Annotated in this window: 253 protein-coding genes, 6 tRNA genes, 1 other RNA gene, 5 pseudogenes, 2 riboswitches and 3 other annotated features (1 of these 270 running past the window's edge); of the genes and pseudogenes, 55 read left to right on the top strand and 210 right to left on the bottom strand. The window is 37.0% G+C overall.

The features are described 5' to 3' along the window. Nucleotides 1–183: 183 nt before the first annotated feature. Genes gcvPB through gcvT form a run of 3 tightly spaced genes read right to left on the bottom strand, consistent with a single transcriptional unit; the run spans nucleotide 184 to nucleotide 4,100 of the window. Nucleotides 184–1,641 (bottom strand): aminomethyl-transferring glycine dehydrogenase subunit GcvPB, encoded by a 1,458-nt coding sequence (gene gcvPB, locus T323_RS0120100; RefSeq protein WP_026674884.1) that lies wholly within the window; start codon nucleotides 1,639–1,641, stop codon nucleotides 184–186. Beyond that, nucleotides 1,638–2,987: an aminomethyl-transferring glycine dehydrogenase subunit GcvPA gene (gcvPA, locus tag T323_RS0120095; protein WP_026674883.1), complete on the bottom strand. Its 1,350-nt coding sequence runs from the start codon at nucleotides 2,985–2,987 to the stop codon at nucleotides 1,638–1,640. The genes gcvPB and gcvPA overlap by 4 nt, the downstream gene beginning before the upstream one ends. 18 nt (nucleotides 2,988–3,005) lie before the next feature. Beyond that, nucleotides 3,006–4,100 carry a glycine cleavage system aminomethyltransferase GcvT gene (gene gcvT / locus T323_RS0120090; protein WP_026674882.1) on the bottom strand — a complete coding sequence of 365 codons (1,095 nt, stop codon included), beginning with the start codon at nucleotides 4,098–4,100 and terminating at the stop codon, nucleotides 3,006–3,008. A gap of 201 nt (nucleotides 4,101–4,301) precedes the next feature. Continuing rightward, a riboswitch (glycine riboswitch) is annotated at nucleotides 4,302–4,399 on the bottom strand. Nucleotides 4,400–4,516: 117 nt separating this feature from the next. On the opposite strand from gcvT, the gene T323_RS0120080 reads away from it, so the two are divergent. Continuing rightward, nucleotides 4,517–6,202, top strand: a complete 1,686-nt coding sequence (locus T323_RS0120080) for a DEAD/DEAH box helicase (protein ID WP_026674880.1) — start codon at nucleotides 4,517–4,519, stop codon at nucleotides 6,200–6,202. After that, entirely contained in the window at nucleotides 6,183–6,974 is a 792-nt protein-coding gene (locus tag T323_RS0120075) for a YqhG family protein (RefSeq protein ID WP_026674879.1), read from the top strand. Before T323_RS0120080 ends, T323_RS0120075 begins: the two co-directional genes overlap by 20 nt. A gap of 152 nt (nucleotides 6,975–7,126) precedes the next feature. Here T323_RS0120075 and T323_RS0120070 read toward each other — a convergent pair whose 3' ends face one another. The 5 genes from T323_RS0120070 to T323_RS0120050 form a co-directional block, all read right to left on the bottom strand. Then, on the bottom strand, nucleotides 7,127–7,933 hold the full coding sequence (locus T323_RS0120070) for a PP2C family serine/threonine-protein phosphatase (RefSeq protein WP_026674878.1): 807 nt from the start codon (nucleotides 7,931–7,933) through the stop codon (nucleotides 7,127–7,129). Then, nucleotides 7,930–8,379, bottom strand: coding sequence for an HIT family protein (locus tag T323_RS0120065; RefSeq protein WP_026674877.1), 450 nt, complete (start codon nucleotides 8,377–8,379; stop codon nucleotides 7,930–7,932). The genes T323_RS0120070 and T323_RS0120065 overlap by 4 nt, the downstream gene beginning before the upstream one ends. A gap of 287 nt (nucleotides 8,380–8,666) precedes the next feature. After that, nucleotides 8,667–9,560, bottom strand: a complete 894-nt coding sequence (locus T323_RS0120060; protein WP_026674876.1) for a DUF2268 domain-containing putative Zn-dependent protease — start codon at nucleotides 9,558–9,560, stop codon at nucleotides 8,667–8,669. A 176-nt stretch (nucleotides 9,561–9,736) separates the two neighbouring features. Further along, a complete protein-coding gene (locus tag T323_RS0120055; protein WP_026674875.1) occupies nucleotides 9,737–9,925 on the bottom strand; it encodes a DUF2759 domain-containing protein in 189 nt (62 codons plus the stop codon). A 115-nt stretch (nucleotides 9,926–10,040) separates the two neighbouring features. After that, nucleotides 10,041–10,547: a hypothetical protein gene (locus T323_RS0120050; protein ID WP_026674874.1), complete on the bottom strand. Its 507-nt coding sequence runs from the start codon at nucleotides 10,545–10,547 to the stop codon at nucleotides 10,041–10,043. Between the two features lie 74 nt (nucleotides 10,548–10,621). Between T323_RS0120050 and T323_RS0120045 the strand changes: the two genes are divergently transcribed. Both T323_RS0120045 and T323_RS0120040 read left to right on the top strand, forming a co-directional pair. Then, nucleotides 10,622–11,257, top strand: coding sequence for an MBL fold metallo-hydrolase (locus tag T323_RS0120045; RefSeq protein WP_026674873.1), 636 nt, complete (start codon nucleotides 10,622–10,624; stop codon nucleotides 11,255–11,257). Between the two features lie 183 nt (nucleotides 11,258–11,440). Then, on the top strand, nucleotides 11,441–12,514 hold the full coding sequence (locus tag T323_RS0120040; protein ID WP_026674872.1) for a class I SAM-dependent methyltransferase: 1,074 nt from the start codon (nucleotides 11,441–11,443) through the stop codon (nucleotides 12,512–12,514). Between the two features lie 290 nt (nucleotides 12,515–12,804). On the opposite strand, the gene T323_RS0120035 is transcribed toward T323_RS0120040, so the two are convergent. The 15 genes and pseudogenes from T323_RS0120035 to T323_RS0119970 form a co-directional block, all read right to left on the bottom strand. Beyond that, on the bottom strand, nucleotides 12,805–13,050 hold the full coding sequence (locus tag T323_RS0120035; protein ID WP_026674871.1) for a DUF2626 domain-containing protein: 246 nt from the start codon (nucleotides 13,048–13,050) through the stop codon (nucleotides 12,805–12,807). A gap of 150 nt (nucleotides 13,051–13,200) precedes the next feature. Continuing rightward, nucleotides 13,201–13,905, bottom strand: a complete 705-nt coding sequence (locus T323_RS0120030) for a helix-turn-helix transcriptional regulator (RefSeq protein WP_026674870.1) — start codon at nucleotides 13,903–13,905, stop codon at nucleotides 13,201–13,203. A gap of 380 nt (nucleotides 13,906–14,285) precedes the next feature. Next, the gene (locus T323_RS0120025) at nucleotides 14,286–14,480 is read right to left on the bottom strand and encodes a YqzE family protein (protein ID WP_026674869.1); all 195 of its coding nucleotides are present in this window, start codon (nucleotides 14,478–14,480) and stop codon (nucleotides 14,286–14,288) included. 31 nt (nucleotides 14,481–14,511) lie between these two features. Further along, the gene (locus T323_RS0120020; RefSeq protein ID WP_026674868.1) at nucleotides 14,512–15,030 is read right to left on the bottom strand and encodes a shikimate kinase; all 519 of its coding nucleotides are present in this window, start codon (nucleotides 15,028–15,030) and stop codon (nucleotides 14,512–14,514) included. Beyond that, nucleotides 15,027–15,422 carry a competence type IV pilus minor pilin ComGG gene (gene comGG, locus T323_RS0120015; RefSeq protein ID WP_026674867.1) on the bottom strand — a complete coding sequence of 132 codons (396 nt, stop codon included), beginning with the start codon at nucleotides 15,420–15,422 and terminating at the stop codon, nucleotides 15,027–15,029. The genes T323_RS0120020 and comGG overlap by 4 nt, the downstream gene beginning before the upstream one ends. Continuing rightward, nucleotides 15,409–15,837: a competence type IV pilus minor pilin ComGF gene (gene comGF, locus T323_RS0120010; RefSeq protein ID WP_026674866.1), complete on the bottom strand. Its 429-nt coding sequence runs from the start codon at nucleotides 15,835–15,837 to the stop codon at nucleotides 15,409–15,411. The genes comGG and comGF overlap by 14 nt, the downstream gene beginning before the upstream one ends. Next, a complete protein-coding gene (comGE, locus tag T323_RS0120005) occupies nucleotides 15,821–16,156 on the bottom strand; it encodes a competence type IV pilus minor pilin ComGE (RefSeq protein WP_026674865.1) in 336 nt (111 codons plus the stop codon). The genes comGF and comGE overlap by 17 nt, the downstream gene beginning before the upstream one ends. Continuing rightward, entirely contained in the window at nucleotides 16,143–16,580 is a 438-nt protein-coding gene (gene comGD / locus T323_RS0120000; protein ID WP_281175756.1) for a competence type IV pilus minor pilin ComGD, read from the bottom strand. Before comGD ends, comGE begins: the two co-directional genes overlap by 14 nt. 5 nt (nucleotides 16,581–16,585) lie before the next feature. Continuing rightward, on the bottom strand, nucleotides 16,586–16,903 hold the full coding sequence (gene comGC / locus T323_RS0119995) for a competence type IV pilus major pilin ComGC (RefSeq protein ID WP_026674863.1): 318 nt from the start codon (nucleotides 16,901–16,903) through the stop codon (nucleotides 16,586–16,588). 290 nt (nucleotides 16,904–17,193) lie between these two features. After that, the gene (comGB, locus tag T323_RS0119990; protein WP_026674862.1) at nucleotides 17,194–18,228 is read right to left on the bottom strand and encodes a competence type IV pilus assembly protein ComGB; all 1,035 of its coding nucleotides are present in this window, start codon (nucleotides 18,226–18,228) and stop codon (nucleotides 17,194–17,196) included. Beyond that, nucleotides 18,225–19,268, bottom strand: a complete 1,044-nt coding sequence (gene comGA / locus T323_RS0119985) for a competence type IV pilus ATPase ComGA (protein ID WP_026674861.1) — start codon at nucleotides 19,266–19,268, stop codon at nucleotides 18,225–18,227. The genes comGB and comGA overlap by 4 nt, the downstream gene beginning before the upstream one ends. Nucleotides 19,269–19,568: 300 nt before the next feature. Next, entirely contained in the window at nucleotides 19,569–19,739 is a 171-nt protein-coding gene (locus T323_RS28955; RefSeq protein WP_156942487.1) for a hypothetical protein, read from the bottom strand. A 45-nt stretch (nucleotides 19,740–19,784) separates the two neighbouring features. Continuing rightward, a complete protein-coding gene (locus T323_RS28950; protein WP_026674860.1) occupies nucleotides 19,785–20,573 on the bottom strand; it encodes an MBL fold metallo-hydrolase in 789 nt (262 codons plus the stop codon). A 189-nt stretch (nucleotides 20,574–20,762) separates the two neighbouring features. Then, nucleotides 20,763–21,275 (bottom strand): annotated as a pseudogene (locus tag T323_RS28945) (HAD family hydrolase); the annotation flags it as partial. Further along, on the bottom strand, nucleotides 21,272–21,850 hold the full coding sequence (locus T323_RS0119970) for a GNAT family N-acetyltransferase (RefSeq protein ID WP_026674859.1): 579 nt from the start codon (nucleotides 21,848–21,850) through the stop codon (nucleotides 21,272–21,274). The pseudogene T323_RS28945 and the gene T323_RS0119970, both read right to left, overlap by 4 nt. Nucleotides 21,851–21,984: 134 nt before the next feature. Here T323_RS0119970 and T323_RS0119965 point away from each other — a divergent pair, with 134 nt between their 5' ends. Continuing rightward, nucleotides 21,985–22,341: a thioredoxin domain-containing protein gene (locus T323_RS0119965; protein ID WP_026674858.1), complete on the top strand. Its 357-nt coding sequence runs from the start codon at nucleotides 21,985–21,987 to the stop codon at nucleotides 22,339–22,341. 184 nt (nucleotides 22,342–22,525) lie between these two features. Here T323_RS0119965 and T323_RS0119960 read toward each other — a convergent pair whose 3' ends face one another. The 10 genes from T323_RS0119960 to T323_RS0119920 form a co-directional block, all read right to left on the bottom strand. Further along, the gene (locus T323_RS0119960) at nucleotides 22,526–23,158 is read right to left on the bottom strand and encodes a type 1 glutamine amidotransferase family protein (protein WP_026674857.1); all 633 of its coding nucleotides are present in this window, start codon (nucleotides 23,156–23,158) and stop codon (nucleotides 22,526–22,528) included. Between the two features lie 73 nt (nucleotides 23,159–23,231). Beyond that, nucleotides 23,232–24,194 (bottom strand): helix-turn-helix transcriptional regulator, encoded by a 963-nt coding sequence (locus tag T323_RS0119955; protein ID WP_026674856.1) that lies wholly within the window; start codon nucleotides 24,192–24,194, stop codon nucleotides 23,232–23,234. A gap of 277 nt (nucleotides 24,195–24,471) precedes the next feature. Continuing rightward, nucleotides 24,472–24,864 (bottom strand): hypothetical protein, encoded by a 393-nt coding sequence (locus T323_RS27240; protein WP_051556637.1) that lies wholly within the window; start codon nucleotides 24,862–24,864, stop codon nucleotides 24,472–24,474. Then, nucleotides 24,857–26,167, bottom strand: coding sequence for an MFS transporter (locus T323_RS0119945; protein ID WP_373279349.1), 1,311 nt, complete (start codon nucleotides 26,165–26,167; stop codon nucleotides 24,857–24,859). The genes T323_RS27240 and T323_RS0119945 overlap by 8 nt, the downstream gene beginning before the upstream one ends. Nucleotides 26,168–26,225: 58 nt before the next feature. After that, nucleotides 26,226–26,597 (bottom strand): iron chaperone, encoded by a 372-nt coding sequence (locus T323_RS0119940; RefSeq protein WP_026674854.1) that lies wholly within the window; start codon nucleotides 26,595–26,597, stop codon nucleotides 26,226–26,228. 27 nt (nucleotides 26,598–26,624) lie between these two features. Then, the gene (locus T323_RS0119935; RefSeq protein WP_026674853.1) at nucleotides 26,625–27,506 is read right to left on the bottom strand and encodes an aminoglycoside 6-adenylyltransferase; all 882 of its coding nucleotides are present in this window, start codon (nucleotides 27,504–27,506) and stop codon (nucleotides 26,625–26,627) included. Nucleotides 27,507–27,628: 122 nt separating this feature from the next. After that, entirely contained in the window at nucleotides 27,629–28,045 is a 417-nt protein-coding gene (locus T323_RS27235) for an NUDIX hydrolase (RefSeq protein WP_245613751.1), read from the bottom strand. Nucleotides 28,046–28,068: 23 nt separating this feature from the next. Continuing rightward, nucleotides 28,069–28,170, bottom strand: coding sequence for a hypothetical protein (locus tag T323_RS29845; RefSeq protein WP_505579022.1), 102 nt, complete (start codon nucleotides 28,168–28,170; stop codon nucleotides 28,069–28,071). 281 nt (nucleotides 28,171–28,451) lie between these two features. Then, entirely contained in the window at nucleotides 28,452–29,822 is a 1,371-nt protein-coding gene (locus T323_RS0119925) for a YheC/YheD family endospore coat-associated protein (RefSeq protein WP_026674852.1), read from the bottom strand. 111 nt (nucleotides 29,823–29,933) lie between these two features. Then, entirely contained in the window at nucleotides 29,934–31,028 is a 1,095-nt protein-coding gene (locus T323_RS0119920; RefSeq protein ID WP_026674851.1) for a YheC/YheD family endospore coat-associated protein, read from the bottom strand. Nucleotides 31,029–31,217: 189 nt separating this feature from the next. On the opposite strand from T323_RS0119920, the gene T323_RS0119915 reads away from it, so the two are divergent. From T323_RS0119915 to thrS, 3 genes are all read left to right on the top strand, one after another. After that, the gene (locus T323_RS0119915) at nucleotides 31,218–31,460 is read left to right on the top strand and encodes a hypothetical protein (RefSeq protein ID WP_026674850.1); all 243 of its coding nucleotides are present in this window, start codon (nucleotides 31,218–31,220) and stop codon (nucleotides 31,458–31,460) included. Between the two features lie 260 nt (nucleotides 31,461–31,720). Further along, the gene (locus tag T323_RS0119910; RefSeq protein WP_026674849.1) at nucleotides 31,721–32,386 is read left to right on the top strand and encodes a threonine/serine exporter family protein; all 666 of its coding nucleotides are present in this window, start codon (nucleotides 31,721–31,723) and stop codon (nucleotides 32,384–32,386) included. Nucleotides 32,387–32,490: 104 nt separating this feature from the next. Further along, nucleotides 32,491–32,718 (top strand) — a binding site (T-box leader). Between the two features lie 35 nt (nucleotides 32,719–32,753). After that, nucleotides 32,754–32,984: a binding site (T-box leader), on the top strand. Between the two features lie 49 nt (nucleotides 32,985–33,033). Then, nucleotides 33,034–34,230 (top strand): threonine--tRNA ligase, encoded by a 1,197-nt coding sequence (gene thrS / locus T323_RS27230; RefSeq protein ID WP_051556636.1) that lies wholly within the window; start codon nucleotides 33,034–33,036, stop codon nucleotides 34,228–34,230. Nucleotides 34,231–34,327: 97 nt separating this feature from the next. On the opposite strand, the gene T323_RS0119900 is transcribed toward thrS, so the two are convergent. From T323_RS0119900 to ilvD, 12 genes are all read right to left on the bottom strand, one after another. Continuing rightward, nucleotides 34,328–34,885, bottom strand: a complete 558-nt coding sequence (locus T323_RS0119900; RefSeq protein WP_026674848.1) for a hypothetical protein — start codon at nucleotides 34,883–34,885, stop codon at nucleotides 34,328–34,330. 4 nt (nucleotides 34,886–34,889) lie between these two features. After that, nucleotides 34,890–35,522 (bottom strand): SCO family protein, encoded by a 633-nt coding sequence (locus T323_RS0119895; RefSeq protein ID WP_026674847.1) that lies wholly within the window; start codon nucleotides 35,520–35,522, stop codon nucleotides 34,890–34,892. 89 nt (nucleotides 35,523–35,611) lie between these two features. After that, nucleotides 35,612–37,288 (bottom strand): cbb3-type cytochrome c oxidase subunit I, encoded by a 1,677-nt coding sequence (locus tag T323_RS0119890; RefSeq protein WP_026674846.1) that lies wholly within the window; start codon nucleotides 37,286–37,288, stop codon nucleotides 35,612–35,614. Between the two features lie 14 nt (nucleotides 37,289–37,302). Further along, entirely contained in the window at nucleotides 37,303–37,764 is a 462-nt protein-coding gene (locus T323_RS0119885) for a cytochrome c oxidase subunit II (RefSeq protein WP_026674845.1), read from the bottom strand. 16 nt (nucleotides 37,765–37,780) lie between these two features. Then, a complete protein-coding gene (locus T323_RS29600) occupies nucleotides 37,781–37,906 on the bottom strand; it encodes a hypothetical protein (RefSeq protein WP_281175749.1) in 126 nt (41 codons plus the stop codon). Between the two features lie 436 nt (nucleotides 37,907–38,342). After that, the gene (locus T323_RS0119875; RefSeq protein ID WP_026674844.1) at nucleotides 38,343–38,687 is read right to left on the bottom strand and encodes a hypothetical protein; all 345 of its coding nucleotides are present in this window, start codon (nucleotides 38,685–38,687) and stop codon (nucleotides 38,343–38,345) included. Between the two features lie 14 nt (nucleotides 38,688–38,701). Further along, a complete protein-coding gene (locus T323_RS0119870; RefSeq protein ID WP_051556635.1) occupies nucleotides 38,702–39,154 on the bottom strand; it encodes a GNAT family N-acetyltransferase in 453 nt (150 codons plus the stop codon). Then, nucleotides 39,154–39,606: a DinB family protein gene (locus tag T323_RS0119865; RefSeq protein ID WP_026674842.1), complete on the bottom strand. Its 453-nt coding sequence runs from the start codon at nucleotides 39,604–39,606 to the stop codon at nucleotides 39,154–39,156. The genes T323_RS0119870 and T323_RS0119865 overlap by 1 nt, the downstream gene beginning before the upstream one ends. Nucleotides 39,607–39,656: 50 nt before the next feature. After that, complete coding sequence (locus T323_RS0119860; protein ID WP_026674841.1) at nucleotides 39,657–40,130, bottom strand: GNAT family N-acetyltransferase; 474 nt, start codon at nucleotides 40,128–40,130, stop codon at nucleotides 39,657–39,659. Nucleotides 40,131–40,153: 23 nt separating this feature from the next. Beyond that, nucleotides 40,154–40,396 (bottom strand): hypothetical protein, encoded by a 243-nt coding sequence (locus T323_RS0119855; RefSeq protein ID WP_026674840.1) that lies wholly within the window; start codon nucleotides 40,394–40,396, stop codon nucleotides 40,154–40,156. A 31-nt stretch (nucleotides 40,397–40,427) separates the two neighbouring features. After that, nucleotides 40,428–41,018, bottom strand: a complete 591-nt coding sequence (locus T323_RS0119850) for a GNAT family N-acetyltransferase (protein ID WP_035179367.1) — start codon at nucleotides 41,016–41,018, stop codon at nucleotides 40,428–40,430. A gap of 168 nt (nucleotides 41,019–41,186) precedes the next feature. Continuing rightward, complete coding sequence (ilvD, locus tag T323_RS0119845) at nucleotides 41,187–42,878, bottom strand: dihydroxy-acid dehydratase (protein WP_026674838.1); 1,692 nt, start codon at nucleotides 42,876–42,878, stop codon at nucleotides 41,187–41,189. Between the two features lie 298 nt (nucleotides 42,879–43,176). On the opposite strand from ilvD, the gene T323_RS0119840 reads away from it, so the two are divergent. Beyond that, entirely contained in the window at nucleotides 43,177–44,505 is a 1,329-nt protein-coding gene (locus tag T323_RS0119840) for an FtsW/RodA/SpoVE family cell cycle protein (RefSeq protein WP_026674837.1), read from the top strand. Between the two features lie 285 nt (nucleotides 44,506–44,790). Here the strand turns inward: T323_RS0119840 and T323_RS0119835 are convergent, their stop codons facing one another. Together T323_RS0119835 and T323_RS0119830 are read right to left on the bottom strand one after the other, a co-directional pair. After that, on the bottom strand, nucleotides 44,791–45,249 hold the full coding sequence (locus T323_RS0119835) for an SAM-dependent methyltransferase (RefSeq protein WP_026674836.1): 459 nt from the start codon (nucleotides 45,247–45,249) through the stop codon (nucleotides 44,791–44,793). 18 nt (nucleotides 45,250–45,267) lie between these two features. Continuing rightward, the gene (locus T323_RS0119830) at nucleotides 45,268–46,044 is read right to left on the bottom strand and encodes a class I SAM-dependent methyltransferase (RefSeq protein WP_026674835.1); all 777 of its coding nucleotides are present in this window, start codon (nucleotides 46,042–46,044) and stop codon (nucleotides 45,268–45,270) included. Between the two features lie 116 nt (nucleotides 46,045–46,160). Here T323_RS0119830 and T323_RS0119825 point away from each other — a divergent pair, with 116 nt between their 5' ends. Continuing rightward, a complete protein-coding gene (locus T323_RS0119825) occupies nucleotides 46,161–47,003 on the top strand; it encodes a LysR family transcriptional regulator (protein WP_026674834.1) in 843 nt (280 codons plus the stop codon). A gap of 4 nt (nucleotides 47,004–47,007) precedes the next feature. On the opposite strand, the gene T323_RS0119820 is transcribed toward T323_RS0119825, so the two are convergent. Continuing rightward, complete coding sequence (locus T323_RS0119820) at nucleotides 47,008–47,361, bottom strand: hypothetical protein (RefSeq protein WP_026674833.1); 354 nt, start codon at nucleotides 47,359–47,361, stop codon at nucleotides 47,008–47,010. 117 nt (nucleotides 47,362–47,478) lie between these two features. Here T323_RS0119820 and T323_RS0119815 point away from each other — a divergent pair, with 117 nt between their 5' ends. From T323_RS0119815 to T323_RS0119800, 4 genes are all read left to right on the top strand, one after another. Beyond that, on the top strand, nucleotides 47,479–48,777 hold the full coding sequence (locus T323_RS0119815; RefSeq protein WP_026674832.1) for a serine hydrolase domain-containing protein: 1,299 nt from the start codon (nucleotides 47,479–47,481) through the stop codon (nucleotides 48,775–48,777). A 160-nt stretch (nucleotides 48,778–48,937) separates the two neighbouring features. Further along, nucleotides 48,938–49,315 carry a GntR family transcriptional regulator gene (locus tag T323_RS0119810; RefSeq protein WP_026674831.1) on the top strand — a complete coding sequence of 126 codons (378 nt, stop codon included), beginning with the start codon at nucleotides 48,938–48,940 and terminating at the stop codon, nucleotides 49,313–49,315. Continuing rightward, nucleotides 49,315–50,196 carry an ABC transporter ATP-binding protein gene (locus T323_RS0119805; RefSeq protein WP_026674830.1) on the top strand — a complete coding sequence of 294 codons (882 nt, stop codon included), beginning with the start codon at nucleotides 49,315–49,317 and terminating at the stop codon, nucleotides 50,194–50,196. Before T323_RS0119810 ends, T323_RS0119805 begins: the two co-directional genes overlap by 1 nt. Further along, nucleotides 50,177–50,785, top strand: coding sequence for an ABC-2 transporter permease (locus tag T323_RS0119800; RefSeq protein ID WP_026674829.1), 609 nt, complete (start codon nucleotides 50,177–50,179; stop codon nucleotides 50,783–50,785). The genes T323_RS0119805 and T323_RS0119800 overlap by 20 nt, the downstream gene beginning before the upstream one ends. Before the next feature lie 221 nt (nucleotides 50,786–51,006). Here T323_RS0119800 and T323_RS28140 read toward each other — a convergent pair whose 3' ends face one another. Beyond that, a complete protein-coding gene (locus T323_RS28140) occupies nucleotides 51,007–51,633 on the bottom strand; it encodes a TetR/AcrR family transcriptional regulator (RefSeq protein WP_051556634.1) in 627 nt (208 codons plus the stop codon). Nucleotides 51,634–51,799: 166 nt separating this feature from the next. On the opposite strand from T323_RS28140, the gene T323_RS0119785 reads away from it, so the two are divergent. After that, on the top strand, nucleotides 51,800–53,275 hold the full coding sequence (locus T323_RS0119785) for an MDR family MFS transporter (protein WP_026674828.1): 1,476 nt from the start codon (nucleotides 51,800–51,802) through the stop codon (nucleotides 53,273–53,275). Nucleotides 53,276–54,008: 733 nt separating this feature from the next. Here the strand turns inward: T323_RS0119785 and T323_RS0119780 are convergent. The 7 genes and pseudogenes from T323_RS0119780 to T323_RS27210 form a co-directional block, all read right to left on the bottom strand. Next, nucleotides 54,009–55,136: an NADH-dependent flavin oxidoreductase gene (locus T323_RS0119780; protein WP_026674827.1), complete on the bottom strand. Its 1,128-nt coding sequence runs from the start codon at nucleotides 55,134–55,136 to the stop codon at nucleotides 54,009–54,011. A 167-nt stretch (nucleotides 55,137–55,303) separates the two neighbouring features. After that, on the bottom strand, nucleotides 55,304–55,663 hold the full coding sequence (locus tag T323_RS0119775) for a hypothetical protein (protein ID WP_026674826.1): 360 nt from the start codon (nucleotides 55,661–55,663) through the stop codon (nucleotides 55,304–55,306). Nucleotides 55,664–55,913: 250 nt separating this feature from the next. Continuing rightward, nucleotides 55,914–56,123: a DUF6366 family protein gene (locus T323_RS0119770; RefSeq protein WP_026674825.1), complete on the bottom strand. Its 210-nt coding sequence runs from the start codon at nucleotides 56,121–56,123 to the stop codon at nucleotides 55,914–55,916. Next, a pseudogene (locus tag T323_RS27220) lies at nucleotides 56,116–56,498 on the bottom strand (VOC family protein). Before T323_RS27220 ends, T323_RS0119770 begins: the two are co-directional and overlap by 8 nt. 434 nt (nucleotides 56,499–56,932) lie before the next feature. Further along, a complete protein-coding gene (locus tag T323_RS0119750) occupies nucleotides 56,933–57,130 on the bottom strand; it encodes a hypothetical protein (RefSeq protein ID WP_026674823.1) in 198 nt (65 codons plus the stop codon). Beyond that, nucleotides 57,127–57,765, bottom strand: a complete 639-nt coding sequence (locus T323_RS0119745; RefSeq protein ID WP_026674822.1) for a hypothetical protein — start codon at nucleotides 57,763–57,765, stop codon at nucleotides 57,127–57,129. Before T323_RS0119745 ends, T323_RS0119750 begins: the two co-directional genes overlap by 4 nt. A gap of 1,100 nt (nucleotides 57,766–58,865) precedes the next feature. Next, nucleotides 58,866–59,372 (bottom strand): NUDIX hydrolase, encoded by a 507-nt coding sequence (locus T323_RS27210; RefSeq protein WP_084309340.1) that lies wholly within the window; start codon nucleotides 59,370–59,372, stop codon nucleotides 58,866–58,868. 125 nt (nucleotides 59,373–59,497) lie between these two features. Between T323_RS27210 and T323_RS0119730 the strand changes: the two genes are divergently transcribed. Then, a complete protein-coding gene (locus T323_RS0119730) occupies nucleotides 59,498–60,658 on the top strand; it encodes an FtsW/RodA/SpoVE family cell cycle protein (RefSeq protein ID WP_026674820.1) in 1,161 nt (386 codons plus the stop codon). 98 nt (nucleotides 60,659–60,756) lie between these two features. Here T323_RS0119730 and T323_RS0119725 read toward each other — a convergent pair whose 3' ends face one another. From T323_RS0119725 to T323_RS0119715, 3 genes are all read right to left on the bottom strand, one after another. Continuing rightward, nucleotides 60,757–61,197 (bottom strand): NUDIX domain-containing protein, encoded by a 441-nt coding sequence (locus T323_RS0119725; RefSeq protein WP_026674819.1) that lies wholly within the window; start codon nucleotides 61,195–61,197, stop codon nucleotides 60,757–60,759. 296 nt (nucleotides 61,198–61,493) lie between these two features. Further along, nucleotides 61,494–62,027, bottom strand: coding sequence for a hypothetical protein (locus tag T323_RS0119720; protein ID WP_026674818.1), 534 nt, complete (start codon nucleotides 62,025–62,027; stop codon nucleotides 61,494–61,496). A 142-nt stretch (nucleotides 62,028–62,169) separates the two neighbouring features. After that, on the bottom strand, nucleotides 62,170–62,958 hold the full coding sequence (locus tag T323_RS0119715; RefSeq protein ID WP_026674817.1) for a class I SAM-dependent DNA methyltransferase: 789 nt from the start codon (nucleotides 62,956–62,958) through the stop codon (nucleotides 62,170–62,172). 200 nt (nucleotides 62,959–63,158) lie between these two features. On the opposite strand from T323_RS0119715, the gene T323_RS0119710 reads away from it, so the two are divergent. After that, nucleotides 63,159–63,437, top strand: coding sequence for a hypothetical protein (locus tag T323_RS0119710; protein ID WP_026674816.1), 279 nt, complete (start codon nucleotides 63,159–63,161; stop codon nucleotides 63,435–63,437). A 579-nt stretch (nucleotides 63,438–64,016) separates the two neighbouring features. Here T323_RS0119710 and T323_RS27205 read toward each other — a convergent pair. The 4 genes and pseudogenes from T323_RS27205 to T323_RS0119690 form a co-directional block, all read right to left on the bottom strand. Beyond that, nucleotides 64,017–64,350: pseudogene (locus T323_RS27205) on the bottom strand (HIT domain-containing protein). Nucleotides 64,351–64,396: 46 nt separating this feature from the next. After that, nucleotides 64,397–65,266, bottom strand: coding sequence for a CPBP family intramembrane glutamic endopeptidase (locus T323_RS0119700; RefSeq protein ID WP_026674815.1), 870 nt, complete (start codon nucleotides 65,264–65,266; stop codon nucleotides 64,397–64,399). Between the two features lie 279 nt (nucleotides 65,267–65,545). Next, nucleotides 65,546–66,634 carry a serine hydrolase domain-containing protein gene (locus T323_RS0119695; protein ID WP_026674814.1) on the bottom strand — a complete coding sequence of 363 codons (1,089 nt, stop codon included), beginning with the start codon at nucleotides 66,632–66,634 and terminating at the stop codon, nucleotides 65,546–65,548. A 30-nt stretch (nucleotides 66,635–66,664) separates the two neighbouring features. Then, on the bottom strand, nucleotides 66,665–67,390 hold the full coding sequence (locus T323_RS0119690; RefSeq protein WP_026674813.1) for a MerR family transcriptional regulator: 726 nt from the start codon (nucleotides 67,388–67,390) through the stop codon (nucleotides 66,665–66,667). Nucleotides 67,391–67,618: 228 nt separating this feature from the next. Between T323_RS0119690 and T323_RS28135 the strand changes: the two genes are divergently transcribed. Next, a complete protein-coding gene (locus T323_RS28135; protein ID WP_051556632.1) occupies nucleotides 67,619–68,011 on the top strand; it encodes a DUF4181 domain-containing protein in 393 nt (130 codons plus the stop codon). 217 nt (nucleotides 68,012–68,228) lie between these two features. Here the strand turns inward: T323_RS28135 and T323_RS0119680 are convergent, their stop codons facing one another. Beyond that, on the bottom strand, nucleotides 68,229–68,627 hold the full coding sequence (locus T323_RS0119680) for an NUDIX domain-containing protein (RefSeq protein WP_084309338.1): 399 nt from the start codon (nucleotides 68,625–68,627) through the stop codon (nucleotides 68,229–68,231). Nucleotides 68,628–68,782: 155 nt separating this feature from the next. Here T323_RS0119680 and T323_RS0119675 point away from each other — a divergent pair, with 155 nt between their 5' ends. Beyond that, on the top strand, nucleotides 68,783–69,118 hold the full coding sequence (locus T323_RS0119675; protein WP_026674811.1) for a hypothetical protein: 336 nt from the start codon (nucleotides 68,783–68,785) through the stop codon (nucleotides 69,116–69,118). 50 nt (nucleotides 69,119–69,168) lie between these two features. Here the strand turns inward: T323_RS0119675 and T323_RS0119670 are convergent, their stop codons facing one another. From T323_RS0119670 to T323_RS0119650, 4 genes are all read right to left on the bottom strand, one after another. Further along, on the bottom strand, nucleotides 69,169–69,765 hold the full coding sequence (locus T323_RS0119670) for a hypothetical protein (protein WP_026674810.1): 597 nt from the start codon (nucleotides 69,763–69,765) through the stop codon (nucleotides 69,169–69,171). Beyond that, nucleotides 69,758–70,291, bottom strand: a complete 534-nt coding sequence (locus T323_RS0119665) for a sigma-70 family RNA polymerase sigma factor (RefSeq protein ID WP_026674809.1) — start codon at nucleotides 70,289–70,291, stop codon at nucleotides 69,758–69,760. The genes T323_RS0119670 and T323_RS0119665 overlap by 8 nt, the downstream gene beginning before the upstream one ends. Before the next feature lie 454 nt (nucleotides 70,292–70,745). Beyond that, the gene (locus T323_RS0119655) at nucleotides 70,746–71,342 is read right to left on the bottom strand and encodes a class I SAM-dependent methyltransferase (RefSeq protein WP_026674808.1); all 597 of its coding nucleotides are present in this window, start codon (nucleotides 71,340–71,342) and stop codon (nucleotides 70,746–70,748) included. Between the two features lie 51 nt (nucleotides 71,343–71,393). Continuing rightward, nucleotides 71,394–71,825 (bottom strand): carboxymuconolactone decarboxylase family protein, encoded by a 432-nt coding sequence (locus T323_RS0119650; protein WP_026674807.1) that lies wholly within the window; start codon nucleotides 71,823–71,825, stop codon nucleotides 71,394–71,396. A gap of 119 nt (nucleotides 71,826–71,944) precedes the next feature. Between T323_RS0119650 and T323_RS0119645 the strand changes: the two genes are divergently transcribed. After that, nucleotides 71,945–72,385: an Lrp/AsnC family transcriptional regulator gene (locus T323_RS0119645; protein ID WP_026674806.1), complete on the top strand. Its 441-nt coding sequence runs from the start codon at nucleotides 71,945–71,947 to the stop codon at nucleotides 72,383–72,385. A 55-nt stretch (nucleotides 72,386–72,440) separates the two neighbouring features. Here T323_RS0119645 and T323_RS0119640 read toward each other — a convergent pair whose 3' ends face one another. The 3 genes and pseudogenes from T323_RS0119640 to T323_RS27190 all read right to left on the bottom strand — a co-directional run bounded on the left by T323_RS0119640 (nucleotide 72,441) and on the right by T323_RS27190 (nucleotide 73,732). After that, nucleotides 72,441–72,728 carry a hypothetical protein gene (locus T323_RS0119640; RefSeq protein WP_026674805.1) on the bottom strand — a complete coding sequence of 96 codons (288 nt, stop codon included), beginning with the start codon at nucleotides 72,726–72,728 and terminating at the stop codon, nucleotides 72,441–72,443. Between the two features lie 59 nt (nucleotides 72,729–72,787). Further along, nucleotides 72,788–72,997: pseudogene (locus tag T323_RS28940) on the bottom strand (DNA mismatch repair protein MutT); the annotation flags it as partial. Nucleotides 72,998–73,282: 285 nt separating this feature from the next. After that, the gene (locus T323_RS27190; protein WP_156942485.1) at nucleotides 73,283–73,732 is read right to left on the bottom strand and encodes a hypothetical protein; all 450 of its coding nucleotides are present in this window, start codon (nucleotides 73,730–73,732) and stop codon (nucleotides 73,283–73,285) included. A gap of 134 nt (nucleotides 73,733–73,866) precedes the next feature. On the opposite strand from T323_RS27190, the gene T323_RS0119625 reads away from it, so the two are divergent. Further along, complete coding sequence (locus T323_RS0119625; RefSeq protein ID WP_026674804.1) at nucleotides 73,867–74,592, top strand: DUF3270 family protein; 726 nt, start codon at nucleotides 73,867–73,869, stop codon at nucleotides 74,590–74,592. A gap of 40 nt (nucleotides 74,593–74,632) precedes the next feature. On the opposite strand, the gene T323_RS0119620 is transcribed toward T323_RS0119625, so the two are convergent. Further along, a complete protein-coding gene (locus tag T323_RS0119620; RefSeq protein ID WP_026674803.1) occupies nucleotides 74,633–76,090 on the bottom strand; it encodes an NADP-dependent isocitrate dehydrogenase in 1,458 nt (485 codons plus the stop codon). A gap of 298 nt (nucleotides 76,091–76,388) precedes the next feature. On the opposite strand from T323_RS0119620, the gene T323_RS0119615 reads away from it, so the two are divergent. Continuing rightward, on the top strand, nucleotides 76,389–76,877 hold the full coding sequence (locus tag T323_RS0119615; protein WP_026674802.1) for an RNA polymerase sigma factor: 489 nt from the start codon (nucleotides 76,389–76,391) through the stop codon (nucleotides 76,875–76,877). Then, nucleotides 76,864–77,523, top strand: coding sequence for a zf-HC2 domain-containing protein (locus T323_RS0119610; RefSeq protein WP_026674801.1), 660 nt, complete (start codon nucleotides 76,864–76,866; stop codon nucleotides 77,521–77,523). Before T323_RS0119615 ends, T323_RS0119610 begins: the two co-directional genes overlap by 14 nt. A gap of 123 nt (nucleotides 77,524–77,646) precedes the next feature. On the opposite strand, the gene T323_RS0119605 is transcribed toward T323_RS0119610, so the two are convergent. Next, nucleotides 77,647–78,228 (bottom strand): LysM peptidoglycan-binding domain-containing protein, encoded by a 582-nt coding sequence (locus T323_RS0119605; protein WP_026674800.1) that lies wholly within the window; start codon nucleotides 78,226–78,228, stop codon nucleotides 77,647–77,649. 148 nt (nucleotides 78,229–78,376) lie between these two features. Continuing rightward, nucleotides 78,377–78,970: a YdcF family protein gene (locus T323_RS0119600; protein ID WP_035179355.1), complete on the bottom strand. Its 594-nt coding sequence runs from the start codon at nucleotides 78,968–78,970 to the stop codon at nucleotides 78,377–78,379. Between the two features lie 154 nt (nucleotides 78,971–79,124). Between T323_RS0119600 and T323_RS0119595 the strand changes: the two genes are divergently transcribed. The 3 genes from T323_RS0119595 (at nucleotide 79,125) to T323_RS0119580 (ending at nucleotide 81,168) form a co-directional block, all read left to right on the top strand. Next, nucleotides 79,125–79,643 (top strand): RNA polymerase sigma factor, encoded by a 519-nt coding sequence (locus T323_RS0119595; protein ID WP_026674798.1) that lies wholly within the window; start codon nucleotides 79,125–79,127, stop codon nucleotides 79,641–79,643. After that, entirely contained in the window at nucleotides 79,640–80,329 is a 690-nt protein-coding gene (locus T323_RS0119590) for a stage II sporulation protein P (protein WP_026674797.1), read from the top strand. The genes T323_RS0119595 and T323_RS0119590 overlap by 4 nt, the downstream gene beginning before the upstream one ends. Nucleotides 80,330–80,754: 425 nt before the next feature. Beyond that, nucleotides 80,755–81,168 carry a VOC family protein gene (locus tag T323_RS0119580; protein ID WP_026674796.1) on the top strand — a complete coding sequence of 138 codons (414 nt, stop codon included), beginning with the start codon at nucleotides 80,755–80,757 and terminating at the stop codon, nucleotides 81,166–81,168. Nucleotides 81,169–81,479: 311 nt separating this feature from the next. Here T323_RS0119580 and T323_RS0119570 read toward each other — a convergent pair whose 3' ends face one another. Further along, a complete protein-coding gene (locus tag T323_RS0119570) occupies nucleotides 81,480–81,935 on the bottom strand; it encodes a DUF4871 domain-containing protein (RefSeq protein WP_035179352.1) in 456 nt (151 codons plus the stop codon). A 188-nt stretch (nucleotides 81,936–82,123) separates the two neighbouring features. Then, nucleotides 82,124–83,800 (bottom strand): methyl-accepting chemotaxis protein, encoded by a 1,677-nt coding sequence (locus T323_RS0119565; RefSeq protein ID WP_026674794.1) that lies wholly within the window; start codon nucleotides 83,798–83,800, stop codon nucleotides 82,124–82,126. 248 nt (nucleotides 83,801–84,048) lie between these two features. Between T323_RS0119565 and T323_RS0119560 the strand changes: the two genes are divergently transcribed. Continuing rightward, nucleotides 84,049–84,480 (top strand): hypothetical protein, encoded by a 432-nt coding sequence (locus tag T323_RS0119560; protein ID WP_026674793.1) that lies wholly within the window; start codon nucleotides 84,049–84,051, stop codon nucleotides 84,478–84,480. A 102-nt stretch (nucleotides 84,481–84,582) separates the two neighbouring features. On the opposite strand, the gene T323_RS0119555 is transcribed toward T323_RS0119560, so the two are convergent. The 7 genes from T323_RS0119555 to T323_RS0119525 all read right to left on the bottom strand — a co-directional run bounded on the left by T323_RS0119555 (nucleotide 84,583) and on the right by T323_RS0119525 (nucleotide 88,849). Continuing rightward, nucleotides 84,583–84,798: a hypothetical protein gene (locus T323_RS0119555; protein WP_026674792.1), complete on the bottom strand. Its 216-nt coding sequence runs from the start codon at nucleotides 84,796–84,798 to the stop codon at nucleotides 84,583–84,585. A gap of 27 nt (nucleotides 84,799–84,825) precedes the next feature. After that, nucleotides 84,826–85,173: a hypothetical protein gene (locus T323_RS0119550; protein ID WP_026674791.1), complete on the bottom strand. Its 348-nt coding sequence runs from the start codon at nucleotides 85,171–85,173 to the stop codon at nucleotides 84,826–84,828. A 311-nt stretch (nucleotides 85,174–85,484) separates the two neighbouring features. Beyond that, nucleotides 85,485–86,060 carry a histidine phosphatase family protein gene (locus T323_RS0119545; RefSeq protein WP_026674790.1) on the bottom strand — a complete coding sequence of 192 codons (576 nt, stop codon included), beginning with the start codon at nucleotides 86,058–86,060 and terminating at the stop codon, nucleotides 85,485–85,487. A gap of 20 nt (nucleotides 86,061–86,080) precedes the next feature. Then, nucleotides 86,081–86,584, bottom strand: a complete 504-nt coding sequence (locus T323_RS0119540) for a GNAT family N-acetyltransferase (protein ID WP_035179345.1) — start codon at nucleotides 86,582–86,584, stop codon at nucleotides 86,081–86,083. A gap of 10 nt (nucleotides 86,585–86,594) precedes the next feature. After that, nucleotides 86,595–87,299 carry a hypothetical protein gene (locus T323_RS0119535; RefSeq protein ID WP_026674788.1) on the bottom strand — a complete coding sequence of 235 codons (705 nt, stop codon included), beginning with the start codon at nucleotides 87,297–87,299 and terminating at the stop codon, nucleotides 86,595–86,597. Nucleotides 87,300–87,317: 18 nt separating this feature from the next. Then, nucleotides 87,318–88,304: an HD domain-containing protein gene (locus tag T323_RS0119530; protein WP_026674787.1), complete on the bottom strand. Its 987-nt coding sequence runs from the start codon at nucleotides 88,302–88,304 to the stop codon at nucleotides 87,318–87,320. A gap of 14 nt (nucleotides 88,305–88,318) precedes the next feature. After that, nucleotides 88,319–88,849, bottom strand: coding sequence for a DinB family protein (locus T323_RS0119525; protein WP_026674786.1), 531 nt, complete (start codon nucleotides 88,847–88,849; stop codon nucleotides 88,319–88,321). Nucleotides 88,850–88,996: 147 nt separating this feature from the next. Between T323_RS0119525 and T323_RS0119520 the strand changes: the two genes are divergently transcribed. Further along, a complete protein-coding gene (locus T323_RS0119520) occupies nucleotides 88,997–90,052 on the top strand; it encodes a hypothetical protein (protein ID WP_026674785.1) in 1,056 nt (351 codons plus the stop codon). 62 nt (nucleotides 90,053–90,114) lie between these two features. Here the strand turns inward: T323_RS0119520 and T323_RS0119515 are convergent, their stop codons facing one another. The 6 genes and pseudogenes from T323_RS0119515 to T323_RS0119490 all read right to left on the bottom strand — a co-directional run bounded on the left by T323_RS0119515 (nucleotide 90,115) and on the right by T323_RS0119490 (nucleotide 94,257). Beyond that, nucleotides 90,115–90,825, bottom strand: coding sequence for a class I SAM-dependent methyltransferase (locus T323_RS0119515; protein WP_026674784.1), 711 nt, complete (start codon nucleotides 90,823–90,825; stop codon nucleotides 90,115–90,117). Between the two features lie 8 nt (nucleotides 90,826–90,833). Next, nucleotides 90,834–91,214 (bottom strand): hypothetical protein, encoded by a 381-nt coding sequence (locus tag T323_RS0119510; protein WP_026674783.1) that lies wholly within the window; start codon nucleotides 91,212–91,214, stop codon nucleotides 90,834–90,836. 235 nt (nucleotides 91,215–91,449) lie between these two features. Further along, the gene (locus tag T323_RS0119505; RefSeq protein ID WP_026674782.1) at nucleotides 91,450–92,505 is read right to left on the bottom strand and encodes a S66 peptidase family protein; all 1,056 of its coding nucleotides are present in this window, start codon (nucleotides 92,503–92,505) and stop codon (nucleotides 91,450–91,452) included. Between the two features lie 12 nt (nucleotides 92,506–92,517). After that, entirely contained in the window at nucleotides 92,518–93,294 is a 777-nt protein-coding gene (locus tag T323_RS0119500; protein WP_026674781.1) for a Cof-type HAD-IIB family hydrolase, read from the bottom strand. Between the two features lie 35 nt (nucleotides 93,295–93,329). Then, nucleotides 93,330–93,707: pseudogene (locus tag T323_RS27185) on the bottom strand (VOC family protein). A gap of 52 nt (nucleotides 93,708–93,759) precedes the next feature. Beyond that, on the bottom strand, nucleotides 93,760–94,257 hold the full coding sequence (locus T323_RS0119490) for a GNAT family N-acetyltransferase (RefSeq protein ID WP_026674780.1): 498 nt from the start codon (nucleotides 94,255–94,257) through the stop codon (nucleotides 93,760–93,762). A gap of 129 nt (nucleotides 94,258–94,386) precedes the next feature. Here T323_RS0119490 and T323_RS27180 point away from each other — a divergent pair, with 129 nt between their 5' ends. Continuing rightward, on the top strand, nucleotides 94,387–95,229 hold the full coding sequence (locus T323_RS27180; RefSeq protein WP_084309336.1) for a nuclease-related domain-containing protein: 843 nt from the start codon (nucleotides 94,387–94,389) through the stop codon (nucleotides 95,227–95,229). Between the two features lie 463 nt (nucleotides 95,230–95,692). On the opposite strand, the gene T323_RS0119480 is transcribed toward T323_RS27180, so the two are convergent. Further along, entirely contained in the window at nucleotides 95,693–96,688 is a 996-nt protein-coding gene (locus tag T323_RS0119480) for a serine hydrolase domain-containing protein (RefSeq protein ID WP_026674779.1), read from the bottom strand. 136 nt (nucleotides 96,689–96,824) lie between these two features. Here T323_RS0119480 and T323_RS0119475 point away from each other — a divergent pair, with 136 nt between their 5' ends. After that, on the top strand, nucleotides 96,825–97,523 hold the full coding sequence (locus T323_RS0119475; RefSeq protein ID WP_026674778.1) for a mediator of RNA polymerase II transcription subunit 21: 699 nt from the start codon (nucleotides 96,825–96,827) through the stop codon (nucleotides 97,521–97,523). 72 nt (nucleotides 97,524–97,595) lie between these two features. Here T323_RS0119475 and T323_RS0119470 read toward each other — a convergent pair whose 3' ends face one another. From T323_RS0119470 to T323_RS0119420, 11 genes are all read right to left on the bottom strand, one after another. Then, on the bottom strand, nucleotides 97,596–98,336 hold the full coding sequence (locus T323_RS0119470) for an ABC transporter permease (RefSeq protein ID WP_373279347.1): 741 nt from the start codon (nucleotides 98,334–98,336) through the stop codon (nucleotides 97,596–97,598). Then, nucleotides 98,333–99,043, bottom strand: a complete 711-nt coding sequence (locus T323_RS0119465) for an ABC transporter permease (RefSeq protein ID WP_026674776.1) — start codon at nucleotides 99,041–99,043, stop codon at nucleotides 98,333–98,335. The genes T323_RS0119470 and T323_RS0119465 overlap by 4 nt, the downstream gene beginning before the upstream one ends. Beyond that, entirely contained in the window at nucleotides 99,018–99,950 is a 933-nt protein-coding gene (locus tag T323_RS0119460; protein ID WP_026674775.1) for an ABC transporter ATP-binding protein, read from the bottom strand. Before T323_RS0119460 ends, T323_RS0119465 begins: the two co-directional genes overlap by 26 nt. A 123-nt stretch (nucleotides 99,951–100,073) precedes the next feature. Beyond that, nucleotides 100,074–101,318 (bottom strand): tyrosine--tRNA ligase, encoded by a 1,245-nt coding sequence (tyrS, locus tag T323_RS0119455; RefSeq protein WP_026674774.1) that lies wholly within the window; start codon nucleotides 101,316–101,318, stop codon nucleotides 100,074–100,076. A 45-nt stretch (nucleotides 101,319–101,363) separates the two neighbouring features. After that, nucleotides 101,364–101,569: a binding site (T-box leader), on the bottom strand. Between the two features lie 11 nt (nucleotides 101,570–101,580). Next, complete coding sequence (locus T323_RS0119450) at nucleotides 101,581–102,093, bottom strand: MarR family winged helix-turn-helix transcriptional regulator (protein ID WP_051556627.1); 513 nt, start codon at nucleotides 102,091–102,093, stop codon at nucleotides 101,581–101,583. Between the two features lie 105 nt (nucleotides 102,094–102,198). Further along, nucleotides 102,199–102,471, bottom strand: a complete 273-nt coding sequence (locus T323_RS0119445; RefSeq protein ID WP_026674772.1) for a YbaK/EbsC family protein — start codon at nucleotides 102,469–102,471, stop codon at nucleotides 102,199–102,201. A 31-nt stretch (nucleotides 102,472–102,502) separates the two neighbouring features. Then, on the bottom strand, nucleotides 102,503–103,855 hold the full coding sequence (locus tag T323_RS0119440; RefSeq protein WP_026674771.1) for a HAMP domain-containing sensor histidine kinase: 1,353 nt from the start codon (nucleotides 103,853–103,855) through the stop codon (nucleotides 102,503–102,505). Beyond that, the gene (locus T323_RS0119435) at nucleotides 103,852–104,520 is read right to left on the bottom strand and encodes a response regulator transcription factor (protein WP_026674770.1); all 669 of its coding nucleotides are present in this window, start codon (nucleotides 104,518–104,520) and stop codon (nucleotides 103,852–103,854) included. The genes T323_RS0119440 and T323_RS0119435 overlap by 4 nt, the downstream gene beginning before the upstream one ends. 14 nt (nucleotides 104,521–104,534) lie before the next feature. Next, the gene (locus tag T323_RS0119430) at nucleotides 104,535–105,023 is read right to left on the bottom strand and encodes a GNAT family N-acetyltransferase (RefSeq protein ID WP_026674769.1); all 489 of its coding nucleotides are present in this window, start codon (nucleotides 105,021–105,023) and stop codon (nucleotides 104,535–104,537) included. Between the two features lie 104 nt (nucleotides 105,024–105,127). Then, nucleotides 105,128–105,607 carry a YjdJ family protein gene (locus tag T323_RS27175; protein ID WP_051556626.1) on the bottom strand — a complete coding sequence of 160 codons (480 nt, stop codon included), beginning with the start codon at nucleotides 105,605–105,607 and terminating at the stop codon, nucleotides 105,128–105,130. 33 nt (nucleotides 105,608–105,640) lie between these two features. Continuing rightward, on the bottom strand, nucleotides 105,641–105,997 hold the full coding sequence (locus T323_RS0119420) for a DUF3221 domain-containing protein (RefSeq protein WP_084309334.1): 357 nt from the start codon (nucleotides 105,995–105,997) through the stop codon (nucleotides 105,641–105,643). Nucleotides 105,998–106,513: 516 nt separating this feature from the next. Between T323_RS0119420 and T323_RS0119405 the strand changes: the two genes are divergently transcribed. The 3 genes from T323_RS0119405 to T323_RS0119395 are packed head-to-tail and all read left to right on the top strand — an operon-like array spanning nucleotide 106,514 to nucleotide 107,540. Further along, nucleotides 106,514–106,753: an LPXTG cell wall anchor domain-containing protein gene (locus T323_RS0119405; RefSeq protein ID WP_026674766.1), complete on the top strand. Its 240-nt coding sequence runs from the start codon at nucleotides 106,514–106,516 to the stop codon at nucleotides 106,751–106,753. Nucleotides 106,754–106,798: 45 nt separating this feature from the next. Then, nucleotides 106,799–107,203, top strand: a complete 405-nt coding sequence (locus T323_RS0119400) for a VOC family protein (RefSeq protein ID WP_026674765.1) — start codon at nucleotides 106,799–106,801, stop codon at nucleotides 107,201–107,203. Then, a complete protein-coding gene (locus T323_RS0119395) occupies nucleotides 107,184–107,540 on the top strand; it encodes a hypothetical protein (protein WP_026674764.1) in 357 nt (118 codons plus the stop codon). The genes T323_RS0119400 and T323_RS0119395 overlap by 20 nt, the downstream gene beginning before the upstream one ends. A 250-nt stretch (nucleotides 107,541–107,790) precedes the next feature. On the opposite strand, the gene T323_RS0119390 is transcribed toward T323_RS0119395, so the two are convergent. The 6 genes from T323_RS0119390 to T323_RS28125 all read right to left on the bottom strand — a co-directional run bounded on the left by T323_RS0119390 (nucleotide 107,791) and on the right by T323_RS28125 (nucleotide 113,593). Continuing rightward, nucleotides 107,791–107,976: a hypothetical protein gene (locus T323_RS0119390; protein ID WP_026674763.1), complete on the bottom strand. Its 186-nt coding sequence runs from the start codon at nucleotides 107,974–107,976 to the stop codon at nucleotides 107,791–107,793. After that, nucleotides 107,973–108,260, bottom strand: coding sequence for a hypothetical protein (locus tag T323_RS27170; RefSeq protein WP_051556625.1), 288 nt, complete (start codon nucleotides 108,258–108,260; stop codon nucleotides 107,973–107,975). The genes T323_RS0119390 and T323_RS27170 overlap by 4 nt, the downstream gene beginning before the upstream one ends. 26 nt (nucleotides 108,261–108,286) lie before the next feature. Then, a complete protein-coding gene (locus T323_RS0119380) occupies nucleotides 108,287–108,754 on the bottom strand; it encodes a DMP19 family protein (RefSeq protein ID WP_026674762.1) in 468 nt (155 codons plus the stop codon). A gap of 171 nt (nucleotides 108,755–108,925) precedes the next feature. Further along, entirely contained in the window at nucleotides 108,926–109,774 is an 849-nt protein-coding gene (locus T323_RS0119375) for a metallophosphoesterase (protein ID WP_026674761.1), read from the bottom strand. A gap of 136 nt (nucleotides 109,775–109,910) precedes the next feature. After that, on the bottom strand, nucleotides 109,911–110,453 hold the full coding sequence (locus tag T323_RS28130) for a hypothetical protein (RefSeq protein ID WP_051556624.1): 543 nt from the start codon (nucleotides 110,451–110,453) through the stop codon (nucleotides 109,911–109,913). A gap of 95 nt (nucleotides 110,454–110,548) precedes the next feature. Continuing rightward, on the bottom strand, nucleotides 110,549–113,593 hold the full coding sequence (locus T323_RS28125; RefSeq protein ID WP_051556623.1) for a S8 family serine peptidase: 3,045 nt from the start codon (nucleotides 113,591–113,593) through the stop codon (nucleotides 110,549–110,551). 189 nt (nucleotides 113,594–113,782) lie between these two features. Here T323_RS28125 and T323_RS0119360 point away from each other — a divergent pair, with 189 nt between their 5' ends. Continuing rightward, nucleotides 113,783–114,982, top strand: coding sequence for an iron-containing alcohol dehydrogenase (locus T323_RS0119360; protein WP_026674760.1), 1,200 nt, complete (start codon nucleotides 113,783–113,785; stop codon nucleotides 114,980–114,982). 252 nt (nucleotides 114,983–115,234) lie between these two features. Here T323_RS0119360 and T323_RS0119355 read toward each other — a convergent pair whose 3' ends face one another. Further along, nucleotides 115,235–116,464, bottom strand: coding sequence for a DUF438 domain-containing protein (locus T323_RS0119355; protein WP_026674759.1), 1,230 nt, complete (start codon nucleotides 116,462–116,464; stop codon nucleotides 115,235–115,237). Then, the gene (locus T323_RS0119350; RefSeq protein WP_035179334.1) at nucleotides 116,457–116,696 is read right to left on the bottom strand and encodes a DUF1858 domain-containing protein; all 240 of its coding nucleotides are present in this window, start codon (nucleotides 116,694–116,696) and stop codon (nucleotides 116,457–116,459) included. The genes T323_RS0119355 and T323_RS0119350 overlap by 8 nt, the downstream gene beginning before the upstream one ends. Nucleotides 116,697–116,906: 210 nt before the next feature. Here T323_RS0119350 and ric point away from each other — a divergent pair, with 210 nt between their 5' ends. Further along, nucleotides 116,907–117,617 carry an iron-sulfur cluster repair di-iron protein gene (gene ric / locus T323_RS0119345; protein WP_026674757.1) on the top strand — a complete coding sequence of 237 codons (711 nt, stop codon included), beginning with the start codon at nucleotides 116,907–116,909 and terminating at the stop codon, nucleotides 117,615–117,617. Nucleotides 117,618–117,663: 46 nt separating this feature from the next. On the opposite strand, the gene T323_RS0119340 is transcribed toward ric, so the two are convergent. From T323_RS0119340 to T323_RS0119320, 5 genes are all read right to left on the bottom strand, one after another. Then, nucleotides 117,664–118,605 carry a phosphotransferase enzyme family protein gene (locus T323_RS0119340; RefSeq protein ID WP_026674756.1) on the bottom strand — a complete coding sequence of 314 codons (942 nt, stop codon included), beginning with the start codon at nucleotides 118,603–118,605 and terminating at the stop codon, nucleotides 117,664–117,666. Nucleotides 118,606–118,620: 15 nt separating this feature from the next. Further along, nucleotides 118,621–119,745, bottom strand: coding sequence for a TIGR04053 family radical SAM/SPASM domain-containing protein (locus T323_RS0119335; RefSeq protein ID WP_026674755.1), 1,125 nt, complete (start codon nucleotides 119,743–119,745; stop codon nucleotides 118,621–118,623). 320 nt (nucleotides 119,746–120,065) lie between these two features. Then, nucleotides 120,066–121,088, bottom strand: a complete 1,023-nt coding sequence (locus T323_RS0119330; protein ID WP_026674754.1) for a C45 family autoproteolytic acyltransferase/hydrolase — start codon at nucleotides 121,086–121,088, stop codon at nucleotides 120,066–120,068. A gap of 186 nt (nucleotides 121,089–121,274) precedes the next feature. After that, entirely contained in the window at nucleotides 121,275–121,958 is a 684-nt protein-coding gene (locus tag T323_RS0119325; RefSeq protein WP_026674753.1) for a class I SAM-dependent methyltransferase, read from the bottom strand. Between the two features lie 63 nt (nucleotides 121,959–122,021). Further along, nucleotides 122,022–122,222, bottom strand: a complete 201-nt coding sequence (locus T323_RS0119320) for a hypothetical protein (RefSeq protein ID WP_026674752.1) — start codon at nucleotides 122,220–122,222, stop codon at nucleotides 122,022–122,024. 116 nt (nucleotides 122,223–122,338) lie between these two features. On the opposite strand from T323_RS0119320, the gene T323_RS0119315 reads away from it, so the two are divergent. Next, entirely contained in the window at nucleotides 122,339–123,541 is a 1,203-nt protein-coding gene (locus tag T323_RS0119315; RefSeq protein ID WP_026674751.1) for an erythromycin esterase family protein, read from the top strand. Nucleotides 123,542–123,817: 276 nt separating this feature from the next. On the opposite strand, the gene T323_RS0119310 is transcribed toward T323_RS0119315, so the two are convergent. The 7 genes from T323_RS0119310 to T323_RS29325 all read right to left on the bottom strand — a co-directional run bounded on the left by T323_RS0119310 (nucleotide 123,818) and on the right by T323_RS29325 (nucleotide 132,037). Further along, nucleotides 123,818–125,791, bottom strand: a complete 1,974-nt coding sequence (locus T323_RS0119310; RefSeq protein ID WP_026674750.1) for an FtsX-like permease family protein — start codon at nucleotides 125,789–125,791, stop codon at nucleotides 123,818–123,820. After that, nucleotides 125,781–126,545, bottom strand: coding sequence for an ABC transporter ATP-binding protein (locus tag T323_RS0119305; RefSeq protein WP_026674749.1), 765 nt, complete (start codon nucleotides 126,543–126,545; stop codon nucleotides 125,781–125,783). Before T323_RS0119305 ends, T323_RS0119310 begins: the two co-directional genes overlap by 11 nt. A 69-nt stretch (nucleotides 126,546–126,614) precedes the next feature. After that, nucleotides 126,615–127,631 carry a sensor histidine kinase gene (locus tag T323_RS0119300; protein ID WP_035179330.1) on the bottom strand — a complete coding sequence of 339 codons (1,017 nt, stop codon included), beginning with the start codon at nucleotides 127,629–127,631 and terminating at the stop codon, nucleotides 126,615–126,617. Beyond that, on the bottom strand, nucleotides 127,624–128,331 hold the full coding sequence (locus tag T323_RS0119295; protein ID WP_026674747.1) for a response regulator transcription factor: 708 nt from the start codon (nucleotides 128,329–128,331) through the stop codon (nucleotides 127,624–127,626). Before T323_RS0119295 ends, T323_RS0119300 begins: the two co-directional genes overlap by 8 nt. 327 nt (nucleotides 128,332–128,658) lie before the next feature. Further along, on the bottom strand, nucleotides 128,659–129,165 hold the full coding sequence (locus T323_RS0119290; RefSeq protein ID WP_026674746.1) for a YgaN family protein: 507 nt from the start codon (nucleotides 129,163–129,165) through the stop codon (nucleotides 128,659–128,661). A gap of 55 nt (nucleotides 129,166–129,220) precedes the next feature. Then, nucleotides 129,221–129,646, bottom strand: coding sequence for a hypothetical protein (locus T323_RS0119285; RefSeq protein WP_026674745.1), 426 nt, complete (start codon nucleotides 129,644–129,646; stop codon nucleotides 129,221–129,223). A 222-nt stretch (nucleotides 129,647–129,868) separates the two neighbouring features. Further along, on the bottom strand, nucleotides 129,869–132,037 hold the full coding sequence (locus T323_RS29325; protein ID WP_218971043.1) for a fibronectin type III domain-containing protein: 2,169 nt from the start codon (nucleotides 132,035–132,037) through the stop codon (nucleotides 129,869–129,871). A gap of 450 nt (nucleotides 132,038–132,487) precedes the next feature. On the opposite strand from T323_RS29325, the gene T323_RS0119275 reads away from it, so the two are divergent. Beyond that, entirely contained in the window at nucleotides 132,488–132,850 is a 363-nt protein-coding gene (locus T323_RS0119275) for a putative zinc-binding protein (protein ID WP_026674744.1), read from the top strand. Nucleotides 132,851–133,056: 206 nt separating this feature from the next. Here the strand turns inward: T323_RS0119275 and T323_RS0119270 are convergent, their stop codons facing one another. Further along, the gene (locus tag T323_RS0119270; RefSeq protein WP_026674743.1) at nucleotides 133,057–133,917 is read right to left on the bottom strand and encodes an AraC family transcriptional regulator; all 861 of its coding nucleotides are present in this window, start codon (nucleotides 133,915–133,917) and stop codon (nucleotides 133,057–133,059) included. Nucleotides 133,918–134,087: 170 nt separating this feature from the next. Between T323_RS0119270 and T323_RS28120 the strand changes: the two genes are divergently transcribed. Next, on the top strand, nucleotides 134,088–134,396 hold the full coding sequence (locus tag T323_RS28120) for a DUF2642 domain-containing protein (RefSeq protein ID WP_051556622.1): 309 nt from the start codon (nucleotides 134,088–134,090) through the stop codon (nucleotides 134,394–134,396). Between the two features lie 29 nt (nucleotides 134,397–134,425). Here the strand turns inward: T323_RS28120 and T323_RS0119260 are convergent, their stop codons facing one another. After that, nucleotides 134,426–134,932 (bottom strand): HXXEE domain-containing protein, encoded by a 507-nt coding sequence (locus T323_RS0119260; RefSeq protein ID WP_026674742.1) that lies wholly within the window; start codon nucleotides 134,930–134,932, stop codon nucleotides 134,426–134,428. A gap of 212 nt (nucleotides 134,933–135,144) precedes the next feature. Continuing rightward, a complete protein-coding gene (locus tag T323_RS0119255) occupies nucleotides 135,145–135,906 on the bottom strand; it encodes an N-acetyltransferase (protein WP_026674741.1) in 762 nt (253 codons plus the stop codon). Between the two features lie 301 nt (nucleotides 135,907–136,207). Here T323_RS0119255 and T323_RS0119250 point away from each other — a divergent pair, with 301 nt between their 5' ends. Next, nucleotides 136,208–137,563, top strand: a complete 1,356-nt coding sequence (locus T323_RS0119250; RefSeq protein ID WP_026674740.1) for a hypothetical protein — start codon at nucleotides 136,208–136,210, stop codon at nucleotides 137,561–137,563. 63 nt (nucleotides 137,564–137,626) lie between these two features. Here T323_RS0119250 and T323_RS0119245 read toward each other — a convergent pair whose 3' ends face one another. After that, on the bottom strand, nucleotides 137,627–138,052 hold the full coding sequence (locus T323_RS0119245) for a DUF3139 domain-containing protein (RefSeq protein ID WP_051556621.1): 426 nt from the start codon (nucleotides 138,050–138,052) through the stop codon (nucleotides 137,627–137,629). A 364-nt stretch (nucleotides 138,053–138,416) separates the two neighbouring features. Between T323_RS0119245 and T323_RS0119240 the strand changes: the two genes are divergently transcribed. Beyond that, nucleotides 138,417–139,184: a glycoside hydrolase family 25 protein gene (locus T323_RS0119240; RefSeq protein ID WP_245613750.1), complete on the top strand. Its 768-nt coding sequence runs from the start codon at nucleotides 138,417–138,419 to the stop codon at nucleotides 139,182–139,184. Nucleotides 139,185–139,351: 167 nt separating this feature from the next. Here the strand turns inward: T323_RS0119240 and T323_RS0119235 are convergent, their stop codons facing one another. The 4 genes from T323_RS0119235 to T323_RS0119220 all read right to left on the bottom strand — a co-directional run bounded on the left by T323_RS0119235 (nucleotide 139,352) and on the right by T323_RS0119220 (nucleotide 143,105). Then, nucleotides 139,352–139,675, bottom strand: a complete 324-nt coding sequence (locus tag T323_RS0119235; RefSeq protein ID WP_026674737.1) for a DUF3784 domain-containing protein — start codon at nucleotides 139,673–139,675, stop codon at nucleotides 139,352–139,354. 11 nt (nucleotides 139,676–139,686) lie between these two features. Then, entirely contained in the window at nucleotides 139,687–141,144 is a 1,458-nt protein-coding gene (locus tag T323_RS0119230) for a serine hydrolase domain-containing protein (protein ID WP_026674736.1), read from the bottom strand. A gap of 235 nt (nucleotides 141,145–141,379) precedes the next feature. After that, nucleotides 141,380–142,642 (bottom strand): MFS transporter, encoded by a 1,263-nt coding sequence (locus tag T323_RS0119225; RefSeq protein ID WP_308417663.1) that lies wholly within the window; start codon nucleotides 142,640–142,642, stop codon nucleotides 141,380–141,382. Between the two features lie 16 nt (nucleotides 142,643–142,658). Then, nucleotides 142,659–143,105 (bottom strand): GNAT family N-acetyltransferase, encoded by a 447-nt coding sequence (locus T323_RS0119220; RefSeq protein ID WP_026674734.1) that lies wholly within the window; start codon nucleotides 143,103–143,105, stop codon nucleotides 142,659–142,661. Between the two features lie 137 nt (nucleotides 143,106–143,242). On the opposite strand from T323_RS0119220, the gene pdxR reads away from it, so the two are divergent. Then, complete coding sequence (gene pdxR / locus T323_RS0119215; RefSeq protein ID WP_026674733.1) at nucleotides 143,243–144,643, top strand: MocR-like pyridoxine biosynthesis transcription factor PdxR; 1,401 nt, start codon at nucleotides 143,243–143,245, stop codon at nucleotides 144,641–144,643. A 3-nt stretch (nucleotides 144,644–144,646) separates the two neighbouring features. On the opposite strand, the gene T323_RS0119210 is transcribed toward pdxR, so the two are convergent. From T323_RS0119210 to T323_RS0119195, 3 genes are all read right to left on the bottom strand, one after another. Continuing rightward, on the bottom strand, nucleotides 144,647–144,844 hold the full coding sequence (locus tag T323_RS0119210; protein WP_035179327.1) for a hypothetical protein: 198 nt from the start codon (nucleotides 144,842–144,844) through the stop codon (nucleotides 144,647–144,649). Between the two features lie 207 nt (nucleotides 144,845–145,051). Beyond that, a complete protein-coding gene (gene lepB, locus T323_RS0119205) occupies nucleotides 145,052–145,663 on the bottom strand; it encodes a signal peptidase I (protein WP_051556620.1) in 612 nt (203 codons plus the stop codon). A 548-nt stretch (nucleotides 145,664–146,211) separates the two neighbouring features. Beyond that, nucleotides 146,212–146,661: a GNAT family N-acetyltransferase gene (locus tag T323_RS0119195; protein ID WP_035179324.1), complete on the bottom strand. Its 450-nt coding sequence runs from the start codon at nucleotides 146,659–146,661 to the stop codon at nucleotides 146,212–146,214. Between the two features lie 96 nt (nucleotides 146,662–146,757). On the opposite strand from T323_RS0119195, the gene T323_RS0119190 reads away from it, so the two are divergent. Continuing rightward, nucleotides 146,758–146,832: transfer RNA gene (locus T323_RS0119190), tRNA-Gln, on the top strand. Nucleotides 146,833–146,870: 38 nt separating this feature from the next. Here the strand turns inward: T323_RS0119190 and T323_RS28535 are convergent. From T323_RS28535 to T323_RS0119125, 12 genes are all read right to left on the bottom strand, one after another. Next, the gene (locus tag T323_RS28535) at nucleotides 146,871–147,983 is read right to left on the bottom strand and encodes an MTH1187 family thiamine-binding protein (RefSeq protein ID WP_084309332.1); all 1,113 of its coding nucleotides are present in this window, start codon (nucleotides 147,981–147,983) and stop codon (nucleotides 146,871–146,873) included. A 21-nt stretch (nucleotides 147,984–148,004) separates the two neighbouring features. Then, nucleotides 148,005–148,601: a hypothetical protein gene (locus T323_RS0119180; RefSeq protein ID WP_026674728.1), complete on the bottom strand. Its 597-nt coding sequence runs from the start codon at nucleotides 148,599–148,601 to the stop codon at nucleotides 148,005–148,007. Nucleotides 148,602–148,630: 29 nt separating this feature from the next. After that, nucleotides 148,631–149,434 carry a bifunctional hydroxymethylpyrimidine kinase/phosphomethylpyrimidine kinase gene (gene thiD / locus T323_RS0119175; RefSeq protein ID WP_026674727.1) on the bottom strand — a complete coding sequence of 268 codons (804 nt, stop codon included), beginning with the start codon at nucleotides 149,432–149,434 and terminating at the stop codon, nucleotides 148,631–148,633. A gap of 9 nt (nucleotides 149,435–149,443) precedes the next feature. Continuing rightward, entirely contained in the window at nucleotides 149,444–150,553 is a 1,110-nt protein-coding gene (gene thiO / locus T323_RS0119170; protein ID WP_026674726.1) for a glycine oxidase ThiO, read from the bottom strand. A 21-nt stretch (nucleotides 150,554–150,574) separates the two neighbouring features. Further along, on the bottom strand, nucleotides 150,575–151,354 hold the full coding sequence (locus T323_RS0119165) for a thiazole synthase (protein WP_026674725.1): 780 nt from the start codon (nucleotides 151,352–151,354) through the stop codon (nucleotides 150,575–150,577). 5 nt (nucleotides 151,355–151,359) lie between these two features. Beyond that, nucleotides 151,360–151,557: a sulfur carrier protein ThiS gene (gene thiS, locus T323_RS0119160; RefSeq protein WP_026674724.1), complete on the bottom strand. Its 198-nt coding sequence runs from the start codon at nucleotides 151,555–151,557 to the stop codon at nucleotides 151,360–151,362. Then, nucleotides 151,554–152,186 (bottom strand): thiamine phosphate synthase, encoded by a 633-nt coding sequence (thiE, locus tag T323_RS0119155; protein ID WP_026674723.1) that lies wholly within the window; start codon nucleotides 152,184–152,186, stop codon nucleotides 151,554–151,556. Before thiE ends, thiS begins: the two co-directional genes overlap by 4 nt. A 68-nt stretch (nucleotides 152,187–152,254) precedes the next feature. Then, nucleotides 152,255–152,356: riboswitch (TPP riboswitch) on the bottom strand. A 42-nt stretch (nucleotides 152,357–152,398) separates the two neighbouring features. Beyond that, entirely contained in the window at nucleotides 152,399–153,523 is a 1,125-nt protein-coding gene (locus T323_RS0119145) for a YqgU-like beta propeller domain-containing protein (RefSeq protein WP_026674722.1), read from the bottom strand. A gap of 377 nt (nucleotides 153,524–153,900) precedes the next feature. After that, complete coding sequence (gene aspA / locus T323_RS0119140; RefSeq protein ID WP_026674721.1) at nucleotides 153,901–155,319, bottom strand: aspartate ammonia-lyase; 1,419 nt, start codon at nucleotides 155,317–155,319, stop codon at nucleotides 153,901–153,903. A gap of 84 nt (nucleotides 155,320–155,403) precedes the next feature. Continuing rightward, entirely contained in the window at nucleotides 155,404–156,366 is a 963-nt protein-coding gene (locus tag T323_RS0119135; protein ID WP_026674720.1) for an ROK family glucokinase, read from the bottom strand. Between the two features lie 4 nt (nucleotides 156,367–156,370). Continuing rightward, a complete protein-coding gene (locus tag T323_RS0119130) occupies nucleotides 156,371–156,562 on the bottom strand; it encodes a YqgQ family protein (RefSeq protein ID WP_035179321.1) in 192 nt (63 codons plus the stop codon). 17 nt (nucleotides 156,563–156,579) lie between these two features. After that, nucleotides 156,580–157,092, bottom strand: a complete 513-nt coding sequence (locus T323_RS0119125) for a hypothetical protein (protein ID WP_026674718.1) — start codon at nucleotides 157,090–157,092, stop codon at nucleotides 156,580–156,582. 126 nt (nucleotides 157,093–157,218) lie between these two features. On the opposite strand from T323_RS0119125, the gene T323_RS0119120 reads away from it, so the two are divergent. Then, nucleotides 157,219–157,602 (top strand): YueI family protein, encoded by a 384-nt coding sequence (locus T323_RS0119120; protein WP_026674717.1) that lies wholly within the window; start codon nucleotides 157,219–157,221, stop codon nucleotides 157,600–157,602. 584 nt (nucleotides 157,603–158,186) lie between these two features. Here T323_RS0119120 and T323_RS0119110 read toward each other — a convergent pair. Both T323_RS0119110 and T323_RS0119105 read right to left on the bottom strand, forming a co-directional pair. Continuing rightward, nucleotides 158,187–159,677 carry a spore germination protein gene (locus T323_RS0119110; RefSeq protein ID WP_035179318.1) on the bottom strand — a complete coding sequence of 497 codons (1,491 nt, stop codon included), beginning with the start codon at nucleotides 159,675–159,677 and terminating at the stop codon, nucleotides 158,187–158,189. A gap of 378 nt (nucleotides 159,678–160,055) precedes the next feature. Continuing rightward, a complete protein-coding gene (locus T323_RS0119105) occupies nucleotides 160,056–161,108 on the bottom strand; it encodes a M42 family metallopeptidase (RefSeq protein ID WP_026674715.1) in 1,053 nt (350 codons plus the stop codon). Nucleotides 161,109–161,198: 90 nt separating this feature from the next. On the opposite strand from T323_RS0119105, the gene T323_RS0119100 reads away from it, so the two are divergent. Next, nucleotides 161,199–162,092, top strand: a complete 894-nt coding sequence (locus T323_RS0119100; RefSeq protein ID WP_026674714.1) for a hypothetical protein — start codon at nucleotides 161,199–161,201, stop codon at nucleotides 162,090–162,092. On the opposite strand, the gene T323_RS27140 is transcribed toward T323_RS0119100, so the two are convergent. From T323_RS27140 to T323_RS0119045, 11 genes are all read right to left on the bottom strand, one after another. Continuing rightward, nucleotides 162,066–163,613, bottom strand: coding sequence for a rhomboid family protein (locus T323_RS27140; protein ID WP_035179316.1), 1,548 nt, complete (start codon nucleotides 163,611–163,613; stop codon nucleotides 162,066–162,068). The genes T323_RS0119100 and T323_RS27140 overlap by 27 nt on opposite strands. A gap of 4 nt (nucleotides 163,614–163,617) precedes the next feature. Next, nucleotides 163,618–164,373 carry an HAD family hydrolase gene (locus T323_RS28115; RefSeq protein WP_051556619.1) on the bottom strand — a complete coding sequence of 252 codons (756 nt, stop codon included), beginning with the start codon at nucleotides 164,371–164,373 and terminating at the stop codon, nucleotides 163,618–163,620. Between the two features lie 207 nt (nucleotides 164,374–164,580). Continuing rightward, complete coding sequence (gene yqgO / locus T323_RS0119085; protein ID WP_026674713.1) at nucleotides 164,581–164,769, bottom strand: protein YqgO; 189 nt, start codon at nucleotides 164,767–164,769, stop codon at nucleotides 164,581–164,583. Between the two features lie 67 nt (nucleotides 164,770–164,836). Continuing rightward, entirely contained in the window at nucleotides 164,837–165,778 is a 942-nt protein-coding gene (locus T323_RS0119080; protein ID WP_026674712.1) for an L-lactate dehydrogenase, read from the bottom strand. Nucleotides 165,779–165,862: 84 nt separating this feature from the next. Continuing rightward, nucleotides 165,863–166,882 (bottom strand): ThiF family adenylyltransferase, encoded by a 1,020-nt coding sequence (locus T323_RS0119075; RefSeq protein ID WP_026674711.1) that lies wholly within the window; start codon nucleotides 166,880–166,882, stop codon nucleotides 165,863–165,865. Nucleotides 166,883–166,902: 20 nt separating this feature from the next. Continuing rightward, nucleotides 166,903–167,679 carry a DUF92 domain-containing protein gene (locus T323_RS0119070; protein ID WP_026674710.1) on the bottom strand — a complete coding sequence of 259 codons (777 nt, stop codon included), beginning with the start codon at nucleotides 167,677–167,679 and terminating at the stop codon, nucleotides 166,903–166,905. Then, entirely contained in the window at nucleotides 167,667–168,236 is a 570-nt protein-coding gene (locus T323_RS0119065) for a 5-formyltetrahydrofolate cyclo-ligase (RefSeq protein WP_026674709.1), read from the bottom strand. The genes T323_RS0119070 and T323_RS0119065 overlap by 13 nt, the downstream gene beginning before the upstream one ends. A gap of 146 nt (nucleotides 168,237–168,382) precedes the next feature. Beyond that, nucleotides 168,383–168,535 (bottom strand): sporulation histidine kinase inhibitor Sda, encoded by a 153-nt coding sequence (locus T323_RS28530; RefSeq protein ID WP_084309331.1) that lies wholly within the window; start codon nucleotides 168,533–168,535, stop codon nucleotides 168,383–168,385. Between the two features lie 120 nt (nucleotides 168,536–168,655). Continuing rightward, nucleotides 168,656–168,805, bottom strand: coding sequence for a 50S ribosomal protein L33 (gene rpmG, locus T323_RS0119055; RefSeq protein ID WP_026674708.1), 150 nt, complete (start codon nucleotides 168,803–168,805; stop codon nucleotides 168,656–168,658). Between the two features lie 91 nt (nucleotides 168,806–168,896). Next, complete coding sequence (locus T323_RS0119050) at nucleotides 168,897–171,434, bottom strand: 1,4-alpha-glucan branching protein domain-containing protein (protein ID WP_026674707.1); 2,538 nt, start codon at nucleotides 171,432–171,434, stop codon at nucleotides 168,897–168,899. Further along, nucleotides 171,421–171,843 (bottom strand): hypothetical protein, encoded by a 423-nt coding sequence (locus T323_RS0119045; protein ID WP_026674706.1) that lies wholly within the window; start codon nucleotides 171,841–171,843, stop codon nucleotides 171,421–171,423. The genes T323_RS0119050 and T323_RS0119045 overlap by 14 nt, the downstream gene beginning before the upstream one ends. 177 nt (nucleotides 171,844–172,020) lie before the next feature. On the opposite strand from T323_RS0119045, the gene T323_RS0119040 reads away from it, so the two are divergent. Together T323_RS0119040 and T323_RS0119035 are read left to right on the top strand one after the other, a co-directional pair. Next, a complete protein-coding gene (locus T323_RS0119040) occupies nucleotides 172,021–172,374 on the top strand; it encodes a hypothetical protein (RefSeq protein WP_051556618.1) in 354 nt (117 codons plus the stop codon). A 14-nt stretch (nucleotides 172,375–172,388) separates the two neighbouring features. Beyond that, nucleotides 172,389–172,835: an endolytic transglycosylase MltG gene (locus T323_RS0119035; protein WP_026674704.1), complete on the top strand. Its 447-nt coding sequence runs from the start codon at nucleotides 172,389–172,391 to the stop codon at nucleotides 172,833–172,835. Nucleotides 172,836–173,194: 359 nt separating this feature from the next. On the opposite strand, the gene T323_RS0119015 is transcribed toward T323_RS0119035, so the two are convergent. The 10 genes from T323_RS0119015 to T323_RS0118975 all read right to left on the bottom strand — a co-directional run bounded on the left by T323_RS0119015 (nucleotide 173,195) and on the right by T323_RS0118975 (nucleotide 180,315). Next, nucleotides 173,195–175,249, bottom strand: coding sequence for a peptidoglycan D,D-transpeptidase FtsI family protein (locus T323_RS0119015; RefSeq protein WP_026674703.1), 2,055 nt, complete (start codon nucleotides 175,247–175,249; stop codon nucleotides 173,195–173,197). Nucleotides 175,250–175,327: 78 nt separating this feature from the next. Then, nucleotides 175,328–175,506, bottom strand: a non-coding RNA gene (ssrS, locus tag T323_RS28525) — 6S RNA. An 81-nt stretch (nucleotides 175,507–175,587) separates the two neighbouring features. Then, nucleotides 175,588–176,877: an MFS transporter gene (locus tag T323_RS0119010; RefSeq protein WP_026674702.1), complete on the bottom strand. Its 1,290-nt coding sequence runs from the start codon at nucleotides 176,875–176,877 to the stop codon at nucleotides 175,588–175,590. Between the two features lie 285 nt (nucleotides 176,878–177,162). Beyond that, nucleotides 177,163–177,771, bottom strand: a complete 609-nt coding sequence (gene sodA, locus T323_RS0119005; protein ID WP_026674701.1) for a superoxide dismutase SodA — start codon at nucleotides 177,769–177,771, stop codon at nucleotides 177,163–177,165. Nucleotides 177,772–178,037: 266 nt separating this feature from the next. Continuing rightward, nucleotides 178,038–178,130 (bottom strand) — tRNA-Ser (locus T323_RS0119000). Between the two features lie 35 nt (nucleotides 178,131–178,165). Further along, nucleotides 178,166–178,242: transfer RNA gene (locus T323_RS0118995), tRNA-Ile, on the bottom strand. A 6-nt stretch (nucleotides 178,243–178,248) separates the two neighbouring features. Continuing rightward, nucleotides 178,249–178,324 (bottom strand) — tRNA-His (locus T323_RS0118990). 26 nt (nucleotides 178,325–178,350) lie between these two features. After that, nucleotides 178,351–178,427, bottom strand: a tRNA-Met gene (locus tag T323_RS0118985). Between the two features lie 3 nt (nucleotides 178,428–178,430). After that, nucleotides 178,431–178,505 (bottom strand) — tRNA-Asn (locus T323_RS0118980). Between the two features lie 208 nt (nucleotides 178,506–178,713). Then, nucleotides 178,714–180,315 (bottom strand): Na/Pi cotransporter family protein, encoded by a 1,602-nt coding sequence (locus tag T323_RS0118975; protein WP_373279353.1) that lies wholly within the window; start codon nucleotides 180,313–180,315, stop codon nucleotides 178,714–178,716. A 426-nt stretch (nucleotides 180,316–180,741) separates the two neighbouring features. Here T323_RS0118975 and T323_RS27130 point away from each other — a divergent pair, with 426 nt between their 5' ends. After that, complete coding sequence (locus T323_RS27130; protein WP_051556617.1) at nucleotides 180,742–181,587, top strand: DUF1189 domain-containing protein; 846 nt, start codon at nucleotides 180,742–180,744, stop codon at nucleotides 181,585–181,587. A 328-nt stretch (nucleotides 181,588–181,915) separates the two neighbouring features. On the opposite strand, the gene T323_RS0118960 is transcribed toward T323_RS27130, so the two are convergent. The 3 genes from T323_RS0118960 to T323_RS27125 form a co-directional block, all read right to left on the bottom strand. Further along, on the bottom strand, nucleotides 181,916–182,560 hold the full coding sequence (locus tag T323_RS0118960; protein WP_026674698.1) for an NfeD family protein: 645 nt from the start codon (nucleotides 182,558–182,560) through the stop codon (nucleotides 181,916–181,918). A 283-nt stretch (nucleotides 182,561–182,843) separates the two neighbouring features. Then, the gene (locus T323_RS0118955) at nucleotides 182,844–183,716 is read right to left on the bottom strand and encodes a DUF1002 domain-containing protein (protein WP_026674697.1); all 873 of its coding nucleotides are present in this window, start codon (nucleotides 183,714–183,716) and stop codon (nucleotides 182,844–182,846) included. A gap of 133 nt (nucleotides 183,717–183,849) precedes the next feature. Further along, complete coding sequence (locus tag T323_RS27125; RefSeq protein WP_051556616.1) at nucleotides 183,850–185,064, bottom strand: MFS transporter; 1,215 nt, start codon at nucleotides 185,062–185,064, stop codon at nucleotides 183,850–183,852. A gap of 128 nt (nucleotides 185,065–185,192) precedes the next feature. Between T323_RS27125 and yqfZ the strand changes: the two genes are divergently transcribed. Further along, nucleotides 185,193–185,516, top strand: a complete 324-nt coding sequence (gene yqfZ, locus T323_RS0118945) for a protein YqfZ (RefSeq protein WP_026674696.1) — start codon at nucleotides 185,193–185,195, stop codon at nucleotides 185,514–185,516. Between the two features lie 100 nt (nucleotides 185,517–185,616). Next, complete coding sequence (gene ispG / locus T323_RS0118940; RefSeq protein WP_026674695.1) at nucleotides 185,617–186,714, top strand: flavodoxin-dependent (E)-4-hydroxy-3-methylbut-2-enyl-diphosphate synthase; 1,098 nt, start codon at nucleotides 185,617–185,619, stop codon at nucleotides 186,712–186,714. Between the two features lie 200 nt (nucleotides 186,715–186,914). Here the strand turns inward: ispG and T323_RS0118935 are convergent, their stop codons facing one another. Next, nucleotides 186,915–187,295, bottom strand: coding sequence for a hypothetical protein (locus T323_RS0118935; protein WP_026674694.1), 381 nt, complete (start codon nucleotides 187,293–187,295; stop codon nucleotides 186,915–186,917). Between the two features lie 129 nt (nucleotides 187,296–187,424). Here T323_RS0118935 and T323_RS0118930 point away from each other — a divergent pair, with 129 nt between their 5' ends. Then, nucleotides 187,425–188,000 (top strand): nucleotidase, encoded by a 576-nt coding sequence (locus tag T323_RS0118930; protein ID WP_026674693.1) that lies wholly within the window; start codon nucleotides 187,425–187,427, stop codon nucleotides 187,998–188,000. A gap of 250 nt (nucleotides 188,001–188,250) precedes the next feature. Here the strand turns inward: T323_RS0118930 and T323_RS0118925 are convergent, their stop codons facing one another. From T323_RS0118925 to T323_RS0118910, 4 genes are read right to left on the bottom strand one after another with little or no spacing between them, the layout of a single operon-like run. Beyond that, on the bottom strand, nucleotides 188,251–188,688 hold the full coding sequence (locus T323_RS0118925) for a Fur family transcriptional regulator (RefSeq protein ID WP_026674692.1): 438 nt from the start codon (nucleotides 188,686–188,688) through the stop codon (nucleotides 188,251–188,253). A gap of 12 nt (nucleotides 188,689–188,700) precedes the next feature. Further along, nucleotides 188,701–189,534 (bottom strand): metal ABC transporter permease, encoded by an 834-nt coding sequence (locus T323_RS0118920; protein WP_026674691.1) that lies wholly within the window; start codon nucleotides 189,532–189,534, stop codon nucleotides 188,701–188,703. Between the two features lie 30 nt (nucleotides 189,535–189,564). Beyond that, nucleotides 189,565–190,443 (bottom strand): metal ABC transporter permease, encoded by an 879-nt coding sequence (locus T323_RS0118915; RefSeq protein ID WP_026674690.1) that lies wholly within the window; start codon nucleotides 190,441–190,443, stop codon nucleotides 189,565–189,567. A 13-nt stretch (nucleotides 190,444–190,456) separates the two neighbouring features. Beyond that, the gene (locus tag T323_RS0118910; RefSeq protein ID WP_026674689.1) at nucleotides 190,457–191,212 is read right to left on the bottom strand and encodes a metal ABC transporter ATP-binding protein; all 756 of its coding nucleotides are present in this window, start codon (nucleotides 191,210–191,212) and stop codon (nucleotides 190,457–190,459) included. Nucleotides 191,213–191,387: 175 nt separating this feature from the next. Between T323_RS0118910 and T323_RS0118905 the strand changes: the two genes are divergently transcribed. Next, a complete protein-coding gene (locus tag T323_RS0118905; RefSeq protein ID WP_026674688.1) occupies nucleotides 191,388–192,923 on the top strand; it encodes a Ppx/GppA phosphatase family protein in 1,536 nt (511 codons plus the stop codon). 111 nt (nucleotides 192,924–193,034) lie between these two features. Further along, nucleotides 193,035–195,134 carry an RNA degradosome polyphosphate kinase gene (locus tag T323_RS0118900; protein WP_026674687.1) on the top strand — a complete coding sequence of 700 codons (2,100 nt, stop codon included), beginning with the start codon at nucleotides 193,035–193,037 and terminating at the stop codon, nucleotides 195,132–195,134. Nucleotides 195,135–195,252: 118 nt separating this feature from the next. Here T323_RS0118900 and T323_RS0118895 read toward each other — a convergent pair whose 3' ends face one another. The 3 genes from T323_RS0118895 to T323_RS27120 form a co-directional block, all read right to left on the bottom strand. After that, nucleotides 195,253–196,119, bottom strand: coding sequence for a metal ABC transporter permease (locus T323_RS0118895; protein WP_026674686.1), 867 nt, complete (start codon nucleotides 196,117–196,119; stop codon nucleotides 195,253–195,255). Beyond that, nucleotides 196,119–196,880 carry a metal ABC transporter ATP-binding protein gene (locus tag T323_RS0118890; protein ID WP_026674685.1) on the bottom strand — a complete coding sequence of 254 codons (762 nt, stop codon included), beginning with the start codon at nucleotides 196,878–196,880 and terminating at the stop codon, nucleotides 196,119–196,121. The genes T323_RS0118895 and T323_RS0118890 overlap by 1 nt, the downstream gene beginning before the upstream one ends. Before the next feature lie 226 nt (nucleotides 196,881–197,106). Continuing rightward, on the bottom strand, nucleotides 197,107–198,159 hold the full coding sequence (locus T323_RS27120; protein WP_051556615.1) for a two-component system sensor histidine kinase NtrB: 1,053 nt from the start codon (nucleotides 198,157–198,159) through the stop codon (nucleotides 197,107–197,109). Between the two features lie 168 nt (nucleotides 198,160–198,327). On the opposite strand from T323_RS27120, the gene T323_RS0118880 reads away from it, so the two are divergent. Next, nucleotides 198,328–198,600, top strand: coding sequence for a DUF2624 family protein (locus T323_RS0118880; protein WP_026674684.1), 273 nt, complete (start codon nucleotides 198,328–198,330; stop codon nucleotides 198,598–198,600). A gap of 125 nt (nucleotides 198,601–198,725) precedes the next feature. Here the strand turns inward: T323_RS0118880 and T323_RS0118875 are convergent, their stop codons facing one another. Both T323_RS0118875 and T323_RS0118870 read right to left on the bottom strand, forming a co-directional pair. Next, on the bottom strand, nucleotides 198,726–199,616 hold the full coding sequence (locus T323_RS0118875; RefSeq protein ID WP_026674683.1) for a deoxyribonuclease IV: 891 nt from the start codon (nucleotides 199,614–199,616) through the stop codon (nucleotides 198,726–198,728). A 25-nt stretch (nucleotides 199,617–199,641) separates the two neighbouring features. Beyond that, a complete protein-coding gene (locus tag T323_RS0118870; protein WP_026674682.1) occupies nucleotides 199,642–200,958 on the bottom strand; it encodes a DEAD/DEAH box helicase in 1,317 nt (438 codons plus the stop codon). 235 nt (nucleotides 200,959–201,193) lie between these two features. On the opposite strand from T323_RS0118870, the gene vrrA reads away from it, so the two are divergent. Continuing rightward, a complete protein-coding gene (gene vrrA, locus T323_RS0118865) occupies nucleotides 201,194–201,814 on the top strand; it encodes a VrrA/YqfQ family protein (protein WP_169737914.1) in 621 nt (206 codons plus the stop codon). 80 nt (nucleotides 201,815–201,894) lie between these two features. Then, nucleotides 201,895–202,839, top strand: a complete 945-nt coding sequence (locus T323_RS0118860; protein ID WP_026674680.1) for a 4-hydroxy-3-methylbut-2-enyl diphosphate reductase — start codon at nucleotides 201,895–201,897, stop codon at nucleotides 202,837–202,839. A 260-nt stretch (nucleotides 202,840–203,099) separates the two neighbouring features. Here T323_RS0118860 and T323_RS0118855 read toward each other — a convergent pair whose 3' ends face one another. The 30 genes from T323_RS0118855 to T323_RS0118710 form a co-directional block, all read right to left on the bottom strand. Next, nucleotides 203,100–204,218: a Nif3-like dinuclear metal center hexameric protein gene (locus T323_RS0118855; protein ID WP_026674679.1), complete on the bottom strand. Its 1,119-nt coding sequence runs from the start codon at nucleotides 204,216–204,218 to the stop codon at nucleotides 203,100–203,102. Continuing rightward, nucleotides 204,215–204,925: a tRNA (adenine(22)-N(1))-methyltransferase gene (locus tag T323_RS0118850; RefSeq protein WP_026674678.1), complete on the bottom strand. Its 711-nt coding sequence runs from the start codon at nucleotides 204,923–204,925 to the stop codon at nucleotides 204,215–204,217. Before T323_RS0118850 ends, T323_RS0118855 begins: the two co-directional genes overlap by 4 nt. A gap of 113 nt (nucleotides 204,926–205,038) precedes the next feature. Next, entirely contained in the window at nucleotides 205,039–205,410 is a 372-nt protein-coding gene (locus T323_RS0118845) for a c-type cytochrome (protein ID WP_026674677.1), read from the bottom strand. Nucleotides 205,411–205,558: 148 nt separating this feature from the next. Then, nucleotides 205,559–206,095 carry a hypothetical protein gene (locus T323_RS0118840; RefSeq protein ID WP_026674676.1) on the bottom strand — a complete coding sequence of 179 codons (537 nt, stop codon included), beginning with the start codon at nucleotides 206,093–206,095 and terminating at the stop codon, nucleotides 205,559–205,561. A gap of 114 nt (nucleotides 206,096–206,209) precedes the next feature. Next, nucleotides 206,210–207,328, bottom strand: coding sequence for an RNA polymerase sigma factor RpoD (gene rpoD / locus T323_RS0118835; protein WP_026674675.1), 1,119 nt, complete (start codon nucleotides 207,326–207,328; stop codon nucleotides 206,210–206,212). A gap of 48 nt (nucleotides 207,329–207,376) precedes the next feature. After that, on the bottom strand, nucleotides 207,377–209,191 hold the full coding sequence (gene dnaG, locus T323_RS0118830) for a DNA primase (RefSeq protein WP_026674674.1): 1,815 nt from the start codon (nucleotides 209,189–209,191) through the stop codon (nucleotides 207,377–207,379). 66 nt (nucleotides 209,192–209,257) lie between these two features. Then, nucleotides 209,258–209,719, bottom strand: a complete 462-nt coding sequence (locus T323_RS0118825) for a YaiI/YqxD family protein (RefSeq protein ID WP_026674673.1) — start codon at nucleotides 209,717–209,719, stop codon at nucleotides 209,258–209,260. 294 nt (nucleotides 209,720–210,013) lie between these two features. After that, complete coding sequence (locus T323_RS0118820) at nucleotides 210,014–210,829, bottom strand: pyruvate, water dikinase regulatory protein (RefSeq protein ID WP_026674672.1); 816 nt, start codon at nucleotides 210,827–210,829, stop codon at nucleotides 210,014–210,016. A gap of 48 nt (nucleotides 210,830–210,877) precedes the next feature. Further along, complete coding sequence (gene ccpN, locus T323_RS0118815) at nucleotides 210,878–211,531, bottom strand: transcriptional regulator CcpN (protein ID WP_084309328.1); 654 nt, start codon at nucleotides 211,529–211,531, stop codon at nucleotides 210,878–210,880. A gap of 96 nt (nucleotides 211,532–211,627) precedes the next feature. Next, the gene (gene glyS, locus T323_RS0118810; RefSeq protein WP_026674670.1) at nucleotides 211,628–213,709 is read right to left on the bottom strand and encodes a glycine--tRNA ligase subunit beta; all 2,082 of its coding nucleotides are present in this window, start codon (nucleotides 213,707–213,709) and stop codon (nucleotides 211,628–211,630) included. After that, a complete protein-coding gene (gene glyQ / locus T323_RS0118805; protein ID WP_026674669.1) occupies nucleotides 213,702–214,592 on the bottom strand; it encodes a glycine--tRNA ligase subunit alpha in 891 nt (296 codons plus the stop codon). Before glyQ ends, glyS begins: the two co-directional genes overlap by 8 nt. Before the next feature lie 399 nt (nucleotides 214,593–214,991). Next, nucleotides 214,992–215,756: a DNA repair protein RecO gene (recO, locus tag T323_RS0118800; protein ID WP_026674668.1), complete on the bottom strand. Its 765-nt coding sequence runs from the start codon at nucleotides 215,754–215,756 to the stop codon at nucleotides 214,992–214,994. A 40-nt stretch (nucleotides 215,757–215,796) separates the two neighbouring features. Beyond that, nucleotides 215,797–215,937 (bottom strand): YqzL family protein, encoded by a 141-nt coding sequence (locus tag T323_RS28520; RefSeq protein ID WP_084309327.1) that lies wholly within the window; start codon nucleotides 215,935–215,937, stop codon nucleotides 215,797–215,799. A 204-nt stretch (nucleotides 215,938–216,141) separates the two neighbouring features. Continuing rightward, nucleotides 216,142–217,047 (bottom strand): GTPase Era, encoded by a 906-nt coding sequence (era, locus tag T323_RS0118790; protein ID WP_026674667.1) that lies wholly within the window; start codon nucleotides 217,045–217,047, stop codon nucleotides 216,142–216,144. Beyond that, nucleotides 217,040–217,438 (bottom strand): cytidine deaminase, encoded by a 399-nt coding sequence (locus tag T323_RS0118785; RefSeq protein ID WP_026674666.1) that lies wholly within the window; start codon nucleotides 217,436–217,438, stop codon nucleotides 217,040–217,042. The genes era and T323_RS0118785 overlap by 8 nt, the downstream gene beginning before the upstream one ends. Beyond that, nucleotides 217,438–218,175: a DUF502 domain-containing protein gene (locus T323_RS0118780; RefSeq protein WP_026674665.1), complete on the bottom strand. Its 738-nt coding sequence runs from the start codon at nucleotides 218,173–218,175 to the stop codon at nucleotides 217,438–217,440. The genes T323_RS0118785 and T323_RS0118780 overlap by 1 nt, the downstream gene beginning before the upstream one ends. 30 nt (nucleotides 218,176–218,205) lie before the next feature. After that, entirely contained in the window at nucleotides 218,206–218,595 is a 390-nt protein-coding gene (locus T323_RS0118775; protein ID WP_026674664.1) for a diacylglycerol kinase, read from the bottom strand. After that, nucleotides 218,579–219,049 carry an rRNA maturation RNase YbeY gene (gene ybeY / locus T323_RS0118770; RefSeq protein WP_026674663.1) on the bottom strand — a complete coding sequence of 157 codons (471 nt, stop codon included), beginning with the start codon at nucleotides 219,047–219,049 and terminating at the stop codon, nucleotides 218,579–218,581. The genes T323_RS0118775 and ybeY overlap by 17 nt, the downstream gene beginning before the upstream one ends. Next, nucleotides 219,033–221,225, bottom strand: coding sequence for an HD family phosphohydrolase (locus tag T323_RS0118765; protein ID WP_035179306.1), 2,193 nt, complete (start codon nucleotides 221,223–221,225; stop codon nucleotides 219,033–219,035). Before T323_RS0118765 ends, ybeY begins: the two co-directional genes overlap by 17 nt. A 78-nt stretch (nucleotides 221,226–221,303) precedes the next feature. After that, entirely contained in the window at nucleotides 221,304–222,287 is a 984-nt protein-coding gene (locus tag T323_RS27115) for a PhoH family protein (protein WP_035179304.1), read from the bottom strand. A 5-nt stretch (nucleotides 222,288–222,292) separates the two neighbouring features. Beyond that, nucleotides 222,293–223,480 (bottom strand): sporulation protein YqfD, encoded by a 1,188-nt coding sequence (gene yqfD / locus T323_RS0118755; RefSeq protein ID WP_026674661.1) that lies wholly within the window; start codon nucleotides 223,478–223,480, stop codon nucleotides 222,293–222,295. 30 nt (nucleotides 223,481–223,510) lie between these two features. After that, nucleotides 223,511–223,798 (bottom strand): sporulation protein YqfC, encoded by a 288-nt coding sequence (gene yqfC / locus T323_RS0118750; RefSeq protein ID WP_026674660.1) that lies wholly within the window; start codon nucleotides 223,796–223,798, stop codon nucleotides 223,511–223,513. A gap of 365 nt (nucleotides 223,799–224,163) precedes the next feature. Further along, a complete protein-coding gene (locus T323_RS0118745) occupies nucleotides 224,164–224,670 on the bottom strand; it encodes a YqfB family membrane protein (RefSeq protein WP_026674659.1) in 507 nt (168 codons plus the stop codon). Between the two features lie 39 nt (nucleotides 224,671–224,709). Next, nucleotides 224,710–225,699: a flotillin-like protein FloA gene (floA, locus tag T323_RS0118740; RefSeq protein WP_026674658.1), complete on the bottom strand. Its 990-nt coding sequence runs from the start codon at nucleotides 225,697–225,699 to the stop codon at nucleotides 224,710–224,712. A 20-nt stretch (nucleotides 225,700–225,719) separates the two neighbouring features. After that, on the bottom strand, nucleotides 225,720–227,060 hold the full coding sequence (locus T323_RS0118735) for an NfeD family protein (protein ID WP_026674657.1): 1,341 nt from the start codon (nucleotides 227,058–227,060) through the stop codon (nucleotides 225,720–225,722). Between the two features lie 584 nt (nucleotides 227,061–227,644). Beyond that, nucleotides 227,645–227,803: a hypothetical protein gene (locus T323_RS28935; RefSeq protein WP_156942484.1), complete on the bottom strand. Its 159-nt coding sequence runs from the start codon at nucleotides 227,801–227,803 to the stop codon at nucleotides 227,645–227,647. Between the two features lie 348 nt (nucleotides 227,804–228,151). Beyond that, on the bottom strand, nucleotides 228,152–228,595 hold the full coding sequence (locus tag T323_RS0118725) for a GatB/YqeY domain-containing protein (protein ID WP_026674656.1): 444 nt from the start codon (nucleotides 228,593–228,595) through the stop codon (nucleotides 228,152–228,154). Nucleotides 228,596–228,613: 18 nt separating this feature from the next. Next, complete coding sequence (gene rpsU, locus T323_RS0118720) at nucleotides 228,614–228,787, bottom strand: 30S ribosomal protein S21 (RefSeq protein WP_003323311.1); 174 nt, start codon at nucleotides 228,785–228,787, stop codon at nucleotides 228,614–228,616. 135 nt (nucleotides 228,788–228,922) lie between these two features. Further along, nucleotides 228,923–230,161: an ABC transporter substrate-binding protein gene (locus T323_RS0118715; RefSeq protein WP_026674655.1), complete on the bottom strand. Its 1,239-nt coding sequence runs from the start codon at nucleotides 230,159–230,161 to the stop codon at nucleotides 228,923–228,925. A 39-nt stretch (nucleotides 230,162–230,200) separates the two neighbouring features. Beyond that, on the bottom strand, nucleotides 230,201–230,686 hold the 3' portion of the coding sequence (locus T323_RS0118710) for an ABC transporter ATP-binding protein (protein WP_026674654.1). Its footprint extends 222 nt past the window's final position; 486 of the gene's 708 nt are visible here — the last part of the coding sequence; its start codon lies beyond the right edge, outside the window — the gene reads right to left on this strand; the stop codon is at nucleotides 230,201–230,203.

Raw genomic sequence — 230,686 nt, 5'->3', positions numbered from 1 at the left:
TCTGTTCCGCTATTTAGCAGAAATCAAGCCATTCGAGCCAAAAAAACAACAAGTAACGGAACACATGTCCGATAGCGATTCGAAATCCTCTATTTTCGCTAAAATAACGGATCATTTGTCCATTACGACATCCCTCCCCTAAACAAAAAAGGCGAGCCACAAGTATAGCTCACCTTCCCTTTCTTATTCTGCTTTCTGATATCGTAACACCGGTTTTCTCGCGGCTAACGTTTCATCAAGGCGACCAATCACGGTATGGTGTGGTGCTTCTTGAACGATTTCAGGATTTTCTTCTGTTTCTTTTGCGATTTGAATCATTGCCTCGATAAATTCATCTAATGTTTCTTTTGCTTCTGTTTCCGTTGGTTCGATCATCATACACTCTTCCACGTTAAGCGGGAAGTAAATCGTTGGTGGATGATAGCCGAAATCTAATAAGCGTTTTGCGATATCAAGTGTACGAACACCTAGTTTCTTTTGGCGACGTCCTGACAAGACAAATTCATGCTTACAATGCTGACCATAAGGCAAATCAAAATATGGCTCTAATCGTCTCATCATATAGTTTGCATTTAAGACCGCATATTCAGATACAAGACGTAATCCTTCAGGTCCCATCGTGCGGATGTATGTGTACGCACGGACATTAATGCCGAAATTTCCGTAATACGGTTTTACTCGACCAATTGATTCTGGACGGTCGTAGTCAAATCCGTACACGTCTCCTTTTTTCACAATAACTGGCTTTGGTAAAAACGGAATCAAATCTTTTTTCACTCCGACAGGGCCTGAACCAGGTCCGCCTCCACCATGTGGGCCAGTAAATGTTTTATGCAAGTTTAAGTGAACAACATCAAATCCCATGTCTCCTGGACGCGCAATTCCTAAAATCGCGTTAGAGTTTGCTCCATCATAATACAATTTTCCACCTGCATCATGAATGATTTTGGCCATTTCCACAATATATTCTTCAAATAAACCTAGCGTATTTGGGTTTGTTAACATCAATGCAGCTGTATCTGGACCAGCTACTTCACGTAAATGGTCAAGGTCAACTAGGCCTTGCTCATTTGTTCGAACGGTAATGGAATCAAAGCCGGCCACCGTTGCAGAAGCTGGGTTTGTACCATGGGCTGAGTCAGGTACGATGACTTTCGTCCGGTTCGTATCCCCATTTTTTTCGTGGAACGCCCGAATTAACATTAATCCAGTCCATTCACCGTGGGCGCCTGCTGCTGGTTGTAATGTCACTTCATCCATTCCCGTAATTTCAGCTAAAGATGTTTGTAATTCATATAATAATTCCAGTGCTCCTTGAACTTGAGACTCCTCTTGATGAGGGTGGATATGTGCAAAGCCATCATAACGTGCAACGTCTTCATTAATTTTCGGATTGTATTTCATCGTACAAGAACCAAGCGGATAAAACCCAGAGTCTACACCATGGTTTCTCTTTGATAAAGCCGTATAGTGACGCATTAATTGCAGCTCAGAAACTTCCGGTAATTCTGGTTCAGAAGTTCGTATATATTCAGCAGGAATTACATCCTCTAACGCTATTTCTTCTACATCACAAGGTGGTAAACTATGTCCAATTCTTCCTTCTTTGCTAAGTTCAAAAATTAACGGCTGATCCTTCATTCGTTATTCACCTTCCCAAGTACATTCACAAATTGGTCAATCTCTTCTTTTGTACGAATTTCCGTTACACATAATAAAACATGGCCAGCTAATTCAGGATAATCACGGCCAAGGTCATAACCACCAATAAAGCCTTCTTCAAACAATCTTGCATTTACGTCGGCAACGGATGCATTGAGTTTGACAACAAATTCATTAAATGTTGGTGCCGCAAACGCAATCGTTACCCCTTGTTGTTGCAATTGCTTTTTCATATATGCTGCTTTTTGAATGTTTTGTACCGCCATGTCACGTACGCCTTGTTTGCCAATCGCACTCATGGCCACAGAAGCGGCTAAAGCATTTAATGCTTGGTTTGAACAAATATTTGATGTTGCTTTCTCACGACGAATATGTTGTTCACGTGCTTGCAGTGTTAACACAAATCCACGTTGACCTTCATCATCAACCGTTTGACCTACTAAACGACCAGGTACTTTTCTCATTAGCTTTGTTGTAACGGCAAAATAACCACAATGTGGTCCGCCAAATTGAGTCGGAATCCCAAATGGTTGCGCATCTCCGACAACAACATCTGCCCCGTATTCACCTGGTGATTTTAACGCACCAAGCGAAACCGGATTACTAGAAACGACAAACATGCCTTTTTCAGCGTGCGTAATTTCTTCAATCGCCGCTAAATTTTCAATCGCACCAAAGAAGTTTGGATATTGAACAATGACACAAGCGGTTTCTGCATCATATTTTTGTTTTAAATCGTCAAGATCTGTTATCCCATCGGCAATATCCACTTCAATAACCGTAACGTTTTGACCTTTAGCGTTTGTTTTTAAAACATCTCTTGCTTCAGGATGAACAGCTTTGGATACAAGCACTTTTTTCTTACGTGTTTGACCTGCACACATCATCGCTGCTTCTGCTAATGCCGTTGGTCCATCATACATTGATGAATTGGCTATATCCATCCCTGTTAATTCACAAATCATCGATTGGAATTCAAAAATCGCTTGTAATTCGCCTTGAGAAATTTCTGGTTGATACGGTGTATACGCCGTATAAAATTCAGAACGTGAAATAACATGGTCAACAACAGATGGAATATAGTGCTCGTATACACCTGCTCCTAAAAAGGACGGCTTTTGTTTTACATTTGTATTTTTATTCGCTAACCCTTGTAAATATCGTACAAGCTCTGGCTCTGTTAACGCTTCTTTAATGTTTAACTGTCCTTTAAATCGAATATCTTCTGGAATATCTGAAAATAGCTCCTCAATCGATTGGACCCCGATTGATTCGAGCATCTCTTTTTTATCTTCTTCCGTCATTGGTAAATATCGAAATGACATTGATTTTCCCCCTCATCCTTATCGTTTATAAAATGGTGTTTTTACGACTTTGGCTTTTAATCGTTTTTTTCTTACTTGAACTTCGACTTCTTGGTTAAGCTCTGTAAATTCTTTTTGCAATAACGCTAATCCAACATTTCGTTTTAATGTTGGTGATTGTGTTCCTGTTGTCACCGTCCCAATGTTGTTATCTTGGACAAACACTTCATATCCTGTTCTTGGGATGCCCTTATCTATCATTTCAATCCCGACTAATTTACGAGTCAAGCCGTCTTCTTTTTGTTTCTTTAATGATTCTTTCCCGATAAAATCAGCTTCTTTGTTCAGCTTCACCGCAAAGCCGATTCCTGCTTCAAGCGGAGAAATTTCTTTTGTTAGTTCTTGCCCATAAAGCGGGAGTTTCGCTTCAAAACGAAGGGTATCACGTGCGCCTAAGCCACATGGAAGAACACCGTCTTCTTTCCCTTCTTCTAAAATAGCTTTCCACAATCTCGTTGCGTCTTCTGCCTTACAGTAAAGCTCAAATCCATCTTCACCTGTATAGCCTGTTCTTGAAACGAGAACTTGTTTTCCTGCGATTGTCACATTATCAGCAAACCAGAAAAAGCGAATCGCTGATAAATCAACATCTGTTAACCGTTGTAGAACTTGTTCTGCGACTGGTCCTTGCAAAGCAAGTAAAGCAAACTCATCTGATTTATTCGTAACAGATACTCCTTCTACCTTATGTTCTAGTAACCAAGCAACGTCTTTTTCAATATTAGCTGCATTCACAACAAGCAAATACTCATTGTCTTTCTTTTTGTATACGAGAAGGTCATCAACGGTTCCTCCGTTTTCATAACACATTACCGTATAAAGAGCTTGATTGTCTTGAAGTTTAGAAACATCATTTGTCATCACATATTGAAGGAACTCAAGGGCTTTTTCTCCTGTTACTTCCACTTCCCCCATGTGAGACACATCAAACAATCCTGCTTTTGTACGAACTGCTTCATGCTCTTCTTTTATACTTGAAAACTGAACAGGTAAATCCCAGCCACCGAAATCAATCGTCTTTCCACCATATTGTTCATACAACGGATACAACGGAGTTTGGTTTCCATTTGCCATACATTTGTCCTCCTTCGTTTTTATGTATTGTCAGCGAAAACAAACGGCTTAATTCTCTAGATCCCACTCAAAAAACGAAAAAAAAGACAGAGAAATACAAATATTCTTTGTATTCCTCTGTCCTGTTACCAGAAAGTTTCTTTCTTACTTTCGTAAGAAATGTCTTCGTGGGTGGTTCATTTTGAACGCTCTCCAGAGTTGCGTCGAGTAAGAGTTCTTTTGCCTGAGAGATTCGCTTTCGCTTGCTCCTTCGGCGCTGCATTTTACGAACATTTTGCAGTCTCTCCCCTTACTTTCATTCGCCTATATACGATTTTTTTATAAAATTTATTATTTTGACCATACTAAATATAATAATATCCTACCAATTGCTGACTAAGAAGGCAATACTATTTTTTTTAGAAAGGATGATCGCCATGAACATAGAAATTGAATTTTCTCAATCGTGGCAAGATGAATTTATAAAAAGATTGGATGAGGACGGGCCATGGGCCAATTGGGAGTTGTTTCAACTTGCCTATGAAGCAGAACAACATTTAGCTGTTCCAGAGTTTCAAGGCTTACAAGCACCCAAGCATCTACCACAGCTTGAACCGTACCCACATCAAATTGAAGTTGCCAATACGGTTATTGAAAAAATGAATGGAAAAGCGATTTTAGCGGATGAAGTAGGGCTAGGAAAAACAATCGAAGCTGGCCTTATTTTAAAAGAATATATGATTCGAGGACTTGTAAAGAAAGCACTCATTCTCGTTCCCGCTTCTCTTGTTTCACAATGGGCTTATGAATTAAATCAAAAGTTTCATATTCCGGCAGTCGCGCAAAAGAAAGCGTATGTGTGGGAACAGTTTGATGTTGTTGTCGCGTCGATGGATACAGCGAAACGACAGCCTCACTATGACATTGTCATGGAACAAGACTATGATCTCATCATTATTGACGAGGCTCACAAATTAAAAAATCCGAAAACGAAAAATTATGAATTTGTGAAAAAGCTAAAGAAAAAGTTTTGTCTGCTATTAACAGCAACACCAGTGCAAAACAAACTCGAAGAAATCTTTAATCTCGTATCTTTATTAAAACCAGGTCACCTTGGTGATTTATCATCGTTTGAAAAATCATACCGTTCAGGAAAGCGCTCACCGAAAAACGAAGAACAATTGCGAGAATTGGTTAATAAAGTGATGGTCCGCAATCGCCGTGAAGAAACGGGTATCACTTGGACAAAACGGATTGTTGAAACGGTACCAATCACATTTAGCAAAGAAGAACGCGAGCTTTATGATGCGATCTCTTCTTTAAAGGAAAATAAAGATATTCTTACCAATCATTTTGCATTGCTCACATTGCAACGAGAAATCTGTTCTAGTCGTGAAGCCGCCTTTATGACCTTAAAAAATATGATTGAAAAAGCACAGGAAGATAATAAAACCATTCCTCAAGCTGAATCTTTTATGGAGATGATTGGCAATATTTCCGTCAATTCAAAAGCGGAAAAAGCGTTAGAGATTATAAAACAAATTGATGGGAAAGTGATTATCTTCACCGAATATCGAGCAACTCAATTGTATTTACAATGGTTTTTAAAACAAAATGGCATTTCCTCTGTCCCATTCCGTGGAGGCTTTAAACGTGGTAAAAAAGACTGGATGCGCCAACTATTCCAAAATCATGCCCAAGTATTAATTGCAACAGAAGCGGGTGGTGAAGGGATTAATCTACAATTTTGTAGTCATATTATTAATTATGACCTTCCATGGAACCCAATGCGAATTGAACAACGGATTGGCCGAATTCATCGTCTCGGTCAAAAAGAAGATGTTCGCATTTATAATTTTGCCGTGGAAAATACAATTGAGCAGCATATCCTTTCTCTTCTCTATGAAAAAATCAATTTGTTTGAAAGTGTGATCGGTGAATTAGATGATATTTTATCAAAGCTAGAGCTTCCTTCACTCGAAGACCATATTCAAGAAATTTTGTATCACTCTGATTCAGATGGTGAGATCAAAGTAAAGATGGACCATTTAACAGCGATTATAAATGAAGTGGCAAAAGAAGAGCTTGAGGAGGGAGATGAACGTGCAACAGCATCAAATTAATCATTTTCTTGAACGTTATTTTACAGCCAATCAAAGTCCAGTCATTGAAAAACAAGAAGGATATATGCAAGTTCAATTATCGATAGAATTAGATAAAGCATTAATGAACCGGCCTTTTTATTGGCACTACTTAGAAAAAACCGGTGGCGAACCGAACCCGATGAAAATGACGTTAATTACAAACCAAGAAAAAGCACCTGACGATATAAGAGGCGAGCTAATCCATTTCGGCTCTCCTCGCCTCCATCAAATCTTTCAATCGACACAGGAGCTTGGGGGCTTTATTCGTTTATATGAACAAGTCCAGGTGCAAACACAGGAAAGACAAATGACACCACTTCAACCATGGGTTTGTATGAATACGAAGATTTCCTTTCAATGCGATCGAAAAAAAGATGTTTTGTTATCACTCGGGTTAAATTTAATTAACGGGGCTATGATACCGAATTTTTATGAGAACATGATAAAACGGGAGCTCACTCCGAATATACCTGATTTTTGTTTTAAGCTTTCACCGCTTATCACGCCAAAAAGTGGGATGTTACGCTTAGAAAAAGTCATTCGAACATTTATTGACGAGCAAGATAAAACATGGGCAGAAGAAGCAAAAAAACGGTGGGATGAAGACTTACATTTATTAAACCAATTTTATGAAGATACTGAGGAATTACCAGAAAGCTATGACATTGAAAAAGAAGCATTACGAAGTCAATATGAACCTGTTGTAAAAGTAAAAGTCATCAATGGTGGGATGTTTTATTTACAACAATAAGAAAAACGCGGGAGCGTCTTTTCTTTCAAGAATAAGCTTTCAATGCTTCATTGCTAGACCAAATTTTTTATACTCCCTCACTAAAGAAAGAAGCCGTGATAGATTGGACTCACGGCTTCTTTTGTATTTTTTGAAAGCAAATGGACGCTGTTTTATTGTGAAGGTTTCATGCCTTCTTCTTCCACATAAACTTTCCACGTGATTATTGTTGTATTGTCTCTTACATTGTTTTTTCGTATCGTTTCAAACAATGTTAGCACCCCTTCTTCAAGAGACTTCCGCTCCAACTCCTTTTGAATTAAAACTGGGTCATTGTACGGTTCACTAGGACATTCGATGATTCCATCTGTCGTTAAAAAAAGTGTGTTCCACCCTTTTCTAAGCTGACGAATGCCATGACTATAACTAGGAACCGTCTGTGCAAACGTATTTTCTTTCCCGATCCATTCAAAAAATTGGCGTTGATTCACTTGAAACTGTTGTAATGCTGCGAAATCATCATGAAAAACAAAAAGGACACAATCTCCAACAGAAAACCACCACACATAGCTTTCTTTTCTAGCAATAAGTAAACATGAGGCTTCTCCATTTACCCGTTCACAACGACGAATAAATGATTCAGATTGAAATAATGAGATAATTTTAGCATCGAGTTGTGTAAACATCTTTTGTACATTGTCGTTCGAAAAGATTTGTAGAAGAACCTCTTCGTTTTCTTTTATATATTGAATAATCAAATTTGCACTTTCTGCTGTATGGTGAGCATCTACTACAATACTAAACTCCCAGCCTTGTATCGGATGAGACCAAACTAAACATCCATCTTCATTTTTCGTTTGTCCTGCTGCTGAGTTTCCACCATACCGTCCGATACTAATATGTTGTTGACTGAAAACATGTGGGGCATCAATAAAATCTCGTTGATCTCCTACCCAACTCGATTGTTCAACTTTCCTCATGTTATGTTTTTGAAGTACGCTGCTAATCGTTCACAAAGTGCTCGTACATCTTCTTTGTTCCCCATTGGATCTTCTTCCCAGTCATAAACCCCATTAGGCCCCCAATATTGTTTTGGCGTGTTCGGATATCGGGGCACAACATGCATATGAAGATGGGGTACAGCATCACCTAAAACATAGCAGTAAACATGCTCTGCTTTTTCCGTTTCCATTAACGCTTTACTAACCGCAGACATCATCTTCCCAAAGGCAGCCGATTCCACTTCTGTCATATCCGCTAACGTCGGGGCATGTCTTTTTAAATCAATCATGACATGTCCTAAATAATGAGGATTTTCTCCGTTATCGATGTGACCAACATAAACAAACTCATTTTCATAAATCGTGTTTCCCGCTGTTTGAATCGTACCGCTATGTTTTTGACAGATAAAACAACCTTCCACCATTGCTACCCCCTTTTGTTTTTAAAAGTATAATATATGGAGGAATAAATTGGTAGATTTTTCTTGAGATATTTCACACTTAACCGTAACGGATAATCATTCTGCTATTTCATGTAAAATGAGTCTTGTTCATTGCCCTACGGACATACATTCCGTTAACAGGGAAAAAAAGTGTCAAAGTGGATCATTTACTCATTTAACGGAACGTACGCCCGATAGCATCGAATAAATCGTCATTTACGTTCATTTAGCGGAACAGGTGTCCTTAATTCCATAACATCCTGTTTTACTTACTCAAACATCCTACAATTCCCAATAATGTCCTTTGTCGATAAGAATGTTGCTTCCTCTATCCCAATGCCATTTTCTCTCATAAATGATTGAACTAGTTCATACCCTACCGCATATCCTGCAAACGGTGACAAGCCTACTGGAGAATAGCCTTGTTCTTTAGCAAACACATCCCCGAACATATAACTACTCACTTCCGCAAAACCTTTCACACCGAGATTTTCTTTAATAACAGCAAGCGAATACAGCAAATCATCTTTATCGATAGATGTGACCCAAGGCCCTAATAAGTGTTCTCCGTACAATTCTTTTGCAAACGATTCAGCCAGCCCTTCAATCACTAAATAATCACCAACTGTAACATTGCCATGGTCCCAGTCAAAATAGGAAAAGCGAATATTATGGTGAAATTCATGGGCAATCACTGCAGGTAGCCTAGGGATATTATAAGAATTCGGAAAAATAGACACGTGAATAAAACCAGGAATCCCCCCAAACCCACAATAGCCTTTTTGCAATTTGAGCTTTTCTGGATTAGCAATATATATTCCAAACCTCAGTTCATTTGTCTTTACCTCTATGTCTTTTTTCTTCATCCGTTCAACACATAATCGCAACGTAGCTTTAGCCGTTTGAAGTGCGTTTATTTCTTTTAACTTTGCTATCGCTTCCCGCCCTTTTTCCTCTTCAAATACTGGCATATAGCCGAGCATGTCAACGGCCATTAATACATCATAACCCCCATGTTGTTTCGGTTGTAGTGGGACTTGTATCGTCTTCCACATCGGTTCAAACGGCTTCATCATCGTATACCGAAAATAATCCTCTCTGCCTTCAGTCATCGCAAACATCGTTTCATATTGTTCCATCGTATTTTCAACAATAACTTTCATGCAACACACACCTTTCGCTCTGTCATTACTACTGACAATAAAGGATAACGCAACGTGAGAGTCAATAAAGAAAAACACGGGAGCTTCTTTTCGAATAAACTATCAAAGCTTCACTGCTATATCATATATGTTCAAAAAAAGAAGCTCAATTCATCAACTGAATTGAGCTTCTTTTTTTAGTGGGCAACTGGTGCACCTGTTCCTGTTGTAAGGATTGAATAAATCGTCATCACTGCGAACCATCCGAATACAGCTACAGATAGTCCTGCAAATCCTACCGCAAAGAAATTCTTTTTACGGAATTCACGAATTAATCCGATCGCACAGAGGATAGCGACAAGTAGAAAATTAATGGCTAAAAACATTGATTGTTCCCCCCTTATGTACACACGTAGCTATCATTAGTATAAGCGTTCTTTTGAAATGATACTATGAATTTTTTATGAACATTCTTACCATTTGTTTATAGAATGGACGAATCTATTCCATTTTACTCGTATTTATCCTATTTGTCGAGAGTAAAAATGAAATCGTAATCTTATAAGCATCCGCATATCCTTGCATTAATTCCTTCATTTGTTTATCAATAAAAAGAACAGGCGACTCTGCTTGGTCAAGGGCAATTAAGTCTTCTTTAATTTGCAATAACGCCATATCTATCTGTTGTTTCTCCCCGCTTGTAATGATAAACGGTAGCACTAATTCTTCATATAAATAACAACGATTCAAATTTGAAGTAAACCCATAATCAGAAAAGCGATCTTCAACTAGTGGATTGTGCAGCTGATATACAGTATGACTTGCCTCAAGCAAACCAAAGTCTTCTAAAAACAAAGCGGCTTCATCTGCTTCTTGATTAGATTGATAAATAAACATATCGTCTGCTTCATCAAGTGGAACTGCAACAAGAAACAACGCTTCGTAAAAGGAGTCCCATTCCATATCTTCCCCACTTTGCTTCCATTCAATCGCATAAAATACGGTCATTGTCACACTTCCTTTGAACATCCTTTTCGTAAAGTGTAAAATAAGAACCAAATGATTGCAATGGAGGAACTCATATGAATATACACCAAATTCCACTAGGACCATTACAAACGAACTGTTATGTCCTATCTAATGACAAAGGAGAAGCGGTCATCTTTGATCCAGGTGGCAACGCAGAGCAATTGCAAAATTTTTTAACCGAGCAACAATATACACCAGTCGCTATTTTATTAACGCACGCTCATTTTGACCATATTGGCGCTGTTGATTTCATCCGTGAGAAATGGGACATCCCCGTCTATCTACACGAAAATGAAAAAGGCTGGTTAAGCGACCCGGCCCAAAATGGTTCGATGTACTTTATGGGTGATGAAGAAGTGAAAATGAAAGAAGCTTCCCATTTAGTTGTAAAAGAGGAACCCATTACTGTCGGACCATTTACATTTACCGTCTTCTTCACACCGGGGCACTCGCCTGGAAGTATATCTTATTACTTCGAAAAAGAAAACATAGTTTTCTCAGGTGATGCTTTGTTTTCAGGAAGCATCGGTCGTACCGATTTACCAGGCGGAAATCATGAACAACTTTTACAAAGTATCCATTCGAAATTATTAGAATTACCAGAAGAAACTGTTGTCGCATCTGGTCATGGCCCAACAACAACGATTGGAAATGAAATGGACTCAAATCCCTTTTTATCTGGATTTTAAACCGCATAAAAAAAGGACCTCAAACGGAGGTCAATGGGGAGTAAATTGTAAAACAAGCATGAATGTATAGGGGGAGGGGGACTCCCTTTTCCTTAGCATCCACATACAAAATTATAAAATATTGGTTAACACTATGTCAATGATGTTAACCTATTTGACGCTAAAGATGAAAGGGATTTAACTATGTTGTTGAACTATATTATTGCTTCTATCAAGGCAAATGAACAAAAACAAATATCGTACTCCGAATTTATGAGCTTAGCCCTTTACCATCCACAATTCGGCTATTACATGAAAGAAAAACAAAAAGTCGGAAAGACCGGTGATTTTTATACGAGCAGTAATGTCAGTACCGTATTTGCTGAAGTGTTTGCCCAGCAATTTATTGATATATGGCAATCCACTCCTCTTCCATTTCATATTTGTGAATTTGGTGCAGGAACCGGTCGGTTTGCCTTTGATGTTTTAACAAAAATAAAAGAGCTGTGCCCCGCGACTTATGAAGAACTTACATACAGCATTGTAGAAACTAGTCCATATCACTTACACGAACAAAAACAACGGCTAAAAGAACATCGTAATGTTCATTATTATCGTTCTATTGATGAGTTTCAAACAAAGCCGTTTTCAGGAATTGTGTTTTCCAACGAATTGCTTGATGCATTCCCTGTTGATGTCGTTTCGTGGGAGCATGGTCAATTATATGAAATAAAAATCACAATGGATGAAAACAGTTTATTACAAGAAGTGAAAACAAAATGTGACCGCGCAGAGCTACATGAGTGGCTACACCAATACGGCCCCCCACTGCAAGAAGGACAACGCATTGAAATCCCACTCGCCATGAAACAATGGGTTCAACACCTAGCCGACTGGGTCGAACAGGCCGTTATTTTCACTTTAGACTATGGTTATACAAAGAAAGACTGGGAACAACCAGAGCGAAAAGATGGCAGCTTACGTGGCTATTATGAGCATCAGATGATAACAAATCCACTTTTACACCCTGGTGAGATGGATTTAACAACTCATATACATTTAGACGCTCTAATTGAAATGGGAACAGAGCTTGGCTTTCAGCTACAATATGTAAACACCCAGGATAAATTTCTATTAGAAGCAGACATCCTTTCTTATTTGCAAGACCACCATAACCCAGATCCTTTTTCTGCAGAAAGCAAAAGGAACCGTGCGATCCGGTCGCTTTTAACAATGAGCACGTATTTTTATGTCATTAAACAAACAAAAGGGATGTAGCGACGATGGTGAAGGTGGGAATTCTTTTTTCCATGATAAAGGACAAAACTCTTGTTAGATTATTGAGAACTGTACATTAGAGCTTTCCTATTGGACACTTTACATGTTTTTTCACTCTGAAGTGTCTAATAGAACACTCCTTTTAGACACTTTGATTCCTTTTTCACTGAAATATCTAATAGAACCCTTAATAAAAAGCAGGTCTGTCCTTTAGACACGCATATCCAAAAACAAAAAAGCTGAGCTTCTCAAAAAGAGAACTCAGCTTTTTGTATGTAAAACACACGTTTTTAGTGACCTCCGACGCCTGGTTGTAACAGGAATGTAGAATAATATGTAAATCCTACAAAGAATACTGTTAAATAAGCACCGAAAATATAAATATACACACGCTCAGAAAGGTTTAAATAGCTTAGCGCTAACAATCCACCCGTTTGCGCGAAGAATAAGAGAGCCATGTTGTACATATCTCCAACAAAGAATAATACTGCGAAGATACCCGTCCAGAAGCTCAAGACACGAAACATGCGATCCATAACTGTCCCCTCCTTCTCTCTATCAATTCAATAAAACTAACACAAATGTTGTGTTGGCATCATTTTTAGCATAATACATGTTATATTATATATGAGAATGAAAGCACTTGTAAATATTTAATGTATGACAATAATTTGGTATCCTCGTTTTTAATACGTTAATACCGTTTTATATTGACAAGTGTCACACTCTGGTTTTGTCATTAAATGCTCTTCTTGTATTGTAATATCCCCAAAGAAATATTGAAATATTCCTTGAATTAATGCATGATGAAGCGGACATAGGGCATCTGAATAATCTTGAATTAATTCTTTAAACGTGCAATTGTAAATAGAAAAGGTGGCTTTTCGCTCTTCTTCATTAAATGCCAACTCAGGACTCAAACCTTGGTTTTGAGCAATTGTTTCAACACAACTTAATTTTTGTTTTGTCGATAAGTCTTCAACTTGTTTGCCGAGATACGCTAAATAATTTCCAGCTAACTCTCTTCCATATTTCAAACCAATTTTATTAAGAACGACTTGCCCTTGCTCTCCAAATTCAACTAATGTTTCCAAACACATTTCAGCAAGACGTTGATAATCACGATACGGAAACTGTAAGCTAACAACTTCTTCGGATAATTGGTATGTCCGACTTGGTCGGCCACCTTTCCCTGTTTTTTGAGTATGTGAAACAAGCATTTTCACGTCTTCCAATTTCGAAAGATGAAGCCGAGCAACATTTGCGTGAATTTTAAAATGCTCCGCAATTTCTTGCACCGTTACTTCGCGATGTATCCTTGACACATACTGATAAATGGAAAATCGAGTAGGGTCTGATAATACATTTGTTATTTTTAATGTTTGATCCATTGGATGGCTCACCCCTTTTCCTCTATTACACCATCATTATAATATAAATAGGAAAAAAGAATAATGTTTTTTTCTATGTTTTCTTTGCTTTTATCCGATATCTTAAAGAAGTTCGCTAATTTGCCATTTTTCCGGATGATGAACAAGCATTCGGACATCCAGTACGTTATTTTAGTAAAAACACGCGATTTCGAAAAGCTAACGGACACCTGTTCCGTTAATGGTGACAATTCCGAATGAATTCTTACCTATTCTAATCTCATCAATAGCGGAACACACGTCCGTAAAAAAAGCAAATACGCGGTTTTCACCGGAATAACGGAACAGATGTCCGTTACCATTTTAGAAAATAAAAAAGGCAGCAACTAGATGCCACCTTTTTATTTGTTTCGCTTAGACCGTGAATTCTTAAAGAAAATCGATAACGCCAATGGCACCATTCCAAACATTTGATAATGCATCGGAGACCTCGTACTTTTTCGTTCTTGTCGAAGCTCTTTTCTTTTCTCGCTTGGCTGGTCGACGTACGTGACGAACTGCTGGGTTATATATTTGACAATATCGTTAAACGACATCGCAAAACACTCCTATTCGAAAACAATCGTTTTACGAACAGTATCCCCTAGCTTCACTTACTTTATACACTTCATCTGTAATCAATTGGACAATTTGCGGTATATTTAACGAGTCGATATCTACAATTAAATCCGCTTCACGATAAAGCGGTTGTCTTTCTAAATATAAAGCTTCAATTTCTTGTAGTGGTTTTTGCATTAAGGGGCGAGTCGTATCACCTTCAAGCCTGTATAAAATTTGGTCGAGACTTACATCTAAAAAAATGACAAATCCGTTTTCTTTCATAAAATCACGATTTTCTTTTCTCATCACCATTCCACCACCAGTTGTCACAATGAGGAATTCATCTTTTATTTCTTTTAATGCTGCTGACTCTAAATCACGAAACTTCTCTTCTCCATACTTAGCAAATAAGTCAGAAATTGATTTTCCATATTTCTTTTGCAAATAGTCATCTGTATCAATGACTTGATAATCCAAGCATTTCCCAATAATACTGCCAATCGTACTTTTGCCAGACCCCATAAAGCCTGTAAAATAAACCATCATCCTTTAGTTACCTCCCACCAATGAGTGATTTTCTTTTTTTCTACATCATACGTAATCCGAACAAGCCTTTTATTTTTCGCATTCGTCTCCATTGTCATTTGTATATATACTGTATCATGAGTTACTGGTTCCATCCAGTAGTGTGCTGAGCCATGTTCATAAGAAAATGTTCCTGTCGTTTCCACCACAGCTTCGTTCATCCTATCAACAAGGTCAACTGCTGCCATTTGCAATAAGGATTCGATCGTAAATAACTCCTGTTGCTTTTCATAAAATATCCTTTTATGCATAAAATCGCGAACTTCAAATAACACAACAGCGGACAAGAGGAACATGATAATTAAAGTGAGAGGCAGGATAAAACCTGCCTCTTTATTGTTACTCGAAAACATCTGCTTGCGACAGCCTTCTTTCATAGCTTTTTTTCGATGAGCCAACAGACACGATGACACCATTGTTTGTCTTTTCAAACGAAACCATTTCAACATTTTGTAATAAAACATCATGCCCTGTTTGGTTAACACGCCGCCTGATTCTTGTTCCATACGGTTCAATCGTCACGAGCGAGTCATCCCATTTTTGTAACCGAATGATGTTGTTTTGGACATTCACTTGTTTTGCTTCACGCACTTCCATTGCAAGCTGTGTGTAGAACAACTCGACTTCATATTCGTGTAATCGGTCCGAGGATAGAGAAGTGGCGACTACATGAATGACAAGAGGAAATAAGGGGAGAACTAAAAGGAAAATAAACAACGCAATCAATACTTCTAGTAGCGTCATTCCTGCTTCATGTTTTTTTCGCATATTGACATGTCACATAACTTCGACTGTTTCTTCCTATCCAAGTTAAACAAAATTCCACCTGATTAGCTTCCATTTTGGAAGTTGCCTCATACGTTGTTCCTTTTTGTTGGATGGTAAATGAAGCGAGGAGTGTTTTTTCATCATATAACCATTCTTGTAGTGTTTTATGAACATATACATTTGCCCATGTCTGCTCTTGAATCGTCCTGTTTTCTTGATACACTTTCAATAATACAGGCAATAAAAAGCTTGTCATCATCATGACAATACTTAATGCCATCACGACTTCCATTAACGTAAATCCGCTACATTTTTTCAATGTAAAACCTCCCTTTCCCAAGGAGAAACACGACTCGATAACGAGTACCGTCAATCGTCATTAACAATGTACCAGATTTGCTAATATTGCCGTTATAATGGTAAATGACATCTGTAAATGACAATGTCCCTTTTTCAAAAGAAATCGTAGAATCAAATGTTCGAGTATAAAGAGGTTTTGTTTGTTGGTTAATGGAATATGTGTGGTTCGTTGTACGAATATATAATGTCGTGGGGTTCCCAGTTGAGATCGCAAGCTGTTGGGTTAAATAGAGGTCATTTTTGAATTCATGGAGAAAATGCTCTTTTTGCTGTGCCTTTTGAAGAGGACTAAATGTTAATGTGACTAGTGAGCTCATCATCATGATAATACTTAAAGTTACAATCAATTCTGTCATCGTGTAGCCTTTTTCATGTTTGTTCATGTCCATTAGTTAGATGGTGATTTCACCACTACACCATTAGTATTTAATGATAGAGTTTCATTATTCGGGCAAGTAATATTGTCCACGTACCCTTCGTCTTGCAGCGCTTGTAAACTTGCCGGCAAGCTTCCTTTTTCCACTTCATACGCACCTACTTGGGTTTGAAGCAACTTAATCGTAGCATCGCAGCTTTTATCACCCGCGACTGCCGTGTTTTTCGTCATGTTTGGCACAGCAATTAATAATAAAATCGAAATAATCAGCAACACAATCATCATTTCAATCAGCGTAAACCCAGCTTGCTTTTTCAACAGTTTTTTCATAATTCCACTCCTTTTTCATAAATGAAGATTGTAAACCGAGGAATCAAATTAAAGAGAACAAGAGGTTGGCAACTGAGGAACTAAGAATGGAAGAGGACTGTCCAGAAAGGAACATCACCACCAGTGTGTGTTTTTAAAAACGCATGTACTGATTTTGACATATTCTTTCAATTCCCTCCTTCCTTCTACAAAATGATTCATAATACACATTTATGTTTACTTTCTCTTTACAAAGAACAAAGCACTAGATGGATTTTCTTGTAAATTGGTGTGTTCATTCATCTAAAGAACTACCCCATGGTATTAATCAGCCCAAAGATAGGAAGTAAGATCGATAAAAACATAAGCAAAACGACGGATCCGATAAGAAGAAAACAAATCGGCTGAATCGTCATCACTGTTTTTTTTACATTTTCTTCAATTGAGCTAAACAACATGTCGCTGTAATGTCTTAATTCGGATGCAAGCCTGCCTCGACTTTGACCTTGCTTTATAATTAGCGACATGTCTGCTTGATAATACGAGCGTTGGGCAATGACACCATCAAGACTATATCCTTCTTGCAATTGTTCTTTCACACTTTTCGCTTCATCTTTAAAAAAGCGTATATAATTTTGACCTTCGAAAATCGATAATGCATGTAATATGGAAATACCGCCTTTTAACAAACTGCTTAGTTGGGAAGAAAAATAATAGGTAATCAAGGATTCGGTAAATGTCGACACACCAGGTATTTTTTGCAGTATGCGTACTTTTTCGTGAGGGGAATATTTTCTGAAAATGAAGAAGTAATAACAGAGGAAAAGGGTAACGAAAGCACTCCCTCCCCAAAAAATAAAAGGGACAAAATCAATAAAGGAAAGAAACAACTTTGTAATAAGAGGAGGTTCCATTGCCATCACTGAAAATATATTTTGAAAATGTGGAAACAAATAATTAACCATGACTAATGTAAGCATCGAAACGACCCATAATAAAATGACTGGATACCTTAGCAACCCGGTTATTTTTTTTATCATATCGACACGTTTTGAAAATAGCTCACCTGATTCAACTAACCCTGTACTCGTGTCGCCATTTTGTTCGGCAAAATATAAATATAGCAGCACATCTTGTGGAAATTTCTCGGCTTCTAATGCTTGGTGCAGCGTTGTTCCCGACCGTAATTTTAAAACAATCGAACGCAATGCATCTTTTACATGTTGAGGTTTGTACACGGTCAAAAGCTCGATACCTTCTGCTAGTGGATAGCCTTGGGCAAGTAAAGTACCAAGCCGTTTTAAAAACTCTGCTTTATCCTTATCCTTCCACTTCTTTTTTCTCATATTTTCCACTCCGTTTCACAAATAAATCCTAAAGCAATTGCTTTTCTTAATTCTGAATGTAGTGTTGAGTAGGTTTGTTTTTCATCTTGTTGTTGATTATGCAAATAATAATCCAACGGTTGTCCCATTAAAATTTCAAAAATCGCGACTTGTTTTCTTTTGCCCAAGTTGGTACAAAAGCGATGACATCTCCCATGACATAACGGACAATATCGAACAACAAGACGTTGTGCCATGACACCTTCCAATGTTTCTTTTAAATCTAATAACGGAATCCCAAACTCAAGCAGCCGAATAACAGCTCCTGCTGCGTTACGTGTATGTAATGTTGAAATAACAAGATGCCCTGTAAGCGCCGCCCGAACGGCCAATCTTGCTGTTTCTTCATCCCTAATTTCCCCGACCATAATAATATCCGGGTCATGACGCAAAATCGCACGAAGCCCTTCTGCAAATGTAATCCCCGCTTTTTCATTCATTTCAATTTGCAAAAACAAATCATTTTTCTTTTCTACTGGATCTTCCAACGTTATGACTTGTCGACCACTACTCAGTTTTAACGTTTGAAGAATCGTATATAATGTCGTCGTTTTCCCTGAACCAGTTGGACCAGTCACTAAAAGCAAACCAGATTTTTTTGAAATAAGTTTGTGAAGTTTTTGAACAGGTGAAGCAAATAATGAGAGTTGTTCGAGGGTAAGAAAAGAGGTTTGCGGATGAAGCCGAATAACTAAACTTTCATGAAAAATGGTTGGAACGGTCGACAAGCGTAAACTGATAGTCATCCCGTTATGCTGAAATTCCATTGCACCATTTTGCGGCTTGCGTCGTTCGCCAATATCCATCCCAGCCACAAATTTAAAATGACTAATTAATCGCTCTAACACTCTAAGACTAATCGTTTCTCCGTCGACAAGTGATTGATTAATGCGATATTGAATCAGAGCATCATTCCGTCTCGGAACAAAATGAATGTCGCTCGCATGTGTGTCACTTGCTTTCATAATCAGATTGGCGGACTTTTTTTCAATGTCCTCCACCCCATCACCTCCTTTATGATAAAGCTTAATTCGTGAAAAGTATGATTTCTCCTCCTTTAAAAATCAACGCCTTGAGAAAATCATTTATCATTCTTTACGCGTTCGGACATACGTTCTGCTATTTCAAGAAAAAGTAACGTTTTGAGAATGCTACCGGACATCAGTTCCGCTAAATCATAGAAAACGCTTGGTTTTGACCACGATTTTGAGGAATTAACGGAACAGGTGTCCAATAAAAAATGAATAACGCTTCTTTTTCACAATATAGAGTAATAAATGTCCGTTACACAAAGACATCCATCAAGCTCTAGTAAAATGCCAAACAATAAAAACTAGCAGAATAAAGAAAGCAACAACAGACCAAATTCGAATCATCTGCCATCCTTTTTTCCCTTGCGTAGAAGCGTAAATTCCCACGCCAATACTCAAAAATTGCAAAGACACTAAAAATACTATCAAACCAATGCTCATCTTTGTATCTCCTTATATAAACCCACTCTAAAAAGAAGTTTTATTTTAAAACTGCACACTAAAGCCATTAAACGTATGGATACCAGTTCCAAACTTAATCACGTCTTGTCGTTTCAGCTCTTGAACTGCCTTTTTCACTTCATCTAAAAGACTTGGTTCAAGTCCAATTGTATTATGGGACCCATAAATTTTTGTTACATTTTTTAAGTTTGCTATTTTTTCTAATGATTGAACAAGCTGGACAGGGTCGGTTGTCGGAAAAAAAGCATACACAGGTGTTTCATCATATAACAAATCTCCTGTAAATAAATAGCCACTGCTTTTATCCAAAATCGAAATATGACCTGGCGAATGTCCCGGCGTATGATAGATGACTAGCTTTCGGTTCCCAAGTTCAATCACATCACCGTCATCTAGTAATCCTGTTGGCTGCCCTTGAAAAGGGGTATAAGTTTCCGGTTGAAATGATGCTGGTGTTGGTTTCGTAATATCTCGACTTACATCATGTCTGATTTGCTCAATCGGTAGTTTTTTTATTCCGTTTACTAACCAATCCTCTTCCTCTTTATGTACGTAAACGGAATCAAACTCCCCATGACTGCCGATATGATCCCAATGGACATGTGTTGTTACGACTCGTATTGGCAAATCCGTTACTTGATCGGTAATCCTTTTGATATTGTCTATACCAAGCCCTGTATCAATTAACGCCGCTTCCTTTTCCCCTATTAACAAAAAAGAATGGACTTTTTCCCAGTGCCCAAACTCACTTATCGCAAATGTTTTCTCACCGATTGGGGTAACGGTAAACCAAGGGTCAATAATCTTTTTCATAACATTCTCCTTTACTATTTTTTCTTCCTTACCTACCATTTTATTTATTTCTTCAACAATACGAGGAATATCTCCTATATCGTCAACCTTAAAGTCTGCTTCTACACCATCCCATCGTTCATCCATTTTCCAGATTGCTGTCATCCCAACCTTTTGAGCGGCAAGGACATCATTTTCAGGATGGTCTCCGACAAATACACATTGATGGGCTAACACTTGAAGACGTTCAACCGCTCTTTCAAATATTTCTCGGTCCGGCTTCTTCACTTTTTCCCATTCTGAAATTAAGATAACATCAAAATATTCTTCGATCCCTAGTGCTTTGATATTATCTAGTTGAAACTGACCATACCCGTTTGTTATCATCCCAAGCAACACGTTTCTCTTATTTAACGTTTCTAGCATTGGTTTGAGATTTGGGAAAGGCACACAACTATATTTAAACTCATTTTCATAATCTTGTAGTAACGCTTCCCATGTTACACCCGTAATCTCAAATTCAGTAACTAGTTGCTGATACACTTTGTCTTTCCATACATACCCACCGTTATCTAACTCAATAAATCTGGATTTATATCGTTTTTTTGGGATATGACCAACAAACGGGAAAAATCGTTCATACTGCTTCTCGATAAACAGTTTAACTGACGCGTCTCGGTTCAATAATGTCCCGTCTAAATCAAAAATGACTGCTTTAATCATAGATTCCTCCATACTTTACAATTTCCTGTGAATTCGTGTTGGAGCATCCCATAATATACGAGATCTAAATATTGATTTTCCTTCTGTACATGCTCTCGTAATACTCCTTCTTTTGTCATTCCTAAATTTTGAATCACCTTACCTGAAGCTTGATTCGTATGAAAGTGACGAGCAAATACTTTATGAAGCTGCTTAACAGTGAATGCAAAAGTAAGCATGGCTTTACTTGCTTCTGTTGCATACCCGTTTCCCCAATACTGTTCCCCAATCCAAAATGCCATTTCACCATGATTAAAGTGGTGGTTATTCGTTAAAGCAATGGCGCCATATAATTCCCCCGTTCTGCGGTCTGTAATTGCAAACTCATATGATTTGTCAGTATTATAGTTGTCGAGGTGATTCGCAATCCAAGCTAAGGCATCTTCTTCAGAATAAGGAAATGGTAAATACAATGTATTTTTATAAATATTATAATTATTACAAAGGTGTGTAACTGCTGCTGTATCTGAAGGCTGGAACAATATTAACAACAATCTTTCAGACGTAATTGTATTACATATAGCGTCAAACTTCATCGTCGATCCTCCTATATTTATTAGCTTACTATTTTTATAGTTTTCAATAAACCTAGAAGTCCTCTCCAATAAAATTAGATAAACTTGTAACAAAATACGATTTTCAACGTTTTATTAGAAAAGGGGGGAATACTGTGAAAACAAACATGATAACTATAACAATAACCGTCTTCATCGTACTTTTGCTAGGAGGCTGTTTCAATAATGAAACAATGGAAAGTAATTCAGATAGCTATTATGAGGTGAAAGAAACGGCTTGGAATTTTATTAACGAGCAAGGGTGGAATGAAACAGCAAAGAAAAATTGGCAGACCGCCGAAGTTTCAAAACTTGTTGTTGATGATAATTACGAATTATTAGATCCTACCTTTGAAGGAAAAGAAGTTTTGACCGTCTCTTTTGAAGATGATAAGGACAGTGTGGTTAGTACACCTTCCATCTTAATTGACAGTGATACAAATAGGGTGATTGGGTATATGCTTAGTGAGTAGGACATCTATTCGATTTCTTTAAAAAGAAAAAGAGCGTGCTGAAAAACCGCTCTTTTCTACCTCTCTAACAATTCCATATCATACAAAGCATCTCCTTCATCTTCAACAATTAAAATCCCTGTATCGTTCCTATCATCTTCATGGATTAAATCTATTGAGGTTGAAATTGAGCTTTTCAGTTATTTCATTTATTTATTGAATTCATTAACTCGAAGAAGTATTCCGGTTGATGAGTCTTATTTAGGTTATACCATGAATGTAATGTATCTAGTGTAAATGCATCTATTTTTTTTAGTACTTCCATAGCAAATTCCAGTGGAGCTACTCCTGATGCCGTAACTAAATTCGCATCAGATACAACTGGTCCTAACTCATAAAACTTTTCTCCTTTATAATTTGGACATACCATTTTAATATAATCTAAGCTATTACTTGTATGCTTTCTAGAATCTAGGTATCCCATATTCGCGAGGGCCACAGTTGCACCACAAATTGCAGCAACAATGGTGCCAAGCTTTAAAGCTTGGCCAATTCTATCCAAGATAGGTTGATGGATTTCTTCATTCCAAGTAGTCCCTCCTGGTAAAATTAAAAGATCTTTACTCTCAAGAGTACATTCATCAAGGGAAATATCTGGTTTAATGCTAAGTCCTCCCATGGTAGTAATCATTTCTTTATTAGCACCTACAGTAGTTACTTTTAAAGGTGCTAAACCTTTTTTGAAATACCTTCCTGAGTGTAGTTCAGCAATTAAATATCCATATTCCCAGTCTGACATTGTATTAAATACATAAAGAAAAGCTTTTTTTGTTTTCATCCAATAACACTCCAATCACGTTGATATAACTATAATAAAATAACTTCCCTGACAGCTAGCGTCAGGGAAGTTATCATTCTTGATGAAATTTTATTAGTTCCGACAGAACTTCAACAAGTCTTTTCTTAAGACTTATTGGCTCAATAACTTTAATAGATTTATTGTACGGCAAAAGTAAATAAGGTACATATGTATGTATCATATCTTCTTCAAGAAGAAAAACTGCTTGATTTGATGTTCGTTCTAGTAAATAACGTCCTAAAAACCAATGTTGGCAAATATCATCTAACGCGCTTGTATTTCCTTTAATAACTAAAGAAATAATCCCATCCTTATATTCTATAGTTGGAAGGAGGCTTTTCATAAAAAAGTCACGTGCTGAAAAGTTTTCTGGCAGGTTAAACTTATTTTCGGTTAGCATAAGACTTTCAATTCGCTCTACTCTAAAACTACGGATATCATTCCTAAGATGACAAAATCCAATCACATACCACTTATTATTCCAATAGATAATTCTGTACGGATCGACCAATCTATCATTTACTTGCTTTTCCCCACTTTTATGGTAAAGAATTTTTACTGAGTACCCGTCAGCTACAGCCTGCTCCAACTCCTTCAAAAAAGGTTCGATAGAGAGCGAACTTACTGGACTTATTACTTCAAGACTAGTTAAATGTTGGTTTACCTTTGTTTCCTGCTCATGATTTGAGTATTTACTTAGTTTTGAAATGGCCCTATTTAGTGCTTCACCTCCATAATATCCGGCTTCTTCTGCAAAAACAGCAGCGTGATATAGTGCAGTTTGCTCTTCAATATCAAAAAATAGAGGGGCTTCAATAAAATTGTTCAATAAAGTGTATCCACCGTTATGTCCCGGTTCTGAAATTATAGGTACTCCACTTGTAGAAAGTGTATCAATATAACGATACACAGTCCTTATATTCATCTCTAACTTTTCTGAAATTTGTTTTGCAGTAATTTTTTCACCTGAACGAAGCATCCATAGAATTGCTAACATATTGTCAATTTTAGGCATATCATTCCACCTTAATATGAAATTTAATTTTCATTATATATTTCCGATTTTTGGTACAACTCATCAACTGTTCCTTTCCGATAGCTTTCTATTAAATGAGACAATCGTGCAACTTCATCCCCCCCAAAAAATTCAGTTCCCTTAAGACGTAATTTATTATGAAAAGTCGCAAAATACGAAATTTTTTCTTCTTTATTTTGAATTTTGCTAGTGACTCAAAAAAGAGCGTTCTATTTCCAAATAGAAACGCCCTTCTGCTCCTGCTAAAATGTAGACTCTACCCTTCTAATAACTCCATATAAAACAAAGTTTCCCCTTCATATTCCACAATCAAAATCCCTGTATCCTTCTCATTTTTACTTGCTCTATATATTGTTGTTCCAACAGGCAATTTTGTAGCGGTAAAGTCTTTAAAGCTTCTAGCATCCGTTGATTGTCTTCGCACAGCTCCTATTTCATCATGTTTTAGATAGTTTTGTTTTTCCTCTTGAAACCACTCCACATCAGTCATATTGCTGTAAATAAAGCCATTATATTGAAAAACATCTGCCTCGCCATTTTGTTGTAGTACTTCTTGTGCCGTTACTTTTCCGCCATCAGCCAAACCACAACTAGCTAGCATCAATAGAACAATAAGAAAATAAACGAGCAAGCCAAGTAATCTATTCATTTTTCTTCCTTCCGCGTTTACTCCAAAACACAACCGGAATGATAATCAATGAGAAAACAGCTCCCCATATCGATAATGTTGAAAAACTAGTATACGAGACAACAATTCCAGAAATAGCTCCACCCGCTGCACCTGATAGGGCAACTAACACATCTGACGTTCCTTGTGTTTTTGCACGAGTATCTGTGCTTGTTCCATCTACAATAAGTGCCGTTCCACTAATCAAACCAAAGTTCCAACCAATTCCTAACAAAATAAGAGCTGTATGAAGCATAAACATTGACTCAGCTGGACCAAAAGCCGCTAACATTCCGGCTAGACATAGTGTTATGGCTGAAGCTATGGCCATAACCGTTCTTCCGACTTTATCTACGAGAACACCAGTAACTAATGAAGGTAAAAACATCGCGCCAATATGAAAACCAATTACAAGTCCAACATCTTGTAATCCATGTCCATAATGCCCCATATGAACAGGCGTCATTGTCATAATAGCAATCATCACGAACTGAGCAACGACCATAATTGTTATGCCCGCTTTAACCTTTCGCTTTTTCTCTATCTCTTCCCGAGAATTCGGTTCTGCGCTTATCGTAGCTGTCGTCTTCTCAGCAGCAGCTATCGCTTTAGCGACAAGAAAAGGATCTGGACGGAGAAAAAATAAAATGACTAAACCAGCAAGTATATACGCTGCCGCAGCTAATATAAATGGTCCTGCCAATGTCGGTACACCGATAGAATCAGCGACATTGCCCATTACTCTAACTAAATTAGGCCCGGCTACAGCCCCAAACGTTGTCGATACTAAGGCAATACTAACAGCAGTTGCTCGTTGGGTAGACTTTGCTAAATCAGTCCCCGCATACCGAGCTTGCAAATTCGTGGCCGTTCCCGCTCCATAAATGAATAAGCAGGCAAACAGAAGAAAAATATTGCTTGTTACTGCGGCTATAATAACGCCAAGCGCTCCAATTCCACCAGCTAAAAACCCAGTTGCAAGCCCCGGCCGTCTCCCATACGATTGTGAAAGTCGTCCGACTAAAAACGCAGCCCCTGCTGATCCTAAAGTAAACAAAGCCATCGGAAGACCAGCCACACTATCGGTCCCTAACATATCTTGGGCAAGAAGAGCACCAACAGTAATACCCGCAGCAAGTCCTGCTCCACCAAAAATTTGTGAAAGAACAACAATGAGTAATGTTCGTTTGTATAATTTCTTTTGTTGTTCAGGTGAGTCGATATACTTTTGTACCCAAACCGGATTTTCCTTCTCTACGCTTATGCTTTCAGCCCCATCATCCACTCGTTTATCTCCCTTCCCGGTATTCTTTTATTCTATCTCTACTAGAACCTTCAATACTTTATTTCCGCCAAAAACTCGTACAATCAGCCTTATCAATTATATTAAATTCAATGATTTCCTCAAGCAAAGAGTAGTCCACCTGATGATTCCACTTGATTCGAATGATCTCTTTCGTGTGATCATATCCGGCTTCCTTAATTTTCTCGGCAAATCGATCAATTGCCACTTTTTCAGGGGCAATAGCTAAATGTTGTTTTGCTACACTAAACCCAATAATAAACGTATCGTGATCAGTAAACATCGGCTGGTTCCAGGCTATTTTCGGGTTTAACTGCGGGAATTTTTTAGACACCCAACTTAACACTTCGTTCGTTCGATTACGGTGTTCCTCTTTTTGAATCGCTGCTATAAATTCAGCAAACACTTCCATCCTTTTTCCTCCATTCATTCTGGAAATTTAATATATCTCTTTCGCATCAAAAGGCAAGTTTCTCACATGTTTAAGATAACTCATCATATTATTGTCATCCTTAATAGGGTACCTGAAATTAAAATGTGCTGCGACATCTTGAGCCAATGTTCTAAATAACTGACACGTAACAAAAATAGATTCCCACATATTATCATATTCTGCATTCGAATACGTGCCTTTATACATGTTCCAATACTGCTTTGGAAGATAGTTTTTCACATACTTTCCTAAACTTCCTATCGAAACTTGAAACTCATATTGTATCCCAATCCACCAAGCGATTATTTTATCTAACGCATCTCTTGTCGTATATTCAAACATGAGTTTGGAATAGGGGAGTTCATCACGCCACATTCCTTTTGCAACATTTTGCAAGCACCACCAGAAATTATTCGTGTAACTATCAAACTCCTCTTTTGTAGGCGGCTTCAAATAATAGTCGATATCGGTAGGCGGACTAATCGCCGGTAAGAGATGATCTTTATCCAATAGCGGCAAAGTCAATTTTTCTTTCTTGTACTTTTCTGCCATCACTTCTACTGTTTCAATACGAAGGTCAATCCGATTCCCATCTGTAAAAAGCATTAAAAATCCGTATGATTTATGAAAATCGATGTCTTGTACAATGCCGAAATCATTTTTGTCAGGTTCCTGCATCATAATAAGTTCACCAAAACGGTCGATCCACGTTTTATCTTTTATAAACGACATCGTTTCCGTTACGACAAAAACAATATCATAATCTTGAAATATATCTTTTTTTACGTTCGGATTTGTTCTCGAACCATTCATATATACAGCTCGAATACGTTCGTCATCTTTTGCGGTCGATAAGATTACGTCCATCATGTCTTGCTCATTTCTCAACCATCATCCCTCCAACAAACATTTCTTAATGTTTAAAAATAACCCATAAGAGCTAAACCCAATCCTATCGAGATTAACCCAATTGTTACATTCATACTCTCTCCACCTCTCTATTTTGAAAATTATCTATCTTTATTTTCTGCTATGTAATTTTTCGCCAAATAATAAGCACTGACAGTAAAAAGCTGTGTATTGATTTCCCCTGTTGTTATTTGCTTGCCAAAGTGATGAAAATCATACAATGATATCTTTATCTCTTCTGTGTCTTCTAAGTCTTGTTCAAAGGATTTGAAAGCATCGACAATTAAGTACGTTCTAATTTTGTTCGTTTGCGTCGCTGGATTCACCATAAATTCACCAAGGAATATCGGTTTTTCTATTGAAATATATCCAGTTTCTTCCTTCACTTCTCTAACGACCGCTTGTTCAAATGTTTCACCTTGTTCCTTTTTTCCTGCTGGGACTTCCAGAAAGAAACCTTCTCCAGCATGACGATATTGTTCGACCAATACCAATTCGTTTTTTTTTTGTAATGACAACCGCATTTACCCAATCTGAATATTCATTTACATAGTATTCCTGGAAGCTCACAGCAATCCCGTCGAATATTCCCAAATGGACTTTTATGTAGATAGTCAGATTTAATCGTTCTCCATTTTTCCATAACCGCCCTCCAAGATTTGTTACTTCCTTTATTTTAACATAAATATCCAGCAAGTAGACTGTATCCTTCTTCGTCTTCAAGTTACGGACATTCGTTCCGTTATTTCATGAAACTAACTTTACGAACCGCTCGTTTTTCTAGTTTATCGGAACAGATGTCCGATAGCATGTGAAAAAAGGTCATTTTCTTTAAAATAGAGGAATAGATGTCCTTTAGAGTTGTAAAAAGAAGGGCTGGGTTCGGAACTAAACGTTTACACCCAGCCACATATAAAACGAAGACTACTTACTTGACTTCAACACTTTTTCTAGTTTGCCCTTCTCTTTCTCAGAATGACTAGTTTCCGTATTTTCCGCTTTAAATCCCGCTAATGAATATGCGAAAAGAAATGGGTTACTAATGATTTTATTATGAAACTCGCTATCTCCAATTAAAGATAAGCTTTTGTATCCATATCGTTTGTTCATTTCTAATATCCACAAATGTTGATTTTGGTCGAGTATAAAATCAATGGCAATATCACCAAAGCAGCCTTGTTTATCAAGAAGCTGACATGCTCGCAAACAAATTGTTTCTATTTTTTGTTCTAACTCGGTAATTCCCTTTTCGTCTAGTTGAAAAAGCTTGCGAAGGGCCTCGCTTCCTTCCATTAAATAGTCAAGATATCTCATATTTGTTGTTACGCTGCCTGGGACAGCAAACCTAGCAATGAAGCCGGAACATTTCCATTGTTGGGTTTCATCTTTTTGCATGTAAAGACGAAAATCAACATTTCTTGAATCATGTGTTAAAGGGACACCTTGCTGAATCATATATTTACTTTTCTTTTTCATTATTTTTTTAATTTTGCGATGTCCTTCTAAATTTTCGACTTTCTCATGCTTCTCTTGTTTTGAAGAAATTTGGTAGAAATGACCATCATATTTTACTTGAATAATCCCTTTTCCACCTGATCCCTCTTTCGGTTTTAAATAAATGGCTGGGTAAATATCGAGCATATTATACAGATCATCGATACGATTTACCTCTTTTGTCGTAGGTAGATGCTTCCTGATTACTGGGTCAGGGTGTAACCATTCCCACATTTCCCACTTATTAAAGAAGTTTGAGTTAAAAATACGACCATTTGTCTTTTCATATAAATGTTCATCGATGTCAGAAGGTACAGGAACTCTTTTAAAAATCGAGGCTGGGTATTTAAAGTTTCCTTCCTTCCATTGTGATTCTGCCTTTTTTGAACCAGGTTGAAAATAATAACCTTCCATTGTTTCATTCTCAACATTAATTCTAGACACTGTGCTTAAAATGAGTAACCCTTTCACCGGTACCGCATTTTCGATTCGTTCTTTAATGACATCTAGTTTTTGAATAAACCGATTTGATACTAAATAAGCCATGACCGGCCCAACATTTACCTGTTTTTCATCTACCAGTATCTCGTAATCAAGATCTGGGATAAACACTTCCTCTTTTAAATTACGAGAAAGCCCAATCATCCCTTCTGATAAATCTGTTAGAATATTAACGGTAAGTTCTTTTTTCCATAAACCAAAATAAAACATTCGTTTTCCTTGTGACTGAATCGTTTGCAAGAAGCTCCTCGGAAAATAAATGTTATCTTCTTCGTTATCTTTAATCCATTTAACTTTCAAAAATCTCCCTCCTTTTTCTTTCAGCCTCTTAATACCATATGAAAAAGTAGCTAAGCCTGAATAGACTGAAAGAGTAGGGGTTTCGTCTTTTTCTTTGCAATAGTAGACAGATTACTCAAAACTAGATTGTTGTGCTATGGAAGTCGCGTATTCCATCATCAATTGATTCGCTTGAACATACATGGCATGCATTCCTGTATCAACAGCCATTTGATGACGAGGGTTGCGATGATTCATTTCAATCATCCATAGGTTTTGATTTTTGTCGACAGCAAAATCAAAACCTAAGTTTCCTAGATTCCCTCCTTCACTTTTATATTTTTCCATTTGCTGTGCCATCCCTACTGCAAGTTGACTCATTTTTGTTCTTAGTTCAATCGCTTTCCATTTCGGTAAAGACAATAGGTTTTGAAGTCCAGAATTCCCGGCTTTCACCACCCCTGTATTGCTCACAATCTCCCCTTCACTGCCTTTTCTAGCAAGCAAGCCGATATTTTCCCATTCTCCACCTCCGTTTTTTACAGTAATCAATCGAAAATCAATTGGACGATTCCTAATATATAAGTCAATCACCTGTTGAATAATATACGTATTCGGTTTGCATGTTTTTTGAATACAGAGGAGAAGCTCTTTCTCATTCCAATAAAATGTTTTTACTTTCTTTTTCGAACGAACTTTCACTTGAAAAACATCTTCTTGTTTTGTTATTTTCATAATTCCTTTTCCATAGCTTCCGAAAATCGGCTTCAAATATGCTTCTTGTTTTTCTTGCAAAAATGTAAGAACTTTATTCGGTTCATCAAGTCGTTCAGTGTAGGGTAAATAGTTGTGATAGTTATTATGTTGAGATAACCATTCATACAACTCCCATTTACTAAATGTAAAATTATTTATCATTTTCTCACCGACTACTTTTGTAAAATACCGTTCCCATTTATGAGATAAAGAAATTTGGTTTATGATAGCATCCGGCATTGGAAATATAGATCGGTTCCAGTTCTTCTCTTTTGTGGAATACACATATCCGTTAATGACATTCGTCGTTTTCCTTATCCCTTTCAAAGAAAAAGCAACGACTTCTCCACCTATACTACACTCAGCCAAATCAGTAAGGTCGAGAATTCGCTGCCTCAGTTTTTTATTTGCACGGGAGACAAGTAATCCTATCGTTACTTGATTTTCATCGCTCCGTATTCTTTCACTCACTTTTTCACCACTCCTTCTCTAGTTATTCATGCTGTATTCTATGTTCAAAAAAGAAAAGAAGTATGGACAAGACACCCTATCAATTTGCCTCTTTTTTCAAAATCAAAGGATTAATAGGTTTTCATACAAGCAACAAAATCCCCCCTACCATACGGATAGAATTAGATTGATAGAAAGGAGGGGAAACAGATGGGAAACAATATGAACACTTGTCCTGACAGCTGTTGTACAGGTGATGAAATTCTATGTATCGGCATTCCATGTCCGATTGATATTGTTCTATTAGGGATTGAACTTCAAGTCGAGTTACCTTGTGTTAGAATTAGTTCTCCCGAAGATTTAACTGAAGACCAAGTGCAACAATTAGTAGGTGTACTGCAAGGGATTCTTAGTGCAATTGCAAATTTAGGAGCTGGCGAAAGCGAAGAATAGAAAGTGAAAAAAGAGCTGTCCAAAAGGGTATTTTCGCCCTTTTGGAACAACTCTTTTTCTAGTTAATCCAATCAGGCGAGTAATAGCAGTGCTAAACGTCAAGTAGAAATTGTATGTAGTTATATTAGTTTGTTTTCATTTTTCATTCGAATTCTTTGAAACGACTGTTTTGATTTCATATAATTTCCTATAAATGCGTATCTTTCTAAATTATGTTAAAATTAATTACTTGATAATAGCATTTGTGGGTTAAGGATGTGATGATTGTTATTAAAAAAGTAGCAGAAAAAATCTTTGGTAAACCCATGCGTGATAATTCTGTTTTTTTGTTTGGATATTGGGCTAGTATTATCTTTTACGCGTTAGCAGTTGTGAGTTTCGGTATATACGGTCTTCTAAACGGGCATTGGATTTCATTTATCATATTTGCTTTACTATTCCCTATTTTATTTAGAGTTGTTTACAAGTTAAATGTCTGGTTGTTACATGAATTTATATCTGGAAATAAAAAACCTTTTTTTATCACCGCTTTTTTAATTCCTTTTCTATTCGGTATCGTAGCAATCGGGGGTGTCTTCTCCTTTCTATTGTTTGGAGACCACGTAGTAACAAATGTAGCAAACAATGTTACAAAAAATGTAGAAGATGGAAATAGAATAAACGTTTCCATAGATTCATTAAAAGGGACACATCAAGTTGAAGAATTTACAGTTACGAAAGAAGGCTTAATTATTATTCCTTTTGATTTCAACATTACTGATGGTGAGGTAAAATTAATCCTTAGAAGTGAAGATGGAATTGTTTGGTCTGAAAAACTTTCAGTTGAGACACATGACCAAATTCATCTTCAAGGGAAAGAAGGGCATTATAAAATCGAACTACATACAAAGGAAGCTAAAAATATAAAGATTCAACTAGACTTTTAAATCTCTGTAAAATCACCATTCAAAATTTAAACATCCCCAAAATAACTACTTGCTTTTCACTTTTTTATAGCTTAAAATGAAAAACAATATTTAATCACACATCAAATAAAGCTGTGATAAGGACATGAATCATTTCAATTTTTCTTTCCAGAGAACGGGGTCACTGGCTGTAAGCCCCGAAGAAAACGGGATGGTTTACCACCTTTGAGCTATTATAGGGAAATATCTTTTTAGAGTATCTATAATCGGGTAATCCGTTATCTTTTCTTGAGCATAAGAAGTTCGTCTTTTTATGGAATCAGGGTGGAACCACGACCGCACTCGTCCCTTTAGTTGGGATAAGTGCGTTTTTTTTATACAAAAAAATAGATTGGCGTAGATGAGGACATGAATCAATTGTTGTTTTCTTTCCAGAGAACAGGGTCATTGGCTGAGAACCCTGAAGAAAAGCAAATGATTTACCACCTCGGAGCTGTTATAGGGAAATATACTTGTATAGAATATCTATAACCGGGAAAACCGTTATCTTTCTTGAGCATAAAACTTGAATTTGTTTTTTTGGAATTAGGGTGGAACCACGACCACATTCGTCCCTTTAGTTGGGATGAGTGTGGTCTTTGTTATATTAAAAAGTAGGAGGAATTTACATGTGTAAACAAGAAGAAGCAGACAAAATTAATCATCGTAAACTAGGGGAAGAGTTAGAGCTATTTACTTCAATGGAAGAAGCACCAGGGATGCCTTTTTTCTTACCAAGAGGCATGATCATTCGAAATGAATTAGAAAGTTTTTGGAGGAGTAAACATCAAAAAGCTGGGTACAAAGAAATCAAAACACCAATTATGATGAAACAACAATTGTGGGAGCAGTCTGGACATTGGGACCATTACAAAGACAATATGTATTTTTCAACTGTTGACCAACAAAACTACGCGATAAAACCAATGAGCTGTCCTGGCGCTATTTTACTTTATAATAGTAAACGAAGAAGCTATCGTGAGCTTCCAATTCGCTTTGCTGAACTAGGATTAGTTCACAGGCACGAGCTTTCAGGGTCTTTAAATGGCTTACTTCGAGTTCGATCATTCACTCAAGATGATGCTCATTTATTTGTAACAATGGACCAAATCGAATCAGAAATCGGGAACGTGCTTGAATTGATTGATGAAATCTACTCTCATTTTGGCTTTGAATATAAAGTTGAACTATCAACAAGACCTGAAGCCTATATGGGGGATAAAGCCATTTGGGATTTTTCAGAACTTGCTTTGGAATCTGTGTTAAACAGCAAAGGAATTCCCTTTCAAATCAACGCTGGAGATGGTGCCTTTTATGGTCCGAAAATCGACTTTCACATATTGGATTCTCTCGGAAGAAGCTGGCAATGTGGTACAATTCAGCTTGATTTTCAAATGCCACAACAATTTGATTGCTATTATGTCGACAAAGAAAATGAACGTCAACGCCCCGTTATGATTCATCGTGCAATTTATGGTTCTGTCGAGCGGTTTATGGCGATATTAATTGAACACTTCGCTGGCGATTTCCCGCTAAGGCTAGCCCCAGTTCAAGCAAGTATAATAACAATTTCTGATGTCCACATTCATTATGCATATGAAGTGAAATCACAGTTAGAATCTGCTGGTTATCGTGTGGAAGTTGACGATAGAGTAGAGAAACTTGGATTAAAAATTCGAGAAGCAGAAAAGCAGAAGATCCCTTATACACTTGTTATTGGTGATCAAGAGATGAACGAACAAACTGTCGCGTTACGGAAAAGAAAAAAAGGAAACATAGGGGTCATGGATCTCGAACAAGTCATTAATCATTTTAACAATGAATGACCGTCCTTCTATTGGCGTCAATGCAAAAAAAAGCCCGAAAAGATTTGGATTTATCTTTTCGAGCTTTCCCTTTGTGACCCCCTACCTTTTATTACAGTCACTCATATTCCGTTGGATCAACGAACGCTTTATAACAAAGGTAAATAACCATTGCCAAAGCTGTTAATAAAAACCCCCAGCCGAGCGTTAATTGTTCGATCATTAAATAATTATTGCACAATTGGAACGGAGCGAAAACATATAAAAACCCGACACCGATAAAAAGGACGGTAAAAAGCAGGATGACTGTATTTTTAGCAAATTCCGTTAGTTTTGTCCAACTATCACGTAATGGGAGCCCCGCTAGAAAAGGGAGACTAATAAACTTAAACACTTCTACACTTGTTATCATTAAAGCCTCGTCCATTGTTCGTGGCAACAACCAATAGCTAATAATGAAGGTAAACAACAGAATTCCTGGGACGCCATTGTGATTCCACTTTTCAAAAAAGTGAGGGAATCGCCGTTGGAAAAATGGTGCCATTAACAAACCCGAGATGACAAGCATTGGCATTTGCATATGCATATGAATGACCATTATCGACTCCATAAACCGAGCAACTGGAGGGAGCGCTAGGAAAAAAAAGAGGGCTAACCCTAGTTTACATTGGTCCATCACACTATCCCTCCTTCTCTTTTTCCAGAACCGCCCTAACTGTCGCTGCGGCTTCATCTGGCTTTGTAAAATCCATCACATGTTGTAATGTGCCTTCTCTATCAACAAAATAAAACGCTGAATTATGAGCGAAGTTTCCATATTCATCAGGGATTACAATGACCCCAAACTCTTGTAACAACCGTTCTAATTCCACTTGATCCGGAATTCTTGCCATTCGCCACGTTTCTCCATCGCTCTTAAAATAATTTTTATATTCGTCCAATGTCTCTGAGTCATCTGTTTCTGGGTCAAAACTAATACTAAGAAAAACGATGTCATTTCCGATAAACTGTTTAGGAATTTGGTCGTACACTTCCGCCATATTCATTTCTAATTGCCAGCATACACTTGTACACGTTGTATACATAAATGTAATCAATACATATTTATTTTCGAACTCAGTAAAAGGATAAATTCTCCCAAAGCTATCTTCAAATGTCACTTCCGGAAACTGTGGTTGTTGTTTCATTAATTGATTGACTCTCGCCGTTTCTGCTGTAAAGGCAGTAAACCCATCTGTTCCAACATAAAACAACAAACTTCCAAATAGGCAAACAACGAGAACTGAAATGATGTGACGCCGACGGTTATTCATGTAAGTCACTTCCTATCATCAAAGCTGATGGCTTGCTACTACCACAGGGGAAGACGGTATTGAGGACAAGCTCCCCCTGCTGTTAGCAATTACCATGTTCTAAATGGTGGCGAACCTGGCGGGGCATTCACGATCATATCGACGATCGGAACAACGTAGGCCATCCCAACAACAATAATCATAAGGACAACCCAAACACCCCATCGTTCTGTCCAATATCCTGAATTGTCCCCTGGCTCTTTTTCAGCAATCGGGAATTCTGTTTTTCCAATCGGCGCAAAAAACATCAAATGGATGACCGCATACACTTGAATGACAACACCAATTAATAGAAGCACAGCCCCCATTCCAATCGCCATCATATACGGATCCCAGCCAATGGCTGCGGCATGGTCACCGTATGTTGTGTATGATGTTCTTCGCGGAGAGCCCAATAACCCTGCTGCATGCATCGCAAATGACATTATTATCATAGCAACCGACCACACAATGGTTTGCCATATCCCAACTTTATTCATCGTAGGGGTTAAGACTCTACCTGATAAATAAGGAATTAACCAATAGCTAATGCCAAAAAACGTCATCGCAACTGACATTCCTAGTGTAAGGTGAAAATGTCCAACTACCCACATCGTATTATGAACAACTGAGTTTAGTTGAAAGGTTGTTTGGGCGATACCACCTGCTCCCCCTGCAATAAAGGCAAGCATGGCAATGAATGGTGCTAAGAAGCGAACATCATCCCATGGCAATTTTTTGAGCCAACCAAAGGCTCCTCTTCCTCCTTTTCTCCTCCCTGTTCGCTCCATTACAACAAATAGAGCATAAGCCGTCATTAATGAAGGAAAACCGATCGCTAAGCTCATAAACACGTGCATATATTTAATCGAGTCTGTAATACCAGGGTCAACAATTTGATGATGGAATCCCCCTGTAATATTCATAATGACTAAAGCAATCACAACAACACGCGTTAACGTATCATTCCAAAGCGTCCCACCGATCACTTTAGGAACAACAACATACCAGGCAGAAACAGCTGTTAAATACCAAATATTGACCGCAGTATGCCCAAATGCCCAAAACAATGTCCGTGCGAGCATCACATTAATCGTATCCACCCAACCAAGGGACCACGGAAGAATAAGAAAAAGAACTTCAACCGCCACAAACGCCGTTGCCCCTAATAGCAATACGAAAGCGCCAGTACTAAAGAAAGCTAAAATGGGAAGATGCTGACCTTTATGCCGTTTTCTCCAATTCGCAACTTGTATAAACGCACCGAAACAACACAGCCATATTCCGAGTACAACAAAAACTAAACCAATATAAAATATCGGATTCGCTCTCATCGGTGGATAAAAGGTGTACAATACAGACGCTTCGTTCATAAGTACCATAATGACAACGAGTACCGTACCAAACATACTTAAGCCAAACCCGACCCACCCCATCTTCCTTACTTTAGGAAGAAGTCCACCGAGGGTATGAGAAAGACACGAATAAAAATAACCAATCATAAAAAATCCTGAAAAAATCACGACTAATAAGATGCCATGTGCCGTTAATGCTTGATAATAAGTAAACCATAGTGGCAAATCGAGCAAACCCGAACGATTTAATCCTTGAAGTAAGCCAAAAAAACCACCCAAAAGCAACGCAATAAAAGCTACAAATAAATAGGATTTCGTTAATTTTGCATCTTCTACATTGACACCTAACACTTCATTGATTCTATGTCTACTGTCTATATGAACTGCTTCCACAAGACTCCCCCCCTTTATTTCACGATAATTGTCGTTGCCATGAACTGATGACCCGCACCACAAAATTCATTGCACAGCACTAAATATTCCCCAGGCTCAGAAAACGTTTGTGTCATGTTTAATACATAACCCGGCATTACCATTCCATTCGCATTTGTGCCTACAATTTGAAAACCATGAATCACATCTTTTGACGTTAATTTGAAATGAACTGTAGCGCCAGCAGGAATTTCAATGTCAGCAGGCGTAAAACGATACAACTCTAACACCATAACGACTTCATATTCATTTTCACCAATTTGTGTAATTCCTGGATTATCAAAAGGTGCGGTTTCATCCACTTTTTTCGGATCAATCGTTTCCATCCCTCCTGGTGGCGCCATCCCTAATGCAAAAGCTTGATACCCCGTTGCAATCATAAAAAGTAAAATCATACCAAAGCTTAATGAAAGCCAAATTTTCTCTGATTTATGCATGTTTACTCTCCCCTTTTTACACTCTAGCTAAATAAATGCCATATAAAATAAAATACGTAACTAAAATGACCGCACCCACAAACCCTAACCCCATTGCCGTACCTCGTAAGGAGCCTTTTTCATTTTTTTTAGGCATAGACATGTGATTCACCCTCCTTTTCCTTCATTTTAATTGAAAGTCATTCTCAAATACGTGATTGACATCACATTCTAAAAATTAATTGCAAGAAGATATCGTAAAAACAAAAAGAAGGCAAAGAAATCTTTACGATTTCCTCGCCTTCTTTTTGTATCGGAGTGCTATCGGACATACGTTCCGCTATTTTAAGAAAAAGTCGGGTTTGTCAAATGCTATCGGACATTGGTTCCGTTATATGGCCCCATTCGCTTGATTCCATCCCAATTTTGGGGAAATAACGGAACAGATGTCCGTAAAATATAAAAATCGCTTTATTTTTCAGCAAATAGCGGAATATATGTCCGAAACGTCAAAGCTCGTGATGCCACCCTCATGCTGCTTAATTACTTTTAACACAAGGCTACTTCGGTTTTCTCGAATCATAATGATACTCCATTTCTTAATCTAGTATATCAAGTAAGATATCTTTGTCATATGAGTTTGTTCTATTTTCAATGAAATAATAGTCTGTTGAAAACGCCTTTAACTTAACATCTGCTACATACAACTCTAGGTCATAATCGATGAATACAACCGTATAATGCCCTTTTCCTGGGAAGTACTTCGTTCCAAACAAAACGAGCTCTTGTTCCTCCATCTCATACTCATCTGAAATCAAGTCAAGCGCATACTCAATCGCTTGATGCTTTCCAAAAGGCGTCCCATTATTCCACACATAAACAATGCTAATGAAGATGAAGATGAGCAGGCCAAGCGAAACTAGAAAAAGCCTTTTTCTTTTCAACGCTAATCACCACCCTATTTGCCCAATTTCATATAATGTGTGGACTTCGTATACTCGACCCCTTTTATAAACCCAACAGATTGATAAAAAGCATCAGCTTCTCGTGTATCTGTGTACAAAATTAACGTATGAAAATATAATTTCGCCTCCATGATAATACGATTGATTAGCAATCTTCCAATTCCCATACGCCTCACTTCTTGTTTTATATAAAACCGTCTCACTCTCCCGATAGTAGAATCGTTTGAATGTGGGTCTTTATTCAATCCAGCAAGAGCAACAAGTTCTTCTTTTTCGCTAAACACACCAAATAGTGCTTCTCCACGATTACTAAATTGATTTTCCCCCGTTTTATACTCTTCTTCTACTCTTTCAACAAAACGAAAACCTTCAGCCTTACTCTGCTCTTTTAATTCCTTCAAGTCATAGTGTAGGAGATTATGTATCTTTTTTACGTTATATTCCATCATGCACTCTTTACTTTTTCTCGCATTTGTTTCAGGTGATGGCTATCATGTTTTAAAAAAATTTTCACAAAGCTCTCTGTTGATAGCTTTCGTTTTCCTCCACCAATTGTAAATCGAACATTTTCATCAATAGTGGAGATTTGTGTTATCAATTCTTTCCGTGTCGATATAAACAAAGTGTTAATGTCTTTAACAGAATGATCTTTTAACAATCTAATTGCTTCATGATTCAATTCATCATGGTTTGGAAAAGTAGGTAAATCATTTCCATCCTGCATGTAAGGAACCATTTGTTGAAGATTAAATTTGTCCCAATAATATAAATGACCAATAATTTCACGGATCGACCATTTCCCCACACTTAAAGGCTCGCATAATAGTTCCTCATTCATATCCTGAAATTGAATGACGTCCTCGATTGTTTCTTGAAATTGCTGTAATGTTTTATTCATTTATCACACACTCCCTTGATGAGTTTCACAAACCTATTTATTGCCATATTTTAAAACGTCCCTCTAAAAAAGCATTGATGCTGTTTTTCAAAAAAACTTAAAGAAAGGCCTGTCAAAACCTTTTCTTCCCTTACCTTTTCAAATCCATTTTTCTGATACAATTGAATAGCCGGAAGATTCAATGAAGCTGTTGCTACTTTTATGAGCGGAACAGGATATTGCCGTTCAATAAAAGATAGCAGCTTTTGCGCAATTCCTTTTTTAAAGTGGTCGGGATGGACAACGAGCCGATGAATATCTAATTCATCACTCTCTATTTTCAGTGAAATCACACCACATAACGCTTCTGCTTCCCAATATCCGTAAAATGTTTCACCGCAATATAGTAATGAATAAGCCGTATCAAACAAAGGGGGAATATCAGAGGACCCTATAAGACTAGCCTCTATTTTATAAGAAGGAAGTTGCACTTGCAAAACCCTCTCTGCCTGTTCCTTCTTCGTAATATCGATTCTTTTAATCATATGAGTCCTTTCTTTTACTAATCTTAATTTTCTGGCATCGAGTATGTCACTGCATGTTTCGTATTATCCTCTATCGCGTTATGCATGTCCGTCAATACTTCAAACGCTCTTTCTTTGGATGGATACGTTCCAAGCATTCTACTCCAAGTACACAAAAATCCTTTATTTACAATCCCTTCTATTTTTGTGTATGTTGAATAATCTCTTACTCTAATTTCCTTAACATTTATAATATTTTTCTTATTTTGCGTCATAACCCATAACATAAAAGCTCTCCTCCATGTTTATAATTTCCACTTAACGACCTATTTGTTTGATAAAACAAAAACAATCATGAACACGTTTGAATTTTTCTCTAATCATTGCTTTATCTTCACCTGTATAATGAGCAAAAGCTAAAATCGGAGTAAATTGGGGAATATCACAGTTACAAACCTTTAGCTCCTGTGGGTCTTCTAAAAAAACATGAAGATATGAATCTACTTGCACAAACTGCCTAGATTCGTACCAATGATGGACCCACTTATCATCTCTTGTCCACGCTTCAAAATAAGTAATCCCAAGGTCTTTTGCCAACTTTTCAGCTTCGTGTAACAATTGACTTGCAATGCTTCTGCGACGATAATCTGGATGGACGGCGATATGCCATATCATTCCGCCTATATTAGAGCCTTTTGTACAAACTGTATTCGGTTTTGTTTCATATTCAATATCTAACAGTCCTACTATCTCATTGTTTAGAACAGCTACTAGTTCAATCGCTGGATTTTGATAGATTTCTTTTTTCGGTAATACATTATCATAATAAGCCGTATCCAAAAATGAAAGAACTCGACAGCGAACCCAACCGGTTTCATCCTCTGGCTTATATGGTCTTATTTCTAACATTTGATTCCTCCTTTTTATCCTTTCTCCTAATATTACCAAAAAATAGATTGTAAACATACTACGTCTAACGAAACTATTATTCTACTCAATAAGAATAAAAACAACGATCCGAATGGAGCATCCAAAGCTCAAAAAAAGGCTATCCGTTTTGGATAACCTTTTAATCCGTTACTCAAACAAATCCGTTACGGCCCCTTTTGCCGCTGAAGAAACGAGCCTTGCATACTTTCCTAATGCGCCTTTTGAAACTTTTAGTGGTGGCTGTTTCCACTCTTTTTGTCGGCGTTGTAGCTCTTCTTCTGACACATCGAACATAATTTCCTGCGTTTCGCTATCAATTATAACGGTATCTCCACTTTGTAATAACGCGATCGGGCCACCAACTTGGGCTTCTGGTGCGATATGACCAATGACAAACCCGTGAGAACCACCCGAGAATCTTCCATCGGTAAGGAGTGCGACTTCTCCACCTAAACCTTTTCCAACAATCAAGGCGGTCACCGATAACATTTCCGGCATTCCTGGTCCTCCTTTTGGACCAGTGTATCTGACGACAAGAACATCTCCCGCTTTTATATCATTTTTCATGATTGCGTCAGTTGCTTCCTCTTCACTATCAAACACTTTTGCCGTTCCGACAAATCGAGATTTTTTCATCCCGGACATTTTCGCAATAGCTCCCTCAGGCGCTAAATTTCCTTTTAACACAACTAATGGTCCATTCGGCTTTAACGGGTTATCAAACGGACGAATAATGTCTTGATCTTTTTGCAAATCATCTACTTCTGCTAAGTTTTCTGCTATTGTCTTGCCAGTGACCGTCATACAGTCTCCATGAAGTAAGTCTTTTTCTAATAAGAGCTTCATGACCCCAGGTACTCCACCGATGTCATTTAAGTCTTGCATCGCATATTTTCCGCTCGGTTTTAAATCAGCGATATGGGGCACCCTTTTTCTAATCTGTTCAAAATCATCATAAGTTAACTCAACATCCACAGATTGTGCTATCGCTAAAAGGTGGAGGAATGCATTTGTCGAACCTCCAAGTGCCATCACAACTGTAATTGCATTTTCAAACGCTTTTTTCGTCATAATGTCCCTTGGGTAAATGCCTTTTTCAAGAAGTCCAATCGCTTTCTTTCCCGCTTCCTCACATTCAATCGCCTTATTTGGTGAAATAGCAGGGGTTGACGAAGAACCTGGAAGACTCATCCCCATCGCTTCTGCTGCTGAAGCCATCGTATTGGCGGTGTACATTCCGCCACAAGCCCCAGCTCCTGGGCAAGCAGTACATTCTACTTTATGTAATTCCTCTTCTGAAATTTGTCCTTCATGGTATTTTCCAACAGCTTCAAATGCACTGACGATGTCGACTTTTTCTCCATTTAAAAAACCAGGTTGAATCGTTCCACCGTATACGTAAACAGCTGGGATGTTCATCCTTCCAATCGACATTAAACAGGCAGGTGTATTTTTATCGCAACCTCCAATTGCAACGATTGCATCAAATCGTTCAGCATTTGTGACGATTTCAATTGAATCTGCAATGGCTTCCCGACTCGGTAAAGAATATCTCATTCCTTCATGACCCATTGAAATTCCATCGGATACAGTAATCGTGTTAAAAATTAACGGAGCACCGCCATGTTGTGTCGCCCCCTTTTTTGCGCTTTTGGCCAACTCATCAATATGCATATTACAAGGTGTGATTTCACTCCACGTGCTTGCAATTCCAATCATTGGCTTTTTAAAATCTTCATCGGTAAAACCTACCGCCCGCAACATCGCTCGGTTTGGCGACCGATTGACCCCTTCACTAATGTCCGTACTTCGGATGCGCAAATCTTTTTTATTCGTCATCTTTTATTCCTCCCACCTTAACTAATACTTCTTCTTGTCCAATAACCGTAACTTTTTGAATTCAAACGTTATGAGACAAGTTCTTGTACTAGGATCAACTACCTCTCCTAGTTTTAAACTTATCATTTCCTTTTTTACTCATAAATTATATTTTTTTCATTTATTAAAACCAAAAGAGCTGTTGCTTCGTCTAAAATAAACGAAGAGGGAATCCGTAATGTATAAGCGAGGTGCGCTTACTTCAGAAAAACTAGCGACAAACACATTTATTAAAACACTTCAAAGAGGAGGGCTAAATATGACGTCACAAAAGTTTGATGATTTTTTAAATAAAGTCACTTCAAAAGTGAAAGCAAAAGAGACACACACACTAATCAAAAAGGAACTGTCCAATCATCTTCAACAGTTAAGTCAATCATTTCAAAAAACAGAAACTTCAAAAGACGAAGCCGAAGAAAAAGCAGTTCAAGAAATGGGAAATCCCTATACAATCGGCGAACATTTAAATCGGCTTTATCGACCAAGAGTCGACTGGTTCCTTATTGTTTTGTTTCTCATCATTGCGGGGATAGGGTTTCTTCCTTTAATTCAGAGCGATTTCGCTATCAATTATTTAGGTTATCAAGCACTCTGGCTTACTCTTGCAACCATAGTTGTCGTTTGTCTTACTTTTTTCGATTATCGAAAATTACAAAATATGTGGATGTTATTTTATGGGGGTGGCTTAACACTTCTTATTTACACTTATATTTTTGGGTATACGCTGAATGGCGTTAAGAGGTGGATATCTGTAGGTGGAATTGAAGTCAACTCAACAACATTAAGCTTGCTATTATTCTTCATTGCATGGGTCGGCATTATAAGTAAAATTAATGAGTTTAACAGCTGGTTAAAGCAAGCTTTATTATTCTCCTTATTTTGGGTACCTATTCTTTTCTATATGGTTCTACCCCAATTTATATATATTATTATTTATTTTGTCTGTATTCTGACGATGTTTTCTTGTTCGAGAGTCCATAAAAAACTAGCGACTAGTTTAATCATATCTAATATCATAGCGGGTTTGGTTGTCATAATGAGTATTCCTTCCACCTCTCGTGGAGTCTACTTTTATCATAAATTAGTAGCTTTCTTTAATCCAAAATCTTACGAAGATGCGTTCGGATATATCTATATATTAGCTAAAGAAGCACTTTCTCGATCAGGTTGGTTTGGAAATGGTTTTCATGATGAGTTCATACAGCTACTGCCTGGTACACATACTGATTTTGCCTTTGTTTACCTCGTTTACACATTTGGTTGGGCATTTGGGATAACCCTTTGCCTTCTTCTCTTTGCTTTTATTACGAGAATTATTAAAAACACCTTTAAAACTAAAGATTTATTCGGTAAGTTATTAGTTATCGGTGGTGCTTCTATATTTGCGGTGCCAGCTTGTTGGAGCATTTTAATGGCTTTTGGTATTGTCCCAATCATTGGAGTATCATTTCCATTTGTTAGTTATGGAGGAAGTGCGCTACTCTTTAACTCTGTTGTATTAGGACTTATTTTAAGCGTGTATCGACGCAAAGATATTGTAAAGCCAACAATTGCAGATATAAAATACCGGTCAGATGGCGCTAAATAAAAAAATTTCAATCGCCCTGTTACATCAATAGTCTCTATCGGACATTTGTTCCGCTATTTTTAGAAAAAGTAGCATTTTTCAAAGGCTTACGGACATACGTTCCGCTATTTTACCTAAACAGTTTGTTTTTACTGCTCTTTTCGTCAATTAACGGAACGTATGTCCGTAAGAAATGAAAAAGGGGCGTGATTTCAAGAAATAGCGGAATAGATGTCCGTAACATTTGAGCTAATCCCAAAGAGCACTCTCTTTATCGGAGAGTACCCTTTTTCAAACTTTCTTTTTTCACTCCCAATACCTTTCCATTATATCCCGAGTCCATTCCGGCTGCTTAATCGATTCTTTTGGCAGAAACTCCTCCATTACCGGCTTTATATCAAGAATAGGCGTTTCGTTCAAACAATCCAATCGTTGGACATATAGCTCTCTTCCTTCTCTTTTTAATAATCGAACTGTCGTTAATCCCAAACGATTCGGTCGATTTTTCCCTCGTTGGGCAAAAATCCCGACTTTTGGTAATTCAAGATTGTTCCTTGGATGTCTCGCTCCCACTTCAATGTTTTCTTCTTTTACTTTGTGAAAATAATAAATAATTTCAAGATGGGAAAAGTGTTCAATCCCAGCTAACGCTTCTTCTGGAATGGTTCTATCGATTACAATTTTAGAATCCACTATTCCCCAATTATCGTCTTGGATGTTATCTCGCTCATTGTAAGCTATTCCAATCGGTTGTAATGTTATCATAATCTCACGCCTCCTTCGTTATTTCATCGCTTTCCAAATCGTCCAGCGATCTTTTTCAACAATTGGACCACCCATTGGTACTAACGGACGAATAAAATTAATAAGCTCGCTAACTTCATTATCATCAAGTTCATGTAATAAACTTCGACCTGTTCTGTTTTTAATATCTTGAAGCAATTCGTCTTTTTGCTCATACACTTTTCTCGTTTCCCACAATTTTAATTCTTCGATATTTGTAAACCCTTGATTTCTTAATGCAGTATCAACCGTTTCACTTTTATATCTGCGTGCTCTCTCGCTATTCATCAATTGCGGAAATCGCTCGAAAAAATAACCTCTAATATGGTTTCTGTCTCCTTTTAAGAAACAGTCTTCAGGAGTACGGTCTTGAATAATGAACGTACCGCCACGTTTTAACACTCTATACCCTTCTTGAAAACAACGGTGTAAGTCGTCTAAATGATGAATCAATGCTCTTTGTATTATGAGATCGTATTGTGCATTTTCCAAGCCTGTTTCATATGCATTGCCATACTTTAAGGATATATTTTCGTAGCTTTGACAATTTTCCTCTGCTCCTTCAAGCATACTCTCTGAAAAGTCAATACCTGTCACTTTTCCTATCCCTAAATCTGCTAGTGCTTTTGTATAAATTCCTCCGCCACACCCAATATCCAATGCATGATCAACAGTTTTCACCTCAACTAGCTTACGTATTGCTTCTATCCACGATTGATCTGCATTTCGTGTCGTATACGTTTTCTTATGTTCATGACTATGAAAATTAATCGTCATCTCTTTTCTCCCCTTCCACATCGCTTCTTTTTTAGTATAATAAAAATAATCCCATAAGAATAATACTTGTTTTTTATTGAAATTGATAAGAAAAACTTATATATGAGGGGGCAAAAATGAAAATCGATGACTATCGACTATTAGTGAAGATAAAAAATGTAGGGACAATTAGAGGCGCTGCTAAAGCATTACATCTATCGCAACCTGCGATTAGTCAAAGGGTGAAACAAATCGAGGAACACTGGGGCGAGAAACTTTTTATAAGAACGACAAAAAAGATCCTCATCACACCCGCGGGTGAAAAAATTATTGAATTTGGGGAAGAACTAATTGAGCGCGAAACAAAACTACTAGATGAGATTTCAAAATCAACAAACGAAGTGACGGGAAGATTATCGTTAGGTGTTTCTTCCGTTGTCGGTCAATACCTGCTTCCAGAAATTCTTGAAGCTTATATCGAACAGTACCCTCAAGTTAACATTGAACTGTTTACTGGTTTAAGCCAAGATATCCGTCATTCCATCAATCAGTATCATGTCGCCATTATACGAGGAGAAAAAATACAAGATAGGCAATGCCATCAACTTTTTTCCGATAAACTTTATATCATCGAAAGAAAAGATGTAAAAAAAGAAAAATTATTAATCGAATTCCAAAGCGATCCTAGTTTTCATTCTGTTGTAGACGAATGGCTCACCGACCACCCTAATTGGCGGCCGACACGAAAAATAACCGTCGATCAAATCGAAACATGTAAACAACTTATGTTACATGGAATCGGAATGGCCATTTTACCTGAGTCGGCCATCACCGATTTAGACACTAGTCTATATAATATCCATCCCTTGATATCACAAGAGACACATCTCTCACGACCGACTTGGATTAGTTATTCCGAAAACGCAACAGACCTTCCACAAGTAAAAGCTTTCTTGAATATCGTGACAAGGAAAAACTAGAGAGCTACCTGTTACTCTCTAGTGCTTCATATTCTATATACTTGTTATTGTATTCCGCATAAATGAAATCTTTTTGTTGCTCATCTGCAAAGATTTTAGTACCAACGGGGAGTGTGTTCGATATATACTCAGCTCCTAATATCATTGGTTCCGTTTGGGAAACCTGTTGTTTCACTTCCCCTAGCTCCTTCCACTCGTTTAACAATTCATTTTCTACATTTCCAGTATCGCCGTAAATCTCACTTTCGGTTGATATCATCGGTTTATAATCTGCTCCGGCTTTTATTTCTTGTTGTTCATTGCATCCTGTAATAAAAAGCAACATCAAAATAAAAACAGAAAACCCCATTTTCTTCATTTGAACCATGCCCCTTTCAAATTCTATTATTTATTTTGTTAGCTTATGATACACTTAGCATATCAAATTTTTCCAAAAAGTCATGTCTTTTTTTTAAGAGAATCGAGGGGATTATGGTTGTTAGAGGAAAAACTAGAGAATTGGGTTGAAAGATTCAAAGAAAATAAGTATTTGAATGGTTCACTTTTCATTCGTTATCATGACAAAATATTGTTAAATCAAGGCTTTAGTTTTGCAAATTGGGAACACCACGTTTCAAATACTGCAACGACAAAATATCGAATTGGTTCCCTAACAAAGGCGTTTACTGCTCTTGCTATTTTTCAATTGCACGAAAAAGGAAAGCTAAATGTTAACGACAATATTACTAAGTATATTCCTGCCTATCCAAATGGCGATCGTATCTCGATATACAACTGTTTAACCCATACAGCAGGTATTCCTAATTACACAAGCTTTCCTGACTTTTGGTCGACAACAATGAGACTTCCTTCCACATTACCGCAATTGATTGATTCTTTTAAAGACCTTGAGCTCCACTTTAATCCAGGAAGTCGATTTGAATACTCAAATTCTGGCTATGCTATCCTGACTGCCATTATTGAGCACGTCTCCAATATGTCTTATTCTGATTACATTCTAGAAAATATCTGTCGACCATTAGGGATGGTTAATACTGGTTGTGATGACGGGATTCAGGTCGTTCCGCATTTAGCTTCTGGTTATTCTTATTGGGAAACACCAATCCATTCTGCTTATGCGGACCTATCTTTTCCATTAGGGGCTTATGGACTTTATTCGACAACAGAGGACTTACACCTTTGGGATAAGGCACTCTCATCATCTCAACTTCTTCCTAAAGAGCTCACTGATTTGATGTTTTCGCCACATTTAAGTTCCTATGCTTGTGGTTGGGTCGTTTCTGACATTTCAAACCGGAGATGTTTGCACCACTTCGGTGATATAAGTGGATTTTCAAATGAGTTTCTTCGCTTTCATGAAGATAATGTGACTATTATATTTCTTAGTAATATTGATGTAACCCCTGTCACACAACTCTCTCGTGAAATCGCAAATCTATTATTCGGAAATAAAATTGCCATACCCCCTCTAGCAAATGCAATTCCTATTACAAACCTGTCATCGTTTACTGGAATGTATCGTTTTGAAAATCAAGAAACAACATTACATATTACCATTGACCGTAATGAACTTTACTTCATTGTTCCAAAACGATATGGAGTTCGCAATAAATTTAAGCTTATTGCTATTGAACACCAGTCAACAAAGACAACTTTTGTAACCGAAATGATTCACGAGCAGCTCACCTTTTACTATTCTTCATCAAATAAAATTGAACAGGTTGAGTATAAGGACTATAACAACAATCGTTATATCATCCGGAAAGAAAGCTAGTTTCACAAAAATAAATAATGAGCGAAAACCCTTGATAAATAAGCTGTAAGGAAGATTTGATTTCTTCCTTACAGCTTTTTTTCATAAAAAAGTTGCAATCAATGAGTATATTGTATATATTGTACATATACAATATCAATTCAATGAGCGAGGTTTTCCTATGGAAATCATCATTTCGAATCATTCGAAAGAACCGATTTACGAGCAAATTTATACACAAATTAAAAAGCAAATTTTATCAAACAAGTTAAAGGCCGGAGAACCTCTTCCTTCTATGCGTCAACTCGCAAAGGAGTTGGCCATCAGTGTCATTACGACAAAACGGGCTTATGAAGAACTCGAAAAACACGGCTTCATTTATTCTGTTGTCGGGAAAGGATCTTTTGTCGCCGAACAAAACAAAGAAATGATGAAAGAACGAAAGATGCAAGTCATTGAAGAACAATTATTAACTGTCATTCAAAACAGTAAAGAAATTGACGTCTCGCTTACAGAGTTAGTGGAATTACTTACGATGTTATATAAGGAGGAAGAATAATGGAAAATATTATTGAATTAAAAAATATTCAAAAATCATTTGCTGGATTTCAATTAAAGGATTTTTCCCTTAATGTGAAAAAAGGATTTGTAACAGGGTTTATCGGTGGAAATGGGGTTGGAAAATCAACGACAATTAAGCTCATTATGAATTTATTGCAACCAGATTCGGGTTCCGTTTCTGTCTTCGGCTTGAAGTATAAAGAGCATGAAAAAGCAATCAAGCAACGGATAGGCTTTGTTTTTGATGAAAACATTTTTTATGAACAAATCACTCTTGCAGAATTGAAAAAAATCATTAAACCCGCTTATACAAATTGGGATGACGATGTGTTTTATGAATACGTAAAAACATTTGAATTGCCACTTAATAAAAGGTTAAAAACGTTCTCAAAAGGGATGATGATGAAAGCTTCCTTGACGATTGCGCTATCGCATCATGCCGAATTAATTATTATGGATGAACCAACTTCTGGTTTAGACCCTATTTTCCGACGAGAACTGTTAGACATCCTCCATTCACTCATGCAGGACGGAGAGAAAACGATTTTTTTCTCGACTCATATTACAACTGATTTAGACCGAATTGCGGATTATATTACGTTTATCCATAATGGCGAGCATATTTTCACGAAGGAATTTTATCAAATCGAAGAAGAATACGCGATTGTTAAAGGTAGTATGGACTTATTAGATCGCGATACTGAACGGGAATTTATCGCTGTCCGCAAATCAAATCATGGTTTTGAGGGCTTAACAGCAAACAAAACACGGGTTCAGTTATTATTTGGAGAAATGGCGTTAATCGAGAAACCTAACCTTGAAGATATTATGTATTATACGAAGAAAGGGGAAAATCTAAATGTACACGCTCATTCGTAAAGATTTACTTTTACAAAAATATACCCTACTAATCTTGATTCCTATTTTGCTCATGATATTATTTCTTGAACCATCAAGCATCTGGTTTGGAGTCGTATTTAGTATCGCCACGATTATGAACGTTTTTGTCATGGATGAGAAACCAACGATACATGTTTTATTAAATTCCCTTCCCTATACACGAAAGGAAATTGTAAGTTCAAAATATGCCGGCACATTCATTTTTACAGCGATTTTTATTTTTATCATATTTATCGGCCATCTCATTTTCCATCAAGAAATATTACCATGGAAAGAACCGTTACTCATTTTATCTCTCGTAATGGTATTTACTTCATTTTACTTTCCATTTTCTTATCGTTTTAAAACACAGTATCTTACCTTTGCTGGAATTGGATTGTTGGCTTTGTATTTAATCACTGTCACTCTGTTTATTCCTAACTTACATGATAGAGTTAGAGACTTTATGCATACCTTACTCATGTTAGAAGACGCCCTAGTATATTTATTAATAATTGGTAGCGCATCTTTCCTTTATGTTTGTTCTTGGCTTCTATCCATCTATATTTATAGTAAAAAAGGAGAATGACAGGTTTTGAGCATCGTTCGGACATTTGTTCCGTTATTTCAATGATTTTGCCTCGTTTCACCTTCTTAACGGACATACGTTCCGCTATTTGGCAAAAACAAGCAAATTCAATTATGAATTTCGTTAATAACGGAACCGATGTCCAATAAGAATTCAAATTAGCTGTTTTTCATAACACTAGCGGAACACATGTCCGTTAGCCTCTCCTCGACCCTCCGACACTACTCACACTTAGACAGCACAGAGTTAATCATCGGCATCATTAACGTATCCACCATTCTTTCTACATACGCGCGGTCAAATGGCTCCCCGATAAATACACCCCGGTACGTTATAAGCGCTGGTCCAATATCTGCTAGCAAGTCAAACTCCGCTTCAGTAAGTGAATGCCCCTCTTTTAAAAAAGGACAAACAATCGATTTAATCGCTTCTCTATGACGCCAGTAAAATTCGTTTCTAAGTGCTTTTTCTACTTTTTCATTTGACGAAGCTGCATTATAAATCGCCGTCAGCATCGTTTGCGCTTTGTCATCGTCACATTGAAAAAGAAAAGACAGCATATCAACTAATTGTTCTCGCACGTCTTGTTCACGATTTAAACTCTCCTCTAGTTTTTGAAAAGGACTTATCATAGAGGCGGCATCGATAACAAGATCAGCTTTAGAAGACCAACGTCTATATATCGTTGCTTTTCCGACTTTTGCTTTTGCTGCAACCGCATCAATCGTTAAAGCGTCGAACCCGTTTTCTGCTAACAACTGTAATGTCGTTGTTAAAATCACTTCGTTACGGGACATATCAAGAGGTCTCCCTCTTTTGCTTTCTTGTTGTTCAAGTTGCTTTGACATCGAAAGTCCTCCCTCTTTCCCGAGTCTCGCTTTTCTTCCTTCAGTTTAACATCTTAATAAAACTTTTACAATTACGGAACTATTGCGTTTCGTATTTAATGGTGGTACTATTATTTAGCGAAACGATTCCGTTTCATATATATAGAGTACATTGGAGGGAGAGACGATGGCAGTTATCGCTCAAGAAAATGCTGCAACTTCGGAAACGAGTAAACCAGAGGTGAACCCGATTCCTATTCTTGCAGTGCTATTATCAGGTGCATTCGTTGCGATTTTAAGTGAAACGATTTTGAATGTTGCCTTAAATGTTATTACAGCCGATTTCGGTGTTGCTCATAGCACCGTGCAATGGCTTGTGACTGGATATATGCTTGTGATTGGTACACTAATCCCAATATCCGCTTATTTTATGCAACGCTTTACGACTCGACAATTATTTATTACGGCAATGTCCTTGTTTACAATCGGAACAATCATTTGTGGAGTAAGTCCCGTGTTTTCGGTATTATTAGTTGGCCGTTTAACACAGGCGGTCGGAACGGCTCTTATGATCCCGCTTTTAATTAACATTATTTTAACAGTGATCCCGATTGAACGACGCGGGGCAGCGATGGGGATGGTCGGTCTTGTCATTATGTTCGCTCCAGCAATTGGACCCACTGTTTCCGGATTAATTGTCGAAAGTTTAACGTGGCGCTGGTTATTTTTCTTTATTTTACCAATTTCAATAGCATCGCTTTTATTCGGAATGAAAGTACTTATTAATATTTCAGAAACATCAAAACCAAAGCTTGATGTTCTCTCATTCTTATTGTCCATGCTTGGCTTTGGTGGTATTGTTTATGGATTTAGCGCAGCTGGAAAAGGGGATGCAAGCTTTGCTGATCCGATGGTGTTCTCCTTTTTGCTCGTTGGGTTCCTATCTCTTGCCTTATTTAGCTGGCGACAATTAAAAATTGATATACCGTTACTAGACATTCGCGTATTCCGATATCCTATGTTCACTCTCGGTCTATTGATGGTTATGATCGTAATGATGACGATGTTTGCGATGATGCTTGTTATGCCTATTTACATGCAAGGAGCATTATTGTTTTCAGCTGTCACTGCAGGACTTATTATGTTACCCGGCGGATTATTAAACGGTGCCATGTCACCAATTATGGGACGGCTTTTTGACAAGTTTGGTCCTCGTCCACTTTTAATTCCGGGGACGATCATTCTTGCTATAATTGTTTTTACTTACCGATATACAACACCAGGCATCCCCGTTTGGGTCGTGGTTATCCAGCAAGCCATCTTAATGATCGCTGTTGCGATGATTATGATGCCTGCGCAAACAAATGGATTAAACCAAATTCCAAAACATCTTTATCCACACGGAACAGCGATCATGAATACATTAACGCAAGTGTCCGGAGCGATCGGTGCGGCTTTATTTATTTCGGTTATGGAAAATGGTCAGCAAAGTTATTTACAAACGAACGGCATTAGCAATCCGACTGGTGAAGACATGATTGCTGCCCTCACTCACGGGTCACAGCAAAGCTTCTCCACCGGTTTCTATTTAGCTATTGCTGCGATTATTATGTCTTTACTCGTTCGCAGAGTAACACAGCCTAAGGAAACAAAAGCTCAGTAAAAACAAAAAAAGCCTGTAGATGATTCGTGAAATCATAACTACAGGCTTTTTTGACATATATGAAAGTACTAAAAATTTAGATATAGCAGTGAAGCTTTGAAAGCTTAATCTAGAAGAGCGAAGGCTTTGCACTTCGCTTGAAAAGAAAAGACGCTCCTGCGTTTTTCTTTAACGGGGGGCGTTTGAAATGTGTGTTATAAGATTCTATTGAACAAAACAAGAGTAAAACCGGAGAGAAATGTCTAATAGAAGGCTTCTATTAGACAAAACGAGTGCAAAACCGGAGAAAAGTGTCCAATAGAAAGGCTCTATTAGACAAAACGAGTGCAAAACCGGAGAAAAGTGTCCAATAGAAAGGCTCTATTAGACAAAACGAGTGCAAAATCGGAGAAAAGTGTCCAATAGAAAGGCTCTATTAGACAAAATGAGTGCAAAATTGGAGAGAAGTGTCTAATAGAATACTACTATTAGACAAAGTATCCTGAGTATTATAAACGGTTACATGGAGGAGAGTACAGGCTTTCAGATTTGCAGGAAATTAAAAAAACTCGGGAAACGTCCTTTCGTTTCAAGGGAAGTGCGGAGCCCTGCCCGCTTTTGAAAGTGAACACCAAGTGCTCTTCTTGAATAAGTTTTCAAAGCTTCACTGATAGACCAAGATTTTTATGCTTTCTTATCTTCCAAAAAAAGACTGAGTGAAGTGGATTTCTTCACTCAGTTTTTTTTAATATCCTTATTTATCTACAACCGGAAACCAACCAGGTGTATTCATAATCGTTGTCCATAACGTATCCGGGACAACTAATCGTTGTTGGTCCTCTTTTGTCATCGTTGTTGCAATTTCATCTTCTTGTCCAGCTTGAACTTTTTCAACCCATTTTGGTTCCATAATCAATTCTCGCCCTAATGCAAGTATCGGTACACCTGTATCAAAAGCTTTCATGACATCATCTGGAGTATGGAGGGATCCTACGCCAATAATTGGAACTTTGTCACCAACACGCTCATGAATGAGGATGACTCTTGATGTTTTATCCTGTTCATCCCTAATCGACCCTTGCCAAAAATCTTGGACTGAGATATGTAAATAATCAAGGTCTTGCTCTGCTAACTTGTCGACAAACAAAAGTGTATCTTCCATTGTAATCCCCGGGTTTTCTACCTCTTCTGGAGAAATTCGATAGCCAACAAGAAAAGGCTCTTTCGCATGTTCCTCTACCGTAGCTTTAACCGCATCAATAACCGCTATCGGAAATGCCATCCGCTTTTCAATCGTACCGCCCCACTTATCTGTTCGTCGGTTAGAATGCGGAGAGAAAAATTGTTGAATTAAATACGTATTCGCTCCGTGAATTTCCACCCCGTCAAAACCTGCTTCAATGGCACGTCTTGTTGCCTGTCCAAATGCTTCAATAATTAAATCCACTTCTGATTCTGTTAACTCGCGTGGTGTCACTAACCCCGGACGAAGCGCAGCCACCGCACTTGCACTAACAGATTGACCATCCTCTAACAATTCAGGTGGTGCCATTCTACCGGCATGAAAAATTTGCAAAATCGCTTTAGCCCCTTGCCCTTTAATCGTGCAAGCTAATCGCTTTAAGCCTGGTATCATCTCATCAGAGTCTGCACTAATTTCATTCACAAAACCTTTGCCATCCCTTGTTACATAAGCAACTGCAGTAATAACCGCTCCTACACCATTGGAACGTTCTTTATAATAAGCGAGCTCTTCCTCACTCACAGCACCATTTTCTTCAGATGCAAAATTCGTCATCGGCGCCATAACAATCCGATTTTTTATACTAACTCCTCGTTTAAACGTATACTCGGTAAATAACGGTTCATATTTTTTGTTCATTTTTTCAACCTCCTTTTTCTCGTATGTTTATACTAAAGAGTACGACTTTATTATGCAAACAATTTGCTTTTTCATTCTGGTTTTATAAGTATTAAAAAAGTCCACCTTATACGTAAAATAAGGTGGACTGACTAGTAGTAATATAATGATAACGACCTTATCCCTCGTTAAAACAAGACCGCTAATAATATCGTAATCAGTAGCATAAAAACACTAGACCAGATTAATATTCCTTGAAGATGATCTGTATTTCGCTTTTTACTAGAATCATAGTTCTTTTGAATGGTATGGTGGTGATGCTCGTCTGGTGGAACATACGTTGTATAAGTTGGATTGGCGACTTTCCCTCCGTGATAAACAGCTTTATACAAAGGGAATGAACTTAAAAACAAGAGCAAAAACAATCCGAATCCCCACATTTTTATAAGTTCTAAGTCAAAGCTTCTAGTAAACATTAAAACAAACATTGTAAGTATTATATAAAGACTAAAAGAAATACTCATTCCGTAAAGTAAATTTCTTACCACCGAATCCACCTCCCAATTGATGTGCATGTAGTTTAATGTGAACCTCTAACGGACATTCGTTCCGCTACTTTATCAAAAAAGACTGATTCTCACATGCTATCGGACATTCGTTCCGCTATTTCAGGAAAGTGTGTTGTATTCAGTTTAAATTTGGTGAAATAACGGAATAATTGTCCGAACGATATCTGAAACACTACATTTTTGTTGAAATAGCGGAACAAATGTCCGCTACATCTAAACAATTACCCCGTTATAATACAGATACTATCAAAGCGACTATAATTATCACAACAATCAGTATCCCTGTTCCTTTCCAACCTAAACTGCCAACCAAATCCACTAAACTTCCACTACTTCCTCGATGAAATGCATCATTTGCCTTACCTAATGAATTGCGCTTTAACTCTTCTTGTCGCAGTCTTTCTCTCGTATTTTCAGGAGATTCTCTTTTATTACTCATCTTCATTTCCGTCCCTGATTTCTTTTATCATCTCAACCCGATTTCCAAAAGGGTCTCGAAATTCAAACCGTTCATAATGAGGAATCGGGACCGAATCTAGAATCTCAATCGAATGACTCTTTAATTTTTCTTTCCAAAATGCTAGATTTTCGACTTCATAGGCTAAATGAGCTTTTGTTGATAACCGGTCAAAACCAGCTTCTGTTCCGACATGAACTTCTTTTCCCCCACCTGTAACCAAAACCCGCCTCTCCCTTGTAATGACGCTGGTTTTTCGATTTCCCGTAATCCTAATACATTACAATAAAACTGTTTTCCCTCTTCTTCCTTACCTTTTGGGATTGTAATTTGCGCATGATGTAGGCCAATAATCATCAAAACATCCCCTCTCTGTTCTTATCTTTCATTTTAACAGATTATGTTAATTACGCCCACCGTAATAAGGCTATGTCATGATATTTTTATTTACCGATAATAAGATGTTGTGTCACTGTTGGTAGTTCAGTAAGGCCTGTTTTCAAAAACTCTGGATATAAAATAATCTTGTTAAGCTCCTCAATAGGAACCCAGTTATACAACAAATGTTCTCCTTCTTTTCCATAAAAAAAGTCGCTATTTACATTCACTTTATTAGTCGTAGAGACTTTGTAAATCAATCCAATCTCATGAAATGACTTTCCTTTGTATTCAAAGTAAACCAAAGCAACTGTTCAATTTGAACATCATATCCGAGCTCTTCTTTCATTTCTCTAAACATACTAAAGAACTCTTCAATATAATATATTAATGCCAAATAAAAAGAACGCTTATCAAGCGTTCTTTTTATTATCATCTTTTAATTTTTTTCTATTATAAATCACAACAATCATAGTCGCAATAAAACCACATACAATAACAATTGCTTTAAACGGATCTGGAAAGAAAAATATAGCAAAGAGCATTATTGAAGAAATAATAATATGAAACCAATCAACTCTAGCTAAAAGCTTTTCTTGAAGTTTATTCATTTTTCAAAAATCCACGAGCAAGCTCCAATAACTACACCAACACCAAATAAGTCAGCTAAAGCTGCTCGTGCTTCTGGTGCTGCTTTTGCAGCTGCACGTTGGGCCGCTTGTTGAATCGCAGTATGTGGTTTTTTTTCTTTATGTCTTAGTGTTTTATATGCAGAAGAAAATTTGTGAACAAAAGTTTTCGCTCCACAAACTGCCTTTAAACCAGCTTTAACTTTCAATAATATTGCTGGAGTAAAAGTTAATAGTGCAGCAATTTGTCCCACACTTGCATATGCAGAAACTTCTCCCGCACCTGGATATATAATAAAATCTGATTTTTGTCTACCATTTGAAATATTTTTTCCTGTTTTTACATATATCCATTGAGCCTTGACTTTATCTGAAGCAAAAACAATTTCTGCAGGCATTTCTTCAATAGCAGTTAATAGACTAAGAACATCTTCTAATTCATCAACTTTATTTTCTTTACTTAATGAAAACAAATAATCATTCAACTCGTTAGTTGCTTGTTCTTTTTGAATTGGTTGCGCTGAAACTAATGTGGGAGAAACTATTAAACTCAAAGCATAATCACACTTACAATTTTTCCCACGAACAAAACCTCCAATTTTTTCTAGTATTTTCATATATAAGTATACTATGTTTTAAATAAAACAGTAAATAATTTACTGTAAATAGATAGATAAAATTCCCATAATTTGAACCAATTTCAAAATAATTGTTGAGTAAGAGAAACCTCGTCCCTAAATCAGTTCACTAAACAAACATCAATAAAATCGACTACACTCCCTCAATCCGAAAACAAAACAAAACCTTTGGCGTTGCCCAAACCCACTGGGGAACTTTTCCCCAGACTCCAATTAATCGAACTCCCCAACCCTCAATCCTTGAGGGACTCCCTCGCCGGTAGGCAGGAATCGAATGCATTCGATTCAATGCCTAGAGGGTTCGGGGCTAGTGCAATTTGTTAACGCCTTTCCGTTCCCTATGCTCACTTCGTTTCGCTACCACTACAAGATTGACAAATACGCAAATACTGCGTTGAAGCCATAAACACAAAAAAAGATACGAGAATAATCTCTCGCATCTTTTTTCATTCCTCATTCCCTTTATTTTTAGCTGCTTTAAAATTAAGGTAAATAGCATAACCAACAGCTACAAACAAAAATACAATTCCATAACCTATTTTTAAATCCAACCAATATTTAAACAAAATTATTGTTATAGCAATAATAAAAATTAGCTTTAAACTCGATCGATGATATTTGTTCATTTAATTTAGTCTACACCTCACACTAACAAAATTCATAACTTGATTGACCCCAGTTATACATAATGGAATAAACATAATTAGTTCGATCTACCTCTTTATAACCGTCTAATTCTCCATTTTTAAATAGTTTCATAGATTCTTTTTCTAATATTTTCATATCTTAGCATACTATATTTTAAATAAAATAGTAAATATTAACATAATGTGTCATAGCTTATGCAATATCCGATTGCATAACTTTTAGTCACCTTTGAAAATGATATGATCGATGAAATCAATGAATCTAATGAAAACGTTGGTACATCAAACCCGTTCAAAAAATGAAACGGAAAATGATTGTTAAACGGATAATGTTTCAAATACTCTTTTTAATGTTTTAGAAGAAGAAATAATAAATTAAAAACACCTTGCTCTAAATAAAACGTAATATCCACCGTTTCACTCCTCCAACTCCTATTTTTGCGATATGGCATTAAGCCATTGTTCATCCCATTGAAAGTATACTTCACTGCGACCCGATTGTTCAAAAATAACTTTTGGATAAGGAATCGCAAGGTCTGGTATGTAATCCAGATGAAAATATTGCAATTCAGCCGTTTCCTCATCTTTTGGACAGAGCGTGCCTTCTATCACTTCACATTCAAACATAAAAAGATTGTACTCTACTTTATGACCATTCGGATATTCGTAACGAAATTCCTTCCCGCCAAACACACCGAGTAAGATTTTAGGGATAACAGTTAAGCCTGTTTCTTCCCAAACCTCACGAATAACAGCTTGGGCAGGTGCTTCCCCTAGTTCAATGGCACCCGCTGGCAAACTCCACTTTTCTCCATTCCCTTTATTTTGAAATAAAATTTCTCCTTTTTCATTACGCACGATTGCAGCAACACTAGGCATAAACATAAGATCAGACCCGATTTTGTCTCGAATATTTTTATAATAAGAAGACATAGCCATATGGACACACCTCTATCCTTAAATTGTATAGTTATATTTTACTTCTTTTTACAAAATTTTTTAACAATAAGTTTGTAACACAATGGTATAATTTAGTAAAAAAGTATGTAGCGGAGGGTACAGTCATAAAAAACACAGATAAACTTGATTACAATATTCTTTTTATTATTTTTCTATTATTCGTTGCAAGCTGCTATTACATCTTCCAAGCCCAGCACCTTGAGCAATATGGGGACGGCTATTTGCTGAAACAAATTCTCTTTTGTATAGTTGGCTTTATTATCATGATCTCGGTCGCTATTTTTGATTTTGATAGTTTAAAAAAGATACATTGGATTTTATATGGCCTAGGTATCCTCATCTTACTTGGTCTTTTTATCGTTCCTGATGTACTCGCACCGAACATTAAAGGTGCGGTTAGATGGTACCGATTACCTTTTATCGGTTCATTTCAACCTTCTGAACTCATGAAAGTTTTTTTAATTATTTCGATGAGCTCAATTCTATATAGCCATAACCGTAAGGAGACGATGAGTAAATTTAAAAATGATAGCCTTCTTTTACTAAAGCTGCTCGTAACCATGGTCCCTCCCATTCTCATTTTCATGCGTCAACCAGATATGGGTGTGATTATGGTAACATTATCGATTTTTATTTCTATCATCCTCGTTTCCGATATTGATATTAAGTTAGTACTTACGATGATTTTAACTCCGGTACTTGCTATTTTCGGGTTTGTTTATTTATTTTTTACGAAACACGAGGTACTAGAAAAATATTTTTTAAATCACCTCGAGCCTTACCAAGTGAAACGATTTTACGGTTGGCTCATGCCAACAGAACATTCAGATGCTGGCTATCAAACGATTCTATCAATGTCTGCTATTGGGTCTGGGACGATGTATGGAAGAGAAGATTCATTGTTTTATTTACCAGAAGCCCATACTGATTTTATCTTTGCAGTGATCGGACATACTCACGGTTTTGTTGGTACAAGCCTTATCGTAATTTTATATTTCTTCCTTATTTATCGAGTGATTATGATCGGGTTACACTGTCATGATAAATTTGGCTCTTACCTATGTGCCGGAGTAGCAGGAATGTTGGCTTTTCAAGTGTTTCAAAACATCGGAATGAACGTTGGATTACTTCCTGTCACAGGGTTTGCATTACCTTTTTTAAGCTATGGTGGCAGTGCACTTCTAGCTTCATGCCTTGCCATTGGATTAGTGTTAAGTGTGAAATACAATACGAAGCAGTATATGTTTCAAGATGACGACGAGTAAAAAAATGGAAGGAAAAGAGTTGAACCAGTTGATTATATGGTCAACTCTTTTCCTCTTCTTCCTATTCGATTTCCCTTACCATCCTATTTATCCAATGATTAACGGATAAACGCTAACTCCCTTTGTGCAAGTGCATCCTTTAACCATTGCGGATGCATTTTTAATAAATTGTTCGGTAAATCATCGACATCAAAAAATTTAATCTCTAGTGATTCCTCTTCGTTACAGCTTACTTCTCCGCCTGTTATTTCGGCAAGAAAACACGATGTTATAAAATGGACAACTTCTCCATTTGGGTATTCAAACCTTTGTGAATCTGGGTCTGAGTATACGCCAATTAACTTTTTGATTGTAATGTCCACATTCGTTTCTTCTTTTACCTCTCGAATTGCTGCTTGTTCAACGGTTTCTCCGATTTCAATGTGCCCAGAAGGAATTCCCCACAATCCAACATCTTTCCTTTTTTGCAGTAACACTTGCTTTTGCTCATTGAAAATAATAACCGCTACTGCCGCTTTGACTGCATCAATTCTTTTCATCTTTTCCCCTCCTAAATTAAGAAAAACGCGGGAGCGTCTTTTCGTCTTATATGTAAAAAAAGGCCCGAAGCAAAGTTTCAACGCATGCGAAATACGCTGAACCTTTCCCCTCGGACCTTTTATGTCAATAGGTGCCTTTTACATATAGTAAAAGATGTAGCCCTCGGTCACTGACCTAGTGTATACACTAGCGGAACCCTAGCTACAATTTTCCAGTTCTATTCTATTTTACTCGTTTTTCATGCTAATGAAAACAATATAACTAAAGAACAGTGAAATAGTTCTACAAAGATACGTTAATTACAGAACTGTGAATCTTCACTAACACCTCTTGAACAACGGTGACGAACATTGACATCTTCAATATACCAATACTCATTTTCTCGTTTCATAGACAATTTAATATCTGTTCCCGATATCGAGTCATCATACAAGCCATAGCTTAAAATAAACCCTTCTGCCATGTCTTCACTTACCATATTAATTCTCGTCGTAATTTCCCAAACTTCAATACCAAGCCATTCACTATATTCCACATCATGTAGCCATGCTTGTAATAACAATCCTGGCATGTCCCAATTTTGATTCGGTGCAGCTAATTCTTCTGCAAACTCAAAATCAGCATTTTCCCATTCTGTTACCCCACTCGTCCAACCAGTTTCCTCCGCCAGCGAATCGTCTTTCACATATTCCCAAAGCTGAGTATCCGCGTTATTCCATAATCGTGGGGCTTCATCTTTTGGTATTTTAATATAATCATCACTTTCATCATTCGAACAACCATTTAATACGAAAAATGCTAGCATCATAAAAAATAACAATCGTTTCATATTATCACCCTAGACTAGTTTACTATATAATATCATATACCTTTTCAAATATGGTAAAGTTTTCATTAGTTGCGTTTATTTTGAAGTATCGTTAAAAATAATTAAAAAAACCACCAATATTAAAATTGATGGTCTGCGCTCGTTATTTACTTAGAAAAGATTGTGTTTTTTTCTTACATACATAAACCATTTCATGACTAGCATTATCGATAGGTGTTTCGTTCCAATCTTTATAAACATCTACAATTTCAAATCCATGAATAAACAGAAGACGCTCCATTTCTTTTGGATAAACATATCTTAAGCTAATGTTTGTGTTCTTTTCATTAACGATTTCATCTGACTCGTTTTTATACTTACGGATTGTCGTATAATGCTGGATTTGCTCTAGGGCATCATAACGACTGATTGTATACACATCGACAGGGCAATGCGTCTCATCATCCGTATACGTTTTCCAATATTCTTCGGTAATCGGTTGTAGTAATTCATCTTCGTTCGGAAATCTTGTCCCAAAAATGAACACACCATCTTCTTCTAAATGTTTGTTTACTGAGACAAGTAGCCCATCTTGATCCTCACTCGTTAAAAAGTGTTGAAACGAGTTGCCAACCGAATAAATCAATCGACTCTTTATTCCTAATTTGAAATTTGTGCAGTCTTGTTCGACCCATTGTATATCTACGTTTTTCTTACTAGATTTATTTCGAGCTTCCTGTAACATTCCGTTATGTACATCGACACCGATTAACGTATAACCACTTTTCGCTAGTGGAATGGTTATTCTGCCCGTTCCACATGCAATGTCAATGATTGTTCCTTGTTGTTTTGCAGCCCATTTTGTTAAAAACGGAATTTCCGGTGTATACGATTCATTTTCTTTATCATATAAAATTGGGTCATCGTATTCTTCAAAATTATCTTGACTCATGTTATTTTTCTCCTTTAGTTTAAGCTTCAGTAAAACTAGCTAACAAAAGTGTATCATATGTTTCCATACCTTGTATTACATTTTTCGTTAGTCATTAAATCATTTATTTTCCTCCTTGTGTGCATCTAGTTTTTACGATAAAATCAAATTAAAGTTTCCTTAAGGAAACAAATTTAACCTCAGGAAAGTTTGGTGATAATATGTTACTTCTTCAAGTCGTTATCGCTCTTTTGATTGGTCGTCGTATTTTTTATTCATTTGTTCGAAAAGATCCTTTGTTCATTCAAATTTCGCGTTATGTTGGTTTTATCGGTATTACATTGTTATTTCATATTTTCTTAGGACCTATATGGACTTGGTTTTGGATTATCGGCTTTCCACTTATCGGTTTACTTATCCATTATATTTTTGTAAAAGTGAAAGGATTCAGCTTTATCAACCCTGGTGAAGACTATGATAAATATCGTGGTTGGAAATGATAAATCAGAAAGAAAGGTGAAGCCCATTTTTTCGACTTCACCTTTCTTTTTGTTTTTCTATATAACCCTTGAAAATCAAATCTGTTATTTTTTCAACAAGCTAGGTTAATTGTTCCATGGTAAATTAAAAAGATTTATTCCTTACAGCAAACCATTTTATTAAATCCAACTCTATTTTTTTGCACGACAATGGTATTAATAAATGATATTGTAATAATCCATGAAGATCTTTTCAGCGAAAGCATTCCTTTTTTCGTAATAACTAATGTCATCCTCTTCTAATTAGTGTGTTGAGGAACAATTGTCTTTTGTTAAATGAATTCCCATATAAGAAATTATTACGATTAGTTAGAGTTTCTGTATCGGCGTTGCTTGGAGTTTTTAGAACGCCACGAAACGAAGTTCCTTCAAGGTATGGACTTCAAGGAAATGTGGTTAAATACTGATAAGATGACCTACTTCCTCAACAATGTTCGTAAAACAAAAACAGTTGATACAGAAAGGACCACACATATTAGACATATCTAAAATGTGTGGTCCTATTTTTTTACTTCTTCAACTAACGCACCCGTTCAACAGCTATCTCAGTGGATCTCCAGAAACTATATGCCAATGGAGGTGTTTAGAATCCTGATAACCTCCTAAGTTTGTAATTACTCTACAAGCCCCATTTTCCTCGGTTACCTTAGTCGCAACCTTTTTAATTACTCCAAGTAGTTCTAATAATAACTCGTTATCACTTTCTTCCAATGTAATTAAAGAAGGGATATGTTTCTTTGGTATTGCAACAATATGGACTGGCCAAAAAGGTCTTGTATGATAGATAATAGGCTAATACGTTTTCTGTCTCCAATACCTTTCTTACTTGGGTTTTACCACTTAATACTTCATCACAATAAAAGTCTTCAGTCATAATGTACCTCCTAATACCTTGTTTAGTGAAAAATATCTTTTCGATTTCATGAGGTAACATTATTTAATTTATTATTTTGATAAGGAGTCACCTTGAGTGAACCTTTATTGTAACGATATAAAACATAGCAAACAATAGGAATTAGAATTAGGAATATAAGTGTCCCTATACTAAATACTAGCTGCATTTCATTTATTGATTGGGGTATATCTTCATAGTTTATTGGAGTTCCTCCATCAGGAATAAACTCCAAACTTAAAGCTAGTAAGTTATGAAAGGAATGGAGAATAATAGGCACGAGTAACGTTTTTGATTTTATATAGACAAAACTATAAAAAATCCCACTAACAAAACTACCAATAAAACCACTGTCAAAATGAAGAATTCCAAATACCAATGAACTCAACATAACAGCCTTAGTCACACCTATACGTTCTCCCCATTTATTTAACAGAAAGCCTCTGAAAAATAGTTCTTCCATAATTGGAACTAATGTAATACCTATTACAAGCGTAACAATCATTCGATTAATATCAATTATTTCGCTATTTTCTTCAAGTAATATGTCTCTATAGAAGGTAGAATCCACTAATCCGATGACGTAAAGAATGGCGACTATGGATAAAGTAGAGAAGATAAACAAGAATATTTTCATAGAAATTAATTGTAGCCAAGGGTGCTTTTGTATACTTAAACTTCCTATGACTGATTTAATAGATATATGGTGCTTCTTTAAGGAACGGATAATTAATATAATAAGAAGTATATGTATCGTAATATTAAACAAGTTGTTCATATCATTACCAGTTGTAAGTTCAATGGTTAGAAATACAGATAACGTAATTGCGAACAAGACAATTATTTTTACTGTTAAACTCAAAGTTTTTATCTCATGAAAATTATTTTCGCTCCCCAACTTTCTCCTCCTTTGTAACTTTACTAAACTGCACAACCACTCTTAAACTCTTCTGCTCCGTTACGTTAAGTACATCTTTTCACAAAGTCTTTATAACTTACATTAATATATTAACATAAATATCCAGAAAACCTGTATTTTTTTCAGGAAATTAAAGAAAAGCAGGAGAAACACCAATTCCCCTGCTAAATTCATTCAATATACTAGTTATTTTTCCTACTAATTCGACTGCGAATTGCGATTTTGTACTTCAAAACCGAACCCGTTAATTTTTTCTCCTCATCTTTCTTTTTGTTTTTCAATATAACCTTTGAAAATCGACTCTGCTATTTTTACATTCACCCCATCCGTTAATTGTAAAAGCATTTTCACCATTCTAAACAGCTTTAATTGGATCGTTGAGAATATGACGATACCGATTTGTTGTTCTTTTACAAATCCACAATACGTATGAAAGCCCATCGTTGTCCCGCCATGATGAATGACGGGGGAGTCACTCCACTTTTTAGTTTCCAGCATCCATCCTAATCCCATTTGACAAGTTTTCCACGGTGTCTTTCCATGGGGCTCATGGGTCATTTGTATCGCTTGTGACAAAGAACTTTCCCGTAAACCTAGTTGATATTGTAAATACATCAGCATGTCGTTTATCGTGCTTTTCAAAGCACCTGCCCCAGCCATAGCTGGAATTTCAATTGGTGGAATTCGCGATCCTTTTTTGTTAAATGCGGGTACATACCTTTTCAATTGTTCACTAGAAGGCGTTACACATGTATTATGTAACTGTAACGGTGTAAGAATATGCGTTTTTATCGCTTCCTCATATGAAGTTGCCCCTACAATATCCGCTAACAAGTTTCCTAATAAACCTACTCCGATATTCGAATACTTCCACTTCTTATCAATCTCTCTTTTTAAATCGAAGTCTAAATAAAATTGATGAAAGTCAGCTTCAGTATAATATTTATATGGGTTATCCTTATCATGTTTATTCTTTTTCATGCGTTTTCGAATCGTTTTCATATCCTCTCTCGGTAACCCTGAGAGATGGGTCGAAAGATGTTTAAACGTAATATCTTTTCCATTGTAGGAAAGAGCCTTCTCATATTCTCGTTTGTATGATTTTATCGGTTCATCTAACGAGATTATCTTTTCTTGAACGAGCTTTGCTAAAAGCAAACTAGTAAACGTTTTTGTTGTCGACCCGATTTCAAATAAGTAATCGCCAATCTCATATTCACCTAAATGCTCAAACAGCTCGCCTGTGATAAATGTTTCGTCTTTCGTCACAACACCGACCGCTATACTCGCATTTTTAGCATGTTTTAGTTCTTGTTTTACATATGGATTCGTTTGCAAATCAATCATAGAGAATCTCCCCCATTCTCATCATCATTATTATTTTTGATAAAAGCCAGCCGCTTGTTCAATATAGTTTTGAAGTTCTTTTGACATAAAGGAAAACAAAAATAACGAGTCCTCACTAAATTCGACGGTTTCTAGTTCTTCTAAATCTCTAGGGTCGATCACTTCATGTAGACAAGTAAAAAGCTCCTCAATAATCACTTGCACTCGCTTATCGTCAGGTGGAACATCTTTTTCATAGTACTGTTGGATGTTCTTTACTAACTCTAAAACCTTATTTTCAATCATCGTTCGTTCTTCTTCCGGTAGATGCTTCATAAAAACTCGTTCAACCGTATCATCTGAAACATGGTTGGCCAGCCATTGTTTTTGAGCGTTCTCATGTTGGATCGAATGGATAATCATTAAAATCAAATCACTATGGATGTCTTCTTTAATCATCGTTTCTACTTTCGAAATGGTTTGAATGACATGATCAAGCTCTGCCCGCTTTTGTTCAAGCAACTGTTTTTGCATTTGAAGGGAGCGCTGCATACTACGCTCTGAGTCTTCAGATAAAAATGCTTTTATATCAGCCAATGAAAATCCTAAATATTTTAATGTTACAATCTGTTGCATTTTGAATAAATCTTCGTCTTGATATAACCGATGCCCTTGACTTGAATAAACAGACGGTGTTAACACTCCTTTCCGGTCATAATAACGCAACGTCCGTTCTGTCACACCTGTCATGTTTGCGAATCTTTTAACGGTATACATGCTCTCACCTATCTTTTGTCCTTTTCTACAACATACATCATGACGTTAGGTCAACGTCAAGAATAATTTTCCTATATTGTCTTACTTGTAAACGGAAATAAATGTTAAAATGGAGAGAGAAAACGCGGGCTAAAGGAAACAGGGAAATACTTAGTTACAACATTTCAAGCTGTCACATAAGAAGAAATGTGTCTACCAACGGCACTTTTGTTAAACGGAGGAGAAACAATGAATCAAACTACTGTTTTTATCGGTCTTGCAATACTCATACTATTTTATTACGTTCTATCAGAAGCTCTATTAAAACGAAAATGGAAGATTCAACGAAAAACGCTTAGTCCTTTTACTAAAGGGAGACCGCGTCTTTTTGTATCGATCGAAGTTCTTCTCTTCCTGCTTTTTCTTTTCACAAATTTTTGGCTTATTACCTCTGATTCAAATGTATTAAGAGCCATGCCTTTGTTTCTCTTTTTCTTTTTATTATTTTTAACTAGAGGGGTAGAAGGATGGATTCGATTTCGCCAGGAAAAAAGTTATCTGCATGAATGGTTAGGCGCATTATTAGTTGTTATTAGTTTTCTTTGGCTGTTATATAGTTATTTTCAGTTTTTTTCTTTCTAAAAATCAATTGGAGTTTTCGTGTTTGTAATGCTACGGACATCTATTCCGTTATTTTTGCTAAATCAAGTGTTTTTCGTTCCGTTCGGACATACGTTCCTCTAATCTCGCCTTTTTCGCTATTTCCCTATTGATTTTCTGCAAATAACGGAACAGATGTCCGAACTGACCTTAAAACAAAGCCAGATCGTAAAAATAACGGATTCAATGTCCGTAAGTCTTATCCCTTCTTCGTTATTTCCAATGCTTCAACAGAAAAACTAGCAATGTCCTTTGGTAAATCGTGCAACGGAAACCACCTTACTTCCCCTAGCTTATCCGGTTCATTATTTTTCACATTCCCACCAATGAGTTCCGCCGAGTAAATAATAGAAACAAAATGTTCCTCCCGTTCTTGATGAATGGTTTCTGCCGTACATAACAGCTGCTTTATACGAATATCAGCATTCACTTCTTCTTTTATTTCTCTGATCACAGTTTCTTCTAATTGTTCATACAACTCTACCTTCCCGCCTGGGATACTCCATTTGAATTGCTCAGGTTCTTTTTTTCGATAGACGAGCAATACTTCATATTTTTCATTTACGATAACTGCCCCAACACCTACTACTATTTGCACAAAAAACACATCCTCAATTATTTTTTAAACTAGAAGGATAATTTTCCCTAGTTCTAGAATCCTATAAAAGTAAAACTATACTATAATTCCCAAGTAAAGAAAACTATTATAAAAATTATACTAATAATCTATCAGAAAAGAGAGGGCGAAACAAAATGCGGAAAAATAAGCATCATCTTTTTATTTTCGTACTTATGTTTTTCTCGTTTCCTTTGCTAGCATGTCAATCGGAACACTTCGCAACATCAGGAGAATATATTAATGTTAACGGGCAAATTTATATGAAGTCTGAAGAACTTCAAGAGACCTCCTCCGATTATGAAATCGATCAAGCCATCGGAAAAGTAAAGAGAAAAATCAGTGCTGACCATTACCCGAAAAAAGATTTGCATTCTAATTACGAGCCTGTTGGAACAGAAGTATTTTCCATTAAAGGCACCGACAAAATGATCGTAGCCAATCAAACTGTATATCGAATGATTTCCGATTAAAGAAAAGTTTGCCGTTTGGCAAACTTTTCTTGCTCTTACCCCTCTTGCGCTCAAAAATTTATATGATTCATCACACGTATGAAATACGCGCTATGTTTTTCCTCCAACACAAACAATTCCGTATTTGGGAAGTTCGTGTAATAAACTTGGTTATTGACAACCCATGTTTTCATTTCATGTTTTTCTTCCCCCATGACAACAACAATGTCATAATCTGATTTCTCTTGTAAATGAAGATTTAAATCCACTTTTTCATCATACGTAAATGCCTTGGCAACAAAACGGTTCCATTGCTTGTCATCAATTTGAACGATGCCTAAACGTGATGGTGCAATATCTCGTCTGAATGTGCGATTGTCGTTTGACATTGATTCTGCAAGTAATGTCATATCGATATTTTGTAAATGAATTTGATTCGCCGTTTGATTATCATCATTACTAACGAAGTCTGGGATTACTAATATCACTACTAAAAGAGCGACTATAGCTCCAAAGCCATAGGTAACAAAAAAGGGTTGTTTATTTTTCGTGGGAACTTCTGTCTTCACACGATAACGTATATTAGCCTTTTGTTGATTAGTAAAATGCTTTCCTTTATGTGTGGTAGAATCCATAGCTTCTTTTAATTGTTCTAGTTTTTCATCCATTGAACCCACCTCTTTCTAACCATTGTTTTACTTTTCCCCTTCCACGTGTCAGTCTAGTTTTCACTGTATTTGCATTCAGATGAAGCAACTCACTAATTTCATCTATCGATAACTCTTCATAGTAATAAAGAATTAGAATTTCACGATATTTTATTGATAACGATAGGACGGACAAAGATAGTAATTCTTGCTCATCTTTTCGAATTATCTCCATATCAGGTCCTACCTCTTTTGACTTAAATACAGAAAACAAACTTGAATTCACAATAACCCGTTGAAATAACGAGCTTTTTATTATATCTTTACACCGATTAATCGTAATTCGATAAATCCAAGATTTTACTGACAAAATCGACTCCACCTCGTCATATTTTTGATAACATGTAACAAATACATCTTGAACAACATCTTGAGCTAAGCTCCAATCTTTCACATAGTTATAGGCCAACTTCGTCAAACGTTCCCCGTATTCTTCCATAATCTTTTCTAACCATATGTCTTTTTCATTTTCAGTTTGGTCCTTCAAATCATTCTCACCTCTTTTTTCCGCTAATGCTAAGACGATTGAAATAAAAATAAGTTTCATTTTCTTTTTAAAGGTAAGTTTTTTTAAAACAATTCATTGGAAACGAGCATATAATCTGCCAATTCATGTTAACATGGAGTAAAGGGAGGTGGAACAATGAATAAAAAGAAAAAGTACATACTCATCTTTATAGCTGGTTTTCTGATTACAATGTTTATCCTTACTCCTTTATTTGGAAATCCACTCACTTCATTGTTTAATTAACATTCTCATTCTATATTTATCAGGCAGGATAAAAATTGAAAGGTTTGCTGTTTAGTACAATTCCGGAAACATTCAAAACAAAAAAGCCATATTTCGGATATGACTTTTAAAATATAAACATAAAATTATTACTAACCAAATCGTCACTGCCTCACAAAAAAGCACTCCTACACCGTCAACGCTAGTCCTATCATTTTATGCCTTTAATGCAAATCCATTTATCATTTGGACTTATGATAAACTCTACTTTGTTAAACCCAATTTGTTCAAGTAAACCTTGCATTTCTTCCTTTGTTTTATATTCTTTCATATGATAATGAATTTTAAATTTTTCTGCGACAATGATAAAGCATCCATCTTCTTTCAAGATCCTAAAAACTTCTTTGACACTGTATTCTAAATCCGGCCAGAAATAGTGTGTTTGAAAGGCAGTAATCACATCAAAACTCCTATCCTGGAACGGAATGTGAGTAACACTCGCTAGCTGTATTTCAACTTTTCCTTTTTCTACATCTAGTTTATTGACTCTTCTTGAATCTTTTACAGCTTGTTCAGAATAGTCGATACCATGTATCTTTCCATTGCGATTCATTTTTGAAAGAAGTTGTATCGTCTTACCTCCTCCACACCCTACATCCAATACGACAGATTCATTGCAAATCTCTATCTTCTCCAAAGCCCATTTGTTCATGGTAGCATGAGCAGAATTCATAATCGTTAGCATATAAGAACCTACTTTTCCATTGGGATTCTTCGCTTGTTCTATCAACTTAGTTATTAAACTCAACGTAACACCACCTCTACTTAAATACGAAAGATAATTGAATACGTTGCATTTTTATTTGTTTTCTTTCTTCAACCCCATCGCTTGTAAGTTCATCATCGCACCAAAATATTGCGAAGCCGTCGAAAATGCGATAAAAGCGCAAAGCTCACTAACTTCTTCATCACTGAAACTCTCTTTTAATATAGTAAATATCGAGTCTTGTATTGTACCTTTTTGTTTTATAAACACTTCTGCAAACCCAACCGCAACCGCTGTTTTTTCATCAAATGTTTCTGGTGCTGGTTTTCCTTTCGCTTTACAATACGCGCACCCATTTGACTGAGCTAATGTCCGTCTCACTTGTTCTTTTAATTCACACGAAAGATACCCGTCCCTTTCTAACACTTCTCCTAAACGAGACCAACTTGTCATGATGTCAACATTATGTCCTAATAAGCGCTCAAAAGGTGTGTTTCCATAACTGGATTCTTTAATTCTTGCCATCTTCAGCCCTCCCTTGTTATGTTATTATATAGAAGGATTTAGGCAATTCACATTAAATATAGAATGGAAATTTACATATTACTTTAAACACAAAAAAAATATGGAGGAAACACATTAAAATGAAACTAGACGAAATAGATAGACGGATATTAGATGAATTAAAAAGAAATAGTCGCTTGTCTATGAGTGCACTTGGCCGGAGAATTAATTTGTCATCTCCATCTGTTACGGAACGAGTGAGACAAATGGAATCTTTCGGGATTATCAAAAAGTATACAATCGAGATTGATGATGAAAAAGTAGGTTTTCCGATTCAATGTATCATTGAAGCCACTGTTAAAACCGGTGATTACAAAGCATTTACACGTTTTATTCAAGATTTCTCAAACATCGACTTTTGTTACCGAGTTGCTGGTAATGCTTGTTATATGCTCAAGATGCAATTTGAAACCTTCGCAAAAGCAGAGCAATTCATTAATGAAATAAATCCCTACGCCCAAACTGTGACACATTTTATTTTTTCAAAAGTGGATACCAATTCAAAATTGATTAATGAATAATTTCGAATTAAGAAAACACCGCTCCTGTTTTTCACGTCACAGAAACGGTGTTTTCTTAGTTTTTCACTTTGTTTTGTCGTTTTTCTTTTGCAACGACCGCTAAGGCATACACACTTAAAAGTAATGTCACAAACGAAAACAGCACAATTAATAAAGGATAGTCTACTTGAAAAACAAAAGAAAGAAGATTAACGACAAACCCAAATCCCGCATAGACCCATAGTAACTTTTCTCTAGTCGAGTTTTTCTCTTTGATTGTGAAGGCATACATTAATATCGCAGCAACAAACACGCTATACGAAAAGGGAGTCAACAAAATAAGAAACAAAGCCCAATCAAACACTTTATCACGCCCCTTTTATACAATTATAATCAGGATGCAGCTTGCTTTATGCTTTCTTTTCAAGTTGGTGCGTTTGGATTCGTCAAGATTTCCTCTGTTGTTAACCATATGACTGATTCGACTTCATCCGGACTTTTTTTCTGCGCTTCCCCAGCCTCATATTCACAAGGAAAAGCGACATCTACGACAGTTGCGCCATAATCTGTTACAAATAATGTGCTCTGAACATAAGTCATCTCGGATTTAATGATAACACCAACTTCTTCATTAACCTCACGTAAGCTTTACGGACATATGATCCGTTATTTTGCCAAAATCCTTACTTTTCTCAACCTTAACGGACATCTGTTCCGCTATCTCTGAAAACGACTCGAAAACCTTTGAAAACTATTAAAATAGCGGAACACATGTCCGAACGATCGAAGAAAACAGGGATTTTTATTGAAATAACGGAACATATGTCCGTTGTGATACCTCATTAAAATTTGACAAACTTTAACTTTACCATAAATTTAAAATTATAGTGTGAAAAGGGAAACAAACCGCTATTTCATTTAATCCTTATTAAAGCTAACCTCTTCTGCCGTTTTTCCATCAAGCGAAAATGGTGCTCCTACTAGACTTTCTTCTGTAATTGGAAATGATGTCCCACCAATTACTTGCCCGTCTACCAACATGACATATACATTCGTCTTTCCAAGTCCCTTGCCATCCCAATCGTCTAATGGATGATTTTTCACAATAAAGCGCTCCTCATATATCTCTTTTCCAATATAATCTTCCTTGTTCGCTGCTTGTACTTGCCACACTTGCACCAAATATTCTTCATCCAATCGGTCTCGCTCCAATGTGTATGGCTCACTACTCCATTCATGTGAAATTATTGTATACCCTTGTTGTTGTAAATGTTGCTTAGCTATAGATGGCATATCTGAATCACTATCGGTAACTTGACATCCAACGAATAGTAATAAAATGAAAAGAAACATAAACCCCTTCTTCACCACATTCACCTCCTCCTTCCTTACAATAGACGTTTTCAAATCATTCATGTTACAATATGTTCGGCAAAAAACATGAATAGCCTAGCAGTTGGGTACGCTATTCATGATGTTTAGGTTGAAAAGGAGTTTGTATCATGACCATTGCTGCTTTTATCATGGGGTTAGCGTTTATTCTTATTCATTTACTAGCGAATGAACTTATTCCTACGAAACGAATTCATCGACTAAAGTGGTTTTCCTTTTCTGGAGGACTTGCGGTTTCTTATGTATTTGTTTATGTTTTACCTACGTTACATAAAGAACAACTCAATGTAAAAAAATACTATGATTATTTAACGATGGAATCAGAGCTTTATTTTATTGGCCTTATTGGTGTGCTTATGTTTTATGGGATTCAAAAAGTCGTCAGGAAGGCGCAAGTGAACGACCATACACATAAAGCACGGTTTTTGTTTTGGCTGCAAATTCTCTTTTTTGGGTTTTATAATATGTTAGTTGCTTATACTGTCATTTCTCATAACGTATCAGGGGTTCAAGCGGTTTTTTATGGATTAGCGGTTGGCCTTCATTTTATTGCGGTTGCCCATGACTTATGGAGAGAATACGCCGATATTTATAACAAAGTCGGCCGGTATGTCCTAGCTTTAGGTATTATTGCTGGTTGGATCCTCGGGGTCACAGTCTCCTTTTCCCCTATTTTTGAATCGATTATTTTTGCTTTTATTGCAGGGGCGATGATGCTCAATGTCTTAAAATATGAACTTCCCCCTGATGAAGAAGCTCATTTTCCAACCTTTGCTTTTGGCGTCATTTCGTATACGACAGTAACAATGGCATTAAAATTTTTCTTTCAATGGTAAAAGACTTCTCTCACATCATAATGTAAGAGAAGTCTTTGTATTATTGACCTTGACCTAAGGAATAGCCTAGCTCACCATTAAATCGGTACAAGTTTTCCGTTTTAATAAATTGAAGTCCTGCTTCCTCAACCCGTTCAAGCAATTGGATAATATGTTGATTTGTAACTGTTTCTTCTTGATTTGCTTTTTGGAAGCGACAACGCCAATGATCGACAGTAAACGTTTCTGGGAATCCGTCTGGGTATACTTTTACACCACGATTCGTAATGACCGCTAACGAAAACTGTGGACTAGCCAATTCTTCAAGCTTCTTTCCAATTTCATTAGGAGTCCATTCATTATTTAGTAAAAATACGTCAACCCCATCTAGTTCTTGAACAACATCAGGTTTCGGTCTGTCTTTTACTTGTGGTGCTAGTTTAAATGCGGCTCCTTTCGTTTCTTCATTCTTATATTCAACTGGCGAAAACGTTGATGGCTTCTGACCTAATCTTTCAATGACTGCTTCCGCAAATTCCATCGTACCAACGGACTTTCCACCTTTGGCGATATCTCCTGTATGAACACCATCTTCTAACGTCTTTAGCCATGCATTATGAATCTTTGTCGCTACATCAGCTTGGCCGATATGTACAAGCATCATAATCGCCCCATTAATCAGTCCAGATGGATTGGCAATTCCTTTTCCCGCAATATCAGGCGCACTCCCGTGTATCGCTTCGAACATTGCCACATGGTCGCCAATGTTTGCAGAGCCTGCTAAGCCAACACTTCCTGTAATTTGAGCGGCTACATCGGAAGCAATATCACCATATAAGTTCGGCATCACAATCACATCAAAGTCTTGAGGTGAATCTGCAATTTTTGCCATTCCAATATCAATAATCCAATGTTCGGTTTCAATATCAGGATATTCTTGTGCAACCTCTTTAAATACTTTATGAAACAGCCCATCTGTAAGCTTCATAATGTTGTCTTTCGTAAAACACGTCACTTTTTTGCGATTGTTTTTTCTCGCATACTCAAACGCATAACGGACAATTTTTTCACTACCTGGTCTAGTAATTAATTTTAAACATTGAACCACTTCAGGTGTATGCTGGTGCTCAATGCCTGCGTATAAATCTTCTTCATTTTCTCGAATAATAACCATGTCCATATCGGGATGTTTCGTTTGCACAAACGGGGCATACGACACATTCGGTCTTACATTGGCATACAAGCCTAATGTTTTTCGAATTGTAACGTTTAAGCTTTTGTATCCCCCACCTTGGGGCGTTGTAATTGGACCTTTGAAGAATACTTTTGTCCGTCGCAATGATTCCCAATCATCATCTGTAATCCCCGAAGAGTGTCCAGCTAAATATACTTTTTCTCCAATATCAATAAATTCTGGTTCAATCATTGCCCCAGCCTGAGTTAATATTTTTAATGTTGCATCCATGATTTCAGGACCGATTCCGTCTCCCCTAGCAACCGTTATTGCTCTTTTTTCCATTTTCACCAGCTCCTTTCACATATCCTTGTTATTATACCCACTTTTGCTTTTTGTACTATTGATTTTTTTAATATAAGAAAGCTATTGTATCATTAGAAAAACGCGGAGCGTCTAGAATAAGCTAACAAAGCTTCATTGCTATACTCAAATTTTTATGCTTTCTTCACTTTTAATAAAATAAAGTATATTCTTGTCGATATGCCCTCTTTTTTACTAGTTTCATATATCAAAAAAAATAATGATTTTTTTGTAACGAAATAAATCTAGCGGAGTTATATAAGTGAAAGGAGGAACTAAATTGGACTTTGAGCAAATCTATCAGAGATACTTTCACGATATTTATTTGTATATTAAATCTTTAAGCAACAATGAAAGTATTGCTGAAGAAATTACACAAGAAGCTTTTTTCAAAGCATTAAAAGCGATTGATTCCTTTGATGCGTCAACCGATATTCGAGCCTGGCTGTTTACAATTGCTAAAAATACATATTTTTCGCACTACAAACGAAACAAAAAGCACCTCGATTTTACCGAAGAACATAGCACAGGCGTTCAACTCGTGAACCATATCATTAATGAGGAAGAAGCTTTTATTATTCATCAATTTCTTCATTCGATGGATGAGCCTTACAAAGAAGTGTTTTCCTTACGAATGTTTGGAGAACTCCCATTTGAAAAAATCGGAAAACTTTTTGGAAAAAGTGATGGATGGGCAAGGGTAACCTTTTACAGAGCGAGAAAACAAATTATAGCGTATATGGAGGAGATAAATCATGAAAGAGATTAAATGCACAATTATTCAAGATGTGTTGCCTCTTTATATCGATGGGGTCGTTAGCCATGATACAAAGGAAATGGTAGACATCCACTTAAAGACGTGTGAAAACTGCAGGAAAGAATATGAGTCCATGAAACAAGAGCTCTATATTCCCGTAGACAATCAAACGTCCCCCATAAAAAATATGAAAAGAAAATGGCGTAATAAAAAATTCATCGTTTCACTTGTATCTGTTTTCGTTACTGCCATACTTCTTTATGGTGCGTTTGCTGCTGCCGTTTATATTGAAACTGTAATTCCGTATTCAGATGATCTAATACGAATTGAAAAGCTTGATAATAATCAGTTGGTTTCTATTTATACTGGTGAAAGCTATGCAGCTGTACATACAACCCATCCTTTCCCAATAGAAATTAATGGAGAAATTCAACATATTAGTTTTATGTATTACACTAAATCATTTGCCGAGTCACCAACAAGAGATCTTTTTAATCTTAACAAAAATCATAAACAAGAATATATTTTTCCAATTCCTGAATTTACAAAAGCTGACGCCGTCTATTATGTTAAATATGATACATTCGCCGTAAGTGGTGGGAAAGAAACATGGCCTTCCATTTTAAAACGCGGCGAACTAATTTGGGAGAAGAAATAGTCGAATACTAGCATTGTAATTTTTAATTAAAGCGCCTGGATATTCAATCCAAGCGCTTTTGTTCTTCATATTATTTCATGGCATTGTTACACCTGTGCCATTTCCATTCGTCAGATACCAAAATTATCGAAGTGGAATTGCAACAGTTGCCCCAACGGTAAGTGAATATGGGTCCAATGTTTCATTAGCTTCAAGCAAATCGTCTACTGAGACATAATCATATACGCTTGCTATTTCAGTAAATGTATTTCCTGGCTGAATCGTATGGTACACTACATTTTCATTCGTCCCATCATTTCCGTTTGAAGGCTCTGTCCTTTCAACAACAGTTACTTCTGAGCCAATTGGTAAATGATATGGATCAATACTTGAGTTTACATTCAATAAATGGTCTACTGAGACACCATCATATAATTGTGATATTGACCACAACGTATTTCCCGGTTGAACTACATGAGTTACATTATTACTATTTTCTGTCGTCGTTCCTAGTTGAACTTCTGTACCAATCGGGATTGCTAATGGATGTAATGAAGGATTTAACGCTTTTAACTCCTCAACACTGACATCTTGAGCTTCAGCAATCTCCCACAACGTATCTCCTTGTTCAACTGTTTTTGTTTCAGCTTTCACAGAAAGGCTTGTCCCTCCAAACACCATTGCAATGGCTAAAGTTGGTACTAGAATTTTCGAAAATTTTCTCATCTCTAATTCCTCCTTTAGTATTGTATATTTAGTACATACCTACATAAAGGAATGATTAAACATAATGAATGATTATTATTAGAAAATAAATTCGCTATCGTGCTCATGACGGTATTTATAGAAGTTAATTTTTTTTGTAAAAATTGCACTAATTCTTGTTTTTTAACAACAAATATTTATAATAAGCAGGAAATTCCCTGACTACCGAATAGATATCACGAATCTCTACAATGTCTGCATGAGCGGAATAAATGTCAGCCTTATCGAACCCGATTTTTTCAAAAGCGAGCTTCGTCCTTGTAATATGGAAATATTGCGAAATGACCATAACCGAGTTCAAATCTAGTTCGTCCATGATTGTTTTAGAATTTTCGGCTGTCATAAACGAATTATATCCTTGATTATCTTTAATAATCACTTCTTCCGGAATCCCTTGTTTCACTAAGTATACTTTCATTACTTCTGCTTCATCAAAGCCTTCTTTTCCTGTCCCACCACTAACAATAATATAAGGAAAATAACCTTCTTCAAAAAGCTCTATCGCTTTATCTAAACGCGCTTGTAATCGTTTAGCTGGTGTCCCGTCAACATCGACTTTATTGCCTAACACTACAGCCACGTCTACCTTATCAATTTCATCGTTAAATCCATCAACGACAATGGCAAGCGTATGGATACAAAACCAGAGCAACAATGAGGCAATAGAATATAGTAGGATTTTTTTCACATTTAATGTAGTCATACTTTTCCTCCGATGTTTATTTCTATCATTCTACCATTTTTTGTTCAACACCGATTAATTATTGTAAAATATGGTATTCTATTTTTAAAAAATTTTGTAACCTTCCCTCATGTTTTTTACACTAATAAATAAACAAAGCTGTAAGGAGGATATTTTGAAAAAACAGTTTGAAAATGAGCATGAAATCCAAATCATATATCGCCGTTATTTTAACGATGTGTACCAATTTATTGTGTCGTTTACAAAAAGCCAAGATGAAGCGGAAGACTTAACACAAGAAGTTTTCATTCGATTATGTAAGGCCTTAAAAACTTTTGAAGGGAAATCGGAACTAAAGACATTTGTTTTTTCAATTGCGCGGCACGTCGTATTCGACCATTATCGAAAAAGAAAAAGAAGAGCACGTTTGCAAGATTTTATCCTGCAATCTCTTCGGTTCCAGCAGAAATCAACAGAAGAAATGGTAGAACAAAGAGAGTCGATTTCCGAACTATATTCCGCATTACATGAATTAAAACCAAAGGCTAAAATGGTCGTTCTTCTTCGAGGATTACAAGAGTTTTCAATAAAAGAAACAGCCGAAATCATGGGCTTTACAGAATCAAATGTTAAAGTTCTTTATCACAGGGCGATAAAACAGCTTCAAGAAAAAATGGAGGGTGGTAAAACATGAGGAAAAGTGATGATAAGGAAATTATAGCTCAATTAAAACAGGATATGAGTAACATTCCGATTCGGGAAAGCTTTAAAAAGGAGCTAGAATATTCATTAGTTCAGCGATTTACAACGAAAAAAAAGACACTGGTCCTCTTACCAATGGCTTCAGCACTTGTTTGTTTTGTTGTTATTATATTATTGCTAAACAGTCCACTTATTGAAAACAATGCCGTTGAAATGCCGAAATATGAGTCAATTCTTATTCATTCATCCGATTTTGATGTAGACGTAAGACAACATTTATATAGCTTATTACTTGAAAAAGGGATTCCTGTTGTATTTGTTGATGAGCGTAATCAGTCTATGACTCATGAAAATGTTCATTTTGTTTTGCAACGCTCCACGGATTCCGCTAGAGATACAATAACGACCATTCAAAGCGAAGAGATGGGTCGCATTTTATTCGTATTACAAGGAGACTCTACGGATTTCGAGCATGATTACGAAATTGCCCTTACCCTGCATGAACAAAGTGAAAAATTATATCCTGGATTATCAAGAGGGGTTCTCGAAATCTCATATGGTAATGAAAAAGATGCACGACTGTTAATTGAAATTGGAAACAGGGAGAGTAGCGAGGAAGAGTTAATGAAAACTATCGAGCTCTTCGCTCACGTTATTGAAAGCTGGTGGGGGGAATAGTCTTTTTAACGGACATCTGTTCCGCTATTTCTTCAAAAACCCTAATAGTTTTTATCGGTTCGGACATCAGGTACGTTATTCACGTAAATATAAAGCTTTTCTCCATAATAATCACGTAATAACGGAACTGGTGTCCATTAGCTTTTAAAAAACAGGGGTTTCACGTAAAATAAAGGAATAGATGTCCGAACGCAAACATCATTTCTATTTCTCTATTTGTCTTTGTCGTCATCATTTCCCCAAGACATACCGGATTTTCCCATATAATACAATACACCTGCTAAAGCGAGGACACCTAAGATTCCAACGATAAATTCCATTAAAAATCAGCCTCCTTTCTTTCGTATATTGTAACATCTGTTATTAGTATTTTGAAATGTAGGATAAACTATGAACAACTGACGATAGTAATTGGAGTTGATATAATGCCTGTTCACGTATATTTAGTATTTAATGGAAACTGTCGAGAAGCGGTCGAATTTTACACAGATGCCTTTCAGACAGAAGCACCACAAATGATGACATTTGGAGAATCCCCACAAAACCCTGAATTTCCATTACAAGAGGATGCGAAAGAGTTAATCATGCATGCACGGATGAATGTTTGCGGAAGTGAAATCATGTTCTCAGATAATTTTCCGGGAACCCCGTACACTGTAGGAAACAATATTACATTAGCTATCATCATGGACAAACAAGAAGAAATTACTGCAGCTTTCGAAAAATTAAAACAAGGTGGCCGTGTTGGGATGAATCTTCAAGAAACATTTTGGAGCAAATGGTATGGTACAGTGACAGATCAATTTGGTGTTCACTGGCAGCTTAGTTTATTGTCGTAACAATATTGATAGTGCGAGTGGCCTTAGTGAACGCTACTCGCTTTATATATCTCCGTTAATTATCCATTTTTGTATACCATATGTTTCCACACAAATTAAATTTATAATTCTCTTTTTTTCCAAATACAGTATAATAGAATCATATTAACTATGAGGTGAACATGATGGACGCACTAATCGTAATTATTTTCATGGCTCCCGTATTATACACTTTGTTAAAAAGAGTACGAAAGCTTGAAGATGAACTAAGGGAAATGAAACAGCAATTAAAATAAAAAAATGGAGTTGTCTTTGGAAAACTCCTTTTATTATTACCTTACATCTACAGCAATCGTTCCAAATAACTCTTCATCTACATATGCCATTAATGCCCATTTCCCTTGAGTAGGTAACGACATCGAACTAGGCATATGAGCATCAGCGCCATTTAGTGGACCAGCAATGATCTCATTGTCAATTACGACAACTTCTTCTCCTGATTTCATGTTTTTCCCGATGACTGTAAATGGTTGGTCGACGACATCATCTCCCCAAAAGTGCCACATATACTTCTGACCTTCATCAACAATAAAAGGAGTCGAATACTCATCGTAAATAAAACCGATTTTATTTTCCACACCGATCATGGAATAGGAATTTGATTCGAATTTCTGACTTTCTCTTTCACTCACTTTCTCTTCCACCGTTTCTTCAGTTGCGGCACATCCACATACAACTAAGATAACGAATAAGATACTTATGAAAAATGAATATTTTCGGTTATTCATATATCCTCCTATATTTTCTATTTTTTCACATTATAGCATTTGACTAAAAATAAAACCTATTTGAAAAAAACTTTACAAATTTTTACTAGTTTATAAGGAAGACTTATTCATCAACCTACAAAATCGTTTAATACTATGATTTCTTCCAAACAAAAAGGACCCGATACATTCATCGGATCCTAAATTCCTTAAATTTTAAACACTTCAATTTCTCTTTGTAACGCTTCTGCCATCTCGCTTAACACTTGAGATGAAGCTGTAATTTCTTCCATGGCAGCGAGCTGCTGTTGTGAAGTAGAAGCAATCACTTCTGCTCCTTCAGACGTTTTGTTCGCTTTTACTTTCACATCTGCAAATGATAATTTTACTTTCTTAGACGAATTCGCTAATTCAGTTGATATGATCGACACTTTTTCGATATGTCTCACAACTTCATTAACCATCGCAACAATTTCGGTAAAGGTTTGTCCCGCTTCGTTAACAATCGTTGTTCCTGAGTTCACTTCGTTCGTAACAGTCGTCATCGATTGAACCGACTCTGTTGTCCCTGCTTGAATTTCACTAATTAACGCGGCAATTTGCTTTGTAGAGTTTTCAGTTTGCTCCGCTAATTTTCGAACTTCATCAGCTACGATTGAAAACCCTTTTCCATGTTCACCCGCACGAGCTGCTTCAATGGCAGCATTTAAGGCTAGTAAATTCGTTTGCCCTGAAATATCACTAATGACAGAAATAATATCATTAATTTCTTCTGACTTTTGACCGAGCGCTTGAATTGTTTCTGCTGTTGTGTGTACTGAACCACCAATCGAGCTCATTTGTCGAACAGCCTCTTGTACTTTTTCATTCCCGCTTTCAGCTGCCTCTTTTGTTTCTGACACTACTTTTGAAACAGAACTTGATGTTTCAGCAATCGTATCAATTTTGTGTGCCATTTCATTGATCGATTCCACACTTTGATTAATTGTTTCTACTGAGGCTGTCGCGTCATTTGTAAGTTCTTCTATTGTTGTGACGACTTGTTCCGTTCCTTTTGTCGTTTCAATCGCACTTGCAGACAATTGTTCAGAGGAAGCCGCCACTTGTGATGTCGCATCATTTACACTTCGGACTAACCCTTTCAGACTTTCGGTTGTATCATTGACAGACTCTGTTAGTAAGCCTACTTCATCTTTTGAATTTGTTTGTAATGATTGTCCACTTAAGTCCCCTGTTGACACTTGGTTCATTCGGTTAACAACTTGTAACACCGGTGTTGTAATTTTATTTGCTAACACAAAGGATACAACAATCCCAACCACAATCGCAGCAACCGCTAACGATATCGTAATAACGTTTGTTGTCGTACTAGCAGAGACTAGTTCATCCATATCTTTTTCGATAACAGACTGCTCATATTCCATCACATCTTCATAACCTAAAACAATCTCTTCTGCCAAGTCAGCTACTTTATCGCGCTCAAGTCGAATCGCGCCTTCAATATCTCCACTATCATAAAGAGGAAATAATTCACCTTCCACAATATTTCCAAACTCTACACTTAATTCAATTAAATGCTGAACTTCTTCTGACGGTTCATTCGCCAATACAACTTCTTCTATTTCTTTACTTTCTTCGGTATGTTCGAAAAATGATTGCTTAAATGATTCTTCTCCGTATAATAAATACCCACGCGCCAAAGTCACTCGTTCAGATATATTTTGACTTAGTTTCGTATTGCCATTCATCAATTTAATATCTTCATCAAGACGGTCAATGTCTTTAGAAATCGTTCCTAGATTTATAGAAACGACTACTGTTAATACGATAAGAAGGGCTAACATACAGGCAAAGCCTGCTAAGATTTTCAATCGTAAACTTTTCATCACTATCCTTCTCCCTATCATTTGTCCTCACTTAAAGATGTATGTTACTAATCCCACTATATATGTCGACAAAATATAATACAATAGTCAATTTTACGACAAAAAACGACAAATTAAAAGAGCATACACCGCTCATAACGAAATTACAAAACATTACCAATATCAATCTTTTATCTTTTTACCAAGAAAATAAATAAACATATTAACCCAACTGTTACATACAACTTTTACTAAAGGGGGATAAGCTTATGAAAAATCTGTTATTGAAAATAGGAACTCCAATATTGATAATCATCTTTAGTTTCGTTTATGGTTTTCAAAGCGAAAGTATAAAAGTACACGAAGAAGAAATAGACAAAGCTATTAACTCCACAGCCTTTTCATGGGATATATTTAGTTTAATAGGGAGTTTATTTGACGATGAAATCATTCATGAAATTAGCAACGCCTACGACATTGAAGAAAGAAAATCTGTTGGGTACGGACTGAATTATAGTGATATATATGTCGGGAGAACAGCAGATAAAGCAGGCTTTAATGTAACTTTTCATCTTCGAGCTTACCAAGAGAATGACAAATTCCTAGGATATGATATTGTAAAATTTTATATTGATACACAAACAAAAGAAATAGAGTTTTTACAATATCGTAAGGATGCGTGGGAAGGGCTAAAGAATTAAAACATGGATTTTTGTGTAGTTCCCCTTTGAAAATCCATCAAAGAAGCGTCCACCATAATCCGATATTACAGTGTCCACACAAGTTTACAATTTGTTCTTCCCCTATTCCCCTCGTTTACGATAATAAAGTATTACTAAAGAATAATAGACTACCGCGCTACACATAATAAAAATACGATAGTGCCATAGCTTTTCAACTGAATACTTTTCAATATAAAAGCTTGCATCAATCATCGATGTTAACGCCATCCCTCCAAATATAAATAAACCAATAACATATAAAAAGGGTTTTGTTTGGACACGAACTTCTTGATTCATCGTTTAGCCCCTTCCTCTCTCTACTTTTTACTTTTCTTTACTTGCGGCAACAAATGGTTCACTAATGCCGCTTGCCTTTCCTTTTTCTACACCGGCACCTTTAGTTAGAAAATGGACTGCCCCTACAAGTCCCCATAAAAAAGCAAGACTGAAACAGATAGCAAGAGGAATCCTATCGCCTACATTTTCAATCGACTTTATATCGGTAACTAAACGTAATCCAAATCCATCGAAGAAAAACAGCAAACCTAATGATAAATAAAATAGTGTGACTAACAAAACAGCCTTCATCTCATTCACTCCCTGTTCAAATAAAGTACTTGCTGTAAATTTCTCATTTTTGCGGTCAGAGCAGCCGTTATTTGTGAACTTCATACGGGTTTCCATTTTTTAGTGGCCACAGGAGCGCTTATTAACTCAAAAGCAACTCTATTCCTAGCGATCTATTATGATTAACTGCCCCTGTGTCCACCAACGTTCCAAAACGCTAGCATTGTTCACAGATAACGGTTTTCATGACCGCTAAATTAACAACACTATCCCAAACCCCTAATTCAATCTAAAAATATAGTAGAGCAATGTTACCCACAGGTCGACTATTTATAGTTCACTAAACAATAAAAAAACTTACCTCTAAATACGAGATAAGTATGAACTCGATTTCATTCCCACAATAAATGAGGCGCCTAAATATGTTTTGTACAGTTGTAAAGTAAACAGTCCCAAGTATTTTCATCAAACTTAAGAATAGTAACAGACGTATTGTCTAAGAATGTTTTTTGGAATTTGTCAGGCATAAGGGCACGTAATGTCATTCCGATAACTGCCCCGTGACTAACGACTAATATCCGTTTTCCTTTATGTAATTCAATTAATTCATGTAAACATGCAATCTTTCGCTTTGTTGCCTGTTCAGATGTTTCCATTCCTAAATCAAGACTTCTCCAGTTTTCACCCCACTTCTGAATTCGTTCTTGTTCAGTCGTCCCTTCAATTTTTCCACCATTCATTTCACGTAAACGTTCATCAAGAGTACTTACAGGAAGTTCAAGCTTTTGACCGATAATCGTCGCTGTTTCGTTTGCTCTACTTAATTCACTTGAAGCAATGATATCCCACTTTTCTTCTTGTTTCAGTCGTTCTCCTAAAGCGAGTGCTTGCGCTTTCACCTCTTCATTTAATGAAATATTAGACATTCCCTGTGCTTTCCCTAATTGATTCCACTCTGTGACACCATGCCGAATAAATCCGATTGTCGTCATGAGCTACCCCTTTGATTTGTTTAGTTTACACCAACGTTTTGACTCCTTCGTTCAAGTAATAGTACGTCTCTCCATATTCCAGCCATTTTTCCGACTTTTTCACGACGGCCAATTTCTCGAAATCCTAGCTTTTTATGAAGTTGTAAGCTTCCTAGATTTTCTGGAAAAATACCTGCTTGTAATGTCCAATACCCATTTTCTTCACTTTGCTTGATTAAACAATCTAATAGTTGGCTCCCAATTCCTTTTCCGGCTTTGGTTTGGCTTACATACACACTAACTTCAGCGACACCAGCATAAACACAACGACTTGAAACTGGACTTAATGCTGCCCAACCTACAACTTCTTCTCCGAGTTTTGCAACAATTCGGCATTCACTTAAATGGCTATCGTCCCACTCTTCCCAAGAAGGTGCCTCAGTTTGAAACGTTGCATTTCCTGTTGCGATCCCTTCATTGTAAATCTTTTTGACCAAATTCCAGTCCTCTCGTTTCATTGACTCGATTACAATTGACTTTTCCATTTCACGCCTCCTATTTCACATTTTCAATCACTTTTTTTATTGAATCCGTATACTGTTTGCCAAGATGCTCTGTAACATAAACAAAGTTTTCAGGAAAAGCTGTTTTAGGTACCCCTAATTGGACGAATGTCTCATCTAATTCTTCAATTAGAAAAATTTCATGCACATGATTTTTTGTTTGTCCGACATCCGTGATATCAATTGCTACATTATCTTTAAAATGGAGGATATAATAGAAATCACCTTTTTTCTTAGAGTAAAAAGAAAACCCTTTTCCATATACTCCTGTTTCAATATGGACGATATCGGTATATGCATACTCTTTCCCACTTGGTGTGAAAAAGGAGTGATCGATAATTTTAGTATCCGTAATTACAATCACTGAAGTGAGAATATAGTAAAATAATACAACATTACTACTAATAAAAATCGGCACAAGTTTTTTTCTATGCTTCTTCCAAAATGAAGGATGACGACTCTCTTTTACTGAACCGTAAGCCGGCCCCCAAAACAAATAAAACAACCCGATAATCAAATACACTTCATAAAGAATAATGACAGAAAAAGCCTGTGATTTGAATACCGTCAAAATAAAATCATCTGGGGCAAAAATAAACTGCTGCAACATCGTGATTAGCCCGAAAATAAGAATCGTAGAAATTACAATCACAAACATACCGATGACGCTAAATGTAAGACGGGACTTTACTTTCATTGAATACCTACTTTCCTGTTACACTCGTGATGAAGAAAGAATCTTAACAAATGCCCCGCGTGACGCTTTATGATAAGCCTCATCGCCTAGTTGCTTTACTTTCTCCGATAATGCAGACGCTTTCTGTATTTTCCCATTATAAAACATTGATGGATCAATTAATCTCACTTTGTTTTTTCGATAGATATCATAGTCATGCTCATTTTCCTCCACTACAATTTGAGGATGTAATTGATTTAGTTTTTGCTGTAATTCTGAATCTTGAATATTTTGGAGTTTCAACATCACTTCCACGTCTTCACCTAATAAATCATCTAACGTAAGGTATTGATGATGTAACGCATATTGAATGACGTTTGCTAGAACTTCATAACCGTAAATATTTAATGGGTCCATGAAGAAACCGATAACTTCTTTGTAATAGATGTCGACAAACCATTCTGCCACTTCAATTGTCTGCAAGTGAATTTTCCCATCGATAATAACGATGTCTTGTAAAAACCGTTTCACTTCTTCTTCGGTGATATGACCGTACTCATACATATCTCTTAATGTGTAATCGATTCGGTCCACACAAAGTTCTGGCGCTGGTTGTTCAAGTAATGTCCATTTTGAATCGTCATATAAAATAGCTTTTTCTTCAAATCCATACTTAGCTAAAATTTCTGGGATTTCCGAACTTGTCAACACAGATTCATAGATTTTTTCATGATAATCTTCTTTTTCATTATCAAAAACAAAATCGACAACATGTGAAAACGCAGTATGAGACACATCATGCAATAATGCTGCCACTTGCTCTTCTACAGATCCACCAAGCCGTTTTACAAGAATCATCGCACCAACAGAATGCTCATAACGAGTCACATTCCATTTCGGATTAACTAAATAACTTGCGCCGCCTTGGTGAATTCCTTTTAACCGTTGAACAGGTCTGCTATTCAATAATTCCTCCATTACACCTGTTACTTCACATTGCCCGTAAATCGTATCATTTAAAATCAAAAAATAACCTCCAATTACGTTTCATCGTTCAAAATACTAATATACGCTTTCCAAGGTCCTACATCATCACTGTAGCGTTTTGCCATCACTCTAACGATTTGGGACAAATGCGTTAAATCATGCACAACCCATGTCGCTAGTAATTCCTTTGTTTTCACTTCCCCAAATTCAGGGTGAATTCCCGTTAATTCAAGCTGTTGGTCTACTGTAACCAGCTGTTTTAGCTTCGCTATGTTTTGTTGTCGAAGCTGATGAAATTCCGCGATGCTCTCTTCAATTTTCTTCCCGGATGGAGTTTGCAAATGGGCAAATCGATCAAATGGTGGGAATGCTTTGTTTTCAGCCTGTTCCAATATTTTTTGTAAGCGAGGAATCCAATTTTGTTTTTCAGCATAAATGAAATGCTCAACAACTTCTTTCGCATTCCACGTCTTTTCTCCTTCACGGCAAGTGAGCCATGCTGTCGACAAGCCACTTAATAAAGCTTCCAAAGTTTTCGGTGTTCTTTCTAACACTTCAATCGCTTCCGGTAAAGAAAAGTTCATAAGGAATGTCTCCTTTCCTAATAAAACATGACTTTCGATGCATTCCCGTATTTTTCACAGATAGATAGAATAATTGATGCTACTATATTTATATCCTATTTTTACAGTAAAATCCAATCGAAATGTTTGAATTAGGAAGTGATACTTTTGACAAACGTAGAGAAGCTACAAGAAAAAATAAACACCGCATCAAAAGGATATGTTCAATTAACAGAGTTGGAAATTATCTTTTTGAAGGATATGATTTCAGACGACGAGAAAATCATTACAGCCTTTCTTGGAGCAAATGGGGATGAACTAGACGGTCTTTTTGTTATTACAAATAAACAAGTTATATTTTTAGCAAGACCAAAAACAATGAAGGACTTTGATTTTGTACATCAAGAATACTCAGCTTTTTATGATGTTGCAAAATATACCGTTCCAAATAATCTGTACCATTGTATTGACTTATATGTTCATGACGGCAGCATGTTCATCATTGAAAAATTAACAGAAAGTCAGGCTGACCTTCTTTACAAAATGTTTGTTGACTTTATCGGGGCAGAAGCAAACATCCAAAAACCACAACGAAAAAATCCTTTTAAACGACTTGTTGTCATTGGTGCTGTTGCGGTCGCTATCTTTTTAGGTGTTGTGGGAATTGGAGAAATCTTTAGTGATGAGAATGAACCTGGCAATCAATATCGAAGTGTATCTGTTGACTCCCCTGAGATAGAGATGGACGAACGAGAACGAGTACTTGCATCAGATGTGCATACAACCGACAATACAGTAACTGTAGACGACATCATTTCCATTGAGTATATAAAGCATTATTTTGCAGATGAAGTGATGCCGCCGAATAATAACCCTGATGCATTCGGTCATCGAATCGATGAAGAATTATTCACATTCCTTGTCATAGAAGCCGATGTCGCTAACCTCTCTAAAAAACAACTTGATCTCTACGATAATCCGTTACGACTGACCGTATTATGGGATGAAGTTCATGAGTATTTTCCGATGATTGATTTTTATATTGAAGGGGAATCTGACTTTCACTTTAACTATCAATTAGAAGGTAAAACAAAAGGAAGAACGTATTATATGTTTCGCATTCCTCGAAAAAGTGAATTTTCAGACGGTCCTTTAGTACTACAGATTCAATCCATTGATGAAGATTATCATATGGAGTTGATAAAGGACATTGATCTTCGATAGAACGAAAACGCTCAGTTTTGAGCGTTTTTTTTTATGTTTTTATAACACCGACTACGAGAATACTACTTTGCTTTTTTAAACAAAGCAACCCATAATCCTTCAACACCAAAAAGGTCGGCATTGTCTTCTACTTTTTTCATTTTTCTTATTTCAATTTCTTCAAAATTATAGAATATCGTTTTTAATTTTTCTGGTGTAAAGCCTAAACCAACTTGCAAACTTCTTTCGATGTAGACGTCTAAATCAGATATTGTTGCTCCACCTAATACTCCACCTTCCTCAAAGCATGTTAGCGCAAAATAACCACCCGCTTTTAATGAAGAAAATACTAAGTCAATGTAATCCATTCTTCGGTGTGGCGCAATGTGATGGAAGCAGCCTGAATCATAGACAAGGTCGTATACTCCTTTTTCTAATTCAAGTTCAAACAAGTCTTTTTTTATGTAATTGACATTGATACCATTTTCTTTTGCACGTTCTCTACCCCATTGCAGAGCAACCTCTGACATATCAACCGCATCAACGGAACAACCCTTTTCCGCTAGATACATGGCATTCCGCCCTGGACCACAGCCTAATTCCAACACGTTTCCTGAGGTAATCAATCCTTTATCCATATACTCCACTAAATTCTCATCAGGAATATCTACAAAAAATGGCACTTTCCGGTCTCTGTTTGTATAAAAATGATCCCAATCAATATTTGTCTCTTCGGCAATCAGTTTATCTAGCATTTTGATTACATCGTCATAATTTCGAATGACTTCGTCCATTGTTTCTCCTACCCTTCCCGCCAGCCTAAATATCTCACTTCCGCTGTGCCAACTTTTGCAATTAGTATGTCTTTTCGTTCTTTTGTCGTATAAACTTTTGTTCCGACTGGAAGAATCGATGCGGTCCCATTAGAGAAATCTCCACCATAAACAGATTGGTTTTTAATGTTTGTAAGCCTCTCTTGAATTGTCAACTCTAATTGTTTTACCCAATCAATCGATTCCGCATTAACATAAACAATGTCTTCCCAAACAAACAAATCGGTTTCTCCATATTGAGAAGGAACGTTTTCCGAAGTTGGATTTGTTATGGCCATATTGGATTCCGTCCCATGAAAACATCCTGCTAACATTATCAAACTACAAAATACCAAACCCCATTTTTTCATCTCGTCACCTCTTTTATAGATTAGACGATGAATAATAAAAATCGTTTCGGACATTTGTTCCTTTATTTAATTAAAAAATGCGGCATTCAAAGTTCAATCGGACATCTGTTCCGCTAATCGGCATCCATTTTAATAAACCTCTCAAAAATCAGGTCCTTAACGGAACTGATGTCCGTTAAAAATTCAAAAAGGGCGAAATCTATGAAAATAACGGATTATATGTCCTTTCGTAAGTTTAAGCACTATCCACATCCACTTTAAATGGACTTTCTTTTAATATGACTTCCTGACGAATGGGATCCAACGTTACTTTGCAACCGAGCGGTAAAATAAGCTTTGGATCCGTGTGTCCAAAATCAAAATTTGAAACAACAGTCAATTCACTCGCACCAAATTCTTTTGCAATGATTGAAACAAGGATGTCATCAAGCTCTTGTTTTTCCTCTGCCGTATAGTCTTTTGGTCTACCAAAAATAATACCTTTTACTTTTGAGAACACACCTTGCATTCCATAGTTTCGAAGCATATAACCAACTTGCATCGGAGTCGGCTTTTCTTCTGATGTCTCAAAAAATAAGATTTTCCCTTGCCAAAAATCCTCTTGAACCCAATATGGTGTCGCCTTCATAAATTCTAACACTTCAATACAGCCACCCCATAGTTCACCTTCAACTAGTGTATTTCCTTGAATAAATGTCCAACCTTCACTATTTTCAATAAACGGCTGACATTGCCCAAGTGTTTCTAAGTGACTCCAGTCTTTATATCCATTCGTCCATTTCGAGTATGGTTTATAGTGATATATTGGGGGTTCAGAGAAAAGAAACTGTTGGAGGTGTTCTGTATATGATTGGGGTAGATTTCCAATTTGAGCCATCCCAGCCATAACCGAAGGCCCATAAAACGTGACCATTCCTAATGAGTTTAAATAAGCCAAAAACGTTGTCGCGTCCGAAAATCCCATAATCAGTTTGGGATTTTCCATAATAAGCTCCGTATCTAAATGTGGCAAAATTCTTATCGATTCATATCCACCAATTGAAGTGAAAATAGCATCAATACTATGGTCGCGAAAACATTCGTTGATATCTTCTGCCCGAAGCGCCGGATTATCATATAACTGTACTGGCGACATTCTCGCTGTCGGCATTTCGATTACCTCAACCTGTAGCACTTCTCTTATTTTTTCTAGGCCAAGCTCATATATTTCTGGATACAGATATGGCAATCCACTTGAAGGAGAAATAATCGCCACTTTGGAGCCTTTTTTTAGTTTTCTTGGTTTTATCACGTCATTCCCTCCTTAGTTTAAAATACCGTATTGTTGAAGGGCGTATGTCACTCCATCTTCACTAGCTTTTTTTGTAATAAAATCAGCAACCATTTTTACATTATTATTGCCGTTTTCCATCGCAATACTAAGACCTGTAAGTTCGAGCATATCGATATCATTCTCACCGTCACCAATGGCAATGGCAGCATCCGGTGTCAAATTAAAATAGTTCAATACTTTTCTAACTGCGAATGACTTTGACACCTCATCCTGTAACACATTACAGACGAATGGATGCCACCTTTGAAACATTAGATTTGGAAATTCGTGAATATACTTCTTTACTGTTTCCTCATCTGCATACAAACACATAAGATAAATTTCTTCGTCATATATTTTGAGATGTTCCGGCGGATAAGAAACCATCCCTAGGGTTTCTTTTAGGGTTGTAGCAATTTTTTCATTTTCGACGCCATTCATTGTAAAAGTTTCTGTAAATAATGATAGCCCGTCGTTTTCTTTCTTCGCAAAATGATACACATCTTGAACAATCGTCTTATGTATAGGTACTTTGTGAATGACATGATTTTTATGCTTCGCATAAGCTCCATTTGCCGTAATAAACACATCAATTCCTAATTGTTTTATATCTTCACACATTGATAACGGTCTTCCAGTTGCCGCAACGACTTTTATTCCTTTGTGTTTTAATCGAGTAATCGTTTGTTTCATTGTTGTGGAAATACTACCGTCTTTCTCGTTTGTTATCGTACCGTCTACATCAAAGAATATGATTTTATATTTCATTTTTTCCCTTTCTAACCGTGCTACTGTAGTCAGGTTTATCCACCGATTATCGTCTTCATCCGTTCTTGTTCTTCACTTTTATCAAAATATTCAAACAAACCAATTTGGTTTCCCCACGGGTCAGAAAAAGTAGCCCATTTCACTGGAACTTCGCCTCTTGAAAATCATTGACTGCTAGCTTTTCTATTAACCGCTGTTTTTCTAATTCCAAATTAGGAACACCAAAACGAATTGGGCCACTTTGAATAGAGGGCGTACCCTCTGCTAGCTGGAGCCAACAACTAGGTATGACTTCCCTCCGCAAATCCGTCATGAGGAATAAAATCTGGTTTACGATTAAGAAGTGTCTCATACCATAATTGTCCTTTTGTAAAATCACGTACACGTATTTGGATGGTTAGTTCGAAAATCATGAATTCCCTTTCCTTTGCACTTGATTGAATATTGTCTTATTGTTTATATGGATTAAGAATCAAACACTAGTACAACTTTTCCTTCCGTCATTACTTCTTCAAAATTTCCATTTGTATATTCACTTATGAGCGTTCTCCAAAATTGTTGTGCCCTTTTATTCTCCCGTTCTTGAGCTACTTCCCACTTTCCAGAATGGCTACGGAACAATTGCAAGGCGACTGCCTTTCCAATTCCTTTCCGTCGCCAATTTTTCAAAAGGAAAAATTCGGCTATTGTAGAAGTGATGTCTTTTCGATTCAAACAAGAAACATTGTTAAGTAATGTAAAACCTACTAAATTATCCTCCACTTTAATGAAGTATGGAACTCTCCCTTCTTCTTCCACCCCATGTGGAGTCCAATAATGGTCAAGATATAAATATTCAAAAAAACCAAAGCGATTTGGATCACTTCCATTAAACTCACTCACATCATATTCATATAAATTAAGTAAATTTCGAAGAATACTTTTTTCTTCGTATTCCACTTTTACAAGATTAACATTGTTCATTGGACCACCTCATGTTTTCTTATATAATAGACTTGAAGTTTAAAATAAAAAGGATGTGGAACGTAATGCCCATATAAACCTCGAAATGACCCTAGCGAATTACAAATTTTACGATTACTAAGCACTCGAATGCAATTATCAGAAAAAGATCAGCAATACTTTTACAATCTTGAAAAGGGATTAGCTGGGGAAAAATTATTTGATTCCATCACTGAAGGGATTTTGTGTGATTGCTTGATATTAAATGACTTACTTTTCAAGCATAATAACACTACCTTTCAAATTGACTCCCTTATCGTTTTTCAAGACTGCATTTACATGTTTGAAGTGAAAAATTTTGAAGGCGACTATTTTTACGAATCAGAAAGATTTTACAAAACCTCTAACTCTGAAGTGAACAACCCGCTAAACCAATTAATGAGAAGCGAATCACTGTTCAGACAGCTCCTCCAAAGTTTGCGAGTTACTATTCCACTCCATGCATATGTCGTTTTTATTAACCCCGATTTCACGTTATATCAAGCTCCACTTAATAAACCGTTTCTTTTCCCAACACAACTCAATCGCTTTATAAAAAAATTAAATATGGTGCCTTCAAAATTAAACAAAAAACATAAAATACTAGCCGACCAATTAATTTCTCTGCATATCCAAGACTTCTCCTTTTCCTCATTGCCTTCCTATGAATACGATCAGCTACGAAAAGGAATTCCTTGTCCTAAATGCAAATCCTTTGCCACTACTTCTGTAGGTAGACTATCTGTATGTAATGCATGCAGATTTGAAGAAACTTTTGAAGCGGCCGTCATGCGAAACGTCCATGAATTTAAACTCCTTTTCCCAACTAAAAAAATCACAACGAACATCATTCATGATTGGTGTAATTTGGTGAATTCTAAAAAAAGGATTAATAGAATACTAGAAAAGAATTTGAAAATCGTTGGTACTCACCAATGGGCTTATTATGAGTAATCTTACCCTTATGAAGGACACTTCTTTTACTTTTTCACCTAGTTTTGTCCTTCATCATCCTTATGAAGGACACTTCTTTTGCCTTTTCACCTAGTTTTGTCCTTCATCACCCTTATGAAGGACACTTCTCTTCCTTTTTCACCTAGTTTTGTCCTTCATCACCCTTATGAAGGACACTTCTTTTGCTTTTTCACCTAGTTTTGTCCTTCATCACCCTTATGAAGGACACTTCTCTTCCTTTTTCACCTAGTTTTGTCCTTCATCACCCTTATGAAGGACACTTCTTTTGCTTTTTCACCTAGTTTTGTCCTTCATCACCCTTATGAAGGACACTTCTCTTCCTTTTTCATCTAGTTTTGTCCTTCATCCCCCTTATGAAGGACACTTCTCTCGCTTTTTCACTGAGTTTTGTCCTTCATCGAACTTATGAAGGACAAAACTTCTCCTCTTCAACAAACCCAACCTAACAACACTCCATCACCGTATCTCCAAATGAGCGAACATCTTGTAAATAGTTGTAGCCTTCTGGTGATCCGAAGCTATTAAATGCTCGGACCGCTACTAGATTTTTTTCTGGTATTACTAATAACGTTACTGTAGTGTAGCCTAATATTTGAAATGAGCCTCTTGGAACGGTGGCGCCGATTTCTGTTTTTTTAGCTTGTTTGTCTTTGACGAACCACAAACACCCGTTTTGTGGCAAATCATGCTGAATGCCATCTGGGCTTTGGATAGATGTTGCGAACTGAATGAGCTCTTTTGGCACGATTTGAGTCCCACCGATATTGCCTTGTTTCAAATGAAAATAGCCCCATTTTGCCAAATCTCGCGCAGACACATACATATTCATTTTATCGCCATCTACACTTTGACTTGTTTTCCATAAGCTATCATTTTGGTCTCTTATTACATCTACAAAGTTCTCTTTTTCATCTGCATACCAGCCTGTTTCCTGCAAGCCAAGCGGGGTAAAAACAGTGTCTTGCAATATCGCAGCTATTGTTTTCCCCGTTGTCTTTTTCACTAGTTTTGTTAATAAATCCACTCCTACACCACGATAAGCCCAACTCGTCCCGGCTACGAATTCCCTCATAATACAACCATTTTTCTCAACCAATCCGTGTGTATGTGTTAACAGATGCCTAATTGTTGTATCTGAAAGTAATTCTGCCTTAATTCCTGGAAAATACAAACTTACTTTTTCATCGATAGAATCGATGTAACCATAATAAATGGCATAAGCAACTGCAAAACCGATATAACTTTTTCGGACTGAAGCGACATGGAATTGTGTATTAGCTTGAACTATTCTTGCATTAGCTTCTTTCGATTGCGTTCCCCAGTATTCCTCGACGACAATGTTATCATTGTGGATAACAAACGCAGCGGCACCTGAGCAATCCACGCTCTGCGAAGTTTGTTTAATATGATTAATTACGCTAGTAAATTGAGAATTCACTCCATCATTACCCTCTTTTCCTTTTCTATTTTACCACATCATCCCAATTTTTCTTATAAAAGTCTAGTATGTAGATTCGTTCCTTTGTATAATAGTTTCTGACAAGCCTACTTGTGAACGAGAGGAATTACTAAAAATGAAAAAGAAATATATTCTTTTATTTATATTGCTTGGAATCAGCGTTGTTGTCATTAATTTCATGGACATTAAAAAAGTCGACAACCGCGATTATGATAACACAAATGAAGAACACCTTGCGAAAATAAAAGAGTTAGAAAAAGAACTGAGAGATGTAAAACTTGACTACATTAACTTAAGTGAAGAAAATAAAGAATTAATAGAAAAAGTTAACTCAGTAAATACTACTTTATCTGTCACTATTTTCGAATTGGTCTCCATCATCCTAGATTCCGATAAGGCAGATGAAGTTTTTGGAAGTGAAATCCTATATAAAGAGGTTACCGATTCCCAATATGTTGTCATCACTAATGATGAATATGGCAACTTTATAACGGTTGTCACTCCAGAAAAAACTAACGGTTCCGAACTTTATGATACGAAAGATAATGAATATGTTAATTGGAGCGGAACCGTGGGCTTTTTTACTGGATACATTTGGGATGAACAAGTCAACACAGTCCTCGTGGAAGATAAATCCATTCATACGGCTGAAATTATTCAGCTAACAGATGGAACAAAAATATGGTTTGTATCGTACGAACCTAGTCAAAAGGCCCAAGAGGCTGACACCGTGAAAGTTAAAATCAAAGCATTAGACGGAAATGATGAGATTTTATTTGAAGAATCTTTCAACTCCACTATCTGGGGTTATTAAATGCTTTTTCACTAACCTAACAACCATTAAAAAGAGTTGCCCCTCAACTAAGCAACTCTCCCTCATTTTCCATCACACTGCTTTTCGCATAAAATACAGCAACCCTGCCCCGTAAAATAGAACAAAACTTCCTCCGACAACGGTCAACACTTGGTCCCAAGGTACGAAGAATACACCTTGTGCTTCTCCATCAACATACATCATAAAAAATGGTTGAGCCCATGGATAAAAAGGACCGATACGCTGTGAATTTGCGACAAGAATCGTTGGCAATGTAAACATAACATTAATCGCTAACGGGATGGCCATATTTTTCCATACCATTGCAACCCATAATTGTAATGCGACTAACGGGAAGGTTGCGACCCAGCCACCAACAACGCTTTTCCATACAATTTCAATTGGAAACGGGTCAGAAAAGCCTTTGATGAACCCGACCGTATAAATCGCAGCAAGATATAATATCTGTATCACAAAAACAATACTCATTAACAAACTATACTTTGCCATAAACACTCGACCTCTTGTCACAGGTAAGCTTAACAGCTGCTTCCACCCTCCTGCTTGATGTTCATAGCGGCAAATCATACTGGCAAGTACACCTGTGAGTAACGGTAAAAACAATAACGCATACGTTAAATTCATAGCGAACAAGGAAATATACCACTGGTTAATATCTACGTCCATTACAGCTGGAAAGCTAACTGTCAACCCCATAAACAAACCAACGGCAGGACCGATGAGAAGAAAAGGAACGATATTTGTTTTTCGTAATTTATACCACTCCGCTAAAAATAAAGATGGAAACATCATTTCACGTCCCTTCTCATAAAGTCGAGCATACCGACGAGATAAATGACGATACCGACTCCTAACCCTAAATAGACATTCATCAATGGTTCATTCGCTTCATTCATTAAACTCGGCCATTTCCAAATCATCCAGTCCGGTAAGATATAAGCCATATACGTTAATAGCGTCCCGATGATCCCTACTGAAACGGCAACACCTTGTTTTTTACTTACTGTTGTAATCCATAAATGAAGCGCCAATACTGGTAGAGCGGCAAGTAAAGGAAAGTAACTATACTCAAGCAAAGCTCGAACAGGAATATCTGTTCCAAGCTCTAGCACCGAGCCGTACGCAAATGTAAAAACGAACAACAGTGTGGAAGAAACAACTAATAATACTGCTAACACAGAAAACTTCGATATATAAACACTTTTCTTAGTGACAGGGAGGGCTAACAGTTGTTTCCATGCCCTCGTCTCATCTTCCACGCTCGCCATAAGTGACGTTAAAATAACAATCCCTAACACAAGAGCGAGCGATGTGAATGCGTTCACGTTTACAATATAATACATCCAGTTATCATCACTTTGTTGAAGCAAATAATCTTTGCGAACTCCATAATTGACCATTTGCAACGCAACAACACCGATTGGTCCTAAAAAAACAAAAATCCAAAACCCTTTTCGTTTTATTTTCATAAATTCACCCGACATCAATCTTATGAGCATCTAACATTCCCTCCTTTGTTATCTCAAGGAAAATGTCTTCAAGCGACCGTTTTTCTTCTTCTATTCTGTAAATCGAAATATTATCCGCCACAAACCACTTCACGATTTGGGCAATGTCATCATTAGATACATCTTCAATATAAATTTGATTCCCACGACATTCAGCTTCAATTCCTTTCGTCTTTAAAAAGCGCCATCCTTTTCGGCTTTCACTAGTTGTGAATACGAGCTTTTTCTGGGAACGACTCCGTAATTTATCAATTGAATCTTCAAAAATTAAATGTCCTTTTGAAAGAATCCCAACCGTTGTAGCCATTTGGTCGACTTCAGTTAATAAATGACTAGAAATTAAAACCGTCATGCCATAGTCTTCCGGAAGCCTTTTAATTAAATTTCTCATTTCAATGATTCCTGATGGATCTAATCCATTTGTTGGTTCATCTAAAATTAACAGCTCTGGTTCGTGTAATAAGGCAGCTGCAATTCCTAATCGTTGTTTCATTCCTAATGAAAAACCTTTTACTTTTTTTGTCGCGACATCTGTTAACCTAACAATATCTAATACTTTCATAATTCTTGTTTTTGGAACATTAACGATTTTTCGAATCACCTCTAAGTTTTCATAAGCGGTTAGATGTGGATAATACGATGGATTTTCTACAAGTGAACCAATTTTACGAAGAATATCGATTTTGTCTCTTTTTAAATTTTGGTTAAAAAGTTCAACATCTCCTGCAGTTGGTTTCATTAAACCTAGTAACATTCGAATCGTCGTTGTTTTCCCTGCTCCATTTGGGCCTAAAAATCCGTAAATTTCACCTTTTTTAATGTTCATGCTCACTTCATTTACTGCTTTTTCTTTCCCAAATGTTTTTGACAACCGTTTTGTCTTCACAATATATTCCATCTCTCTTCACCTCAGTTTCTAGTGTAAAAAGACAAGGTTAAACAGAATGGTTTAAAATGGTTAAATTTTGTTTAAAAAAACCATGAGAAGATGATTATCCTTCTCATGGCCAGTTACAACGATTTACTTTTTGATTTCAATAAATTTTCTTTTTCCTACTTGTACGATTAATTTATCTTCTACTTTGACTTGTAATTTACTATTTTCTACAACAACTCCATTTAGTTTAACGCCACGGTTTTCAACCATCCGTCTCGCTTCACTTTTAGAAGTAAACATGTTCAGTTCAAATAAAAGTTCAATTACAGGAACTTCGTCGTCGCCTGCCCACACCACCGTTGGAATTTCATCTGGAAGTTCCCGCTTTTGGAATACAGAAATAAAATGTTGTTCTGCCTTTTCCGCTTCTTTTTCACCGTGGTACATTCTTACGATTGTTCTACTTAACAGCATTTTCGCATCACGTGGATGCATTTGACCCGCCGCCACATTTTCTTTTATTTTTTGCATGTCTACTGGTGAAAAATCTGTGACTAATTCAAAGTATTTTATCATTAACTCATCTGGAATGGACATCGATTTCCCGTACATTTCATTTGGACTTTCATCAATTCCAATGTAATTTTTCTTTGATTTTGACATTTTTTCAACGCCATCTAGCCCTTCTAACAGTGGCATTAATAGCGCGACTTGCTTTTCTTTGCCAAACTTCTCTTGGAAATGTCTCCCCATTAAAATGTTAAAATGCTGGTCTGTTCCTCCTAATTCAATATCACATTCTAACATAACAGAATCATAGCCTTGCATTAACGGGTAGAAAAATTCATGTAAAGAAATTGGCTGATGAAAGGCCATTCGTTCCTCGAAATCATCTCGTTCTAACAGCCTTGCGACAGTTATTTTTCCCGCTAATTGAATGACGTCCTCAAACAATAATTGCGACAGCCATTTCGAATTGTAATGTAGTTCAACTTTTTCCATATCAATGACTTTCGCAAACTGTTCAAAGTACGTTTTCGCATTATGCTTTACTTCTTCATCTGTTAATTGTTTTCTTGCGACTGATTTCCCTGTTGGATCGCCGATTTTCCCTGTAAAATCACCGATAATGAGTTGAATAATATGGCCATTTTCTTGGAATTGTCTCATCTTATTAAGAACGACCGTATGACCAAGATGTACATCCGGGGCTGAAGGGTCTAAGCCTAATTTCACTTTTAACGGCTTATGTTGTAAAATCGACTTCGCCACTTTCATTTCTAACTCTTCAAGCGGTATAATTTCTTGTACACCTTGACTATATAGTGCAAGTTGACGTTTCACTTCATCTCGTTGTTGTTCTGTTAACTGTTCCATTACATTTGTCATTTTTCTTCCTCCTAAAAAATTCAATATAAAAAACCACATCCCAAAATAAGGGACGTGGTTCTCACGCGGTACCACCCTTGTTGAAGGTGTCCACCTTCCACTCATCGGATAACGGTCCGTCCGTCTCTGCTAGTAAGCAAAGAAAGCTCAAGGATTGTATTTCATCATATCTTTGTGTCGATTTGCACCATCCATCGACTCTCTTTAAACAGGGAGATAATGACTACTTGACTTCCTCTCATTGCTCTAATGTTTCATCTTTTTAAAATTGATTGTCTCGAATGACTTTTCTTAGTAACCTAGACATTTCCTTTTGCTCATCGGTTGTTAAGCTAGATACAATATCCACTTCTCGTTTATGAAATGGCGGATAAAGAGTTTCCATTACTTCTTTCCCTGTGTCGGTTATTCCTACGTAAGTCACTCTTCTGTCTTTACTATCCGTTTTTCGATAACACAATTGTTTTCGTTCTAATGTTTTCGTAATATTGCTTATTGTTGCTTTAGAAACCCCAACAGACTCAGCTAGTCTCTTTGTTTCTAATGACTCCCAAATCCATAAATCATATAACATCGAGAAGGCAGTCCATGACAATCCATGCTCAACTAGAACTTCTTGCTCCATTTGATTTCGTAACCCTTGTGCTACCCGATATATATTAGTAACGACTGCAACTGCATCGAGGTGCAACGAATCTAGTGGGAGTTTTGTTAACCTGTTTATCGTATCGATTTCTTCAGGAAGCCATTCTCCATCCTCATTATAATTATGAATGTGTCATCCCTCCTTCTTTTATTTTTATAATCGTTAGCTATGAAACGATTCTAACAAAATAAAAAAGAGAATGCAATAGTCATCTAAAAAAGTTCTAAAAGATAGCTAGTCGATTAAACTGTTATAAGAAAAACGCGGAGCGTCTTTTCGTTTCAAGCGAAGTGCGGATCCCTGCCCGCTTTTGACAGTGAACCACAAGTGCTCTTCTTGGGGGGAAACGCGCAGGTGCGCAGCCTTCGCTCTTCTTGAATAAGCTTTCAAAGCTTCGCTGCTAGACCAAAAATTTCCTTTCTTATCTTTTAAAAAAAGGAGCTTAATAACCCATGCTCCTTTTTTACCACTTAGCGACGATTTCGCTTCAATGTTTTCAAACTCCAAAACCGAACTCCTAATAATAAATCCGAGCGGTTCAACTTTTAAAATTTCTGCTTATTTTCACCGTCGTTCCACTTTCATCTGACGATATCTCCCAATCTAATCCCATTTCTTTTACCATCATATCGACAATAGATAACCCAATGCCTACGCCTGATTCATTTGATTGATGGTGAATGCCTGGTCCGTGGTCTGTTATAACAATTACGTCAGCTTTTTCTGTTACGACTGTATTTACTTGAATAAAGCGGCCATCTTTTGCATGACGCAACACATTTTGAAGAACATTGTCTACTATCCGTTCCATCCATAGTGGGTCAATTTGCCATTCTTTTTCTTGTAAAGGAAGGAAATCAACTTCAATTGTAAAATATTCTTTTTCAAATAATGGATACCAAGACGCTACTGTTTTTCGTAACAACCGAACGATATCGATTTTGCTCGGTTCATATTCGTATTTATTTGCTGTTAAAAGGGTGTAGGACATTAAGTTTTCGATGAATTGATCGACATGTTGAATCGATTGATCCATCATCTCAACGGATTGCTCCCCGTTTTTTGAAAGTTCTTCTTCTTTTCCAAGTGAATAAAGGTGAGCCCGTATTTTCGTTAATGGTGTTCTTAAATCATGGGATAAATTCGCAATGAGCTCTTTCCGTAATTGCTCTTCTTGTTGTTCTCGATGTCTACTTTCCTTTAATTCTTGCACCATTTTATTAAACGTTTGTTCTAATTGACCAATCTCGTCTTTTTTCTTCACATCGATTAAAACTGGCAAACCATCGACTTCGCGAACTTCCATCGCATGCTGTAACGTTAGAAGTCGTTTTCGAATTGAACGGAAAAATAAAAAAGAAATGAAAATAAAGAAAAGAATAATGCCAATAAACATGAAGACAAAAAAATGACCATATTCTTGTACATTTTGGAAAGTTAACAAATCCCGAGGTAACTCAAGAACAACAAAGCCATCGGCGTCTTTTTCTCCTACAAAGGCCACAACCGTAAACGGATCACCATTATAGCGACTTTTTAAAAATTGTGCGGTATTTACACTCGACCAATTAGCAGGCAATTTTTCTGTTGTGTCGATTTCTAATTGCAATCGTCCATCTCCATCAACCCAAAACATGGAGGATTCAGGATACTTTTCTTTCCACTTGAGAAAAAGCTGTTCAACTGCTTTAGTCGGATTGGTTAAGATGGCGTTCGCTTCTTCATGCCAGTTATTTTCAATTTCTGTTGCATTAAGATGATTGACCTGTTGTTGCAATGGCTCTGTATTAAAAACAACAAGTGCTGTTAAAATAAAGCTAATTTGGACGAGCCCAATCGCAAATAAAATAATGAGCATGTATTTTACGAGTAAGGAGCGCAAAAAATTCATCTTTTCACCCGATACCCAATGCCACGAATCGTTTCAATAACGGCAGGTTTTGCTGGGTCTTTTTCTATTTTTCCACGTAAATGACGAATATGGACCATTAATGTTTTATCTCCTTCTATGTACTGTTCGCCCCAAACCCCTTCAAACAATTGTTCCTTCGTTAAAATTTGATTTAAATGTCGGATAAAAAATTGAAAAATAGCTCGTTGTTTTCCGGTAAGCTGAATTTCTTCTTTTGTCTCTGTATTACTAATATGCATATCTTTAGGACGAATCGTTAAATGATGGATTTGTAAAGTCTCCTCATCTTTTTCAAATCTTCTTAACAATACTTCTACTCTTGCACAAAGCTCATCTGGATGAAATGGTTTTGTCAAATAATCATCAGCAAAGCTTAAACCTTCAATTTTATCTTCAATTGCCGCCCTTGCAGAAAGCATTAACACCGGGAGAGTTTTCGTTTCTTTTTTTATTCGTTTTCCAATTGAAAATCCATCTAAGCCAGGAAGCATAATATCTAATATCATTAAATCCGCTTCCATTATATACCGCTCAATCCCTTCTCCAGATTGAAGCCATGTCACTTCATACCCTTTTTCGGTTAATTCTTTTGTTACCCAAGCTCCAATTTCATTTTCATCTTCAACATATAAGATATGAACCATCCTAATCCTCCACACTAACTTTTAAATGTATGTATATAACAGCGTTCTCCATCAACAATTTCTTCCTTTTCCTCATACACAATCTCTAACTCTTGGAAAAGCTTTTTCCAGAAAGATACTGCCGAAACATTCTCACACAATTCGATAATAAAGTAGCTTCCTTTGTTTTCTTTAAAAATCTCCTCTACTGCTTGTCGACCAAATCCTTTTCTCTTATATTGATTCAAAATAAACATATCATTGATTCCGAAATCATGATCCTTTTTTAAAAATGGACGATGTAATAAAAGGAAAAAGCCGATGATTGTGTTCTCTTCCATAATAAAATAAGGGGTAATCCCTTCTATGGCCCAAAACAAGTCAATATCCTCATATTCAAATAAGCCATCGTTATTTATAGTCAGATGTGACGTAAAACTAGACAAGTCATGAAGGTAGAGAGAGTATAAATTCTTTAACACTTGTTTTTCCGATTCTAGCACCTTTTGAAGTATGATAGACATTTTTTTCACTCCTACTATTTTTTTCCTATTATACTAAAGGATCGGAATTTAAGCTAAAGTAAAAATAACAAAAAGCGAACCATCAAAGTCCGCTTATTTCCTCTTTATTCATTTATTGCTTTAGATTGCATTCCATTTTTACTCAATATTAAGCTTCCTGTCACAATAAAGGCCACTCCTAAAATAATCGAAAAAACAAAAAATAACTGGCCTCCACTAGTAGGAGAATCTTTCATCACAAAACTTCCAAGAAGCAACATTGTCGCTATACAAATCAGAAACGAAGGAAATCCTCGGTCCCACTTTTTTAGTGTGAAATACCCAATAAGAATCAAGAAATAAAGAAAACTTACCATCATAAGAAACGGAAATATTGGTTGATGTTTTGCTGCATAAACAAAGAAGTCAAATTGTGAAATTTGGCTTGATGACTGAATTTCTCCATGGACGTTTTGAGAAATAGGCGCTGAATATTTCCACTCCCATGGGTTGTCTAACAAGGCACTCCCTTCATACCAAGAAGCTACCGTAGCTACGACAAGCACACAAATTACACAAGCAAATTGAACAATTATTTTTATCAAAAAAAACACTCCTATAATGAACTTACATGTTGTTTAGTTTATTTTCTTAATGTCTACCGCATCTGCATGAGGGGGTAATGATGTTTCCATCCCATCACCTGCGATAATCTTCACTTTCTCTCCAACTTCGTATTGAGTAGTATCTTCTTTTACATAAAACCATATTAAATCTTCTAGATTTTCTTCATAGTCATCTATAGACCATTCTTCTACATTTACATCATTAACTACTAAAAGGCGATTATCCTTTATTTCTACTATATAACCCTCATACGTTTTTCCTAACGATTGATTATTAAAAAAGACAAAAATAAACAAAAAGAGAGAAAGGCAACTGACTAACAAAATAACATTATTTTTCTTTTCAACCGTTCCTCCTCCTTTTTGCATGTTTTTAAATTTATTATTCGATTTTTATAGCCAAAAAGGCAATAAGGATTTAGTCTCTGAATAAAGTTTTACAAATTATTAATAATTTCCAAAAGACCGAATACGCTTAAACCATCCGTACTTTTCCCTTGAAATCATTAACAGAAAGGGGATTTGATAGTATATCAAATCAAATGGAAGCTCAACTTTGGTTATTATGGATGTTGGCTAGTACTAGCATTAGTTTCTTTATATTCGATTGGAAAGTAACCATTGCTCTTTTTTTTCTGCTTTTCTCATGGCCATTTTTTGCTTCATTCAATATGAACTTTATGAAAAGCAAAGGTGAGGTTTCGTGCAAATCATGAGGAGACTCGCCTTTGCCTACAGTCAGGAAGTAGATTACCGATTTATCATTTCTCCGTATAGGGGAGGGCTCCAAAAATGGTTGCTTGTTCAAGTAAAATGTATCAGAAGGCTCGTTTTCATTTATATAAAACATGATAAAATAACTTTAATGATAAGGGGGGAATTTCAATGAAAATAATCTCCGTTTTGTTAATTCTCTTTGGAGTTATTTTAACGTTTTTAGGAGTTTTGCCTTATATTTTTAATAATCCGCATAGTGCCGGGCCCTATTCAGGCCCAGCAAACTATTGGGAATTACTCCTTATGATAGCTTATGACAGCAAGCCATGGTATATAATCATTGGTGTTTGTTTATTAATTTCTATGATATCCTCATTATTATTGAAACGAAGAAAATTGAATTTTTAACTTATATCATTGTTTATTGATTTTATTAGAGACGAGGAGTAAGGCATGAAACAAGGATTGCTACACCACATCGAATTGTATGTATCGAACTTAAAAACATCAACAACATTTTGGGGCTGGTTGCTAGAAGAATTAGGGTATTCGAAATACCAACAATGGGAACAAGGCCAAAGTTGGAAGCTACAAGATACATATATTGTTTTTGTTCAAACTGAGTCCAAATTTTTAGATATTCCGTACCACCGTTGTCGTGTTGGTCTCAATCATTTAGCGTTCCATGGTAAGTCACGCCAGCATATTGACGAGCTAACTGTAAAATTGATAGAGCGTGATGTACCTATATTATACGGCAATAAGCATCCTTTCGCAGGCGGCTACGACCATTATGCCGTCTATTTTGAAGACCCAGACCGAATAAAAGTTGAAGTTGTTGCCCCTAACGAATCATAATACGGCTTGTTCAAAATATGGAGGATTCTATGAAAAAAAATTAAAGTGGACGCTTCCTCTCGCTATTATCATAATTCTCGCACTACACCTCGGTACATTAAAGTCTTCCCCAATCCATAATGTTCCTGTACCGATTACAGCTAAACTCGAAACCAATCATAACGATACAGCATATACGTATTCCTATTACGGGATTAATAGACTTTATCTTAAGTTTATTGAAGGTCAAAGGGTGGCGAGAAAGGACCAAATGGGAGCGTTACACACCTTTGAAAAAGATGGAAACCGAGTTGGCATTATCACATTTCAAGATGGATTTAGTATTTCAGAAGAATGAAGCATGCGGACATCTGTTCCGTTATTCTTTATATACAGGTAGATGTTCGAAACTTAACGGACATACGTTCCGCTATTTTCCAATTCCAGCTCTCATTTTCACATTTTTTCGGCGATTAGCGGAACATATGTCCGAAAGCCTTTGAAAAAGCTATGGAAATTGGAAAATAGCGGAATCAGTGTCCGTAAATAAGCGACTATGAGCTTTATCATCCCATAGTCGCTTATCCAACGTTGATCGACTATTCTCGTCAATTGAAAAAAGAATAATACAAAACTCCTGCCATCGCAAATAGAGCAAATGCAAATACAATAGACTTCTTATAGGCTTTAAGAAATGATTTCATCCCACTGCCCTTTTCTTCTGTTACCGTCAATTCAGCTGCTAACCATAAAACAGCCAATATCGCCATTCCAATCCCAATCAACCATGTCATAGAAACCACCACCCTTTCATAGTCTCAGGATTCTCGAATAAAAAATAACCTACAACAACAAGGAGTAATAAACCTTGTAATACCATTCCAATCAAGCTGCATATTAAGCCAATAACCGCCGTCTGAGAGATACCTTCCTTTCTCTCTTGTATAACCATCATCACCTTTTTTGAGCTCCTTACCCCAATGATGCCAAAAATCAAGCCGAAGAAAGGAACGGTCATCGCTAATACACCACTAGCTATTGGAAACAACGGATTTTTTTTCGGTTTCACTTTGGCCATTCTCTATCCCTCCCCTAACCATACTGTTACTCGATAATATCAATCAATTGTTGATGAACTTCAACAAAATGGTTTTGAAGAAAGTGATCCAACTTCCCATCTAATTGATAATACTCTCCGTCTACTTTCTCAAGAATCGAATAAAAGGCATTTTCTTCAATTTCACCGTTCTCTAATGCGTTATATTTTTCCCAAAGCGCTATCATGTACTTTTTTTCAATAGCGGCATATTCAACCGCTCCTATTTTTTCAAGTAAAGCCGTTATTTTGCCACTATATTGTAAAATTCCCATCATATCAATTGTTTCTGAAAACCAAGTAAATAAGCTTTCGTGCCCTCCACTTTCGAGCTCTGAATAATATTGATACAATAAATATGTATCATTACCAACTATGGAATCAGAAGGGTATTCATATTCAGTCATTACTGTAATCACTGCATTCCAAATTTCATTAGAATCTTGTAAATCCGACTTTTTCATTTGAGGTTTCACTTTAATCGTCCTTTCATCCATACCTTAATGATTGTATTTATTCCGATTTATATATTGAAAGAGAAGATAAATGAGATACACTGGTATCCCGACAAAAATAAGCAAAAAACCAAAAAGAATAAACCATTGAATTATGACTTCCATATTACACCTCACAATCTATACGTTTAACTAGCGCTCTGCTACCAATGTGACAACGACAATTTCAGGTCTATTAAAAATTCGAAGTGGAATAATACTATTTCCTAGTCCACGATTGACAATCATGGTGGACTGATTAATTGTAAACATTCCTGCATCATATGTCGGTAAAAATCCTTGATTAGGAGCAACGAGTCCTCCGATAAATGGAAAGCGAACTTGTCCACCATGGGCATGACCCGAAAAAATGAGGTCGATCTCATATTGCGCATAAGTGGAAAACAACTCAGGGCGATGAGCTAATAACATCGTAAAGTTAGTGTTGTTTTTATTATCATCCAGTAACTCATGAAGTATTATATTGGATTCTTCTTCCGTAGCAAACGCTGCTGGGTCATCAATTCCAAAAAGAACGATTTCTTCCCCATTCCTTTTTATTACTTCTCTCTCATTTCGTAATACATGAACACCAGCAGCTAGCAATCCTTCTTCTAAACTACTATATTTCCCTGACCACCACTCATGATTTCCTGTGACAAAATAAACAGGCGCAATGGCTACTAATTGAGCCATTAACGAAAGACTCGCTTGTTCATCATATTTTTTAGAATCTACAAGATCACCAGTGAACACAATGAGATCTGGATTCTCTTTTTCCACTTTTTTAATAAGCTTTTTTTGCTCTTGACCAAACCATTTGCTATGGAGATCGGATAATTGGACAATCTTATACTGGTCAAACATTGTTGGTATATTATCAAATTGAATTGTATATTCTGTCGTTTCAACCGCATTATTTTGCACATAAAAAAAGATACCAATGAAACAAACGAGAACAAAACAATAAATAATCCATTTCTTCTTCTTTCCCTTTTTCATGCATTCAGCTCCATCTCAAAATACACTGTTTCGTTTACTATATTACCATTTATTTGCTATAAAGTAGATTGAAAAAACATGTAAAAAAGCCATAGTTTATAGAAACTATGACTTTTCCAAGGAAATATAAGTAAATTTACTTAGTTACAATGACATATTGTCGTTCTCTGAACGCAAATCGTTCACTAAGCTCGTGATATAGGCGTTTTTCGTTCAATCGGTATGTCCCTATATCATTTTTATATGTTAATGTTCGTAAATTAACAATAATACTTAATGAGTCTTTTCTACTTTTTTCTTCTTCTCCGTCTAGGCAAGTATACATTTCAATCCTCTCACCATGACTTAAGAACCTATCTAACTCTTGAAACAAAGATTTATAACCTTCCCTCGTGTCTTTACAAGACAAATAATATACAAAAGGATGTTGAAATTGTGTTCGAATATTATGGTCTTCGTCAACTTCATGGGCACCAATTTGTTGTTGGAAATCTTCTTCTGTCTCATAATAACGAACGGGAATTTTCACTTTTGGTGAATATTTGTTTTTCTTTTCTTTGTAAAACTCGATTTTGAAATTCAGTTCTGATAAATCGTCAACGTATATCGTTTTCCCGCGGTCTTCGAAAGTATCAGAAAGAATCGGAGTGCTAGTCGCAATAAAATGATACACCGTCATCCAAATTCCCCCTTTCATACATACCATTAACGGAACCCATGTCCATAAGAGGAAGTTGCTGTCGAGATTAAGAATCGTCAACAGCAACCATCTTGTTATTCTTCAATTAAATAAACGTATTTATTACCTAAGCGGTCAGTGAATATCAACTCATAGTCGAAATACTCATCTTGACTCATATCCTTTTTATAAATAATGTCCGTTACTTTATTTTTAGCAATAGAGTACGTCTTTGTAAATACCTCATAGTCATCCCAATATCGATATGCCGTTAGTTTTAACGTCACATTTTCTGACGTTTTAACTTTATAAAGCAATTCATTTGGGACAGACCAACTATTTGGTCGTTTTAGTTGATAGCTCTTCTCGAGTAACCACTTAGGGTCATCACTATTAGAGAACTCTCCTGTTACTTTTGTTGTCTTTCCTCCGTGTAACGGTTTTGCTTGTATTTCATATGTGTATCCATCAAAGTACCATTCTCTATACCAATCAGCCACTCCATCCCATATAAACTGATTAATACCTTTATTCATTTGTTGATCTGATTGAACTGTATAAACTTCCTCACCATAATAATCATAAATCTTGATTGTGACTAAAGCTGCGTCTGAAAGCTCATAGAACACTTGTGCAGAAGAATAATAACCCGAATCATCATAATGAACTACATCCGGTGCCGTAATAGTGATATTTGTAAAAGCAACTGTGATATTTCTAGTTCGTTCTACTTGCTGCCCATATTTATCAACGACTTTAATCGTATAACGATAAACGCCATCGGCAACATCTTGGCCTTGAGCATTTTTACCGTTCCAAACCACTTGGTGTGCTCCTTTAGATTTTGACACATTGGTTTCAAGCTCACGAACTAATGTGGACCCATTATGAATTTGAATCGTTACTTTCCCTGCTTTTCCAAGTTGGTAAGGAATCGTTAATGATGTTCCTTTGTTAACAAATTCAAGGTCCGTTGATTTTGTTATGGTCGGTTTTGACCAATCTTGCACCGTTACATTCGAGCTTCTGACGGTTTTCGTATTGCCATATTTATCTTTAATTTCAAACAAATAACGATACGTTCCTTCACTGACTCGCTTGTTTTTATCATCTTTTCCATCCCAGTTAAATGTACGATTTTTTGGTTTATACAATTTATTATTTGATAGTTGGCGGATTTTTGTTCCTTTATCGTTAATGATAAATGTACTAACATATAAATTTTCAGTAAACTCTAATGTTGCTTTATGATTATTATCACCGGTTGATTTAAATGTCGTCGAGCTAAGTTTGGCCTTACCATCTACTTTAGAATCAATGACAACCTTGATTGATTTTGTGCTTTTTAAATTATTCGTTGATTTCGAAGTGAATTTAATCGTATACGTTCCATCTTTAACGACATTTCCTTTTGAATTTTTGCCGTTCCATGTAACAGAGCGTTTCCCACCGTTTAGAGATTTGTTATTCAGAATAGTTCTAACCACATTTCCGTTTGCATCATATACTTTTGCTGTAACCGTTGCTTTTCGATTAAGCTCAAATGAAAGTTTGACGTCATTTTTGACTTTGGGTGAAAATCCATATGACGATTTAGAAAATGTTAGAATTGGCGGTGCCTTGTCTACAACCTTCACTTTTTTTGTCTTTGTATTTGTAAATTTGCCATTGGACATTTTTACTTCAATGACATAATTTCCATTTGCATAAATTCCATTATCAAGTTTTCCATCCCATGAAAAAGATTGCTTTCCACCAGATGATGCTCGATTCGTCATAAATTTTTTAACGATTTTTCCATTTGAATCTTTTAGTCGGACAGTAATATTTGCTTGTCCATTCGTTGTAAATGAAATATTGAAGTTGTTTGTTCCTTTTGCCGTAAATGTCGCGTTCGGTGTTTTAATGGATGTTAATGGAACACGGGTATTCGCTATTGCTTTTTGCGCATCCACGCGACCATATCCATAAAATTGATCCCAGCCTGGAGCCCCTAAGTCCTTTGCTGATTTGCTCATAATGTCATAGACCTCATGAGGTGATAAATACGGATTTCTTGACTTAATTAACGCGGCTACCCCACTTACAACTGGAGCAGCCATCGATGTCCCGTCAAAATTCCCATATTTCCCATTTATCTTTGTAGAATAGATCGATTGTCCAGGAGCGGAAACATCTATATAATTACCATAATTTGAAAAAGAGGTGATCACATCATTTTTATTTGTTGCGGAAACAGCGACAACACTTCCATGTGCTGCTGGATACATCGGTCGACTCGTATCACTATTCCCAGAAGCAGCGATAACAAGTACTCCTTTTGATAGCGCATAACTTGTATAGTAATCTACGATATAGCTATAATACGGACTACCTAAACTCAAATTGATGATATCTGCCCCATTATCAACAGCATATTCAATTCCAGCAGCGACAAAATCAGCTGTTGTTCCGTTACCATAAAACACATTAATCGGCATAATCTTTACATTTGGTGCTACACCTGTTACACCTTTGCCATCCATCTTTGCTCCAATAATACCGGCCACATGTGTTCCGTGGTCTTCTGCTATTAATGACTTCCGATTATAGACGACATCATATGGCTTTACAATTTTGCCTTTAAATTCTGGATGACTTGTTTGGATCCCGGTATCAATGACAGCAACCGTGATTTTGGAAGAGCCTTTTGTTATATCCCATGCTTTTGGCATTTGTATTTTTTTCAAATACCATTGCTTACTATATCCCGGATCTTTTGGTGTTACTAGATGCTCTAATTGAATACTAGGTTCTACAAACTCAACTATCTCTTCTTGTAGTAACAATTCAATTACATCATCCATGTCAAGCTGTTTTGGCAATGTTAGTGTAGAAAACTGACCTAATTCTAAGTACAGAATTTCTTTAGCTCCTGTTTTCTTTATCAATTCTTCTCTTTGCTGTTCTGATGTCTTATCTAAAAATTTCACAATCAGTTCTTGTTCTTTATAAATACCCTCTTCTTCAAAATATTCCAATACTTCTTCTTGCGTTAGTTCCGGTTCGTCTTGTATATCTTCTCCAAATTCAGCAAACCCGATTGAAACCGGATAAACCATAAATAAAACGAAAAAAAGCCATAATCGCACTTGTTTCATTTGCTATTCTCCTCTTTATCAAAAACTAGTAGTAAGAATATTATATAGTCAAATAGTCCTCTTTAACAGAATTATTTTTCAAGACTGACCATTTACTGCCAGCTAATAATAGAAAACGAGAATTTTCACTGTACTGACTATAAATCGTATATAATAAAACAAAGAGATTAGATAGAAAGAGGGACGTCAATGTACACATTATATTGTAGAATGTATCAGAGAATCTTAAAGTTTATCAGTTCCTTTTTAACTTGGCGACAACCACATTTAATCGAAGGTGACAATTGTCTCTATGAAATTGTCCCGCTATTAAAGGATAAAAAGTTTCGGTGTGTTTTCATTGTTTCTGATAAAGGGATTACTACACTTGGGTTACTCGCTCCATTATGCGAATCTTTAAAGAACGAAAACATTCATTATATTATATATGACGATGTTATTCCTAACCCAACTATTGAAACAATTGAAAACGCCGTCAAAATGTATCGCGACCATCATTGTGAAGCGATTATTGCCTTTGGAGGGGGATCTCCGATCGATTGTGCGAAAGCGGTTGGTGCTAGAATCGCAAAGCCCCAAAAAACGATCCAGCAAATGAAAGGACAATTGAAGATTCGGAAAGAAACTCCCTTTCTTGTTTCCGTTCCAACAACAGCAGGGACAGGAAGTGAAGCTACTCTTGCAGCAGTTGTTTCAAACCGTGACACACAAGAAAAATATGCAATTAATGATCATACCTTAATTCCAGATGTCGCCGTACTTGACCCCGTTCTTACGATTAATCTTCCTCCCGATATTACAGCAGCTACAGGTATGGACGCGTTAACACATGCGGTTGAAGCTTTTATTGGAAAAGGAAATACAAATGAAACAACAGAATATAGTCGAGACGCCGTGCAGCTCATTTTTGAAAATTTATATGAGGCATACTCAAACGGTTCCAACCTTGTGGCTCGTCAAAATATGCAAAAAGCTTCTTATTTAGCAGGACTAGCGTTTACTCGTGCCTATGTCGGCAACGTTCATGCGATAGCACATCAGCTCGGAGGATTTTATTCGTACCCTCATGGTTTAGCGAACGCCATCATCTTGCCTCATGTGTTAGAAAAATACGGTGAGTCCGTTCACAAGTCGTTAGCCGAATTAGCGGAACTCATTGGCATTAAACAATCCTATATTACAACCGAGGAAAAGGCTGCAGCGTTTATTGAAGAAATAAAGAAGCTAAATACAATGATGGAAATTCCGAGTCAAGTCAATTGTATAGTAGAAAGCGATATTCCATTAATGGTAAAACGAGCATTACAGGAAGCCAATCCACTCTATCCCGTTCCACAAATATTTACTAGAAAAGATATGACTGAGCTATATTATCAAATTAAAGAATAGGTATTTACTCAATTCTATCGGACATATATTCCGTTACTTCTATAGAAATGGCTTCTTTTACCGTTAAAGTAGAAAATCTGAACGTCTTTATCACTAAAATCATGAAGTAACGGAACAGATGTCCGAACGAGATGAAAAAAGGGCCTCCATTCACAAAATAGCGGAATATATGTCCGATACGTCCCCTCCCTCCCGTAACATGACGAGACGTGAAAAGCCCCAAACCGTGGAGCATTTGGGGGCTTTTATCATTTAAGAAAGCATTCGCTTTTCTCCTTCTATGTCTTGAATCGGACTTATATTTTGTGTAAACTCAAGCGTTCCCATATACTTCCCGTTTTCATCACGGACCGCAAAATAACGGATGTATACAAATTTATCTTTAAATTGAATCCAAAAATCCTCACTATCTTTCACACCAGACTTAAAATCAATAAGTAATTGTTCAACAAGATGAACACTTTTTGGAGGGTGACAATTTTGAACGGTTCTGCCAATTACGGCTTTCGTTCTAGCAAAAATTCGCTCTTTTCCATGAGAGAAGTACCGAACGACATCATCTTGATCAATAAAGGTGATATCAATTGGTAAATGGTTCATTATAGCCTCTAGTTGTTTTACCGAGACATTTCCCGTTTCGAACTGAATCATGCCTTCTGCCCATTTGCTTTCTTGCACTTCTTTTCGCTCCGGTTTCCACTCGACAGTAGGAGATGTTAAGCAATACCCAATCTCATCACTTTCATAAGCAATCTTTACCCATTCATCTTCTGTCAACGTGTTTAATGCCATCGGAAACAATATATTTTCCTCTTTAAAAATCATCTCAACCGTTTCTCTCATTACATAATCTAAATCATCTAACACCGCCTGTTTGTTGCCATCATAATGAAGTAATTTTTTCTTTACTTCCTTAATACCAGCTCGAATCATATCATCTACGCCCCACATGACTTTTGTTGGTCCATAGATTCCGTACTTTTCTAAATAAGGAAACAGTAAATTTTCTTTGCGACTGTAATGTTTATCCACATCAAGTAGTAAATTTAAATCTTCAATGAGTTTCCACCTAGCTTCATCAGTAGCTTCTTTTTCAAATTTTTCATAATGGAGCTTGAGCTTGAAATTGACCAGATAATCAATCTCTTTATTTTCTAATTTAAACGTATGGACCGGATGTCCCGGCGGTTCTTCGTCCTGTGTGTTTCTATGAATATCATCAATCGACCCTTTAAAAATTGAGGCATGAACAGAACAAAGGCGTTGAACTTCTTCAACTGGAATCCCTTCTTCTTCCATTAGCGCTTGCTCAAGCTTTGATATTTCTTCAACCGTTATATTTCCTACAGCTTCCTCAAACTGAGCTTTCACTTCATCAACGCTTCTCCCATCATGAAGGTCCTTCATGATTTTTTTTAACATGTCTTTTCGATTCAGTTCTTTTCCCTCTTCTTGTTCGCGATTATTAATGATTTCACTCATTGTCCTTCCCCTCCCTTTCCATAAAACCATGTGCTTTCATTGTTTCTTTCACTCGGTCAAATGGGATTCCTTTCATCCGACATCCTTTTGGGATTGTCATCACTCGACCAGCTGTTTGTAACATCCCTGGTTTTGTAATTTGGTCAAAACCAAGCTCGTGCAAAATTGCGATGATTTCAGGATAGTGTATCGTTAATTCATAAACAGACTGATTATAATCAATCGTTTTCATTTCAATCACCTCTATCAATGATATTCATTCTCAATAACAATGTAACAGAAAGTCATCTTTTTGTTTGTGAGCTGTATCACACTATAAAAGAGGAAATTAAAATGTAGATATTGTGATTTATTTCACATCATTAAGCATGAGAAATTGATATGCTTTTTGTAGAAACAATATATTATTTAAATTTATCAATCTACTGGAGGCCAGAATATGATGGAACAGACATTTTCAGAAACGTCAATTGTTGGTGAAATCGTCACGAAGTTTCCAAAGGCGAGTGACCTTTTTAAACGATATCGAATTGATTTTTGTTGTGGGGGAAACCGTCCACTTATAGAAGCAATTAATGAAAGGAAGTTATCCGCAGAAGAAGTCATCACAACTTTAAATAAACTATACGACGAAACGATGGCGTTGAACGAATCAAGAATTGAATGGGAGCATGCTTCATTCCGTGAGTTAATTGATTATATTATGAATAAACACCACCGATTTTTACATGAAGAGTTAACCTTATTAAGTCCATACGTGACAAAAGTGTTACGCGTACATGGTGCGGACCAGCCACATCTCGCTCAAATTCATCGCTTATATCATGAGTTACGCATTGAGCTAGAACAGCATTTAATTAAAGAAGAAACAGAAGACTTCCCTCTTTTATTAGAATTAGAACATCAACCAACAGTAGAAACTGTAAGTCAATTGAAAAAAATTGTGGACGAACTAGAACAAGAGCATAGTCATGCTGGTGCTCTATTAAAAGAACTACGAGCTGTTACAAATGACTTTACCCCTCCAGAAGGGGCTTGCGGTACGTATCGCCTCGTATACCAACGTCTTGAACATCTCGAATCAGATTTATTTGAGCACATTCACTTAGAAAACAATGTGTTGTTCAAAAGAGCCATTACTCAATACGCATAATAATAAAGACAACAAACCCGCTTGGATTTTTCCCAAGCGGGTTTTGTTATGATGATATAGTGAGTGGATAGGCGGAAGAATCAAATAACAACTCAAGTAAACTTGAAAACAGCGTCACTTGTGCAGGATTAAACCAATCTTCTTCACATTCAGCCAATAGCCACATGACCTCATCTAAAAATACATGCTCAAGTGCTTTTGTCCAATTAACTTTATCTGTTTCCGTTAATGAAGATGATACCCCATAGCCAGAAAGGAAGGTTCCCCATTGTCTTGGGGTAAAAATAACATTTGGAGCAGTTGAATGCTCATTATGAAACAATAATAGGACAAGAGCTAAATCGAAAATTTTTGGAACCCAACTCGCATTATCGGGATCAATTAAATAAGGCGTATCATTATAAATTAAATTATTTGCTTTAAAGTCATGTGGCGTAGCGATATAAGATAAATCTCCCTCTTTAAGCTCTTCTTGTTGAGCAACAATCGCGAGTAATTTTTCTTTGAGTTTTTCATGATCAATTGTTACATTCACTTTGTTTGCTATCGTATTAATTTTTTGTACACTTTCTTCGACTTCTTCCTTTGTAAAATTAAATACTTCATAACCTGGCAATTGATAGTAGTTTTCCTCAGGGGATACACGATGAATCTCCCCCAACATTTTTCCTGCCTGATAGATTTCATCCTCTGTCCCAGTATAAGGCTTGCCGTCGATAAAAGAATAAACAATATAAACGTCCTCATCAATCGTTTGTGGATTCTCATTCTGTAGGTGAACAGGTGTTACAACAGCAATCCCCGACTCTTTTAACATTTTCGTATAGTGAATCACTCGTTCCGCTCGCTCTATTGGTTTTTGTGTTTTTTTTACAATATACTCTTTATCCTGTTTTTTCACCCGATACACAGGTGAAAAAGGGTAAATACTATTGGGCTCCTCTTCGGTGTTGAACCCAAACTGCTTTAAAACCTTACGTCCACTCATCATTTCTTTCCTCCGTTATTCCCTTTGTTCCGCTCTTGCCCTCATTGCTTTTGGAATATAAACACAGAACGGTTCACTTTCTAAATAATCACCTGTCATGGCATACGCTCGTGACCGCGATCCTCCACAAACAAAACGAAACTCACACACTCCACACTTCCCTTTATATTTATCAGGGTTACGTAAATCTATAAAAATAGGAGATTCCCGGTAAATATCAGCTAATGGCGTTGTTCTCACATTGCCTGCCTTCACAGGAAGCAAACCACTAGGGAACACATCACCAATATGAGAAATAAAGACAAAGCCATTGCCATCATTTACGCCTTTTGGGGCACGCCCTAAACCATCAAACGGTGTAGTGATTCCTTTTTGCAGTGCATCCTCATACTCAATTGTTTGTTCTCTATTTTGTTTTTCCTTCATTTTTTGTTGAATGACAACACGGCGGTAATGCTGGGCTGCGGTTGTTTTAATATCAAACGGTACTTTTTTGCTTAATTTGTGAAGCCATCGAAACACTCTCTCGTGTTCAGCTGGTGAAATCATGTCTGTTTCTTTGCCACGCCCAATTGGGACAAGAAAAAAAACACTCCATAATACGCAGTTTAGTTCTTCCACTAATGTGGCCATCTCTTCAAGGGCATCTACATTGTACCTAGAAATGACAGTATTAATTTGAATCGGAATTTCTAACTGATGCAAATGCTGAATTGCATCCATTGTTAATTGGAATGAGCCTTCTGTCCCTCTAAAATGGTCATGAATCTCAGCTGTTGGCCCGTCCAAGCTAAAAGCCCACCGTGCAAGACCAACATCCTTTGCTTTTTGTATCGCTTCTTTTGTTACGTTTGGTGTTGCACTTGGCGTCATTGACACACGGACACCTTTTGTTATCGCATAATCAGCAATATCATATACGTCAGGACGCATGAGTGGATCCCCACCTGTAAACACAAGCATAGGATTGTCCATATCATATATATCATCAATCAATCTTTTTCCTTCTTCTAATGTTAGTTCAAGTGGATGTCGGTGATATTGTGCCTCTGCCCGGCAATGGAGACATTTTAATTCACATGCTCTCGTAAGCTCCCATATAACGATAAATGGATTTTGATTAAAATCTCGTTGAAACATCATTCTCCCTCCCCCTTCATTCCCATTCATTATAAGCTTATTTTCTAAATTGCAATGTGAGATTCATCACGAGGTAGAAATAGGGGATCGGGAGTTGGGAGAATGACAAGTTGTTCTCACTCGCTTCGGACATCTATTCCGCTAATGGAGTGAAAATTGAGGAATTTCCAATCGTTACGGACATGCGTTCCGCTATGTAAGGAAAACACGGCAAATTTACGCTTAGTTTTGATAAGATAACGGAACAGGTGTCCGATAAAAATAGAAACACGGCTAAAACTAGCCAAATAGCAGATCCTATGTCCGATAGATAATCTGTTCTACCTCTCAATGTCCCCATATAAACATTGTTCAGCTAGATCTTTCCCACGACACCAGTTGTGAAAGTTAAAACTCAATTCATCGTTACTGCCCGCGAGACATGTAATAATGTTCCTCGTTTTAAAATGATATGAAAACGTATGCATCGTCCCAAAAAACTCATCGTAATCAGTAAAAAATAGAGGCGAGTTTTTTTCTTTAAATAATTGAACTACCTCTTCTTGCCCTAACGATGTATCTTGTAATGCTTCTATAAACTTTTCTCGTTTGATAGAACTATCTATCTGATTTCGATTTTTATCCTGCATCTCTTTACTAGAAAAATGATTCACACAAGCTAGCGATACATCCCCTTCGCCTTCTCTCACAACTACTTTACTTGGACTTGCTTCAACAACCACTTTTTGTCCTGTTTCATCGGCGATTGAAAAATTATAACAAGCTGCTTTGGGGATTTCCTTTAACAAAGCGATCGCCTCCTGGACTGTTTTACAGCAATCCAACACCATTCTTACTGCTGTCCATGCGGAAACTCCAATCTGAAACTCTTGAAAACTAACAAAATGCAAACCAATGACTACTCCATGTTCGTTTACTCCGTCATGTCTGCCAATTACTTGGAGATTATAACCAGCTGACGCAAAGCTTTGTTGATTATCTAGTAAACTAAATACATGGTCATATAAAACCGGAGAAAAATCATAATTTCGCACATAATAGGAATCTGTCATATAAGCTGAACAACCCATCGCTTGAAATTTTGGAACATCATAACCACTAAACATTGCCACCGTTTTCTTATAAGGGATTTCAAGGGACTCACTTATTCCATGTAATTCTTCAATTAAGTGTGACGAATATGTAGAGAAAATCTGTTCCACATTTTGAATATTAACTTCAGGTTTTGTCATTCTACTTAATATATTGAAAATCGATTTGTGTTTTACACACTTTCCTAACTCGACTCCTATTTCATATGGACGTTTCCTTAGTTGTAAAATATCGACTTGAAACGGTTCCATCAGCTTTTCCCACCTTTTTATTTACATGCTTGGACAAACGGTTGAAATAAATTTAATTGCTGATCATCTTTTGATAATATAATTCTGGATGCCTTTGTACTGCAAGCATCTAAACAGCTTCTATCACTCCATCTTCTGCAGTAACAACAAGAACAAGTTTTTCTGACAATTTTTCTTTCATATCCTCTATCGTTTTTTTATCACTAGCATTGAATTGGCATTTTGCTGAAACTCATAATCTGATAATCGTTCTTCCACTGAGTACCCTTGACTTCTTAAGTCTTCAATAATCTCATCAAGATGCTCATAACGATTTCCGTTTAAGTCAACAAGAGGGAATATTCGAACTTCTTCGCTCACAACTCGTAACATTTCTGTTAATGCTGCCTGATGAAAAACAAAGTCCAACCGATCTGCATACAAAAATAAAAAATGTGCCGATAATATAATATCAAATTCATGATCTTGAAATGGAAGGCAAGGGAGTGTGACAGCTTGATAGCGGTCAGGTGTTGAAACCATATGTTCATAGCAATCCGCTAGAGCTTGTTTCCTCGTTTCAGCAAGCTCTGTCACATCGTTAAAATAATCCCAAACGTAAAGGTCTTTTTCTTTTTGAACATGTTCCATTGCATGTTCGATATCTAGCTTCCCTTTTTCAAATAACGCTTTTGCTTGATGAACATAAGCAATATCACAGGCGGTTACATCCATTCCTTTTTTATTCGCCACCGCGGTAAACGAACAAGCGCCTGCTGGACAATCTAACACTCTCTTTTGTTGTAATTCATTTTCTGTCAATTGAAAGATTGACAGATACTCTTCAAATGTCCTTCCAATAAAAACAACTCTGTCTAATGTAATACTCATCTCAGCTCATCTCCTCTCAACAATACTGATAGTTTATCATCTTTTTCCAATGTTTTGAAATGGTTACTCGTCTGTTTCATCATTTTCAATTCCAAATAAAATTTTCCCATTGGCAAGGGCTCCTGCTATCGCAAAAAATGTAATTACATACGCCACAACTAAACGTATGCCTGATAATGATTGTGTTGCTAATGTAAAAAAACCAAATCCAATTAGTAAAAAATAGGAAATCGCAGATATTATCGTCTTCGTCTTCGTCTTCAATTTAACCTCCCGGGTGCAAGATACATTCGTTTGTCACCCTCACTTTTTATGGATAATTATGTTAAAATTATAATATAATTCATTCTATGTATCTAGAACAATACGGGGGAATACAATTGAAAAAAAGTGAAATACAAAAAAGACAAACATGGGTTAACGAAGTTCGGCAAATCGCAAAGCCTATCGAACACTATCACAAATGGATCGACGATTATGTTGCGAATAAAAAGATTGTTCTCCTTGGTGAAAATTCTCATTTTATCGGAGACTACTATAAGAAAAAAATCGAACTTATAAAATACTTGCATATTCATCATGGCTTTTCCACTGTTGTATTTGAGAGCGGACTACTAGAAGCATCAATGAGTTCTATCATAAATGATGATGTTCCAATAAAAAAGAGGATTAAACATGACTTTCTCGGTATTTATCATAACGAAGAAATGCTTTCTCTTTTTACTGATCCCTCACTAGCCTCGTTAACGATAACTGGAATGGATGTGCAACCGGCAGATAGCATCGCTTCACAAAAATTAGTAACTTGGGTCGGCAATCATCTCGGCTCAGAATGGAAAACAAAGTTAGAGCAAATCGAAACATTATTTTTTGAATTCGACCGTCAAATACAAAATCAATTTAAAATCAGTAAAAAAATAAGAGGAAACTTAAAAGATGTAATTGAAAAATACAATTCAGTTATACTTGACTTACACTCTACACTACAAAAAGAAACGGACACACAATTGAGAAAGAAACTTGAAATTCTATTAAGAGGAATGAAAAATCGGCAACAATGGTTTACATTGAACATCAAAGGACGAATTGCCTCAAGCCGGTTAAGAGATGAATGGATGTTTGAGAATTTAGAATGGATATTTCAACAGGAAAAAGACCAAAAAATTATCGTCTGGTCCCACAACTTTCATATCCGAAAACGAAAATCACTGTTATTAAAAATAATTGGCATGGAAACGCTCGGTCATCTATTAACGAAGCATTACCCGAATGATACGTATACAATTGGACTTTACGCTCGAAGTGGTTCTTGTTACAACGCTTATAAAGAGCAATATGAATTGTCAACATCCAACCCACGATATTTAGAATCATTAATAGCGGAAGCAACCGATGAAGAGGTATTTCTCCCGCTTACTCTCCAAACGAAAAAACAACAATCATGGATGAAACAACATTGGTGGTTACTCGAATCGAAATTCCCTGGAATGGGTCCTCATCCTATGAAACCACAACGTTTTTATGACGGATTACTCGTATTTGGTGAAGTTCAACCACCTACTTATTATCAAGTTCATGAGTAAAGGATTTTTCTGGCACGGGAAAAATTCGGGTATGTCACTACCAGCTTTTAACGGTTCGGACATCAGTTCCGTTATTACATGAAAAACAAGCCAAACTTCGATGGATTCGGACATTTGTTCCGTTATTTTAAAGAAACCGCCCCTAAATCACTTTGATTTTGTTATTTAGCGGAACATATGTCCTTTAGAACTTGTGAAACGTTACTTTTCTTAAATATAACGGAACTGATGTCCAATAAAAAAGCACCACTCTTCATAGCATCATCTGCTCAACCCTTAGTTTCTCATTACTTCGTTCACATATTTTTGTCGTGCTAAAACATAATAAATGATTTGCAATAGTAGATACATACTTCCAATAATGAAAAAATTGTGTAGCAGTATCGGATTCTCTAGTATTCGCCCTCCGCCATCTTTTGCTAATGTAGCGATATAAACAAATCCTAACCCAATGCCTACAATCGGCGCTACAAAGAATAACATACGTAACTCTTTTGAAATCATCTTTTTCATTTCTTTTCTCGTAATTCCAATTTTATAAAGTTTTTGATATTTTTGTTTTTCTACTTCAATGTCTGTAAAAATATTTAAATAAAGAAGAATAAACGTTCCAAAGAAAAACAAAACACTCAGAAATGTGGAAATAAAAAAGAGAAGCCCAGCTGCTGTTTTTTGCTCTTGATACTGATCAATGCGAGTTATTGGTGTCATCAATTCTTCTTCAGAATCCCTCCCATGAGTCATTTTTTCATCAAGTGGCCCAGTAAGCACGTTTAATCTTTGTAATGTTTCATTGAGGGTTTCAACAGCTAGTGCAGTTTGTTTCCAATTGGTTACTGTAAACAAATGAACTGTTGAACGATAGCCTTCTATCGATGATGAAAGATTCGTATAATCATTTTCATGCACAATTATAAATTCTTGGTCATAATAAGGTAAATGATTGAACACTTGCTGATTTACGCTACCCGTATATGTTAATGAAACAGTAGCGTTGTCCCTCGGGATAGTCAGTCCATTTTCTAATGGAGTACTATATTCAAAGTTACTATTGATAAGAGAAACAAATTCTCCTTCTTTCACCTCTACCTTATTTTCTGCCACTTCATTAAAATCATCGACTTTCATAATCACAAACCGATATTCGTAAACCCATCCCGGAAGTATCTCGTAAAATTCAAATACATCAAGGGTTTCATGTTGTTGCAAGCGATGTTCCGGCTGATCAATAATGTCATAAAGGACAGCGTCATCTATCTGGTTTTTTTGTTCGGTTTGAACAAAAGCAATGTCAAAAGGCTGTTGTAATGCTGTTTCTTCAGCTGAAGAAAAGAAAAATAACATCAATGTACTATAAAAAATCGTTACCATTGCCATTGTAATGATAAGCATTAAGGTTGATTTTAACTGTTTAAATTTATAATCAACATTTGTTAAAAACAACAAGCGTTTATAATAAAACGACCTTTTTTTCTTAGCAAGTCCAATTATAAAACTACCAAGTTGTGAAATGGTAAAATACAAACCGATTAAAAGACCGATAGTACAATAAATAAATAGCTTTCCTTCATCTATTTTGTATACTTCATGATAAGAAAAATGATAAAGGACAAATACAGAAGCAATAGCAAGAGATAGTCCAATCCCACCTATAAAAGGATTTTTCATTGTACTTCTTTCAGACATTCGATCTCCTTTTAGACTCGAAGCAAGGTCTCGATTTCTTGTTATCCATAATGTTTTTCCTATCGCAATCATAAACACAAACAGATAAATTCCTATAGGCACAATAAACATAACATGACTAAAATGAAAGGTGATAGTCTCTAGCTCCACCCCTTTCATTAATAAAAGGAAAAACAAACGTGAAAAAATCGCACCCGTCCCTATCCCTGATACGATCGCAGCGAGGGCAATGACGCCATTTTCAATAAGCAATAATCTCGCAATATCACGAAAGGACATTCCTAATGTCATAAACAATCCAAACTCTTTTTTCCTTCTTTTAATAAAAATTGAATGTGCCGAGCTAATAAAAAAGATGGTAAACAGGACAAGAGCAATAGCTGGAATCATTAATATCTCAGTGAAACCTTCGCCCATCTCTTTTGCCTCATTGATTCCTTCATTAAAAAAAACGGTGGAAAACATAAAGAAAATCATCACTGCAAACATATTACATAAAAAGTAAAACAAGTATTTACGTTTATTTACCTTGGCCATTTTCCATACGAGTTGTTCAAAAGTCATGGCTTTTTCCTCCTAAAACAGCGAGGTTATCCATAATTTGATGTAAAAATTCTTTTCTATCTCCTTTTTTGGCAAGTGTTGAATGAATGTTTCCATCTTTTATAAAAACAACTTTCTGGCAATAACTAGCCGCAAACACATCATGGGTAACAACAAGAATAGTTGTTTCATATGTTGATACGATCTTTTCGAATGACTCCATAATCGTCTCAGAAGAAGTAGAATCTAAATTTCCTGTTGGTTCATCGGCAAAAATCATCGCCGGTTCATTCACTAGTGCACGACTCACCGCCACGCGTTGCTGTTGTCCTCCTGAAATTTCATATGGATATTTGTTCGCAATATGTGAAATCCCAAACAAATGAAGAAGCTCGTCAACTTTATTATCCATTTCACTGGAACTTTTACCTTCTAACACCATTGGCACGATTATATTTTCTTTCACTGTTAAACTATCAAGCAAATTAAAGTCTTGAAACACAAACCCAAGCTGCTTTCGGCGGAATAAAGCAAGTTCGTCCCCTGTCATTCTACTAATTTCAACTCCGGATAACGCAACAAATCCAGATGTCGGTTTATCAATCCCGCTTAACAAATTTAGCAATGTCGTTTTTCCGCTTCCTGAAGGACCCATAATCGCAACAAATTCACCTTTTGTAATCGTGAGGCTTACTCCATTTAACGCAGTCGTCGCCCCTACTCCCCTTTTATCTCCATATATTTTCACTATCTGTTCTGCTCGTAATAAACGCATATTGTCTCCTCCTTTCCTTAACAATAATGGTTAGAAAAAATTTCAGCCATCGAGAAAACTAAAGATACCTTACACTTTTGTAAGGTATCGAATCATTACTTTTGTTCCAACTGACACTTCCGATTGTATTGTTATCTCATGCCCTAGCTTCTCTGTTATTTTTTTGCATAAATATAACCCAATTCCGGTTGAACCACGATAGTCTCTGCCATTTTCTCCAGTAAAAAAAGGCTCAAAAATCCTTTCCATATCATAGCTAGGAATTCCAATCCCTTCGTCTTCGATGATTAAATTTGTATATTGTTGATTTTGTTCAATTCGAAAATAAATATGTTTACTGCCTTTGTCAGCGTTCGAATATTTAAGCGCATTAGAAATAAGCTGTTCGATCACAACTTCATTCCACTTTTTATCCGATAAAATCCGAAAGTCCTCTTTATCGGCTTCAATTACAGGATACACTTGACGGTAAATAAATTCACTTTTGCGTTCATTAATGAGTTTACGAATAGAGGAAAGTAGGTCAACCGCTTCTACCGTAAAATCATTTTCAAAGCGGTCCATCCTTACCATCGTTAACCCTTGTTCAATACTCGTATGTAGCCGTTTGTTCTCACGTTTTATCTTACTCCACGTGTCACTGTCACTTAAATTATCGTGTTGCTGTTTATCCACAATAAGTTCAATCACAGAAACAGGTGTTTTCAAATGATGCATCCAATGAGAAAGAAAATAATACCGTTCTTTACTTTGTTCTTCTAATTGGCTTATTTCTTTCGCATGGTCATTGTTCATTTTTTCAATAACTGCTGTTACAAGTTTTTGCTCTTCTGTGGCCCCTTCTAATACCGTATATTGTTCTTTAAACAACTGTTTAATTTTTTTATTAAATGAATAATATTTTGACCAATCGACAAATAAAAAGACAAGCAAAAAGAAAGCAGCCATACTGAGCGGATAAGCCATTTCATTTTCATTCGTCTCTGTTACATAAAAAAATAACACAATACAGACGATACTTGCACAATAAAAAAGAAGAAAGAGCAACCTGTCTTTTACATATTGTAACGCAATCGATTTAACCATCAGATTTCCCTACTGATTCAACGTCCTGCATCATATAACCGACCCCTCGTTTACTTTTTATAAGATTGGGCAACCCAAGCTCGGCTAATTTTTGCTTAATCCGACTCATATTTACCGTTAATGTATTATCATCAACAAACGTTACATCGTCCCACACTTCTTCAATTAATGCCTCTCTCGCTACGAATTGATTTTGATGTTTCATAAATTTTACAATAAGCCTACATTCATTTTTACTCACTTCTATTAAGCGCTCGCGATAGCCTATTACTAGTTTTGCACTGTCAACGTAAAAGTCACCATGCCGAAGAATGGTTGTCTCATCCTTTGCATATTCACCATACACCCTTCGTATCGTTGCTTTTACTTTCGAAACAAGGATATCCAATGTAAATGGTTTTGTAATATAGTCATCAGCCCCTAATTCAATCGCCATAATTTGGTCCATATCCGCACTCCTTGCCGAAATCATAATAATCGGTACCGTTGATTTCGCCCGAATGCTTCGGCAAAGAAAATAGCCATCATAGTATGGTAGATTAATATCGAGCAACACTAAGTCCGGCTGCAACGATTGAAAATCTTCTAAAATCGTTTTAAAATCAGTTTGCACATAGACATCAAACCCATACCGCTCTAGCGATTCCTTTGTCAAGGACCTCAATTCTTCGTCGTCTTCAATCACCATGAGCTTGTACAATGAAATTCCTCCCAAAACGCTTTGTTCATTAGTCTTACTCCATATTTTAACAAAGTGGATGAGAAGGTGGAATTGTTTTTTCAAGAAGAGGGGGAACGTCGGAGGGTGGAAAGTGGAGTACGTACTGAACTTAACGGACATCTGTTCCGCTATTTTCATAAAAACTAGTTTTTTTCGAAGCCGTTCGGACATACGTTCCGCTATTTAACCTTTTTATATAGAATAACCGTTCATTTCTATCCGATTAACGGAACAGATGTCCGAACGATTTGGATTTTATATAAAAAATCAAGATATAGCGGAACAAATGTCCGTAACAAATCTAGCTTATTTCTCAAACTCACTTTTTATAATATAAGCAACATCATACTTTTCTAATTCGCTCCTATTAGTTTCGAAATCAGCATAAAAATCACTCGATAAACTCTCTAATGAACCACCGTTTGAATAGCAAACACTTCCTAAAACATGTACCCCTGTAGTTGGGTCAATTTCACTTACATTTTCACTCCATACGGACATCATCCCATCTACTAAAATGGACATCTCAGCTGTACTTTCTGTTGTTGTCCCTGATTCAGATAAAACAATGACAGACAAACTATCTGACTTTCCTCCATTCATAGCTTCTTTAGTAAATAATAACGTTCCTTTTTCCTCAATTTCCGCTTTTATTTCGAGAATATGCTCTTCCTGCTTCATACCAAATTCATATTTCTCCACCCATACTCTTACCGTTTCAAATGATGAATCAACTTGATAATCAAACGTTAAACCCGATGTTGTCACCGATTTTTCAGAACTAGAAAAAAGACACACCCTATCATCATCCATTTTTTCATCCTACTGTCTCCTCACAGCTCATTTTTCTTTCTTTTTAATTTGTCTACTATGTATAGTCAATCATCTTTTTCAGCATTTCTGCATCTAATCTATTAATGAGTCGATAATCTCCTTCTGCCATCTTAATGACTGCCCCGTCTTCGTGAAACCACACTTCTGAGTGAACCAGTCCGATGTTGGCTTTTGGGCTATTAATGACAAGATGCACGTTGGGTTTATCAGCTAAATCCAAATCATCCTCTGTTTGTCTACTAAACATCATGATTTGCTGTAAATTATCAATCGTCCATTGGTCATCGGCATCTGTAATTATCGTTGCATAATCGATTCGGCCTTCATACTCTGGGTGATCATATCCTACAAAAACTTCTCTCGTCGGCTCATGACTTGTTAACTTCCCTGTCATATAGCCACTTCCAAATAACCCGATGGAAACAATAAGAATGAAGATGAATGTGCCTACTTTCTTCAAATTGAAAACCTCCTGATTACCGTACAATAATTATAAGTCCGTTAAAACCTGTCTTTACTACATACGAAAATCTATCATATTCCGTTTCACCTTTATTGTATCATTACACAATCCTCTTTTGGTTATTATTTGGAAATGTTTATAATAATCAACCTATGACAAGGAAACGAAAAGAAAGTTGATGTCCAATACTGGAAACCAACTCTCTTTTTCAAATAATATTTAACTTGGACCGCATGCATTGATTTGACTATTTTCCAACGTAATATCACGGAAAATCACATTATCGCCACATGGTGATTCTAGAATCGAAGAATTTCGTAATCGTATGTTTTGCATGAGAATATTTGCTGTATTTGGGAATTCAGCACGTGCTGCAATTCGGATATCATTTGGGCCCTCCACAACACCACCGTTAATAGTAATATTATAACAGTTTTCAATTAACATTGAATTACTACCAGTACCTGCAATATCGACTCGTTCAATGACCGCGCCACCACTGCGTGATACACAGAAGATTCCACGACCACCACCACGGGCAATGACTTCACCTACATGAATATTTGCTGAATACTCATCATCAACATGACCGTTACGGTTGGCCATACGGAAAGCGGCATAACCTGTGCCAGTGCCCGCTCCATAACCATAAACGACATCAATATCCGCATTAATCGTATCGTTTAATAGAATACCAGAATACCCGGTATGAACCGCTGTGACACGACCAATGCTAATTCCGTCAACTCCATATGTTTCAACACCATGACTACTTGTTCCTGTTACATACACATCATCAATCCGTACATTTCGAACTCCGTATACGTCATCATTATCGCGACTATCAATTCGGATACCATGTCCTCCATCTAATCGTAAATCAATTTGTCCTAAATGAATATTTTCAGACGTCCGAACAAAAATACCAAAGTTTGGACGACCTGTCACTTGTAAATAAGGTACAGTAACATTTTCAACATGTCGGATCCGAACAGCTGCATTATGATTGCCATAATCAAATGGATCTCCTGTCCCTTCAACATGAATCGTTCCACACACTTCAAATGAAGTATGACTCGGTAACTCTACAGACTTATCCGCCGGAATTGTTCCAGACCCTCGAACGATTACTCGCTCTTGCTTTGTTCGGTCTGGCGTTAAACTATCGACTGCCGCTTGCATCGCTGCATGCATATCATTCCCTGTATAGACAACACCTTTATTGATGACTCGCCACGATTTTCCAGTTTGTAACACTTGAGCATCAAATTTACCTTGGCCACACCCTTTAAAATCTCCACTATATGTTTTCTCGTCCTGGAAAGAGACCACAGTAGAGTTTTCTGAGAGACCTCCTTCATTGACTGCTTTTACGACATAAAAGTATGGATTCGGAGAAAAAATTTGTTCATCTGTCCATGTAAGTTCGTCAGTAACCCCGATTTTCTCAGTCACATCCTCAATAGGAAATTGCTCTGGGCTATAACGAGTGCGGTACACATAATAACGAACCGCATCATCCACTTCGTTCCAAGCCAAAGTTGCTTCCTCTGCTGAATGACTTGTTACTTTCACTCCACCTGGACTTTTTGGAACAGACACATTGTCATCTATCATCGTGACCGTAACTTCATTACTTCTAGCAGATTCAATCCCGACGTCTGTCACTAATGACACAGCGTAACGATACGTATACCCTAACTCAGCTGTTTCATCTGTAAAACGAGCTTCTGAAGTGTCCCCGATATGAGAAAAACTTCTTTCACCCTCTTTTTGACGGAACACCTTATACGATTGCGCTAACTCGTTAGGATCCCAGCTTACTTGAACATACGTGTTGGGAGCTAATGAAACCTCAGACACATCCAAACTTGTTATTTCAGGAACTGGATAAATTTCTAACCCATTGATTCGACCATTATCCCCTATTTGAATATTTAACTGTCCGTCAGAAACAGTTGTCGTATGCGTAATTTCGGCAAACTGCCCTGCATTTGATGTAAAACTCCCAATGTTCTCGCCTTCAATAGTAAAGCGAGAGCGGTTAAAGGCAATATTATCACCCGCAATCAATTTTAAGTAATAATCGCCATTGGGAAGGTCCACTTTAAATTCATAATTCCCATCTAAAAGAAAATCACGTTTAAGATCGTCTGGTTCACCTCGGTCTCTTTCAGCAACGCTTTTATTAATCCCATATCCTCTTTCTTCTGAGTAAATTGTCGTGCTTGTTACGTCTAAATATCCATCCGCAGTTGGACCATTTCCAAAATCAAACTTTAATGGTTGTTCATTTCCTTCAGCTAAAGCCGTCATCGCAAACAATCCACTTGAAACGAGTAAAGCAACTGTCATCAATACAAACATAGAAAATCTTTTTCGAATCATCAAATTCCCCCTTTTTTTCTTCCACCGCAAACATGACAACGTTGTTAATATTCGTCGTTCACTCTCGGTACCTAAAAAGATAACGCTTACAAAATTAAAAAACGATATGACTCCCTCCTATCAAAATGGGTTTTATAATACAAAAACACTAAACAAAAAAGACGACGAGATTGTTTATTGTTTCTATACACGAATGATAAATGTTTTATATGTAAATAAATTTTCCATACCCTCATTATAGTAAGGCTCGTTTCATTTTTTAATATAAAAAACGTAAACATCCTTTCAAAAAACAATGAACTTTTCTGAAAATTACAATAAATAACCATATATATGAAAATATTTCCTTAAAAATCGGAGAAATAGCTTTGGACGTGACCTTGCTCACTGACAAACATCATTCATTTCATTAGGCTAAAAGGATAAAGTTGGTGAAAGGGGATAATAACGATGAAACAAAAGAATATGCCACTTGTGTATTCTTGCTCAGGCTGTTCTTCAGCCGCACAAATGGCCAATGCCATTGCGGTAAAAATGGATCGAGAAAAACTAGCAGAAATGTCTTGTATCGCAGGTGTAGGAGGTAATGTAAAACCTTTAGTGAACACCGCAACATCAGGACGCGACATTATTGCTATCGACGGTTGTCCTTTGGCTTGTTGCCACCATTGTTTAGCCAAACATGATGTCCAACCAACCTATCATTTTCTTTTGCACGAGTTCGATGTAAAAAAACGTAAAGGAATTGATCCCGATGAAGATGAAACGAATCGGGTTTATGAGAGGATTGTTGGGGAGATAAAAGACTATTAATCGAACCAATAAGAAAAACGCGAGAGCATCTTTTCGTTTCAAGCGAAGTGCGGAGCCCTGCCCGCTTTTGACAGTGAACCACAGGTGCTCTTCTTGGGGTGAAAGCTCTTCTAGAGTAAGCTTTCAAAGCTTCACTGCTAGACCAAAATTTTTATACTGTCTTATCTTGTAAAAAAAAGGACCGTATATCACAGTCCCTCTCCTCTCTACTTTTTCACAACAGGCACCCATATTTCACAACAATGGTCCTTTGCTTGAACATCATCATCCTTATACACTTCTAATTCCGGTCCAGGCGCTTGCTCATAGCCTGTCGCAGGAAACCATTCACTATATATTCGGTCCCATGTTTCATTTATCGCGTTCGGAACAGGTCCTATAGCTTCAAATACCGCCCATGTTGCAGCTGGGATTGTGTAAACATCAAATTCATTCGCCACGTCATCTTTTGTTTTTTCCACTGCAACCATATACATGAAGTCTTTGTACTCGTTTGTATTGCTTAGACAAGCTCCAATAAAGCCCATCTCTCCCATTTTCTTACTGAGTTTTTCTGATACGCCGTTTGAATTACATTCATCCCAAAATGCTGGAATCGCCTGCTTGTTTTCTTCATTTTCAAGCGAAACCCTAAGTCCTTTCCCGATAATATCAAACGCTTCTTTTTCCACAATTTTATACTTCATATCCGCTACCCCTTTGATTTGAATTTGGAAGGAGATTTTTGGAAATGCCTTTAACATCATTCCGCGAGTTTTGACTTGAGACGGTGTGATGCCATGTAATTTACGAAATGCCTTGGAAAACGATTCGGGCGTATCATATCGATATTTCAGCGCAATATCAATCACTTTGCTTTTAGATGAAGATAATTCTTGCGCTGCTTTTGTTAACCGTCTTTTTCGAATATACTCGGCCACTGGTACACCTGTTAACATATGGAACATACGTTGATAATGAAAGGTTGAGCTACATGCCACTTTTGCTAGTTCGTCAATATCAATGTCCTCGGTTAGATTTTGTTCAATATAATCAAGACTGTCAGATAATCGCTGAAGTATTTCCACTATGTTTCCTCCTTCCTACAACCTTATCTTATCAAGCAGTTTCCATCGTCTCCTGTCATTTTCTGCTTTTTGAAGACCGGTTTTTTTTTCAAACATAGGCATGTGCCGTGCCAAACTTACGTCCTAACCCATAGGTATATGTCTATAAGCAATGAGGAAAGGGGTTTATCATGTTTCATTTGAATGGAAGTCCATATGGTTATTATCAAGAACAAGCTTTGCCACCAGGGAAATATATGTATTCCCCGCAATTCCCGCAAATGATGCAACAATTGTCACCAGTGTACATGATTCCTACAGAGCCAGTATTTGTTGATCATTTGATGATGCAATTGAATAAACCAATTACGGTTGTGACCGTTGCTGAAACATTAGCTGGTACGTTAACGGGTGTCGCAGTTGACCATCTCCAATTAACCATTAATGATGTTGATCACCATATCCGTTATCAGCATATCATTTACTTTAAAGAAGAATAAACCCGAATCTAGTTCGGGTTTCATTCCTTTTACGACCATTTTTCTGCCAGTTTATGCGCGAATAGTAAAGCAGGAAGAAGACATAAAACTATGATGACACTGTCTAAAAAATTGAATGTGTAATAGAGCTGATGCAGCTCTAAATAGTAATAGAAATATAGATTATAAGGTAAAATAACAAAAATCGTCGTCCATAATCCTGGTACATAACATTTCAAAACAATCGCTTGAGTTATATGTGTCACAATATTTAAAGAGAAAAATAAATTGAGCCCAATAAAAAGAAAGAAATGCTCTTGCAAGATGGTTAGGAAAATAACGATAGAGGCAACTAAAAATAACACGAAAACGGCCATTGTAAATTGAGCCGTTGTGATATTTTTTCTTTTTTCGAGTTCATTTCGGACAAAGGCAGGTAGCTTTTCTTTTATATCTGGATATGTCGTGTGAAACCACTTTTCTATCATGATGATTTCTTCAAAATTATGAACCATAAAAACAATCAAAAAGGACCAAATAAGAAAAGATAAATCCATTTATTCACCTTCTAACGAAACGATTTTAGTTGTTCTTTTTCACCTTATCCATTAAGTAAAATTGCATAGTGACAATAAAAGCAAACATAACAATGAAGTATACTGGCACAGACAATTCCTCAAGCCCCATCATTAAAAAACAAATATAATGACACTGACCAAAACTGTTTAGAAAAAAATACTGATATATTTACTCAAGGTCAAAACCCTCTCTAATGACATTCTTTCTCTATTTTTTCTAAATATTTTTCTAGCTTTGTCTCGTTCCATATTTCATGAGTGATGAAATCACCATTATAAAACAGCGAGAATGTTGTCCAAATTGCAGGTGATTTTTGTGCTTCTTCTTGAGTCGTCAATTTTTTCGTCTGAAAAGAAATACCCTTCCTATTGGCAACACTCTGTAATTCTGTTACGACTCCAACTGCAAATGGACATTGAGCTGTATAGTAAATCATAATGCCTTCTTTTTCTGTACAGTCTCTCCGTTTACTAAACGTAGGAATCTCACTTTCCTCGTTCCACGTTAACGCTAACAATTGAAAATAAGGCTCCGCTTCGTCTACGACTTGAAATCCTTGATGCTCAAAAAAACGGGCGTCACTTAAAAATGGCATTTTCTTCTTACTTGCAAGATGTACAATTCCATCCATTCCTCGATTTATCGCATCTTGCTTACAATAATCTAGCAATTGAGCACCATGTCCCCCATTTTGATATTTACCGGATACCCATAAGCAGTTTATATACATATAATTCGGTGCTTGAATCGGTACCCATGCCCTTTTGGCAGGGAGATATTCGATAAACACTTTCGCCCTTTCATTAAGTCGATAAAAAACAAGTCCTTCTTCGATCCGTTCTGCGATCCATTTCTTTTTCTCCATTACACCTGATTCATATTTCTTTGAACTAAACGCGCAACAAACATGCTCTTCTGAAAGATTCTTATTTGTTAAAGAGAGGTAATTCATGAACGAACACCTGCTTTCTTATCATATATAACTTCTTAAGTTCTATTAATATACTTGGTATCTTCCTACGAAATTAGCGTTAGATTTTATATTATGATTTAACAGTGAATAGTAAGGTAATATTTTACTATTTTTGATAAAATGCCTTGTGTGTTTTTTAAAACTATACTATAAATATAAATGGAATGTCTTGGTTATTACTCCAAGTAATCCCTGTAGATAATTTCATTATAAACTAGGTTGTGCTTTATTACTTGGGTATGGAGAACTAGGAAAACAAAAAATTGTTAAGGAGAAGATAATGTCAGAGAAAACTAGTGTATTCATTCAAAACAAAAAGGTAACAATCGTATTATTATTAAGTTTATTGTTAGTAATTGGTATAATTATAACATTATTCTTATCTTTAAATTCTGGAGCTTCGATTGAAGACTTCCAACAAGCCATCAAAAATCGTGACGCTGAAGCAGTCTTAGCTATTATTGACAGTGAAGAAGGTGCAACACAGGAGTGGACAGAAAACACAGTCGCTTATTTATTTGAAACATTAAATAAGAATCCTAGGTACGAAGATGGATTATTTTATTATTTAGACGCACAACGTTTAGATTTTGAAGGTGAACTAGTTAGTCGAGAATTAGTTCAAGAATCAAGGGAAGAAATACCATTTTTAATTGTAGAAGGTAAAAGGAATAAACCAAAAATTATCGCGAGGGCACAAAGAGTTGTACTAACAACTAATGTAGATAATGTCGAGATATCCATTGATTCTGATTCCCACACAATAAATAAAGAAGAACAAGTAGACCTTGGAACTTTTGCCCCTGGTGAATATGAGATTGAGGGTAAGACCATCGTAAACGGACAGGAAATCACAACAACTGAAAAAGTTGACGTTCCTTTCTTCGGGAAAATGAATACGAATAATGTTCAAGTTAGTTTTAACATCCAGTCTTTAAAATTATTTACTCCTATTGAAAATACTGAAGTTTATATTAATGAAGAAAATGTAGACATAGAATGGAACCAAGTCCAGAACCCTTATCTTGGATTTGAGTATCAAGGAACTTATAATCCAGTTGTCGAGGGAGATAAAATTTATGGTGTTGTTCAAACTCCAGTTGGTGAGTTCACATCGGAAATCAATGAAATCGATAGCGATGAACTAGTGTTTAATGTTTTACAAAATGAACAAATTAAAAATGAACTGTTCAGTTTATTAGAAACATATGAGAAACAAAGAATCGAAGTGTTGGAAAATGAATCTGTGGATTATATGAAAGCTGCAGTAAGTGATGAAATCATGAACGATTTACGAAAAGATGTAAATAATCTATCACCTATCTTCGGTGATGAAAGACATTATGAAGGTACTTTAAAGCAAATAAGAATGGTGAATTACACTAATTCAATGAGACTAAATCAACAAGAAAACTTAGAAGTCGAAATTGAATTTGAAACGATTGTACACGAAGGGCGTTGGAAAACAATAAACGGTCGAGATATTAATAAAGACATAAAAGATAATATCCTATCAAAAAATGTTACTTTTGAATATAAGAATGAAACTTGGACGATAAAAAACTTCGAAAGGAATTATTCATCTAGTAAATTAGATAGTAATAACTATGGTGAGGCAAAAAAAGAGCAGTATTAATTTCATATATGTATAGGACATTCTCAAGGAGATAGAATGTCCTTTTTATATCTCCATTTAACTTCAATCTCGATTCTCCAAATACCCAATACACTCTTTTTCAGCATGTTTCGTATCTTTCGTTGTAAAGTCCGTCATGACTTGAGCATTTATTTCTTTTTCACAAAATTGCACGACTTCTTTTCCTTTTCTTGTTACACCAAATACATAAGTAATATGAGGTTCATCATCAAATACAACATTATACTGCGTTTGATAAACACTTTTATTAATCGGATGTTTCGGAGTGGCTGGATGTTGTTTTCGTATTTGTCCTTCTTCATATCCTTGTTCTTCTAAATAAGTGGGCACATAGGTTGTGATGATATAATTTTCATATGGATTACCATTGTTTATTAAATAAACCATAATAAAGAAAGTCAATAATACGAGGCCAATGATGCTAAAAAACAAAACTTCAAGAAAATAACGTTTCACATACAATTTCATAAGAACCCTTCCTTTCTAAGAAAAAAGCGGGAGCGTCTTTCGTTTCAAGCGAAGTGCGGAGCCCTGCCCGCTTTTGACAGTGAACCCCAAGTGCTCTTCTTGGGGTGAAACGCGCAGGTGCGCAGCCTTCGCTCTTCTAGAATAAGCTTCCAAAGCTTCATTGCGATACCAAAATTTTTATACTCCCTCATTAAAGTAACGTTTATCTCTTATTTCCTTCTTATCTTTTTAAAAAAACTCTCTATAAGTGTAATATTACACCTATAGAGAGTTTTGTCAACTTTATATTTAATTGAAATCCAATTTGTATTTTTATGGTAATATAAGAAGAGTACTTTTATTTGACAAAGGCTGGTGTAGTGACATGGACATGAAGTATTCTTTTAAAAAACGAAAAACGCCAAAACGAGGATACATCTTAGCTTTATTTTTCCTAACAGTGATAGCACTTCTTGTTTTCCTTTGGTATGAAGGGATTATCATTCCGAATGCATCCCGTGCCAATGAATACCCTGTAAAAGGAGTAGACGTATCTGCTTATCAAGGTGACATTGATTGGGACCACCTGCAAAGACAAGGATTGTCATTTGCTTTTATTAAAGCTACAGAAGGAAGTTCTTTTGTCGACCGATATTTCAAGAAAAACTGGGAATACGCAAACAACACGCCATTACGAATGGGTGCTTATCACTTTTTCAGTTATGATAGTGGCGGGGATACACAAGCGGAAAACTTTATAAAAACGGTCCCTATTGACGAGAGTGCCTTACCACCGGTTATTGATGTTGAGTTTTATGGTGATAAAGAAAAAAATCTACCAGACCGTGCAGATGTCGTGCGTGAACTTACAGTTATGATTGACTTATTAGAAGAGCACTATGGGAAGCGAGTTATTCTTTACACAACGAATAAAGCATACGACTTATTCATTAAAGATGAATTTCAACAATGTGATATATGGATAAGGGATGTTTTTCAACCTCCATCTTTACCAGATAATCGAGAGTGGACATTTTGGCAATATACAGATAGGGAAAAGCTAGAAGGCTACAACGGCGAAGAAAAATTTATTGATGTCAATGTATTTTCAGGCAGTAAACAAGAATTTGCTGATTATGGCTATAAGAAGTGAGCTCGTATTGGACATTCATTCCGCTATTTTACAAAAAACATCTCCTCAATTAAACGTATCGGACATCTGTTCCGTTATTACTTGATTTTCTAGCGATTACAGGTTTTTTTCTATGAAATAGCGGAACCTATGTCCGTAAGAAATAAACTCCATCTGATAAACATATATTATTTCTCCTCATTTTGCTTTCTAAAACGCTGACTAGTATTCACATATACAACTGTAAAGATGACTAATACAAAAACGGTAAGAAGACCTAAAGTAAACAACCACTTTATCTCATAAACCTCACTTATAATCCATAAGACAAGACTGAATGAAAAAGCAAACATCATTTTCCCCATAAACTTGCATAAGGCGACTGTATCAATGTTTTCTTTCTCCTCTTTTGGCATCGTGTTATATCCTGCGATAAGAAATCCTCCTCTTCCAGTCGATAAAATAACACCTAAGACTAGAAATATAGACATAATAATAATCGTTACGATCATAGCTTCCTCCCTTATATAATTTTATTTGCTTTATGATTGTTTTCTACCTTATTCACAAAAAGAATGTGCCAAAACAAAACGACCGAGAAAACCGTATAAAGAACAGAAAAAATCGCAAGACCACTTGTAAAATCTGGTTCTTTCTTAAATTCAAATAGTGACGGAACTCCGATATAAAAAGGAAGGATGACATAAATATAATAGATGATACTCAAGTATAATAATAAAACCACCATGAAGTGAACGGATTCTTTTCGACTTGGCACTTTAAAAAAAAGCCTTCGTTCTCCTTTTACCATTCGATAGCTTGTCATTCCAACTACATAAGCTAAACTAACAAAAAGAATCATAATGGCAAAAAGAACTGTTTTCGCCTCACTGCTTACTTTAGGATAATTCGAGGATAATAATGGTGTTGGATCTGTACCTTCTAATATTTTATACAAATTAAAACTAGTATCTAATGTAACGTCTTGCTTTGAATTTGCTAATAAGACCAACCCAAATGACCGATCTGCTGAGAGCACCATTGATGTCGTGAAGCCTGGTAAACCTCCATCCATAGTTATATTGTGGGGGAAAATAAACCAATTCATTCCTAGCCCATACTGATTTGGACGAAACATTTCATCAATACTATCTTGAGTCACAAGCATATGTCCCTTTTCCTCTTGCAAAAGAAAGAACAAGAAGTTAGCCAGATCAGTAGCATTAGAGGATAGCCCAGCCGAACTAGATGTCGCGTACACGAGTTGTTCGTCGTAAGGCTTTAGCTTTCCCCAATGATAACGATGACCATCGGCTGTGTTCCGGAGATGGTCACTATTAAATGTATAATAGCCTGTTCGATGCATATGTAGTGGATGAAACACATTGGTTTCCATATAGTTTGGAAAGCTTTCATTTGTAACTTCTTCTACGATCCGTTGTAACAAATCCGTGTTCATGTTTGTATATTCATAGACCTCACCCGGTTTACCAACCAAAGATACATCTTTAAGCTTAGCTTCCATCATTTCCGTTATTTCCTCTGGATTAACGTTTGAAATATCATGGACATTTAACCTTCCAGGGAGACCACTTGAATGTTGCAACAAGTGTTTAACAGTGATTTCATTAAACGGAAACCATGGCAAATAATGAACTACTGCTGTGTCAAGATTTAGCTTTTCTTTTTCATAAAGCTGCAAAACAGCAATCGAAGTAAAGACCTTTGATAATGAACCTAAATGAAAGTTTGTCTCTTCATCAATTTTTGCCACTCTTTTTTCACTATTACTATAACCAAACCCTTCAGTATAAATGAAACCATGCTTGTCGACGATAGCCACAGCCATTCCCGGAATATTATGTTCCTCCATCGTTTGAGTAATTTCAACTTTAAGTTTTTCTATCTTTTCATTTATTTCTTCTGAAGCCGACACACTAACTTCTTGCATGAAAACAAAAAAGAGTAAAACACTCATCATTAGGATTACAACATAATTTCGAATTGGGCTCACCTCTTGGTCTATGAAAAGTAAAAATTTGGTTTTACTCTTTTTCGATTTATATTATGCGAAATCCTTTAGTTATAAAACAATCTTTTCATTACAGCTAAAAAGTCGCACATTGACGAAGGAAAATAGTAACGAGTCCCATCCACACCTAGGACTCGTTTTATTTAAGCATTACTTTATCATGACCATTGACTTGGATACTCAGTCAACTAACAAGATTACTAGTTTTTTCAATTTCACGAGCCTCTTTTGGTAGGGCTAAATTCATGAAAGATGCAATAAGGAGTAAAACAATAGCAGATAGCAAGGCCATTCCATATCCCCCTGTTATGTCATATAGCAACGCCGGAATATAAGCTCCTAGCGCTGATCCTAGTTGATGACATAATGATAATAACCCTAAGACGAGTCCAAGTGAGTGTTTAGAAAACAGATCAGACGCTAACATCGTTGTTGGTGTGACCGTTGCAAAATCAACAAGGCCAAACGTTACAGCAAACACCAAAAGTAATAGCCATTGATCAGTTATTAGCAATAGTAAAATCGTGACCGACCGTAAAGCATAAAGGATCGCCAAAAATTTTCGGTTACTAAATCTATCGGCAATGATGCCCGAAGATAATGTCCCTATAATATTAAATGCGGCTAGTAATCCAACTGCAGCTCCCGTTACCCCTATTGAAAACCCGTGATGATGAGAAAAAGAGATTAAATGTGTATCAATTAGACCTGTTGTTGTATAACCACAAATCAAAAAAGGTAAAGCTAGGAACACAAAAGATTTGGAGAATACTATAGAAAAAGTCGATATCTTCGGAGTTCTTTCTACTACTTTTCTAGCTTGTTTTTGCTCGTTCTTGATTCCCCCATAAGGTTCTATCCCCATTTCTAATGGTGATGTTCGTAAAAAAAGAAGCAAAAGTGGAAAAATGACAAGCAACAAAAAACTGCCTAGTATTAGTACGGTCATTTTCCAGTCCAACCAATCAATTAAATACAAACATAACGGGACTATGACTAGCTGTCCCGCACTCATCCCTGCTGTCATCATGCCAAGAGCAAGCCCTTTTTTGTGCTGAAACCAATTTGTAACCGCCACTGCTGCTGCTACATTTGAAGCTCCACCAAAACCAATCGAGGCGACGATACCATAAAGAATGATGATTTGCCAAAAGGAAGTTACAAAAAAAGTAAGGAGCGTACTCAATCCAACTACAAATGCACTATAAGCTAATATTTTTCGAACACCAAACGTATCAATGAGCTTTCCTAAAATAGGTTGCGATATTCCATAAACGATAAAACTAACGGTTGCAATAAGAGAAATGTTTGCTCTTGTTGTTGAAAATTCTTGCTCCCATGATGGAATAAAAGCGCCAAACGATAATCGTACTCCTTGTACCGCTAGTAAAGCCAAGAAACAAAGACAAAGGATAATCCAGCCATAGTGTATTTTTCTCATTCTCATACCTCAACCTTCTCATTTAAATAGAATACATAATCCAATCGCCTTTTTTTCCACCCATTTTTTCATAAAACCGTTGTGCTCGTTTATTCGTTTCCGCCGTCTCCCACATCATTGTGGCAAAACCGTTGTTTACTTTATAAGCGAAACATGCTTCAAATAATAACTTTGCCACCCCTTTACCTCGCCAAGGTTCTATAACATATAAGTCATTCATCACAACAATTTGCTCTGCTTTTGTTGTACTAAATGAGAAATAAAGTGTCGCAAAGCCAACAAGGTTTCCATTAACTTCAGCAATAAATTGAAACCCAATTTCTCTTTCAAGTAATTGCAGAACAAGTCGTTCAAGTTTTTCACCGGCTGGTTTGGGGCAGTTATAAAAGTCGACAATATACTCATTCATAAGTGCCAATAGCTGTTGTTGATCTTCCTTTTTAGCTTTTCTTACGATTACAGATTCCATTAAACCCACTCTCCTAAAATGATCCTTTTGTTTGTTGCATTTTGATATAATGATTGTATTCTTGTTTTGTCCTCATTTATAGTGACAGTTGACTTCATTTTTTTAGGATCAGATTTTAGATAAGGAGAGAATGCACGATGCTAGAGATTACTCCCATTTTACAAAAGAGCAAGAAAGAACCTCTTTATGTTCAGTTATACCAATATATAAAAGCGGAAATCATATCAGGGGCTATCCCAGCAAACAGTCGTTTGCCATCGATAAGACAATTACATCAATATTTAAATGTAAGTCGAAATACAGTGGAAGCCGGCTATCATCAATTACTCATCGAAGGTTATGTTGAAAGCAAACCTCGTAGTGGCCTGTTTGTCGTGGATCTAACATCGACTATTCCCCTTACACCAGCTCCTCCTTATGAGAGTAGAAGTCAACAAGCACAGGAGCCTTCAACCATCGACATTGATTTTCGCTATGGCACTGTAGATTCAGAACATTTCCCTTCCTCGGTTTGGCGGAAATTAACGCTACAATTTCTTCATCCCGACCAACAGCAATTGTTTACCTATGGAGACCCACAAGGAGAATTTGACTTACGTCAGCAACTCGCAACTTATTTACATTTTGCAAGAGGTGTTCATTGCTCACCAGACCAAATCGTCATTGGTGCTGGCATTCAACATGTAATTGGGGTTTTAGCTCAGCTTTTACGAAACGACAGTATAGCCGCAATAGAGGATCCTGGATATGACGGGGTACGTGCTGTTTTTTATAATCATCATCTTCCTCTTATCCCAATTCCGCTAGACGATGGGGGGATGAGAGTGGATGACTTAATGAAGAGTAACGCAACGATCGCCTATATTACCCCATCTCATCAATTTCCTTGTGGGATGGTCATGCCATTAAAAAGAAGATTGCAATTATTAGAATGGGCACAAGAAAAGAATGGCATCATTATTGAGGATGATTACGATGGAGAGTTTCGTTATGTCGGAAAGCCGATTCCAGCTTTGCAAGGCTTAGACCAGCATAACAAAGTTGTTTACTTAGGCAGTTTATCAAAATCGTTTCTTCCCTCGCTTAGAATGGGATATATGATTCTACCTTTTCCGTTGCTTGCACGATATAAACAAATGTTCCGCTTATTTGACCAGCCCGTTCCTTTGCTTAGTCAACTTACGCTTACTGAGTTTATGAAACAAGGTCATTGGGATAGCCATATTCGAAAAATGCGTACAATTTATCAGAAAAAACAAGCTGTGCTTATTGCAGAAATTGAAAACCAGTTTCGTAATCGGGTAATCATACGAGGAAAAGAGGCAGGTTTGCACATTTTATTAGAAATTGAAAACGGGATGACAGAGGAAGAATTAATAGAAAGGGCTGTTCGGCAACGGGTTGCAGTGTATCCCGTATCCCGACATATGATTAATCCATCAACACATCAAAAGCCAATGATTCAACTTGGATTCGGGGGATTAACGAAAGCGCAAATCGTTGATGGGGTAAATCGGCTGAAGCAAGCTTGGCTTTAGAGATTATAAAACAATGTAAAAAAGCGCAACTGTAAAAACAATACCAAGTAACGAACCAAACACTAATTGATTGAACTTTTTTCCATCTTGCTTTTGCCTTGCTTCTTCACTGTCAGCAAAAAGGCCAAAAAGCCCTCCTGAAACGATAGTATCATACAATCGCCATTTTTCTTTTTTAGGGTTTGCCGGTCGTTTTGCCATCATGTTACCTCCGTTTCGGACATATGTTCCGCTATTATTGTGAATTGCTTACATTTTAAAACCCTATCGGACATTTGTTCCGTTATTTCTTAAAAGCAAGCTGGTTCACTCGCCTTTTTTGGAGATTAGCGGAACTGATGTCCGTTTACATTTAAAATTCGTTAAAATTTGCTCAAATAACGGAATTGATGTCCGAACGCAACAACGTTACAGTTGCCCAATTTTATCAAACGGAAAATATCGTAAAATGACTTTGCCAATCACATGATCAATTGGAACCGGTCCGATGTTTCTACTATCTGTACTCCCATTACGATTATCTCCCATTACAAAAATCATATCTTCAGGGACTGTTGTTGCTTCTAATTCACCATAGATTTCTTCTTTTATATACTCTTCTTCAATCATGCTCCCATTGCGATAGACGACTCCATCTTTAATTTCAATAATATCACCTGGCTCCCCGATGACACGTTTAATCCAAATATGCTTCTGTTTCTGTCTTGTTAATGTTGAAATCATTGGACTGTCTAATAAAAGATCCTGGAGTGTACGCTCTTCGTTCACACGACTATCGATGACAATAACATCACCAAACTCAGGGGAAGCCCCCAATATATATGGTGTTTTATATGTAATCACTCGGTCTCCCTTCAAGGTTTCATCCAAGTCATTTCTTCCCTCTAACGTTGGTTCCATTGAGCTTCCATCAACTTCATATGGTTGAATAATGAAAATACTTAAAAGGAAAGCGAGAACAAACCCTAATACAATCGCTTTTATCCAACTGATCATTTCCAACATAATTTTCTGTCCCATAACGTTTCTCCTTTAATATATATATCTTTTACTCTAGTAAAATATAAAGTTGTTTTGAGATACTATGCTTATCCAAACATTAGTATAACGGATACATCGCCATTCCTATCATGATAGATGAAATAAAAAACAATCGGTTCTGGTGGTAGAAAACTTAAATGCTGAATAAAATATTGTTGAATCACAAGTTTCCACTGTTCCAGCATGAATACTTTCTATTTATCAATGATAGCATTGGAATTTATTTCTTTTTTCTAGTTTATTCTATTTTTCAATAAAATAGAATAGAGAGATCATGTAAAATTACTAGACCAAAAGTCCGCCTACTGTCCGCCCCTTTAAAATGAAAAGATTATATGATAAGGTAACACTACATTCCTTTTTCTTTTGGGGGTGACACACTCATGGAGGCTTTCATTTTCTTTGGTGGATTAGTGCTAGCTGCTATAGTTGGTATTGCATTATTAACATGGGGCATTTTCGCTTTATATAAGTTATTTTTCAAATCTTCATCATAATCACCGCCTTTATTAAATGGCGGTGTTTTTTTATATTTTTTTATAAAAGTGACACTGACTTTCATCAATGTGTTCGATTTGATACCCAACCTTTTTATAAAAACAAATCGCACTTTCCCAAGAGCGGTTTGTTTCTAACACAATGTTTTTGTAGCCAGACTGCTTTGCCTTTTGTTCTAAATGCTTTATCATTATTTTCGCGAATCCTCTTTGTCGCCACTCTTTTTTTACCGACATCCTTGCAATCCGAACAGTTTCGTTTGTTTCTTTTTGCAATGCTCCCGTACAAACAATGTCGCCATGATGTGCACCTGTGAAAAAAACGCAACCGTCTTTTGTGTAGGAATTTACAAGGTCTTTTAAGTCGGGATTAAAGGAATGATCGATAAAACCGAACCTTTCTAAAAAACCTTCCAAAATAATCGCACGAGCGATAGCTTCATTTTCTTTCGTTAGTGTGTGTATTTCAAGCTCAGGCATGTAATTTTTCCTCACTTTCTGCTTTTAAAAAAGTGCACATTTTTTTGTATAAAAGAACGCGGATCCGACCATAATATAAATGTAGCAGCGAGGCAGTGGGCTATAGCCAAGCGGTAAGGCAACGGACTTTGACTCCGTCATGCGTTGGTTCGAATCCAGCTAGCCCAGCCATACATAGAGGGTGTCGCATTTGCGACACCCTTGTTTTTTTATAATTCTTCGTTTTTATTTGCGCCATCGTCCTCTTGTTTTTTTGCTGCTATTTTTGTTTGAACTGCTTCTACTTTTCCTTCCATTGATGAAGGCTTGTCTCTTCGGTCATCAATGCGAATATTTGTTGCCACTCGGTTAATACCTGCTTTAAATGGAACTTCATGTATCGCTTGAATCACTTCAAACAACACAGGTAATTCTCCTTCAATTATTGTACTCATCGGTGTTAACTGAAATTTGATTTTCTCTCCATACCCTTCTAACACACGATGGATGTCCGCGACATACTCGCTAACACTTGCATTTTCCGTTCCAATTGGAATGATTGTAACATCGACAATCGCCATTTTCTTTTCCTCCACTTTTTGTTTTCGTTTTACGACTAACGCTTCAGGAAACTCTGCATTTGCTAAACCACGATAGGAACGAATCGCGGTAATCATATGATGTCGATCTGGTTCCATCGTTGTCACTTTTTTTTGTAAAAAATAGGATACGGCTAAAACATAGGAACGAACCCATGCTAGCCCACGATATTTTAATGCCTTATTGACAGGCGAACTAATAAGTACAGCACTATACGAAGCCCACATTATTGCTTGTGTCGGCGGAAATAGGAATGATAAAGCTAAACTGCCAACTGCAACAAGCGAAAAATATACAACAACGAGATTCGTTGAACAAAAACGGTTTGTTATAGCTGCTTTCCGAATTTGATACAGGCGAGCCATCCTTTTAATCCCTCTATCACTAAATACTTTATGCTCAGCACCATGATATTTCTTTAATTGTGTCGGAAAAATAAAATGGGTGCCAAAAGCATAATATAGCAAAAAATAATTTGGCAGCCCGTAAAACGGGATGAAATCTGGGTAAAAGGCATGGCCTAGCTTCGGGAGGAACACTAAGATAATCAGGATAGCCGTTAATATTTTATACCATAGAGGCATCGAAAAGAAGACTAACTTTGCCATAACGAAAGCCGTACTTGCCTCTAGTGGCTTCACCCATTCTTTAATCAATTTCCCGTTATCATTGTATGCGCATGAAACATGGTTTTTACCGATAAAAAAAACGCCTTTTTGAAAAGAAATACCTCGAATTAACAATTTCCTATCTCCTCTCAAGCGTTACGGGATATTAACGGTTTGTTCTAAAATCCAATGCGGAATAGCTGCTTCATTTACATTTGTCGTTAGGAATCGAGCATCCTCTATATGAAGCAGTTCATGTTCTCCCCATGTATGAAGGTAACTAATGGATACACGATGACCTTCTGTATCGTCAGAGGTTTGAAAAGAAACAGAAATTCGACCGTTATTTCCAAATGTTTCGTGTTCAATCATTTCATTTGGAAACGAAAACATATATCCGTTTTCAAGCAGTGTTCCTTCAGCTTCATAAATGATTTTGTTTCCATAAAACAATTCAATCTTTCCGTTCGCAAATGAAACATCTTCAAGTTGTTGTCCGTTTGCATCAAGTAATGATACCCCGATATAATCAGTTCCAATTAACCCTTCTGCTGGCATCTCTGTCCATTCCCACTCGCTCGTTAAAATAAATTGGTCATTTCTAGGCTCGAGCTTATGGTCAAAATTCACGTATTGACTTAATTCCTCATTTGTCACACTTCCAATAGACTGCCAATACGAATAGCCACCATAAAAAATGAAAGCTACAACAAGAAGAGGTAAAATAATCACAACTTTATTTCCGTTTAGCATATTTATATCACCTCTCTAACTACAGACGTTTATCCCTTATTCTTTTGTTTATATGCTGCATGGTTTGTTGGTCCGATTCCCGTTCCAATTGCTAAGGAATGTGTTATTGCTTCCGTTATAAATTCCTTTGCAGTTGCAACTGCTTGTTGAATTTCTTTTCCTTTTGCTAATTCGGCGGCTAGAGCAGCGGCAAACGTACATCCAGTACCATGTGTATGTTTCGTTTCAATCCGCGCGTGTTTATAATATGTAATCTCAATTCCATCAAACACAACATCAGTCGCATCACCCTCGTTCAGATGACCACCTTTTAATACAACATATTGCGGTCCTAACTCATGAAGTTGTTTGGCTACTTGCTCCATTTCTTCTACTGAAGAAATCTCACTTACCCCTAAAATTTTCGCGGCTTCTGGTAAATTAGGAGTAATCGCTGTTGCAATCGGTAGTAAGTCTGAAATAAGAGCTTCTACCGCTTCTTCCTGTAATAATGAAGCTCCACCTTTTGCAATCATCACTGGGTCAACGACAATATTTTTCACATCGTATTGCTTCATTTTTTTGGCAACAAGTGTAATAATATCAGCAGAAAACAACATTCCTGTTTTCACTGCATCTGTTCCAATATCAGATAGAACGGCGTCAATTTGCGCTTCGATTGCCTCAAGTGACTGAGGATATACACCATGAACCCCGAGTGTATTTTGAGCAGTTAAAGCTGTAATCGCACTTGTTCCAAACACACCTAACTCTTGAAACGTTTTTAAATCCGCTTGAATTCCAGCACCACCACCACTATCTGACCCCGCAATTGTTAATGCTTTAAACATAATAACCCTCCTTTAACTAAACCGCTCTGGCTGAAAAAGTCCGAGTGGTACTCTTTCTTTTTTTTGTTCAAGAATATCAGCGACAATATGACCGGTAACAGGACTTAATAAAATCCCGTTTCGATAATGTCCTGTCGCAAAAATAATGTGTGGGGCATGTGAAAGTTGTCCAAGCAATGGATAACCATCTTGTGTTGCTGGACGTAACCCTGCCCAAGTATGGAATGGTGTTTCTTGTTCTAGAAATGGAAGAACATGCTTGTTCCAATTTGTAAGGCGTGCAATCCCTTTATCTGTAACAGACGTTTGAAAACCTGCAATATCTTCAGACGCCCCATTAACAATCGTTCCATTTCCTTTTGGTACGAGATAACCTTGACTTGTATAAATAATATGCTTTACTTTTCCAACAGGAAGTGGATACGCACAAATTTGACCGCGAATCGGGTAAACAGGAATCGAGATGTCAAATGTGTCTTCCAATTCCTTTGACCATGCCCCGCTACTTATGACAAGGCGGTCACCAGTAAATGTTCGGCCATCCTTTGCTTTAACTTCAATCTCCTCTTGCCAACTTGTAATCGAAACCTCTTCTAATTCATCATAAATATTGACCCCAAGATTACGACAAGCGACTTCCAACGATTTCGCATAATCAGGAGCATACACATGACTTTCTTCAGGATAATACATCGCAGCGATAATTTCCTTTGATAGTTCCGGTTCCAATCGGAACAGTTCATCTCCAGATAAAATCGTTGCATCCGCCCCAAATTCACCTTGCCATTGTTGGCGACTTTCTAACGCTAATAAATCAGCTTCATGATAAACACAATGCAAGCTTCCTGAATTTGTATATTCAAAGTTTACCTTTGAAATATCTTTAATATCTTTCTGCCATTGTGGATATAAGTGTAAGCTTTCTAAACATAATCGAAAAAAATCATCAGGGTCTTCCCCAATTTCAGAGTATGGGGCTAACATCCCCGCCGCTGCACCTGTTGCTTGTCCACCACACTTGACTTTTTCGACAATGGTCACTTCATGTCCGCGTCGTTGGCATTCAAATGCTGATGCCAGTCCGATAATTCCTCCACCTAAAATGACGACACGCTCTCCCATTTGCGATCCCTCTTTTATGTCCTATTTTGAAATATATGATTCAAATGCACTACTTGCTGTTGCATACCGCTTCTTTTGAATTCGTCCTGCTAAATAAGAATGTCTCCCTGCTTCAATCGCCAGCTTCATCGCTAACGCCATTCGAACCGGGTCTTTTGCTTTCGCAACAGGTGTATTCATTAACACTCCATCAACACCGAGCTCCATCGCTTGTGCTACATCACCAGCGGAACCTAGCCCCGCATCAACGATAATCGGCACATTGGCTTCTTCCACAATGAGCGATAAATTATATGGATTTAAAATCCCTAATCCTGTCCCAATTGGTGCCGCACCAGGCATAACCGCAGCAGCCCCCGCTTCTTCTAGTCGTTTGCATAAAACAGGGTCATCTGATGTGTATGGAAGAACAGTGAAGCCTTCTTTTGCTAACACTTCGGTTGCCTTTAACGTTTCAATCGGGTCAGGCAATAATGTTTTTTCATTGACACTAATTTCGACTTTAATCCAATCACTTAACCCGCTTGCTTTTGCTAATCGGGCAATTCGAATCGCTTCTTCTGCGGTTTTTGCTCCTGACGTATTTGGTAAGTACGTAAACGACTGCCCTTCTATATGTTGCAATATTGCATCCTCATCAGGAGATTCTAAGTTGACCCGACGAATCGCAAACGTTAACACATCTGCCCCTGATGCTTTAATGGCTTCGTTTTGTACGAATGGATTAGGGTAACGTCCTGTCCCAATAAAAAAACGAGAGGATAACTCTTTTCCTCCTATAATAAATGGATCTTTTTTCATGCTCATCATCCTCCTCCTACAAAATGGACGAGTTCAATTTTCATCCCGTCTTTCAATTCGGTTTCTGACCAATTTGTTCTATCAATTATCGTACCATCTACTTCTGTTACAACTAAGTTTTGTTCCAGCCCATAATGTTTCACGACTTCATCTAACGTTTTCACATCAAGCTGCATGTCCTCTCCATTAATGATTAACTTCATGATTGCTTCTCACCCTTTATCTTTTCTATAAATGTCTCACAAACGCCTTTAACATCGTCTGCCCCGACAATTTCACTAATGGCACAAATACGAGTAGCTCCAGCTTGTAAGACTTGATCGACATTATGGAGTTTAATCCCACCAATTGCTACAAACGGAATCGTAATTTCTTGTGCCACTTGGGTCACATACTGTGTCGTAACAGGGTCAACTACATCCTCTTTGCTTTTTGTTTCAAATACAGGACCTACTCCTATATAATCTGCTCCATTTTGTTGGGCTTCACGCGCTTCTTCTATCGCATGCGTGGAAATCCCAATGATTTTTGTTGGCCCTACTATTTTTCTTGCCTCTTCTAAAGGTAAGTCATCTTGTCCAATATGAATACCATCTGCATCGACAGCTAAAGCAACATCAATATGATCATTCACAATAAATAGGACATCATGTTTTTTCGTTAAAGCACGAAGCTCTTTTGCTTTTTGTAGCACTTCTCGCTTACTGCTTTTCTTGTCACGTAGTTGAATAATATCAGCGCCACCTAGAATCGCCTCTTCCATCACATCAATCATCTTTCGACCAGGATGAAATTGTTCTCCTGTAATTGCGTATAATGTAAATTCTCTCATCTTTTAATCCCTGCCTTTTTTCGTATATGAAAAGCCGTACCCAACGAGTGGATTACGGCTAAACAAATAACATCATTAGTCGACTTTCCTACGCTGGGGTGATCCAGATCAGGTTCAAGGGTAAAAGGAACTTCCTTTTTCTCAGCCAATAGGCACCCCTAGTCATATAATTGGTCTTTATTTTATTATGACATAATCTCATTAGAATACAACTATTTGAGTTCGATGACCGCTTGAGTTTCTTTTTTCTCAATATTTACAATTTGGTCAAACTGATGGCCAACTAACAACCATTGTCCATTTGGGCCAAGCTTAATCGGAATATGTTGGTCTACTTCGATAACGGCTGTTTCTTCTCCTTTTAAAATATCGTACTTCATAAGTTGATACCCTGCATCATATCCATAAAAATCACCACTATAAAATGGGCGTAAATAATAAAACTGATAATGTTCAGCATCAAAATCATGGAATGGAATCCACCATTGTTCCGAATAGGTATTTAAATTCGGGACTTCCAATGTAGATAAGACATGCCCATCTTGGTAGAACGTATAAACTGACATCGGATTTGTTGGGTCATCGACTGTAATTGTCATATAGTAGTCATTCTCAAAAGAAAAAGCAGCAATAACATCATCAAACATTTTGTTTCTTTCTTGCGTCTCTAAATCAATAGTCATTAATGGAGCTTCAAAACTCGGTTCATACGGATGCCAATCTAAATATCCCACCTTTGTTGGCCCTAACCATTGGAAAAAGGTTTGCTCGATCGGAAGGGGGAGAAGGCGATTTTCGTTTACATACAGATGATAGACTTCAAATTCCCAATCTGGTAAATATGATACAATAATGATCTCATCTGTATGGTATGGATTCCAATACAAACTATAATCTTCACCAAGATTATTATTTTCATAAATAAGAGTGCCTGACTGATCAACTACATACAATGGAGCTTTAAAATCTTCGGATGCCGTTTGAATCGCAAATAAGGAGTGGTCTGCATTTGCCTCCACTTTAAGTATCGGTTCTTCTACTGAAAAAAAATCTTCTTGATTTCCTGTTTCAATACTGGCCCTTTGTAAAGTAGACACTTCATTTTCATCAAACAAGAGCAGCAGTTCATGATCTGATAACCATTCACTCACTTGAACAAAACTAAATGGATTGACTTCAAATGGCAACCATTGTTCAATGGAAATGCCACCAATTGCTGCTTTTCTTTGAGGATCCAAATGGAGGGGCGGTGCGTCTTTCGCATAAGGAAAGCTTCCTTGACAGCCCGTTAATACTATTACACAAGCAACTAAAATTCCTACAATAACCCGTCCCACTGGATTCCTCCCTCCTTTTTTCCTCTATTTCTGTTCTTGAATATATATACATACGTCATTTACAGACTTTCGTTTCAAAATATAGTACATTATCTCATTTTTTTTTTAGAACAACAATGACTAATTCTTGTTTAAAGCAGAAAAAGAAAAAGGATGCACGAGGCATCCTTTATTTAGATTGATTCGGTAAGCTCTCTTATTACCGGACATTGGTTCCGCTATTTCAAGTGAAAATGCCTTTTGCAAAAGGCTATCGGACACGAGTTCCGTTATCTTCCCCTTAATTTCAGGAAGTAACGGAATATATGTCCGAAAAGGAAAGAATTTTGTTTATTTTTTATAAAATAGCAGTATACATGTCCAAACGTCGCGTGTTATTAATTCCGATAAATAAACTTTGCTCCCGCTATACCAGGATTCGTCATTTCAATTGGATCGAGGATTTCATTTAATTCTTCTTCTGAAAGAATGCCACGCTCCAGGCAAATCTCACGAACCGAACGATTTTCTTGAAGAGCTTCTTTCGCGACACGTGTGGCTACCTCATAACCAACATGAGGATTAATCGCTGTAATGACCCCTACACTACGTTCTACCATATTTCTACAATGCTCAATATTTGCAGTAATGCCTTCTATTGCATATTTTCTAAAGACCGTCATTCCATTTTGTAAAATCGAAAGCGATTGCAGTAGGTTAAAAACTAATACAGGTTCCATCACATTTAACTCAAGCTGTCCGGCTTCAGAAGCAAGACTAATCGTATGATCATTTCCAATAACCTGGAAGGATATTTGGTTCATAACTTCGCACATGACAGGATTTACCTTTCCAGGCATAATGGATGATCCTGGTTGTCGAGGTGGCAAGTTAATTTCATTAATTCCTGTTTTCGGACCAGAACTTATTAAACGAAGGTCGTTTGCAATTTTCGATAAGTTAATCGCTAAAATCTTTAACGCACTTGACAGTTCCGTATACGCATCTGTATTTTGGGTTGCATCTACAAGATCTTCTGCTGTTTGAAACGGAAGCTTTGTAATGTCTGCCAAGTGCTTTGCTACCTTCTCAATATATTCTGGTTTCGCATTTAATCCGGTACCAACCGCTGTAGCGCCCATATTAATTTCGTAAAGGTGACTAACCGATCCTTTAATTCGCTGTAAATCACGAGTTAATACACGACGATACGCGCCAAATTCCTGTCCTAGTCGAATCGGAACGGCATCTTGTAAATGCGTTCGTCCCATTTTTATAACGGAATCAAACTCTTTTGCTTTTTTTTCAAATTCTTGAATTAAATCAGAAAGTGATTCAGTTAATCCTTTGGCTAAAGATAAACAAGCAATATGAATGGCAGTTGGAAATGCGTCGTTTGTCGATTGCGCCATATTGACGTGAGTGTTTGGACTCAATTTCATATAATCGCCTTTATTCCCACCAAGGTGTTCAATGGCACGATTTGCAATAACTTCATTTGCATTCATATTAAATGACGTTCCTGCCCCACCTTGAATGGAGTCCACGATAAATTGGTCATCAAAATCTCCAGCGATCACTTCTTCACTCGCTTTTACAATTGCATCTGCTAATTTCTTATTTAATCCACCTACATCGGCATTGGCTAATGCTGCCGCTTTTTTCACATAGCCAAATGCACGAATAAGCTCCTTATGGGGTGGATATCCGGTAATTGGGAAATTTTCTTTCGCTCGCATCGTTTGTATTCCATAATACGCATCTTTTGGAACTTCTTTTTCACCTAATAAATCTCGTTCAATTCGGTATTCCGTCATAAATGATTCCCCTTTATTGATCTCTCAAATCGTATTCTCTTTATCATATGGTACCCGAAATCTATGGTGTAGTATGTTTATAAATTAAGAAGCGTTTGTTTTCGCTAGCCATGCTCCACCAATAACCCCTGCATCATTTCCTAGTGTTGCGATAGCAAAATCTGCCCCGTCTTTCACTCGCGGCAAAGCAAATCTAGAAAATTCACGTTTTAGTGGGGTAAGAAGTAAATCTCCTGCTTTGGAAACGCCTCCACCTATCACTATTTTACCAGGATTTACAGCGTTGGCAATATTTGCAATCGCAAAACCTAAATGAAAGCACATTTCATCAATGACTTCTACCGCTAACGAATCTTCCTGTGCTAATGCGTCAAACACATCTTTTGATGTAAGTTGTCCACTTCTTTCATAAACACCATGCAAAAAACTATCTGGATGATTAGGTAATCCTTCTTTTGCCAAACGTGCAATCCCTGTAGCCGAGGCAATCGTTTCAAGACAACCTGTTTTTCCGCAATTACACTTTGCACCACCTTCAACTATGGATGTAATATGACCAATTTCACCAGCCATCCCGTTTACTCCGTGAATAATATTTCCGTTACTGACAATACCGCCACCTACACCTGTTCCTAATGTGACACAAAGTAAATCCTTTGCTCCATCCCCAGCACCGGTCCACATTTCACCAATTGCCGCAATGTTGGCATCATTGTCTACAGTAACAGGTAGTCCTGTTTTTTCTACTAAACTTTCTTTAAGAGGAAAATCCCTCCATCCGATATTTACTGCATGGAAAATAAACCCTGTTTCCATATCAATAAAACCTGGTGCACCAATGCCAATTCCTTGGAGCTTTTCTTTTGTTTCTCCTAATGCCGTTACTTTTTGTTCGATGGATGCTGCAATTTCTTCTGTAATAAAGCGGCCTCCCTCTTCCTTGTTCGTTGGGATTTCCCATTTGTCAACGATGTCACCTGTTGTTGACACGAACGCCATTTTAATTGTAGTTCCCCCTACATCCACACCTACTAACCATTTACTCATGCTCTTACCCTTCTTTCTGTAGTTCATTCTTAAGTATAAGGATTCCTTGCTGATATGTTTTTGCATCGAGCATACTTAACTTGTATAGTTCTCGAAGCTCTTCTTCCATCATCATAATATCTGTTTCTCTATTTTTTGTATAGATGATCGTTCCATATCTTTTTAAAAGTTGCTGGACATCATAAAAACTGTTCATGTTCATCACCGCTTTTATTATACCAGTTTTATAATGACGATGAAAAGAAGCCAAACAAATGGAATAAAAGCTGAATAAGGAATTCTCCATGCTTTTTCTTGAATCATGACTTGGACAAACGTTCCAGCCATCATCGTCCCCATAAATAAGAGGGATGCAAGAATAATGACCCAAGGAGAAATATCAGCGAATGCCCACTCCATTCCGAATAACAAAAATAATACAAGTAGCGGTGCCCATACTATCTTTTCTTTTGTATAAAAAAAACCGAGTGTTGAATGAAATTGACTAAGACAAACAACAATAAATAAGACCGCACATATTGTCATAAACACTTTGATAACAATAATGGATAAAAAGGAACTGACAATACTTCCAAGCAACATGCCAACATACGTCATCCCAGCAAACATAATAACGACAGCAAGAATAAGCTTATGTTGAGGTAGATTACGTTTTGATACTAACAATCCCCCCATCATTAATCCAAGTAACGTTGTGAAAAATAAAACGCCAAACCATGTCAACATAGTGTACCTCCTTGTTTAAGTAAATAATCACAGTTCCGTGACAAACAAAAGCTTGTATTTATGATATTCTATGAGTAGTCAAGCTGTTTAACAACAAGAAAAATCAGATAGGAAGAAGGGAACGTAATGGAAGATAAAGTAAAAGATGCTCTTGAACGAGGAATATATGGGGCACCTGAAATTAAACCTGAGGAACGAGCGATTTTTTTATCGACGATTGTTGAGCGAATATTTATTGCCTTAACAAAAAAACAAGTGATACATAAAGGGATGTACCCAGAGGTTGTTCGCCTAATGGCAGAAAAACAAAAGAAACATTTATACATCAATGGCAGTCTTGGCTATCAACTTTATGCTAATTACGTAAAAGAAGCCAATAAGCACAATATCCCATTTACGATTGTCACGACATCGAACAATGATGCAATGGGATTAGTATTAGCAAGTGAAAATACAGCAGTTGATATTGATGAAATTTTTGTACGAGATGATTTGTTTGCACTTGGATAAGAAAAGCGCCAAAGCGTCTTTTCTTTTCAAGCGAAGTGCGGAGTCTTCGCTCTCCTAGAATAAGCTTTCAAAGCTTCAATGCTATACCAAAATTTTTAGCTGATAGAAGCCTTCTATTGGACACTTCTCTCCAGGGGACCCATCTCATTTGTATGAAGGACACTTTTGCTTCGGTTTCTCCTCGCTTTGTCCTTCATCACCTTTATGAAGGACACTTTCGCTTCGGTTTCTCCTTGTTTTGTCCTTCATCCCCTTTATGAAGGACACTTTTGCTTCGGTTTCTTCTTGTTTTGTCCTTCATCGCCTTTATGAAGGACACTTTTGCTTTGTTTTCTCCTTGTTTTGTCCTTCATCTCCTTTATGAAGGACACTTTTGCTTTGTTTTCTCCTTGTTTTGTCCTTCATCGCCTTTATGAAGGACACTTTTGCTTCGGTTTCTTCTTGTTTTGTCCTTCACCACTGTATTAATAACAACGGCTATATTTGCATTTAACGAAGTTTGACGTGTTCATGTCATTCTACTATCCAGTAAACAACAAAAAAGAGGTGTCTAAACGTTTGGTTACGTTATGACACCTTTTTTATTATCGGTCTGGATCAAGTGGATGAAGCGCGGCTGGTCTTCTGTTTTTAAGTGGCATTGGAGCGCGAAACAATACATCGCGTAAACCACGAAGTGAGAACGGAAGAAATGGCCATAAATACGGAACATCTAACACTTTGATCGACGCTAACCAAAGCACCCATACTACAATTCCTCCCACATATCCTCCTAAACCAAAAATGGCTGTTGAGGTCAAGAGCAACACTCGAATCATACGATTTGCTAAACTGATTTCATAACTTGGCGTAGCAAATGAACCAATCGCTGCAACCGCTAAATACAAAATTACTTCAGGTGAAAATAAACCAACATCAATGGCGACTTGTCCTATTAAAATCGCTGCAACTAACCCAAGAGCTGTAGCAAGAGCATTTGGAGTATGAATGGCGGCCATCCTCAGCATTTCAATTCCAATTTCGGCTAGTATGAACTGAACATACAGAGAAACTTCTCCATCATCTGCAACACCAATATAATGGAGTGGACCCGGCACTAACGCCTCATTCATTGCAAACAAATACCATAACGGCAAAAGAAAAATCGAAGCCCAAACGGCAAAAAAGCGAACACCACGTAGGACTGCTCCTACAATCGGTTTTTGCCGATATTCTTCTGCATGCTGAAGATGATGCCAAAACGTTGTCGGTGTTAACATCACACTTGGTGACCCATCAACCATTATAATGATATGACCTTCAAACAAATGAGACGCTGCTACATCCGGCCTTTCAGTATATCTCACCATCGGGTAAGGGTTATAATGATGTCCGAAAATAAATTCTTCAATCGATTTGTCTCCCATCGGTAACCCGTCGGTTGATATTTTTTCTAATGCTTTTTTTAATTTTTCCACATGACTTGGATCAGCTATATCCGCTATATACATGAGGGCAAGGTCGGTTTTTGAACGCCGTCCGACTTGTATGTATTGAACCCGGAACGTTCTGTCACGGACACGTCTTCTTGTTAATGCGGCATTTTCAACAAGAGTTTCCACATACCCATCTTTTGCACCGCGAATAACTTGTTCTGTATCTGGCTCTTCAGGTCCACGAACCGGGTATGTTCTTGTATCAAGTAAAATGATTTCATCAACACCATCGACAACAAGGGCAGCTGGACCGGCTAACACTTGGTCAACTACGGCATCTAAATCATTATTCGTTTCTATTTCAACATATGGAATCGTGCTTTTAATGAGTTTTTGTAAAATATCCGTTTGAAAAGCTTCAGGTTTCGCGGCGGATAATTCCCGCTGAATTTGAGTTAATGATAAATCTTTGGCAAATCCATCTACTAGAAAGAGTGCCATTTTGCGACCAACATGCTCTAGATCAAGTTGAATCACGTCAAAGCTCTCATCGACCCCTAGTTCGCGTTTTAAAAATTCTACATTTTCATCTAAACTTGTACTTACTGGATGCTTAATCGCCTCTTTTTTCAATTGTACTCGCCTCCAATTCAAGTTCATTTTTTGCAATTGCTTTCCATTTCATGCATGAATCTAACCATTTTTAGATGAAAGTGAATTTGTAAGTAAAGATGCAATTTTAATCTCGTGTCATCAACCGTTCGGACACCTGCTCCGCTATTTCGCAAAAAACACACCTTTTTCATTTCTACCGGACATCTATTCCGCTAATAGACGAAAAGAGCGACAAAATCACACTCGTTCTGTTAAGTAACGGAACTAGTGTCCGATAGTCTTTGAAAAAAGCTACTTTTTTTAAAATTAGCGGAACAGATGTCCGTGTTAATGTCCTAGACACCTGACTTCTCTTTAAAACAATAGAAAAACGCCTAAGAGAACCATTTCTCAAAGGCGTTTCTTAAGTGACAAGTATAAATTTTATGGAAGCAGCTCACTTTTTACATATGCATAAAGGAGTTTGCTTGTATTTTCTAAAGAGCTTCGATGTGTTCGTTCATGAGCATGTGACGCATCAATACCTGGCCCAATTAATGCGTGCTTAATATCGTGTCCTGATCGAATCGCAGCCGATGCATCTGAACCGTAATATGGGTAAATATCAATTTCATAATTTAATGAATGTTCCTCTGCTAAGTCAACAAGCTTTTGTTTAAACTGCTTGTGATAAGGACCACTTGCATCTTTGGCGCAAATCGAAACACAATATTCCGTTGTGGTTTGACCATCACCAATCGCTCCCATATCGACTGCTAAGTATTCGACAACTTCACTTGGTATATTAGAATTTCCACCATAACCGATTTCTTCATTATTTGAGATTAAGAAATGAGTCGTATAAGGAAGATTCCATTTTGCCTCCATCGCCGTCATGATTAGTTCAAGTAAAATGGCAACACTTGCTTTATCATCTAAATGCCTCGATTTAATAAATCCACTACTTGTCGTCTCAAATCTTGGTGCAAACGAAACAAAATCACCAACTTGAATCCCTAGTTTTTTCACATCGTCTTTTGAGTTTACAACCTCATCGATCCTCACTTCAATATTCTTTTCATCTCGTTTAGCACTGCCCGCTTCTTTATATACATGCACAGAGGACTGGTGAATTAAAATCGTACCAGTGTGAATAGCTCCGTTACTTGTCTCGATTTCACAATACTCTCCTTCCACCGCATTCCATCTAAATCCGCCGATCATCGCTAAACGCAATCGACCATCATCTTTAATTTCCTTTACCATCGCCCCTAACGTATCAACATGCGCTGTTAACATCCGCTGTTTGCTATCGTCTTCCCCTTGTATGGAAATCAGTAAGCCGCCTTTGTGATTGCGGAACATTGTCACACCGTGTGGTTGTAATAATGTTTCAACAGCAGTGATAACATTTTCCGTATTTCCAGAAGGACTTGGAATATTGACGATTTCCTCTAATAATTTGACGATTTTGTTTACATTCGGTTGGTTTTTCATTTTGGACTCTCCCTTTCTAATTTAAAGTTTTCATATTTAGTAAAGGTCGTACATATTGTAAGACAAGGCTATCCATTGGAGGTTACCATTATGCCACGAAAAACTATATATCTAGCAATTGGATTACTGGCTCTAGGCTTTTCATTGTTTTTATTTTTACGACCTGACCCGAGCAGAGAAACATTAGTATTTTTCCCTACTGATGAAAAAGTTCAATATGTAGAAGCGTTGTCTAGTTTACAAGTGTTAAAGCTGAATGATCAAGATGAGTATACATTATCTTGGACGTCTCACTCGACATTAGATGAAAAAGTTCAACTACGTCATGACCTCTCTCTTCTGTTTGAAGATGGTGTCCTAAAAGATACGATGAGTGAAGCTAAACAAAATAGTGATACGATTTTATTAGAAAAAAAAGTTCGTGGTGAAGACAGTGGTCATTATGAAATCATAAGTTTTCATCATGCAGAAATTCATTATCCAAATGACGAAAAGAAAAGCAAACATAAAATGAGTACGGATGAGTTATATGTCATTGATTCACCTCTTAGTCCATTAACTTCATTTCGAACACCTAAAACTGAAAAAGAAATGGAGAGTAAACGAATTTTAGACAATATCGTCAATCAAAATTTATCGTACAAATGGGAAGATCTTATTATTTTTTATAATATTCCTATCGATTCCTATGAACAAATTCCATTGACAACACTCGGTCAATATCAGGATAAGCCTTTGCCTGGATTAACAATGAATGAAACGATGTATGCCCTTGGTGTCATTTGGGAAAGTCTTTATGAAAATTATTTACTAGGTATCCCATCACCAACAAACGGAGAGAGAATGGATCCTATTGGTAGCACAGTCCCTCTCCTCTTACTTTCCAAGGAAGCAGATCATATCGTCATTGTTTTTGAAACAAAAGATGGCGAAAAAGTTCAATTACTTAAGCCTTTATCATTCACGTCCAGTATCGACGAGTAAAAGCTCCTGTAATTGTTCATATTGCTCATCTTTTTCAATAGATATAGCCTTTTCTACAGATTGCAACGCATCGTTATATTGCTTAAGTTCCTTATAAATTAAAGCTAAGTTATAATGAGCTTCATGAAATTGAGGGTTAAGTCGCACTGTTTGTTGAAAGCTGACTTTTCCCTCTTCATACATGCCAAGCTTGGCTTCAGCAACACCTAATAAAAAGAAAGCTTCTGGTCGTTCATTCCCATCATCGACAACTTTTCTAGCTAAATGATAAGCTTCTTCTACTTCTTCCTCTACTAAAAGTTCTTGGATATATTGTAGGTGAGCAAGATCAGCCCCTGATTTCGATTCATTTTGCATACCATAAAAAAATAAGCCACCGACCGCCAGACAAACAAAGAGAAAATAAACAAACTGCTTTCCACTCTTTTTATGTTTCGGTAAATGCATTAGTCCTGATGCGAAAAATCCACCGACTAATCCACCGATATGAGCTGCATTGTCAATAACCGGAATAGCAAAGCCTATAGCTAAATTTATCGCTAAAATAACAAATAAACTTGTCCCCATTGTTCGAAGAAAGATTCTTTTATGAATGAGACCAAAATATAACAAAGCTCCAAAACAGCCAAAAATCGCCCCAGAAGCTCCTGCTGAGATTTGTTCGCTAAATGCATAACTTGCGATTGAGCCTACTATTCCTGCGATAACATAAATAAATAGAAAACGAAAACTACCGTAAATTCGTTCCACCGCCGTTCCTAAAAAATACAAGGCTAGTGAATTCATAAACAGATGAAGTAATCCTATATGTAAAAACATGGAGGTAAAAAAACGCCACCATTCTCCTTCTTCAATCGCAGGATTGTATTTAGCTCCAAATTCAATTAAAACTGATATACTTTGACTTCCCCCACTATATTCTACAATCCCAAACATAACACCTATGAGAAGTAACAATACATAAGTTAATTTAGGCTTTGCAAACTGAAACAATGCTTTTTCCTGCTGGATGCGCTGCTCATGAATCATCCTAACCTCATGACGAATGAGCGGAATATTTTCATAACTTTGTTTATCCCACTCTCCCATCGATGGGAGAGTAATATGTAACCTTTGACAAAGTTTTTTCAATGTTGCTTCTTTATTTTGTTCTTCTGCCTCTAATAAAGACGTATACACAGTTGTAGCATAATTTCTTCCTAATTGAGTAGGTTCGTTAATTAGATGCTCATAGGAATCAACCGGTGGATACATAGAAACATACACATTTTCTACTGTAAGTGTTCGATATCCTAATTTTTTTCTAACACGCTCAACTGCCGCTAACGTGTTATCAATATCTTTTTTTAATGCATTTCCCCAATCTAACTCTGTCCTTACAAGTCGAACTACCGTATTGGCGTTTTCATGTTCTAACCATACTTCTTTATGACTCGAATGAATATCAAGTACTTTCATTCCATTCAAGATAAAGTAATGGGCTATTTGCCAATACAGTAAATCATGACGATAAACGTCCATATCCTCATCCCTTCAAGTTCAATTCTCTCTCGATGATGTTTTTCACTTCAGTAAGTGTATGACAAGTCGCTACTACAGGTTCAGTTGAATGTGGATCAACATTTCTTGTGTTCATATAAATGGCTTCCCAGCCAGCATGTCGTGCACCGATAATATCCTGTTCCCACGAATCTCCTACATATAATTTTCCTTCTTGTGGTTGATGCTGTAGTTGTGTAAGGGCATAGTTGAAAATAGCTGGGTTCGGCTTAGCGACGGTTAGCTGTTCAGAAATAAATATATGTTCTGATGTTATATACTGAGAAATCCCTAATCTTTTTATTTTTTCATATTGTGTGTCTGCTGGTCCGTTCGTAATAATCCCTAGTTTTATGCCGTTTTCTTGTAAGAACTCAAGCAATGAGGCAAGTCCTTCATAAGGTTCAGTAAATTCGTAAACCGTTTGATTATATTGTTCATGAAATTGGTCTGCCTCTGTGTCTGAATAAGGTAGGTTAAAAGCTAGCATCGTTTGTTGATAGCGCAATCTACGGTACGTTCTCCTATCGATCGTTTTTTGCTCGAATTGACGCCAAAACCGATCACTGTTTTGTTTAAACAGAAAAAACCATTCGTCCGTACTTGGGGCGTGTTTTATTTGCTTATCCTTTTTCCACAAAGTCACTGTTTTTTCATAACAATTTTTGATTGCTTTTTCGAACGCCGCTTCATGGCTGAACAATGTATTATCCAAATCAAAGCAAATGGTTTTCCATCTCATTCCATCACCTCTTCACTTCATTATAGCAAGCTTTCTTTCGGTTTACGAATAAAACAAGCACCAAAAGGAAAGGCGCCTTTTGGTGGGCTTCGCTCGGGGCGCGTCCATTTGGAGAAAAACGCTCCAATTGGACTTTAAAGATTGCCCCGGCTTCGCCTTGCTAACGAACAAGCACCAAAAGGAAAGGCGCCTTTTGGTGCTTGTTCTCTATCTTTGGGTGAAGACGAAGTTGCTCAGGAGTTTTTGACGGACGAATGGGATTTGCATGGATAGGGCGATGGCTGCTTTTCGTAGTGTTCGTTGTCCGAGGACAGCGTTTAGAATACGATATCTGTATTTGTAAATAACAACACCTGATGTAATCATGGATAGTAATGACAATATTCTTGAGATCATATTACATTCCTCCTTATCCATACTTTGTGCATTTTCTATTGAATTATCCGTTTATCATTGGGCTAACTTACATTCCTTTCAGAGGCTCCATTGCTTCTTTTAAAACGGAAGCGGAATGGTGAAGCTTTTCCCTTTCTTTTTCATGTAAATTTAATTCTAATACTTCTCGTATTCCTTGACGATTGACGAAAGCGGGTACGCCAATATAAATATCATCTAAGCCATATTGTCCATTTAGTAGTGTAGACACCGTTAAGATGGAGTTTTCATTACGAAATATCGCTTCTGTTAGTCGAACTAACCCCATTGCAATCGCATAGTACGTAGCGCCTTTTCTTTCAATAATGTGATAGGCGGCGTCTCTTACATTGATAAAAATCTCATCTAAGTCAGCTTCTGATTTAGCTTTATCATCCAGCAAACTTAATATTGGTTTTCCTCCAATGTCCGCGTGACTCCACACTGGTAACTCTGTGTCCCCATGTTCTCCCATAATGTAAGCATGGACATTACGTGAATCCACATTGAAATATTGACCTAATAAAAATCGGAAGCGTGCTGTATCTAATATTGTGCCAGACCCAATGACACGTTCCATTGGTAAGCCAGAAAACTTCCATGTCGCGTAGGATAAAATATCAACAGGATTTGTAGCCACGATAAAAATACCATCAAATCCAGAAGCCATTACATCACCGACAATTTTTTTGAAAATAGCTGCGTTTTTTTCAATCAAGTCAAGCCGTGTTTCTCCTGGTCCTTGATTTGCTCCGGCTGTAATGACAACAATATCTGCCTCTTTACAATCTTCATATGTACCTGCCCATATTTTCATCGGAGCACCGAATGGCATACCGTGATTTAAATCCATTGCATCCCCTTCTGCTTTTTCTTTATTTAAATCTAAAAGAACGAGTTCTTCAACTAACCCTTGATTTAATAAAGCATACGCATAACTCGATCCAACAAACCCTGTTCCAATAATAACTACACGCGATCCGTTTGCCATTTATTACCTCCACCTTTCAACAAATGATTTGCCTTTATCTTGACGTAATATAGCTAAAAATACTAGGAGATGAAGGACTCATCACTAAAGCCCTATATATTTCCGATATAATGCTTTCGCTTCTGTAACATCTTCCGTACCTTGGACAAGTGTCCGGCCATCCGGGAATAGCACGAATTTCATCCCATTGTCCAACTCTACTCTAAGAAGAAAAGGCGTCTCTTTCACTGTGCCAATGACTTGCAATTTTGTTGCCCATTCTTTTAAATCAAAAGATGACCTTGCATTGATTTGAACCGTTTCTCTTCCACAAAGCGATGTCACCATTTCCCCCTCTTCCATTTGAAGAGCTGGGTATTCATGTAACTGACATGTCGGACAATCATGATCAGGTGTAGAGAACTTCAATTCAAACATATGATAGTTCCAAATATCAAAAGAAAGTAAACTGTTACGTTGTGATTTATTCGCTTGAACTAAAAATTTTATCGCTTCAACAGCTTGAAACGAACCTACAATATCAACAACAGGAGAAATAACACCAATCATGTCACAAGTTTGTCCACCTGTATCACCTTCTTTTATAAAGCAACGTAAGCACGGTGTTTCACCTGGAATAAAAATTGCCGTCATCCCTCTTGAACTAACCGCACCGCCATAAACAAAAGGAATTCCTTTTTTAAAACAAGCATCATTAATTAAAAACCTAGTTTGAAAATTATCTGTTCCATCTAATACTAAGTCGACGCCGTCTAACAAGTCATCCATATTATCTCTCGTTACATCTGCCACAATACCTTGAATTGTAATGTCAGAATTTACTTTTCTCAATTTTCTCTCAGCCGCCACCGCTTTTGGCAACGCTTCAGCTACATCGTCTTCATCAAATAACACTTGGCGTTGAAGATTGCTTTTTTCAACATAATCTCGGTCAGCAAAAGTAACCGTGCCTACCCCTGCCCGGACAAGATGACTAGCTAATACCGTTCCAAGTGCTCCCATCCCAACGATGAGCACTTTTTTTTCAAGTAACAACGCTTGTCCTTCTTCCCCAATTGGCGAAAATAATATTTGTCTAGAATACCGCTCTCTTTGCTGTTCCATCTTCACATTTCTCCTTTAGTTTATATGAACAAAACTGCTACAACTGCACCGGTAATTGTACAGCATAAGTTAACTGTGTCATTTGTTATCCATCGAAATCCAAAGACGGGTATTGTCTTTTGCTGACAATGGTAACGTTTTTCTGTTTTCCTTTGACAGACTGAACATTCATTTACATTTTGCATAAAAGCTCCAATAAGAGTATCAACTGTACTTCCAAACCATCCTGCAAGTACAAATAATACAAAAATATAAACGGAAGTCCACGAAATCAGTGATTCAAATAAAATAACAGCTGGCACTGCAATTGCAATGGCTCCGCAAAGTGAAGCAACTGTTCCAAGAAAAGAAATAGCACCTGAGGTACCACGTTCCACTCGTTGAAAAGATAAAATGGAAATCGGCTTCTTACGGCTTAATGTTCCGATCTCAGAAGCCCATGTGTCTGCATTAGCCGCAGCAAGTGACCCAACGAACGCTACCACCCATAATGGCTCATTCGTCACACCAAACATACTCGCACAAACAGCAGCGACACCTCCGTTTGCGATTACTTGAAAGCCATCTCGCCTGTCACCTTTTTCTACTATATCATTTTGCTTTTTCTTTTGAAAAAATGCTCCCAATGCTGTGGAACTGACAAAAAATATACCTAGTAATACAAGCCCTTCTAGTTGTAACCCATATACAATCATCGTTCCCACAATAAATGCCATAAATGAGCCTGACATAGATAGTTTTTTAAAAAAAAACGCTGTGAAAGAAAGTAAAAATACGACAACAATTAAGCCAAGCATTGAATAACCCGCTTTTCTGTCACTATTTTTTGGACTGGTATATCAAAGGACTCTTTTGGAATGTCATCTCTTATTTGTGTTTCAAATGCAATCGAACACGTTTCCCCGTCGTATGTAGAAAGAAATCGGTCATAATACCCGCCACCAAAACCGAGACGATACCCTTGCTCATCGTAAGCAAGCCCTGGAACAATGACAAAGTCAATATCCGTTTTGTTCACCTGTATACAACGGCTTGGGATTGGCTCAAGGAGATTGTAATATGTTTCTTCCAAATCTGAAAAAGAATCAATTTTATAAAAGATCATCGTTTTATTTTTTTGATCGGTCTTTGGAACGACAATCGTCTTGTTTTGTTGCCAACCGACTTCAAGTAAGGAATGAGTATGAACTTCTGTTTGCCTTGAAATCGTTATAGCGATGGTTTGAGCATTTTTCCAACTAGACAGTTGCTGTACTTTCGCTGCAATAATCGCTGCATGCTGTTCCCGTTCTTCTTCGCTCATTTGTTGTAATTTTTGTTGTGTCCATTTCCGGAGCTGTTTTTTTTCTAACATTGTTGCAACTCCTTTCCCTATTCTCGTTTTCTATTCTACCTTTCTACAAGAAAAAACGCTATGAAAAGACTTTCTTGCAAAAGAACTAAAAAGCACCTTCCCTGTTTTAGTAGAACAAGAAAGGTGCTATGAATATCAATAATTTATTACGCAATCCGGCTTCTTCGTTTGATTTCTGTTTTCAACAAATATATAAATTCGGGCTCGAGTTTTAATTGAATAGCGGTTTCATATGCCTTATATAAATTTTCCTCGCTTAAGTGACGTAAACTATTTGAAGAAGTCGTGTATACAAACATGTAAAATCCCTCCTACAAAGTATGGACATGCTTTACTCTCCTATACCTCTTGAGAAGAAACTTTAAACATCAACGAATAAAAAAACCGCAACCTTTGAGTCGGTGCGGTTTTTTTATTCTTTATTTTGTTTCACGGTGCAAAGTGTGCTTTTTAAGTCTTGGGCTGTATTTTTTTAGCTCAATACGCTCAGGATTATTACGTTTATTTTTAGTAGTGATGTAGTTACGATCACCCGTTTCAGTGCAAGCTAATGTTACATTTACGCGCATGTGTTATCCCTCCAAACGTTCTATTTTCACTCATACTTTTCAATAATAGCAAAAGATTGTCGATTGAGCAAGTAGAATTTCTATCTACTTATTAAGAAAGGAGTTGCCGATATACATTCGTTGTTTGTGCGGTCACTTCCGACCAACAATACTGTTGTACTTCTTGTCGCCCTCTTTCTCCTAGTTGTTCTGCCCGATTTGGCTTTGATAACAATTCTATGATTCCTTCTGCTAATCGCTCGCTGTCACATGGTGGCACGATAATTCCTGTTTGATTATGGACAACCACTTCTTTTAGCCCACCTGTATTTGATGCCACAATCGGTTTCCCACAAGCCATCGCCTCAAGTGCCACAATCCCAAAAGGCTCATAAACACTTGGGATACAAACGACAGACGCTTCATGATATAGATCCCATTTCTCATTTTCTTGAAGAAACCCTTTTATGTGAAAGGATTCTGCTATGTTTACTTGCTGTATTTGCTTCACATAGTCTTGTTTCATTTCTCCTTGTCCCGCTAGAATAAATCTAGTTTTTGGATATTTCAGAAGAACATGTTTTGCCGCATCAATGAAAACAGTAAAACCTTTCTCATAGACAAACCTACCTATCGCGATCACTGTCTGTCCATCCTCTACGTTAACTTTATGTTTTTCTTTTAGAATCACTCCATTCGGTATAATGGAAATTTTCTCGAGTGACGTTTTAAATGATGTATGGATTTCAGTTTTCATAAACTGACTACAAACAATAATATGATTGGCTTGCTGAACGAATTTCCGTTCTAGATGATGAATCGCTTGCTGTAATGAAGTTTTAATTCCTTGATTTCTTCCTGCTTCTGTCGCATGAATTGTCGCTAATAGCGGACAATGTAAAGATTCTTTTAGTACTAAAGCGGATGAGGCCACTAACCAATCATGAGCATGAATAATAGAAAATGAAACTCGATTCGATAAGGATAGAACATAGTCAATAATTTCTCGGTTCCAGTCAGCAATGGAGAGATAGAAATCTTCTGAAACAGAAGCGGGAATGCGATGAATGATAACCCCGTTTCTTTTTTCAACAACGATCTTTTCTTTGTCGTTATACGTGACGACATGGACCCTTTCTCCACGTTTCGCTATTGTTTCAGCTAGATGGTGTACATGAATTCCTAACCCACCAAATATAGTTGGTGGGTATTCAAACGATAAAAGAAGCAAAACTTTTCGGTCACCTGTCGCCTCTTGTTTATTCTTAGTCTTTTGTTGTTGCTTATAAAGCCGAAAGAAACACTCGATATGCTCTTGAATTCGTTTATACCCATAGTTCGCATTTCGGTTGGCGTCAATCATGAATAGCCAATCTGAGCTTATCGCTAATCGCCATTCATTTTTCATTTGTTCATAAACAAACCCTTCTGGTTGAAGTCTTGAAAATAATATATCTTCCATCTCATGAAATATTTTATAAAACGAAGCATTTCTTTCATTTAACCAAACTTCCCCATACCCTCCCCGCCCCCAAGAAGATAAAAGCTGAGGTGTTTTCAGTGGTAATGGTTTCGACTGCATCGAAATCCATTTTTGTGGTGAGACAAATGGTATCGATTTTTGTTCTGATATGACATGAGCTAGCCAATCTGGTCCTTCATACCACCAATGGCCAAAGAGCTCGGCATCAAATGCGAGTACGGCAAGTTCTTTGTCAAGTTCAAGTAATTTCTGTGTGAAATGTGTACTATCGATTTTTGCCTGATGTATCGCCTCTTCTCTGTTATACCAATCTTTCTCCTCATGCCCTGTTACTTTCCAGTACTTTAATCCTGTATCGACAGGAACGGGTGTATTTACATAAGGAGAAAGTTGGTTCCAATCACGTTTAAAAGAAATATCCCAATAATATTCGCGGTACAAAGGATGTGCAGGATACCCCGTTGTACTTGACCAGACTCTTTCTGCAAGGATTCGATTTATAGGAAGCAAAACAAGCCCTTGCTCAGTTTGACTAGGCTCGCAAATGGTTGCATCAGATAAAAAGGTGTATTCAAGTCCTTCTTGAACTAACACATCTCCTACTTCTGCACTATAGCCACATTCCGGTAGCCAGAACCCTTTAGGCTGAAAACCAAAATGTTCAATAAAAATGTCGAGTCCATAACGGATTTGTTCTTGTTTTCCTTTCCTTGTTTGAATATAAGGCAAAAACGGATGTGTGGCAGCTGTCGTTATTGCTTCGACTATCCCTTCTTCAACTAACTTACGAAAAGTGAACACAATGTTTTTGTTCATTTGATAAAACGACTGAAACAGCTTTTCATATCTTTTTTCATACATGCATACAATCTCTCTCTCAACTTCTGAGGGTACGGTTTGCTTTTCAATACGGAGGAGTGCGAGCGTTTGTTCAGTATAAGTTTCAAACCGTAATAACACTTCATCATCAGTGAGCATTTGTAATAATGTTGGAGAAAACGACATCGTTACTACAGCTTCACTTTTCCTATTTGACAATGTTTCTAAAAGCGGAAGATATGATTCGAAAATCGCTTGAAATAACGCTCGTTCTTCTAGTCGTAAATTATTGCTCGTTCGATAATCAGGAAGATGGGCATGTAATAAAAAAATACTATGCGTCGCCAATGTTTTTTCTCCCCTCTGAAATTGAATAACCTGAAAATCCTTCTTGCCATCTTTTTTTCATTTTCACCTGTTTGTTGCTATCTTTCGGTCCTTGATGTGATAGTGTTACTTTTTCTAGCAATAAAAAGCCCCCGCTTTTGCTTTTCACACCGAATTGAACTTCCTCAATTTGTTCCATTTCTGAACAAAATAAGAAAAGCGATTTTGATTGTGTCACAGATTGTTCAAAAATGACTTCGTTCTTTATACTTAATACGCGTATTATTTTGTCTAAATCATCCCAATTCATATGCAATACAAGTTCAGCAAACCGTTGTTTGGGCAACAGCTTGTCCCAAGCGACATAAAGCGTATTTGGATTTTGTATGAGGACGGTAAGGCAACGATTGATTTCAGGCCATTTGAACATATAGGACATCCTTTAGCTTGTTTATTTTCTTTATCTTACTTGCTCTATAAAGAAGGGACAAGAACTTTTGACAAATCTTTGACCTAGTTCTTTCCATTCTCTTTTCCTTACTCGACGTGTATAATAGGAAATGGACAATCTAGAATTTTTTTATTCAACGGGAAAGGGGCCTTTATCTTGGAACTTGTCATCATCATCTTGTTTATACTGTCGATACTATTATTTATTCTTTCTTTTGTTCAAAAAGACCGAACAAAAGATTTAGAAAATCAAATAGAAAACTTTTCAATTACGCTCATGCAAGAAATTTATCAGCTTAAAAAGAAAATAAAAATTGTAGAAGAAGAGTTATTATCTTCTAACAGTGAACCTTATTACGCCCAACAACAAAAACAAACAACTGGAAGTTTAATGAACGAAGTTGCCCAGCACTATGAAAATGGCTATTCGATTGAACGAATTTCTCAACTAACTGGTTTAACAGAAACTGAAGTACAAAGCCTATTAGCGAACTACCTTCGAAAAGAATGAAATGAGGGGATATCATGTCCAAAAAAGGATTACGTGGTCTTGCAACCGGACTATTTATTGCAACGAGCGTGTTAGGATATATGTATTTTTTTCAAACAACACAAGCGGAAACTGATAAGAAAGAAGAAACGATGCCTGAAATTCAGCTTTCAAGTGAAGAAATGATGGCTATCCTAGAAGAACAAGGTTTTATTATATTAGAGGAACAACAATATAACTCATTGCTTGAAAAAACGGCTACTGAAGAAGAGGTTGAAAGAATTGAAGCGACTGTAACGATTGAGCAAGGCATGAGCAGTACAGATGTCGCACTCGCTCTAGAAGAAGCTGAAATTATTTCTGATCATCATGAGTTTATTACTTTTGTTGAAGAACAAAATGCCTCTTCACAAATTAGACGCGGAGAATATTTGTTACACAATGAAATGAGCTTTGAAGAGATTATTGAAATCATTACGTAAATACGAACTTTAGCTAGTGTCCTTCATTATGTTGATGAAGGACACTTTTCTTCTTTCTTTCATCAGTTTTGTCCTTCATTCCCTTTATGAAGGACACTTTTCCTCTTTCTTTCATCAGTTTTGTCCTTCATCTCCTTTATGAAGGACACTTCTCCTCTGTTTCTCACTAGTTTTGTCCTTCATTCCCTTTATGAAGGACACTTCTCCTCTGTTTCTCACTAGTTTTGTCCTTCATTCCCTTTATGAAGGACACTTCTCCTCTGTTTCTCACTAGTTTTGTCCTTCATCTGCTGTGCCCATAAATAAAATAAAAAAGGAGGACCATTCAAAGTAGAATGGTTCTCCTCTTTTTCCAATATTTAATTGTTTTCTTCCTCTTCATCATTTTGAACAGGGCGCTCTTCTCCATTTGAAAGAGGACCATTTCGATTATCTTTTAGTTCAAAATAAGCATCCATGGATTGCTTTAAAATATTTCGTGAAAATGGATGTGGATTTTTCCCACGAACATGTGGGACAACGACTGCAACCGCGATTTCAGGATCATCAAACGGTGCATATGCAACTAATGTTTGGTTTGTTCCATCAACTAAGTAACGAGTACCGTCACTTCTTGTAACCGCGACACGAACTTCGGCTGTTCCTGTTTTCGCTGCAACATCATAAGAGAAACCAGCATTTCTCCATGTTCCAGATAGATTTGGGTTTACTACACGCTTTAATCCGTCTTGTACCCTTTTAATATGGGCATCACTCATATCAATTCGGTTTAATATTTTTGGGTCATTTTGATACACAACCGGTCCTAATTCATCTTTTATGGGACTCGGCTGCCGAATTTCTTTAACGAGATGTGGTTGCATTCGATATCCGTCATTAGCAATTGTTGAAATATATTGAGCTAGCTGTAATGTTGTATACGTGTCAAACTGGCCAATCGAAAAGTCAAGCAAGTTCCCCCCTTGACCAATACCACCACTTAAACCAGTAGAAACTGATGGCAAATCAATCGCTGTTTCAGACCCTAATCCAAACTGACTATAATAATATCGCATTTTATCATAAGTACCAGGAATATCATTCCAGCAACAATTCGTTCCATACCGAAAGCCAGCCATTTCCATAGCAATAAAAAACATATAAACGTTCGAGGATTTTTCTAACGCTTGAAGGTCATTAATACTACCTAGATTGGAAATTGACTTTTTTGTTTGTCCTCCGATCTGAATTGGACGGTCATAAATGTATTTATTAGGATGAACGGAGCCTTCATGAAACCCCATTAACATTGTAGCACCTTTTATCGATGACCCCATCGCATACGCTTTATTTAAAGCACCTGTGTCATCTTCATAGCCGTTCATCGCTAAAATTTCACCTGTTTTCGGATTCATCATTACGATATAGGCTGCTTTTTCATCGATAAATGAGGCTGCGCCTGTTTCAACTTCTTTTTTTACAATACCTTCTACAATTTGTTGAAGCTCCATATCAACAGTTAACACTAAGTCGTTCCCACGTTGACCTAGTTGTTCTCGTTCACCAACAACGGCCCCTCGACTTGTCACACTTTCAACTAATGCTTTTTGACCACGGAGCGCTTCTTCATATTGGAGCTCAAGAAAACTCGTACCGACTTGGTCAGACCGTTCATATCCTCTTGATAAATAATAATCTAGCTTTTCGCGTGGGATTGAACCTGTCCGTCCAAAAAAACTTCGGAATGTATCGTCATATACATACGTTCTCGTAGAATCTCGTAAAATATCGACACCTGGAAGCTCAAACAAGTGCTCTCCCACAATATGAGCTTCTTCTTCTGTAATCCCTTGCTTAATTCGTTGTGGTGCTAATGCATAGCCACGATCCATTTCGCGTTTAATTGCGAGCACCCGCTCTTCTTGCTTTGTAATTTCACTTAAATCTTCATCCGTAATTCTCTCAACCGTTAATCTGTACTCTTCTGTCGGGTCATTTATCTTTCGACGTTCTTCATCTGTAAGCTTTTCTTTCGCTTCATCCGGACGAGTAATAATCCAATAATCGATTCTGTCGCGTGGAATAATATTATCAATCATTTCCTCATCCACTTCGATTAACTTTTCTAATTTTTGTGCGACTTCTAATTTTTCCGCATGTGTCGTCTTTTTTTGTGGCGTGTACGTAATCGATAATTCTAATTCATTATCAACGACAATATTACCAAAGCGATCATACATTAATCCTCGTGGTGCATCGATTCTAGCTGTAACATTTGTCGTGCGTTCTAGCTCTTTTACGTATTCTTCCCCTTGTACAATTTGGACAACACCTAATCGTAATATAAGTGCAGAAAACAAAAGAAATACAACTAAAAAAAGGAAATTAAGGCGTGCAGGTACATGATTACGTTTCTTCTTTTTATTATTCCCCATCGTTTCTTCCCTTCTTTATCTGTTTATTCATTATAAGACATGACAATAGACACCTAACAGCGTTGTTGGTGTCTAAAACGGAAACCCGCGAATGCCGTTGCCTCGATGTTTCAAGAACCTACTCTCGCAGGTGGGTGCTCGCAAACCAATCTCCAACTTCCACAACGAGAGGCTTGTTGTCAACCGGTTAATGTGGAGCTCCCGTTTCTTATTCACGGTTCGAAACAAAGAGAAGCTAACAAACACGGCAGGCTTCTTGTTTATATGATTGTTGTTAGTATACCATAACTCCTCTCCCATTTAAAGACGGTAAGAGCATTTCCATATTCTCACACAAATTAAACCGTCGTTCCACCACTATCTCCCTCACCTTTATCTTGCCTAGAAAACGCGTAACTTTTTCCTCCTTCATTCACAGGAAGGTGGACATGTCGAATAAAGAAGTATAGAATCAAATGACCAGCTCCAATCACAAGCAGTAGACCTGGAATACCTTGTTCTTCATTAAACAAAGTAATGGTAGCTAAAAAGGCAAGAATCGATACAATTCTACCTCCATTAAGGAAAAGTTCACGCACGACAATATACTCGACTCTCATCTCAGCTGCTTTCCATCCTTTTCCGATCACATCATATGTTAATGAGACATACGGAACAAGTAAGGTTGGATATGCAATGGAAATGACAACGGCATATATGATGAGTTTCGTAAATGTTAAATCAAAAATGATAAGGAAAATGGCGAGGTAGAGAATAATCCCACCTAGCAAAATTGATTTTTTCCTAAATTGTTCTTTTATGACTCGAGTAGCAACATAATAACTAACAAAGGAAACGGCAGACGCGACTAAGCCATACGTTCCTAATGCCAGTTCACTTTGTGTCGTTATATATACCCAAACTGAAATAACAAAGACAAACGTACCTTCACGCAACCCTTGGAAAAAATGAGCATGTAGCACATGTTTCCAGTTTTTGTTGTTTTTCCGTTCTTTTAAAATTTTCAAAAAGTGAAATGAACCTCTTGCTGAACGTCTTTCCAAAAAAAAGCTTGTAATGACTGCAGCGATAAATAAAATCAAAGAGATGGCAAAAATATACGTATACCCAGTAAATTTCTCCATTCTCGTAATTAATACCCCTGCAAAAATTGGTCCGATCATCCCAGCAAGTGAAGTGACTAAACCTAAAAAGCCGTTAAAAAAAACACGTGTTTCCGGTTCAGTAATCTCAAAGGTGAGTACATTAAAAGCGAGCCAATAAAAGCCAAAACCAATTCCTAGTAAGGCTCCTAATAATAAAAGATACTCATTTGCATTACCGCCTAAAAAAAGCACAGTAAAAAAGAATACGGAAAGGAAGCTTACACCTAACCGCAATACAATTACTCGGTCGATCTTTTTCGCCCATAACCCCGCAACGATAAACGCGATAGGTTGCATAAATACGGAAGCTAAATTGTAAAGCGCGATATCCATGAATTCCCCAGACTGCTTCCATAAGTACACATTTACAAACGTATTGGACAATGCAATACTTAACGAATACATTCCCCCAATGACAAGTAGCAATGTTAAATCGCGATTAACCTCAACTTCCCCAATCATCTTTTTCAGTATCGCTTTCATTGACGACTCACCACCTTACATAATTGTAGTTTGCTCTACAGAGGCTCCTTTATGCAGAACAAACCGACAATCGAAAGAAAGAAATCAAAATAAATAAGAAAAACGCGGAGCGTCTTTTCTTTCAAGCGAAGTGCGGAGCCCTGCCCGCTTTTGACAGTGAGCCCCAAGTGCTCTTCTTGGGGTGAAACGCGCAGGTGCGGAGCCTTCGCTCTTCTTGAAATAGCTTTCAAAGCTTTAAGAAAAAAAGCCTTATGACTACAGATAGTCATAAGGCTTAAGGTTATGTTATTTTGCAGCGCTATATAGCTTTGCAACTTCATCCCAGTTTACAACATTCCAGAATGCCGAAATGTAATCAGGACGACGGTTTTGATACTTTAAGTAATAAGCATGCTCCCAAACATCCAATCCTAGAATTGGTGTTTTTCCTTCCATTACTGGAGAGTCTTGGTTTGGTGTACTTGTTACTTCTAGTTCACCATTGTTTACAACTAACCAAGCCCAACCAGAACCAAAGCGATTAGCACCTGCATTCGCAAATTGCTCTTTGAAGCTTTCTAAGCTACCAAATGTTTTGTTGATTGCTTCAGCAAGCTCACCTGTTGGCTCGCCGCCACCATTCGGGCTAAGAAGTGTCCAGAACAATGTATGGTTAGCATGTCCACCACCATTATTACGAACAGCCGTACGGATGTTTTCAGGAACTGCATCTAAGTTTTTGATTAAATCTTCAACAGATTTGCTCGCAAGCTCATCATGTCCCTCTAGTGCTGCATTTAATTTTTGAATGTACGTGTTGTGGTGTTTCCCGTGATGAATATTCATTGTGTCTTCATCAATGTGTGGTTCTAAAGCGTTTGCTGCATAAGGTAATGCTGGTAATTCATAAGCCATGATTAAAACTCCTCCTTGTTTCTTTTCAATTTTAATTTCGAGGAAATTTCCTCAAAAATAGTAAATAAATATAAGCAACAAAAATGTTTACTAAGTCGCTCAAGTATTAGATTATCAGAAACAATTGAAACTTTCAATGAATATGCCATTCAATTGTTTTCTTGTTTCCGACTTCTTATACAATACCCTATTGAGTTTTTTATAATCACTCTATCGTAAAAAAACTCCCTATGATGAAAGCATCACAGAGAGTTGATTCTTATGTATGGCGGAGGAAGAGGGATTCGAACCCCCGCGCGGTTTAACCCGCCTGTCGGTTTTCAAGACCGATCCCTTCAGCCGGACTTGGGTATTCCTCCGCATTTATCGTTTGAGGGCTTGTCCCTCGTTATAATGGTGGACCCTGTAGGACTCGAACCTACGACCAATCGGTTATGAGCCGACCGCTCTGACCAACTGAGCTAAGGGTCCAATATATGGGGCGATTGATGGGAATCGAACCCACGAATGCCGGAGCCACAATCCGGTGCGTTAACCACTTCGCCACAACCGCCATATTAAAACCATCTATTCAATTATTGGTAGCGGCGGAGGGGATCGAACCCCCGACCTCACGGGTATGAACCGTACGCTCTAGCCAGCTGAGCTACACCGCCAAATGGCTCCACAGGTAGGACTCGAACCTACGACCGATCGGTTAACAGCCGATAGCTCTACCACTGAGCTACTGTGGAATGTTTCATAAAGGACAAAGATTATTTTACATCAGACAATATGAATAGTCAATAACTTTTTTATTTTTTTTGTGAGATTTCAAAAATAAGCACAAGAATTACTATAACATACTGATTTACATTATGCAAACCATTTTTACATTTTTCTAAGAAAACCCTGTGCCTGTCCATCCGACTTGTGAACAGGCACAGACTTACATTTATATTATTAGTTTTCTTCTCCAATGACAGCTTCTGCGATATTAACCGCATGGTCGCCAATACGCTCTAAATTACTAACGATATCAACAAAAACAATACCAGCAGCTCCAGTACATTTCCCTTCATTTACACGAAGAATATGCTTTTTACGAAGCTTTCGTTCCATCTTATCAATTAAATCTTCTTTGTCCACAACAGATAGGGCGATATCACGATCGCCATTCCCTAAACAGGAAATCGCTTTGCCTACTGTTTCGATTGTTAAATCGAACATTTCATGTAAATCCTCTAATGCACTTTCTGACATCGGAACTTTATTTGCGAGCTGGTAATCTTTTAATTCGACGATATTTTCCATATGGTCACCAATACGTTCAATATCTCGAACAGTATCCATTAACATCGAATGAAGCTTAGAATCTTGTTCAGATAATGATCCAGCAGAAACCTTTATTAAATAATCGGTAATTTTTCGATCTAAATTATTTATCGCATCCTCAAACTGAACAGTCATTTCAGAATGACGCTTTTGACCAGTTATTAAATATTGCTTTGCTTCTGTTAACCCTTTTTCAGCAAATTCGCCCATACGTAGTACTTCTTCTCGAGCTTGTCCAATCGCAATAGCTGGAGAGCTACGAATAAAGCGCTCATCTAGGTGCTTTGCTTTATATTCAATCTCATACTCTTCACCAGGAATTAACTTCGTCACAATAAGAGCAAGAACAGCAACGAATGGCAATTGAATTAATGTGTTAGAAACATTAAAAATCCCATGAGCAAACGCAATTGTCATTTCAGGATTTAAGCCAAGTGTTTCTTGAATATGAGCGATAAAGACAGTAAATGGTCGAATAATGATTAAAATTAAAGCCGTCCCAATGACATTAAATATTACATGTGTTAACGCCGCTCTTCTCGCCGCAATCGAAGCTCCTATGGATGCTAAAACAGCAGTAATGGTTGTTCCAATATTATCCCCAAATAATACCGGCAATGCAGCATCGAGGGACATGGCCCCTTGTGCAAATAACGTTTGCAACATCCCAATAGCAGCAGAAGAACTTTGAACTAACACAGTAAATAAAGTCCCAATTAATACCCCTAATAATGGATTGTCACTCATCGAAACCGTTAAGTCTGCAAATGCTTGCACTTCACGTAAAGGTTTTAACCCTGTCCCCATCGTCTCGAGACCATAAAAAAGCGCACCAAAACCAAACACTACTTGACCATAGTAATTGATTTTTTTATTTTTAAAAAAGAATAGCAGAACAGCACCTGCTGCAATGATTGGTAAGGCATATTGCGAAATTTTAATCCCGATTATAAAAGCAGTAACGGTTGTCCCGATATTCGCCCCCATAATAACACCAATCGCCTGCTTTAGCGTCATAAAACCCGCATTTACGAGTCCTACTGTTAACACTGTTGTTCCTGTACTTGTTTGTAGTAAAATTGTTACAACTAGTCCAGCAATAACCCCCATCACTGGATTCGAGGTAAACCGGTCTAACACTTCTCGTAATCGGTCTCCTGCGACATTTTGAAGGCCATCCCCCATGTACTTAATTCCAAATAGAAAAATACCAAGCCCTCCGAAGAACATAAACAACAACGTCTGTAAATCCAATTATTCTCATCCCTTCAAAAATATTCCCCTAATTATTTGTTCATTCGACAAACCTTTACAATCGTACCTGTTTATTATTAAGTAAACGTTAATGATTTGTAAAGAATTTATTAAGTTTTTTACATTGTTAATTTATTTATTTTTTCACCTATAAAAAAATCCTTCTGTTTAAAGGGTTTGTTTGCACCTACATTTTATTTATTTACATTTTCTTAATATTATTTTCTGGCACTTCGATACTTTGTAAATAAATTGTAAATATTTACTATTGTGAAATCCATTCGCTTTATTAGTATCCTCAAACACACTATTTTCATCCTAAAAATCGATTCATTTTTCATTGTTCTTACAGCGAGTCCACGTTACAATAAGAAAAGAATTATTTATCAAAGGAGTTGCACTATGAATATTTTTAAACAATTTTTAAAAAGTTTGCATTCACCAAAGGATATTGCCCTCTTTCGCTTTCAAGGAATTGGGAAAACGATATTATATGTATTTTTATTAATGTTCATTGCGACATTGCCTTCTATCATTTCATTCGGGACAACCTTATCACAAGCAGTCAATTCCGTTCAAGAGGCATTTGAGTACGATATCCCTTATTTTGAAATGAACAATGGGGTTTTATCCTCTAATATGAACGAACCGATTATTGAAGAGGATGACGAAGGTGTTTTTATTTTTGATACAACTGGAGAAGTTACTTACGATGACGTCGTACAACATGATACGGCTGTAGCTATTTTAGAACATGAAATAGTGATGGTTGAAAGTGGTCAAGCTAGCTCTATTTTTTTTGACGATTTAGCTACTATGGGGATGGGCAATTTTACAAAAGATAATATCGAAGGCATTGTTAATAGTGTCGGAGGGATGATGCCTTTAATTATAGCGGTGATTGCCGTAATTATGTATTTGTACAATACAGCATTAAAATTTATTGGCGTTACTGTACTTGCTGTAATCGGTTTAATTATTAAAGAAACATTACATGCGAATGTGAAATATCGCCATCTTTGGATTATGTCTGCTTATACTGTCACATTACCAACGATTTTGTTCTCTTATATTAAATTGCTAATCACTGTACCATTCTCCTTCCTGTTTTATTGGCTTATTGCAATAACCATGTTGACTTTAGTTGTAAAAAAAGTCCCAAAGCCTAAACGCAAACAAGCAACGCCTCCTGTTGAAGATGGTTCCGAAGAGGAACATAATGCATATGATGAAAAAACCAAAGAGTAATCTTTGGGTTTTTGCTTACTCTAACATTACATTCGGACATGTATTCCGCTATTTCACAAAAAACTACGTTGTTCCGAGAGCTATCGGACATCCGTTCCGCTATATGTCTAAAAACAGGCTAAATTGGGCTCGTTTTTCTAATTTACCGGAACCAATGTCCGATAGCATTTGCCTAACGCTACTTTTTTCAAAAATAGAGGAATACATGTCCGATGGCATTTTGAATAAGCTTTCAAAGCTTCGCTGCTAGACCAAAAATTTTATCTTTTAAAAAAACTGAAGCCGCGCAAAAGCAACTCTTTTTTTGTGCGGCTTCTCTATTCCATTCCTACTCTTTATTATCCTGCTCTACCCTTCTCACAACTATCCGTGTACCATCTACTGAAACAACTTCAATTTCCTCACCTTCTGATAGCCATTGACTCCCGCTTGTCGCACTATAAAGCTCATCATCGATTTTCACTGTTCCTGTAGGGCGGAACGGACTGACTGTTACTCCTTTACGTCCAATCAATTGAACATACGTTTCATTTATGGAATTATACCCTTCTTCACTCGAAAGTTTGTTTTTTAATGTCATTTTTGACCACATATTTCGGGCTGGAAACACTTTTAAAAATAAAAGGGAACTAAACCCTCCGACGAGAAACCCCATCGAAGCTAAAATACCGTAAATGACATTGGGTGCTGGAATCGCTAGGCCAAGTACCATCAGAATAGCTCCTAATGATGCTATAGTTCCATCGTTCACAACTTTCCCATCGACAATGAACAATAATAAACCGAGAATATAAAGCAAAACGACCCATAACCCAGTTTCCCCTGTTAGATGATATGAAAAATAAATCGTCATAATACCAATGCCTAATAGGCCAAACAATCCTTTAACTTTAACTAATATTTCACCAATTAAAAATAATGTGCCTAAAAACACAACAAGAAAACCAATCGAAGCAATTTCTAACATTTCCATCGCTCTAACCTCCTCTTCTATATATACGATTCACTCTAATCATTGTTTCATTTTCTACCACTTATTTTATTCTTTTTTGCCGTTCATACTAGTAGTGAGGTGATTTGAATGAAAAAACATGATAAACCGTTAAAGAAATCCAACAAAAAGAACGCAAGCACGAAAAGCGACCATGCATTCTTAGTGTTACCATCAAAAACAATGTCCATCTAATCTTAATACGTTACATAGGAAAATGGCAAACAAGGGATGTCACATTTTAGCGTGACATCCCTTTTGTTGCCTATTTAAAGAATCCTTTAATTTGGTCAATCAGTCGATTAATAGCATCTAAAATACTTGCAATAAATCCTTGTGTATCTTCTCTATTTAAAAATTCACCTAGATTGTCTCGAACTTTTCCGATTTGATTTTGAACTTGGTCCCAATCGATGTTCATATCTTTTAACCGCATAAACAAGGAAACTAACCCATTTAACTCTTCATCCGTTAAGGTAATTCCTAATTCCGCTGCTACTCGTTGGATTAATGCACGAAGGTCTTCCTCTGACTCAACAGGATTCTTCGCAATTTCCTCTTTGATTCGATTCATTAATTCTGTTGCTTCTTCCATTCCGATGCTTTCCGCGAGCTGACCTGTTTTGACTAATTCTTCATTAGCTATTTGCTTTTGCTCTTCTGGAATTTCAATATCAGCTGTAATTTCATATGCTTTTATTAAGCCGGTTAAAGCACCAGTACCCGAAACTGCAAATGGCGCTGTTACATAAATATCAGCATCTTTTATCCCTGCCGTAATTAAAGCATTGGCATACATCGCTTCTGAAACCCAATTTATGTTGTTCGTTTCAACATTAAGACCAGAGCCTTCTTCACCGATAGTGATTTTAGCAGATGAGAATGTTTTATTACCAATGACAGAACGACTAATATAATTCCCTAAATATTGATGCTCCTCTTCGTTTGTGACAGGAATGACTTCGATATCTTGGGAAACACCCATTTCATTTAAAATTTGAGTACGTTGTTGTTCGGATAAATCTGCTCCTAAAGTGACAACAACTTCTCCAACAACCGCATCAGCTAAAGCAAGATTTGGTAAAAGTAATGTCAAGATTAATAAAAGTGGTAACACCTTTCGTTTTATCAAATTCATCCTATTCGACCCCTTTTTGTTTAAGTTCTTTTTTGAACGCAAGAACTTTTATTGTCCTAATTTATAGATAACAATGTTTCAGAAAGAATAAACAGAGACTTTAGACCTATTTTCCCTATGTGAAATTGTCAAATCAAACACATTGTTTTACAAATGGAATGCAGGACCAAAATGCTGTTAATATAAATATTGAGACGAAAGCGAGAAAAAATGACCAGTAATACATTTGGGTAAGATTGACCATCCATACACTAAATATAACCGGGCCAAATGCTACACCTAAAAACCGAACCATGTTATAAAGTGATACAATAAACCCTCTTTCCTCTTTCCCAATTGATGATGTAACTGCTGTACTTGCAGCAGGTAAAAACAACCCCATCCCCGCTGCAGCTAAGGAAAGAAATAGGAGCAAACCAATCAAATGATGATAATAAATTAAACAAGCAAAGGCCATCACAATGAGAAAAAAACCAATAAATAATGCTTGTTTCATTTTTTGAACGTTCTCACCTACAAACGTGCCTGTCCAATAAGAAACAATACCTAATGCAAATAATGGTATCGCCAAATACACACCTCGCATCACCCCGACAATATCATACACTCCTTCTAACTCAAAGGACAAAAAATAAAGCATTCCAAATAACAAAAACAACGCGATACCATTTGTAAAAAAAATAGGGATGATCCACTTTCCTTCTCGTTTTAAGACGCTCCCTATCATCGAAACGTACTTCTTTAAAGAAAAGCGTTGTTCGCTCTCAAATGGAGACGATTTCAAGTAAACAAGAAGAGCCAAAAAAGCAATAGCCGCCAATAGAAAGTAAAAATAAAAAGAACCGTACCATGCGAAAACAGCCGCAATAACCGCTCCTAAAATCGGACTAATGACTTTTCCAACTCCATTAAACACTTCAAGAACTCCTAACGCTTGACTTCGGTCCTTACCATCAAATAAGTCACCGACTAATGCCATAGCTAGTGGCGCTGTTCCACCCGCGCCTATCCCTTGTAGTAGTCTCCCAAACAAAAGAAAAGAAAAGCTCGCTTCATGCAAATACAAAGCGATTGCCGAACACAAACTGCCTACCATAATCAATACCAATGAGGAAAGAACCATTTTTTTACGACCAAAACGGTCAGACATGAATCCGATTAATGGAATCATCACGGCAGCAGGAATAGAAAATACCGTTAATACTAAACCGGCTTGCACAGGAGTAAGCTGCAACTCTGCTTGCACTTCTGGAATTAAGGGGATAAACATCGAATTCCCTAACACCATGATTAATGGCAACAAGCCTAAGATAGGAACTAAGATTGTTTTTGAGCTTGTTTGATTCATGTTTATTTCATCCTTTTTTAATTATGACTATTTTTTTCATACGATTCAAATAAATTGGAATAATTTCACTCCTTCAAACATATAGTGAATAGTAATAACCTTATTTTTGATGTGGAGGGACAAGCCTGATGAAAAAATTATTTTATTCCCTTGTTATTGTTCTCATTTTATATGCAACTTATTATGATTTATCGACTGGTACATTACCTGAAGCTTCAGCAACACCATCTGAACAAACGAATCCTAGCCAAAGCCCAGTTACAATTCCAGCACAAGAAGTTGTTGTAGATAGTGGCTATACTGTCCTTTCAATCGTGGAACATCTACATGAAGGTCCCATTCGTGCTTCTATTCAAGAAATTATTTATGATTTCAAACAGTTAAACGGTGGCACCGAACCTGAAGATATTCAAGTTGGTCAAACATATTTGTTTCCTCTTTATCAAGAATAAAAGAATGTTCTTGCCAAACAAAACAAGCTCTTGCTAAAATAGACGGTGTGTGTTTACCACATTATTTTTATTTGAAACTTAAAAGGGGCGAATTTTTAAAATGACCCAAATTACGCATCGTACAAAAACAAGACCTGTTAAAGTTGGGAATTTAACAATTGGTGGTAACAATGAAGTTGTTGTGCAAAGTATGACAACAACAAAAACACATGATGTGGAAGCTACTGTTGCTGAGATTCACCGATTAGAAGAAGCGGGTTGCCAAGTCGTTCGTGTTGCATGTCCTGATATGCGAGCTGCTGAAGCCATTCCTCACATTAAAGCACGAATTAACATACCACTTGTTGTAGACATTCACTTTGACTATAAGCTAGCATTAAAAGCCATTGAAGGTGGCGCTGATAAAATCCGAATTAATCCTGGAAATATCGGAAAGCGCGAAAAAGTCGAAGCTGTTGTTAAAGCAGCAAAAGAAAAAGGTATTCCCATTCGAATTGGTGTGAATGCAGGCTCTTTAGAAAAACGAATTTTAGATAAATATGGCTATCCTACAGCAGATGGCATGGTCGAAAGTGCCCTTCACCATATTAAAATTCTTGAAGATTTAGACTTTCATGACATTGTCGTTTCCATGAAAGCTTCTGATGTCAATTTAGCCATCGAAGCGTATGAAAAAGCAGCAAAAGCGTTTCAATACCCACTTCATCTTGGAATTACAGAATCAGGGACATTATTTGCTGGGACTATTAAAAGCGCTGCTGGTCTTGGAGCAATTTTAAACATGGGAATCGGCAATACTGTTCGTATTTCGTTAAGTGCAGATCCTGTTGAAGAAATAAAAGTAGCCCGGGAGTTATTAAAGTCATTTGGTTTAGCTGCCAATGCTGCTACATTAATTTCATGCCCAACATGCGGTCGAATTGAAATTGACTTAATCAGCATTGCAAATGAAATTGAAGAATACATTTCAAAAATTAAAGCCCCAATAAAAGTTGCCGTTCTTGGATGTGCAGTTAACGGTCCTGGAGAAGCGCGCGAAGCAGACATTGGTATTGCTGGAGCTAGAGGTGAAGGATTGTTATTCCGTCATGGTGAAATCGTCCGGAAAGTTCCAGAAGCAACAATGGTGGAGGAATTAAAAAAAGAAATTGATAAAATTGCGGAAGAACATTTTGCCAAACAAGAACAACAAGTATAAATAAAGAAAAACGCGGGAGCGTTTTTCGTTTCAAGCAAAGTGCGGAGCCTTCGCTCATCTAGTAAAAGCTTTCTCGCTTCACTGCTATTTTCTTATATAACAAAAAAAGAAGCACACTTCGCGATTTGCGAGTGTGCTTCTCTACATTCAACAGTTTCAAACAGTTGAACGCTCTCCCCGTTTACACTTACGTTAATTCGTTAAAAGAAAGGTGAGAAAAACACCGTTAAGATAATTGAAACTGCACCAATACCGATTGCCCAGTTTCCAAGAGCAGTAGCACCATTTCTACGGGATACAAACCCGACAATAATCCCAGCTGCCCCTAAAATGATTGGCAAGAAAAATAAAGAAAGGATAGACAAAACAACAGCAAATGTTCCTACCCCTTTACCTGCCGCTGCATCATCTGTTTCAGTTACTGCATCATCAGCATCAACCCCTCGATATGGAGCTGTGCCTACAGTATTAAACGGCGCGATCTCAGCAGCTGTTTCTTCTTCATTATTTTCAACTCGGTTATAATCTCGCTCGCCGCCTTCAAGCTCAAGTGATCGTCTGTCTTTATCATATTGTGTCAAGTTGGATCCCTCGCTTTCTGTTTTTGGGGGAGCATTTATAGTATGACTCGACAACAGCTCATTATAGGTGTTAATCTTTACTTGTATAGGAAATACTGAGACCAAACTTGTAAGGAGCTGGAAAAGAACATGACAAAAAAGAAAACGTTCGGTCTAGATATTGACGGGACTGTCACCGATCCTGCGACATTTATCCCTTATTTGAACGAACATTTCAATAAAAATATTACCATAGAGGATATTACCGATTATGATTTAACATCATTATTAGGAATTTCTTCAAAACAATTTTGGTCATGGCTCCAACAACATGAAGGTGCCATTTACGAACAAGCAAAAATTGCAGATTATTTTTTAGATGCTCTTCACCACTGGAAAGATAATCACGACCTTATTTATATTAGTGCACGTGGCGAGCATTTAATGGATATAACTTCTGGTTGGCTTAACCAACATCGCATTCCATATAACCATATTGAGTTGATTGGAAGCCACGATAAAATCAACGCGATTCAACAAAATGAAATTGATATCTTTTTTGAAGATAAACATGATAATGCCTGTGACATTGCTGAAGCTTGTAACATTCCCGTTATTCTCATGGATACCCCTTATAACCGAAAACCGACTCCTACTAATGTGGTTCGAGCTTCAAATTGGAAATCAGCTTCAGAGTGGGTCAATAATTGGCTGGCCACAACGTAAAAAAGAACGCTCTTTTGCGTTCTTTTTTTAGAGATAAGAAAGGATAAATATTTTGGTGTAGCAGTGAAGCTTGAAAGCTATTTCAAGAAGAGCGAAGGCTGCGCGTTTCATCCTAGGAAGAGCAACTTGGGGCTCACTTTCAAAAGCGGGCAGGGCTCCGCACTTCGCTTGAAAGAAAAGACGCTCCGCGTTTTTCTTATACTGCTATGTTTAAGCGTTTAACGCTTACGACACTACTAAAACACAATATTTATAGTGCTGATGTTTTGACATTCTGATTTTTACATTCAGCACAATATCCATAAATTTCAAATTTATGTCCAATCACTTCAAAATCGTTTGTGTTAATTTTCAAGGCATCCATCGGACAATCTTTCACCTCTACAGTTTTCCCACAATCCATACAAATTAAATGGTGATGGTGATGGGCCGTTGTGCAACTAAAGCGAAACTTTTTTTCCCCTTCAAGCTCTGTCATTTCTAAAATCGATAAATCCACGAACAAAGATAAATTCCGGTAAATCGTATCAAAGCTTAATCCAGGGTAGTCGTTGTTCATTTTTTCTAACACATCTTTTGCAGATAAATATCGTTTTTCATCCGCAAATAATTTAATCATATCTTCGCGTTTCCCTGTATGTTTATATCCTTTTTCCTTTAACATATTTAACGCATCGGTGACATTCATTGTAGGTCCTCCTTATCGCTTCTCATACATCGTTGTACCTATTATAACAAGAGCTAAAAAGATTGTCGCAAATAAAACAATTCCACCGCCAGTTGCAATATTTAAGTGATAAGAAAAAAACAAGCCGCACCCCATAGTGAGTTGCCCAAATAAAATGGAATAGACAATCATTTGTTTAAAGCTTTTGGCGATTCGGATAGCCATAGCCGCTGGTAAGACAATCATCGCTCCGACTAATAAAATTCCAACAACCTTCATCGAAAGGGCGATAACTAATGCCACTAATAAGGAAAAAATAATATTTAATCTTTTGCTTTGGATACCCGACACTTCTGAGAACTCTTGATCAAAGGAAATGACGACAAACTCTTTATAGAACAATCCGATGATAACAAGAACAATTAGTGTCGTAACAAGCATAAAGACAATGTCTTCTGCTGTAACACTGACAATACTGCCAAATAAATAGCTAAACCATTCATTATACCCACCTGTTGACATGCTCATAAAAATCGCACTTAAACCGATTCCCGTTGATAAAATAATGGGAACTGCTAATTCTTGAAAATGTGGAAACTCTTGACGGAGCTTTTCAATTAGTAACGACCCGATAAAAGCGAAAAGAAACCCAACATAAAGCGGATCAACTGTAAAAAAGGTCATCGTTTGCATAAGGACCAATCCAGCTGTAATACCAGTTAACGTAATATGAGAGAGTGATTCAGAGATAATGGAGACACGCCGCACAAGCAAAAATGCACCAAGTAGCGGACATACTACACCAATTAATATGGCAGCAACACCCCCCCTCTCAATAAACGTTAACTGTAAAAGCCATTCAGGCATACGAACATCCTCCAAAACCAAATAAATTTATTAAAATGACCTTTCTTCTTTCGCCACGACTTTTTTGCGACCGGTGATGGCCATTTGCAGTTTCTTGAGTAAAATTACAAAAAGTAAGATAAAAACAGATAATAGCACTATCGTTCCACCAGGAGCTAAGTCAAGATGATACGCTAAAACTAACCCACCAATTACAGCAATCTCTCCAAACAGTACCGCATAAAAAAACATTTGCTTAAACCCTCTTGCTAACCGCATACTAGCCGCAACTGGCAATGTCATGAGAGCGGAAACGAGTAAAATCCCAACGACTCGCATTGAAGCAGCAATGACAAGGGCAACCATTACGATAAAAATAAAATGAAGCCATTTCTTTTGAATTCCAGACACAGTTGCTTGTTCCTCATCAAATGACAAATAAAACAATTCTTTATATAAAAAAACAATAATGAAAAAAACAACTATAGTAATGATTAAGATTGTCCATAAATCAGAGCGACTAACTGCAATTACACTGCCAAATAAATAATTAAACAAATCATTATTAAATCCATCCGCTAATGATATAAACACAACACCAATCCCGATCCCGCTTGATAATACAATGGGTATAGCAAGCTCTTGGTAATGTTTATAAACAGAACGTAATTTTTCGATTAATAACGAGCCAAAAACAGAAAAAACCATTCCCATATAAAGCGGATTGATTAATTGAAAAAAGGAATGATATTTTCCTAATAATAAGCTTAATGCGATTCCTGTTAATGTAATGTGCGAGAGTGCATCAGCGATTAATGATAATCGTCTCACGACTAAAAAAACACCAAGGATGGGTGCGATAAACCCGACTAATATTCCAGTGAAAAACGCATTTTGTAAAAAGGGATATGTCCAAAATACTTCAAGCATTCCAAGCCTCCAACTAATGGTCGTGATGATGTGTCAGTAATTGAACATCATGACCATAAAACGAAGATAAATCGTGGTTATTTTCAAACTCTTGGGCATTACCATGAAAATGTAAATTCTTATTTAAACAGGCAACATCTGTAACAAATTCCGTCATCGCTCCGATATCATGAGTGACTAACAACAATGTAATGCCTTCGTTTATATTTAATTTACTTAACATATTATAAAAGTTTCGAACTGAATTTGTATCCACACCAACGGTCGGTTCATCCAAGATGAGTAACTCTGGTTCACTGACAAGTGCTCTTGCAATAAACACTCGCTGCTGTTGTCCACCAGATAATTCTCCTATATTTTGATGAATAAACTTCTCCATCCCGACATTATGAATCGCTTCTCTCACTTTTTCTTTATGTTTCTTTGTTAAAAACCGAAACATACCGACTTTTGCAAAGAGACCCATTGAAACCACTTCAAAAACGGTTGCGGGAAATCCACTATTAAAGCTATTTGCCTTTTGTGACACAAATCCAATTTTGTCTCGTTGCTTAAATTTCGTTATATTTTCTCCAAAAAGGCGGATTTCACCTTCCTGTGGAGTTAAAAGTCCTAACATACATTTTAATAACGTCGACTTTCCAGACCCGTTTGGACCAACAAGCCCAAGGAAAGCTCCTTTTTCAACTTTTAATGTGATATCCTCGAGAACGTTGCGTGCCCCATACCGGAATGAAACATGTTCGATATCAATCGCCAACTCTTTCATTCGCTCCTCCTTGCCAAAAACGTAATTAAATAAGAACAATTACGATTATTTTCTTCTTTATTATAAAGGATAATTAGCTTTTGTCCAATTGTTTATATTGAGTATGCCATGCAATTTATTTAGGAACATTATATAATAAGTAGAAGTCTCATAAAGGTAGGATGTGGATGTAAGAATGAAAGAAAAAAAAGTTGCAATTATTGATATGGGTTCAAACTCCATACGCTTAGTCATAAATAAAATTGATAATGATGGTCGTTATACACAATTACATAATTTTAAAGTCGTCGCTCGCTTGAGTAGCCATATGACACAAAAAGGGCATATTTCAAAAGAAGGAATTTCTATAATCATTTCTTCTTTACTTCAATTTAAAAATATCATTTCATACCATAAAGTTGACCAAGTCAACGGTGTCGCTACTGCAGCAGTCCGTCGCGCCGCAAACCAAGAAGAGGTTCTTCATACAATAAAAAAAGAAACCGGCTTCTCCTTTCGTGTGCTATCAGAATATGAAGAAGCTTACTATGGTTATTTAGCCGTCGTAAATTCAACCAATATTGAAAATGGAATTACCATTGATATTGGTGGTGGAAGTACAGAAGTCACCATATTTAAAAATCGAAAAATGATACATTATACAAGTTTTCCATTTGGTGCAATTACGCTAAAGCAACAATTTATGAATGACTCAGAGCCATTACAAGAAAATCTTGATGCACTTACATCCTTTCTAACGGAGCAATATGAATCACTTGATTGGATTGTACAAAGTCAACTTCCTGTTATCGGTATCGGCGGGACAGCCCGAAACCTATCGCTCGTTCACCAACGACAAGTCGACTATCCATTAGCTGGTTTACATCAATATGAACTAACAAAACAAGATGTTGAATCGACACAAGCTTTATTTACAAGTGTAAACATTGAAGAACGTCAAAATATTGATGGTCTTTCAAAAGACCGCTCAGATATTATTATTCCAGCTGTACAAGCCATATTAACATTACTTAATGTGACTGGCTCGAAAACATTTACGATGAGCAACAGAGGGCTACGTGATGGACTTTTTTATGAGGAAATCTTAACACAACTAGGATTAGAGCATTTTCCAAATGTTGCTGAAGAAAGCTTTTATCAAATTACACATATGTATGAAATCAATTTAGATCATGTAAAGCAAGTGTGGAAGTTAGCTAAGTCTCTTTACCGTCAGCTTGTTCCCTATGTAAACGAGACTTCTTCAGAACAAGAAAATGATTTATCCCTTTTAAAATATAGCGCAAGAATGTTATATATGGGTGAATTCATAAGTAATGAAGCAAGCAGTCAGCATACATTTTATCTTATCACCAATATGTCCATTGATGGTCTCACACATCAAGAGCGACTTGCCATTGCTTTAATCTCGTCGTTTAAATCCAAATCGTATTTACAAAAATTCGCGGGCCCATTTGAATCTCTTTTAACTAAACAACAGTTAAAACAATATGAGTTTCTAGGCGCGATTTTAAAACTAGCTTATGCTTTAAATCGAACGAGAAGAAATATTGTTACTTCTATTTCTGTAATGAAAGAAACTGAAGACCATTTCATGATCTACTTTCATTGTAATGACGACTATCCATTTGAAGAACAACTAGCAAATAAGTATAAAAAGCACATTGAAAAGCTGATTAACGCAAAAATTTCGTTACATTTTCTCTCTTAAGTCTTCTAATTTACATAAATTTTACATAAAATTTACAATATACTGTTACAATGGAGAAAAATAGTCTTTTTTAAATAATTATGTATATTTATGTCAGGAAGGTTGAATTCAATGGAATCGAACAATTACTTGAAAGAACTCGATTTAAATGATCCAAACTTTTATAACAACAGAGAACTAAGTTGGCTTGCTTTTAACGAGAGAGTTCTAGAGGAAGCGATTGATGAACGCAATCCGTTATTAGAACGCCTAAAGTTTTTGGCCATCTTCAGTTCAAACTTAGACGAATTTTTCATGGTTCGTGTTGCAGGTCTTAAAGACCAAGTAAAAGCCGGATTTAACCGTCCAGAAAATAAAGCGGGGCTAACCCCGAAGCAACAATTAAAGCGAATTTCAGCTCAAACCCAACAACTCGTTCGTCTTCAAGACAATGTGTACACAGAAACACTCTTACCGATGTTATACAATGAAGGCGTACAATTTTTAGCAATTGATGAATTAACCAAAGCACAAATGCAGTTTATTAAAGACCGCTTTAATCATTATATATTTCCTGTTCTTACACCGATGGCCGTTGATGCGTATCGACCGTTTCCAATGTTACTCAATAAAAGTTTAAATTTAGCGGTCGTATTAAAAGAAAAAGAAGATTCACGTGAACAATTGGCAATAGTCCAAGTTCCGAGCGTCCTCACTCGATACCTTCCCCTCCCTAGCGAGGGAAAAAAACAATTTATATTACTTGAAAATGTCATAAGCCATTTTATTGACCGTTTATTTCCTGGTTACAGTGTCCAATCCGTTTCTCCTTTTCGCATTACAAGAAATGCAGATTTAACGATTCATGAAGAAGGAGCTCGTGATTTATTAGTTGAAATCGAGAAAGAAATTAAAAAGCGAAAATGGGGATCTGCGGTTCGTCTAGAAATGCAAGAAGGATTAATGGAATCAAAAGTGTTAAAACTACTACTCGACGTCCTTGAAATTCATCGAAATGATGTATATTCCTTTAAAGGTCCATTAGATTTAACGTTTTTATTTAAATTATACGGATATTTAGCGGCTGATTTGGAGCATTTAACGAATGAAACATTAGTCCCACAGCCTCCTGAAGACTTGGCCGGCGAAGAAAATATCTTCCAAGCTATCTTAAAAAAGGATATATTTTTGCATCATCCTTATGAATCATTTCAACCGATAGTTGACTTTATCCTCCAAGCAGCAGAAGACCCAAACGTGTTAGCGATAAAGCAGACACTGTACCGAGTGAGTGGAGATTCCCCGATAGTAGGCGCGTTATCAAGAGCTGCCGATAACGGAAAACAAGTAACAGTATTGTTAGAATTAAAAGCTCGATTTGATGAAGAAAATAATATACAGTGGGCTAAAAAGCTAGAAAAGTCTGGGGTCCATGTCATTTATGGCATTACCGGCTTAAAAACACATAGTAAAATTTCATTAGTTGTTCGGCATGAAAACGAAAAAATACAACGATTAGTACATCTCGGGACAGGAAACTATAATGATTCAACGGCCAAACTCTACACGGATATGGGATTGTTAACTTCTGATGAAGGATTTGGCATTGACGCCACGAACTTCTTTAATTATTTAAGTGGATATAGCGAAAAACCAAAGTGGAATCATCTCTCAACCGCACCGTTTCAAATCCGTGACACGTTTATTGAACTTATTGAACAAGAAATTGAATATCATAAAGAAAATGGAGACGGACGTATTATTGCAAAAATGAACTCGTTAACAGACAAACCGATTATTTTAAAATTGTATGAAGCATCACAAGCAGGGGTTTCTATCGATTTAGTTATTCGTGGAACATGTTGTTTACGCCCAGGAATTGAAGGTGTTAGTGAGAATATACGGGTTCGCAGCATCGTTGATCGATTTTTAGAACATAGTCGAATTTTTTATTTTCATCATAGTGGGCAAGATAAAATCTTTTTATCTTCGGCAGACTGGATGACGAGAAATATGGAAAAACGCATTGAAATACTATTCCCTGTGTTTAGTCCAAGAATCAAAGCCAGAATTAAACAAATATTAGACATTACATTACAAGATAATATGAAGGCACGTCTCCAAGACAAATTTGGCCGTTATCTTTATGTCGAACGAAAACCAAATGAGCAACCGGTCCAAAGTCAACTTACCTTTTATGATATGGCAGCCCAATTTGGTGAGGAAGATTAAGAAAAACGCGGGAGCGTCTTTTCTTTGCTTTCAAAGCTTCACTGCTACACCAAAATTTTATACTTTCCTATCTTTTAACAAAAAGAACTAAAGGGATTATCCTTTAGTTCTCTTTCATTTAGCCAACTTGATGTAGTTTTGAACGTACCATTTTTGTAACTACTCCTTGTTTAGGAGAAAAGAAAAATGCTAAACCAAACATAACAGAGGCTACAAGGACAATCGATGCTCCAGAAGCGACATCATAAAAGACAGAAAAGTATATCCCTACAACGGCTGAAATTGTACCAAACAATGACGATAAGAAAATCATCGTTGGAAGACGGTCTGTTAATAAATATGCAGTTGCTCCTGGAGTAATTAACATTGCGACGACTAGAATGATACCAACCGTCTTTAATGAAGCAACTGTCACTAAGGATAACAGTAACATTAATAAGTAATGGATAAATCGAACAGGGATTCCTACCCCTTTGGCGACAGTGGGGTCAAATGTGCTCATTAATAATGGTCGATAAAAAATAAATATCATAATTAACACAAAGATACCGATACCAAATGTAATCCATAAATCGGTACGTGAAACGGCTAACACATTACCAAAAAGAATATGCCACAGGTCAACACCTGTTCCGCGTAGCCCTGTAATTAAAACGATACCTAACGCAAAGGCAGCGGTAAACATAATCCCAATTGCAGAATCATCTTTAATCCGACTGTTTTGTGATACATATCCAATGGCTAGCGCCGTAATAATCCCTGTAATAACTGCTCCTACAAAGAAACTGGCTCCGATCATATAAGCGATGACGACTCCTGGTAACACCGCATGAGAAATCGCATCTCCCATTAAAGCCATCCCTCTTAAAATGATAAAACAACCAATGACACCACAAATTATCCCAACCAAAATCGCTGCTAACAAGGCTTGTTGTAAATATGGATAGCGGATTACTTGGTCAACAAAAGCTATAATGGATTGCATTAGCTACTCACCACCATCATTTGATCATTATGATTAAAGAGCTTAATTTGCCCTCTATACGTTTCACTTAATAGTTCAGGTGTAAAGGTGTCTTTTACTGCACCAAAGCTAATAAGTTCTTTATTCATTAACATAATTTCGTCAAAATATTGTTCAACCTTACTTAAGTCATGGTGAACGACAAACACAGTTTTTCCTTCATTCCGTAAGGTACGGAGTAATTGAATAATAATGTTTTCAGAAGTGACATCAATCCCAACAAAAGGCTCATCTAAAAAAAACATATCGGCCTGCTGAGAAAGTGCTCTTGCGATGAACACACGTTGTTGCTGTCCACCTGATAATTCGCCAATTTGGCGTTTTCGATAAGCTTCCATCCCTACTTTTTCTAAAGCTTCGGTAACAATAGCCTTATCTGTTTTCGATGGTTTTTTATACCATGGCAAATGAACGTATCTGCCCATCATCACTACGTCTTCAACTAGGACAGGAAAATCCCAATCAATTTGACTCCGCTGTGGAACATAGGCAATCTTTTTTCGAACTTTTTTGATTGGTTGGTTAAAAATACTGACAGACTCGTACCTTGAACGTTCTAGTCCTAATATCGCTTTAATTAACGTCGATTTCCCCGCACCATTTGGTCCGATAATCCCAATGAGTTTTCCTGCCTCCGCACAAAACGTAACATCTTTAATCGCTTGTAATCGATCATAATAGACAGAAAGTCCTTTAATTTCAACGACCTCTCCCAACAACATCTCCTCCTAACATAAGTGGTCCTATTATCATTTTTTATCGAATATGGATCATTATATGTGACTATTTATGGATGTGTGATAAAAAGTTGTACTAAGGAAACATTTTATCCTATCACCAATTATATTAGTAACGGTTAAAACTTGCAAACCTTTTTTCTTCATGAATGAATTTTTGTTCCAAGCTAAAGAAAAGCTACAAAAGTTGATATAACTTTTGTAGCTTTTCTCATGAATGGAACGGAAGAGTAATCGTTATTTTCGTTCCTTTATTTACTTTACTTTCAATAAAAAAAGTACCATCATGCTCTTCAATTATTTTTTTACAAAGAGGAATACCTACCCCTGTTCCCTGTTTTTTTGTTGTGAAAAAAGGTTCTCCTAATTGTTCAATGACATCACTTGGGATACCCACTCCATTATCCTCGACTTGAATGACATATTCATTGGACGTACTCCATGACTCGATATGAAACCTTTTTTCCACACTGTCGCTATAGGCTTCAATCGAATTTCGCAGTAAATTTAACATCACCTGTTTAATATTCGCAACATTAACATTCACCTTCTTTTCTGTTTTTGAAAACTGGTATGTAAATGTAACATTATGAAGCAAACATTCTGGATTAATAATTTCAACTAACGACTTCATTATTTCTTCTGGTGACTGTGTTTCTCTTTCTGTTTTCTTTCTTGAAACTGATAAAAAGTTTTCGATAATACTATTCATTCGGTTAAGTTCTGATAAGATCGTATCGTAATATAAAGAAAACTTGTCTGTTAATTTCGCTAATTGCAAAAAACCAATAATGACAGACAATGGATTTCTTAGTTCATGGGCCACACTCGCAGAAACATGAGACACAGCTTTCATTTGTTCATGAAATGCTTGTAATTGTTCATATTGCTTTTGCAATGAGTAATCATATAAAAAGACAAATACAACATCATTTCTGTTCATATGAACAACTTTACATTTTAATAAGAAATGCTCGTTTTCAAAGATATTTTCGAGTGAACGGTTTTCTTGCCTTGCCTGGTAAACGAGGTTACATATCTTTTCTTGGAACGGATAGTCTTTCAAAAATTGATGAATCGGTATTTGGGATTCATCAATTGAAAACTTCCCATAGCATGCATCATTCACATCTTCAACAATATTATGCTCGTTCAATTTTATAATTGGAATCTCTATTTCTTTCCAAAGTCCTTCATCTTGTGTTTTAGTGTCCCCATCCAAAAATGGTCTTATCGATTCTTCTTTCTCTTTAGAATTTGTCATACTGTCCCCCTCAAACCTCATTAGCCGTGACAGATGCAAAAATAACCACGTTGGATAGTAATTCCACAAAAATAAAGAATTTCCTTTCTTTTTTTATTTTATCTATTACGGTCACACCTTTTCATTTTTTTCATATAGTATCATATCTGATTTCAAGGAGTGAACGGTATGAACCCTGTTATTGTACAAATGATTAATTTAAAAGTTAATTCTCTATCTAAAGAAGAGCTTTTATCACTATCACAACAGCATAACTTGCCCATAACTGAAAAACAAGCAGAACAAGTACTTAACGTGTTACGTTCAGAAACCATCAATATTACAAATAAGCAGCAAGTAGAAAGAATGATCCAGCGCTTAAGAACGGAAGTCGACCCTCACGTATCAAATGTTGTGAAGCAATTATTAGACCAATATGGACATTATTTACATTCGATATAGGTTAACTTAAACATTATAGCGCTACAGTCCCTTGCGCTTTTGCGAGCAGGTACTAGACTAAGTCGAGCCTCACATAGACTGAAAAAACGGTGCCCTTTTTCGGGACACCGTTTTTTATCTTACAATTATTCCATAACGAGCATTTCTCTAAACTTCTCGTTAAATGCACCTTCTTTTAACATCGAAATTTCATGTTTGTATGGCGCTTTTTTGGATGTTTTATCTTCTCCGACAAATGGTGTTTCTAATATTTTTGGAACATGCATTAATTGTGGATGATGAACGATATAATGGAGTGCTTTATAGCCAATATGGCCAAAGCCGATATTTTCGTGTCGGTCTTTTCTTGCTCCTCGCTCGTTTTTACTATCATTGACATGAAGAACTTGTATTCTGTCAATTCCAATGATTTTATCAAATTCTTCTAAAACCCCGTCAAAATCTTCGACGATATTATAACCTGCATCATGTGTGTGACACGTATCAAAACATATTGATAATTTTTCATTATGAGTCACTCCATCAATAATTTGAGCAAGTTCTTCAAAACTTCTTCCACACTCAGAACCTTTTCCAGCCATCGTTTCTAGTGCAATATGAACATGTTGCTCTTTTTCTAATACTTCATTTAATCCTTCAATTATTTTTGCAATTCCTTGGTCTGCGCCTGCACCGACATGGGCACCTGGATGAAGAACAATTTGTTTTGCTCCAATCGCATCGGTCCGTTCAATCTCAGCACGAAGAAAGTTAACACCTAATTCAAAGGTTTCTTTTTTTTGCGTATTCCCAATGTTTATTATATACGGCGCATGAACAATAATATCGGTAATCCCGTTTTCTTTCATATGGGCAACACCCGCTTCAAGGTTTAATTCCTCGATTGGCTTTCTCCTTGTATTTTGTGGTGCACCCGTATAAATCATAAATGTATTTGCCCCGTAAGAAACAGCTTCCTCACTTGAAGCTAATAGCATCTTTTTCCCACTCATGGATACATGTGATCCTAATATCATAACAAACCCTCTCCCTTTGGAACCGTTATTTCTTTTTCCGGTTTAATCTTCTTTGTCTACGCGCAACTTTTTCTTGCTCCCACCTTGCCTTTTTTTTATATCCAGGCTTTACTTTTTTCGGTTTTGCTTTCGCAACACCCTGGCCGCCTTGAGGTGATGCTGTCGACTTTTTCGCTCTTGTTAACGACGCTAATCTAGGCTTTTCAAGCTCTACCCATTCACCTTTTTTCACATCGGAAAAAGAAAAATCTATGCCACGTTTCATCAATTTTTCGATCGAAGCATGGTCTTGTTCGTCATAAATCGTAATCGCAATCCCGTCTTCCCCAGCACGAGCTGTTCGACCGACACGATGGACGTAAAAATCTAAATCCTTCGGTATTGCGAAATTAATGACATGAGAAACTCCTTTAATATCTAACCCTCTTGCAGCTAGATCCGTCGCTACAACATATTGGATCTTTCCCTCTTTCACTTGTTTCATGACTTGTTTTCTTTGTCTAGGTAACAAGCCACCGTGTATCGCTTCTACATTTAAATCAGCTGAAGCCATAGCAGCCATCAATTCATCCGCTTGTTCTTTTGTATTTGTAAATATTAACGCCAAATAAGGATTCACTAAGGTGGCAATTTGAACCGTTAGCTCAATTTTGTTCCGATGTCTCAGTGGAATTAAGCGATGTTCGATCGTAGGAGCTGTTGCGTTTTTCGGTTTAACATGAACATGCCTAGGCTGATTCATATATTTTTTCAGAAATGGCTGGAGTTTTTCTGGAATCGTGGCAGAAAAAACGAGCATTTGTAGCTGTTCTGCCATTCTTGAGGCGGTTTTGTCCACATCACTAATAAACCCCATATCTAACATTTGATCTGCTTCATCAACGACTAGCATTGTAGCTGTATGCAATTGTAGTGCTTGTTCATCGACCATATCATTAATTCGCCCCGGTGTTCCGACCACAATATGAGGAACGGATTTCAAGCGGTCAATTGTACGGAGGCGATCTGTTCCACCAACTAATAATCTTGTTGCTATCGTATCTTCGTCATGTTTAAGTAACAACTGAAGCTCATCATATATTTGTGAAGCTAATTCTCGTGTCGGTGCTGTAATAACAGCTTGGACTTCATCTTTCGCTTCGTCAATCCTGTCAATAATCGGAATGAGAAACGCTAATGTTTTCCCAGACCCAGTTTGCGATTGCCCGATTACATCTTTGCCACCTCGAATAGCTGGGATTAACCGTTCTTGAATTTCTGTTGGCATCGAAAACCCTTGTTCTTGTATCGACTTTATAATAAAGTCTTTAATTTCAAATCGTGCAAAATTAGATTCCATCATATACTTCTCCTACTTTCACTACTTACTTGCTTGTCCATTCTATCATAGGTTAAACAAAAAACGCCAATTCTTATACATACAGTTTTCATCCTGTTACCTCACCATTTCGTCCTTATTGCATAAGTTAATCATAGAGAAGATTATTTTGCGAAAGGAATGACCGTCAATGTTCCCACCTCTTCATCAAAACATACCAATGCCCCCCATGCAAAACCCCATATCCATGGGTGCTCCAATGATGCAACAAATGCCAACGCAAGCAGCAGGCCAGCTCGGTTCGATGGCGCCACAAGCAGGCGGATTTCTATCAAAATTATTCGGCGGTGGTGCTAGTGCTGGGGCAAATGCTGCTTCTGCAGGAATGGGAGCCATGTCAAATGCTGCCGCAGGTGCTGCAGGTGCATCTGGGGCTGGGAGTGCACTTGGTGGTTTAAATTTAATGTCGATGTTAAATAATGCCCAAAGGGTCATGGGTGTAGTCCAAACTGTTACTCCAATGGTTCAACAATACGGACCACTATTAAAGAGTGTTCCTGCTTTATATCAAATGTTAAAATCAAATAACTCAACGGAAAGTACGGATCAATCAGAATCAGCGGTCGTGCAAGAGCAAACCGAGGCAGCAGAAACCGAAAATCCCAAAAACGAAAGTGAGTTAACAACAGAAGAAAAGGAAGAAAAAGAAGAAACATCCGTAGCTATAGATGAGACCAAAGAAAATAAAAAATCTTCCGATGAAAAACAACAAAAATCGAAAAAAATATCAATAGATGACATAGAAGAAGATGAAGCAGCCGAAGAAGAAAACAAAGTAAAAACAATTAATGGTATTCCAGCTCCAAAACTTTACATTTAACGAGTTTTTGTTTGTCACACACTCCTTCCTCCTTTATAATGATGGACAGAAAGAATTTTTCTAAATGTAGGAGGACGACTATGAAAGTCATCAAAATTTCCCCTCGTGGGTATTGCTATGGTGTTGTAGACGCCATGGTACTTGCAAGACAAGCAGCTGCAAATCTTGATTTGCCTAGACCGATTTATATACTTGGAATGATTGTTCATAATAAGCATGTGACAGACGCATTTGAAGAAGATGGAATTATTTCATTAGATGGTCCCAATCGATTAGATATCATTAAACAAGTCGAAAAAGGAACAGTTATCTTTACAGCACACGGTGTCTCTCCAGAAGTTCGTAAAGTCGCTCGCGAAAAAGGACTGACAGTTGTTGATGCGACTTGTCCAGATGTAACGAAAACACATGATTTAATACGCGAGAAAAAAGCAGAAGGCTATCATGTCATTTATGTTGGTAAAAAAGGACACCCAGAACCTGAAGGGGCGTTAGGTGTAGCTCCCGATATCGTTCATCTTGTCCAAAACGTTGAAGAAGTTGAGCAACTAGAGTTAAACGTAGATAAAATTATTATTACAAACCAAACAACAATGAGTCAGTGGGATGTTTCTGATATTATGAATCATGCATTAAAGAAATTCCCTCATGCAGAAATTCATAATGAAATATGCCTTGCAACCCAAGTGCGACAAGAAGCGGTAGCAGAGCAAGCAAAGCAAACCGATTTAGTTATTGTTGTAGGAGACCCTAAAAGTAATAATTCAAATCGCCTTGCCCAAGTTTCAGAAGATATCGCTGGAACGAAAGCATACCGAATTGGAGATGTCACAGAACTTCAGTTAGAATGGCTAGAAGGTGTAAATATAGTTGGAGTTACATCAGGGGCATCTACCCCAACACCAATTACAAAAGAGGTCATTGCCTTTTTAGAACAATACGATCCGAATGATGAATCTACTTGGGTACGCGAGAGGAAAATTGCGTTAAATAAAATTTTGCCAAAGGTAAAACAGAAAAAGTAAAACAAAACAACCACACAAAAGGTGTGGTTGTTTTGTTTGCGAGAGAGACTGAGCTTACGGACATCTATTCCGCTATTTTTACAAACAGAGACGTTAGGCAAATGCTAACGGACATTGGTTCCTCTATATGGACAAAACAACGTTCAACTCTGTTAATTTTAACGAAATAACGGAACCAATGTCCGTAAAAATTGGAAATAAGCCCATTTTTTATATAATAGCGGAACCTGTGTCCGAACAAAACACACAAAAGTCTTCACTTAAATAAACGTAAACGGGTCTGTATGAATCTTAGAGACAATGACTTCTGTTTTTGAGTTTGCTTCTTTCAAATAGCGGTCTAAATAGCGTTTAACCCCGTCTTTCATTATTTTTTCCACATTATGACCTGGGTCGACAATGCGAAGACCATCCATCATCGCATCATGAGCAACATGGTAATATACATCACCTGTGACGAAAACATCTGCTCCTTTAAAAATCGCTTGGTTCATATATTTATTTCCGTCCCCACCTAGGACCGCAACCTTTTTCACTTTATCTTGGAAATTTCCAACCACTCTAGCTCCACTAACATCAAATACTTTTTTTACATGGTGAGAAAATTGCTCTAAAGTCATTTCTTCTTGTAAATATCCGATTCTTCCAAGACCTAAACTTCCGCCTCTGTTGTCAAGTGGATAAATATCATATGCCGGCTCTTCATAAGGATGAGCATTTATCATGGCTCGAATAACATGTTGTTGGAGTTCTGCTGGGATAATCGTCTCTAGTTTGATTTCTTCAACGGACTCTGACTTTCCTTGTTGTCCTATAAATGGTGTTGAGCCTTCCAAAGGTGTAAATCGGCCAACTCCCTCACTACTAAAAGAACAATGGCTATAATCGCCAATATGTCCTGCTCCTGCCGTTCCTATCGCTTCACGAACAACCGCCTCATGTGAACGCGGGACATATACCACAAATTTCTTAAGCTTTTTCTCTGTCGTTGGCGCTAGAACTTCTGTTTGTTGTAAGCCTAATGCTTCTGCCATCATATCATTAACACCACCAATAGCTACATCAAGATTCGTATGGGCAGCATAAATTGTAATATCATGTTTGATTGCTTTTTCAATGATTCTTCCATATGTATGATCAGTCCGAATTTGTTTTAATGGTCGGAAAATAAGCGGATGGTGAGCGATAATCAAATCAACTTGTTCAGAAATCGCTTCATCCAATACGTCTTCCAATACATCTAATGCTATCATTACTTTTTTCACTTGCTTTTGTAATGTGCCGACCATGACACCATTTTTATCACCTTCAACAGCAAGTGATTTTGGTGCCCATTGTTCAATAGTTTGAATAATTGTTTGACCATGACTATATTTCATGTTGATAAAACCTCCTCAACATCTTGAATTAACGTTTGAAACTCTTGTTTTTTTTGCTTCACTTCATCCGTTTGTTTTGCTTCAGAAAATTGCGCCACGATACGTTTCCAGCTATCTATTTCACTGCGCCATTTTTTTTGAAATGCTGCATTTTTCTCTTTCATTAAGAAAGGACCAAGTAATAATTCTACAGCTTCACTTTCTGAATATGGAGCATCAGGGTTTCCTTGCTCTGCGACAAGAACTTCATACACTTTGCCATCTTCTTCGAGAATTTCTTCCGCTGTTAATTCCCAATCATTGTTTTTCAACCAAATTCTAACTTTATCTGCCATGACATTCGGTTGCAAAATTAATCGAGTCATACCGCTTAATTTCGATTTTCCAGACTCTAAAATTTGGGCGATTAAGGCTCCCCCCATTCCAGCTATCGTTATCGTATCTACCTCTCCATTTTCTATCACTGTAAGTCCATCGCCTCGTCGAACCGATATTACATCTTCATATCGACATTTCCTCACTTGATTCATGGCCGATTCGTATGGTCCTTGATTTACTTCTCCTGCAATCGCAAATGTAATTTTTCCTTGATGATATAAAAACGAAGGCAAATAAGCGTGGTCTGAACCAATATCAGCTACTTTACTCCCTTCTTTCACATAGTTGGCAACACATTCAAGACGTTTCGATAATTGTAATTCATTCATTTATGATTTCTCCCTATTGATTATCTTTCTATTCATGATATCCTTCTCATATGAAAAATTGCAAGTCATCAAGTAACAAAAAAAAGAGAGCATACGCCCTCTTACTTTTGTTCTTATTGAGAAATAGAAAGCAAGTAAGCTGCAATTGCTTCAGCTTCCGCTTCTTGTAAATGCCCTTGAGCTGGCATAGTGCCAATACCACCTGTAATAATATCCACAATTTCTTCTTCAGAATATTTTCCAGCTAGTTGGTTGATCGCAGGGTTTCCACCGAGACCTTCTAAATCACCGCCATGACAGCCAATACAAGAACGGCCAGCAAGTTCTTCACCAGCAGCAATCGGGTCATCAATCACGATTTCTTCTTGCGCCTCTTCCTCACCATCACCCGCTTGTTGATTTAACCCAACAAGAGAAAGAGTTAACATTAGGAGAATTCCTATTATTGCTGTTACTGCAAATGGAAGTAGTGGTTGTCCTTTCATGTATATATCCCCCTTTACATTAAAATATTTCATTCACTACGAACTATGTATAGTGAACTCTTAATCGAATTCCCTCTATATTTTACTTGAAAAAACCAAAAGAGGAAAGAGATAATGTGAGAATTGCCGATTTTGTCAATTGTTTCATTTAATTTAACGTTAAAAACAACGCAAATAGGAGAAACCCACCGATACCAGCAATCGTAAAATAACTCATTTTCCATTTTAGACCAATCGTTAGCCAAACTATACATGTAAAAAAAATAACAGCACCCATTGCTATTTGATTATTTACGAACATTATACTCGTACAATACACCATTAACAAAAATAAAATAATTGCTGCGACTAAATAATAAAAATGTGACAACAAAACGCTATAAGACGCCATTTTATAAGCAGCAAAAATCGTAATTCCTATAAAAAGAACACAAATGGCGATTTGCATTACTAGAAAAAAATCAGTAAAATAAATGACAACAACAGATAACAACAAACATATTTGAACGAATACAACAGAAAGCAATTTAAACTTTGCAACCGCTTTTTCTTGTTCCGGTTCAAATTGTTCATCTCCTTCTGAATAAAGAGTTAAAAGGAAATCACAATAATGTTCTGGTAATAATTTCGATTTTTTCCAATGCTTAATTTCATTGATAATTATTTCTTTACGCTCTGGATTCATCATGTCCTCCAAATAAACAACGATATGGTTAATATCGGTTACGTGAACAAAAATGTAAAGGATTTTTGAGAAAAGAAAAAGGTTCACTTCATAGAAGCAAACCTTTTGATACATTTATTCTAAAAAGTCTTTTAAACGTTTACTACGGCTTGGGTGTCTTAATTTACGTAACGCTTTTGCTTCAATTTGACGAATTCTTTCTCGAGTTACACCAAACACTTTACCAACTTCCTCGAGAGTTCTTGTACGTCCATCATCTAACCCAAAGCGTAAACGAAGCACATTTTCTTCACGGTCTGTTAATGTATCAAGAACATCTTCAAGTTGTTCTTTTAGTAATTCATAAGCAGCCGCATCCGAAGGCGCAAGCGCTTCTTGGTCTTCAATAAAATCACCTAAGTGAGAGTCATCTTCTTCACCAATTGGTGTTTCTAATGAAACAGGCTCTTGTGCAATCTTTAAAATTTCACGGACTTTATCCGGAGTTAAATCCATTTCCTCAGACACTTCTTCTGGAGTTGGTTCACGTCCTAGATCTTGTAATAATTGACGTTGGACACGGATAAGCTTATTAATTGTTTCTACCATATGAACCGGAATTCGAATCGTACGAGCTTGGTCTGCGATGGCTCTTGTTATAGCCTGACGAATCCACCATGTTGCATACGTACTAAATTTATATCCTTTTTGGTAATCAAATTTCTCAACGGCTTTAATAAGACCCATGTTGCCTTCTTGAATTAAGTCAAGGAATAACATACCACGACCTACATAGCGTTTTGCAATACTAACAACAAGTCGTAAGTTAGCTTCTGCTAATCTTCGCTTCGCTTCTTCATCGCCATCTTCAATTCGTTTTGCCAAATTAATTTCTTCTTCAGCTGATAATAATGGGACACGCCCAATTTCTTTTAAGTACATGCGAACAGGGTCATTGATTTTAATGCCAGGTGGTACACTTAAGTCATTTAAATCAAATTCCTCTTCTTCTTTGCCTAGTTGCTGTAAATTAGGTACTTCGTCTGTTTCGTTAATAATTTCAATTCCTTGTTCCCCAAGATAATCAAAAAATTCATCGATTTGATCAGAGTCTTGATCAAACACCGCCAGCTTTTCTGTAATGTCGGCGTATGTTAAAACCCCTCTTTTTTTCCCTAATTCAACTAATTGTTCTTTCACTTGATCGATTGACAAATCTCCTTCAGCCAAAGGGCGTAACGGTTTCTCAGCCATTCGATCCCCTCCTTCCATTGTTCACAACACTTCATGCAGCTTCGTAGCCTAGCGTTTTAAGTCTTGCGTCATTTTAATAATTTCCATTCCGATTTTTGCTGCTAATAATACATCTTGCCGCTTCTCAGCTTCTCTCTTTTCTTTTTCTTTTTTCTCAATTTCCATCCATTTCGGATACGTTTCAATCTTTTTCATATAGTCATCAAGCTCTTGGCTGGATAATTCTTCAGAAATGTTCATCATTGCTATTTCGGTTGCTATCGTTACTAATCGTTCATCTTGAATCCGATGAATAAATTCTCCCGGATTTGGATGATGCCCTTCTGCATAATAGGCATACAAGTATGCGGAAATAGCTTGATACTCATCGACATTAAAATCCCCTCCGATTCGTTGTTGAACCGTTTCACAAACATCCGCATCACGCATCATATGGGCTAATAACATTCTTTCAGCATTATGAAAAGCCGGTAATAATCGTTTTTTCTCAAGCGGCTTGCGCTTAAATTCAGTAGCCACCATCGGTTTTTGTTCTTGCTCTTTTCGCGATGATTGACTTGCTCTGAAAATGCGATACTGTTCTTGTTTTAATGCGTCCAATGAAAGGGAGAATTCTTCTGCAATTTGGCGTAAATAATGGTCTCTTTCAACCGGATTTTGCAATCGGGTAATTTCTCCTAGTACTTCTTCGATATAGCGCATCCGTTCTCCTTCATCTTGAAGGTTTTTCCCTCTACGCAAATATTGCATTTTAAATGCCATTAATGTTAAGCTTGCCCCTATTACATCCGTTTTAAAGCGTTCACCGCCAAATTTTTGAATGTAGTCATCAGGATCAAATTTATCTGGCAAAGCAGCAACCTTCACATATGCGCCTGTTGCTTCAAGTATACCAGCCGCTCGAAAAGCTGCTTGAATTCCCGCCTCATCACTGTCATAACAAATGACAACCGACTCCGCATTTCGACGAATAATTTTTGCCTGCATCTCAGTTAATGACGTTCCTAACGTTGCAACACCATTTTTCACACCTGCTCCCCAGGCTGCAATAACATCTACATAACCTTCAAATAAAACAGCTTGATTTTCTTTTCGGATCGTAGGTCTAGCTAAATGTAGACCGTAAATCGTTTTACTTTTTGAAAAGATTATTGTTTCAGGACTATTTAAGTATTTCGGCTTATCATCACCTAACGTCCTTCCACCAAACGCAATCACATTTCCTTGTCCATCCCAGATTGGAAACATCACACGTTTTCGAAACCGATCATAAAATTTTCGGTCAAATTCCCTAATGCCAAGTAACCCACTTTGTTCTAACAGTTTCATGTTCAGTTTTCTTTTTTCAAAAAACGAAACTAAACTGTCCCAGCTTTCTGGCGCATAGCCAATTTGGAATGTTTCAATCATTTCATCCGTAAATCCACGCTCTTTTAAATAGTGTAACCCTTCTTCACCATTTTTAACGTTTAATAAGATATGATGATAAAACTTTGCTGCTAACTCATGGCCCTTAGCAATTTCTTTTTGTTCATGATTGGAACTATCACTGTCTTCACGACTTGTTTCTGGTAAATGAATATTTGCTCGCTTAGCCAATTGTCGAACAGCTTCAATAAACGTATATCCTTCTATTTCTCGTAGAAAAGAAAAAACATTACCACCAGCTCCACATCCAAAACAATGATAAAGCTGTTTATCCGGTGAAACTGAAAAAGAAGGTGTCTTTTCTCCATGGAATGGACAAAGACCACTAAAATTTTTCCCTTGTTTTTTTAATTGAACATAGTCGCCAATCACATCTACAATATCGGATGATTTGCGAATTTGCTCGATTGTTTCATCCGGGATACGTGTTCCCATTAGAAATCATCACCATGCTTTTTGATAAAATATACGTACCAAGATATATAAATTCGACCTTTTTCGTCATTCCCCTTCTTCCTGAGACAAAATTCTTCGAAAAGATTTACAAAATTGATTTCGGTCCTCGTCTGTGAACTTCTTTGGACCTTTTGTCTTGGCTCCTGCCCTCCTTTGTTTTTGAGAAAAATGCCGTTCTTCAAGCATGTTCTCGATTCTTTCTTCAGAAAAGATTATGCCTCTTGGTGATAGGACTTTGGCTTTTTTCGGAAGTAGGATCGATGCCAATGCATGATCTTGTGTCACAACAACATTGTGACTTTTAGCATGATTGACAATGTACATATCTACTGCTTCTTTTTCATTATCCACAAAGACGGTTTGACTCCCTTCCATCTTTGTTCCATGATGAGAATAAGACGTTACGAAAATCACATCATAATGTAACTCTTGAGCAATTACCATGATTTCTTGTTTTACTGGACATGAATCTGCATCAACATAAACGACCCGTTTCTTAGTTTGCATGAGTGTTAATTTCTACATCCCCTTACAAAATCCTTCCTTCTTTTTAATTACCCTTAGAAAAATGTCGACAAACTTTCTTTCAATAACTATCATTACCAAAAAAACAAATAAAAGTCTTGACTTTTTCAATTTATTTGTTCTTTTTTACTTTTATGCTTAATTCTCCTTGATTTTTCAAAAATAAAATTGGTCTATTTTCCAGAAATAATAAAGGGTGTCCCAATAGGATTGTTTCCCTTTGAGACACCCGTAAACCATAATGAGTACTATTCTACTCTCTAGCATGATTTAACATTATTTACCTTGAAACATATTAGAAATTAAATTTGCGGTTTCTTCAACTGCTTTATTTGAAACGTCAATAACTGTACATCCAATTCGCTTCATTAATTTTTCCGCATAGTCCAACTCTTGTTTAATCCGCTCAACACTTGCATAATTCGCTTCGGGTTTTAGTCCTAATGAACGAAGTCGTTCTGAACGGATTTCATTTAGTTTTTCCGGACTGATTTTTAAACCAATACATTTTTTTGCGGACACCTTAAATAATTCTTCTGGCGGTTCTACTTCAGGTACTAGTGGAACATTCGCTACTTTCAGACGTTTATGTGCCAAATATTGAGATAATGGGGTTTTGGACGTTCTAGACACTCCTATTAATACAATATCAGCTCTCATAATCCCGCGTGGATCACGACCATCATCATATTTCACTGCAAATTCGATCGCTTCCACTTTCCTAAAATAATCTTCATCTAAGCGATAAACAAGACCTGGCTCATAGCGTGGCTCTTGTTTTGTTAAATTCCCGATTTTCTCAAGAACCGGTCCGATAATATCAACCGTTTCTACGCCGGCTTCCTCGGCTTGTCGTAATAAATAATGTCGAATATCTGGAATTACAAGCGTGAATGCTATGACAGCATTCACCTGTTTTGCCAACGTGATGACTTCATCGATCGTCCCTTTATCTTCAACATAAGGAATTCTCCTTACTTCAATACCTGTTCCACTAAATTGACTTGCCCCTGCACGAACAACTAAATCTGCTGTTTCTCCTACCGAGTCAGACACGACATAAACGATAGGACGATGTTTAAATTCTACCATGCAAACCTCCTTACTGATTCAAAGAGTCGCTATTATTTTCGAATGGAGTTAGAGCAATTCATCATTGGCTAAATCTACAAGTACTTTTGTCATACTTGTCTTTGTCACTCTTCCAATGACTTCATAACCCGAACCTTTCTCTATTTTTCGAACGACTGGAAGTGCATCAATCTGCTTTGTAATCAATGTATTAGCGACTTCAATAATTAAATCATCTTTCATACACATCGTAATATTGGGCATTCTCGTCATAATAATACTAACAGGCATCGATTCTAACTGCTGTTTTCCTAGACTAGCCCGTAACAAATCTTTACGCGACAGAACTCCTGTTAAAGATGAATGTTTATCCACAACAAATAACGTTCCCACATCTTCTAAAAACATCGTACATATGGCGTCGTACACCGACGAGGAATCATCCACAACAACAGGAATCGATTGATACTGCTGCACTGTAATCTTTTTTACTTTTTCGGTTAATAATTGCGAACCTGTTTTCCCCGTGTAAAAATAACCGACTCTTGGTCTAGCATCTAAAAAGCCTGCCATCGTTAAAATCGCTAAATCTGGCCGTAATGTAGCTCTTGTTAAATTCAAACTTTCCGCGATCTGTTCTCCTGTTATTGGCCCATTGTCTCTTACTAAATCAAGAATGTATTGTTGCCTCACCGTTAGTTCGATCGTGTTCACCACCTTCATAACAGTGCTATACTATTGTTAAAATAACGTAGCTTATTTCCGTTCCTTTATCACAGTAAGCATCCTAATTACGTCTATTTTTATTGTACATGTTCATTATGAAAAAACAATAGCATTAAACTGCGCAAATGATTCAATTGTATCAGCTAACTTCTTCATCTGGCTTAGTCGGTTTGTTTTTAATGCATCCTCTTTTGCCATAACCATAATATTATCAAAATATTGATGGATGACTTCCTGACCTGACGCTAATAATTGAAATGCTTCTGTTGGATTTCCCTCATTCATTAGTTGTTCCACTTTTTCACTTGCATTTTCATAAAACGCAAACAATGCCTTTTCTTCTTCTTTTTCAAATAAAGAAGGATCAATTTGTATCGATTTTAAATCCTTTGCTTTCGCTGCAATGTTCGTAACCCGACTCAACGCCTCAACAATCTCTTTAAAACGAGGTGTGTTTACTTGTTCCATAAGAACATCTGCTTTTTTTACGACCGTTGTTAGTTCTCCTAATTGGCCAACGAGGATAGCGTCAATGATGTCATAACGAACGCCCTTTTCTTGCAATAAGTTTTTCATTCTTAATGTGAAAAACTCTGTTAAATCTTGAACAATCTCTTTTTCTTCTCTTTTTAACAATTGATTTTTTTTTGCAACAGATAACGCAACATCGATGATTTCTTCAACTGAAATGGATAATTTGTGGTCGACAACCATTTGCACGATACCAGCCGCTTGTCTTCTAAGAGCATACGGGTCTTGGGAACCTGTCGGGATTAATCCAATGGAAAAACAAGACACAATCGTATCGATTTTATCTGCTATACTTACCATCGTTCCAACTAACGTTGATGGACTTTGATCACCTGAAAACCGTGGCATATAATGTTCTTTTATCGCTTTGGAAACAACTGGACTTTCTCCAGCTTTTAACGCATATTCCTCCCCCATTCTTCCTTGAAGTTCAGGGAATTCATACACCATTTGTGTCACAAGGTCGAACTTACATAATTTTGCTGCGCGCTCGACTTCTTCACTTTGTTCCACACCAGTTCTTTTCGCTAACTGATTTGCAATTTTTTGAATCCGACGGACTTTGTCTCCTGTCGTGCCTAAATCTTCATGATATACAATCGACTCAAGGCGAGCAAGCGCATCGCTAATTTGCATTTTTTGGTCTTCTTTATAGAAAAACTCAGCATCTGAAAGTCTTGCACGAAGCACTTTTTCATTTCCTTTTTTCACGTTCTCTAAATGTTGATGGTCTCCGTTTCGAACGGTAATAAAGTAAGGAAGTAGTTTACCTTCTTTCGATTGAACAGGGAAGTAACGTTGATGTTCACGCATTGACGTGATAAGCACTTCTTCTGGTAACACTAAAAAGCTTTCTTCAAATCCACCAAATAACGCGGTCGGATATTCAACTAAGTTCGTTACTTCTTCAAGCAATCCCTCATCTACAGGAATCGTCCAATTTCTTTCTTCCTCTATTCCTTTTATTTGCTGGCGAATTGCATTTTTTCGGTCTTCTGGCTGAACTAAAACATGCTCACCTAACAATGTAGTTTTGTAGTCTGTTGGATGTTGAATTTCTACTTTTCCACCAAGGAATCGATGTCCATATGTATAGCGGTCTGCTGAAACATTTGTAATCTCAATAGGGATAATATCTTGCCCATATAGTGCAACTAACCACTGGATCGGACGGACAAACCGTAAATCATATTGATTCCAACGCATATTTTTCGGGAAGCTCATGCTTGTAATTAAAGTTTGAATTTTTGGTAAGACAGATATTGTTTCCTGCCCTTTAATGAATTTTTTTGCAAAAACATATTCTGTTCCTTTTACCTCTTTAAAAAATAATTGACTCTCCTCTACTCCTTGGCCTCTTGCAAATCCAAGTGCAGCTTTTGTCCAGTTTCCTTGTTCATCCATTGCTATCTTTTTAGCAGGTCCCCGGCTCTCTTCTTCAATATCTTCTTGTTTTTCTGCCAACTGGTACACTAAGACCGCTAACCGTCTCGGCGTAGAAAAGGCTTCCACTCGTTCAAATTCAATTTGTTCTTCCGTCAGCCAATTCGTCACTTTTTCTTGCAATTGATTCATCGCATCCGTGACAAAGCGTGCAGGCATTTCTTCTAATCCAACCTCTAATAAAAAATCACGTTTATTCATGTGTTGACTCCCCTTTCTGTTTCAACATCGGAAACCCTAAACGCTCTCGCTCCTCATAATAAACACGGGCACATGTTCTCGCCAAATTTCGAACTCTGCCAATATAACCAGTACGCTCCGTTACCGAAATGGCCCCTCTTGCATCTAATAAGTTAAACACATGAGAACATTTTAGAACATAATCATAAGCAGGGAACACGAGCTTTTCATCTAACGCACGTTTTGCTTCTTGCTCATACGTACTAAACAATTGAAATAGCATTGCACTGTCGGAAACTTCGAACGTATATTTGGAATGCTCATATTCAGGCTGTAAAAAGATATCGCCATATGTAAACCCATTTACCCATTCTAAATCAAATACATTTTCTTTATCTTGAATATAAGATGCTAACCGTTCAATACCATATGTAATTTCAACAGCAACAGGATTGGCATCAATTCCACCTACTTGCTGGAAATACGTGAATTGAGTGATTTCCATTCCATCTAACCAAACTTCCCAACCTAATCCCCACGCTCCTAACGTGGGTGCCTCCCAGTTGTCTTCTACAAACCGGATATCATGTTCAAGCGGGTTTACCCCTAATTGCTTTAAACTTTCTAAATAAAGCTCTTGAATATTATCTGGAGATGGTTTCATAATGACCTGAAATTGATGATGTTGATATAAACGATTAGGATTCTCTCCATAACGACCATCTACCGGCCTTCTGGATGGTTCAACATATGCGACATTCCAAGGTTCAGGACCTATACTTCGCAAGTATGTCATCGGATTCATCGTTCCGGCCCCTTTTTCAACATCATACGCTTGAGCAATGATACAATTTTGTTCAGCCCAAAAGTTTTGCAACGTTAAAATCATCGTTTGCACATTCATTTTTTTGCCTCCTTCATTTTTTCCTAACAGGTACTCGAATAAGAAAAACGCGGAGCGTCTTTTCTTTCAAGCGAAGTGCGGAGCCTTCGCTCTTCTTGAAATAGCTTTCAAAGCTTCACTGCTAGACCAAAATTTTTATACTTTCTTATTTTTAAATAAAAAAACTCCCGTCCCTATGTCTTAAGACATAGGGACGGGAGTTCACCCGCGGTTCCACCCTATTTGCTTTTCTTTAGAAAAGCCACTTTCAAAATACTACGCGCTCCAGACTGCCTTCCTTATCATTTGTTCTCTAGCTTACACCACCCTAGAGTCGCTTTTTAACAAAGAGGATAAGTACTACTTTCCTTCGTTGCACCATATAATTAATTGAATAATACTCGATCTCAAACCACTCTGTCAACTTTCATTTTCTTGATTAACATCCATTCGTTCTAATTGTTCTAAAAAACGTTTAGATTTTAGCTGAATGCCAGAGTATGTATCGTAATAAGCTGAAATCACAGTCGCTAGTTCTTTTTTTGTTTCTTTTTTTACCGATATTGCACCTAATTTATCGAGATTAATCGTTGAAAATAAACGAAGTAGCCTTATCGTCGCAGGTGATATTCTCATCAAGTGAGGATCTTTAAAATAACATCGGTGACACAGGAAACCTGCTTCCTTAATGGAAAAACTAAATTCTCCTTCCACCTGACCACACGATGCGCATTGATGAAGTTCAGGCTGTATACCAGCGACAATGAACATTTTAACTTCATAAATCCGAGTTAATATTTCACTATCAATGCCTTCATCAATATAATGTAAGGTTTTTTGTAACAAATCAAATAAAGCAGGGTGTGGATGACGTTCCTCAGTTAGTCTGTCTGTTAATTCAATAACGTAAGAAGCATAAGAGGCTCGAAATAAATCATTCCGAACCTCTCGAAAAGACTCAATAATTTCCCCTTGTTGCAACGTCGATAATCCTGTACTTTTGTAGAACAAGAAATATCCATGGACAAATAATTGAGAAATTGAAGTCAACCGACTTTTCGGCTTTTTTGCACCACGTGCCATTACACCTATTTTGCCAAACTCACGGGTAAGTAATGTAATTATTTTATTTGATTCTCCATAATCAATCGATCGAATTACAATGCCTTCTGCTTTTTGTAGCATATTGTCACCACTTATTTTCATGTAAAACAAGGTGTGAACGTTAATGAGCGTCTAGTTGGTTCATTGGCTCTTCCAACTCTTCATCACCTGAGTCATCTAAATCTCTTTCTAGCTCCTTCATTAACAAGTATGTGTCAATGCTCCCTGTTTTCGAAAATACCTTCCAGGAAAAATCAAGCATGTTGAGATTCCACCTTTCACAAAAGGATTAATAGACCGCTCTATAATAATAGCTTGACCTTGTTTTCAAAAATCATGTTAAGGAAATATTGTAAATTTCCTTGTGTATAATATTATCTTAAATACAATGAGCAAAAAAAACAATGGTTCCATACTGACTAATAATATTAAATCTTTATTAACAGTTTTACTTTTAGATAACAAATTAATACTCGTCTTCGCGAAATCCAAAATCTTTTAAATGAAGCGGACGATTTCTCCAGTCTTTTTGAACTTTCACCCATAATTCAAGAAACACTTTTGAACCTAATAGTGTTTCAATATCTTGTCTAGCATTTTTTCCAATTTCCTTTAATAAAGAACCTTGCTTTCCAATAATAATCCCTTTTTGAGATGACCGTTCAACAATAATGGTTGCTCCGATATAAACTGTCTCATTATGACGTTCTTTCATTTGTTCAATAACAACGGCAATTGAATGAGGAATTTCTTCACGCGTGACGTGTAACACCTTTTCACGAATTAATTCTGAAACGATAAATCGTTCAGGATGGTCCGTTACTTGGTCAGCTGGATAATATTGTGGTCCTTCTGGCATATAACTCGTAATTTGAGTTAGTAATGTCTCCACATTATTTCCTTCTAACGCAGAAACTGGGACGATTTCTTTAAATGGGTAACGGTCTTTATAAGTCGATATGATTTCTAATAATTTCTCAGGGTGAACCTTATCAATTTTATTTAATACTAGAAATACTGGCGTATTCGTATTTTCAAGCCGTTCTAAGATGAACTGTTCCCCAGGACCAAATGATTGGTCTGCATCGGTCACAAACAGAATCAAATCAACTTCTTTTAATGTATTAGTGGCTACTTTCATCATAAAATCGCCAAGCTTATGTTTTGGTTTATGTATACCAGGAGTATCAATGAAAATAACTTGCGAATCGTTTGTTGTGTAAACCCCTTGCACTTTATTACGTGTTGTCTGTGGCTTATCACTCATAATTGCAATCTTCTGTCCGATAATCTTGTTTAATAATGTTGATTTACCTACATTTGGTCTGCCAATAATAGCAGCAAATCCAGATTTATAGTTAGTATTATTCATGTAAATCCTCCGCTGTAAATGCTCCAGGCAACAACTTAGAAATCGTTGTTTCTGTTGTTTGTCCTTGCAAGTTTGTTAAAAAAACAGGCATATCATGTGGGCAATGTTCGACTAGTACTTGTCTACAAGCTCCACATGGTGAAATCGGACCAGATGTATCTCCGATAACTGCTATCGCCGTAAATGTTTTGTCCCCTTCTGAAATTGCTTTGAAGATTGCTGTTCGTTCAGCACAATTTGTTAATCCATAAGAGGCATTTTCGATGTTACAACCTCGATAAATTTTTCCTGAATCAGTCAAAAGGGCAGCTCCAACCTTAAAGTTTGAATAAGGGACATATGCAAAGTCCATCGCTTTTTTTGCTTCTGTAATTATGTTTTGTTTATCCATTATGATTCATCCTTTCGTTTCCCACGTATATGTATTGTGACATCCTTTTCGTCAAAAACAGCCTCACATTCTCCCAGCCCTTCTGACGGATCAGGCGGTACAACGACACCACCAGAGATGATGAATTTAAGGCCTTGTTCAACTGTCATATTAAGAAATGTTACATCTTCTTTTGGCACTAGCACTAACCATCCCGAAGTAGGATTTGGTGTTGTCGGTAAAAAAACATTAATACATGCTTTTGATGTTACGCGCTGGACTTCCCCTTTTGATTCTCCAGTAAGAAATCCAATCGTATACAATCCTTTTCGAGGGTACTCAAGAAGAACAACACGCTGAAATGACGAACGTTCTTGGGCAAAAGCATGGATGATTTGTTCCACACTCGTGTAAATTGAGTTTGCAATTGGGATTCTACGAAAGGCACGGTCAATCGTAAGAAATACTTGACTAGCTTGTCCCTTTATTCGCATGGAACCTATCCATGTAATTAAGAATATCGTCAAAATAAAACCAATCCCTAATAGTCTCTCTGAAAATGGAGTATACACACCTAAAAAATATATACTTCCTTCATGAAGTGTAATAATATTTAATGCTTTTAAAATACTCGTTATAAATGACCCTAAAAAAGCATCAATTAATGAGAAAAGGAACTGGATTAAATAGATCGTTGCAATAGCTGGCAATAAAAAGATTAATCCTGCAATAATGTTTTTTTGAAACCTTTTCCACATTTACGTCGATACTCCTCTCTTGGCTTCACCCTACATCAAAACAGCTATAAACGGCGGTAATAAAATTATAAGTCCAATGATGACAGCAATAAGACTAAACACAAATACAGCTGCCGCTGCAATATCTTTTGCAATTTTGGCTAAAGGATGGTATTCATTCGTGATAAAATCAATTGTTCTTTCAACCGCTGTATTCATCACTTCAAGTGAAAATACAACACCAATAACAAGTAAAAGAATAACCTTTTCTAGCTTTGACACGTCTAGCAAAAAGGCGATAGTCATGACGACAGTACCAATCAACAGATGGATCCGCATATTTTGTTCGTTTACTAAAACATAACGCAACCCAGACCAAGCATAAACAAACGAGCGCAATAGACGAGTTAGACCCCACCGATTTTTATCTTTTAAGTCCATATGCCTGTAAAATTTCCTCTTGAAGAGAAAACATTTCTTTTTCTTCTTGTTCTGTCATATGATCATACCCAAGCAAATGTAATGTCCCATGAACAATTAAAAAAGCTAACTCCCGCTCAAACGAATGCTCGTATTCATCAGCTTGTTCTTTTGCTCGAGGAATGGATACGATAATATCCCCGAGCATATTTACCTCTTCGCCACCTACAATTTGCAATTCCACGTCTTCATTGTCATTTAAGGCAAATGAAATCACATCTGTAACAGCATCTTTATTTCGATACTCCTTATTGATTTCACGAATGGTATTATTATCTACTAACGAAACAGACACTTCGATGTCACCTTCAACTTTTTCATGTTCTAACGTTGCGATAATAACCTCTTTAATAAGTGAAACGTGCACTGATTCTACTTGTTCTGTTTCATCGTTAATATCAATTTCTATTCCCATTTGACTCACCCTTTTTTTCTTTTACGTCTTCTGGATATTCAATTCTTGAATGGAATGTTCCCTGTAACGTTTCACAAATCGAAATCGCAATCTTATCTAGCTCTTTCATTGTTAGGTCACACTCATCAAATTGCCCATCTTCTAAACGGTCATTAATAATCTTTCGGACTAAATTTTCTATCTTGTCTGGCGTAGGCTTTGAAATCGACCGTACGGCTGCTTCAACTGAATCAGCAATTCCGACAATCGCAGCGACTTTCGTTTGTGCTTTCGGTCCGGGATAGCGGAATTGGGATTCTGGTATGGGGTTATCACAATCTTTATTTGCCTTATGGTAAAAGAATTTCAATAACGTTGTTCCATGATGCTGTTCTGCAATATCAACGATTTCCTTTGGCATTTTATATTCGCGAAGCAATTCCGCACCATCATAAGGATGTGAAATAATAATCGTTTTACTTAGTTGTGGTGAAATTTTATCATGGGGATTATCCATTTTCATTTGATTTTCAATGAAGAAATGGGGCCTTCTCGTTTTCCCTAAATCATGATAATAAGACCCTACTCTAGCTAGTAACCCATTTGCACCAACAGACTCACAAGCAGCCTCGGCTAAGTTTCCAACAACGACACTATGGTGATATGTTCCCGGTGCCTCCAAAAGAATCTTTCGTAGTAACGGATGATTCGGATTGGACAACTCAATTAATTTAGTAGTTGATAAAATTCCAAAACCCGCTTCAAAAAAAGGTAACAATCCAAGTGTTAATACAGCCGCAAGAAACCCCGACAGAAAAGCAAACCCTAGATGCATTCCAATTTCCAAGCCACTTTGTTGAAAACTTTTTAATAATAAAATCGCCATGATGGTTAATATATTAATAAAAGAAATAAATAACCCCGTTTGAAGAATGCGAGAAATTTTATTTGTTTTCCCTAAAAAGTACACACCTGCAAACGAGCTAAATAACACATAAATCCCGTATTGAAAATTAAATGTACCCACCGTTTCATTGTTAAATAAAATACTGGCAACTACAGCAAAGAAAATACTCGCAAACAGTGCCACTCGTTCATGAAGAAGCATCGTAAGCAACATTGACCCAACCGCGACGGGAACAATCAATCCAACCCCTGGATAATCTAAATTCTCTAATAAACTTGTGATTTTCATTACGACAAGGGTTACAAAAAAGATTAGTACAAACATTAATAGATGGCTATTGTTTGTTTTGACACTTGTCTGCGCTTCATTTAAATAGTAGGCTAACATTCCAATCATTAATAATATTAGTATGGCAAGACCAGCATAGGGATATCCGTTAAATGTATCGTCTAAAAGACCAACTAACCGCAACTGTTCATATACTTCATGATTGACCATTTCACCAGCTTTCACTAACAGTTGCCCTTCACGAATAATGACAGGTTCCACTCGTTCAACAGCTTCTTGCTGTAGCCGCTCTGTTGCTTGGTCATCATAAATATAGTTAGGGATAATCGCAAATTGAGCGAGTTCAATCATCGCTGTATGTAACCGACTACTTACCGTGGATATTGCAATTTTTTCTTGAACTGATTGTTTTGCATCCGCTAAATCATTGATTGCAATGCGTTGACTCATCACTTCATAGACAACATTTTTTGTCGTTTCACGAGCCATTTGTAATTGCGTTTCATTCGCTTGAAGTAATGTTAGAATTGTTTCATCTGATAAATCATTACTCGTCCCAGTAGAAATGACGTTTTGTACATATTCTAATTTTTCTTCTAAACTTTCCTCTTCCTGTCCTTCTGCTTGTTCATCCGCTTCCTCAACGTCTTCAACAACAACTTCCTCATGTGCTTGTTGTTTAATTAATTCAAAAATGTCATTAATCTTTTCAATTTGGAGTTGAGCATACTCATTTTTTTGAGAATAAACGGGACGAATTTCTTGAACCGCTTCTTTACGTTTTTGTTCTGTTGCCACTTTATTCTCGACTGTTATAGGAGAACGTATATCTCTATCAGCAATCGATGACATTTGTATATTTAGTCGTTCTGGTGTCACATTGTCAAGCATTGCTAAAAAGAGGACAATCCCCAGTGTCATAAATAGTATAATTCGGATATACCGGTGGTCTTTGATTCGGTTCCACCATCTAATATTGTCAATAGGTGCTCGTTTTCTCATTGGTTTCACCACCTTCATTCTTCTTTACCAGTTTCCCTTAAGTATGAAAACGGAAGACCCTCAAGAGATTTGAGGGTCTTACTGTTGCTGATTTCCCTTTTCTTTTTCCTCAGCATGCTCATATGCATTTAACACCTTTTGCACAAGTGTATGACGAACAACATCTGTTGGTTGTAGGTAAATAAAATCAATCTCATTAACTTTTTCTAATATTTGAATGGCGACTTTTAATCCTGATTTTTTTCCTTTTGGTAAATCGACTTGTGTTAAATCCCCATTAATGACCATTTTCGATCCGAATCCAAGACGGGTTAGAAACATTTTCATTTGCTCTTGTGTTGTGTTTTGTGCTTCGTCTAAAATGACAAACGAATCATCCAATGTTCGACCTCTCATATAAGCAAGTGGCGCGACTTCAATTGTTCCTCGCTCCATCAATCTTGTCGTATGTTCAGCACCTAACACTTCATGTAAGGCATCATACAACGGTCGTAAATAAGGGTCAACTTTTTCTTTTAAGTCACCTGGTAAAAAACCTAAGCTTTCTCCGGCTTCAACTGCTGGGCGGGTTAATACAATTTTTTTAACTCGTCCATCTTTTAATGCAGTTACAGCCATAACAACAGCTAAAAAGGTTTTCCCTGTACCAGCGGGACCTATCCCAAACACCATATCCCTTTTTTGAATCGCTGAAACATAATGCTTCTGTCCTAATGTTTTAACAACGATTGGCTTACCTTTCGTATTTACAGCCAATTTTTCGCCGTATAAGTTTACGATTTCCTCTAGCAAGTTTTTTTCTGCTAATTGAATTGCGTAAACAACATCACGTTCAGAAATGGATGCACCTTTCCGAAGTAATGTAAGCAATGTTTGCAATACATTCGCAACAGTTTCAACTTGTTTCTCATCTCCTAAGACGGAAACCGTTTCGCCTCTAGTCGTTATAGAGATGCCTAACTTTTCCTCGATCCTTTTTAAATGAACGTCATTGGGTCCAAATAATGTTTGTGTTTCAGTTTGGTCTTTTGCCTCTAATTGAATTAATTTCATTTCTGACAATAACCTCAGTCTCCTTGAATAATCGGTTGTGCCGATGTGATTTCTTCAATTACTTGGTAATGTATCGTTAATTTAACTTTACCATTCTCAACACTCTCGTGCAAAACTTTTTCACCTTTTATTGTGGCATCCTCTTGAATTTTATCTTTCAGTTCTTCTTTTGCGCGCTTTTTGGCCACTTCTTTTGCTTCCTCTTCCGTGTACGTCATTTCTGTTTTTTGTTTTTCAAGCCACTGCTTACTCTTATACTGTACAGGAAGCGTCCAATTTAAAAGTCGAAATGAATAGTTTCTTTCAAAAATCTCATATTCATTATATTTCTCTCCAAAAAAACCCCAAAAAGGAATGTCCGTTCCAAAAAAACTTAAATAATGCCTTTTCTCATAATTACCTGTTAAAGTATCGTACGTAGCTTCTAACGGAACGGACACGTCTGACTTGTACCAAATTTCTCCATAAACTTCTGCTTGTGCTGGTACAATTTCTGTCTTTCCTTCTTTTCCAATAAACCCTGAAACGAGAATATCACCCTCATTTACGAATTCATTCGGCTTTACTAATGCTTGGCCTTTTTCAACAAATAAATCATGAACAATCGCTTTTTTTGTAGCTACTAAATGCCGCGGACTGATTAATTCTTTTTCCTCAGGTAATGTTTGCTCAACGACTTCAAAGTGAAAGGTCGTCCCATTTAAACGGACTCCAACCCATGTCGCATCTTCTAATCGGTCTGATACTTCTTTTTGAATATCTTCTACACTTGGAAGAACAAACATAAATTTGCCACGTTTAATCCCTAGGTCAGCTACCACTTGTTGAAGTTGGTGCTCCACCTTTGGTGAAGCCCCTTCAATCGAAATGTTCCACACGACATTGGATAGGACAAAAAGAAGAAATAAAAACCCGGCAACTCCAGCAGTGAATCCCCCTCTTTTTATCATACTTTTTTGTAAAAAAGGAAGACCCCTTCTCTCCATAAAAGTGACTTTACATTCTGTTTGTTTCACTATTTCTTTTACTCTTTTGGCATCCTCAAGAGAGATATAACATACAATTCGTTCATTCCCTAATCTTTTTATATTCCATAAATCTATCCTCTTTTGAATACAACGATTTAAGAATCGTTCACCGTAAGGTCCATCGATTCTCATTTTGACATAACCTTGTAAATAAGACACCCACCCGTTCTTCATCATTATCCCCCTAAGCTCAAAATCATAAATTTATTCGTTAATATATAGGACCTGATCGATTTTCCCTTCCAGTAACAATTCTTCAGGAAGAATCGTTTTGATGACAAATTGTTCCCCTTTAATAATTAACTGTCCTTGTCCTTGGGATAGTAACAACCGCAGTTCTTCATTTGAAAATTGAAGAACACCACGATGATTTTCAATATAGATATGTAATTGTCCAATCATCGTAATCCGCGGTAGGTCCATGAGCACATCAGCTGGAAGGTCCATCTGATTTGTTATCCATTTCCTCATTCGTTGCTGCCATTTTTTCATGCATCAAGACCTCCTCTCCTCTCATTTTTATGAAGAAAGATGGTCCACTATCACTAAAAAGTCGATTTTGTCCGTGTCTTTTCTGAATTCTCATTTTTCGCTTGCAAAGAACTGTCACAAGTTCCGATTCTTTGTTACTACAAATAAAGAAAAACGCGAGAGCATCTTTTTCTTTTTAAGCGAAGTGCGGACCCCTGTCCGCTTTTGACATTGAACCCCAAGTTCTCTCCTTGGGGTGAAACACGCAGGCGCAAAAGCCTTCGTTCTTCTACTTTCAAAATTAGCTGCTAGACCAAAATTTTATCTTTCTTATCTTTTAAAAAAAGGAGCCACAAACGCGATAATCACGTTTGTGGCTCCTTTTTTTATATTCGAACACTTCTTCTTGGTTGCTTCGCCTTTGGTTTTCCTAATACTTCCGACCAAACGACAGCTTTCATTGCATCTTCTCGCGTTAACTCAGAAAAATGTAGCTGTAAAGAAGGCGTTTTTCCAATTTCTCGTGTTTCAATTGGACTTTGCCGAATCGGGTCATTCATGAAGGTTAAACCCGCTTCCGCTTTCTTTTGAAGCAACTCTTGTTTTTTCTTTAATATATCGCGTTCCTTTTGCAGTTCTGTTCGTTTGTCTTCTACATGCTGTGTTATCGTTTCTGTATCCATTGTCGGTTGTAGTGGCGCTGGTCGAGATGTTTCTTGTTGTGGCTGTTGTTCAGCTTGAGTAAAAATCTCTTCCCAGTTGATGTCTCGTTTTTCTTGTCCTTGTTGCTGTGGTTTCTTAGGTTGCTGTTCTTTCTTTTGTTCAGCACTTCGGCTAAACAAATTCCATAATGCACCTAAAATAATGATTAACCATATAGGATTAAATTCCATGTTTTGAACTCTCCTTTCGAAGGAGCTTATCGTTCCACATTAGTCTTTCTTTTTATTATCGCCCGTTGCTTTTCCGATAGAATCTCTCATATCCGTATCAGCATTGACGTTTTGATAATTCACATAGTCCATAACACCCATATTGCCTGAACGTAACGCTTCTGCAAGTGCCATAGGGACATCTGCTTCTGCTTCCACAACTTTCGCACGCATTTCTTCAACACGGGCTTTCATTTCTTGTTCTTTCGCCACAGCCATTGCACGACGCTCTTCGGCTTTCGCTTGGGCAATCTTCTTATCTGCTTCTGCTTGGTCTGTTTGTAACTCAGCACCGATGTTTTTACCGATATCAATATCAGCAATATCAATCGAAAGAATTTCAAATGCTGTCCCTGCATCTAATCCTTTCGCTAACACCGTTTGCGAAATCATATCTGGATTTTCTAATACTTTTTTATGATTACTTGCTGAACCGATTGTCGATACAATCCCTTCCCCTACACGGGCAATAACCGTATCTTCACCAGCACCCCCAACAAGGCGGTCAATGTTTGCGCGAACAGTAATACGCGCTTTCGCTTTCACTTCAATTCCGTCCATAGCCACACCGGCAATAAACGGTGTTTCAATAACTTTCGGATTTACACTCATTTGTACTGCTTCTAATACGTCACGTCCTGCTAAATCAATCGCTGCACAACGTTCAAACGTTAACTCGATATTTGCTCTTTGAGCGGCAATTAACGCATTGACAACGCGGTCAACATTACCACCTGCAAGATAATGACCTTCTAGCTTTCCAGTATTTAAGTCTAATCCAGCTTTAACAGCTTTAATTAACGGATTTACTACACGTGCTGGAATAACACGACGTAATCTCATCCCAACTAATTCAAAAATTCCTACTTTTACCCCTGCTGCTAACGCTGAAATCCATAGCATAACTGGAACAAACGTAAACAAAATAGCAAACGCAATAATAATTAACCCTACAACAACGAGAAACATAATGCTTCCTACATCTGGCATTCCAATCTCCTCCTACGAAATTATTCTTTTACTTGTCTTACTACAATTCTTGAACCTGAAGTATAGACGACTTCGATTTTCTTCCCCTGTCCAATATAGCCTCCTTCAGAAACAACGTCAAGTCGTTCATGGTTAAAGACAGCTGAACCTGAAGGTCGGAGTGGGGTAAGCGTTTCACCAACTTGACCGATTAGTTCTTCCCTTGTTACATTAGAAATATAGCCTTCTTCTGTCGTTGTTGCCCCTTTAAATACAATTTTCTTCATCGGACCCCGATTACCAAAGTATTTAAATACTATGACGGAAGCAACCGCTGACACGATAACAGCGATTAAAATTGAAATCAGCATATTCATTGTAGAAAATGATGCTAACACCATACTTCCAATAATCGAACCAATGCCAAGGACCCCAAAAATTCCAAAACCAGGCACAAATATTTCTATCAAGATTAACAGAATTCCGACTACAAATAGTATAATGGATTCCCATCCAGCAAAACCCGCAAACATATGGCCAAAGAAAAATAACAGTAATGCACTTAAGCCCATAATACCTGGAATTCCAAAGCCAGGGGAATACAATTCTAATACTAATCCGAGACTTCCAATGGATAATAAAATAGGGATCACGACTGGATGCGTAACAAACCGCGCAATTTGTTCAGCAAAGCTGACATCGGTTTCTTTTATTAAGGCATTTTCTAATCCAAGATAATCTAATAGTTCTTCGCGATTATTCGCTAACGCTTCTGCATATCCGACTTCAAGTGCTTGTGTGGCTCCTAATGTTAAGAATTCACCTGTTGGCGCTCCAAGTTCAGGTAAATCAATTGAATTATCAGCCATCGCAAGCGCATATTTTGGGTCCCGATTGTTTAACTCTGCTGATTCTCTCATTTCTGCTAACCAATACGATTGAGCTTTTTGATCACCTGCATTACCTGCTCCATCGATAATTCCTGCAGCTCCCATTGTGGTCCCTGGTACCATGACTATTTCATCGGCATTCAATGAAATATACGCACCAGCTGATATTGCTTTTGCTGTGACAAACGCGGTAATCGGCGTTTCTGTTTGCCTTAATAGCGTCGCAATATTTCCTGCTGCTTCTACCGCACCACCTGGGGTATCAATTTCTAACACGATATGATCAGCTCGTTCTTCAACTGCTTGGGCAAATGAGCGCTTCATAAAAGCTTCCAATCCTCGTTCAACCGTTTGTTCAACAGGAATAAAATATACGATTGGACGGTTTACATCGGCTTCTTCTTGGCTATGTACAAACAATTGGAAAGGGATAAGCACGATGCCTAAGAGCATGAGAAAAGCAAACAATCCCATCCTTTTTTTTGAACCCATCATCTTCCTCCTTTCATGGTGTTTTGACAAACGAGGCCTCACAATAAATAGTTACGTATTTAGTATATCAAAGGTTTCACTATTTTAACGAATGATTTGACTAAAAAAAGAAAAACGCGGGAGCGTCTTTTTTAGAATAAGCTTTCTAAGCTTCGCTGCTATACCGAAATTTTCATGCTCCCTCATTTGTCTCATTTTTGCGGTCAGAGCAGCCGTTATTTGTGAACATGATACGGGTTTCCGTTTTTTAGCGGCCACAGAAGCGCTTATTCACGCAAAAGCCACTCTATTCCTAGCGATATATTATGATTAACTGCTCCTGTGTCCTCCAACGTTCCAAAACGCTAGCAATGTTCACAAATAACGGTTTTCATGGCCGCTTACTTACCATAAACAACAAAATCGTAATACGATAAACCCGACCCAAGTGTTGAATGATTCACTTGGGTCTTTTCTTGCTTGTCCCATAGTACTCCAAGTCCCTCATTCATTCTAAGAATTTATTAGAGCAATGTTATACACAAGTCGACTATTTTATAGTTTCCTAAACAATAAGAAAAACTGAGTGAGGAGACCCACCTCACTCAGTCTTTTTTTGTTTCCTGCAAATCTGAAAGCATGTAATCAATTCCAGGTACCCATTTATAATACTCAGGATACATTTCTCCTCCACAAGTTTCACAGGAAAACATTGGTGGTGTCATTAGATCGCCACCATCCATTAAACCAAAATCTCTTACCATATCAAAATGTATCTTACTTTCTCATGACACACTAAACAAACATAGCTGATAGAAGCCTTCTATTGGACACTTCTCTCCAGGGAAGCCATCCCATTTGTATGAAGGACACTTTCGCTTCGTTTTCTCCTCGTTTTGTCCTTCATCGCCTTTATGAAGGACACTTTCGCTTCATTTTCTCCTCGTTTTGTCCTTCACCACTGTATTAATAACAACGGCTATGTTTGCATTTAACGAAGTTTGACGTGTTCGTTTCATAATAAATATATAAAGCTTCATCGCTATATTATTCTTATTATTTCTTATATGTATATAAAAAACGCTTTGCTCTTTATAAGAGCAAAGCGTTATTCATTGTAATTGTTGTAGAACAAAACGATTGACTAGACTACCATCAGCTTTGCCTTTTACTTTAGGCATAATGGCTCCCATGACTTTTCCGATGTCAGCTTTTGATGTTGCGCCAACTTCAGAAATTGTTGCTTTCACAATGTCAAGGAGTTCATCTTCTGATAACTGTTCAGGCATGTATTGTTCAAGAATCGCTATCTCATCACGTAAATTAGATACTAAATCATCTCGGTTGGCTTTTTCAAACTCATTGAGGGAATCTTTTCGTTGCTTTAATTCACGATTAAGTACGGTTAGCGCATCATCTTGACTAAGCTCATGACCACTCTTAATCTGCTCATTTTGCAATGATGATTTCACCATACGTATGACAGAAAGCTTTTGTTTTTCCTTATTCTTCATTGCCGTCTTCATATCTTGATTTAACTGTTCAAGAAGAGTCAACCGAAACACCTCTCTAAATTAGAACTTACGCTTTCTAGCCGCCTCTGATTTTTTCTTACGTTTCACACTAGGCTTTTCATAGTGCTTACGCTTTTTCACTTCAGCTAACGTTCCTTCTTTAGAAAGTGATCTTTTGAAGCGACGAAGAGCAGCATCAATCGATTCATTTTTGCGAACACGAGTTTCTGCCAATTTATTTCCCTCCCTCCGAAACAACCAACTAACGACTTATAATAAACAAGTCTTTTTTGATTATAATACAACCCAGTATCTAGGTCAACTCATATTATAAATTATATGACTTGTTAACGATAATTACACATGTTTTTATTCTGTTAATGGGATGATTTCCCCATCCTCAATCGCCCCAACTGCACCTTTCCAGTTCATGCCTTGATTTTCGACCCCTGTTAGATGCCAAACAATTAATTCATCCGGAATTGCTTTGACACCGGCATCAAGATGTTCCATTATTGCTTTTGTATCATCGACTGTACCCGCAAGCTTCATCGCTTCGACAAACGCATACATTGCCTGATAGTTAAACGCGGCTTCTGCTGTTGGTACTCGGCCATGCTCGGCTTCATATTTTTCAACAATGGCTTCTGAACCTGGGGCTCCATTCCCAGCAATCGGTAATGTACCGACCGCTCCCTCTAACATTTCATAGCCACCTAATACAGGTTCCATTTCTTCAAACTTCGCTTGATCCATAATCATAAATCCACCTTCAAATCCAAGTTCCCGTGCAGCTTTAATAAGCAAGGCAGTTGGTTCAGAAGGTCCACCAACAAATAATACATCTGGATTTTGACTTAACGCATTTGTGACAATCGGGAAAAAGTCTGTATCTTTACCAAAGTCAATATCGCCATCATATACGACTTCTCCTCCAAACTCTTCCCACACCGGAACGAGAGCCTCTGTCCAATCTTTTCCATATTGTGTTGCTGTTGGAAGTAAAGCAAGTTTTTTGCCAAAGCGCTCTTGCTGATATTGAACAAAAGGTTCAGGGTACATATCATAAGCTGGTGGAATTCGTAACGTTAATTCATTGCCTTGCTCAAGAACAGATTGTTCACTCGTATAGGCACCAATAATAAAGTTTTCTTGTTCATTAAAAACTTGAGTTGCAAAAATTCCTCCACTATGAGGGATAAAGACAACAGGTGTATTATATTCCTGCACGAGTCTTCTAGCATTTGTACCTGCTTCATTTGGCATATACATATCATCTAACGTAACGAGATTTAATTTATATGTTGTTCCATTAACTTCAAATCCTTCGACATTAATTTCCTCTACGGCCATTCGAATCCCACTTACTGTATTTTCACCGTAAAACGCTGCAGGACCACTTAAAGGACCTGAATAACCGATGTTTAAAATTTCCTCCTCACCTGAAACTTCTGGTGTTTCTTCATTAGACGGCGTCTCTTCTGCTGTTTCATTTCCTTCATTGTTTACATCCGGATCAGCAGGTGCACTACTTTCCCCTCCTCCACAACCGATGAGTAACAATACCATCATTAAACTACTTAACCATAACCCCAGATTCTTTTTCATTCCTTCTTCCCCCTTATGGATCGTTTTATATGAAACCGCTTACGCTCCGATGTACGCTTTACGGATTTCATCGTTTTTCATTAATTCATCTTTACTACCACTCGTCACTATTTCTCCGCTTTCTATGACATAACCCCTTGAAGAAATAGATAAAGCTGCATGAGCATTTTGTTCAGCTAGTAATACCGTTACCCCTGTTTTATTAATTTCTTTAATAATCATAAACATCTGTTCAACTATTAAAGGAGCTAAACCCAATGACGGTTCATCTAACATTAATAATTTTGGTCTTGCCATTAACGCTCTTCCTATCGCTACCATTTGTTGTTGACCTCCACTTAAGCTACCTGCTTGAGCTTTACGTTTGGCTACTAAATCAGGGAAAAGCTCATATACGTCATCTAACGTTTTTTTCAGTAATGCTTTATCTTTTTTTAAAACATAGCCACCTAACTTTAAATTTTCATCTACTGTCATTTGTGGAAACAGCATTCTTCCTTCTGCACATTGAACAACTCCATTTTG

The sequence above is a fragment of the Alkalihalobacillus bogoriensis ATCC BAA-922 genome, assembly GCF_000621445.1.
GTDB classification, from domain to species: Bacteria; Bacillota; Bacilli; order Bacillales; family Bacillaceae_F; genus Bacillus_AO; species Bacillus_AO bogoriense.
This window is presented reverse-complemented; position numbering and strand designations above follow the sequence as displayed.

Coding starts and splice junctions, on each gene's coding strand:
- gcvPB (WP_026674884.1), bottom strand. CDS start 1,641: ATGAAGGATCAGCCGTTAATTTTTGAACTTAGCAAAGAAGGAAGAATT.
- gcvPA (WP_026674883.1), bottom strand. CDS start 2,987: ATGTCATTTCGATATTTACCAATGACGGAAGAAGATAAAAAAGAGATG.
- gcvT (WP_026674882.1), bottom strand. CDS start 4,100: ATGGCAAATGGAAACCAAACTCCGTTGTATCCGTTGTATGAACAATAT.
- T323_RS0120080 (WP_026674880.1), top strand. CDS start 4,517: ATGAACATAGAAATTGAATTTTCTCAATCGTGGCAAGATGAATTTATA.
- T323_RS0120070 (WP_026674878.1), bottom strand. CDS start 7,933: ATGAGGAAAGTTGAACAATCGAGTTGGGTAGGAGATCAACGAGATTTT.
- T323_RS0120065 (WP_026674877.1), bottom strand. CDS start 8,379: ATGGTGGAAGGTTGTTTTATCTGTCAAAAACATAGCGGTACGATTCAA.
- T323_RS0120060 (WP_026674876.1), bottom strand. CDS start 9,560: ATGAAAGTTATTGTTGAAAATACGATGGAACAATATGAAACGATGTTT.
- T323_RS0120055 (WP_026674875.1), bottom strand. CDS start 9,925: ATGTTTTTAGCCATTAATTTTCTACTTGTCGCTATCCTCTGTGCGATC.
- T323_RS0120050 (WP_026674874.1), bottom strand. CDS start 10,547: ATGACCGTATTTTATGCGATTGAATGGAAGCAAAGTGGGGAAGATATG.
- T323_RS0120045 (WP_026674873.1), top strand. CDS start 10,622: ATGAATATACACCAAATTCCACTAGGACCATTACAAACGAACTGTTAT.
- T323_RS0120040 (WP_026674872.1), top strand. CDS start 11,441: ATGTTGTTGAACTATATTATTGCTTCTATCAAGGCAAATGAACAAAAA.
- T323_RS0120035 (WP_026674871.1), bottom strand. CDS start 13,050: ATGGATCGCATGTTTCGTGTCTTGAGCTTCTGGACGGGTATCTTCGCA.
- T323_RS0120030 (WP_026674870.1), bottom strand. CDS start 13,905: ATGGATCAAACATTAAAAATAACAAATGTATTATCAGACCCTACTCGA.
- T323_RS0120025 (WP_026674869.1), bottom strand. CDS start 14,480: ATGTCGTTTAACGATATTGTCAAATATATAACCCAGCAGTTCGTCACG.
- T323_RS0120020 (WP_026674868.1), bottom strand. CDS start 15,030: ATGATGGTTTATTTTACAGGCTTTATGGGGTCTGGCAAAAGTACGATT.
- comGG (WP_026674867.1), bottom strand. CDS start 15,422: ATGTTTTCGAGTAACAATAAAGAGGCAGGTTTTATCCTGCCTCTCACT.
- comGF (WP_026674866.1), bottom strand. CDS start 15,837: ATGCGAAAAAAACATGAAGCAGGAATGACGCTACTAGAAGTATTGATT.
- comGD (WP_281175756.1), bottom strand. CDS start 16,580: ATGAACAAACATGAAAAAGGCTACACGATGACAGAATTGATTGTAACT.
- comGC (WP_026674863.1), bottom strand. CDS start 16,903: ATGAAAAAACTGTTGAAAAAGCAAGCTGGGTTTACGCTGATTGAAATG.
- comGB (WP_026674862.1), bottom strand. CDS start 18,228: ATGAGAAAAAAGAAGTGGAAGGATAAGGATAAAGCAGAGTTTTTAAAA.
- T323_RS28955 (WP_156942487.1), bottom strand. CDS start 19,739: ATGAGCATTGGTTTGATAGTATTTTTAGTGTCTTTGCAATTTTTGAGT.
- T323_RS28950 (WP_026674860.1), bottom strand. CDS start 20,573: ATGAAAAAGATTATTGACCCTTGGTTTACCGTTACCCCAATCGGTGAG.
- T323_RS0119970 (WP_026674859.1), bottom strand. CDS start 21,850: ATGAAGTTTGACGCTATATGTAATACAATTACGTCTGAAAGATTGTTG.
- T323_RS0119960 (WP_026674857.1), bottom strand. CDS start 23,158: ATGAAAACAAAAAAAGCTTTTCTTTATGTATTTAATACAATGTCAGAC.
- T323_RS0119955 (WP_026674856.1), bottom strand. CDS start 24,194: ATGCCTAAAATTGACAATATGTTAGCAATTCTATGGATGCTTCGTTCA.
- T323_RS27240 (WP_051556637.1), bottom strand. CDS start 24,864: ATGAATAGATTACTTGGCTTGCTCGTTTATTTTCTTATTGTTCTATTG.
- T323_RS0119940 (WP_026674854.1), bottom strand. CDS start 26,597: ATGGAAGTGTTTGCTGAATTTATAGCAGCGATTCAAAAAGAGGAACAC.
- T323_RS29845 (WP_505579022.1), bottom strand. CDS start 28,170: ATGGAAAAATGGAGAACGATTAAATCTGACTATCTACATAAAAGTCCA.
- T323_RS0119915 (WP_026674850.1), top strand. CDS start 31,218: ATGGGAAACAATATGAACACTTGTCCTGACAGCTGTTGTACAGGTGAT.
- T323_RS0119910 (WP_026674849.1), top strand. CDS start 31,721: ATGATTGTTATTAAAAAAGTAGCAGAAAAAATCTTTGGTAAACCCATG.
- thrS (WP_051556636.1), top strand. CDS start 33,034: ATGTGTAAACAAGAAGAAGCAGACAAAATTAATCATCGTAAACTAGGG.
- T323_RS0119900 (WP_026674848.1), bottom strand. CDS start 34,885: ATGGACCAATGTAAACTAGGGTTAGCCCTCTTTTTTTTCCTAGCGCTC.
- T323_RS0119895 (WP_026674847.1), bottom strand. CDS start 35,522: ATGAATAACCGTCGGCGTCACATCATTTCAGTTCTCGTTGTTTGCCTA.
- T323_RS0119885 (WP_026674845.1), bottom strand. CDS start 37,764: ATGCATAAATCAGAGAAAATTTGGCTTTCATTAAGCTTTGGTATGATT.
- T323_RS29600 (WP_281175749.1), bottom strand. CDS start 37,906: ATGTCTATGCCTAAAAAAAATGAAAAAGGCTCCTTACGAGGTACGGCA.
- T323_RS0119870 (WP_051556635.1), bottom strand. CDS start 39,154: ATGGAATATAACGTAAAAAAGATACATAATCTCCTACACTATGACTTG.
- T323_RS0119865 (WP_026674842.1), bottom strand. CDS start 39,606: ATGAATAAAACATTACAGCAATTTCAAGAAACAATCGAGGACGTCATT.
- T323_RS0119860 (WP_026674841.1), bottom strand. CDS start 40,130: ATGATTAAAAGAATCGATATTACGAAGAAGGAACAGGCAGAGAGGGTT.
- T323_RS0119855 (WP_026674840.1), bottom strand. CDS start 40,396: ATGTTATGGGTTATGACGCAAAATAAGAAAAATATTATAAATGTTAAG.
- T323_RS0119850 (WP_035179367.1), bottom strand. CDS start 41,018: ATGTTAGAAATAAGACCATATAAGCCAGAGGATGAAACCGGTTGGGTT.
- ilvD (WP_026674838.1), bottom strand. CDS start 42,878: ATGACGAATAAAAAAGATTTGCGCATCCGAAGTACGGACATTAGTGAA.
- T323_RS0119840 (WP_026674837.1), top strand. CDS start 43,177: ATGACGTCACAAAAGTTTGATGATTTTTTAAATAAAGTCACTTCAAAA.
- T323_RS0119835 (WP_026674836.1), bottom strand. CDS start 45,249: ATGATAACATTACAACCGATTGGAATAGCTTACAATGAGCGAGATAAC.
- T323_RS0119830 (WP_026674835.1), bottom strand. CDS start 46,044: ATGACGATTAATTTTCATAGTCATGAACATAAGAAAACGTATACGACA.
- T323_RS0119825 (WP_026674834.1), top strand. CDS start 46,161: ATGAAAATCGATGACTATCGACTATTAGTGAAGATAAAAAATGTAGGG.
- T323_RS0119820 (WP_026674833.1), bottom strand. CDS start 47,361: ATGAAGAAAATGGGGTTTTCTGTTTTTATTTTGATGTTGCTTTTTATT.
- T323_RS0119810 (WP_026674831.1), top strand. CDS start 48,938: ATGGAAATCATCATTTCGAATCATTCGAAAGAACCGATTTACGAGCAA.
- T323_RS0119805 (WP_026674830.1), top strand. CDS start 49,315: ATGGAAAATATTATTGAATTAAAAAATATTCAAAAATCATTTGCTGGA.
- T323_RS0119800 (WP_026674829.1), top strand. CDS start 50,177: ATGTACACGCTCATTCGTAAAGATTTACTTTTACAAAAATATACCCTA.
- T323_RS28140 (WP_051556634.1), bottom strand. CDS start 51,633: ATGTCAAAGCAACTTGAACAACAAGAAAGCAAAAGAGGGAGACCTCTT.
- T323_RS0119785 (WP_026674828.1), top strand. CDS start 51,800: ATGGCAGTTATCGCTCAAGAAAATGCTGCAACTTCGGAAACGAGTAAA.
- T323_RS0119780 (WP_026674827.1), bottom strand. CDS start 55,136: ATGAACAAAAAATATGAACCGTTATTTACCGAGTATACGTTTAAACGA.
- T323_RS0119770 (WP_026674825.1), bottom strand. CDS start 56,123: ATGAGTAATAAAAGAGAATCTCCTGAAAATACGAGAGAAAGACTGCGA.
- T323_RS0119750 (WP_026674823.1), bottom strand. CDS start 57,130: ATGAATAAACTTCAAGAAAAGCTTTTAGCTAGAGTTGATTGGTTTCAT.
- T323_RS0119745 (WP_026674822.1), bottom strand. CDS start 57,765: ATGAAAATACTAGAAAAAATTGGAGGTTTTGTTCGTGGGAAAAATTGT.
- T323_RS27210 (WP_084309340.1), bottom strand. CDS start 59,372: ATGGCTATGTCTTCTTATTATAAAAATATTCGAGACAAAATCGGGTCT.
- T323_RS0119725 (WP_026674819.1), bottom strand. CDS start 61,197: ATGAAAAGAATTGATGCAGTCAAAGCGGCAGTAGCGGTTATTATTTTC.
- T323_RS0119720 (WP_026674818.1), bottom strand. CDS start 62,027: ATGAAACGATTGTTATTTTTTATGATGCTAGCATTTTTCGTATTAAAT.
- T323_RS0119715 (WP_026674817.1), bottom strand. CDS start 62,958: ATGAGTCAAGATAATTTTGAAGAATACGATGACCCAATTTTATATGAT.
- T323_RS0119710 (WP_026674816.1), top strand. CDS start 63,159: ATGTTACTTCTTCAAGTCGTTATCGCTCTTTTGATTGGTCGTCGTATT.
- T323_RS0119695 (WP_026674814.1), bottom strand. CDS start 66,634: ATGATTGATTTGCAAACGAATCCATATGTAAAACAAGAACTAAAACAT.
- T323_RS0119690 (WP_026674813.1), bottom strand. CDS start 67,390: ATGTATACCGTTAAAAGATTCGCAAACATGACAGGTGTGACAGAACGG.
- T323_RS28135 (WP_051556632.1), top strand. CDS start 67,619: ATGAATCAAACTACTGTTTTTATCGGTCTTGCAATACTCATACTATTT.
- T323_RS0119675 (WP_026674811.1), top strand. CDS start 68,783: ATGCGGAAAAATAAGCATCATCTTTTTATTTTCGTACTTATGTTTTTC.
- T323_RS0119670 (WP_026674810.1), bottom strand. CDS start 69,765: ATGGATGAAAAACTAGAACAATTAAAAGAAGCTATGGATTCTACCACA.
- T323_RS0119650 (WP_026674807.1), bottom strand. CDS start 71,825: ATGGCAAGAATTAAAGAATCCAGTTATGGAAACACACCTTTTGAGCGC.
- T323_RS0119645 (WP_026674806.1), top strand. CDS start 71,945: ATGAAACTAGACGAAATAGATAGACGGATATTAGATGAATTAAAAAGA.
- T323_RS0119625 (WP_026674804.1), top strand. CDS start 73,867: ATGACCATTGCTGCTTTTATCATGGGGTTAGCGTTTATTCTTATTCAT.
- T323_RS0119620 (WP_026674803.1), bottom strand. CDS start 76,090: ATGGAAAAAAGAGCAATAACGGTTGCTAGGGGAGACGGAATCGGTCCT.
- T323_RS0119610 (WP_026674801.1), top strand. CDS start 76,864: ATGAAAGAGATTAAATGCACAATTATTCAAGATGTGTTGCCTCTTTAT.
- T323_RS0119605 (WP_026674800.1), bottom strand. CDS start 78,228: ATGAGAAAATTTTCGAAAATTCTAGTACCAACTTTAGCCATTGCAATG.
- T323_RS0119600 (WP_035179355.1), bottom strand. CDS start 78,970: ATGACTACATTAAATGTGAAAAAAATCCTACTATATTCTATTGCCTCA.
- T323_RS0119590 (WP_026674797.1), top strand. CDS start 79,640: ATGAGGAAAAGTGATGATAAGGAAATTATAGCTCAATTAAAACAGGAT.
- T323_RS0119580 (WP_026674796.1), top strand. CDS start 80,755: ATGCCTGTTCACGTATATTTAGTATTTAATGGAAACTGTCGAGAAGCG.
- T323_RS0119570 (WP_035179352.1), bottom strand. CDS start 81,935: ATGAATAACCGAAAATATTCATTTTTCATAAGTATCTTATTCGTTATC.
- T323_RS0119565 (WP_026674794.1), bottom strand. CDS start 83,800: ATGAAAAGTTTACGATTGAAAATCTTAGCAGGCTTTGCCTGTATGTTA.
- T323_RS0119560 (WP_026674793.1), top strand. CDS start 84,049: ATGAAAAATCTGTTATTGAAAATAGGAACTCCAATATTGATAATCATC.
- T323_RS0119555 (WP_026674792.1), bottom strand. CDS start 84,798: ATGAATCAAGAAGTTCGTGTCCAAACAAAACCCTTTTTATATGTTATT.
- T323_RS0119550 (WP_026674791.1), bottom strand. CDS start 85,173: ATGAAGTTCACAAATAACGGCTGCTCTGACCGCAAAAATGAGAAATTT.
- T323_RS0119545 (WP_026674790.1), bottom strand. CDS start 86,060: ATGACGACAATCGGATTTATTCGGCATGGTGTCACAGAGTGGAATCAA.
- T323_RS0119540 (WP_035179345.1), bottom strand. CDS start 86,584: ATGGAAAAGTCAATTGTAATCGAGTCAATGAAACGAGAGGACTGGAAT.
- T323_RS0119535 (WP_026674788.1), bottom strand. CDS start 87,299: ATGAAAGTAAAGTCCCGTCTTACATTTAGCGTCATCGGTATGTTTGTG.
- T323_RS0119525 (WP_026674786.1), bottom strand. CDS start 88,849: ATGAACTTTTCTTTACCGGAAGCGATTGAAGTGTTAGAAAGAACACCG.
- T323_RS0119515 (WP_026674784.1), bottom strand. CDS start 90,825: ATGGACGAAGTCATTCGAAATTATGACGATGTAATCAAAATGCTAGAT.
- T323_RS0119510 (WP_026674783.1), bottom strand. CDS start 91,214: ATGAAAAAATGGGGTTTGGTATTTTGTAGTTTGATAATGTTAGCAGGA.
- T323_RS0119500 (WP_026674781.1), bottom strand. CDS start 93,294: ATGAAATATAAAATCATATTCTTTGATGTAGACGGTACGATAACAAAC.
- T323_RS0119490 (WP_026674780.1), bottom strand. CDS start 94,257: ATGAACAATGTTAATCTTGTAAAAGTGGAATACGAAGAAAAAAGTATT.
- T323_RS27180 (WP_084309336.1), top strand. CDS start 94,387: ATGCAATTATCAGAAAAAGATCAGCAATACTTTTACAATCTTGAAAAG.
- T323_RS0119475 (WP_026674778.1), top strand. CDS start 96,825: ATGAAAAAGAAATATATTCTTTTATTTATATTGCTTGGAATCAGCGTT.
- T323_RS0119470 (WP_373279347.1), bottom strand. CDS start 98,336: ATGATGTTTCCATCTTTATTTTTAGCGGAGTGGTATAAATTACGAAAA.
- T323_RS0119465 (WP_026674776.1), bottom strand. CDS start 99,043: ATGCTCATAAGATTGATGTCGGGTGAATTTATGAAAATAAAACGAAAA.
- T323_RS0119460 (WP_026674775.1), bottom strand. CDS start 99,950: ATGGAATATATTGTGAAGACAAAACGGTTGTCAAAAACATTTGGGAAA.
- tyrS (WP_026674774.1), bottom strand. CDS start 101,318: ATGACAAATGTAATGGAACAGTTAACAGAACAACAACGAGATGAAGTG.
- T323_RS0119440 (WP_026674771.1), bottom strand. CDS start 103,855: ATGAATTTTTTGCGCTCCTTACTCGTAAAATACATGCTCATTATTTTA.
- T323_RS0119435 (WP_026674770.1), bottom strand. CDS start 104,520: ATGGTTCATATCTTATATGTTGAAGATGAAAATGAAATTGGAGCTTGG.
- T323_RS0119430 (WP_026674769.1), bottom strand. CDS start 105,023: ATGTCTATCATACTTCAAAAGGTGCTAGAATCGGAAAAACAAGTGTTA.
- T323_RS0119420 (WP_084309334.1), bottom strand. CDS start 105,997: ATGCAAAAAGGAGGAGGAACGGTTGAAAAGAAAAATAATGTTATTTTG.
- T323_RS0119405 (WP_026674766.1), top strand. CDS start 106,514: ATGAAAATAATCTCCGTTTTGTTAATTCTCTTTGGAGTTATTTTAACG.
- T323_RS0119400 (WP_026674765.1), top strand. CDS start 106,799: ATGAAACAAGGATTGCTACACCACATCGAATTGTATGTATCGAACTTA.
- T323_RS0119390 (WP_026674763.1), bottom strand. CDS start 107,976: ATGACATGGTTGATTGGGATTGGAATGGCGATATTGGCTGTTTTATGG.
- T323_RS27170 (WP_051556625.1), bottom strand. CDS start 108,260: ATGGCCAAAGTGAAACCGAAAAAAAATCCGTTGTTTCCAATAGCTAGT.
- T323_RS0119375 (WP_026674761.1), bottom strand. CDS start 109,774: ATGAAAAAGGGAAAGAAGAAGAAATGGATTATTTATTGTTTTGTTCTC.
- T323_RS28130 (WP_051556624.1), bottom strand. CDS start 110,453: ATGACGGTGTATCATTTTATTGCGACTAGCACTCCGATTCTTTCTGAT.
- T323_RS28125 (WP_051556623.1), bottom strand. CDS start 113,593: ATGAAACAAGTGCGATTATGGCTTTTTTTCGTTTTATTTATGGTTTAT.
- T323_RS0119360 (WP_026674760.1), top strand. CDS start 113,783: ATGTACACATTATATTGTAGAATGTATCAGAGAATCTTAAAGTTTATC.
- T323_RS0119355 (WP_026674759.1), bottom strand. CDS start 116,464: ATGAGTGAAATCATTAATAATCGCGAACAAGAAGAGGGAAAAGAACTG.
- T323_RS0119350 (WP_035179334.1), bottom strand. CDS start 116,696: ATGAAAACGATTGATTATAATCAGTCTGTTTATGAATTAACGATACAC.
- ric (WP_026674757.1), top strand. CDS start 116,907: ATGGAACAGACATTTTCAGAAACGTCAATTGTTGGTGAAATCGTCACG.
- T323_RS0119340 (WP_026674756.1), bottom strand. CDS start 118,605: ATGAGTGGACGTAAGGTTTTAAAGCAGTTTGGGTTCAACACCGAAGAG.
- T323_RS0119335 (WP_026674755.1), bottom strand. CDS start 119,745: ATGTTTCAACGAGATTTTAATCAAAATCCATTTATCGTTATATGGGAG.
- T323_RS0119330 (WP_026674754.1), bottom strand. CDS start 121,088: ATGGAACCGTTTCAAGTCGATATTTTACAACTAAGGAAACGTCCATAT.
- T323_RS0119325 (WP_026674753.1), bottom strand. CDS start 121,958: ATGAGTATTACATTAGACAGAGTTGTTTTTATTGGAAGGACATTTGAA.
- T323_RS0119310 (WP_026674750.1), bottom strand. CDS start 125,791: ATGACTTTTGAACAACTCGTATGGAAAATGGCCAAGGTAAATAAACGT.
- T323_RS0119305 (WP_026674749.1), bottom strand. CDS start 126,545: ATGCGTTTATTACGAGCAGAACAGATAGTGAAAATATATGGAGATAAA.
- T323_RS0119300 (WP_035179330.1), bottom strand. CDS start 127,631: ATGGTTAAATCGATTGCGTTACAATATGTAAAAGACAGGTTGCTCTTT.
- T323_RS0119290 (WP_026674746.1), bottom strand. CDS start 129,165: ATGGATGATGATAGGGTGTGTCTTTTTTCTAGTTCTGAAAAATCGGTG.
- T323_RS29325 (WP_218971043.1), bottom strand. CDS start 132,037: ATGATTCGAAAAAGATTTTCTATGTTTGTATTGATGACAGTTGCTTTA.
- T323_RS0119275 (WP_026674744.1), top strand. CDS start 132,488: ATGAAACAAAAGAATATGCCACTTGTGTATTCTTGCTCAGGCTGTTCT.
- T323_RS28120 (WP_051556622.1), top strand. CDS start 134,088: ATGTTTCATTTGAATGGAAGTCCATATGGTTATTATCAAGAACAAGCT.
- T323_RS0119260 (WP_026674742.1), bottom strand. CDS start 134,932: ATGGATTTATCTTTTCTTATTTGGTCCTTTTTGATTGTTTTTATGGTT.
- T323_RS0119255 (WP_026674741.1), bottom strand. CDS start 135,906: ATGAATTACCTCTCTTTAACAAATAAGAATCTTTCAGAAGAGCATGTT.
- T323_RS0119250 (WP_026674740.1), top strand. CDS start 136,208: ATGTCAGAGAAAACTAGTGTATTCATTCAAAACAAAAAGGTAACAATC.
- T323_RS0119245 (WP_051556621.1), bottom strand. CDS start 138,052: ATGAAATTGTATGTGAAACGTTATTTTCTTGAAGTTTTGTTTTTTAGC.
- T323_RS0119240 (WP_245613750.1), top strand. CDS start 138,417: ATGGACATGAAGTATTCTTTTAAAAAACGAAAAACGCCAAAACGAGGA.
- T323_RS0119235 (WP_026674737.1), bottom strand. CDS start 139,675: ATGATCGTAACGATTATTATTATGTCTATATTTCTAGTCTTAGGTGTT.
- T323_RS0119230 (WP_026674736.1), bottom strand. CDS start 141,144: ATGATGAGTGTTTTACTCTTTTTTGTTTTCATGCAAGAAGTTAGTGTG.
- T323_RS0119225 (WP_308417663.1), bottom strand. CDS start 142,642: ATGAGAATGAGAAAAATACACTATGGCTGGATTATCCTTTGTCTTTGT.
- T323_RS0119220 (WP_026674734.1), bottom strand. CDS start 143,105: ATGGAATCTGTAATCGTAAGAAAAGCTAAAAAGGAAGATCAACAACAG.
- pdxR (WP_026674733.1), top strand. CDS start 143,243: ATGCTAGAGATTACTCCCATTTTACAAAAGAGCAAGAAAGAACCTCTT.
- T323_RS0119210 (WP_035179327.1), bottom strand. CDS start 144,844: ATGGCAAAACGACCGGCAAACCCTAAAAAAGAAAAATGGCGATTGTAT.
- lepB (WP_051556620.1), bottom strand. CDS start 145,663: ATGGGACAGAAAATTATGTTGGAAATGATCAGTTGGATAAAAGCGATT.
- T323_RS0119195 (WP_035179324.1), bottom strand. CDS start 146,661: ATGCCTGAGCTTGAAATACACACACTAACGAAAGAAAATGAAGCTATC.
- T323_RS0119180 (WP_026674728.1), bottom strand. CDS start 148,601: ATGCTAAACGGAAATAAAGTTGTGATTATTTTACCTCTTCTTGTTGTA.
- thiO (WP_026674726.1), bottom strand. CDS start 150,553: ATGGGAGAGCGTGTCGTCATTTTAGGTGGAGGAATTATCGGACTGGCA.
- T323_RS0119165 (WP_026674725.1), bottom strand. CDS start 151,354: ATGAAAAAAGATCCATTTATTATAGGAGGAAAAGAGTTATCCTCTCGT.
- thiS (WP_026674724.1), bottom strand. CDS start 151,557: ATGAAGTTAATCATTAATGGAGAGGACATGCAGCTTGATGTGAAAACG.
- thiE (WP_026674723.1), bottom strand. CDS start 152,186: ATGAGAGAATTTACATTATACGCAATTACAGGAGAACAATTTCATCCT.
- aspA (WP_026674721.1), bottom strand. CDS start 155,319: ATGACGGAATACCGAATTGAACGAGATTTATTAGGTGAAAAAGAAGTT.
- T323_RS0119135 (WP_026674720.1), bottom strand. CDS start 156,366: ATGAGTAAATGGTTAGTAGGTGTGGATGTAGGGGGAACTACAATTAAA.
- T323_RS0119130 (WP_035179321.1), bottom strand. CDS start 156,562: ATGAACAGTTTTTATGATGTCCAGCAACTTTTAAAAAGATATGGAACG.
- T323_RS0119125 (WP_026674718.1), bottom strand. CDS start 157,092: ATGTTGACATGGTTTGGCGTTTTATTTTTCACAACGTTACTTGGATTA.
- T323_RS0119120 (WP_026674717.1), top strand. CDS start 157,219: ATGGAAGATAAAGTAAAAGATGCTCTTGAACGAGGAATATATGGGGCA.
- T323_RS0119110 (WP_035179318.1), bottom strand. CDS start 159,677: ATGAACTTGAATTGGAGGCGAGTACAATTGAAAAAAGAGGCGATTAAG.
- T323_RS0119105 (WP_026674715.1), bottom strand. CDS start 161,108: ATGAAAAACCAACCGAATGTAAACAAAATCGTCAAATTATTAGAGGAA.
- T323_RS0119100 (WP_026674714.1), top strand. CDS start 161,199: ATGCCACGAAAAACTATATATCTAGCAATTGGATTACTGGCTCTAGGC.
- T323_RS27140 (WP_035179316.1), bottom strand. CDS start 163,613: ATGGACGTTTATCGTCATGATTTACTGTATTGGCAAATAGCCCATTAC.
- T323_RS28115 (WP_051556619.1), bottom strand. CDS start 164,373: ATGAGATGGAAAACCATTTGCTTTGATTTGGATAATACATTGTTCAGC.
- yqgO (WP_026674713.1), bottom strand. CDS start 164,769: ATGATCTCAAGAATATTGTCATTACTATCCATGATTACATCAGGTGTT.
- T323_RS0119080 (WP_026674712.1), bottom strand. CDS start 165,778: ATGGCAAACGGATCGCGTGTAGTTATTATTGGAACAGGGTTTGTTGGA.
- T323_RS0119075 (WP_026674711.1), bottom strand. CDS start 166,882: ATGGAACAGCAAAGAGAGCGGTATTCTAGACAAATATTATTTTCGCCA.
- T323_RS0119070 (WP_026674710.1), bottom strand. CDS start 167,679: ATGCTTGGCTTAATTGTTGTCGTATTTTTACTTTCTTTCACAGCGTTT.
- T323_RS0119065 (WP_026674709.1), bottom strand. CDS start 168,236: ATGTTAGAAAAAAAACAGCTCCGGAAATGGACACAACAAAAATTACAA.
- T323_RS28530 (WP_084309331.1), bottom strand. CDS start 168,535: ATGTTTGTATACACGACTTCTTCAAATAGTTTACGTCACTTAAGCGAG.
- rpmG (WP_026674708.1), bottom strand. CDS start 168,805: ATGCGCGTAAATGTAACATTAGCTTGCACTGAAACGGGTGATCGTAAC.
- T323_RS0119045 (WP_026674706.1), bottom strand. CDS start 171,843: ATGTTCAAATGGCCTGAAATCAATCGTTGCCTTACCGTCCTCATACAA.
- T323_RS0119035 (WP_026674704.1), top strand. CDS start 172,389: ATGTCCAAAAAAGGATTACGTGGTCTTGCAACCGGACTATTTATTGCA.
- T323_RS0119015 (WP_026674703.1), bottom strand. CDS start 175,249: ATGGGGAATAATAAAAAGAAGAAACGTAATCATGTACCTGCACGCCTT.
- T323_RS0119010 (WP_026674702.1), bottom strand. CDS start 176,877: ATGAAAGCGATACTGAAAAAGATGATTGGGGAAGTTGAGGTTAATCGC.
- sodA (WP_026674701.1), bottom strand. CDS start 177,771: ATGGCTTATGAATTACCAGCATTACCTTATGCAGCAAACGCTTTAGAA.
- T323_RS0118975 (WP_373279353.1), bottom strand. CDS start 180,315: ATGTTCTTCGGAGGGCTTGGTATTTTTCTATTTGGAATTAAGTACATG.
- T323_RS27130 (WP_051556617.1), top strand. CDS start 180,742: ATGAATATTTTTAAACAATTTTTAAAAAGTTTGCATTCACCAAAGGAT.
- T323_RS0118960 (WP_026674698.1), bottom strand. CDS start 182,560: ATGGAAATGTTAGAAATTGCTTCGATTGGTTTTCTTGTTGTGTTTTTA.
- T323_RS0118955 (WP_026674697.1), bottom strand. CDS start 183,716: ATGAATTTGATAAAACGAAAGGTGTTACCACTTTTATTAATCTTGACA.
- T323_RS27125 (WP_051556616.1), bottom strand. CDS start 185,064: ATGAATCAAACAAGCTCAAAAACAATCTTAGTTCCTATCTTAGGCTTG.
- yqfZ (WP_026674696.1), top strand. CDS start 185,193: ATGAAAAAATTATTTTATTCCCTTGTTATTGTTCTCATTTTATATGCA.
- ispG (WP_026674695.1), top strand. CDS start 185,617: ATGACCCAAATTACGCATCGTACAAAAACAAGACCTGTTAAAGTTGGG.
- T323_RS0118930 (WP_026674693.1), top strand. CDS start 187,425: ATGACAAAAAAGAAAACGTTCGGTCTAGATATTGACGGGACTGTCACC.
- T323_RS0118925 (WP_026674692.1), bottom strand. CDS start 188,688: ATGAATGTCACCGATGCGTTAAATATGTTAAAGGAAAAAGGATATAAA.
- T323_RS0118920 (WP_026674691.1), bottom strand. CDS start 189,534: ATGCCTGAATGGCTTTTACAGTTAACGTTTATTGAGAGGGGGGGTGTT.
- T323_RS0118915 (WP_026674690.1), bottom strand. CDS start 190,443: ATGCTTGAAGTATTTTGGACATATCCCTTTTTACAAAATGCGTTTTTC.
- T323_RS0118910 (WP_026674689.1), bottom strand. CDS start 191,212: ATGAAAGAGTTGGCGATTGATATCGAACATGTTTCATTCCGGTATGGG.
- T323_RS0118905 (WP_026674688.1), top strand. CDS start 191,388: ATGAAAGAAAAAAAAGTTGCAATTATTGATATGGGTTCAAACTCCATA.
- T323_RS0118900 (WP_026674687.1), top strand. CDS start 193,035: ATGGAATCGAACAATTACTTGAAAGAACTCGATTTAAATGATCCAAAC.
- T323_RS0118895 (WP_026674686.1), bottom strand. CDS start 196,119: ATGCAATCCATTATAGCTTTTGTTGACCAAGTAATCCGCTATCCATAT.
- T323_RS0118890 (WP_026674685.1), bottom strand. CDS start 196,880: ATGTTGTTGGGAGAGGTCGTTGAAATTAAAGGACTTTCTGTCTATTAT.
- T323_RS27120 (WP_051556615.1), bottom strand. CDS start 198,159: ATGACAAATTCTAAAGAGAAAGAAGAATCGATAAGACCATTTTTGGAT.
- T323_RS0118880 (WP_026674684.1), top strand. CDS start 198,328: ATGAACCCTGTTATTGTACAAATGATTAATTTAAAAGTTAATTCTCTA.
- T323_RS0118875 (WP_026674683.1), bottom strand. CDS start 199,616: ATGATATTAGGATCACATGTATCCATGAGTGGGAAAAAGATGCTATTA.
- T323_RS0118870 (WP_026674682.1), bottom strand. CDS start 200,958: ATGATGGAATCTAATTTTGCACGATTTGAAATTAAAGACTTTATTATA.
- vrrA (WP_169737914.1), top strand. CDS start 201,194: ATGATGCAACAAATGCCAACGCAAGCAGCAGGCCAGCTCGGTTCGATG.
- T323_RS0118860 (WP_026674680.1), top strand. CDS start 201,895: ATGAAAGTCATCAAAATTTCCCCTCGTGGGTATTGCTATGGTGTTGTA.
- T323_RS0118855 (WP_026674679.1), bottom strand. CDS start 204,218: ATGAAATATAGTCATGGTCAAACAATTATTCAAACTATTGAACAATGG.
- T323_RS0118850 (WP_026674678.1), bottom strand. CDS start 204,925: ATGAATGAATTACAATTATCGAAACGTCTTGAATGTGTTGCCAACTAT.
- T323_RS0118845 (WP_026674677.1), bottom strand. CDS start 205,410: ATGAAAGGACAACCACTACTTCCATTTGCAGTAACAGCAATAATAGGA.
- T323_RS0118840 (WP_026674676.1), bottom strand. CDS start 206,095: ATGAATCCAGAGCGTAAAGAAATAATTATCAATGAAATTAAGCATTGG.
- rpoD (WP_026674675.1), bottom strand. CDS start 207,328: ATGGCTGAGAAACCGTTACGCCCTTTGGCTGAAGGAGATTTGTCAATC.
- dnaG (WP_026674674.1), bottom strand. CDS start 209,191: ATGGGAACACGTATCCCGGATGAAACAATCGAGCAAATTCGCAAATCA.
- T323_RS0118825 (WP_026674673.1), bottom strand. CDS start 209,719: ATGCAAACTAAGAAACGGGTCGTTTATGTTGATGCAGATTCATGTCCA.
- T323_RS0118820 (WP_026674672.1), bottom strand. CDS start 210,829: ATGGTAGAATTTAAACATCGTCCTATCGTTTATGTCGTGTCTGACTCG.
- ccpN (WP_084309328.1), bottom strand. CDS start 211,531: ATGAAGGTGGTGAACACGATCGAACTAACGGTGAGGCAACAATACATT.
- glyS (WP_026674670.1), bottom strand. CDS start 213,709: ATGAATAAACGTGATTTTTTATTAGAGGTTGGATTAGAAGAAATGCCT.
- glyQ (WP_026674669.1), bottom strand. CDS start 214,592: ATGAATGTGCAAACGATGATTTTAACGTTGCAAAACTTTTGGGCTGAA.
- recO (WP_026674668.1), bottom strand. CDS start 215,756: ATGCTACAAAAAGCAGAAGGCATTGTAATTCGATCGATTGATTATGGA.
- T323_RS28520 (WP_084309327.1), bottom strand. CDS start 215,937: ATGCTTGATTTTTCCTGGAAGGTATTTTCGAAAACAGGGAGCATTGAC.
- era (WP_026674667.1), bottom strand. CDS start 217,047: ATGAATAATACTAACTATAAATCTGGATTTGCTGCTATTATTGGCAGA.
- T323_RS0118785 (WP_026674666.1), bottom strand. CDS start 217,438: ATGGATAAACAAAACATAATTACAGAAGCAAAAAAAGCGATGGACTTT.
- T323_RS0118780 (WP_026674665.1), bottom strand. CDS start 218,175: ATGTGGAAAAGGTTTCAAAAAAACATTATTGCAGGATTAATCTTTTTA.
- T323_RS0118775 (WP_026674664.1), bottom strand. CDS start 218,595: ATGGACTTAAAAGATAAAAATCGGTGGGGTCTAACTCGTCTATTGCGC.
- ybeY (WP_026674663.1), bottom strand. CDS start 219,049: ATGGGAATAGAAATTGATATTAACGATGAAACAGAACAAGTAGAATCA.
- T323_RS0118765 (WP_035179306.1), bottom strand. CDS start 221,225: ATGAGAAAACGAGCACCTATTGACAATATTAGATGGTGGAACCGAATC.
- yqfD (WP_026674661.1), bottom strand. CDS start 223,480: ATGAAGAACGGGTGGGTGTCTTATTTACAAGGTTATGTCAAAATGAGA.
- yqfC (WP_026674660.1), bottom strand. CDS start 223,798: ATGAAAAAATGGCAGCAACGAATGAGGAAATGGATAACAAATCAGATG.
- T323_RS0118745 (WP_026674659.1), bottom strand. CDS start 224,670: ATGGAATTTAATCCTATATGGTTAATCATTATTTTAGGTGCATTATGG.
- floA (WP_026674658.1), bottom strand. CDS start 225,699: ATGCCAGATGTAGGAAGCATTATGTTTCTCGTTGTTGTAGGGTTAATT.
- T323_RS0118735 (WP_026674657.1), bottom strand. CDS start 227,060: ATGGGTTCAAAAAAAAGGATGGGATTGTTTGCTTTTCTCATGCTCTTA.
- T323_RS28935 (WP_156942484.1), bottom strand. CDS start 227,803: ATGGTAAGAGATTTTGGTTTAATGGATGGTGGCGATCTAATGACACCA.
- T323_RS0118715 (WP_026674655.1), bottom strand. CDS start 230,161: ATGAAAAAGAATCTGGGGTTATGGTTAAGTAGTTTAATGATGGTATTG.